Origin of the sequence: Brevibacillus sp. FSL L8-0520 (assembly GCF_037963895.1) — a bacterium.
In the GTDB taxonomy this organism is placed as follows: domain Bacteria; phylum Bacillota; class Bacilli; order Brevibacillales; family Brevibacillaceae; genus Brevibacillus; species Brevibacillus borstelensis.
This window is the reverse complement of sequence record NZ_CP150171.1, coordinates 2,663,875-2,892,521: the sequence shown is the minus strand read 5'-3', so window position 1 is coordinate 2,892,521 and position 228,647 is coordinate 2,663,875. Positions and strand designations below refer to the sequence as shown.

231 protein-coding genes, 3 pseudogenes and 2 riboswitches (1 of these 236 running past the window's edge) are annotated in these 228,647 nt (G+C 50.2%); of the genes and pseudogenes, 115 read left to right on the top strand and 119 right to left on the bottom strand.

The window, feature by feature from the left end; genetic code table 11:
* Positions 1-113: 113 nt before the first annotated feature.
* The 5 genes and pseudogenes from NSQ24_RS14430 to NSQ24_RS14410 all read right to left on the bottom strand — a co-directional run bounded on the left by NSQ24_RS14430 (position 114) and on the right by NSQ24_RS14410 (position 3,030).
* A complete protein-coding gene (locus NSQ24_RS14430) occupies positions 114-452 on the bottom strand; it encodes a hypothetical protein (protein WP_003390533.1) in 339 nt (112 codons plus the stop codon).
* Positions 453-635: 183 nt separating this feature from the next.
* On the bottom strand, positions 636-1,196 hold the full coding sequence (locus NSQ24_RS14425; protein WP_003390532.1) for a GNAT family N-acetyltransferase: 561 nt from the start codon (positions 1,194-1,196) through the stop codon (positions 636-638).
* Between the two features lie 51 nt (positions 1,197-1,247).
* Positions 1,248-1,571 (bottom strand): annotated as a pseudogene (locus NSQ24_RS14420) (MOSC domain-containing protein); the annotation flags it as partial.
* A gap of 246 nt (positions 1,572-1,817) precedes the next feature.
* On the bottom strand, positions 1,818-2,165 hold the full coding sequence (locus NSQ24_RS14415) for a DUF2512 family protein (RefSeq protein WP_024983646.1): 348 nt from the start codon (positions 2,163-2,165) through the stop codon (positions 1,818-1,820).
* Positions 2,166-2,649: 484 nt separating this feature from the next.
* Positions 2,650-3,030 carry a hypothetical protein gene (locus NSQ24_RS14410; protein WP_024983645.1) on the bottom strand — a complete coding sequence of 127 codons (381 nt, stop codon included), beginning with the start codon at positions 3,028-3,030 and terminating at the stop codon, positions 2,650-2,652.
* Between the two features lie 562 nt (positions 3,031-3,592).
* On the opposite strand from NSQ24_RS14410, the gene NSQ24_RS14405 reads away from it, so the two are divergent.
* Positions 3,593-4,423, top strand: coding sequence for a prohibitin family protein (locus NSQ24_RS14405; RefSeq protein WP_024983643.1), 831 nt, complete (start codon positions 3,593-3,595; stop codon positions 4,421-4,423).
* Between the two features lie 71 nt (positions 4,424-4,494).
* Here NSQ24_RS14405 and NSQ24_RS14400 read toward each other — a convergent pair whose 3' ends face one another.
* Both NSQ24_RS14400 and NSQ24_RS14395 read right to left on the bottom strand, forming a co-directional pair.
* On the bottom strand, positions 4,495-4,713 hold the full coding sequence (locus NSQ24_RS14400; protein ID WP_003390524.1) for a hypothetical protein: 219 nt from the start codon (positions 4,711-4,713) through the stop codon (positions 4,495-4,497).
* A 140-nt stretch (positions 4,714-4,853) separates the two neighbouring features.
* Entirely contained in the window at positions 4,854-5,753 is a 900-nt protein-coding gene (locus NSQ24_RS14395; protein WP_339166078.1) for a hypothetical protein, read from the bottom strand.
* An 865-nt stretch (positions 5,754-6,618) separates the two neighbouring features.
* On the opposite strand from NSQ24_RS14395, the gene NSQ24_RS14390 reads away from it, so the two are divergent.
* A complete protein-coding gene (locus NSQ24_RS14390; RefSeq protein WP_003390522.1) occupies positions 6,619-6,891 on the top strand; it encodes a hypothetical protein in 273 nt (90 codons plus the stop codon).
* Between the two features lie 251 nt (positions 6,892-7,142).
* Here NSQ24_RS14390 and NSQ24_RS14385 read toward each other — a convergent pair whose 3' ends face one another.
* Positions 7,143-7,490: an MmcQ/YjbR family DNA-binding protein gene (locus NSQ24_RS14385; RefSeq protein ID WP_339166076.1), complete on the bottom strand. Its 348-nt coding sequence runs from the start codon at positions 7,488-7,490 to the stop codon at positions 7,143-7,145.
* A gap of 195 nt (positions 7,491-7,685) precedes the next feature.
* On the opposite strand from NSQ24_RS14385, the gene NSQ24_RS14380 reads away from it, so the two are divergent.
* On the top strand, positions 7,686-7,880 hold the full coding sequence (locus NSQ24_RS14380) for a hypothetical protein (RefSeq protein ID WP_003390520.1): 195 nt from the start codon (positions 7,686-7,688) through the stop codon (positions 7,878-7,880).
* A 133-nt stretch (positions 7,881-8,013) separates the two neighbouring features.
* On the opposite strand, the gene NSQ24_RS14375 is transcribed toward NSQ24_RS14380, so the two are convergent.
* The 3 genes from NSQ24_RS14375 to NSQ24_RS14365 all read right to left on the bottom strand — a co-directional run bounded on the left by NSQ24_RS14375 (position 8,014) and on the right by NSQ24_RS14365 (position 9,711).
* Positions 8,014-8,847, bottom strand: coding sequence for an alpha/beta hydrolase (locus NSQ24_RS14375; RefSeq protein WP_003390519.1), 834 nt, complete (start codon positions 8,845-8,847; stop codon positions 8,014-8,016).
* Between the two features lie 77 nt (positions 8,848-8,924).
* Complete coding sequence (locus NSQ24_RS14370) at positions 8,925-9,173, bottom strand: hypothetical protein (protein WP_035979385.1); 249 nt, start codon at positions 9,171-9,173, stop codon at positions 8,925-8,927.
* Positions 9,174-9,495: 322 nt separating this feature from the next.
* Positions 9,496-9,711, bottom strand: coding sequence for a hypothetical protein (locus NSQ24_RS14365; RefSeq protein WP_003390517.1), 216 nt, complete (start codon positions 9,709-9,711; stop codon positions 9,496-9,498).
* Positions 9,712-9,830: 119 nt separating this feature from the next.
* On the opposite strand from NSQ24_RS14365, the gene NSQ24_RS14360 reads away from it, so the two are divergent.
* Complete coding sequence (locus NSQ24_RS14360) at positions 9,831-10,226, top strand: MmcQ/YjbR family DNA-binding protein (protein ID WP_339166072.1); 396 nt, start codon at positions 9,831-9,833, stop codon at positions 10,224-10,226.
* A 15-nt stretch (positions 10,227-10,241) separates the two neighbouring features.
* Here the strand turns inward: NSQ24_RS14360 and NSQ24_RS14355 are convergent, their stop codons facing one another.
* Entirely contained in the window at positions 10,242-10,988 is a 747-nt protein-coding gene (locus tag NSQ24_RS14355) for a TIGR02206 family membrane protein (RefSeq protein WP_327956626.1), read from the bottom strand.
* Between the two features lie 239 nt (positions 10,989-11,227).
* Here NSQ24_RS14355 and NSQ24_RS14350 point away from each other — a divergent pair, with 239 nt between their 5' ends.
* The 8 genes from NSQ24_RS14350 to NSQ24_RS14315 all read left to right on the top strand — a co-directional run bounded on the left by NSQ24_RS14350 (position 11,228) and on the right by NSQ24_RS14315 (position 15,224).
* On the top strand, positions 11,228-11,470 hold the full coding sequence (locus NSQ24_RS14350) for a hypothetical protein (protein ID WP_339166070.1): 243 nt from the start codon (positions 11,228-11,230) through the stop codon (positions 11,468-11,470).
* A gap of 102 nt (positions 11,471-11,572) precedes the next feature.
* Positions 11,573-11,917, top strand: coding sequence for a DUF952 domain-containing protein (locus NSQ24_RS14345; RefSeq protein ID WP_031933058.1), 345 nt, complete (start codon positions 11,573-11,575; stop codon positions 11,915-11,917).
* A gap of 188 nt (positions 11,918-12,105) precedes the next feature.
* Entirely contained in the window at positions 12,106-12,327 is a 222-nt protein-coding gene (tlp, locus tag NSQ24_RS14340; RefSeq protein ID WP_003390511.1) for a small acid-soluble spore protein Tlp, read from the top strand.
* Between the two features lie 113 nt (positions 12,328-12,440).
* Positions 12,441-13,553 carry a tRNA 2-thiouridine(34) synthase MnmA gene (gene mnmA, locus NSQ24_RS14335; RefSeq protein WP_003390510.1) on the top strand — a complete coding sequence of 371 codons (1,113 nt, stop codon included), beginning with the start codon at positions 12,441-12,443 and terminating at the stop codon, positions 13,551-13,553.
* 22 nt (positions 13,554-13,575) lie between these two features.
* A complete protein-coding gene (locus NSQ24_RS14330) occupies positions 13,576-13,902 on the top strand; it encodes a hypothetical protein (protein ID WP_003390509.1) in 327 nt (108 codons plus the stop codon).
* A gap of 27 nt (positions 13,903-13,929) precedes the next feature.
* Positions 13,930-14,442: an ACT domain-containing protein gene (locus NSQ24_RS14325; RefSeq protein WP_339166067.1), complete on the top strand. Its 513-nt coding sequence runs from the start codon at positions 13,930-13,932 to the stop codon at positions 14,440-14,442.
* A 168-nt stretch (positions 14,443-14,610) separates the two neighbouring features.
* Complete coding sequence (locus tag NSQ24_RS14320; protein ID WP_003390507.1) at positions 14,611-14,865, top strand: hypothetical protein; 255 nt, start codon at positions 14,611-14,613, stop codon at positions 14,863-14,865.
* Positions 14,862-15,224 carry a DUF2085 domain-containing protein gene (locus NSQ24_RS14315; protein WP_003390505.1) on the top strand — a complete coding sequence of 121 codons (363 nt, stop codon included), beginning with the start codon at positions 14,862-14,864 and terminating at the stop codon, positions 15,222-15,224. The genes NSQ24_RS14320 and NSQ24_RS14315 overlap by 4 nt, the downstream gene beginning before the upstream one ends.
* A gap of 14 nt (positions 15,225-15,238) precedes the next feature.
* Here NSQ24_RS14315 and NSQ24_RS14310 read toward each other — a convergent pair whose 3' ends face one another.
* Positions 15,239-15,688: a helix-turn-helix domain-containing protein gene (locus tag NSQ24_RS14310; RefSeq protein ID WP_339166066.1), complete on the bottom strand. Its 450-nt coding sequence runs from the start codon at positions 15,686-15,688 to the stop codon at positions 15,239-15,241.
* Positions 15,689-15,831: 143 nt separating this feature from the next.
* Here NSQ24_RS14310 and NSQ24_RS14305 point away from each other — a divergent pair, with 143 nt between their 5' ends.
* The 3 genes from NSQ24_RS14305 (at position 15,832) to NSQ24_RS14295 (ending at position 17,820) form a co-directional block, all read left to right on the top strand.
* The gene (locus NSQ24_RS14305) at positions 15,832-16,146 is read left to right on the top strand and encodes a thioredoxin family protein (RefSeq protein WP_031933060.1); all 315 of its coding nucleotides are present in this window, start codon (positions 15,832-15,834) and stop codon (positions 16,144-16,146) included.
* A gap of 66 nt (positions 16,147-16,212) precedes the next feature.
* Positions 16,213-17,496: a glycoside hydrolase family 18 protein gene (locus NSQ24_RS14300; protein ID WP_031933061.1), complete on the top strand. Its 1,284-nt coding sequence runs from the start codon at positions 16,213-16,215 to the stop codon at positions 17,494-17,496.
* A gap of 93 nt (positions 17,497-17,589) precedes the next feature.
* Entirely contained in the window at positions 17,590-17,820 is a 231-nt protein-coding gene (locus NSQ24_RS14295) for a hypothetical protein (protein ID WP_003390501.1), read from the top strand.
* A gap of 24 nt (positions 17,821-17,844) precedes the next feature.
* Here NSQ24_RS14295 and NSQ24_RS14290 read toward each other — a convergent pair whose 3' ends face one another.
* On the bottom strand, positions 17,845-18,231 hold the full coding sequence (locus NSQ24_RS14290) for a DUF2203 domain-containing protein (RefSeq protein WP_003390500.1): 387 nt from the start codon (positions 18,229-18,231) through the stop codon (positions 17,845-17,847).
* Positions 18,232-18,283: 52 nt separating this feature from the next.
* Here NSQ24_RS14290 and NSQ24_RS14285 point away from each other — a divergent pair, with 52 nt between their 5' ends.
* The 9 genes from NSQ24_RS14285 (at position 18,284) to NSQ24_RS14245 (ending at position 25,870) form a co-directional block, all read left to right on the top strand.
* Positions 18,284-19,525: a serine-tRNA(Ala) deacylase AlaX gene (locus NSQ24_RS14285; RefSeq protein WP_024983634.1), complete on the top strand. Its 1,242-nt coding sequence runs from the start codon at positions 18,284-18,286 to the stop codon at positions 19,523-19,525.
* Between the two features lie 79 nt (positions 19,526-19,604).
* Positions 19,605-19,991, top strand: coding sequence for a kinase-associated lipoprotein B (locus NSQ24_RS14280; RefSeq protein WP_003390497.1), 387 nt, complete (start codon positions 19,605-19,607; stop codon positions 19,989-19,991).
* Positions 19,992-20,026: 35 nt separating this feature from the next.
* Positions 20,027-20,137: riboswitch (TPP riboswitch) on the top strand.
* A 225-nt stretch (positions 20,138-20,362) separates the two neighbouring features.
* Positions 20,363-20,566 (top strand): sulfur carrier protein ThiS, encoded by a 204-nt coding sequence (gene thiS, locus NSQ24_RS14275; RefSeq protein ID WP_003390495.1) that lies wholly within the window; start codon positions 20,363-20,365, stop codon positions 20,564-20,566.
* A 5-nt stretch (positions 20,567-20,571) separates the two neighbouring features.
* The gene (locus NSQ24_RS14270; RefSeq protein ID WP_024983633.1) at positions 20,572-21,342 is read left to right on the top strand and encodes a thiazole synthase; all 771 of its coding nucleotides are present in this window, start codon (positions 20,572-20,574) and stop codon (positions 21,340-21,342) included.
* Positions 21,343-22,611: an acetylornithine deacetylase gene (locus tag NSQ24_RS14265; protein WP_171506365.1), complete on the top strand. Its 1,269-nt coding sequence runs from the start codon at positions 21,343-21,345 to the stop codon at positions 22,609-22,611.
* Positions 22,612-22,617: 6 nt separating this feature from the next.
* Positions 22,618-23,298, top strand: coding sequence for a thiaminase II (tenA, locus tag NSQ24_RS14260; RefSeq protein WP_003390492.1), 681 nt, complete (start codon positions 22,618-22,620; stop codon positions 23,296-23,298).
* The gene (locus NSQ24_RS14255; RefSeq protein ID WP_327927387.1) at positions 23,283-24,059 is read left to right on the top strand and encodes an ABC transporter ATP-binding protein; all 777 of its coding nucleotides are present in this window, start codon (positions 23,283-23,285) and stop codon (positions 24,057-24,059) included. Before tenA ends, NSQ24_RS14255 begins: the two co-directional genes overlap by 16 nt.
* 8 nt (positions 24,060-24,067) lie before the next feature.
* Complete coding sequence (locus tag NSQ24_RS14250) at positions 24,068-24,829, top strand: ABC transporter permease (protein ID WP_024983630.1); 762 nt, start codon at positions 24,068-24,070, stop codon at positions 24,827-24,829.
* A gap of 18 nt (positions 24,830-24,847) precedes the next feature.
* Positions 24,848-25,870, top strand: coding sequence for an ABC transporter substrate-binding protein (locus tag NSQ24_RS14245; RefSeq protein WP_122959034.1), 1,023 nt, complete (start codon positions 24,848-24,850; stop codon positions 25,868-25,870).
* A 301-nt stretch (positions 25,871-26,171) separates the two neighbouring features.
* On the opposite strand, the gene NSQ24_RS14240 is transcribed toward NSQ24_RS14245, so the two are convergent.
* Both NSQ24_RS14240 and NSQ24_RS14235 read right to left on the bottom strand, forming a co-directional pair.
* The gene (locus NSQ24_RS14240; protein ID WP_227277708.1) at positions 26,172-27,317 is read right to left on the bottom strand and encodes a glycosyltransferase family 4 protein; all 1,146 of its coding nucleotides are present in this window, start codon (positions 27,315-27,317) and stop codon (positions 26,172-26,174) included.
* 170 nt (positions 27,318-27,487) lie between these two features.
* On the bottom strand, positions 27,488-28,042 hold the full coding sequence (locus tag NSQ24_RS14235; RefSeq protein ID WP_003390487.1) for a hypothetical protein: 555 nt from the start codon (positions 28,040-28,042) through the stop codon (positions 27,488-27,490).
* A 202-nt stretch (positions 28,043-28,244) separates the two neighbouring features.
* On the opposite strand from NSQ24_RS14235, the gene dacB reads away from it, so the two are divergent.
* The 8 genes from dacB (at position 28,245) to NSQ24_RS14195 (ending at position 36,989) form a co-directional block, all read left to right on the top strand.
* Entirely contained in the window at positions 28,245-31,142 is a 2,898-nt protein-coding gene (gene dacB, locus NSQ24_RS14230) for a D-alanyl-D-alanine carboxypeptidase/D-alanyl-D-alanine-endopeptidase (RefSeq protein ID WP_339166060.1), read from the top strand.
* Between the two features lie 112 nt (positions 31,143-31,254).
* Positions 31,255-32,349, top strand: a complete 1,095-nt coding sequence (locus tag NSQ24_RS14225) for an Ldh family oxidoreductase (RefSeq protein WP_327956624.1) — start codon at positions 31,255-31,257, stop codon at positions 32,347-32,349.
* Positions 32,350-32,407: 58 nt separating this feature from the next.
* The gene (panD, locus tag NSQ24_RS14220) at positions 32,408-32,800 is read left to right on the top strand and encodes an aspartate 1-decarboxylase (RefSeq protein ID WP_003390483.1); all 393 of its coding nucleotides are present in this window, start codon (positions 32,408-32,410) and stop codon (positions 32,798-32,800) included.
* Positions 32,797-33,525, top strand: a complete 729-nt coding sequence (locus tag NSQ24_RS14215) for a YheC/YheD family protein (protein ID WP_227277719.1) — start codon at positions 32,797-32,799, stop codon at positions 33,523-33,525. Before panD ends, NSQ24_RS14215 begins: the two co-directional genes overlap by 4 nt.
* Positions 33,526-33,684: 159 nt before the next feature.
* Positions 33,685-34,467, top strand: coding sequence for an IclR family transcriptional regulator (locus NSQ24_RS14210; protein ID WP_003390480.1), 783 nt, complete (start codon positions 33,685-33,687; stop codon positions 34,465-34,467).
* Positions 34,464-35,201: a 5-oxoprolinase subunit PxpB gene (gene pxpB / locus NSQ24_RS14205; RefSeq protein ID WP_003390479.1), complete on the top strand. Its 738-nt coding sequence runs from the start codon at positions 34,464-34,466 to the stop codon at positions 35,199-35,201. The genes NSQ24_RS14210 and pxpB overlap by 4 nt, the downstream gene beginning before the upstream one ends.
* Positions 35,198-36,205 (top strand): biotin-dependent carboxyltransferase family protein, encoded by a 1,008-nt coding sequence (locus NSQ24_RS14200; RefSeq protein ID WP_003390478.1) that lies wholly within the window; start codon positions 35,198-35,200, stop codon positions 36,203-36,205. Before pxpB ends, NSQ24_RS14200 begins: the two co-directional genes overlap by 4 nt.
* A 13-nt stretch (positions 36,206-36,218) precedes the next feature.
* Positions 36,219-36,989 carry a 5-oxoprolinase subunit PxpA gene (locus tag NSQ24_RS14195; protein WP_003390477.1) on the top strand — a complete coding sequence of 257 codons (771 nt, stop codon included), beginning with the start codon at positions 36,219-36,221 and terminating at the stop codon, positions 36,987-36,989.
* Here the strand turns inward: NSQ24_RS14195 and NSQ24_RS14190 are convergent.
* A complete protein-coding gene (locus tag NSQ24_RS14190) occupies positions 36,986-38,224 on the bottom strand; it encodes an MFS transporter (protein WP_339166056.1) in 1,239 nt (412 codons plus the stop codon). The genes NSQ24_RS14195 and NSQ24_RS14190 overlap by 4 nt on opposite strands.
* Before the next feature lie 65 nt (positions 38,225-38,289).
* Entirely contained in the window at positions 38,290-38,481 is a 192-nt protein-coding gene (locus NSQ24_RS14185) for a hypothetical protein (protein WP_031933067.1), read from the bottom strand.
* A 282-nt stretch (positions 38,482-38,763) separates the two neighbouring features.
* Here NSQ24_RS14185 and brnQ point away from each other — a divergent pair, with 282 nt between their 5' ends.
* The 6 genes from brnQ (at position 38,764) to NSQ24_RS14155 (ending at position 45,402) form a co-directional block, all read left to right on the top strand.
* Positions 38,764-40,074 (top strand): branched-chain amino acid transport system II carrier protein, encoded by a 1,311-nt coding sequence (brnQ, locus tag NSQ24_RS14180; protein ID WP_339166054.1) that lies wholly within the window; start codon positions 38,764-38,766, stop codon positions 40,072-40,074.
* 70 nt (positions 40,075-40,144) lie between these two features.
* Positions 40,145-40,525, top strand: coding sequence for a hypothetical protein (locus tag NSQ24_RS14175; RefSeq protein WP_024983621.1), 381 nt, complete (start codon positions 40,145-40,147; stop codon positions 40,523-40,525).
* A gap of 254 nt (positions 40,526-40,779) precedes the next feature.
* Positions 40,780-41,964 (top strand): DUF418 domain-containing protein, encoded by a 1,185-nt coding sequence (locus NSQ24_RS14170; RefSeq protein WP_339166052.1) that lies wholly within the window; start codon positions 40,780-40,782, stop codon positions 41,962-41,964.
* 209 nt (positions 41,965-42,173) lie between these two features.
* A complete protein-coding gene (locus NSQ24_RS14165; RefSeq protein WP_339166050.1) occupies positions 42,174-43,352 on the top strand; it encodes an acyltransferase in 1,179 nt (392 codons plus the stop codon).
* A 169-nt stretch (positions 43,353-43,521) separates the two neighbouring features.
* Entirely contained in the window at positions 43,522-44,409 is an 888-nt protein-coding gene (locus tag NSQ24_RS14160) for a DMT family transporter (protein ID WP_339166048.1), read from the top strand.
* 288 nt (positions 44,410-44,697) lie between these two features.
* A complete protein-coding gene (locus tag NSQ24_RS14155; protein ID WP_003390465.1) occupies positions 44,698-45,402 on the top strand; it encodes a membrane protein in 705 nt (234 codons plus the stop codon).
* A 153-nt stretch (positions 45,403-45,555) separates the two neighbouring features.
* Here NSQ24_RS14155 and NSQ24_RS14150 read toward each other — a convergent pair whose 3' ends face one another.
* Positions 45,556-46,851 carry an aminotransferase class I/II-fold pyridoxal phosphate-dependent enzyme gene (locus tag NSQ24_RS14150; protein WP_003390464.1) on the bottom strand — a complete coding sequence of 432 codons (1,296 nt, stop codon included), beginning with the start codon at positions 46,849-46,851 and terminating at the stop codon, positions 45,556-45,558.
* A 167-nt stretch (positions 46,852-47,018) separates the two neighbouring features.
* On the opposite strand from NSQ24_RS14150, the gene def reads away from it, so the two are divergent.
* The 3 genes from def (at position 47,019) to NSQ24_RS14135 (ending at position 48,845) form a co-directional block, all read left to right on the top strand.
* On the top strand, positions 47,019-47,543 hold the full coding sequence (gene def / locus NSQ24_RS14145; RefSeq protein WP_003390463.1) for a peptide deformylase: 525 nt from the start codon (positions 47,019-47,021) through the stop codon (positions 47,541-47,543).
* A 52-nt stretch (positions 47,544-47,595) separates the two neighbouring features.
* A complete protein-coding gene (locus NSQ24_RS14140) occupies positions 47,596-48,621 on the top strand; it encodes a homoserine dehydrogenase (RefSeq protein ID WP_339166047.1) in 1,026 nt (341 codons plus the stop codon).
* Between the two features lie 80 nt (positions 48,622-48,701).
* Positions 48,702-48,845 (top strand): hypothetical protein, encoded by a 144-nt coding sequence (locus NSQ24_RS14135; protein WP_170208386.1) that lies wholly within the window; start codon positions 48,702-48,704, stop codon positions 48,843-48,845.
* 101 nt (positions 48,846-48,946) lie between these two features.
* Here NSQ24_RS14135 and NSQ24_RS14130 read toward each other — a convergent pair whose 3' ends face one another.
* Positions 48,947-49,549, bottom strand: a complete 603-nt coding sequence (locus tag NSQ24_RS14130; protein ID WP_227277713.1) for a TetR/AcrR family transcriptional regulator — start codon at positions 49,547-49,549, stop codon at positions 48,947-48,949.
* Positions 49,550-49,763: 214 nt separating this feature from the next.
* Here NSQ24_RS14130 and NSQ24_RS14125 point away from each other — a divergent pair, with 214 nt between their 5' ends.
* Positions 49,764-50,513 (top strand): glucose 1-dehydrogenase, encoded by a 750-nt coding sequence (locus NSQ24_RS14125; RefSeq protein WP_003390460.1) that lies wholly within the window; start codon positions 49,764-49,766, stop codon positions 50,511-50,513.
* A 164-nt stretch (positions 50,514-50,677) separates the two neighbouring features.
* Here the strand turns inward: NSQ24_RS14125 and NSQ24_RS14120 are convergent, their stop codons facing one another.
* A complete protein-coding gene (locus NSQ24_RS14120; RefSeq protein WP_339166046.1) occupies positions 50,678-51,382 on the bottom strand; it encodes a CAP domain-containing protein in 705 nt (234 codons plus the stop codon).
* Between the two features lie 7 nt (positions 51,383-51,389).
* Positions 51,390-51,545: riboswitch (cyclic di-AMP (ydaO/yuaA leader) on the bottom strand.
* Positions 51,546-51,819: 274 nt separating this feature from the next.
* On the opposite strand from NSQ24_RS14120, the gene NSQ24_RS14115 reads away from it, so the two are divergent.
* The 5 genes from NSQ24_RS14115 (at position 51,820) to NSQ24_RS14095 (ending at position 56,787) form a co-directional block, all read left to right on the top strand.
* The gene (locus NSQ24_RS14115; RefSeq protein ID WP_122959046.1) at positions 51,820-52,293 is read left to right on the top strand and encodes a RidA family protein; all 474 of its coding nucleotides are present in this window, start codon (positions 51,820-51,822) and stop codon (positions 52,291-52,293) included.
* 4 nt (positions 52,294-52,297) lie between these two features.
* Complete coding sequence (gene ilvA, locus NSQ24_RS14110; RefSeq protein WP_243014187.1) at positions 52,298-53,275, top strand: threonine ammonia-lyase; 978 nt, start codon at positions 52,298-52,300, stop codon at positions 53,273-53,275.
* 16 nt (positions 53,276-53,291) lie between these two features.
* A complete protein-coding gene (locus tag NSQ24_RS14105; RefSeq protein ID WP_122959047.1) occupies positions 53,292-54,479 on the top strand; it encodes an amidohydrolase family protein in 1,188 nt (395 codons plus the stop codon).
* 83 nt (positions 54,480-54,562) lie between these two features.
* Positions 54,563-55,216 carry a PAS domain-containing protein gene (locus NSQ24_RS14100; RefSeq protein ID WP_003390453.1) on the top strand — a complete coding sequence of 218 codons (654 nt, stop codon included), beginning with the start codon at positions 54,563-54,565 and terminating at the stop codon, positions 55,214-55,216.
* A 23-nt stretch (positions 55,217-55,239) separates the two neighbouring features.
* The gene (locus tag NSQ24_RS14095) at positions 55,240-56,787 is read left to right on the top strand and encodes an AbgT family transporter (protein WP_339166044.1); all 1,548 of its coding nucleotides are present in this window, start codon (positions 55,240-55,242) and stop codon (positions 56,785-56,787) included.
* A gap of 91 nt (positions 56,788-56,878) precedes the next feature.
* Here NSQ24_RS14095 and NSQ24_RS14090 read toward each other — a convergent pair whose 3' ends face one another.
* Positions 56,879-57,244, bottom strand: coding sequence for a rhodanese-like domain-containing protein (locus NSQ24_RS14090; RefSeq protein WP_339166042.1), 366 nt, complete (start codon positions 57,242-57,244; stop codon positions 56,879-56,881).
* A 369-nt stretch (positions 57,245-57,613) separates the two neighbouring features.
* On the opposite strand from NSQ24_RS14090, the gene NSQ24_RS14085 reads away from it, so the two are divergent.
* From NSQ24_RS14085 to NSQ24_RS14045, 9 genes are all read left to right on the top strand, one after another.
* Positions 57,614-58,429, top strand: a complete 816-nt coding sequence (locus tag NSQ24_RS14085) for an inositol monophosphatase family protein (RefSeq protein ID WP_039070331.1) — start codon at positions 57,614-57,616, stop codon at positions 58,427-58,429.
* Positions 58,430-58,786: 357 nt separating this feature from the next.
* Positions 58,787-58,990, top strand: a complete 204-nt coding sequence (locus NSQ24_RS14080; protein WP_003390449.1) for a cold-shock protein — start codon at positions 58,787-58,789, stop codon at positions 58,988-58,990.
* A gap of 225 nt (positions 58,991-59,215) precedes the next feature.
* The gene (locus NSQ24_RS14075; RefSeq protein WP_339166041.1) at positions 59,216-60,136 is read left to right on the top strand and encodes an aminoglycoside phosphotransferase family protein; all 921 of its coding nucleotides are present in this window, start codon (positions 59,216-59,218) and stop codon (positions 60,134-60,136) included.
* 207 nt (positions 60,137-60,343) lie between these two features.
* Positions 60,344-61,036 carry a Na-translocating system protein MpsC family protein gene (locus NSQ24_RS14070; RefSeq protein ID WP_122959048.1) on the top strand — a complete coding sequence of 231 codons (693 nt, stop codon included), beginning with the start codon at positions 60,344-60,346 and terminating at the stop codon, positions 61,034-61,036.
* A 611-nt stretch (positions 61,037-61,647) separates the two neighbouring features.
* The gene (gene ltrA / locus NSQ24_RS14065) at positions 61,648-62,946 is read left to right on the top strand and encodes a group II intron reverse transcriptase/maturase (protein WP_024985477.1); all 1,299 of its coding nucleotides are present in this window, start codon (positions 61,648-61,650) and stop codon (positions 62,944-62,946) included.
* Positions 62,947-63,109: 163 nt separating this feature from the next.
* Positions 63,110-63,802, top strand: coding sequence for a Na-translocating system protein MpsC family protein (locus NSQ24_RS14060; protein ID WP_122959087.1), 693 nt, complete (start codon positions 63,110-63,112; stop codon positions 63,800-63,802).
* 16 nt (positions 63,803-63,818) lie between these two features.
* Positions 63,819-65,033, top strand: coding sequence for a PAS domain S-box protein (locus tag NSQ24_RS14055; RefSeq protein ID WP_003390444.1), 1,215 nt, complete (start codon positions 63,819-63,821; stop codon positions 65,031-65,033).
* Between the two features lie 545 nt (positions 65,034-65,578).
* Positions 65,579-66,043: a DinB family protein gene (locus NSQ24_RS14050; protein ID WP_024983608.1), complete on the top strand. Its 465-nt coding sequence runs from the start codon at positions 65,579-65,581 to the stop codon at positions 66,041-66,043.
* A 221-nt stretch (positions 66,044-66,264) separates the two neighbouring features.
* Positions 66,265-67,167, top strand: a complete 903-nt coding sequence (locus tag NSQ24_RS14045) for a putative RNA methyltransferase (RefSeq protein ID WP_170208423.1) — start codon at positions 66,265-66,267, stop codon at positions 67,165-67,167.
* Positions 67,168-67,343: 176 nt separating this feature from the next.
* Here the strand turns inward: NSQ24_RS14045 and NSQ24_RS14040 are convergent, their stop codons facing one another.
* Positions 67,344-68,114, bottom strand: a complete 771-nt coding sequence (locus tag NSQ24_RS14040; RefSeq protein WP_024983606.1) for a hypothetical protein — start codon at positions 68,112-68,114, stop codon at positions 67,344-67,346.
* A 645-nt stretch (positions 68,115-68,759) separates the two neighbouring features.
* On the opposite strand from NSQ24_RS14040, the gene NSQ24_RS14035 reads away from it, so the two are divergent.
* From NSQ24_RS14035 to NSQ24_RS14005, 7 genes are all read left to right on the top strand, one after another.
* A complete protein-coding gene (locus tag NSQ24_RS14035) occupies positions 68,760-69,002 on the top strand; it encodes a hypothetical protein (RefSeq protein ID WP_339166039.1) in 243 nt (80 codons plus the stop codon).
* A 268-nt stretch (positions 69,003-69,270) separates the two neighbouring features.
* A complete protein-coding gene (locus tag NSQ24_RS14030) occupies positions 69,271-69,705 on the top strand; it encodes an SRPBCC domain-containing protein (protein ID WP_003390438.1) in 435 nt (144 codons plus the stop codon).
* Positions 69,705-70,037: a metalloregulator ArsR/SmtB family transcription factor gene (locus tag NSQ24_RS14025; protein ID WP_003390437.1), complete on the top strand. Its 333-nt coding sequence runs from the start codon at positions 69,705-69,707 to the stop codon at positions 70,035-70,037. The genes NSQ24_RS14030 and NSQ24_RS14025 overlap by 1 nt, the downstream gene beginning before the upstream one ends.
* A gap of 243 nt (positions 70,038-70,280) precedes the next feature.
* Positions 70,281-71,495 carry an MFS transporter gene (locus NSQ24_RS14020; RefSeq protein ID WP_003390436.1) on the top strand — a complete coding sequence of 405 codons (1,215 nt, stop codon included), beginning with the start codon at positions 70,281-70,283 and terminating at the stop codon, positions 71,493-71,495.
* A 471-nt stretch (positions 71,496-71,966) separates the two neighbouring features.
* A complete protein-coding gene (locus NSQ24_RS14015) occupies positions 71,967-72,938 on the top strand; it encodes an AraC family transcriptional regulator (RefSeq protein ID WP_003390435.1) in 972 nt (323 codons plus the stop codon).
* Entirely contained in the window at positions 72,935-73,078 is a 144-nt protein-coding gene (locus NSQ24_RS14010; protein ID WP_155808006.1) for a hypothetical protein, read from the top strand. Before NSQ24_RS14015 ends, NSQ24_RS14010 begins: the two co-directional genes overlap by 4 nt.
* A gap of 1,087 nt (positions 73,079-74,165) precedes the next feature.
* Positions 74,166-74,603 carry an SRPBCC family protein gene (locus NSQ24_RS14005; RefSeq protein WP_003390432.1) on the top strand — a complete coding sequence of 146 codons (438 nt, stop codon included), beginning with the start codon at positions 74,166-74,168 and terminating at the stop codon, positions 74,601-74,603.
* A 177-nt stretch (positions 74,604-74,780) separates the two neighbouring features.
* Here NSQ24_RS14005 and NSQ24_RS14000 read toward each other — a convergent pair whose 3' ends face one another.
* Positions 74,781-75,701 (bottom strand): DUF4261 domain-containing protein, encoded by a 921-nt coding sequence (locus NSQ24_RS14000; protein WP_339166038.1) that lies wholly within the window; start codon positions 75,699-75,701, stop codon positions 74,781-74,783.
* Between the two features lie 362 nt (positions 75,702-76,063).
* On the bottom strand, positions 76,064-76,645 hold the full coding sequence (locus NSQ24_RS13995) for a TetR/AcrR family transcriptional regulator (protein WP_339166036.1): 582 nt from the start codon (positions 76,643-76,645) through the stop codon (positions 76,064-76,066).
* 299 nt (positions 76,646-76,944) lie between these two features.
* Here NSQ24_RS13995 and NSQ24_RS13990 point away from each other — a divergent pair, with 299 nt between their 5' ends.
* The 6 genes from NSQ24_RS13990 (at position 76,945) to NSQ24_RS13965 (ending at position 83,783) form a co-directional block, all read left to right on the top strand.
* Positions 76,945-78,105 carry an MFS transporter gene (locus tag NSQ24_RS13990; RefSeq protein ID WP_243014199.1) on the top strand — a complete coding sequence of 387 codons (1,161 nt, stop codon included), beginning with the start codon at positions 76,945-76,947 and terminating at the stop codon, positions 78,103-78,105.
* A 259-nt stretch (positions 78,106-78,364) separates the two neighbouring features.
* Positions 78,365-78,640: a CD3324 family protein gene (locus NSQ24_RS13985; protein WP_024984651.1), complete on the top strand. Its 276-nt coding sequence runs from the start codon at positions 78,365-78,367 to the stop codon at positions 78,638-78,640.
* 161 nt (positions 78,641-78,801) lie between these two features.
* On the top strand, positions 78,802-79,533 hold the full coding sequence (locus tag NSQ24_RS13980; RefSeq protein ID WP_003390427.1) for a class I SAM-dependent methyltransferase: 732 nt from the start codon (positions 78,802-78,804) through the stop codon (positions 79,531-79,533).
* Positions 79,534-79,567: 34 nt separating this feature from the next.
* Positions 79,568-80,305, top strand: a complete 738-nt coding sequence (locus tag NSQ24_RS13975) for an MBL fold metallo-hydrolase (RefSeq protein ID WP_024984653.1) — start codon at positions 79,568-79,570, stop codon at positions 80,303-80,305.
* 254 nt (positions 80,306-80,559) lie between these two features.
* On the top strand, positions 80,560-82,104 hold the full coding sequence (locus NSQ24_RS13970) for an SMI1/KNR4 family protein (protein ID WP_339166035.1): 1,545 nt from the start codon (positions 80,560-80,562) through the stop codon (positions 82,102-82,104).
* Between the two features lie 203 nt (positions 82,105-82,307).
* Positions 82,308-83,783 carry a YdiU family protein gene (locus NSQ24_RS13965; RefSeq protein WP_171506829.1) on the top strand — a complete coding sequence of 492 codons (1,476 nt, stop codon included), beginning with the start codon at positions 82,308-82,310 and terminating at the stop codon, positions 83,781-83,783.
* A gap of 155 nt (positions 83,784-83,938) precedes the next feature.
* Here NSQ24_RS13965 and NSQ24_RS13960 read toward each other — a convergent pair whose 3' ends face one another.
* From NSQ24_RS13960 to NSQ24_RS13950, 3 genes are all read right to left on the bottom strand, one after another.
* A complete protein-coding gene (locus tag NSQ24_RS13960; RefSeq protein WP_339166033.1) occupies positions 83,939-84,979 on the bottom strand; it encodes a hypothetical protein in 1,041 nt (346 codons plus the stop codon).
* 172 nt (positions 84,980-85,151) lie between these two features.
* Positions 85,152-86,549, bottom strand: coding sequence for a hypothetical protein (locus NSQ24_RS13955; protein WP_024984657.1), 1,398 nt, complete (start codon positions 86,547-86,549; stop codon positions 85,152-85,154).
* Between the two features lie 88 nt (positions 86,550-86,637).
* Entirely contained in the window at positions 86,638-86,817 is a 180-nt protein-coding gene (locus tag NSQ24_RS13950; RefSeq protein WP_339166032.1) for a hypothetical protein, read from the bottom strand.
* A 160-nt stretch (positions 86,818-86,977) separates the two neighbouring features.
* Between NSQ24_RS13950 and NSQ24_RS13945 the strand changes: the two genes are divergently transcribed.
* Both NSQ24_RS13945 and NSQ24_RS13940 read left to right on the top strand, forming a co-directional pair.
* The gene (locus NSQ24_RS13945; RefSeq protein ID WP_024984658.1) at positions 86,978-88,279 is read left to right on the top strand and encodes an AAA family ATPase; all 1,302 of its coding nucleotides are present in this window, start codon (positions 86,978-86,980) and stop codon (positions 88,277-88,279) included.
* Positions 88,280-88,296: 17 nt separating this feature from the next.
* Positions 88,297-90,024, top strand: coding sequence for a hypothetical protein (locus NSQ24_RS13940; protein ID WP_039070339.1), 1,728 nt, complete (start codon positions 88,297-88,299; stop codon positions 90,022-90,024).
* A gap of 146 nt (positions 90,025-90,170) precedes the next feature.
* On the opposite strand, the gene NSQ24_RS13935 is transcribed toward NSQ24_RS13940, so the two are convergent.
* Positions 90,171-90,455 (bottom strand): YdeI/OmpD-associated family protein, encoded by a 285-nt coding sequence (locus NSQ24_RS13935; protein WP_003390415.1) that lies wholly within the window; start codon positions 90,453-90,455, stop codon positions 90,171-90,173.
* Between the two features lie 10 nt (positions 90,456-90,465).
* Positions 90,466-91,344 carry a 5'-3' exonuclease H3TH domain-containing protein gene (locus NSQ24_RS13930; RefSeq protein WP_003390414.1) on the bottom strand — a complete coding sequence of 293 codons (879 nt, stop codon included), beginning with the start codon at positions 91,342-91,344 and terminating at the stop codon, positions 90,466-90,468.
* A gap of 251 nt (positions 91,345-91,595) precedes the next feature.
* Between NSQ24_RS13930 and NSQ24_RS13925 the strand changes: the two genes are divergently transcribed.
* The 7 genes from NSQ24_RS13925 (at position 91,596) to NSQ24_RS13895 (ending at position 97,306) form a co-directional block, all read left to right on the top strand.
* Positions 91,596-91,802, top strand: coding sequence for an alpha/beta-type small acid-soluble spore protein (locus NSQ24_RS13925; RefSeq protein ID WP_003390413.1), 207 nt, complete (start codon positions 91,596-91,598; stop codon positions 91,800-91,802).
* Positions 91,803-91,996: 194 nt separating this feature from the next.
* Positions 91,997-92,263: a hypothetical protein gene (locus NSQ24_RS13920; RefSeq protein ID WP_339166031.1), complete on the top strand. Its 267-nt coding sequence runs from the start codon at positions 91,997-91,999 to the stop codon at positions 92,261-92,263.
* A gap of 82 nt (positions 92,264-92,345) precedes the next feature.
* Entirely contained in the window at positions 92,346-93,218 is an 873-nt protein-coding gene (locus NSQ24_RS13915; RefSeq protein ID WP_339166030.1) for a M23 family metallopeptidase, read from the top strand.
* An 18-nt stretch (positions 93,219-93,236) separates the two neighbouring features.
* Positions 93,237-94,052: a GTP pyrophosphokinase family protein gene (locus NSQ24_RS13910; protein ID WP_003390409.1), complete on the top strand. Its 816-nt coding sequence runs from the start codon at positions 93,237-93,239 to the stop codon at positions 94,050-94,052.
* A 62-nt stretch (positions 94,053-94,114) separates the two neighbouring features.
* Entirely contained in the window at positions 94,115-95,353 is a 1,239-nt protein-coding gene (locus NSQ24_RS13905) for a D-alanyl-D-alanine carboxypeptidase family protein (RefSeq protein WP_003390408.1), read from the top strand.
* A gap of 212 nt (positions 95,354-95,565) precedes the next feature.
* The gene (locus NSQ24_RS13900; RefSeq protein ID WP_003390407.1) at positions 95,566-96,396 is read left to right on the top strand and encodes a glycosyltransferase; all 831 of its coding nucleotides are present in this window, start codon (positions 95,566-95,568) and stop codon (positions 96,394-96,396) included.
* On the top strand, positions 96,377-97,306 hold the full coding sequence (locus tag NSQ24_RS13895; protein WP_003390406.1) for a glycosyltransferase: 930 nt from the start codon (positions 96,377-96,379) through the stop codon (positions 97,304-97,306). The genes NSQ24_RS13900 and NSQ24_RS13895 overlap by 20 nt, the downstream gene beginning before the upstream one ends.
* 843 nt (positions 97,307-98,149) lie before the next feature.
* Here NSQ24_RS13895 and NSQ24_RS13890 read toward each other — a convergent pair.
* Complete coding sequence (locus NSQ24_RS13890; protein WP_003390404.1) at positions 98,150-99,376, bottom strand: glycosyltransferase family 4 protein; 1,227 nt, start codon at positions 99,374-99,376, stop codon at positions 98,150-98,152.
* Positions 99,377-99,581: 205 nt separating this feature from the next.
* On the opposite strand from NSQ24_RS13890, the gene NSQ24_RS13885 reads away from it, so the two are divergent.
* From NSQ24_RS13885 to deoD, 4 genes are all read left to right on the top strand, one after another.
* Positions 99,582-100,859, top strand: a complete 1,278-nt coding sequence (locus NSQ24_RS13885; RefSeq protein WP_031933092.1) for a nucleotide sugar dehydrogenase — start codon at positions 99,582-99,584, stop codon at positions 100,857-100,859.
* Between the two features lie 14 nt (positions 100,860-100,873).
* Complete coding sequence (locus NSQ24_RS13880) at positions 100,874-101,857, top strand: NAD-dependent epimerase/dehydratase family protein (protein WP_031933093.1); 984 nt, start codon at positions 100,874-100,876, stop codon at positions 101,855-101,857.
* Complete coding sequence (locus NSQ24_RS13875) at positions 101,857-102,786, top strand: NAD-dependent epimerase/dehydratase family protein (RefSeq protein WP_122958837.1); 930 nt, start codon at positions 101,857-101,859, stop codon at positions 102,784-102,786. The genes NSQ24_RS13880 and NSQ24_RS13875 overlap by 1 nt, the downstream gene beginning before the upstream one ends.
* 242 nt (positions 102,787-103,028) lie before the next feature.
* The gene (gene deoD / locus NSQ24_RS13870) at positions 103,029-103,736 is read left to right on the top strand and encodes a purine-nucleoside phosphorylase (protein ID WP_243014194.1); all 708 of its coding nucleotides are present in this window, start codon (positions 103,029-103,031) and stop codon (positions 103,734-103,736) included.
* 127 nt (positions 103,737-103,863) lie between these two features.
* Here the strand turns inward: deoD and NSQ24_RS13865 are convergent, their stop codons facing one another.
* From NSQ24_RS13865 to NSQ24_RS13850, 4 genes are all read right to left on the bottom strand, one after another.
* On the bottom strand, positions 103,864-104,478 hold the full coding sequence (locus NSQ24_RS13865; RefSeq protein WP_031933095.1) for a DedA family protein: 615 nt from the start codon (positions 104,476-104,478) through the stop codon (positions 103,864-103,866).
* Between the two features lie 1,240 nt (positions 104,479-105,718).
* Complete coding sequence (locus NSQ24_RS13860) at positions 105,719-106,099, bottom strand: hypothetical protein (protein ID WP_122958836.1); 381 nt, start codon at positions 106,097-106,099, stop codon at positions 105,719-105,721.
* Between the two features lie 392 nt (positions 106,100-106,491).
* The gene (locus tag NSQ24_RS13855; protein WP_031933607.1) at positions 106,492-106,872 is read right to left on the bottom strand and encodes a hypothetical protein; all 381 of its coding nucleotides are present in this window, start codon (positions 106,870-106,872) and stop codon (positions 106,492-106,494) included.
* A gap of 100 nt (positions 106,873-106,972) precedes the next feature.
* Complete coding sequence (locus tag NSQ24_RS13850) at positions 106,973-107,500, bottom strand: hypothetical protein (RefSeq protein WP_327927425.1); 528 nt, start codon at positions 107,498-107,500, stop codon at positions 106,973-106,975.
* Positions 107,501-108,281: 781 nt separating this feature from the next.
* Here NSQ24_RS13850 and NSQ24_RS13845 point away from each other — a divergent pair.
* Positions 108,282-108,677 carry an Rrf2 family transcriptional regulator gene (locus NSQ24_RS13845; protein WP_003390388.1) on the top strand — a complete coding sequence of 132 codons (396 nt, stop codon included), beginning with the start codon at positions 108,282-108,284 and terminating at the stop codon, positions 108,675-108,677.
* A gap of 182 nt (positions 108,678-108,859) precedes the next feature.
* Here the strand turns inward: NSQ24_RS13845 and NSQ24_RS13840 are convergent, their stop codons facing one another.
* The 4 genes from NSQ24_RS13840 to NSQ24_RS13825 all read right to left on the bottom strand — a co-directional run bounded on the left by NSQ24_RS13840 (position 108,860) and on the right by NSQ24_RS13825 (position 112,186).
* Positions 108,860-109,465, bottom strand: a complete 606-nt coding sequence (locus tag NSQ24_RS13840; protein WP_031933001.1) for an alpha/beta hydrolase — start codon at positions 109,463-109,465, stop codon at positions 108,860-108,862.
* Positions 109,462-110,415, bottom strand: a complete 954-nt coding sequence (locus NSQ24_RS13835; RefSeq protein ID WP_003390386.1) for a ring-cleaving dioxygenase — start codon at positions 110,413-110,415, stop codon at positions 109,462-109,464. Before NSQ24_RS13835 ends, NSQ24_RS13840 begins: the two co-directional genes overlap by 4 nt.
* Positions 110,416-110,843: 428 nt before the next feature.
* On the bottom strand, positions 110,844-111,896 hold the full coding sequence (locus NSQ24_RS13830) for a glycosyl hydrolase family 18 protein (RefSeq protein ID WP_339166025.1): 1,053 nt from the start codon (positions 111,894-111,896) through the stop codon (positions 110,844-110,846).
* On the bottom strand, positions 111,896-112,186 hold the full coding sequence (locus NSQ24_RS13825; RefSeq protein ID WP_024984669.1) for a LysM peptidoglycan-binding domain-containing protein: 291 nt from the start codon (positions 112,184-112,186) through the stop codon (positions 111,896-111,898). Before NSQ24_RS13825 ends, NSQ24_RS13830 begins: the two co-directional genes overlap by 1 nt.
* A gap of 326 nt (positions 112,187-112,512) precedes the next feature.
* On the opposite strand from NSQ24_RS13825, the gene NSQ24_RS13820 reads away from it, so the two are divergent.
* Complete coding sequence (locus NSQ24_RS13820; protein WP_031933004.1) at positions 112,513-113,283, top strand: ANT(4')-I family aminoglycoside nucleotidyltransferase; 771 nt, start codon at positions 112,513-112,515, stop codon at positions 113,281-113,283.
* 138 nt (positions 113,284-113,421) lie between these two features.
* Here the strand turns inward: NSQ24_RS13820 and NSQ24_RS13815 are convergent, their stop codons facing one another.
* The 12 genes from NSQ24_RS13815 to NSQ24_RS13760 form a co-directional block, all read right to left on the bottom strand.
* Positions 113,422-115,023 carry a M4 family metallopeptidase gene (locus tag NSQ24_RS13815; protein ID WP_003390383.1) on the bottom strand — a complete coding sequence of 534 codons (1,602 nt, stop codon included), beginning with the start codon at positions 115,021-115,023 and terminating at the stop codon, positions 113,422-113,424.
* 269 nt (positions 115,024-115,292) lie between these two features.
* Complete coding sequence (locus NSQ24_RS13810; protein WP_339166022.1) at positions 115,293-116,165, bottom strand: aminoglycoside 6-adenylyltransferase; 873 nt, start codon at positions 116,163-116,165, stop codon at positions 115,293-115,295.
* A gap of 331 nt (positions 116,166-116,496) precedes the next feature.
* The gene (locus NSQ24_RS13805; protein ID WP_003390380.1) at positions 116,497-117,690 is read right to left on the bottom strand and encodes a tetracycline resistance MFS efflux pump; all 1,194 of its coding nucleotides are present in this window, start codon (positions 117,688-117,690) and stop codon (positions 116,497-116,499) included.
* 127 nt (positions 117,691-117,817) lie between these two features.
* The gene (locus tag NSQ24_RS13800; RefSeq protein WP_251247438.1) at positions 117,818-118,648 is read right to left on the bottom strand and encodes a DUF4037 domain-containing protein; all 831 of its coding nucleotides are present in this window, start codon (positions 118,646-118,648) and stop codon (positions 117,818-117,820) included.
* 233 nt (positions 118,649-118,881) lie between these two features.
* Entirely contained in the window at positions 118,882-119,325 is a 444-nt protein-coding gene (locus tag NSQ24_RS13795; RefSeq protein WP_024984675.1) for a helix-turn-helix domain-containing protein, read from the bottom strand.
* 165 nt (positions 119,326-119,490) lie between these two features.
* Positions 119,491-119,682 carry a hypothetical protein gene (locus NSQ24_RS13790; protein ID WP_003390376.1) on the bottom strand — a complete coding sequence of 64 codons (192 nt, stop codon included), beginning with the start codon at positions 119,680-119,682 and terminating at the stop codon, positions 119,491-119,493.
* A 62-nt stretch (positions 119,683-119,744) separates the two neighbouring features.
* Positions 119,745-121,382: a 2-hydroxyglutaryl-CoA dehydratase gene (locus NSQ24_RS13785; RefSeq protein WP_024984676.1), complete on the bottom strand. Its 1,638-nt coding sequence runs from the start codon at positions 121,380-121,382 to the stop codon at positions 119,745-119,747.
* A 33-nt stretch (positions 121,383-121,415) separates the two neighbouring features.
* Complete coding sequence (locus NSQ24_RS13780) at positions 121,416-124,913, bottom strand: BadF/BadG/BcrA/BcrD ATPase family protein (protein WP_031933008.1); 3,498 nt, start codon at positions 124,911-124,913, stop codon at positions 121,416-121,418.
* 321 nt (positions 124,914-125,234) lie between these two features.
* Positions 125,235-125,399 carry a hypothetical protein gene (locus tag NSQ24_RS13775; RefSeq protein ID WP_003390373.1) on the bottom strand — a complete coding sequence of 55 codons (165 nt, stop codon included), beginning with the start codon at positions 125,397-125,399 and terminating at the stop codon, positions 125,235-125,237.
* 213 nt (positions 125,400-125,612) lie between these two features.
* On the bottom strand, positions 125,613-127,568 hold the full coding sequence (locus tag NSQ24_RS13770) for a hypothetical protein (protein WP_024984880.1): 1,956 nt from the start codon (positions 127,566-127,568) through the stop codon (positions 125,613-125,615).
* 93 nt (positions 127,569-127,661) lie between these two features.
* Positions 127,662-128,747: a M42 family metallopeptidase gene (locus NSQ24_RS13765; RefSeq protein WP_024984879.1), complete on the bottom strand. Its 1,086-nt coding sequence runs from the start codon at positions 128,745-128,747 to the stop codon at positions 127,662-127,664.
* Positions 128,748-128,826: 79 nt separating this feature from the next.
* A complete protein-coding gene (locus NSQ24_RS13760) occupies positions 128,827-128,988 on the bottom strand; it encodes a hypothetical protein (RefSeq protein WP_016696636.1) in 162 nt (53 codons plus the stop codon).
* Positions 128,989-129,178: 190 nt separating this feature from the next.
* Here NSQ24_RS13760 and NSQ24_RS13755 point away from each other — a divergent pair, with 190 nt between their 5' ends.
* From NSQ24_RS13755 to NSQ24_RS13740, 4 genes and pseudogenes are all read left to right on the top strand, one after another.
* Positions 129,179-129,427 (top strand): YozQ family protein, encoded by a 249-nt coding sequence (locus tag NSQ24_RS13755; protein WP_003390370.1) that lies wholly within the window; start codon positions 129,179-129,181, stop codon positions 129,425-129,427.
* A gap of 120 nt (positions 129,428-129,547) precedes the next feature.
* On the top strand, positions 129,548-129,694 hold the full coding sequence (locus NSQ24_RS13750; protein WP_155808015.1) for a hypothetical protein: 147 nt from the start codon (positions 129,548-129,550) through the stop codon (positions 129,692-129,694).
* A 192-nt stretch (positions 129,695-129,886) separates the two neighbouring features.
* Positions 129,887-130,072 (top strand): type Z 30S ribosomal protein S14, encoded by a 186-nt coding sequence (locus NSQ24_RS13745; protein ID WP_003390369.1) that lies wholly within the window; start codon positions 129,887-129,889, stop codon positions 130,070-130,072.
* A 145-nt stretch (positions 130,073-130,217) separates the two neighbouring features.
* A pseudogene (locus NSQ24_RS13740) lies at positions 130,218-131,673 on the top strand (flavin monoamine oxidase family protein).
* Between the two features lie 75 nt (positions 131,674-131,748).
* On the opposite strand, the gene NSQ24_RS13735 reads toward NSQ24_RS13740, so the two are convergent.
* The 6 genes from NSQ24_RS13735 to NSQ24_RS13710 form a co-directional block, all read right to left on the bottom strand.
* Complete coding sequence (locus tag NSQ24_RS13735; protein ID WP_003390366.1) at positions 131,749-131,904, bottom strand: hypothetical protein; 156 nt, start codon at positions 131,902-131,904, stop codon at positions 131,749-131,751.
* A gap of 199 nt (positions 131,905-132,103) precedes the next feature.
* The gene (locus NSQ24_RS13730; RefSeq protein ID WP_339166017.1) at positions 132,104-132,919 is read right to left on the bottom strand and encodes a hypothetical protein; all 816 of its coding nucleotides are present in this window, start codon (positions 132,917-132,919) and stop codon (positions 132,104-132,106) included.
* 34 nt (positions 132,920-132,953) lie between these two features.
* Positions 132,954-133,511, bottom strand: a complete 558-nt coding sequence (locus NSQ24_RS13725; RefSeq protein ID WP_171506649.1) for a spore coat protein — start codon at positions 133,509-133,511, stop codon at positions 132,954-132,956.
* A 140-nt stretch (positions 133,512-133,651) separates the two neighbouring features.
* Positions 133,652-135,076 carry an FMN-binding glutamate synthase family protein gene (locus tag NSQ24_RS13720; RefSeq protein ID WP_003386743.1) on the bottom strand — a complete coding sequence of 475 codons (1,425 nt, stop codon included), beginning with the start codon at positions 135,074-135,076 and terminating at the stop codon, positions 133,652-133,654.
* Entirely contained in the window at positions 135,060-135,353 is a 294-nt protein-coding gene (locus NSQ24_RS13715) for a hypothetical protein (RefSeq protein ID WP_024984873.1), read from the bottom strand. Before NSQ24_RS13715 ends, NSQ24_RS13720 begins: the two co-directional genes overlap by 17 nt.
* Before the next feature lie 194 nt (positions 135,354-135,547).
* Positions 135,548-136,267, bottom strand: a complete 720-nt coding sequence (locus NSQ24_RS13710) for a YebC/PmpR family DNA-binding transcriptional regulator (protein ID WP_024984872.1) — start codon at positions 136,265-136,267, stop codon at positions 135,548-135,550.
* 753 nt (positions 136,268-137,020) lie between these two features.
* On the opposite strand from NSQ24_RS13710, the gene NSQ24_RS13705 reads away from it, so the two are divergent.
* The 7 genes from NSQ24_RS13705 to NSQ24_RS13675 all read left to right on the top strand — a co-directional run bounded on the left by NSQ24_RS13705 (position 137,021) and on the right by NSQ24_RS13675 (position 144,343).
* Entirely contained in the window at positions 137,021-137,797 is a 777-nt protein-coding gene (locus NSQ24_RS13705; protein ID WP_003386747.1) for an NUDIX domain-containing protein, read from the top strand.
* A 77-nt stretch (positions 137,798-137,874) separates the two neighbouring features.
* Complete coding sequence (locus tag NSQ24_RS13700; protein WP_122958550.1) at positions 137,875-138,429, top strand: isochorismatase family cysteine hydrolase; 555 nt, start codon at positions 137,875-137,877, stop codon at positions 138,427-138,429.
* A gap of 65 nt (positions 138,430-138,494) precedes the next feature.
* Positions 138,495-140,129: a nicotinate phosphoribosyltransferase gene (locus tag NSQ24_RS13695; protein ID WP_279041927.1), complete on the top strand. Its 1,635-nt coding sequence runs from the start codon at positions 138,495-138,497 to the stop codon at positions 140,127-140,129.
* A gap of 14 nt (positions 140,130-140,143) precedes the next feature.
* Entirely contained in the window at positions 140,144-140,788 is a 645-nt protein-coding gene (gene nadD, locus NSQ24_RS13690) for a nicotinate (nicotinamide) nucleotide adenylyltransferase (RefSeq protein WP_024984868.1), read from the top strand.
* The gene (gene nadE / locus NSQ24_RS13685; RefSeq protein WP_322630254.1) at positions 140,788-141,621 is read left to right on the top strand and encodes an ammonia-dependent NAD(+) synthetase; all 834 of its coding nucleotides are present in this window, start codon (positions 140,788-140,790) and stop codon (positions 141,619-141,621) included. The genes nadD and nadE overlap by 1 nt, the downstream gene beginning before the upstream one ends.
* Before the next feature lie 600 nt (positions 141,622-142,221).
* Positions 142,222-143,487: a group II intron reverse transcriptase/maturase gene (ltrA, locus tag NSQ24_RS13680; protein WP_024985202.1), complete on the top strand. Its 1,266-nt coding sequence runs from the start codon at positions 142,222-142,224 to the stop codon at positions 143,485-143,487.
* A gap of 262 nt (positions 143,488-143,749) precedes the next feature.
* Entirely contained in the window at positions 143,750-144,343 is a 594-nt protein-coding gene (locus NSQ24_RS13675) for a YdeI family protein (protein WP_003386753.1), read from the top strand.
* Between the two features lie 92 nt (positions 144,344-144,435).
* Here the strand turns inward: NSQ24_RS13675 and NSQ24_RS13670 are convergent, their stop codons facing one another.
* The 6 genes from NSQ24_RS13670 to NSQ24_RS13645 all read right to left on the bottom strand — a co-directional run bounded on the left by NSQ24_RS13670 (position 144,436) and on the right by NSQ24_RS13645 (position 148,371).
* Positions 144,436-144,696 carry a DUF2573 family protein gene (locus tag NSQ24_RS13670; protein WP_003386754.1) on the bottom strand — a complete coding sequence of 87 codons (261 nt, stop codon included), beginning with the start codon at positions 144,694-144,696 and terminating at the stop codon, positions 144,436-144,438.
* A gap of 130 nt (positions 144,697-144,826) precedes the next feature.
* Positions 144,827-145,648 carry a spore photoproduct lyase family protein gene (locus NSQ24_RS13665; RefSeq protein WP_339166013.1) on the bottom strand — a complete coding sequence of 274 codons (822 nt, stop codon included), beginning with the start codon at positions 145,646-145,648 and terminating at the stop codon, positions 144,827-144,829.
* Positions 145,649-145,705: 57 nt separating this feature from the next.
* Positions 145,706-146,419 carry a 2OG-Fe(II) oxygenase gene (locus NSQ24_RS13660; protein WP_339166012.1) on the bottom strand — a complete coding sequence of 238 codons (714 nt, stop codon included), beginning with the start codon at positions 146,417-146,419 and terminating at the stop codon, positions 145,706-145,708.
* Positions 146,412-146,948, bottom strand: coding sequence for a methylated-DNA--[protein]-cysteine S-methyltransferase (locus tag NSQ24_RS13655; RefSeq protein WP_031933017.1), 537 nt, complete (start codon positions 146,946-146,948; stop codon positions 146,412-146,414). Before NSQ24_RS13655 ends, NSQ24_RS13660 begins: the two co-directional genes overlap by 8 nt.
* On the bottom strand, positions 146,932-147,552 hold the full coding sequence (locus NSQ24_RS13650) for a bifunctional transcriptional activator/DNA repair enzyme AdaA (protein ID WP_051567426.1): 621 nt from the start codon (positions 147,550-147,552) through the stop codon (positions 146,932-146,934). Before NSQ24_RS13650 ends, NSQ24_RS13655 begins: the two co-directional genes overlap by 17 nt.
* 294 nt (positions 147,553-147,846) lie before the next feature.
* Positions 147,847-148,371 carry an MgtC/SapB family protein gene (locus NSQ24_RS13645; RefSeq protein WP_003386759.1) on the bottom strand — a complete coding sequence of 175 codons (525 nt, stop codon included), beginning with the start codon at positions 148,369-148,371 and terminating at the stop codon, positions 147,847-147,849.
* A 366-nt stretch (positions 148,372-148,737) separates the two neighbouring features.
* Here NSQ24_RS13645 and NSQ24_RS13640 point away from each other — a divergent pair, with 366 nt between their 5' ends.
* Positions 148,738-149,931 carry a saccharopine dehydrogenase C-terminal domain-containing protein gene (locus tag NSQ24_RS13640; protein WP_003386761.1) on the top strand — a complete coding sequence of 398 codons (1,194 nt, stop codon included), beginning with the start codon at positions 148,738-148,740 and terminating at the stop codon, positions 149,929-149,931.
* Positions 149,932-150,140: 209 nt separating this feature from the next.
* On the opposite strand, the gene NSQ24_RS13635 is transcribed toward NSQ24_RS13640, so the two are convergent.
* The 16 genes from NSQ24_RS13635 to NSQ24_RS13560 form a co-directional block, all read right to left on the bottom strand.
* Positions 150,141-151,007: an SMR family transporter gene (locus tag NSQ24_RS13635; protein ID WP_339166010.1), complete on the bottom strand. Its 867-nt coding sequence runs from the start codon at positions 151,005-151,007 to the stop codon at positions 150,141-150,143.
* Between the two features lie 80 nt (positions 151,008-151,087).
* A complete protein-coding gene (locus NSQ24_RS13630; protein WP_003386764.1) occupies positions 151,088-151,360 on the bottom strand; it encodes a EutN/CcmL family microcompartment protein in 273 nt (90 codons plus the stop codon).
* A 5-nt stretch (positions 151,361-151,365) separates the two neighbouring features.
* Entirely contained in the window at positions 151,366-152,184 is an 819-nt protein-coding gene (locus NSQ24_RS13625) for a hypothetical protein (protein ID WP_243014741.1), read from the bottom strand.
* Between the two features lie 5 nt (positions 152,185-152,189).
* Positions 152,190-152,969: a phosphate propanoyltransferase gene (locus tag NSQ24_RS13620; RefSeq protein ID WP_024984858.1), complete on the bottom strand. Its 780-nt coding sequence runs from the start codon at positions 152,967-152,969 to the stop codon at positions 152,190-152,192.
* Between the two features lie 11 nt (positions 152,970-152,980).
* Positions 152,981-153,268 carry a BMC domain-containing protein gene (locus tag NSQ24_RS13615; protein ID WP_003386767.1) on the bottom strand — a complete coding sequence of 96 codons (288 nt, stop codon included), beginning with the start codon at positions 153,266-153,268 and terminating at the stop codon, positions 152,981-152,983.
* A 13-nt stretch (positions 153,269-153,281) separates the two neighbouring features.
* Entirely contained in the window at positions 153,282-154,763 is a 1,482-nt protein-coding gene (locus tag NSQ24_RS13610) for an acetaldehyde dehydrogenase (acetylating) (protein ID WP_339166008.1), read from the bottom strand.
* Positions 154,764-154,825: 62 nt separating this feature from the next.
* Positions 154,826-155,104, bottom strand: a complete 279-nt coding sequence (locus tag NSQ24_RS13605) for a BMC domain-containing protein (RefSeq protein ID WP_003386769.1) — start codon at positions 155,102-155,104, stop codon at positions 154,826-154,828.
* A 3-nt stretch (positions 155,105-155,107) separates the two neighbouring features.
* Positions 155,108-155,509: a BMC domain-containing protein gene (locus NSQ24_RS13600; protein ID WP_024984855.1), complete on the bottom strand. Its 402-nt coding sequence runs from the start codon at positions 155,507-155,509 to the stop codon at positions 155,108-155,110.
* Positions 155,510-155,574: 65 nt separating this feature from the next.
* Positions 155,575-156,360 (bottom strand): DeoR/GlpR family DNA-binding transcription regulator, encoded by a 786-nt coding sequence (locus NSQ24_RS13595; protein ID WP_003386771.1) that lies wholly within the window; start codon positions 156,358-156,360, stop codon positions 155,575-155,577.
* A gap of 195 nt (positions 156,361-156,555) precedes the next feature.
* Complete coding sequence (phnW, locus tag NSQ24_RS13590) at positions 156,556-157,668, bottom strand: 2-aminoethylphosphonate--pyruvate transaminase (protein WP_003386773.1); 1,113 nt, start codon at positions 157,666-157,668, stop codon at positions 156,556-156,558.
* 2 nt (positions 157,669-157,670) lie between these two features.
* Complete coding sequence (gene phnX, locus NSQ24_RS13585; RefSeq protein ID WP_003386775.1) at positions 157,671-158,465, bottom strand: phosphonoacetaldehyde hydrolase; 795 nt, start codon at positions 158,463-158,465, stop codon at positions 157,671-157,673.
* Positions 158,466-158,481: 16 nt separating this feature from the next.
* Positions 158,482-160,182, bottom strand: coding sequence for a putative 2-aminoethylphosphonate ABC transporter permease subunit (locus NSQ24_RS13580; RefSeq protein WP_339166005.1), 1,701 nt, complete (start codon positions 160,180-160,182; stop codon positions 158,482-158,484).
* Positions 160,179-161,243: a putative 2-aminoethylphosphonate ABC transporter ATP-binding protein gene (locus tag NSQ24_RS13575; RefSeq protein ID WP_003386777.1), complete on the bottom strand. Its 1,065-nt coding sequence runs from the start codon at positions 161,241-161,243 to the stop codon at positions 160,179-160,181. The genes NSQ24_RS13580 and NSQ24_RS13575 overlap by 4 nt, the downstream gene beginning before the upstream one ends.
* 55 nt (positions 161,244-161,298) lie before the next feature.
* Complete coding sequence (locus tag NSQ24_RS13570) at positions 161,299-162,357, bottom strand: putative 2-aminoethylphosphonate ABC transporter substrate-binding protein (protein ID WP_031933028.1); 1,059 nt, start codon at positions 162,355-162,357, stop codon at positions 161,299-161,301.
* Between the two features lie 243 nt (positions 162,358-162,600).
* Positions 162,601-163,599, bottom strand: a complete 999-nt coding sequence (locus NSQ24_RS13565; RefSeq protein WP_338461042.1) for a histidinol phosphate phosphatase domain-containing protein — start codon at positions 163,597-163,599, stop codon at positions 162,601-162,603.
* Between the two features lie 531 nt (positions 163,600-164,130).
* Complete coding sequence (locus tag NSQ24_RS13560; RefSeq protein ID WP_024984852.1) at positions 164,131-164,607, bottom strand: hypothetical protein; 477 nt, start codon at positions 164,605-164,607, stop codon at positions 164,131-164,133.
* Positions 164,608-164,726: 119 nt separating this feature from the next.
* On the opposite strand from NSQ24_RS13560, the gene NSQ24_RS13555 reads away from it, so the two are divergent.
* Both NSQ24_RS13555 and NSQ24_RS13550 read left to right on the top strand, forming a co-directional pair.
* Positions 164,727-165,863 carry a zinc-dependent alcohol dehydrogenase gene (locus NSQ24_RS13555; RefSeq protein ID WP_339166001.1) on the top strand — a complete coding sequence of 379 codons (1,137 nt, stop codon included), beginning with the start codon at positions 164,727-164,729 and terminating at the stop codon, positions 165,861-165,863.
* Between the two features lie 135 nt (positions 165,864-165,998).
* Positions 165,999-166,208, top strand: a complete 210-nt coding sequence (locus tag NSQ24_RS13550) for a CDGSH iron-sulfur domain-containing protein (RefSeq protein WP_081607731.1) — start codon at positions 165,999-166,001, stop codon at positions 166,206-166,208.
* A gap of 6 nt (positions 166,209-166,214) precedes the next feature.
* Here the strand turns inward: NSQ24_RS13550 and NSQ24_RS13545 are convergent, their stop codons facing one another.
* Positions 166,215-166,778 carry an AAA family ATPase gene (locus NSQ24_RS13545; protein ID WP_003386783.1) on the bottom strand — a complete coding sequence of 188 codons (564 nt, stop codon included), beginning with the start codon at positions 166,776-166,778 and terminating at the stop codon, positions 166,215-166,217.
* 214 nt (positions 166,779-166,992) lie between these two features.
* Positions 166,993-168,378, bottom strand: a pseudogene (locus NSQ24_RS13540) (MFS transporter).
* A gap of 196 nt (positions 168,379-168,574) precedes the next feature.
* On the opposite strand from NSQ24_RS13540, the gene NSQ24_RS13535 reads away from it, so the two are divergent.
* Positions 168,575-169,525, top strand: coding sequence for a LysR family transcriptional regulator (locus NSQ24_RS13535; protein ID WP_122958542.1), 951 nt, complete (start codon positions 168,575-168,577; stop codon positions 169,523-169,525).
* 72 nt (positions 169,526-169,597) lie between these two features.
* Here NSQ24_RS13535 and NSQ24_RS13530 read toward each other — a convergent pair whose 3' ends face one another.
* The 4 genes from NSQ24_RS13530 to istA all read right to left on the bottom strand — a co-directional run bounded on the left by NSQ24_RS13530 (position 169,598) and on the right by istA (position 174,482).
* Positions 169,598-169,957 carry a Lin0512 family protein gene (locus NSQ24_RS13530; protein WP_003386788.1) on the bottom strand — a complete coding sequence of 120 codons (360 nt, stop codon included), beginning with the start codon at positions 169,955-169,957 and terminating at the stop codon, positions 169,598-169,600.
* Positions 169,958-170,026: 69 nt separating this feature from the next.
* The gene (locus tag NSQ24_RS13525; protein ID WP_003386789.1) at positions 170,027-171,403 is read right to left on the bottom strand and encodes an MATE family efflux transporter; all 1,377 of its coding nucleotides are present in this window, start codon (positions 171,401-171,403) and stop codon (positions 170,027-170,029) included.
* An 848-nt stretch (positions 171,404-172,251) separates the two neighbouring features.
* The gene (gene istB, locus NSQ24_RS13520) at positions 172,252-172,974 is read right to left on the bottom strand and encodes an IS21-like element helper ATPase IstB (RefSeq protein ID WP_122915621.1); all 723 of its coding nucleotides are present in this window, start codon (positions 172,972-172,974) and stop codon (positions 172,252-172,254) included.
* Entirely contained in the window at positions 172,974-174,482 is a 1,509-nt protein-coding gene (istA, locus tag NSQ24_RS13515) for an IS21 family transposase (protein ID WP_024985313.1), read from the bottom strand. The genes istB and istA overlap by 1 nt, the downstream gene beginning before the upstream one ends.
* A 167-nt stretch (positions 174,483-174,649) precedes the next feature.
* On the opposite strand from istA, the gene NSQ24_RS13510 reads away from it, so the two are divergent.
* Entirely contained in the window at positions 174,650-175,162 is a 513-nt protein-coding gene (locus NSQ24_RS13510) for a hypothetical protein (RefSeq protein ID WP_339165998.1), read from the top strand.
* Between the two features lie 333 nt (positions 175,163-175,495).
* Here the strand turns inward: NSQ24_RS13510 and NSQ24_RS13505 are convergent, their stop codons facing one another.
* The 3 genes from NSQ24_RS13505 to NSQ24_RS13495 form a co-directional block, all read right to left on the bottom strand.
* A complete protein-coding gene (locus tag NSQ24_RS13505) occupies positions 175,496-176,341 on the bottom strand; it encodes a nucleotidyltransferase domain-containing protein (RefSeq protein WP_039071244.1) in 846 nt (281 codons plus the stop codon).
* A gap of 111 nt (positions 176,342-176,452) precedes the next feature.
* Positions 176,453-176,653 carry a hypothetical protein gene (locus NSQ24_RS13500; RefSeq protein ID WP_003386797.1) on the bottom strand — a complete coding sequence of 67 codons (201 nt, stop codon included), beginning with the start codon at positions 176,651-176,653 and terminating at the stop codon, positions 176,453-176,455.
* An 88-nt stretch (positions 176,654-176,741) separates the two neighbouring features.
* Positions 176,742-177,662: an aldo/keto reductase gene (locus NSQ24_RS13495; protein WP_039071225.1), complete on the bottom strand. Its 921-nt coding sequence runs from the start codon at positions 177,660-177,662 to the stop codon at positions 176,742-176,744.
* 128 nt (positions 177,663-177,790) lie between these two features.
* Here NSQ24_RS13495 and NSQ24_RS13490 point away from each other — a divergent pair, with 128 nt between their 5' ends.
* The gene (locus tag NSQ24_RS13490) at positions 177,791-178,015 is read left to right on the top strand and encodes a hypothetical protein (RefSeq protein WP_251247484.1); all 225 of its coding nucleotides are present in this window, start codon (positions 177,791-177,793) and stop codon (positions 178,013-178,015) included.
* 6 nt (positions 178,016-178,021) lie between these two features.
* Here the strand turns inward: NSQ24_RS13490 and NSQ24_RS13485 are convergent, their stop codons facing one another.
* From NSQ24_RS13485 to NSQ24_RS13470, 4 genes are all read right to left on the bottom strand, one after another.
* A complete protein-coding gene (locus NSQ24_RS13485) occupies positions 178,022-179,149 on the bottom strand; it encodes a GerAB/ArcD/ProY family transporter (RefSeq protein WP_327927034.1) in 1,128 nt (375 codons plus the stop codon).
* Between the two features lie 21 nt (positions 179,150-179,170).
* On the bottom strand, positions 179,171-180,397 hold the full coding sequence (locus NSQ24_RS13480; protein WP_339165996.1) for a Ger(x)C family spore germination protein: 1,227 nt from the start codon (positions 180,395-180,397) through the stop codon (positions 179,171-179,173).
* On the bottom strand, positions 180,387-182,021 hold the full coding sequence (locus NSQ24_RS13475; RefSeq protein WP_338463472.1) for a spore germination protein: 1,635 nt from the start codon (positions 182,019-182,021) through the stop codon (positions 180,387-180,389). The genes NSQ24_RS13480 and NSQ24_RS13475 overlap by 11 nt, the downstream gene beginning before the upstream one ends.
* Positions 182,022-182,325: 304 nt before the next feature.
* Entirely contained in the window at positions 182,326-182,694 is a 369-nt protein-coding gene (locus NSQ24_RS13470) for a sigma factor (protein WP_052259727.1), read from the bottom strand.
* Between the two features lie 241 nt (positions 182,695-182,935).
* Between NSQ24_RS13470 and NSQ24_RS13465 the strand changes: the two genes are divergently transcribed.
* From NSQ24_RS13465 to NSQ24_RS13455, 3 genes are all read left to right on the top strand, one after another.
* Entirely contained in the window at positions 182,936-183,877 is a 942-nt protein-coding gene (locus tag NSQ24_RS13465) for an MBL fold metallo-hydrolase (RefSeq protein ID WP_039071652.1), read from the top strand.
* Positions 183,878-183,996: 119 nt separating this feature from the next.
* The gene (locus NSQ24_RS13460) at positions 183,997-184,599 is read left to right on the top strand and encodes a TetR/AcrR family transcriptional regulator (RefSeq protein ID WP_024984841.1); all 603 of its coding nucleotides are present in this window, start codon (positions 183,997-183,999) and stop codon (positions 184,597-184,599) included.
* Positions 184,600-184,618: 19 nt separating this feature from the next.
* Positions 184,619-184,960, top strand: a complete 342-nt coding sequence (locus NSQ24_RS13455) for a DoxX family protein (RefSeq protein WP_171506558.1) — start codon at positions 184,619-184,621, stop codon at positions 184,958-184,960.
* Positions 184,961-185,135: 175 nt separating this feature from the next.
* Here the strand turns inward: NSQ24_RS13455 and NSQ24_RS13450 are convergent, their stop codons facing one another.
* Together NSQ24_RS13450 and infC are read right to left on the bottom strand one after the other, a co-directional pair.
* Complete coding sequence (locus NSQ24_RS13450) at positions 185,136-187,475, bottom strand: S-layer homology domain-containing protein (protein WP_228006658.1); 2,340 nt, start codon at positions 187,473-187,475, stop codon at positions 185,136-185,138.
* Between the two features lie 247 nt (positions 187,476-187,722).
* The gene (gene infC / locus NSQ24_RS13445; RefSeq protein WP_122958556.1) at positions 187,723-188,208 is read right to left on the bottom strand and encodes a translation initiation factor IF-3; all 486 of its coding nucleotides are present in this window, start codon (positions 188,206-188,208) and stop codon (positions 187,723-187,725) included.
* Positions 188,209-188,390: 182 nt separating this feature from the next.
* On the opposite strand from infC, the gene NSQ24_RS13440 reads away from it, so the two are divergent.
* Genes NSQ24_RS13440 through NSQ24_RS13430 form a run of 3 tightly spaced genes read left to right on the top strand, consistent with a single transcriptional unit; the run spans position 188,391 to position 193,157 of the window.
* The gene (locus NSQ24_RS13440) at positions 188,391-189,998 is read left to right on the top strand and encodes an SWIM zinc finger family protein (RefSeq protein WP_311067530.1); all 1,608 of its coding nucleotides are present in this window, start codon (positions 188,391-188,393) and stop codon (positions 189,996-189,998) included.
* Positions 189,995-192,907 carry a DEAD/DEAH box helicase gene (locus tag NSQ24_RS13435; RefSeq protein ID WP_339167998.1) on the top strand — a complete coding sequence of 971 codons (2,913 nt, stop codon included), beginning with the start codon at positions 189,995-189,997 and terminating at the stop codon, positions 192,905-192,907. Before NSQ24_RS13440 ends, NSQ24_RS13435 begins: the two co-directional genes overlap by 4 nt.
* A gap of 7 nt (positions 192,908-192,914) precedes the next feature.
* Positions 192,915-193,157 carry a hypothetical protein gene (locus NSQ24_RS13430; protein ID WP_122958532.1) on the top strand — a complete coding sequence of 81 codons (243 nt, stop codon included), beginning with the start codon at positions 192,915-192,917 and terminating at the stop codon, positions 193,155-193,157.
* 291 nt (positions 193,158-193,448) lie between these two features.
* Here the strand turns inward: NSQ24_RS13430 and NSQ24_RS13425 are convergent, their stop codons facing one another.
* The 6 genes from NSQ24_RS13425 to NSQ24_RS13400 all read right to left on the bottom strand — a co-directional run bounded on the left by NSQ24_RS13425 (position 193,449) and on the right by NSQ24_RS13400 (position 199,841).
* Positions 193,449-193,649, bottom strand: coding sequence for a DUF1801 domain-containing protein (locus NSQ24_RS13425; RefSeq protein ID WP_003386816.1), 201 nt, complete (start codon positions 193,647-193,649; stop codon positions 193,449-193,451).
* 98 nt (positions 193,650-193,747) lie between these two features.
* The gene (locus NSQ24_RS13420) at positions 193,748-194,608 is read right to left on the bottom strand and encodes a DNA/RNA non-specific endonuclease (protein ID WP_003386817.1); all 861 of its coding nucleotides are present in this window, start codon (positions 194,606-194,608) and stop codon (positions 193,748-193,750) included.
* Between the two features lie 189 nt (positions 194,609-194,797).
* Complete coding sequence (gene ltrA, locus NSQ24_RS13415; protein ID WP_024985202.1) at positions 194,798-196,063, bottom strand: group II intron reverse transcriptase/maturase; 1,266 nt, start codon at positions 196,061-196,063, stop codon at positions 194,798-194,800.
* Between the two features lie 633 nt (positions 196,064-196,696).
* A complete protein-coding gene (locus NSQ24_RS13410; RefSeq protein ID WP_003386818.1) occupies positions 196,697-198,046 on the bottom strand; it encodes a serine hydroxymethyltransferase in 1,350 nt (449 codons plus the stop codon).
* Positions 198,047-198,218: 172 nt separating this feature from the next.
* Positions 198,219-198,869: a GntR family transcriptional regulator gene (locus tag NSQ24_RS13405; protein ID WP_024984733.1), complete on the bottom strand. Its 651-nt coding sequence runs from the start codon at positions 198,867-198,869 to the stop codon at positions 198,219-198,221.
* A gap of 90 nt (positions 198,870-198,959) precedes the next feature.
* Complete coding sequence (locus NSQ24_RS13400; RefSeq protein ID WP_024984734.1) at positions 198,960-199,841, bottom strand: YitT family protein; 882 nt, start codon at positions 199,839-199,841, stop codon at positions 198,960-198,962.
* 282 nt (positions 199,842-200,123) lie between these two features.
* Here NSQ24_RS13400 and mqnC point away from each other — a divergent pair, with 282 nt between their 5' ends.
* From mqnC to NSQ24_RS13385, 3 genes are all read left to right on the top strand, one after another.
* A complete protein-coding gene (gene mqnC, locus NSQ24_RS13395) occupies positions 200,124-201,257 on the top strand; it encodes a cyclic dehypoxanthinyl futalosine synthase (RefSeq protein WP_003386821.1) in 1,134 nt (377 codons plus the stop codon).
* A 14-nt stretch (positions 201,258-201,271) separates the two neighbouring features.
* Positions 201,272-201,571 carry a hypothetical protein gene (locus NSQ24_RS13390; RefSeq protein ID WP_003386822.1) on the top strand — a complete coding sequence of 100 codons (300 nt, stop codon included), beginning with the start codon at positions 201,272-201,274 and terminating at the stop codon, positions 201,569-201,571.
* 211 nt (positions 201,572-201,782) lie between these two features.
* On the top strand, positions 201,783-202,865 hold the full coding sequence (locus NSQ24_RS13385) for a nitric oxide synthase oxygenase (protein WP_031933345.1): 1,083 nt from the start codon (positions 201,783-201,785) through the stop codon (positions 202,863-202,865).
* A 94-nt stretch (positions 202,866-202,959) separates the two neighbouring features.
* Here the strand turns inward: NSQ24_RS13385 and NSQ24_RS13380 are convergent, their stop codons facing one another.
* The 14 genes from NSQ24_RS13380 to NSQ24_RS13315 all read right to left on the bottom strand — a co-directional run bounded on the left by NSQ24_RS13380 (position 202,960) and on the right by NSQ24_RS13315 (position 216,852).
* Positions 202,960-204,465: an aldehyde dehydrogenase family protein gene (locus NSQ24_RS13380; protein ID WP_003386825.1), complete on the bottom strand. Its 1,506-nt coding sequence runs from the start codon at positions 204,463-204,465 to the stop codon at positions 202,960-202,962.
* Positions 204,466-204,469: 4 nt separating this feature from the next.
* Positions 204,470-205,042, bottom strand: a complete 573-nt coding sequence (locus tag NSQ24_RS13375) for a hypothetical protein (protein WP_024984737.1) — start codon at positions 205,040-205,042, stop codon at positions 204,470-204,472.
* 18 nt (positions 205,043-205,060) lie between these two features.
* Positions 205,061-206,485, bottom strand: coding sequence for an APC family permease (locus NSQ24_RS13370; protein ID WP_031933343.1), 1,425 nt, complete (start codon positions 206,483-206,485; stop codon positions 205,061-205,063).
* A 37-nt stretch (positions 206,486-206,522) separates the two neighbouring features.
* Positions 206,523-207,683, bottom strand: a complete 1,161-nt coding sequence (locus NSQ24_RS13365) for an iron-containing alcohol dehydrogenase (RefSeq protein WP_031933342.1) — start codon at positions 207,681-207,683, stop codon at positions 206,523-206,525.
* Between the two features lie 251 nt (positions 207,684-207,934).
* Positions 207,935-208,411: a DinB family protein gene (locus tag NSQ24_RS13360; RefSeq protein ID WP_024984740.1), complete on the bottom strand. Its 477-nt coding sequence runs from the start codon at positions 208,409-208,411 to the stop codon at positions 207,935-207,937.
* Positions 208,412-208,543: 132 nt separating this feature from the next.
* Entirely contained in the window at positions 208,544-209,917 is a 1,374-nt protein-coding gene (locus tag NSQ24_RS13355) for an LLM class flavin-dependent oxidoreductase (protein WP_003386830.1), read from the bottom strand.
* A gap of 26 nt (positions 209,918-209,943) precedes the next feature.
* Entirely contained in the window at positions 209,944-211,137 is a 1,194-nt protein-coding gene (locus NSQ24_RS13350) for an amidohydrolase (protein WP_311068471.1), read from the bottom strand.
* A 2-nt stretch (positions 211,138-211,139) separates the two neighbouring features.
* Positions 211,140-211,664, bottom strand: a complete 525-nt coding sequence (locus NSQ24_RS13345) for a GNAT family N-acetyltransferase (RefSeq protein WP_338461089.1) — start codon at positions 211,662-211,664, stop codon at positions 211,140-211,142.
* Positions 211,665-211,685: 21 nt separating this feature from the next.
* The gene (locus NSQ24_RS13340) at positions 211,686-212,438 is read right to left on the bottom strand and encodes an amino acid ABC transporter ATP-binding protein (protein ID WP_024984744.1); all 753 of its coding nucleotides are present in this window, start codon (positions 212,436-212,438) and stop codon (positions 211,686-211,688) included.
* A complete protein-coding gene (locus NSQ24_RS13335; RefSeq protein ID WP_024984745.1) occupies positions 212,435-213,145 on the bottom strand; it encodes an amino acid ABC transporter permease in 711 nt (236 codons plus the stop codon). Before NSQ24_RS13335 ends, NSQ24_RS13340 begins: the two co-directional genes overlap by 4 nt.
* Positions 213,146-213,172: 27 nt before the next feature.
* Positions 213,173-213,874 carry an amino acid ABC transporter permease gene (locus NSQ24_RS13330; protein WP_338461093.1) on the bottom strand — a complete coding sequence of 234 codons (702 nt, stop codon included), beginning with the start codon at positions 213,872-213,874 and terminating at the stop codon, positions 213,173-213,175.
* 33 nt (positions 213,875-213,907) lie between these two features.
* A complete protein-coding gene (locus NSQ24_RS13325) occupies positions 213,908-214,729 on the bottom strand; it encodes an amino acid ABC transporter substrate-binding protein (RefSeq protein ID WP_003386838.1) in 822 nt (273 codons plus the stop codon).
* A 41-nt stretch (positions 214,730-214,770) separates the two neighbouring features.
* Positions 214,771-215,799 (bottom strand): LLM class flavin-dependent oxidoreductase, encoded by a 1,029-nt coding sequence (locus NSQ24_RS13320; protein ID WP_172920307.1) that lies wholly within the window; start codon positions 215,797-215,799, stop codon positions 214,771-214,773.
* A 129-nt stretch (positions 215,800-215,928) separates the two neighbouring features.
* Positions 215,929-216,852, bottom strand: a complete 924-nt coding sequence (locus NSQ24_RS13315) for a LysR family transcriptional regulator (protein ID WP_003386840.1) — start codon at positions 216,850-216,852, stop codon at positions 215,929-215,931.
* A 301-nt stretch (positions 216,853-217,153) separates the two neighbouring features.
* On the opposite strand from NSQ24_RS13315, the gene NSQ24_RS13310 reads away from it, so the two are divergent.
* The 3 genes from NSQ24_RS13310 to NSQ24_RS13300 all read left to right on the top strand — a co-directional run bounded on the left by NSQ24_RS13310 (position 217,154) and on the right by NSQ24_RS13300 (position 220,344).
* Positions 217,154-217,633 (top strand): MarR family transcriptional regulator, encoded by a 480-nt coding sequence (locus NSQ24_RS13310; RefSeq protein WP_003386841.1) that lies wholly within the window; start codon positions 217,154-217,156, stop codon positions 217,631-217,633.
* A 17-nt stretch (positions 217,634-217,650) separates the two neighbouring features.
* A complete protein-coding gene (locus tag NSQ24_RS13305) occupies positions 217,651-218,874 on the top strand; it encodes a multidrug effflux MFS transporter (protein WP_035989194.1) in 1,224 nt (407 codons plus the stop codon).
* Positions 218,875-219,126: 252 nt separating this feature from the next.
* Positions 219,127-220,344, top strand: a complete 1,218-nt coding sequence (locus tag NSQ24_RS13300; RefSeq protein ID WP_152562260.1) for a chromate transporter — start codon at positions 219,127-219,129, stop codon at positions 220,342-220,344.
* Between the two features lie 43 nt (positions 220,345-220,387).
* Here NSQ24_RS13300 and NSQ24_RS13295 read toward each other — a convergent pair whose 3' ends face one another.
* Positions 220,388-221,230 carry an aldo/keto reductase gene (locus tag NSQ24_RS13295; protein ID WP_339167992.1) on the bottom strand — a complete coding sequence of 281 codons (843 nt, stop codon included), beginning with the start codon at positions 221,228-221,230 and terminating at the stop codon, positions 220,388-220,390.
* 39 nt (positions 221,231-221,269) lie between these two features.
* Positions 221,270-222,466, bottom strand: a complete 1,197-nt coding sequence (locus NSQ24_RS13290) for an MFS transporter (RefSeq protein WP_339167991.1) — start codon at positions 222,464-222,466, stop codon at positions 221,270-221,272.
* 200 nt (positions 222,467-222,666) lie between these two features.
* Between NSQ24_RS13290 and NSQ24_RS13285 the strand changes: the two genes are divergently transcribed.
* Positions 222,667-223,038, top strand: a complete 372-nt coding sequence (locus NSQ24_RS13285) for a helix-turn-helix domain-containing protein (RefSeq protein ID WP_003386848.1) — start codon at positions 222,667-222,669, stop codon at positions 223,036-223,038.
* 164 nt (positions 223,039-223,202) lie between these two features.
* On the opposite strand, the gene NSQ24_RS13280 is transcribed toward NSQ24_RS13285, so the two are convergent.
* Genes NSQ24_RS13280 through NSQ24_RS13270 form a run of 3 tightly spaced genes read right to left on the bottom strand, consistent with a single transcriptional unit; the run spans position 223,203 to position 228,028 of the window.
* Positions 223,203-224,438: an efflux RND transporter periplasmic adaptor subunit gene (locus NSQ24_RS13280; RefSeq protein ID WP_339167989.1), complete on the bottom strand. Its 1,236-nt coding sequence runs from the start codon at positions 224,436-224,438 to the stop codon at positions 223,203-223,205.
* Positions 224,439-224,463: 25 nt separating this feature from the next.
* Entirely contained in the window at positions 224,464-227,592 is a 3,129-nt protein-coding gene (locus NSQ24_RS13275) for an efflux RND transporter permease subunit (RefSeq protein ID WP_031933333.1), read from the bottom strand.
* A 19-nt stretch (positions 227,593-227,611) separates the two neighbouring features.
* A complete protein-coding gene (locus tag NSQ24_RS13270; RefSeq protein ID WP_003386851.1) occupies positions 227,612-228,028 on the bottom strand; it encodes a MarR family transcriptional regulator in 417 nt (138 codons plus the stop codon).
* Positions 228,029-228,203: 175 nt separating this feature from the next.
* On the opposite strand from NSQ24_RS13270, the gene NSQ24_RS13265 reads away from it, so the two are divergent.
* Positions 228,204-228,647 carry the 5' end (the start) of a sensor histidine kinase gene (locus NSQ24_RS13265; protein WP_003386852.1) on the top strand. 768 nt of this gene lie beyond the right edge of the window, so only the first 444 of its 1,212 coding nucleotides appear in the window; it begins with the start codon at positions 228,204-228,206; the stop codon falls past the right edge of the window.

Genomic DNA, 228,647 nt, shown 5'->3' with positions numbered 1-228,647 from the left:
ACCAAAACAAGTAATCCGCCGAAAACATACAGCACTGGCATCACCCCTTAATCAGGTTACTTTTAGTTTAGCAAATATTACCACATAAGTCATTACCCAATCAAATTCGACGATCAAGGTGCAAATCCATAAAACAGCAAGATAAAAATGAAATTCAAAACAAAACCGGCTCCAATCGCAAGCGGAATATATAAGAGGCTCAGAAGTACGCCGAGAAACAGGGGAAGCTCTTTACTTTTCGCAAAGCGGATCAGTCCAACAAATCCAGCTACCAACAGCGGGACGATATACAAAAAGGCGAACAGGCTGACCCATTCGATTAATGTGTGAAAAGCTTCTTGCGGAACAGGACCCTGTTTCATATGATAGGCCTCGATGATATACAACCTTCCGAACCAAAAGACAGCCGAAAGAACGATATAGTAATAAACGAATAGTCTTGATTGACGCATATCTGTTCACTCCGATTCGGGATGCTTTCTATAAACATTAAACCGAAGAGAACATGAATGAAAAAAGTACCAACTTTTTTTGGTACCTTTGCTTGACGTCCACTTGATGTCATTACTGCTCTTTTTATATACAAAAAAACAACAGGCTGTCATAAGCCTGATGCCAGGAACTGAACTTTTTCATCATTTTACTTTGGCAAACACACAGGTATCCCTCAATTCCTTTCCGTCTACAGATAGCAAGTCGTTGCGTAAAATCCCTTCCAGTACAAATCCTAATCTTTCCGGAATGGCACGACTTTTCACGTTCTGGGGATCACACCGAATTTCCACACGCCGTGCTTTTAATTCCTCAAAGGCAAAGGCGGTAATTCCTTGGACAGCTTCTGTCATGTATCCGTTTCCGCTAAAGCGGGTGTCGATCCAGTAGCCGATCTCAAACTTGGGGATGGCCCAATTGATGCGATGGAGTCCAGATGAGGCGATAAAATCGCCGGACTCTTTATGAAATACCAGAAGTCGCAAGTCCTCCCGTTTCAAAAAATCCAAATGAGATTTACGGATGCTGATTTCTACATCCTGTTCTGTCTGTTCATGATGGGCGAAAGGCATCACAGGCTTTAGCTCTTCGAGAGAAGCGGTGATCGCTTGGAAAACAGCTTTGCCGTCTCCTGGTTTTGGCATTCGGATTAACAGCCGATCCGTGCAAAATTCACTCGGGAAATCAAGCAGCAGTGGATTCATTTTCATTTCTCTCCCATTCTATTTCTCATTGTAGTGTAGGTGCCTGACTTTTCAGACGCGATCAAGCGGTCGGTACGGTTCCGGCGGGAGCTCTACGCAGATTGGATCGCCAGGCTTAACTTCTCCGTCCGCCAGCACGATTCCCATGATTCCCGCCTTGCGGATCAGGTTGCCATGCTCGTCGTGATCCAAAAGTGCTGCCATCAGACCTGGCAGGAAGCGGTCCAACTGAGCACAAGGATTGCGTAATCCGGTAATCTCTACAAGCGCCGTTTCGCCCAGCCGGAGCCTGGTACCTACTGGCAGCCCAAGCAGGTTAATGCCGCGTGTTGTGATATTCTCTCCCAACTGCCCGGCAGAGACAGTAAACCCGGCCCCCTTTAATTCATCAAATGCTGACCGCTACTACCTCCGTTGTCTGTTTCATTCTATACGACACCTCCTGTTGTCATTGTAACCGGAAGAAGCTGGGAGAGCGAGTCATTTGCCGCACATCATACACAGAACTTTATGGAGGGGAACAAAAAAGCCAAAAGATCAGGGGTTCGTTTGTTCACCCGGATCTTTTGGCCAAATGGCTGTTGATTCACTGCCGAAATAATACTGTGTCTGAAGCGAAGCTTACGTACCTTGTCTTTCCTGCTCGTCGACTCTTCCCAGAAAGCGGTGGTAAAAAAACTCGGCAACACCAAGCACTACTACCGTAAAAAGCATTTCACCAAAACTGAAGTTCCAATTCATGAAGGCGGAAACAGCCCATAAGTAGACAGCTGCCAGGATTGCATCGGAAACAGTTGCGATCAGGTTATTCGAAGCGCGCAAGATAAGCTGGTCGCCGATCAGGTAGGCGATGATCGATAAACCTACCGATGTGACAATGCTGGCCCATATGGTTGCTTCCGTAAACCAGTAAATAAAAGGGACCAAGATGATACCATTTATTACCAGCTTGACTATAAAGCGATACAATGCCATCCACTCCATTCAAAATATCATTGGGAATATTATTTCTTTCTGGCGGCAGTGTTATTCGTCCATCAAGGAAGAATTATCAATGAAAAACCCCCATGCTTTGAGGGGACGAAAAGGGGAGGGCAGATGCAGGGCTGCGGTCAAGCTTTTGGCATAGGCATCCACGTCATCAATCGGCGGTTCAGGGCCACTGCATCCGGGACCGCACCAGTTTCCGTAAAAACAAGGAAACTTTCTTGATTTCCTGTCCCTGTACATTCCCATACGGATTCACCACGTTTGCGTGTTTTTTATCATCATATGGGGGAAACGGCTGGTTGATTGGATGCATCGCGAGGAAGAAGCGGAGCGGACTACTCGTCTTGAACTGCAAGTTCGTCATATGGCCAAAGAGCGGCCATTCATACGCAATGCTTCAAAGGCAGAATCTCTAGACACAGACGGAGAAAGCAGGGGGCGGCGGCGAGTAATGTGCGATGATTCATGTGCGCTCTATATATTCTGCCTGATAGGAATTGGCCCCTGCGTGAACGGAAAGCAATGTGTCGGCGTAGCCAACCAGACGATTGACCAATTCTTCGGATATTTGGTAGACCAGAGGATGGAGCTCCGGCTGATGGAGTGACGGATCATCGTAAATGATGGTTGTGTTTATAAAGACATCCCTGTTACCGTACAGATCGTAGTGGATGATCACTTTGCCTGCGGCACCTTCCGTCAACGGGTCTTTAAAGCCAGGCAGAAATACATACCACTCTTCCGCTGTTGCAGAGCGAAAGTTTTTCGTAAAAGTGAGACCGTTGATTTCCTCTTCAATTCGTTGTTTGATTTCCGGGGGGATGAGCGGTGTTATTTTTTCCATACCTGTAGGATGATCAACGAGGTACACGGTATATTCACCAAGTCGTGTGATCCTGACAGTACCTGTCATGGCGATCAGGCAGCCGAATTGTCGAACCACAGGACTCAGAGCTGTTATTGCGTGAAAGCGCTACTTATTCCTCCAGCTTATTTGAGGGTGTTTTGGTACAAAAAGTAAAAAGCAGTCTTGGCGATTTCGTTTGAAAACCCATGTCAGAGTCGAAAGTCACAATGATGTTCCGCTTGATAGAAGAAATGCTCTATGCAAATTTTTTTCACTGTAGTTATATCTTCCTGATTTCTTTTGCAAACGCAACCTTGGACAAGCATATGGCTGTCAAAAAGGGTACCTCTTTTATTCACGTCTATCTCTCTTTTGCCGTCAGGTTTCTCAGCGAGAACTGGCGGCTATTTGTTTGCCCGTGATCAGGAAAACCGCCGAGCTATTGTATCGAGAGCCGCAAACCAAACATTCGACGAATAGTGAGTAGGGTGAAATTTTTGAAACTTATGAAATCTGTTGTCGTATTACATAGATAAAGCCAGTCATAAAGGAGATGCGAATGGAAAATCAGAAAGTGACACAGCTCAATCCCAAATTGGGCGCCCCTAAGACGATTGTGACCATCATTGTCGCTCTCATCATCGGTTTCCTCATTTTTCAATCGGTAACGATAATCCAGGCGGGGCATCGTGGCGTTGTATTGCAGTTGGGAGCCGTTCAACCGCAAGTTTTTGACGAGGGTCTTCATTTCCGTATTCCCTTTATTCAAACGGTCATTCCGATGGAGGTACGGGTCCAAAAATCAGAGACCAGTCAAACTTCGGCCTCCCGGGATTTGCAGACCGTGGCAACAACCATCGCTGTCAACCATCATCTGGATGGCAATAATGTCAACAGGCTTTATCAGGAGGTGGGGATGGATTACGCTGCCAGGATAGTCGATCCTGCAATCGCCGAAGCGTTGAAAGCGGTAACAGCACAATATACGGCAGAAGAATTGATCTCCAAGCGCTCTGAAGTAAGTGCAAAAGTAAAAGAAGTGCTGAAGGAGAAGCTTGCTTCTTATTACATCGTCCTGGACGAAATCAACATCCGCGAGTTTAAATTCAGTGAAGAATTTGACCGTGCGATTGAAGCAAAGCAAGTCGCCGAGCAGCAAGCGCTCAAGTCAAAGCTTGATTTGGAACGGATCAAAATCGAGAAGGAGCAGGAAATTACGAAGGCTCAGGCACAGGCCGAAGCGCTCCGCCTGCAAAAACAGGAAGTTACACCTGAGTTGATTCAATTGAGGCAAATCGAAGCCCAACTGGAAGCGATTCGCCGCTGGGACGGGAAATTGCCAAATGTTACAGGGGGAGCCACTCCTTTTATTAACGTTGACAACAAGTAGTGTCAAAACCAGTGCCCTTTGGCGTAAGAATTGCTGAAGGGCTTTTCTGTCGTTTCGCAATAGGGGGTGGATTACTGCGGATAAGCCGTTCCATCCCCGCGAAAAAGCTTTCGCACCATCTCATAGAGCCTTCCAGACATATGGGGAAAAACGATTGCGTACTGATCTGCACCATTTCGCAAAAGAGCAACCGGTACCTCGACGAAATACGGGATTTTCATCAGATCGAGAATTTTTTTGTATTCTTCCAGTTGATTGTGATCCACCGTGTAATAAAAGGCTTTGTCCATAGCTATCACGCTCCTCTTCTTCATATTACCAAAGATGCGTTTTTGATAAAAACATCAGTTTCTTGCATCTATGTAACCAAAAAGCCCTTCTTGCACCAAGAAGAGCAATTTTAGCCGCAGGAGAGTAGGCCGTGCCCCTGTTATAAAGCATCATCTGGATCAACGGATTGGGCCGTCAGAGGAAAATCATCCGGGACAGAATCGATGTCTTCCGCGAGAGAATCTTCCGACTGAGCATCAACGCCTTCCGCGAGAGAATCTTCCGACTGAGCATCAATGCCTTCCGGGATAGAAGCAAAATCTTCTGACCGAGCATCAATGCCTTCCGGGATAGAAGCAAAATCTTCTGACCGAGCATCAAATCCTTCCGGAAGAGAGCCAAAATACGATTCAGTGCTCGCCGTGAGGTCATTTGTGACGAGAAGCCCATCAGTTGACAAGTCGTTCGTTGCAACCGGTTGATTCTTCTTATGGACCGCTCGTTTACGCCTGTCGTAGGTTATCGAATGGTTATTGTCATCGTCCTCGACGTGGTCACCGTCTCCGGCATCATCCTCAACCTCATCCGTCTTTTCAGGTTCAGTATCCTGCTCCTCATCCGGTTCAAATTGTGAATGGTCGTCACCTTCTTCAACCTGTGAGTCCATTTCGAACGCTGATTCAACCTCCGATCCTGCTGTTTCCTGTTCAAAGTCTTCTTCCAGTAGAGAATCCTCCCTTACACGATCTTTTTCCTTTAGAAGATCATTGTCGCTTCGCATGGCGATCTTTCTTTTCTTTGGCCGCACTTCAACCGACACGTTTGCTTTGCTTTTGGCCAATCTGCGCAAATAGGCACAAGTCCTGCTTATTTTTGCTTTGTTTGAACCTATTACGAGAATGGTCGTGCCGGGCAAGAGCCTCTTTTTTAAAGCGCGGTGCAGCTTTATCCTGCTTGTAAAGTGGCGTGCGCGTTTTTGGGGAAAACCGGAGCGAGTGGCTGCCCGGGAGATGCACCTGGCGTACGGACCGAGCGTGTAGAGGTAATCCACTTTCTTCATTGCCACATATCGGCCGATCCGTGCATATTCTTTTCGTGTGTATTTTCCCTGCATAGTGCCGAATACCGCGATGTTGGTTCCTTTTTCATTCTGGACCAGAATGTCGAGAGCGGCTTTTACAGCCGAAGGGCGTGCGATGGAGGTACCCTCTATGACGCGAATATCGTTTTGGACGTGAGATACTCCCGGCCGCCGCTGGGACAAACCGGCCTGGATCTCATGTGGAGCATATCCGGATGTGTGACTGGCTGCGATCGCCTTGAGCGCGTCCACAATGTTTTGGAACCCTTGACGAATATCTCTTTTTGCTAACCTATCCAAAACAACAATAGCTCTGCGGTATTGCGGCTGTTTCTGGCGTGTACGGATACGGGCATTGCTTGTCAGCACGTGTTTGCCTGATGCATAGACTCTCCGGCGTTTCTTGAGAATGGGTGCGGGCATTTCTTTGATGGGCGCTTCACCCGTTTTGTCAGTTACAGCGATGATGACGTTTCCGTTTCTGCTCGACTTTTTGACAGCTCCAGACCGGATGGAACGAACCCGAAGCGATTTGACCACTTTTTTCTGCGATGTCCTGCCCTTATCTTTCTGCGGCGAATTGATCTTTGTCGCTGTTCTTTTTGGGAAGCCATTTTTTTTCGATCGTTCTTGTCTCAATCTGTTTAGTTTCCCTCCCTACAAACAATGTGGGCAGCGCTGACATATACTATGTCTGGATGAGACAGCCCGTATAGACGAAAAGCTTTCAAATATTTGCCGAGGATAGACGGGTCAAGTTCTTTTTTTCGTAAAAAAAGAGCCAATCCCGGTTGGGTGGCTCCAAATGAAAATGTAGTAGCTAACGTAAAAACGATTCACGAGTATGAAAGCGATCTTGCACGACTATTTGGCCGGATTGTTGAAGAGGCTCAGTATCTTCTATCTCTGTCTCGACGACGGCGGCAGCATTCAGGTGGACACCAACGACAGTGATCGGGGCAATATCTGCGTCTGGATGGGGGACGATATTGATCCCGTTGAGTTGGCCATTGTGGACTTTGTGCTGACCAATACGGGCTCTGTGAGGACCATTGCGGACTTTGTGGTGACCATTGAGAACTTTGACCTGACCCTCGCCAAGGATAAGAATACATGAACTTCATCCTCTCCATTTTTTCTTGGATTACCATACCTGTATATTCTCGTTCACGTAATTGTGGATAGACAGGTGACCTGAAGGCAGGGGAAACAGGCTGAAATCCATCGGCTTATCGCCTGCGGGCGGGGGAAAGAGAGGGAAATGTTTCATTGTCAAGTGAATCATTGCGGTTATTTCTGGTTTATGTAACAGAGCAGATATGATGAAAAGAAAAGGCCGTACATCATGACTGCAATGCTTGTCCGTTCTTACGAGTGGATCAGCTGCTGCTTCGCTTTCGGAAGACCTTTGAAAACCAAATGATAGGAAAGGTCAATTTGGCTCAACAGTTCTTGCTCCGGGACGGTGCCATCCACTTCGACTGTATTCCAGTGACGTTTATTGAGATGGTATCCCGGTTTGATTGCGTGATACTGGAAACGCAAAGTCTCTGCAAGATCCGGTTCGCACTTCAAGCTTATCTGCAGTCCGTTTTCTCCAGTTGCAAGCAAGGCAAACATTTTCCCCCCGACCTTCATGACGTGTATATCCTCACCAAACGGAAAATCCTCTGCTGCTCCTTTTTTGTCGAGACAGTATTGTCTCAGCTCCAGCATATTCACTAGAATCCCTCAGCTTTCAAGAAATGGGTAAACGAGGTGATACTCTGTTCATGATAGTTGGAACATGCCGGCATTGGCAACAGAACCCCGGATATTTTGACCAGAGGCGGCACATAGTAACAGAGTGCGATCGTTTGCAATCGGGCGAAGCCCAGCGCTTCGGAACCTACATAGAAGAGGAGAATGGGAATGCCCAAGGATGAACGTAATGACCAACAGCCGCAAATCAATCTGTTGATCACCAAGCAAAACATGGATACTCCATATATTACCGAGCAGGAAGTTGATTCCGATGTAAATGAAGACCCGAAGAGGGAGTACATGTTGGATGAATCAGCGGAGGCGTTTATCCGGCAGCATGTGGAGTCATCTGAGGATGAGTAAAGTGGCGGGAGGGGGAAGTGCGTCTATGCACACGAACGTGCCCCTCCCCGATTTACCATCAGTCTTCTCGCAATGCATGCAGTATTTCACTTCGATCACTCCATTATCAGAATGATGGGGGAAATACAAGAAATCAACCAAGCGAGTTTTTTTGAACGAAATGCTCTACACGATCAAGCCAGTCGCCGCAAAGCGTTTGAACCAATTGCCGCTTTTCAATCTCCAGCATATGACCAACGCTGTCAAGAATCGAAAAAGTGGCATGCGGAAAATGTTCGAGCATTGACCAATGATCGCTGTAGCCGCAAATGGCATCCTGCCGTCCGAGAAGAAACAAGGTAGGAGCGGTGAAGAGACTCGTGCTGTCTATGGGATCAAGTGAGAAAAAATAGCCTTTGGTACGCCATTCGGATGTGAGAAAGTCTCGGTCTGCCAGCAGACGGCCCGGCTGCACCTCTTCCAGGAATCGAGTGAGATTCTCCCTGGTTTGGACAACCATCAGCGTTTCGAATGCTGTTCGTATATCCGGATGGAGATCATGGAGCATCTCCTCATCTTGTCGTAGAATTGTCTTGTCAGGCAGGGTGCGTTTCTGTAAGTGAAGAGCGGGTGCGAGGAGGAAAAAACCGTCCAGAAGCTCTTTTCTTTTTGCATAAATGCCTTGGGCGATATAACCGCCGTAGGACTTGCCTGCCAGGGTAAAACGCTTCTCGGGTATGAAGTCGTCCAAAAAGCCCAGAATGACATGGAGAATATCCTCTGAGGTCGTTACCCATTCTTTTACATGGCTGTGTCCGTGCGCCGGCAGATCGATATAGATGCGCTGCCAGCCTGGCCGATTGGCAAAAAGGGGCTCCATCCATGCCTGCATGGCCCGGTGGTCTGTTCCGAGAGCATGCAAGACGACAAGCGGTTTTCCTTCCCCGTAGCTAGCGTAAGAGATGGTATCCTTCCAGTTGGAGGCCACAGTTCATCACCTGATCCCATGTTTCGTTTGATTACCGGATTCCGGTATAAAAGCGGAGTTGGATAGCTGCTGTCGATTCAAAGAAGCAGGTTTTCGTATTTGAAATCATGTTTTTCCGTGCGCCGTTTTCGGTAGCGGACGAACGATTCTTCAAACAATTGAGTACCTACAAGAACAGGAAGTATATCCCCCCGCTGATCGCCAACAGGACGAGGAAAAACAACAAGCGTTCTCTTTTCTTCGATGCACATGGCGTAAAGAAAAATTCCGCAAATGTCCAAACCAATAGCAAGGCCCCCAGAAAGAGCTTCCCAATCACTTCTCATACCTCCGTTCTAAAAGCCCGTTGACAGCAATCTTTTGGACCTCTACGATTCATAGAAAAGACTGCTCCAAACTTCGCAAAATCGCAGTTTGCCCATTTCGGAAATCTGTGGAATCGTCGGACGGATAGTGCTTGTTTTGTATGCAGTACATCAAGGCTTCCTGAAAAACTGAGTGTCATACACAAGAAGGGAATTGAAAGGTGATTGAAGATTCTCCCCAAAACCTGTAGGCTAAGCTCATCTTGTTAAACGGTCAAGGCTGGGGGCAGAGGCGAGTCAAGATGATCGAAGCGCTTTTGATCGTTTTCCTTTCATGGGAGTCTCACGTAATCAGAAAGGCGATGAGGAGAAGCAGGCTGCCTGTCAAGAGAATGCCAAAGACAATATAGCCAAACCATTTAAGCGGCTTCGGCATGCTTTCCATGTCGATAGGTTTCGAAGGTGTTCCGACAATGTTTCGGTAGTGGTCGACAACGCTGTTGAAGGGCTCATTTTCCCGTTGAGGAGGATAATCGGCTGGTCGTTTTTCATTCTTCAAATGAAAACACCTCCTTGTGGTTCATTTTACCACAAAACAGGATCGGACATGGTAGCCCCTCGTTGGCGGTTGTCGAATGAACCAAAAAAAGCGTACTCGTGAAAGGAGAAGAAGATGGCATGGACAAGCATAAACAGGTGGAAACGCCAGCGGGACTTGCGCTTTTGGAGCGTCTACGAACGATTTGCACGCAATTTCCCGAGGTGCAGGAAAAAGTAGACTCCTTTGGACATACAACCTTCCGTGTGGGGGACAAGCCTTTTGTCATGATCGCTGAGCGCGGGCTAGAGACTACTTTTTCGCTCAAGACAACTCCTCACACACAGGAGCTGCTGCTGCATAAGGGCGGCTACACCAAGACACCGTATATCGGGCAGCACGGATGGGTATCGGTAAGCGGGTCTACCACTCCAGACTGGGAGGAAATAGAAGGCTTGATCCAAGAAGGCTACCTGCGGACCGCGCCGAAGCGTCTGGCGAACCTTTACCAAGAACAGCAGGGACAATGCAGATGACACAAAAAAAAGGGACTACACAGAAACCCCTGACTGCGACGGCTTCCGGTCCCTTTTGCTCTGAGCATAAAACGGCAGGTAAAGCAGAAAAAAGAGCAAGGCAGCCACACCTTCAAGCGAAAGGATATACCAGGGATAGGGACCGAGGTAATCCAGGAGGCTCGGATTGGCAGGCTTTTGCGAGACGAACATGTAATTGCCTCCGGTCACGCTGTTAGCAAGCAGTACGATGGGCAAAAGGAGATTCAAAACACCGAGAGCCTTCCAATAAGAGCGAATGGTGGGACGATAATCCGCCACCCACGTCATGTACAGGCAAGCAAGTATGATGGCTGCGTGAGCCAGAAAAAAGTGAAAAAAACGAAAATGTGGAAACGGGTAGAACAGCTCAGGCGTCAGCATCGCCTGAAGGGCTCCTCCGAGACCGAGGAAATAGGTGAACTCATAAATCCGGTAGCTCCGGAACATCAGCATCGCGATGGAAAACAACAAGGAAATGCTGCAGAGCTGCAAAGGCAGCGTATAAGCGGCAGACCAACTCCCTGTATAGACGTGCCACAGCTGAAAGGTTACTTCGGTGAAGAGCAGCAGCCCTGCCAGAGAATACCGGACCCGTTTTTCTGTATCAGATGTCCGCAATCGATCGCGAAGCAAATAGAGAGCAAGTACGGAAAGCACGAATAGAGCAAGTGCAACAAGGTGGGAGACCGAAAACAGCATAAAGGGCTCGCCTTGAATCGTATAGGACAAGAGATCGGACATGATGGATTTTCCCCCAAGCGAATCTGTTAGATAGGCTGCTTGCATGCTTTCGAGCAAATCAGCGAATATAAGTATTGTAGAAAGTTTTTCCTCTGTTTCCAATAGTAGATCATACGAAGCACTCAAATGGGAAGTGTGAAAAGTAGTAAAACAAACAGGTGCCTTGGCAAGCAGAAAAAAGATTGGCAGAATAGATACGAGAAAAACAGGAACGCCAAATGCATACACTGGGAGGCTCAATGAAAACCGCTCTGTATCATATCGCGTATAAAATCGGGATGCATCCGACCGAGATGGCCAAGCTGGTGCGGGAAGGAGAAATAACGGGAGAAGTTCCCGGAAACAACCCGCAGGCAAGGGATGCATGGGTTGATTTACATTCATTGCGAAATTATATTCAATGGCGACATGACCAAAAAAAGCTCGATGAGATGGCCTATTTAAAGGCAATTCGTCATATTGACAAGGCGCTTCGGGGCTGAAAGCCAACGGGGTGCCTTCTGGTGCTTGCGTATACAGAAGGTTCCCAGAGAGAAACGTCGAGATAACTGACCATAGTGCAAACAGAAAAGGGGAATGTGTAAGTGGATATCATCTATTGTCTAGTGCCTAAGTCCTATTGGGAAACATGGGAGGGAAGGGAGACATACCTCCCACGGGATTATGAGCAGGAAGGCTTCATCCATGCGACCAAGGGAGAGGAGCTCCTGGGCAAAGTCGCCAATCGCGTCTACAAGGATTTTACGGATGAGCTGTACGTATTGGTCATACAGGAGCAAAAGATTGCCTCGCCGGTCAAGTATGAACAAGCGAAGGATGGCCTGTTGTATCCGCATATATACGGTCCTCTGAACAAGGACGCGATCCTGGAAATTCGCGAGATGAAAAGGACAGACGGGAACTGGGGAGTAGCGGGGGTGGTTGGATAAGTGTTTCGGCAGATGCTGCGGTGAAGCCGTTGATGACTGTTTCGGAATCCGGCATGGACGCTGGACCGAGGCCCGCTGAATAGTCAGGAGACTGCATGGAAAGGGACACATGTATCTGTACATAAAGTGTCCCGTCCGGGCGCAAAATGGTAAGGACATGGAATCATACCTGCAAAGGAGTGTGCCGCATGGCCAAACCAGACAACCGCTCGGATAATGTTGAAAAGCTGCAAGAAATGATTCAAAACAGCATGGAGAACATGCGCGAGACACGCGATTATCTCAACGCGCACGGCGATGAGATTTCCGCGGAGGAAAAAGCGAACCTGCAGCAAAAAAACGAACGCAGGGAAGAGAGCATTGAAGACTTCCGCTCCGAAATAAAAGACGAGGCTTCGCAAATGGAATAAAAAACTTGCGCCTGCCGGACACTTCGGCAGGCGTTTTCGCGCAAGAATACATGAATTGTTTTGTGAAACATGATAATCTGTAGAGGAACAAATTCACAGTGAGGAGAACGACCATGAAAAGACCAGAAGATACACGTGTCGTCGTCGGCATGTCTGGAGGGGTCGATTCTTCCGTGACAGCATACCTGTTAAAGCAACAGGGGTATGATGTGATCGGCATCTTCATGAAAAACTGGGACGATACCGATGAATTCGGCCACTGCACAGCGGAAGAAGACTTTCAGGACGTGCGACGCGTTTGCGACCAGATCGGAATTCCGTACTATACGGTCAATTTCGAAAAAGAGTATATGGAAAAAGTCTTCCAGTATTTTCTCGATGAATACCGCCGCGGGCGGACACCCAATCCGGATGTCATGTGCAACAGGGAAATCAAATTCGGCGAGCTGTTGACCAAGGTTATGGACTTGGGGGCAGATTACATTGCGACCGGGCATTACGCCCAGGTCAAATTCCAGGACGGCGAATACAAGCTGATCCGCGGAAAGGACACCAATAAAGACCAGACGTACTTTCTCAATGCGCTCAATCAGAAGCAGCTTTCCAAAACGATGTTTCCGATCGGCCATATGAGCAAGCCCGAGGTTCGGGAAATCGCCGTGAAGGCTGGCCTTGCGACAGCAAAGAAAAAAGACAGCACCGGTATCTGCTTTATCGGCGAGCGCAACTTCCGGGAATTTCTGCAAAACTACCTGCCGGCAAAGCCAGGCAATATCGAATCGGTTGACGGCGATGTTGTCGGGCGCCATGACGGGTTGATGTACTATACCCTCGGACAACGGCAAGGTCTTGGGATTGGCGGCGGCCATGGCAAGACAGGAGAACCGTGGTTTGTGGTGGATAAAGATTTGGAGCGGAATGTGCTGATCGTTGCAGAAGGGGCAGACCATCCGAGAATGTTCTCGACCAGTCTTGTTTCTACGGATGTGAACTGGATCAGCGATCGGAAGCCGATCTCGACATTCACCTGTACGGCAAAATTCCGTTACAGACAGCCTGATCAGCAGGTTACGGTGCACATCCGCGATGATCATACAGTAGAAGTTGTGTTTGACAAGCCGCAAAAAGCGGTTACTCCCGGACAAGCTGTGGTCTTTTACAACGGAGAAGAATGTTTGGGTGGAGGGACAATCGACAAGGTCACTCCGCTGGACACAGGGAAATAATTGAGGGATTGGGGAATCGGACGTGGAAGCGACAAAGAAATCAAAAGTCATGATCTTGATTTTTTTGGGAGGAGCAGTTTTGCTGGCCTTGCTCGCCTATTTCGGCATGTACTCCCTGGGCAAGGAGCATGTCGCTGTCATCAATGATGTCATCGAGGCAAAAGGCGGAAAGGTGCAGCACATTACGGTCGTTCCCAAGGATGAAAGTCCTTTTACGGAGAGCGGCAAGGGGAATACCATTTACAAAATTGATTTTGAAATAGAGGGGAAGACCCAAACGGCATGGTACCGCTCCGACAATCAATCCTCTATAATAAAAGAGAAAGAAGAGTGGATTTTTCCTGAGTAATGATGAGAGTAGGACGTGATAAGGACCATGTCGAACAGAGAAGACTTGCTTGAATTAGCCCGCCTGATACGCAGACTGGAAGCAGAGACGGAGAATGCGTCTATCTCCATTTTGTCCCACGAAAACAGGGACGAGATCGCGGGGGCCCTCACAGAAGGATTGGGAGGCTCGGCTGCTGTCCAGACAAGCTCTGGGGAATACGCAAATCACCTGGCGATTATCCGAATGGGCGCCAATAAGTATACGATTGCCCAAGATTGGCGAGAGGTGTACATCAGCGAGATCAATTATTGTCCCTGCCGGATACCTCCCGGCTCCCACGGCCTGCTGGTGTACCATATCGACTACCCGGGAGTCATCTACGACGTTTCGCGGATTTTGGCCGATAATCAAATCAACATCTCGAAGCTGAACGTCTCACGGGAACAAAAGGGGAAAAATGCTCTGCTCGTTTCCATAACCGATGAAGAGATCTCCTCGGAAGTAGCAGCGGCGATCGAAACACTGCCGCAGATCGCAAAAGTGTTTTCGCTGAAATAAGTGAATGTTGGCCCTGTCGTGGTATGGCAGGGCCTTTGTTTTTCTTAAAATAGCGCCGCGGAAGTTACGACTGCCAACGACCGCCAATGACCGATAAAAGAACCGTCTGGAGATGTGGGTGGTTTTCCCTCCTTTGTGATAAAATGGGTGCAGCAAGGAGGGGTCGGGTTGTTTTTTATAGGAGTAATGGCCGCCTTAATCTGCCTGATTACGGGTGTCGGGCTGCTCGTAAATCATGTTGTCGCGTGGGGAGTCGTTTTCATCGTTGCCGGGATTGGACTGATCGTTTTTCTGCTGGTGGCCTATCCGGCCAAACGCAAAAAGTGTTCGTCCTGGGATTGCGGCTTTGTCGACTGCGGGGCGGGCTCCATACCGGATTGTGACTGTTTGCCGGACTGCGGCTGCGGAGCGGGGACGCCATGAAGGAAGGGTTGTTCGCCAGGATCAGATCCCTGTCCTTTATTCCATGCCATCGGATGCCTTCCCGGTCGCTGGTTGTCAGAGGGAAGCGGCTTCCGCTATGTGCCCGCTGCAGCGCCATATTGACTGGGTATTCAGCATTGCCGCTGTTATTGCTCCTTCCTTTGACAATTCCTTGGTTCGCAGGCGTCCTGCTGCAGGTGCCAATGCTGATCGACGGCTGTACACAGTATTGGAAGTGGCGGGAGAGCAACAATGTTCTGCGAGTGGTCACCGGATTACTCAGTGGAATGGGCCAGTCCGTATTTGTGGCAGGAGTCTCGCGCATCTTGCTGGAGTGGCTGCTGCTGAGGCTGTCCTAACTGGTGGGAAGCTTCTACTCCGACCGCAGATGACAGGCAAGCTGAATCTTTAGTTTATCTTCGGGCTGCTTGAGATCAATGGCAAGCAGCTCTTCAATTTTTCTCAGCCGCTGATACAGCGTATTGATATGGATATGGAGCTGCTTGGCCGTGAGATGGGCGGACTGCCCGCAATGGACATAGACGAGCAAGGTTTTCTCAAGATCACTATATTTTTCCTTTTTCTCCCACAATGGTTGAAAGACACTGCGGACAAAAGCTTCCTGGTCCTCCGGCGACTGGTGAATCAGCAGCTGGTTTACGCCCAAATCCCCATAGCGAACGACTCCATGGCGGTTCCGGTTCTGCAAATACCGGACCGCTTTTTTGGCTTCCCCGAAGCTAAGCGGCGGATAGATGCGGCTGAGCTGGCGAATCGTCGTCATCTCCCTCGTGGTGTACACAGGAACATTTCTGTTCGCCATGCTTTTTGCCGAAATCATTTTCCGGATTCAAGGGAAGTTTTGAGCGGTTCGGTCCCCTGGACTCCATTCTCCGCACTTGACATCGCTCTCGCCCAAATTCTAGGATGGTACTACCACCGAATGAAGAAAACGGGGAAGAGCATATGCAAGAGCTGGCAGTAAACGACATCGCGGATTTGGAAGACCCCGGCATGGGCAATCCGGCAGTGGTTTTCATCTACACCCCTTTTTGCGGAACGTGCAAGCTGGGGGAGAAAATGCTTGAAATTGTCGAGCAGACGATTCCCGGATTGCTGATCTATCGCTTTAACATAAATACCGGGCCCCAGTTTGCGCAAAAGTGGGAGATTGCCAGTGTCCCGGGGCTCCTCATTTTTCGCCACGGACGTATTGTTGAGAAGCATTTCGCCTTTCAATCTGTCGATTTTTTATATCGGACCCTGAAAAGGTTCTTCTAGACATACACCTATTTCCTTCACGTTGAATACATGAAAGAGAGAGACAAAACGTGAAGGAGGAGAAGCATGCAGATCCATGTAGTAGAGCGGGGACAAACCTTGAATGCGATCGCGGAGAGGTATGATTCGACTGCGCAAGCCATTGCCAGTGCCAATCAAATACCCGAGCCGGATCGGCTGGTCGTCGGACAGGCGCTGGTCATCCCCATTGTGGGCAGTTACTACTGGGTACGGCCGGGGGATACACTGTATACGATCGGGCAGCGTTTTGGAATCAGTGCAGCCCAACTGGCGCGTATAAACCGGATTTCCCTGTACCGCCCGATACAAGTGGGGCTCCGCTTGTACATCCCTCCGCGGCCTCGGCGAGCGGCCGATTTTAACGCCTATGCAGAGCCGAGAAGAACGGTGACTCCGGCCCTGGAGGCAGATATACGGACAGCTGCCCCCCATTTGACGTATCTGGCGCCCTTCAGCTTCAGGATAAATCGGGACGGCACTTTGACACCGCCCCCTCTGGGTGATTTGCGTCAGATCGCCCAGGAAAATGAGGTCGTCCTCATGATGGTGATTACCAACCTGGAGAGAGGTCAGTTCAGCTCCGAGCTGGGAAGCCTGGTGTTAAACGATATGAACGTCCAAAATCGCCTGTTGGACAACATTATCACAACTGCCACTGACCTCGGGTTTGGCGATATCCATTTTGACATGGAGGCGTTGCCCGCAACCGACAGAGAGGCATATGCGCGTTTTCTCCGCCGTGCCCGTGAGCGGGCAAGAAGAAACGGCCTGATGATGTCAGTCGCGGTAGCGCCCAAGACAAGCGCCGAACAGCAAGGCAAATGGTATGCGGCTCACGACTACCGGGCGATCGGGGAAATTGCTGACTTCGTGGTTATCATGACGTATGAATGGGGATACAGCGGCGGTCCTCCGATGGCTGTATCGCCGATCGGCCCAGTCCGGCGAGTGCTCGAATACGCGATCACAGAGATGCCTGCCAGCAAAATTATGATGGGGCAAAATCTTTACGGGTACGACTGGACATTGCCTTATGAGCCCGGAACGACTGCTCGTGCCCTGAGTCCGCAAGCTGCTGTCGCGCTCGCCCAGCGGGAGCAGGTGCCGATCCAATACGACAGCAGAGCGCAGGCGCCGTTTTTTGAGTACACAGATGACCAAGGAAGGCGTCATCGCGTCTGGTTTGAAGATGCCCGTTCGATTCAGGCCAAGTTCAACCTGGTCAAGGAGCTCGGTCTGCGAGGCGTCAGCTATTGGAGACTGGGACTGCCTTTCCCGCAAAACTGGCTGCTGATCGAGGAGAACTTCCGCGTCAGAAAGCGTCGATAACCATAGGAAAGCGTACAGTCCGGTAAGCCTGTACGCTTTTTTTCTGCTCGCCAAACATGGTATGATGAAGCAAAAAGAACGAGGAGGGAGATCATGGGAGAGTGCAGACTGGATCATAGTACAGAAGACGTCCGCAACAAGCTGGCCGAGCAAACGCCTTTTTTGCCGCCGGCACTGGCCGCGCAGCTGAACGGGCTTTTGACGGAGACGCTTTCTCAGGAAACCTTGAACGAGCTGTTTCACCTTTTAAAGAAATACGATTTGGCGACGCCCGAAGAGCGTATTCAACGTGAGGAAAAAATGGCAAAGCTGGTAAGGGAATAGCAAAAAAAGGGAATCGCAAGCAGCCTATTCGATTGGTTTGCGACCGGCAAACCCTTCTGTGATGCCGTGATAATACGCAATGCTTGGCTCTCCCTGCTTCCAGCAGAGGAGAACTTCTTTTCCGTCGATGACAGCGGGGAAATCGAACAGCCCGATGTCGATGTCCTTTACCTCTATGCCTTTCTCCATGAGCTGGTTGATATGCATCTGCGCCTCCAGCTCCATAAACTCCAGGCGGCATTCCAGCGTAAAGACTTCTTGCTCATCGGGAGGCTGCCGCTTTTTGGCCTGCTGCAGTTCTTGGTAGGTTTGATAAAAGAGGCGCTTCGTTTCTTGCAAAAAGGAGAGCTCTTCGCGTACATATGGCAGCAGTTGATTCGCCTGTTCGACCGTGAACAATTTTTTAGCCAAGTGTAACACCTCCAGGACCCATTATACAGGGAACCAGTCAGGGAGGAAATGGATGGATCGGCTGTTTATTGCAGGTGATTGGAAAGGGGTACCTATGAACGACAGGTTGTACTATCAAGATGTTGATTTGCAGACGTTTGAGGCAGATGTCATCAAGCGCGGCGTGGAAGCGGACGGAACAGCATACGTAGTGTTGAACCAAACGGCGTTTTATCCGACAGGCGGAGGACAGCCTTGTGATACGGGAACCATTGAAGGGGTTGCCGTCACGGATGTAGAGGAAGTCGATGGGGAGATCAGGCATCGCCTCGATGCGCCGCTTCCGGAAAAGACGCAGCGGGTAACGGGCAGGATCGATTGGGATAGGCGTTTTGACCATATGCAGCAGCATACGGGACAGCATATTCTCTCCGCGACGTTCATCAAGCTCGCAGATGCTCAGACAGTAGCCTTCCACCTCGGACGCGATCACGTGACGATTGATGTTGCACTGAGCGAGCTTACGCCGGAGCTGATTGAAAAAGCGGAGCGTCAGGCAAACCAGGTGGTACTGGAAAATCGTCCGATCGACGCTCGTTTTGTCACGGCCGAAGAGCTGGAAAAGCTGCCGCTCACCAAGCAGCCTACTGTATCCGAGAATATCCGGGTCGTCATCATCCCGGATTACGACTACAATCCGTGCGGAGGGACACATCCGAAAACTACGGGAGAAGTCGGTCCGATCAAAATCATCGGTTGGGAACGCCACCGAGGCAACATACGTATTCAATTTCTCTGCGGCTGGCGGGCACTCGCGGACTACACGCGCAAGCAGCACTTGCTGCAGGACCTCACCCGGATGATGACGACGAGCGAAGCGGAAATCGCCGATATGCTGCAGCGTCTGCTGGCTGAAAAAGAGGCCTTGAAGGATTCGCTTCAGCAAAAAGAAACAGAGCTATTGACATATGAAGCAGCCAGGTATTTGAAAGAAGCAGCCGAGCTGGGGAATGCCCGTGTCGTCCAGGCCTCTTTCACGGGCAGAAGCATGCAGGAATTGCAGCAGCTTGCCCGTACGCTCACCTCGCAGGATGAGCATGTCATCGCGCTTTTGGCGACAACAACGGACAAGCTGCAGCTCGTTTTTGCCCGGGGCGGACAGGTGGCGGCTCCGATGAACCAGCTGCTGAAGGAGACGCTGCCGTTGATCGATGGAAAGGGCGGCGGCAACCCGGCGATGGCCCAGGGCGGAGGGGCTCCGACGATGGCTGCTGACACCGTGCTGGATCATGCGCGCGGTTTGCTTCAGGTGTAAAACATGACCCGTGGCAGTCGCAGTCAGTCTGTCCAATCAGGCTGCGACCGCCCTTATGGAAACGAAGGAGGAGAGTCAGATGAATGCATGGAATCCGGGAGATCTGGTCCGGGTCGGATACAAGACGGGAGAATATCTGACAGAGGTTGTAGAAAATCACGGCGATAAATTGCTGGTCAAAATTATGGCCGTTACGAAATACCCGACGCAGGGCGATTTGCACAATCCGCTTGAGGTGGACGTTCCCTTGTTTCACCAAAGACCGGCTCTCTCCTACCTGGAAAAAATCATGGTTCCGGCTGCGAGCGTGATCCGATTCAACGGCACTTTGCCCGACTACAAGGAATCGCTCAAAGCCGCTTTGGAGAGGGAAATGGAAAAGCTGCGCAAAACGTCAAAATGGGCGGAGCGCTGCCTGGTCGAACTGGAGATTCTGTACAAGGAAAGCTTTACAAACCCGAAATAGAGTGATACTGTAATAATCGAATTGAATAACCACGCGCAATACCAAACGGGGGTCGAGCAAAATCGGCTGAGATTGTAACGAATGCGTTACTGACCGTTGAACCTGACCTGGGTCATGCCAGCGGAGGAAGAGGTATCAGCTCATCAGCGTGAACGCCGATGCTGTTTCCAAATGGTTTGGAACGACATTTAGGCATATGCAGATAAGCACAACCACAACCATCCGAGGCGGATGGTTTTTTTACTGTCTGCCCCTGATGCACCGTATTCAAACGGCTTCTTCCGTCTGTTCTCTCCATGACACAGGCGAAATGAAGCCGTTTTTTTTCTGGGACCGGCCAGAACATGCTGCGCCGAAGAAGGAGGGGGAACATGCTGGTACAGTTGAATGGCAAGAATGTAGAGCTCGCTGCCGAAATCACGACTGTCCGTGAACTGCTGCAGTCCTACCAGCTGCAGGAGAAGATCGTGATCGTGGAGCGTAACGGAGAGATTGTGGATCGCACCCGTTATGAAGAGACACCGGTCGCAGATGGGGACCGGATTGAAATTGTACATTTTGTCGGTGGAGGATGAATAAGATGGACACTTTGAAAATCGGACCGTATGAATTTCGTTCGCGGCTGCTTCTGGGGACGGGAAAATTCCCTGATCTGGACATACAAGACAAAGCGGTGGCAGCATCAGAGGCAGAAATTCTGACTTTTGCCATTCGCCGCCTAAATCTGGAAAACCCGCATGAACCGAATTTTCTGGAGAAATTGGATCTGAAAAAGTTTACGCTGCTTCCGAATACGGCGGGTGCCTATACGGCTGAGGAGGCTGTGCGAATTGCCCGCCTGGCGAAAGCATCCGGCTTGTGCGACATGATCAAGGTGGAAGTCATCGGCGATCCGAAAACGCTGCTGCCAGATCCGATCGGTACGCTGGAAGCCTCCCGCATTTTGGTAGAGGAAGGCTTTATCGTGCTTACCTATACGAATGACGACCCGATTTTGGCCAAACATCTGCAGGAGGCCGGCGTTCACGCTGTCATGCCGGGAGCTTCTCCGATCGGATCGGGCCAGGGCATCATCAACGAAAACAATCTGCGGTTCATCATCGAAGACGCCAAAGTACCGGTCATTGTTGACGCCGGCATCGGTTCTCCCGCTGACTGTGCTAAGGCGATGGAGCTGGGAGCGGACGGTGTCCTGCTCAATACAGCGGTCGCGCTGGCGGACAATCCGGTGTTGATGGCGGAGGCGATGAAGCTGGGCGTGGAAGCGGGAAGGAAAGGCTTCCTTGCCGGACGGATCGCGAAAAAACGGTATGCATCGGCGAGCAGTCCGACTGAAGGGATGATCGAGTAGGTGGAGCACGTACTAGCAGCGATTGAGGAGCGTAGAGAGGAGCTGTTTTCGCTTCTCTCCGAGCTGATCGCCCAGCCGACGGTAAGCCCTCCCGCCCGAAACAGCGACAAGGCGCAGACGCTGGTGGCAGAGAAGCTGCAAGCGCTCGGCTTCGAGGTCGACCGCTGGACCGTTTTTCCAGGCGATGACAACGTCGTGGGGGTAAAGAAGGGAACGGACTTTAGAAACTACAAAAGCTTGATCATCAACGGCCATATCGACGTAGCTGAGGTCGGAGACGACAGCGCCTGGACGTATCCGCCTTTTGCCTTGACCAAAGGCGGGGACGGCAGATGGTACGGGCGCGGCGTCGCCGATATGAAAGGGGCGCTCGCTGCCAGCCTGTTTGCGATCCAGATGCTGCATGAGCACGGCATAGAGCTGAAGGGCGATCTCGCCTTTCAGTCCGTGATCGGTGAAGAAGCTGGGGAAGCCGGCACGCTTGCTGCGATTGAGCGCGGCTACTCGGCCGATTACGCGCTTGTCGTAGACACAAGCGATCTGCAGATGCAAGGCCAGGGCGGAGTGATCACTGGCTGGATTACGATTGAAAGCCCGGTTACGCTCCATGACGGGATGCGCAGCAGGATCATTCACGCAGGCGGTAAAGTCCACGGGGCATCTGCGATTGAGAAAATGATGAAGGTGATTGCCTCGCTGCAGGATTTGGAACGGCACTGGGCCGTGATGAAATCATACCCCGGTTTTCCGCCAGGGATGAGCACGATCAATCCTGCGGTCATCGAAGGCGGACGCCATGCGGCTTTTCTCGCGGATCGCTGCGCCCTCTGGATTACCGTTCACTTTTATCCGGACGAGACGCATGAGGATATCATACGGGAAGTAGAGGACCATGTCCGCAGAGCCGCCGCCGCTGATCCGTGGCTGCGGGATCATCCGCCCGTTTTTCGCTGGGGAGGCCGCTCCATGATCGAGGAGCGGGGAGAGATCTTTCCGTCATTGGAGCTGGACAAGGAGCATCCGGCCCTGCTCAAGCTGCAGGCTGCATTTGAAAAGCAAACGGGACGCCCGGCGGTGGTAAACATGTCTCCTTCGGTCACGGATGCAGGATGGTTTGCCCACGCCGGCATACCAGCCGTCATCTTTGGCCCGGGTGAGCTGAGTCATGCTCATGCTGTGAATGAATCCGTTGATCCGAAGCAGTTGGTTGTCTTTGCACAAACAGTTGCCCGGTTCCTCGTGGACTGGTGCAACACGAAAAGGGAGTGAGTGGACTTGTCGACATTTACGCATCGTTTGCGGGAAAAGGTTGCTCCGATCTGGGAGCGGACCCATCGTCACCCGTTTGTCACAGGCTTGGGAGATGGAAGTCTGCCTGTGGAGTCCTTCCGTTTTTACATGAAGCAGGACTACGTCTATTTGATCGAATACGCCAAAATGTTTGCCATCGCCAGTACAAAAGCCCATGATCTGGCGACGAGCGCGCGGTTTGCTTCGCTGCAGGAAGCGACGCTCAATTTCGAAATGGCCTTGCATCGTCAGTATGCCGAACGCTTTGGCATCACGCGCGAGGAGCTGGAGCAGACCAAACCGTCGTTTGTGATGCTTGCCTACACGAGCTATATGCTGAAGGTAGCTCATCAGGGCTCGCTAGCCGAGCTGGTCAGCGCGGTACTGCCGTGCGCCTGGAGCTACTGGGAAATCGGCAAGCGGCTCGCCGAGGTAGAGGGAGCGCTTGAGCATGAATGGTACGGGGAGTGGGTGCGTACGTACAGCTCCGACGAGTTTGGACAGCTGGCGCAGTGGCTGATCGACCTGATGGATGAGCTCGCTGAAGGAAAATCAGAGAAAGAGCTGGCGATTCTGGAGGAGCATTTCCTGAACACGTCCCGCATGGAGTATTTGTTCTGGGAAATGGCTTACACGGAGGAAATGTGGCCGTGCGAGAAAAACTAGCCTTTTCGGGCGTCGGCTTTTCGTATGGGGAAAAACCGATACTGGACGGATTCGATCTGCAGCTAAGCAAGGGCGAGCTGGTCAGTCTGATCGGGCCGAGCGGGATTGGGAAAAGCACCTTGTTTCAATTGGCGGCGGGACTGCTGCAGCCAGACACAGGGACGATCCGTCTGGATGGAAAATCAACGGCAGAACGTCTCGGGCGTGTAGGCTACATGCCGCAGCGAGATTTGCTGATGCCGTGGCGGACTGTAGCTGAAAATGCCGGTTTGCCGCTCGAAATACAAGGTTTTTCCAAAAGTGAAATACGCGAGCGTATTGCGGAAGAGCTTCCCCGCTTTGGCCTGGCCGAATGGAAGGACGCCTATCCAGATGAGCTCTCTGGCGGGATGCGTCAGCGCGTTTCTTTCCTGAGAGCCCTGATGACCGGAGCGGACCTGCTGCTCCTGGACGAGCCGTTTAGCGCACTGGATGGGATTACGCGGATGGAAATGCAGGAATGGCTGCTCTCGATGTGGCAGCAGACCGGGAGCACGATGCTCCTTATTACCCATGATATCGATGAGGCGATTTTGCTGGCGGACCGGGTAGTCGTTCTCCTGGGCAGTCCGATCCGGCAGCCGGTAGAGCTGCAGGTTTCTGTTCCCCGTCCGCGAACGTTGGCCAGTCGCAATGATCCGGCATTTCACGCTCTGCGGGGAGAAATCTGGGAGCTGCTGCGAGGCCATGGTGCCGCGAATGGGGAGGTGAGCGAAGCGTGAAGGAGTCTTTGAAAAAGGGGCTATGGTTTTTCGTCTCCGTCATCTCGCTTCTCATCGCCTGGGAGGCTGCTTGCCGACTGCTTGCCGTTCCAGCCTTCATTTTGCCGCCGCCGAGCACGGTTCTCCTCTCGCTGTGGGATTTGCGGGAACAACTGCTAGGACAGCATCTGTGGGCGACGCTCAGGGAAGTCGGACTGGGACTTTTCATCTCCATCCTGTTCGGGGTCTCGCTTGCACTGGTCATGACGCTCAGCAAAACAGTCGAGCGTCTGGTGTATCCCTACATTGTCATTTCGCAAACGATACCCATCATCGCGCTGTCACCCGTTTTCATTTTGTGGTTTGGCTATGATTTGACGGGAAAAATCGCGGTGACGATCCTGTTTACCTTCTTTCCTATCGTCGTTAGCACGTACGATGGTCTGAAGGCCTGCGACCGGGAAATGATGAATTTGCTGCGTACGATGGGAGCGAACAAATGGCAGTTGTTCAGCAAGCTTCAGCTCCCGGCCAGTCTGCCCCATTTCTTTAGCGGCTTAAAGGTGGCGGCTACCTACAGCGTGTCGGGTGCCACCATCGGTGAATGGCTTGGGGCGAGCGAAGGTCTCGGCTATTTCGGCCGGCGGGCATCGGGCAACTTCCAGGCGCCAGCCTTGTTTGCTTCCGTTCTTTTGTTATCCATACTTGGTATGCTGCTCTTCTGGCTGGCAGGAAGGCTGGAGCTGTGGGCTTCCCCTCAGACGCGAAACAGAAAAGATAAAAAACGATAGGATAGGTAGGAGAGAATCATGAACAAATGGACGAAAACGCTTTTGACGCTTTCTCTGGCTGCGAGTCTGGCAGCGTGTGGCGCACAGAGCGAAAATCAGGAGAAGCCAGATGCTGCTAAATCGGCTGCGGGCACTGAGCCGACAGAGTTGACCATTGCGCTCGACTGGTACCCCAACGCTGTACACTCGTTTCTCTACGCTGCAGAAGAACAAGGCTATTTCAAGGAAGAAAATCTGAAGGTCAATCTGCAAATGCCTTCCGATACCAATGATCCACTGCGGATGGCTGCTGCCGGGAAGGTCGATATGGCAATCAGCTATCAGCCCCAGGTTGTGCAAGCCCGCTCGGAAGACATAAAGGTCGTCTCCATTGCTGCGCTGGTCCGTCACCCGCTGAACGTGATCATGACGCGAAAAGACAGCGGTCTGGATTCACCGGAAAAGCTTGTCGGGAAAAATATCGGCTATCCTTCCGTTCCGCTGGACGAGTCGATCGTCCGTACAGTGGTGAAGCAAGCGGGGGCAGATGACTCCGGCCTGTCCTTTACCGACATCGGATTTGACATCATACCCGCATTGACCGCGAAAAAGGTGGATGCTGTAGTCGGCGGCTACATCAATCACGAGCAAGTCCTCTTGGAAAAGCACGGCGTTCCCGTTAACGTAATCAAGCCGAGTGACTTTGGAGTGCCTGATTATTATGAGCTGGTCGTGGCTGCCAGCGATGAAACGGCAGCCAAGAAGAAGGATGCGCTGGCGGCATTCCTCCGTGCAGCCGCCAAAGGCCAGGCGTACGTAAAGGAAAACAAGGAGAAGGCGTTGAAATCTCTGTTGGCCAAGCAAGCACAGGAGTTCCCGTTGGAGGAGGATGTGGAAACGAAAAGTCTGGACATCCTGCTGCCTTTGATGGATGCAGGCAGTGAACCGTTTGGCACACAGACGGCTGAATCATGGCAGACACTGATCGATTGGATGAAACAGGAAAAACTGATCACAAAAGATGTCAAACCGGAAGAAGTCATGATCAATCTGAATAAATAATGACAAATGCCAAAACTCTCCTCAAAACTCTCCTCGGGAGAGTTTTGTTTTTATACAAGGGGTTTTATAATAGAAAGGGAATTCAGGCTAAGGAGACGACTTATGAGCAATCGTGAAGATCGGAATAATAAGCTGGTCATCTGGGTCTTTGTTGGCAGTGTTCTCGTTTGTACGCTGTCGGTAGCGATTTATATGTATCTGGTTGTAACCAAATAATAGCGGATCGCTCCCTTCCCCCGCTGTTGAAAAAAAAGCCACTGAACGCATCATGCGCAGTGGCTTTTTGCTTTCCGCTCTTATGCTACCGGCGGACGAGACGGTAATGCTTCTTTAGCTTCTGCACGGTTTGGTGCCAGCTAAAAGAGGTCGAGACTCTCCGTCGCGCGTTGAGAACGATCCGCTTACGCAATTCCGGGTCGCTGTACAGGAGATCAATCGCGGTTGCAAATGCCTCGGGACTTTGGAAGCGATCCACCAAAAGACCGCTATGCCCGTCCCTGATTACTTCCCGAATTCCCCCGCGGTTGGACGCTACTACGGGTATACCGGAGGCCATCGCTTCCGAGTTGACCGTGGCGAAGCCCTCCCGGAACAGCGTAGGGCAGACAAAAACATCGCCAAGCTGAAACATTTCATGGATGCGCGAGGGTGGAATGTAACCGGTAAAACGGATCGGAACCCCAAGGAGCTCTGACAATTGCCGAACCTGGCGCATATAGGGCGTTTGGCTGCTGACTCCCGGCCAGGAAGCCCCTACAGCGACGAGCTTGACGTGAGGAATCCGTTCTTTCAGGAGGGAAACGGCACGGACAAGCGTATGCAATCCTTTTCCACGGACAATGCGGCCGACAAAGAGGATGTTGTAGGTATCGGCAAGTTCCCAGCGGCTGCGCAGCTCCATTTTGGCAGAGGCCGACCATGGGCGAAATTTGGAGGTGTCCACCCCCAGTATGGCTGTTCGAAATTTGCGGGCATGGCGAGGATAACGGTGCTGCATGGTCCTTGTGACAAAGGAGACAACCGAAGTCACACCGTTTACTTGGCGAAGAATCCGGTCCGCTTGGCTGCGGGAGAGGCTGGACATGAATGTGAGTGAATGAAGCGACAGGATGATTGCAGTTCGTGGAAACTGGCGGCGGACATGTGAAACGAAACGAGGACGATTTTCGATTTGGATAATGTCAAACGATTGGCCGGCTACCTTTTTCAAGGCAGAATGTATATAGCGCCGCCTGTCCCCGTGGGGAATGCGAATAATGGTAAGCCGACCGTTCTGGTAGCGGCTGACAGAGGGCAGCCTCGGATGGGCACGGCTGATCATGACCACCTGATCGGTACGTGCCATCCGCTTGAAAATGTTGTACGTGCAGGTTTCAACAGAGCCGCCTTTGATTGGCGGTACAGGCAGCTGCTCTGGCAAGATCACCAATATGCGCAAGCCCTGCATACCTCCCCGATTCGGATATATCAATAACAGCCGTATATCCTATTCGGAGCACACGGAACAACTCACGGACATATCACCCGTTTTTGAAGGGGAGACAGCCTATTTGGCAAGAGGAGGTCTGGTGGTGCCCTATCCCCAAGTCCATAATTACAGCAACAATGGGCGGAAATTCATCTGCCGGATGATCTGCGGACACTTCTGATTTTATCCGCTACATCGCGGATCGATAACTGATTCAGTTCCGGAAACCCTTGCCCGCGCAAACTGACGGTCTTGCCATCGTAAAGCGGATAGACTCCCTGCCACAGCCCCACAATGCTGTACATGTCAGTCCGGTTCACTTTTTTCAGAAACAAAAGGTACTGTCCCTCTCCAAGCGGACCAGGGTATTGAAGGTTTGCGGGATCAGAGGCATCAGGGAGAGGCTCGACGCCGGTACTGAGGAGCTTCACCCGACGAGATGCGGAACCGTGGAGCGTGCGTTCAATCTGGACGTCTTGCACATAATTCACCAATTGACCAGCGGAAATGCGCTTCGCTGTCGGGTACTTTTGGTGGCGGGCATCTGTCAGTCCAACCACGATCAGATCACAGTGCAGGATCAATTCCTTCCAGTCTTTCATCCGGGTTTGATCTACCTGCAAGTCGGCAATTTCCGGGGTTGCCGACACAGGCATGGCAATGAAGATGAAGACCAGCAGGAGCAGGGTTCCTTTTTTCCACATAGAAGAAACCTCCTAAATTATGTAAAAACCCTTTTTAGTATGATCGACAAGCCAGCCCTTATTCTGGAGAAAAAGAAAAAACGGGGCTTCTTTCATACATATTATTGTGGTAATATTCCGAAAATGGATGCAAAGTGATAAGATAATGGGGACTGCTTCTAGAATCGGCACCATGGCAACAGAATAGGACAAGGAGGGTATTATGAAACGACTGCTCAAACGCACTGGCTGCTGGATTATGCTCATGCTGCTCGTCTTTCAGTTGGCAGCGGTTCCCGCCCTGGCTCAGGACACGACAGGTACCTCGGAAGCGCTTGCGGCAAATATCGAGCAGGCGATATCCGAGCTGGACAAAGACCCCAACAGCATCGGCTTGCACGCGGGAATAGCGGTATATGATTTGACAGATGAAAAAGTTTTGTACGGGCATAACGCGGACAGAACGTATGTGCCTGCCTCCAACATGAAGCTGTTTACCACTATTGCCGGTTTAGACAAGCTGGGACCGGATTATCAGTGGAAAACAGAGGTGTACGCCACAGGTAAGGTAAGTGGCGGCGGGGTTTTAAACGGAGATTTGATCCTGAAGGGCTTCGGTGATCCCAGTCTCACTGTCGCAGATCTGCAAGCCATCGCGGCTGCCCTGAAAGAAAAAGGGATCAAGCAGGTAAACGGAAAATTGCTGGTGGATGAAAGCTATTTTGACCCGACTCGGCTTGGCTACGGCTGGATGTGGGATGATGAGGTGTATGGGTACAGCGCCCAGCTAAGCGCCTTGGCAGTACATAAAAACATGCTGACGATCACGGTGGAGCCAGGGAAAAAAGCGGGAGACACGCCGGTCCTCACCATGGAGCCAGCCACCGAGTATGTGCAGGTCGTAAATCAATTGCAGACGGTTGCCGGCAAGGACAGTGATATTTCCGTCCAGCGTCCGCGCGGCAAAAACACGATCATCTTCAGCGGAACGATTGGTGTAGAGGCAGCTCCTTATCAAGAGGATGTCACGATGGAGGACCCTGCCCTGTACGTTGCGGACATTTGGAAGCAGCGTTTGACCGCGAGCGGCATCAAGCTTCACCCGCAGGCAAGCGTGGAGAAAACGACGCTTTCCACTGGCACTCCTTTGTATACGCATCTGTCCAAGCCTTTCTCCGAGATTTTGGTGGAGCTAAACAAGGACAGCGACAATTTTTATGCCGAAATGCTCCTCAAGACACTTGGAGCAACAGAAAAGGGGGAGGGATCGGCGGAAGCGGGAAGCGAGGTGGTCGCGGACGTATTGAAACGAGCCGGTGTCGAGGCCGGGTATGTGCAAAAGGACGGCTCCGGACTTTCCCGTTTTAACTGGATCACGGCAAATCAAATGGTGAAATTGCTTACGTTTGTGCAGGATCAGGAATACAGGGATGCACTGGAGAAGTCACTGCCAATAGCAGGTGTCGACGGAACCTTGAAAAATCGCTTGAAAGGCACACCGGCAGAAAAGATGGTCATCGCGAAAACGGGCTCCATGGGCGGCGTAAACAGCTTGTCCGGATACGCCACTGCGAAAAATGGAAACAAGCTCGCTTTCTCCATCTTGATCAACGGGATTTACAAATCCAAATATGCGCGGGATTTGCAGGACAAGGTAGCGGTACTGCTGGCCTCCTATCCGGACATCAAGGCTCCTGACGGGTACAAACCGGCAGTGCCTGACGCCTACAAGCTTTCCGCATTGCTTGACCCGATCGCCGAGGAAGCGGATGCATCCGGGATTACTGCAGGGATTGTCGTCAAGGCTTTGGATCAGGAGCAGGGGGAAGCGATCTGGTATGAGCACGAGGCAGACACGCTGTTGACCCCGGCTTCCAATCTCAAGCTGCTGACGACAGCGACAGCACTGGCACAGCTTGGCAAAGACTATCAGTTCAAAACAGAAATGTACGGATCCACTCCGCTTCCGAAAAACGGGGTGTACCAAGGCGATCTCTACCTCAAGGGCTACGGCGATCCGACTCTTCATACAGAAGACAATCTGAAGGTGCAAGAGGGCGTATCGATGGAGGAAATCGCTGCCTGGCTGAAGGAACAGGGAATCAAACGGATCAACGGCAATCTCATTCTCGACGAGAGATACTTTGATCAAGAGCGCCTTGGCCTTGGCTGGTCGTGGGACGATGAAAGCTACTACTACAATCCGCTGTTGGGTGCGTTGGCATTGAACCGCGGAACAGTCATGATCGAATTCCAGCCAGCCGTTCGCGCGGGTGACCCGGTACCGATCAACCTGCTGCCCAAAACGAAGTATGCAAATGTGATAAACGAGGCAAAAACGGTGAACTCCGGTCAGGAAAACACCTTTGCCATCGAAAGGGACCGCGGGACCAACACGATCCGGGTGACGGGCAATCTTCCTTTGGGGACGGCTCCCGATTACGAGCGCGTTCCTGTTGAAGATCCGGCATTGTATGCAGGGACTGTGCTTCGAGAGACACTCGAAAACGCGGGAATCTCCTTCTCGGGGAACAGCACGGTCAGCGTCGGAACAGTGCCCCAACAGGCAGTCAAATGGACCGAGTTCACTTCCGAGCCGTTATCGGAGATCGTTTCCTATCTGAACAAGAAGAGCGACAACTTTTATGCGGAAATGCTGTTGAAGACACTGGGAGCGGTGAAACGGGGGGAAGGAAGCTCGTCAGCAGGCGTGGAGGTCGTACAGGAGACTCTTTCGACATTGGGGGTTGAAACGAACTTTGACATGGTTGACGGCTCCGGTTTGACACGCTACAATCTGATCTCCGCCCGCCATATCGCAGATGTTCTGGAGGGGATGACGAAGCATGCTGCCTATCAGGAATACCTCGACTCTCTCCCGATAGCCGGCGTAGATGGTACGCTGAAAAATCGGATGAAGGGAACGGCCGCCGAAAACAATGCCCGTGCAAAAACGGGAACACTGACTGGAGTGAGCAGTCTGTCCGGCTATGTCCAAACGAAGGACGGACAAAAGCTCGTCTTCTCCATCGTGATAAACGGATACGCACCCAAGAGCGAGTATATGACGGCGATCCAGGATCGGATCGTGTCAGCACTTGCCTCCTATGAGGACAAATAAGCTCCAAACCAGCCCGTTCATGGGCTGGTTTTTTGCTGTTTCGCAAATAGGCCTATGCCGTGCCGGGCTGCTTTCGGTTGTCATATCTATATTCAGACTGGGCAGGGCCAGAATGAAACCGATGCAAAGAGAGGGCGTGGGAGTGGTGTGTCCGAATCGATACGATTGGAAACGGTTAGAGCAGTTTGCAACAGCGATTTTTGTTCGGGCGGGAGTTTCCACGCGGGATGCGGAGACTGTCGCCCGTTCGCTCGTCCACGCCGACCTGCGCGGTGTCCACTCTCACGGACTTGCGCGCATGCCTGTTTATGTGGAACGGATTTCAGCCGGATTGATCGATTTCAGCAAGGCTCCCGTCATTTTGAGAAAAGCGGGGGCCACGGCTGTCGTCGACGGAATGAACCATTTGGGAGCGGTTGTCGGAGAGGCCGCTTTGCAGACAGCTATCGAAATAGCCGGGAAGAATGGAACGGCCATCGTCGGGGTCAGGTGTTCCAACCACTTTGGAGCCTGTTCTTACTATGCTGAACAAGCGATTCAAAAAGGGATGATTCTCTTCGTCATGTCCAACGCTCCACAGACGATGGCTCCGACTGGAGGAATTCGCCCTTTTTTTGGCTCCAATCCGATTGCAGCAGGCATTCCGGCGGGTTCAGCCCCTCCATTCCTGCTCGATATGGCGACAACGGTAGCTGCTCGCGGGAAAATTGCTCTGGCGCGGAAAAAGGGCGAAGCCATTCCCAAGGGCTGGGCGATCGATGAACGTGGACGGGATACGACAGACCCGGCAGAGGCCTTGCGCGGAGCGCTTCTTCCCATCGGTGGCGCCAAGGGTTATGGCATCGCCATGTTCGTTGATATTTTATGCGGCCTTTTGGCGGGGGCGGGATATGGTCCGGGTGTGCACAGCTTGTACGATAACGATGAGCATCCGCAAAATGTAGGGCATTTTTTTTGGGCCCTTCAAATTGAGAGCTTCATGCCGCTGCCCCTCTTTCAACAAAGGATGGATCAGTATATTCAGCAGATCAAAGCGGAGCCCAAGGCGGAAGGAAGAGAGGAGATTCTGATTCCCGGCGAATGGGAGTGGCGAACGGCAAAAGAAAGGCAGGTCAGCGGAGTTCCGCTCCCCGACACAGTCGTTTGTGAGCTTGCGGCGCTTGGCAGTACATGGGGTGTCGAGCTGGAAGACGCACGCATCCAATAACAAGGACAAAAGGTCCCTCATAGACTGGTGTCAGTGGTGTTTGGAAAGGAGATGCCGGATGCAAAGACATATGTGCAAAGGAAAGATTCATAGGGCAACCGTTACACAGGCAGAGCTTGATTATGTCGGGAGCATTACGATTGACAGCTTGCTCATGAAGGAAGCAAACATCCTGCCTTACGAGATCGTGCAAATCACGAGCCTACGCAACGCTACCCGCTGGAAAACCTACGCACTCCCTGCACCTGAAGGCTCCGGGAAAATATGCCTGAACGGTCCGCCTGCCCATTTATTTCAGCCGGGGGACATTGTCATCATACTGAGCATGGGCATGTATACGGAAGAAGAAGCCAGCCAGCTAATTCCTCGTGTCGTGTTTGTCGATTCGGAAAATCGCATTACCAGGATCGAGGAACATCATCTTATTACGAATGGAGAGAATGCCACATAAAAGCGCCGAATGTTGGAAAATGGAGCAAACACCTGGTGATGAGACAGGATGAGCGTCTGTGGGAATTCCTCCCAGATACGGTCCTGTTTGAACCGGAGGCCCTTTGGAGGCATTTGGAAAAATATCGATCTGTCATATTAAAGCCTTCAGGTGGCGGCGGTGGAGCTGGGATAATCAAGGTTACATCTCTGGGCGATTCTCGTTACCAGGTTCATGCCGGAAACGGGCGCAGGGTTGTCAAAGGGGAGGAGGCAACGGTCAAGTATGTACGTTCCTTGTTCAGGCCGAAGCCATACTTGATCCAGCCGTATCTTCGCCTGGGGAGGATCAACGGACGTCCCTTTGATATAAGGGTGATGATCCAACGAACCAAAGGAAGGCCCTGGGTCGTGACCGGGTTTCTCGCCAAGCTGGCAGGCCCGGGATTTATCGTCACAAACATCGCCCGAAGCAGAGGCAAAGTTTTGCCGCTGACGGTCGCTCTCGCCCAATCAAATGTCGATGTGTCCCCGGATTTGTTAGAGGAGATCAAATACGTGGCCCAGATGACTGGCGAATGCTTGGGAAAAAAATACCCCACTCTCAGGAAAGTTGGGCTCGACTTGGGGATTGATACAACTGGGAAACCGTGGATCATCGAAGCGAACTTTCGACCGTCGCTGTCGCTGTTCCGAAAGCTTCCAGACCTCCGGGCCTATCGACGAATCGTCAAGTTCAGCAGGTAGAAGCCGACCACTTGTCACTGCCACGGACAAGTGGTCGGCCTCTTTATTTAAGAAATAAACAGAACATTCAAGATTGTCATTTTAAAGAGGTCTTGGTTATAATGAGGAGTACATACAAAAACGGAATGCAATTCCGATATTCGGAACGGAGAGATCGCTTTGTCCGAAACCAATAAAACGGTTCTGAAAGCACTAGAGCTGCTTCAATTGTTTCTTGATCACCCACAGTTGACGCTGCAGGAGGCAGTCCATCTGTCCGGACAGCCCAAAACCTCTGTATACCGGATGCTGATGTCTCTGGAAGAGGGAGGCCTGCTGAAGCGGACGGATGTGGGAGCGTATGAATTGGGACTTGGGTTTCTGCAATACGGACAAGCTGTTTCAGAACGGATGGATATCCGCCGGGAAGCCCTGCCTGTCATGGTACGGTTAAACGAAGAAATTGGCGAAGCCGTCAACCTGATTATCCGGGACGGCGAAGAAGCAACTTATGTGGAAAAGGTAGACACCAAAGAGCCGATCCGGGTATACACAGCGATCGGACGGCGGGCTCCGCTGTACGCAGGGGCCTGTCCCCGAGTTCTGCTCGCTTTTTTGCCCGACGAAGAGCAGGAAAAATACTTGTCGCGTGTAAAGCTGCAGCCGGTCGCGGATTGTACGATTACCGACATCGACGTGCTTCGCCGTGTGCTGTCTGAGTCAAGGCAAAACGGTTATACTGTCAGCCACTCCGAACTGTACAACGATACGTCAGCGGTAGCCGCACCGATTTACGACCATAGCGGCAGTGTGATCGCAGGGATCAGTATTGTCGGGCCGACCAGCCGGTACAAGGAAGGACAGATACAGCTGTTGGCCCAAAAAGTAATCGAAGCCGCACAAGCCATATCAAGGAAGCTGGGCTGGAATGACAGAAGGTGCGGGAGGGGAGCCATGCAATGAAAGATATTCAAATGGAACCGATGGGAGATCAAGCCCTCATCATTCGCTTTGGCACAGTGATTGACCGGACAACTCACGAAAAGGTGAGACAATTTGCCGCATGGCTGGACCAGCATCCTGTTCCGGGAATGGTCGAATACATCCCTGCTTTTACGACCGTGACAATCTTTTACGATCCGGTATCGCTTTACGAACAGCGAAAAACGGATTTCTCCGCGAACGAACCGATCATTTCACCGTATGAAAAGCTGCGTTTGTTCCTCGAAGCCGCCTTGAAGCAATTATCGGATCAGCCGCCTGCCGCCGGAAATACCGTGGAGATACCTGTTCTCTACGGAGGTGAAATGGGTCCCGATCTTTCCGAGGTAGCCGCTTATCACCAGATGAGCGAGGAAGAAGTGATCCGGATTCATTCGGAGGGAGACTATCATGTATTCATGATCGGTTTTGCTCCGGGCTTCCCTTATATCGGCGGGTTGTCGGAAAAAATCGCTACCCCGCGCAAGACGAGCCCGCGGCTAAAAATCCCGAAAGGCTCGGTCGGCATCGCAGGCGAACAAACGGGAGTTTACTCGCTGGAAACGCCGGGAGGCTGGCAGATAATCGGGCGGACACCGATAAGCTTGTTCCGTCCGGAGCACAATCCCCCGAGTTATTTGAAGGCAGGAGATCGCGTGCGCTTTGTTCCGATCACGGCAGAAGAGTACGAAGCGTATAAGGAGGGGGAGGCATGAGTCTCAGAGTGATTCGTCCCGGACTGCTTACCACGGTGCAGGATGGAGGGAGAGTCGGCTTTCAGAAGCATGGCGTGATCGTCGGGGGCGTAATGGACACGTTTGCACACAGGATGGCAAATTTGCTGGTTGGCAATGAAGGGTCAGAGGCCACCTTGGAGATGACGATGAAGGGCGATACGTGGGAAGTGACAGAAGATACGCTGCTCGCGATTTGCGGAGCAGACATGAAAGCGATTGCTGACGGCCAACCGCTGCCGCGATGGAAGCCTGTATGGGTCAAGGCTGGGACGGTCATACAGTTTGGCGTCAGCCAGCACGGGGCCAGAACATATGTAGCGATAGCAGGAGGCTTTCAAATCCCGCTCGTAATGAACAGCCGGTCTACGTATGTCAGAGCAGGAATAGGCGGTTATGAAGGGCGGGCATTGCAAAAGGGAGACGAACTGAAAGCAGATAAGCCCGGACCGCAAGCCAAGAAGCTGTACGATTTTTTGCGAAAACAAGCCCGGGTGGCTTCCTTTTATGCGCCGGATTGGGGGATTGCCTCGGAACTCATGCCCCGCTACCACGAGCAGCCTATCGTCCGCGTCGTGAAAGGGAATCAATTTGACTGGTTTACCAGGGAGAGCCGGGAAGCGTTTTTCCAGCAAGCTTATCGCGTAAGTCCCCAATCGGATCGCATGGGCTATCGCCTGGATGGTCCCCTTCTGGAGCGGATTGACAAGAGCAGAGAGCTCGTTTCCGAAGCAGTTACGTTCGGTACTGTGCAGGTTCCGGCTGAAGGCAATCCGATCGTTCTGTTGGCAGACAGGCAAACGACCGGGGGCTACCCCAAGATTGCCCAGATTATCAGTGTCGATCTGCCGTTGATCGTTCAAACAAAGCCCGGGGATGCGATCCGTTTCCGGGAGGTTGGCCATCAGGAGGCCGAGCGGCTTTTGATTGAGCGGGAACAGCTAATCCGCCAGGCGCGGCTGGGCATGCAACTGAAATATGAGTAGGAGGCTGGAGGAAATGACGTTTCGCATTGACTTGAACTGTGACATGGGAGAGGGCTTCGGCGCGTATAGCATCGGGAACGATGAGCAGATCTTGCCCTACATCACTTCGGCCAATATCGCTTGCGGCTTTCATGCCGGCGATCCGGCAACCATGCGAAAAACCGTGATAGCAGCGCTGGACAAAAAGGTGGCGGTAGGGGCCCATCCCGGTTTGCCGGATCTGATCGGCTTTGGCAGAAGGAATATGTCCATTACTCCTGCAGAAGCTTATGAGTACGTTGTCTATCAAGTCGGCGCCCTGGAGGCATTTATCCGTGCAGAAGGCGGTAGCATGCAGCATGTAAAGCCGCACGGCGCACTGTACAATATGGCTGCCGTCGATCCGGAGCTGGCAGAGGCGATCGCGGAAGCAGTCTACCGGGTCAATCCCGAGCTGTTTTTGGTCGGACTGGCGGGAAGCCATCTCATCGAAAAAGGTCTCCAAGCGGGATTGCGCGTAAAAAATGAAGTGTTTGCCGACCGGACGTACCAGCACGATGGAACCCTCACTCCCCGGTCGCAGCCGGATGCGCTCATCACAGATGAAGAAAAGGCGGTTTCCCAGGTGATCCGGATGATCAAAGAAGGGAAGGTAGCCACGAGACAAGCCGTGGACAAAGAAATCGTTGCGGAAACCGTCTGTATACATGGGGACGGCCAGCATGCCGTGGAATTTGCAAAGCGCATCCGTGCGACTCTGGAAGAATCGGGCATCGCGGTCATGGCAATGGGCCTCGAGACTTAGCAGCCTTCCTGCAAATGTCTTTCTTCCGTTTTGCTTTCCGCGTAATAGGCTTGTTTGGATTTCTTGAACACATTCAGCAGCAAAACAACGGAAAGAACGACGGATATATAAGAAAAGAGCAGGGACACCGATTGCAGGTCGAACGTTTCGGAGGCGATGCCTAAAAGAAATGTGCATACAATCTGGACAATGCTTTGAAACATCCCTGCCAAGCTGCCGAATCGTCCCATCATGTCTGCCGGAACGTTGTTTTGGTAAAACGTTTGATAGCCTGCATTTGCAAAAGACATAAAAAAACCTAAAATCAAAAAGCTGATCGCGGCAGTCAAAAAGCTGAAGGACCCGTAAAACATGGTGTAGCCGATCGTGGTGAGCAGCATGCCGACGGCTAAGTACGCTTGCAGCGAAAATTTTTTCGTTGTAGCTGTGGCTGTTATCGCTCCTGCAATCGAACCAACGCCAGCGATGCTCACGATCACACCATACAGCTTGTCGGTTAAGGACAATTGCTGCTTCAGAAAGGTGACCTCCTGAGAATCAAGGGCAAACGCAATCATCATGGCCATCTGGAAAAGCAGATAAATCCGCAAGAAATAACGATCATGCAAAACAAACGCTTGAACGATACGCCAGTCATTTACGATCATGTTCCATGAAAGAGGCTGGCGTCGTTGCAAAGCCTCGTCGGAAACATCAGGCAGAAGGGCAATCAAAGCCGCACAAAAAAAGAACGTAATGCCGTTTATGAAAATGCACAAACTCGTTCCTGTGGTAGCAATCAGGACTCCGGCAATGGCGGGCCCGATGAGGAAGGCGCCGGCATTCAGCATGCTCATGATTGAGTTAAAACGCCTGCGCTCTTCGGGTGTAACCAGCTTTGTCACGTAATACGTCGAGCTTGGGCCAAAGAAGGAGCCCGCCACATTCGCAATGAACAGAATGGCGTAAACAACCCAAACAGAGGACAGCAATGGAATCAAAAGAACGAGAGCGCCCCGAGCCACATCCGAATAGATCATGAGCTTCCGTCTATTGACCCGATCAATCAGAGAGCCCGCCCAGAATTGAGTCAGCAGCCTTGCCACCGGTCCAACGATATATATACCTGCTACCGCTGCAGCTGAACCCGTCATGTCCAAGATGAAAATATTCAAGGCAACCAAATAAATCCAATTGTCCAAATAAGATACACCAATACCGCAAAGCAACAACGAATAGGTCCGCCAATTCCCCATACATCCACCCTGTTTCAAAATCTCCAAAAGCAAAGTCCTCAGGCTGACTGTCTTTTGGGTAAAGCCTAAGGAGCGAACGTGTCCCCCAAATTCGGCAATGTCTTGTAAATAGCCATGCCGATCAGAAACAGCACGAGCAGCTTCAGGATTGTGGCAGTGAGGATGCTTTCAACATGACGCTCAATGCTGCTCTCTACCACGATGTAAACGACCACCGCAATACATGCAAGCAAGAAAAATCCGATAATAGGCCACATTCCAGCATATCACCCCGGATACGTCATGTTGGGCTGCAATCGAAAGGCTTTCTATAAGGATAACAGAACTGGATACAATTGGAAGCTGGTGATTCCTCTTTGGACGGGAAGGGACGAGTATGGAGATGCGATCTGCTCCTGGTACCTTTCCTTTATGAAAGTTCAAAATATAGTGAAACAGCATACTTTATTTAACATTACGAATACCTCCCTGTCACTAGATTCGCTTTGAAAAAGCTGATACAATCCCTCCATTACAGCTAGGAGGGAACAACCGAAAAGATGAATGCGCTGTCCAAAAAAGAAATCGTCCTCATAAGTCTCATGTTGTTTTCCATGTTTTTTGGTGCGGGCAACCTCATCTTTCCGCCATTTCTGGGTCAGTCTGCCGGTGATCAGGTAGGGCTTTCTCTTGCCGGCTTTATTTTGTCAGCAGTCGGACTGCCGATTCTGGGCGTGGCAGCCATCGCCAAGGCGGGGAGCTTTTACGAGTTGGCCAAACGGGTTCACCCTGCTTTTGCAAGCTTGTTTCCACTGCTTATTTACGTCTCGATTGGACCGGGACTGGCCATTCCGCGGGCGGGAAGTCTGGCTTATGAGATGGGCATGCTGCCTTTTTTGCCGCAAACCGCAGCGACACAGCCCGTGGGACTTGCCCTGTATACCCTTGTATTTTTCGGGCTGGTCTTTTGGTTTAGTCTGTCTCCGTCCAAACTGGTTGACCGGTTTGGCAAGCTGATGACACCAGCGCTCTTGATTCTGCTCTCGTTGATCTTCGTAAAAAGTCTCTTTGGTCCAAAAGGGGGGCTTGTGCAAGCGGAAGGGGCGTACGCTGCTCACCCTGTGATGCAAGGCTTTCTCGACGGATATTTGACGATGGACGCACTGGCGGCGCTTGCCTTCGGCATTGTCGTATCCAATACGCTTCGGTCCAAGGGAGTCACAGAGCCTGGCCGGCTGTCCGGTTACATGATGGCCGCAGGCACGGGGGCGGGAATTTTGCTGGCCGTCATCTATTTGATGCTGGGTGCTATCGGCTCTACTCACGCATTTTTGGGCAAGGCAGAGAACGGCGCACAGCTTCTGACCAATGTGATGGGGCATTTATTTGGCTCCTCCGGCATTCTCCTGCTTGGGGTCATCTTTACGGTCGCTTGTCTCTGCGTTTCCATTGGACTCGTGACCTCGTGCAGCCAGTACTTTTCCGGGCTGTTTCCGCGCATTTCCTATCGCGGGTGGGTTGGCCTGCTCTGTATCGTGAGCATGCTGATCGCGAACATGGGGTTGACGCTGATCCTGAAGATTTCAGTGCCGATTCTGGGCGTCATCTATCCGGTCGCGATTGTGTTGATCCTCTTCGCGCTTGCCGAACCGCTGCTTTCTCCGCGATCTCATCTGTATGTAACGGCAGTCGGACTCGTTGTAGTCTACGGGCTTCTCGATCTGGTCAATACGATGCTTTTGCCGCGCAGTATGGACTTCTTGCTGGCCAGCCTTCCCCTGTATTCGGAGGGAGCCGGTTGGGTGGTGCCTGCATTTGTCGGCAGCATTCTCGGTTTCGGAGTAGATCTGCTGCGCAAGCGGGCTTATTGAAAATGACTTGTGCTCCCAATCCTTCCTTGTTAAGATGGAGAAAATATTGACTCAATTTGGAAGTGATTGGATGTACAGGAAAAAGGCAATCCTCCCTGCAGCGCTTTTGCTTTTTCTCACCGGCTGCGAGGAGAAGCCGCCTTTTACAGTTTCGGTCGGGCAAGAATCGGTTGAGCCGCAGCATCGGATAGAAGTAAATGAATGGCTGAAGCGTTTGGATCGCTCATCCGATGCGGTGCAGATGTATGACATGGAAGGGTATATATACTATTCTGTAAAGGGGTACAAGGATGTCTCTGTATCCTATATTTTCGAGGAAAGTCGCGGCAATACGAAAAGGACGCTGAAAACGACCTTTATCCGGGGAAATGATACGGATACGCTGTTTGTCAAAGTGAAGTACGATGCCAAAAAATGCTGTGATCTGAAAGTGATCGATGAACAGCCATAATGGCACGACGGGTGTGGTTGGAACATGAGGATGCAAGGAACCGAACCGAGATATCGGCAATTGTTAGTTGAATAAGCCCCGTTTGTTGAATAATCCCGTTTCCTTTATGAGGAGGCGGGGTTTTTGCTTGCTTGCATAGGCGGTACGAGAAGATGCGGAGATTGTGGAAGAAAATAGTTCGTTACTTTTTACTTGGATCAGTCGTATTAAACAATGGGGGATTATGGAAGTGCACGAGAGAAAGGTTGAGATGCATGCAAACAACACCTACCCCATTGACCGAGAGAATCAATGAACTGGATGTCATCAGGGGATTTGCGCTCTTCGGGATTTTTTTGGTGAATATGCCGGGATACATGCAGCCGGAGCTTTTTCTCAGCATGCAGCGCATTCCCGAACACGCAGGCGCCGTTGATTTGTGGCTGCGGATGATGCTGGACATGCTTGTTCAGACCAAGTTTTACACGATCTTCTCTTTTTTGTTCGGCGCAGGGTTCTACCTCTTCATGAGCCGCCTGGAGCAAAAAGGGGTGCCGGTTGGCAGCAAGTATTTCAGGCGGTTGACCGTGTTGTTTTTGTTTGGCATCGTACACTTGTTGTTCTGGTTCGGGGATATTTCGCACACGTATGCGTTGGCTGGCATCCTGCTCTATTTGTTCTACAAAAGGCGGGAGGTTGTCATCAAAAGATGGGCGATCGCGTTGCTCGCTCTTTTACAGATACCGATGGGACTGGCGCTGCTCATCCCCGATGACGGACACGCAACAGGCGCCCAAGAGGAGCATCTGGCCAGACAAGCGGTCGACGCCTATCAAAACGGGAGCTTGGGGGAGTGGCTCTCCTTTCGCTGGAACTATGAATTCCCGGTGCTCTTTCAAAATGAATGGCTGATGATTCTGACCGTATTGCCGCTCTTTTTATTTGGACTGTATGTCGCCAAAAAAGGGGTGTTTCACCAGCTCGGCCAATACGAATCGGCAATCAGACGATACTGGGTGATTTCGCTTTTGACCGGATTTCCGCTGGCAGTGCTGATTCCCTTGGTTCACTTTGGGATCGTCCCGATTCCGGGTTCGCTGGAAATGACTCGTCTTGTGCTGATTCAGTGGAGCGGATTGGCTCTGTGCGTTTTTTACCTCACATCGATTTTGCTGATGATGAGAAAAGAACAAGGCAGCGAAAGGCTTGCCTTCCTGGCACCTGTGGGGCGAATGGCGCTGACCAATTACATCGCCCAAACTGTGCTTTGCATAAGTACCGTCAAGCTTTTTCACTTATACGGTTCAACCCCGCTCTGGGTTGGCTTCATGCTGTGTCTGCTGATTTTCCCGATTCAGGTGGCGTGGAGCAAATGGTGGCTATCGCGTTATCGTTACGGACCGCTGGAATGGGTATGGCGAAGCCTGACTTACGGGTCTGTTCAGCAGTTAAAAAAGTGAGAAGACAAGGACTTTGGAGGAAATGTATGAGACCAGATACTTTGATGGCGATCATTGCCGTCTCCATTCTAACGACCGGCTATTGGGCCTTGTGCAAATGGTTGCAATCGCGCTAGCGTAAACATTCCTATTGCCTCTTGCCAAGCTGACAGGTAAGATGGTGAGTGTTGTTTTCCATGTCTATGGCGGAAAGGTATGACGTTTAAAAAATGGCCCGAAAAGAACGAATCGTCGAATTGGATTATGTCCGATCATTTGCTTTTTTGGCTGTCGTGTATCAGCATGTCATCGGCGTATACATTCGCAAGCCGGGAGTTGGGGAAGAGACGGCGTTTCTTTTTGGGATGTTGTTTCATCTGTTGAAATTTGCGGTTCCTGCATTCGTATTCGTCACGGGACTCGTGCTGTTTTACAACTATTACGACCGCTTGCAGTATCCGCGGTTTATACAAAAGAGGTTTACGGAGATCGTGGTGCCTTACGCGGTCTGGTCGATCGTCTATATGGCGATGCATCACGACCTGACTGGATTCAATCCGGAGACGCTGTGGCTGGTGCTGAAAAAATGGATGACAGGAACCGCTTCCTATCATCTGTGGTTTGTCGTGATGATTTTCCAGTTTTATCTCTTATACCCGATCCTGCTAAAGCTGTTCAAGTGGACAAGACATGCTGTACGGGGAAGAGCGGGCAGGACGTTTGCCGTTGGAGCTGCTGCTCTTGCCTACGCCGCTCTGATGTGGTTCTCCGTCCGCTATATCCCGGCTCATTCGTTTCGGTTTGATCTGGCCTGGCTCGATGCTTACTTGATCAAATACCGGGATCGCAACTTTCTGTATTACTCTTTTTATTTTTTCATGGGCGGTCTGGCTGCACTGGCATTGCCGCAGTTTCGCGTCTTTTTGCAGAAAAGGTGGCTGTGGCTGTTCGCCGCTTTTGGTGTCACCTACGCCTATATCGGGTATGAGCTGGTCAAACATTCGGCCGGCCCGATTGTCAATTTGAATGTGGCAACCTCGCTGAAGCCTTCGATGTTTCTCTATACCGTAGCCCAGCTCCTCGTTGTCTACCTCGTAGCCGTGTGGGTGGGCAAGTCGGGTTCGCAATGGAAAAAATGGCTGACGATGCTTGGGCATTATTCATATGGCGCTTATCTCATCCACGCGCTCGTCCTGACGTATGTGATGAAATTGCTCAATCACTGGGAGTGGACGGCAAGCGGGATCGGGGGCAGTCTGATCGCGTTTGTTCTCTGTTCTGCGTTTTCCTTCGGGTTGTCTTACGGCTTGGCTAAATTGCCTTTTGGCGCTTTGCTCGTGGGAGCTGCCGAGAAGAAGAAAAACAGCTTGGCTCCATCGACACCGAAGGAGTATAAACAAGCGATATGAAGGCTTTCAATTGCAACAAACACGGCTTCCCTTGATTATCAAAGGGGAGCTTTTTTTGTGCGGAAATGTTCCGAATTTTCGTAATCAAAGCAGGAGTTAAACGGGCAAAAATGGTATATGTTATGTCAAGATAGATAAAGGGGTGGAGCGTACAGGATGATCGCTTCCTATGTGCAGTTGGCATTATCCGATGGCATTTGTCGGCATTAATATTTCGGTGGGAAAAGCCATCGTCGAGCACGTACCTGTTTTCTTGTTTTCGGAATTTCGCTTTATCCTTGCCGTGATTATTCTCCTTCCTTTGCTGTCCATGCGTGGAGAGTGGAAAAGCTCGTGGCGGAAAGAAGAGGGGAAGACGCTGTTCTGGCAGTCTTTCTTTGGGGTGTTTTTATTTAGCATTTGCATGCTTTACGGGGTGCAGTGGACTACAGCCACTTCGGCAGGCATCATTACGAGCACCGTACCGGCTTGCATCGCTTTGTTTTCTTTTCTGCTCCTCAAGGAAAAAATACGCTCACATCAACTGGTCTCCATTTTATTTTCGGTTGTGGGCATCGGCTTCATTACCTTTACGGGCGGAGCGGCAAGCGTGGGCTGGGGCGCCATGTTTGGAAATCTCCTCGTATTTTTGGCCGTCATCTCGGAGGCCCTCTTTACGATCTTTGCCAAAAGGCTGTCGGAGAGTGTGACCCCCTTTCAGATGACGGCGGCGATCAATGTGATCAGTCTGATTTTGTTCCTCCCATTTGCGATTCCCGATCTGATCAAGACGGATTTGACTGCTGTACCGTTCCAGATCTGGCTGCTGATGATCTACTATGCCGTCACCGCAAGCGTCCTTTCTTTCGTCCTCTGGTACAGAGGCGTAGCGAAGGTGGCTGCTTCTACAGCCGGCTTGTTCACCGGCTTTATGCCGGTCAGCGCTGCGCTCGTGTCCGTTCTCTTTTTGGGTGAACAGTTCACGTGGGCTCACGGAATGGGCATGCTGTTTGTACTCGGGGCAGTTGTGGCTGGCACCAGAAGCGTCGAGGATCAGAAAGTGAGGGTGGAAAGGTAGCGCCAGCGGCCTGGAGATGGAGTTGTGAAGGTCGAGTCGAGGCGCAGAGAAGGCAACCAGCCAGGCTCACCAGAGCTTTCGAAAGATTCCAAACAAACTCGTCCAGAACCCACTGCAAATAATTTTTTACGGAAAGTCTGCGATTTCGCATCGCAGGCTTTTTTGGGGGCGATGTTTCACCGGCCTTGACAAAATAAGGCTCCACAAATATAATTATCTAGGTAATTAATTTGTAAAATACGTTATAAATAGAGAACATTTTTGCTAACAGGAGAGGAGCATATACTGTTGAAAAGAGAGAAAACAGCAAAGGGGAAACTTCCGTTGTTTGCGGCCAAGCTGGTTCTGTTTTTACTCGGTTTGGTCGTTTTGTCGATGGGCGCCGTCAGTATGATGAAAGCGGCATTAGGCGCATCTTCTTGGGATGTCCTGCATATCGGCCTGTCGGGTTTGACCGGCTTGTCAGTCGGTTTATGGGTACAGATCGTTGGTATTCTGATGGTCGGAATCGCATGTATTCTGGATCGGCGTTTGCCGCAGATCGGGAGCGTCGCCAACATTTTGTTGATCGGCTTTTTTGTCAACATCTTCCTTGCGAGCAGCATCATTCCGGTTGTGACAGCGCAGTGGGCGCGGTTTGTCGAATTGGTTGTCGGGATTGTTCTGATGGGTATCGGGTCGGGGATGTATGTCGCGTCCCGCTTGGGAGCCGGTCCGCGGGATGGAATCACGCTGTCGCTCGTCCGTATCACCGGCCGATCTGTCCGCCTGGTCCGTACCTGCTTGGAAGGGACGGCGCTCTTTTTGGGCTGGATCGCGGGTGGACCGATATCGTTCGGCACATTCTTGTCAGTATTTCTGGTCGGCCCTGTGATGCAGGCATCTCTTCGCTTTTGGACAGTCCAAGTCCGACGTTGGGAGCGCAGGCTGTTGCCTGCTGTCGACATGGATCAGCTTGAGCAGCCCGCGCAAATGGCTGAAAGAGTATCGTAACAGGAGAGTCGACGTGATTTGGCAAGAACTCTCGATTTATTTCGCAGTTGGAGGATGGCAGAAGAGCTTGATTTCTGTTCGAACCTGCATATCTGGAGCGACACGAAAAAAAGCGTCTTGGATGAGCATCCAAAACGCTTTTTTCTGTTTCCATTACCCTTGCAAATCGAGAACTCCTTGGTAAATCAGGGAGAACAGTTCGTCGATGTCTTCTTCTTCAATACAAGAGAAGGCAATGCGCAAGTCGGTCTTGCCCAAAGCGATCGTACCGACACCATATTTCTCAAGCAAATGGGTACGCAATGTTTCCGCATCTACATTCTTGAGCTTGAGACACATAAAGTATCCCGAGTTGAAAGGATAGTACGTCCACACGTCATCAAATTTGCCGCTGTCAAGCAACTGCTTGACCCGGTTGGCGCGACGTTTCATGATCTCGAACTTTTCTTGCTTTTCTTGGTTGAAAGTCGGTGAATTCAATGCGTGCAGGATAAAGGTTTGGGACGGGTGCGGTCCGCTGGAAATCGTCGCGCGGATCATTCCGAGCGTTTTCTGCTCCAGGGCAGCCAGCAGGGCATCGCTTTTTCCGCCGTAGGTGATAAAGCCTACACGGAAACCCCAGACGTATTCTTCCTTGGTCGCGCCGTCCACCTTGATCGGCAGAATTCGCGGATGCAGGTCGCAGAGCGCGCCGAACAGAGACTCCTGCAAGGAATCTTCAAAGAACAGACTGAAGTAGGCGTCATCGGTTACTGCGACGATGTTGATTCCCGCCTCGGCACCAGCCTTCAGCGCTTTGAGAATTTCTTCGGCTTCCTTTTGCCCAGGCGTATATCCGGTCGGGTTGTTCGGGAAGTTGAGGACGACGATCGCTTTGCCCTTCTCTTTTTGTGCCAGGATCGCATCCTTGAGACCTTCCGCGTTGAAAGTCATTTCATCGTTATAAAGCGGATAATAGACCATTTCCGCCCCGCGGCGAATGGAGAATGTCAATTCGTAGTTCTCCCAGTTTTTGTCGGGGATAATGACGCTGTCTCCCGGTCCTGCGTACAAGTCCGCCACGACACTCAGACCGTGCGTCAATGCATTCGTCACGATCGGATTGCTGAAGGTTTTATTTTCCAGAGAAGGATGCTCCTCCAGCATTTTTTTCCTCCAGGCGGCGCGCAGCTCCGGCTTGCCGGCAGGGGGAGCGTACTCGTAAAGGTCTTTTGGTGCATAAGCGGACAACGTGTCCTGGATCGATTTCAAATGCATCGGCTGGCCGTTTTCCAATGCAATCCCGATCGTGGCGTTGTACTTTTTGGCCTTTGATTTCGCTTCGGCAGATTGACTGAGGATGCCTTCCTTCGGGAAGTAAATCAGTCGGCCCAATTCAGAGAGCATGTCGAAAAAGTGCGGATTTTCACGTTGAATTGTCTCGTTGAGCTGAGATGCAAGTGGATGCATGGTTTCCTCCCTCTTCGTTTCCATCAACTTCATGTTTACCATTTAAGATAGCGTATATAAGCGTATTTGTCGATGAAAAAACAGGCGTTCAGCAAAGCGTTTGACGAAAGGGGACCGCTTTGTTACGTTGGATACAAATTGACTCGTTGTCGGGGAGGAGAAGCGAGATGGCTGAACGGATGATCGTGCAGCTGGGGGATCCGATTCTAAGGGAACGATCCAGGCCGGTGAGCCCGATTACGCAAAATGTGTGCAACATTCTGGATGACATGGCGGACACCATCTACGCGACCGAGGGAAGAGCAGGTCTTTCTGCGATTCAGATCGGGATACCCAAGCAGCTGGTCGTCATGGATTGCGGAACCGGCCTGATCGAACTGATCAATCCGGTAATCGTGGACAGCCGGGGTGAGCAAAAAGGAACCGAAGCCTGCCTGTCCATTCCCGGTGTCGTTGGCATAGTCACGCGGGCCCAATATGTAAAAGTAAAGACGCTAACGCGTGCGGGAGAAGAGGTCGTACTGGAGGCAGAAGGATTTTTGGCCCGGTGCGTGCAGCATGAAATCGACCATTTGCATGGCATCCTCTATATCGACTATGTAAATGAGCTGTACGATGACCGGAAAGGCAAAAAGCTGAAGCCGGCAGACGCCAATCCCATCCTCGCTCATCGGCGTCGTTTGCCGCGTTGATTCGGCCGCAGACAGCGAATCTAGTACGGTACACAGCAAGGAGGAACTCGCAATGAAACGATACGACGTGGTCGTCTCTGGATTTGGCTCGGTAGGCAGACAAGTCGCAAGATTGCTTCACGAGCGCAAGGAAAGATACCGGATGGTCTACGATGCCGATGTCAGGCTTGTCGGCGTCATGCGTTCGACCGCTGGCTGCTACGCGGATGAAGGACTGGCACTCGAACAAGTCCAGGCGTTTTCCGCAGAGAAAAGTATGGGAGATAAAAAGAAAACGGGAGCCGACTTCCTGGCAGCATGTCCATTTGACATCCTGATCGAAGCGGGTCCTTCTGATATTGTCACTGGCGGCATGGCCCTCTCCTACATGAGAACCGCCCTGTCCCGCGGCAAGCATGTCATCGCGATCTCCAAAGGGGCGCTGATAGCAGATTACCAGGGGCTCCATGAGGCGGCCAGACGACATGGGGCCATGCTCAAAGTAAGCGGAGCAACGGCTGCAGCTTTGCCGACGGTTGATTTGCTCCAGTTCAATTTGGCCGGTTGTGAAGTGGCGCTGATCGAAGGAATATTTACCGGAACAGCCAATTTTGTGCTGAGTGCAATGATGGAAGAAGGCATCTCCATGGAGGAGGCGATTATCCGCGCCCAGCAGATGGGGATTGCCGAGCCTGATCCGCGCTTTGATCTCGAAGGCTGGGACACGGCCTGCAAGCTGACAATTATGGCCAATGCAGCTTTTCATGCAGGCATTCGCCTGTCGGATGTGGCACGGAAGGGCATCCAAGGCATCACACCGGAGCTAGTGCAGAAGTGGAAAGCAGACGGTCTTGTCCCCAAGCTGGTAGGCAGTCTGCGCAAAGTCGACGACACTCTCCAGGCCGCTGTGGACGTGCAGCTATTGTCCGAGACTCACCTGTTCGCCCAAGTCCGCGGGACGACCAAAGCGATTCGTCTGGAAACGGACACAATGGGGGAGCTGTTGGTGGGGGGAGGAAAATCCGACCCGGTGGCAGCCGCAGCTGCAGCCCTGAAAGACCTGGAGCACATCCTTCAGGCAAACCGGGCAAAAGGCTGAACGAATCCCTGAAGAACGAATAGCTTCACATCCCGGGTGCGTATACTAGGCACAGGTCGCACTCAGTGAGGAGGCTTCCCATGGACCAACAACAAAACAATGACAAAGATGTCAGTGTAGAGTTGCAGCAGGTGGGGGCATACCCGACCAAACAGACAATGCATGAAAAAGAGGTACCTTTGCTAGAGGAGCAGAAGTGTGACTGCTGTTCCACAGAGAGCTAAGAGCGTCGAAGCGAAGAGAACGCTTTGACGAGAACCTCTTGAATGTGAAAAGCCGGAGTGGTACCGTTCCGGCTTTTTGCTATTTCCCGCCCCGAAAGGGCTCACGCAAACGGAGACAGCTCATACGGCCCCTTGATCGCAAGCCTCATCAATTGCAGCGCCATGAAGCGGGGAGAATAGCTCATGCCGCCCTCCAGCCACCACATGATGACTCCTAAAAAGGCAGAGGCGGTATAGCGGACAATAATCTCTCGCTGTGCCGTGAGCTTGGTGTCATCGGGCTGGAATTCGTCCAGGCCTTGGGAGATGTAATCGGTGATGACTTCGATCAGGCGATCAGCGAGTGGTGCCTGGTGATGGGACAGCATTACCTTGTAAAAGGTCGCATGGCGTGCAATCTGTTCAAACAGGCAGACGAACACGGGGTGCGGTTGATCTACGTGCAAGTCTGCTTTTTTCGCATGTTTGGTCGTTTCGCGCAGACTGTCCACCAGCTCCGAGAGGACTTCTTCTGTGCTTTGCCACATCAAATCCTGTTTGTCTCGATAGTGGAGGTAAAAGGTGGCCCTATTCAAAGTGGCACGCTCGGTAATGTCCTGTACGGTGATGGCCTCATACCCTTTTTCCTGTATGAGCGAGGTAAACGCGTCCTGAATGAGCTGGCGTGTCCTCCTGACCCGCGGATCAATCTTCTTCGGTTTCATCGACATTCTTCCCATCCTTGTTGAACTTTTTCTATGTGATCCACACAACGTTGATCTTCTGTTGATTTATCGTCACTTCGGCGTTTTGTGTTGTTTGCCCATATAAGAAGGGCATTGATATAATTATTTACGACACAGTGTCGATAAAGCAACTAGTTGTTTAAAATTTTTTTGAATTTCTTTTTCAGAAATGAAAAAGCGGGAGGATACGACTATGGGTCGTCTAACAGGAAAAGTCGCCATCATTACAGGTGCGGCAAGCGGTATGGGGGCACAAACAGCTCGTCTGTTTGCCCAGGAAGGCGCGAAAGTAATCGCGACGGACATGTCCGAAGACAAGCTGCAAGAAGTGGTGAATGAAATCAAGGCGGACGGCGGGGAAGCCATCGGGGTCAAACACAACGTCGTTTCCGAGGACGAATGGAAAAACGTCATCGCACAAGGTCTGGAGGCATTTGGCAACATTCACGTCCTGGTAAACAATGCGGGTATCAGTACAGATGCTACGATTGAGCAATTTACGATGGAAAACTGGAACAAGGTGATGGATGTAAACCTGACCGGCTGCGTGCTGGGAATGACGCTGGTTTACCCTGAGATGAAAAAGGCTGGAAGCGGTTCCATCATCAACATTTCGTCTATCGCAGGACTAGTTGCTCTGAACTTTACGAATGGTTACACCGCTTCCAAAGGGGCGTTGAGAGCTCTTACGAAAGCAGCAGCTGTCGAATGCGCGAAGGATTCCGTCCGCGTGAACTCCATTCACCCGGGCATTATCGAAACACCAATGACGCAAATGATCACGGCTCCAGAGGTTCGGGGCATTTTTCAGGCGCAAACGCCGCTGCCTCGTCTCGGCAAACCCGAGGATATCGCTTATGGTGCACTTTATCTCGCTTCGGACGAGTCTTCGTTTGTGAGCGGCCTTGAAATGGTCATCGACGGCGGCTGGTGCGCTCGTTAATGAGCCTCTGATCCGGGTGTCGCCATTTTCTCCTTTGATCACAAAAGCCTAGATCGATACCATGCCCACCAGCTTCAGGTGGGCTTTTTTTGCAAGCAGGGAAAAAACCGAAAAAACCGAGTCACTCTGTTGAGCAACTCGGTTCTTCTCTGCAGCCATCAAGGTTATCCGGTAAATTCTTGTACCCAGTAACCATTTTGGTAGCCTACGCCGATTTTCGTGAAATTCGGGTTCATGATGTTTTTGCGGTGACCGTCACTGTTCATCCATTGCTGCATCACTTCTTCAGCGCTGCGCTGACCCATGGCGATGTTTTCGCCGGCAGTCATGTACGATACGCCAAAGCGCTTCATCATGTCAAATGGAGAACCGTAGGTAGGGCTGTTGTGATCAAAGTAGTTGTTTTGATCCATGTCAGCCGCTTTTGCCAATGCTACCTTTTCCAATGCAGCATCGTAAGCAAGCGGAGCCAGACCAGCTTTTGCACGCTCTTGGTTTACCAGATTTTCCACTTCGCGAGCAAACTGGGAGGAAGCGTTGACAGTGTTGCTTGCCGGAGCTTTAGCCGGTTGTTGAACTGGCTTTTGTACCGGCTTTTGCACCGGCTGCTGAACCGGTTTTTGTACCGGCTGTTGCATCGGAAGCTCTACCCATTGCATAGAGTTGGATGGAAATGCCCAGTTCCATTGGTTCCATTGGTTCGATGGTTGGGATTGTTGCGAAGGTTGGGAATTCATGAAATATGGGAGCCATTGCCCTTGATTAACAACATTTTTTACCGGGCATGTGGCAGCAAATGCTGAAGTGGACATCGAAGTAACAGCCAATCCCAAAGCAATAGCGATGATAGACTTGCCGAATGGTTTCATGTTCTCATCGTCTCCTTTTCTTCGCCTACGAGGTTAGTTGTCGGGTTCGGGCTGAGGATACAACCCTTCACAAGCGTGATTCACCCCAATGCAGAGTGGCTAACTCTACAAAAAGAAGTCCCCCGCACTTCCACTTCTTTGGAAGTTTCGGCTTGTTTGTTTGGCTTAACTAGGATAACAAATAGACTTGAGAGAATGGAACCTGTAAATAATGGCAGACCTTGTTGACGCTTGTTCAGAAAAGGAAATACCGCCGTGTATTTGTGGCATGATTTCCATGACAGGCGGCTGGAGGATTCAGCGGACGGGTGCATGTTGTTGATTTTTTCTAAAAAATTTGTCGATATCAAAAAAATTGTATCATTTTATTCCGGGATCGTGATAGAATGAGAATATCGAGTGTTGATTAGAATTTTCAGAAAAGCGTGGTGGTACTTTTGTCATTTGTGGAAAAGAGACTTGAAGAGCTGGGGGTAAGTCTGCCCCCGAACCAACCGCCTTTGGCAACCTACGTATCCTGCGTGCGTTCGGGCTGCCTGGTTTTTACCTCAGGAGCCGGCTGCTTTGTCGATGGGAAACCGCTCTATACGGGCAGGCTGGGCAGGGAGCTTACTGTAGAACAAGGATATGAGGCGGCACAGATTACTGTCCTCAACCTGCTCAGCATGATCAAAGCGGAGATTGGCAATCTTGATAAGATTGAGCGGATTGTGAAAGTACTCGGACTGGTGAGCAGCGCAGACGATTTTTACGACCAGCCCCAGGTTATGAACGGGGCTTCCGATCTGCTGGTGAACGTTTTTGGCGACAGGGGGAAGCATGCCCGCTCTGCCTTGGGCACATCCGTTCTGCCCATGAATCTGCCTGTGGAGATTGAAATGGTCGTAGAAATCAGGGAAGAGGAGAGATAAACGCATGTTCGTTACATTGGAGCAAATCAGGCAAGCCAGGGCCAATCTCGCGGGTGTCATCTTGCCGACACCTATGCAGTATTCGCGCACTTTCAGCGAATGGTCAGGCAATACCATCTACGTAAAATGCGAGAATCTGCAAAAGACAGGGGCGTTCAAAATCCGCGGCGCGTACAACAAGATCGTGAGCCTGACAGACGAGGAAAAAAGACGGGGTGTCGTGGCCTTTTCTGCAGGCAATCACGGCGCAGGCACTGCCTACGCTGCCCAGATCCAAGGGATTGCAGCTACAGTGGTCATGCCGACCAATCCTGTACCGAGCAAGCAAAATGCGATCCTTCATTACGGCGCCAAAGTAGTAGATGGAGGGAGCACCTCCATTACCATGTATGAAAAAGCGCTGGAGCTTCACCAAAGCGAAGGTCTTGTCTTGATCCATCCGTTTGAAGACATGCATATTATCGCAGGGCAAGGCACGATCGGCCTGGAGATTTTGGAAGAGCTTCCCGACGTTGACGTGGTCATCGTTCCGGTCAGCGGGGGAGGGTTGATATCGGGCGTGGCGGCTGCTTTGAAGGAGACAAAGCCGGCCGTGCGCGTGATCGGCGTGAATAGCGAGGGGGCCATGGCGATGTATGAATCGCTTCGGCACGGCTGTCCGTTTGAAGTGGAAAAGGTGGATACGATCGCGGATGGATTGATGGCCAAAAAGCCGGGAAAGATCACGTATGCACACACGACAAGATACGTCGACGAGATGGTATTGGTCTCCGAGGAAGAGATTGCAAGGACGGTGGTGAGCCTTGCGGAACGGGCCAAGATGGTAGTAGAGCCGTCCGGTGCGGCCGCTTTGGCAGCAATGATTCACCATCGGACTGCACTCAAGGGAAAAAAGGTAGTCGTGCTGGCTTCAGGCGGCAATGTAAACATGAAGCTGCTCGCTGAGCTGGTCGAAAAGTACACGCAACAAATCCCAGTATAAACAGGGTGGTGCTGACGTGAGGCGAAAAATATACAATGTAAGAATAATCGACGTTGTACATTTGCGGCAGATTGAAAGAGGAACGGTTGTCTTTGACGAATCCGGAATATTGCATGTCTCTGAGGCAGGCAATGCGGAAGTGGCAGACTGGGAGTTCGACGGAACGGGAATGACGCTTTTGCCCGGCTTGATCGACTGCCATGTGCATTTGGGCATGGACGCTTCACCTGATCCCTTCAGGCAAATCAGACTGGATTCCGCAGCGGACACGGCGTTTCGGGCTCATCAGCAAGGAAAACAGTTTCTCGAGGCTGGCATCACGACAGTACGGAATGTGGGTACACGATACAATGTAGATATTTCCTATCGAAATGCGGTTGAGCGAGGCTTTGTCGAGGGGCCGCGCGTCTACGCATCCGGCCAGCCCATCGTCATGACTGGCGGGCACTGCCATCCAATGGCGATTGAGGCTGATGGGGTTGACGAGGTGAGAAAGGCCGCCCGAAGCCAACTGAAAGCGGGAGCAGATCTCTTGAAGCTGATGGCCACGGGCGGTGTCCTAACAAAAGGAACAGAGCCGGGCTCCACGCAGCTTTCAGAGGCAGAGCTGCGCTGCGCTTGCGAGGAAGCTTCTCATGCCGGAAAAACAACTGCAGCTCATGCGATTGGTTTGGAAGGAATCAAAAACGCCATTCGTGCAGGCGTTACGACGGTCGAACACGGAACGGTGCTCGATGACGAGGCCGTCCAATTGATGATCGAAAACGGAACGTTTCTGGTTCCGACCCTGATTGCTGCGACGCTGATCCTGCGCCAGCCGTCTGAGAGCGGAGTGCCTGAGGAGTTTGTCCGCAAGGCAGAGCCGTTTGTCCAGATCCATCGGGAAAGCTTCCGCAAAGCGCTTCGGCACGGAGTGAAGATTGCTGCAGGCACAGACGCCGGTACCCCTTTTAACATCCCAGGGTATTTGGCGGATGAATTGCAGCTCATGCACGAGGAAGGAATGCCAGCGATTGAGACGATTCGGGCCGCGACGCTGCAGGCAGCTGCATGCATGAAGCTGGAGGACAGAACGGGTTCCATTGAGGCAGGAAAATGGGCAGACCTGCTGCTTGTGGAGGGAAATCCGGTGGAAAACCTGCTTTCTCTCAAGCGAGTAAGGCAGGTGTATAAAGGGGGTAAGCTTTGCGTACACCACCGGTAAACAAGCAGGCCTCGTTGACGATTTGCCCAGGAGACGCAGCCGCATTCTCCCACATAAACACGCTAGGAAATGAGGTTTCACACATGAGTTCATTGCATCCCATTTTGGCCAGTTATATTCCTGTAGTTGAGGGCCTGGCTCGAACGATTGGCGACCACTGTGAAGTCGCCCTGCACGACATGACCAACCCCGAGGCTTCGATCATTGCCATTCACAACAGCCATGTAAGCGGCAGAAGCCCGGGAAGCCCGGTGACCAATCTCGGTCTGAAGCTGCTCCGTCAGGGCGAGCAAGGGCATGACTTCATTCTCAACTACAAGCACGAAGGGATTAAAGACAAAATCATCAAATCCAGCACGATTTTTATCAGGGACGAGCATCAAGCCATTATCGGTTGTATCTGTATCAATCTGGACGTGACCAGCCTTGTGATGGCCGAGTCTATTCTCAAAGGAATGGCTTCTTTTCAGCAGGAGCCAAGTGAAGAAAAAACGGAAGAACGCTTTGCTCCCACTATCTCCGAGTTGATGGACCAAATCATTGAGGAATGCATCCGCAAAATCGGCAAACCCGTCCCCTTTATGCAGAAGGAGGAGAAAATTGCCTTTATCGGTCTGCTCGATGAAATGGGGCTGTTTTTGATCAAAGGCGCTGTGCAGCACGTAGCCGACCTGCTGGATGTTTCCAAGTACACGATCTACAACTACGTGGAGAAAACGGGTAAGCAGCCTTCGTAAATTGAAAGGGAAGGGCGGGGAATATGATGGCGGCACCTGTTACGCAACAGACGAATGCAAGTAAAAAAGGATTCTTTTTGAAATTCCTTGACCGTGTGGAAGTGCTTGGCAATAAATTGCCGGATGTAGTCACACTGTTTCTCGTCATAATCGCCGCCATTTTGATCCTTTCCGCTATCGCTGCCGCACTCGGATGGTCGACGGTGAATCCCACCAATCATGAGCGGATCGCCGCAGTCAACCTGCTTAGCAAAGAGGGGATCGTCCGCATTCTGATCGAGATGGTCAACAACTTCACCTCATTCCCGCCGCTCGGCTTGGTTCTGTCGGTCATGCTTGGCGTCGGATTGGCAGAATCAACCGGCTTGATCGGCGCAGCGATGAGAAGGACTGTACTGGCCTCCCCGCGTTCGTTGATTTTGCCGATTATCGTCCTTGTCAGCATGTTGGGACACGCCGCCGGAGACGCGGCCTTCATCGTTATGCCACCGATCGCTGCGATGATTTTCACCATGCTCGGCCGGCATCCGATCGCAGGGCTTGCTGCCGCATACGCTGCTGTAGCCGGCGGCTTCAGTGCCAATCTGGTTGTTTCCGTATTGGATGTGACGTTGGCAAGCTTTACGCAGACAGGGGCTCAAATGATCGATGCGAGCTATATGTCCAGCCCTGCGATGAACTTCTATTTTATGGTGGCTTCCACTTTGATGCTCGTTCCTTTGACCGTATGGATCACTGTCAGGATTGTGGAGCCAAGGCTGGGAAGCTATACACCACAAGCTCAACAAAATGCTGTGGAAGGACAGGTGACACCGGAGGAAAAACGAGGATTGCGCTGGGCCGGTATTGCTTTGTTCGTCTGCGTGGTCATCCTGTCAGCCGTCACCATACCGAGCGGTTCGCTGCTTCGCGACCCTGATACCGACTCGCTGATTGTCTCTCCATTTATGAAGTCGCTCGTTCCCATTTTGCTCTTTTTGTTCGGGATTCCCGCTGTCGCCTACGGTATTGGAGCCGGTGTGATTCGCTCGGACAGAGATGTGGCCGAACATTTGGGAAAGACGATGTCCGGAATGGGCTATTACATCGTTCTGGCATTTGTCGCCTCGCAAATGATCGCGTATTTCAACTGGAGCAATCTCGGTCCGATTATTGCGATCGAGGGAGCTGCTTTTCTGCAAAACATCGGCTTGACAGGCCTTCCGCTGCTGATCCTGTTTATTCTGTTCGTCGCTCTTATCAATCTCCTCATTGCAAGCGCGACAGCGAAATGGGCAATTCTCGCGCCGGTCTTTGTCCCCATGTTTCTGCTGCTGGGGTACAGTCCCGCTTTCACCCAGGCTGCCTACCGCATCGGTGATTCGATCACCAATCCGATCACACCTATGCTGCCGTATTTTGCGATCTTGCTTACTTTTGCCAACAAATATCAGAAAAATCTGCAAATGGGAACCTTGATCTCAATCCTTCTGCCGTATTCGTTATTCTTCGGGATTTTTTGGCTGCTCCTGTTTGCGCTATGGTACCTGTTAGGCATGCCGCTTGGTCCGGGCCACTTTATCAAGGGATAAGAGTTTGGGAGGAAAGGTCCTCTCTGAGCAAGATGCCTCCGAACCAAACAGATTGGCAGCCGCCGTCAAGAAAAACAACCAGCGAGACAGTCTAGTCCGCTGGTTGCTTTGGTTCGTTTCCGCCATTCTCGTGATATTGTTTCCAGGCAGTCAGCCCGCCTTCGAGCGAGGTGGCATCGTAGCCTTTTTCGCGCAAGAGCTCAGCCGCTTTTCGCGCCTTGTTTCCGCTCGTACAGATCGTGATGATCTGTCTATCCGTTGGCAGTTCTTTCATTCTTTCCTGAATGTCTTCGTCCTGTTCGACCATCTTCAGATACGGGAGGTTCTCCGTCGGCACGCCGTAATCGTTCAAGCTTTCTGCACGATATTTGTCTTCATCACGCACATCGAGCAAGTATAGCCTCTCTTTGTTTGCAAGGCGGACAAGCAAGTCGCGGACCAGGATTTTTTGTTCCATGCATCAATCTCCTGTTCTTTGTTTGAAGTCTTTTGGCAAATCCTTCAGGCCATTCCATTTTACCATGCGGACGGCTTTATTTGTGACTTAACCCATAATGGGGGTGCATGAACATATCGTGTCTATTAGGTTGGAAGCAAAAATTCGTTTGTTTACAGTGGAAAGGGTTTAGATAGAACATGACTATATAGCTCACTGGCACAGAAGCGGAATGATCCAAAAGAAATCATGAATGTTTCGGGAATGATCTGCCGTAGGTATGAAAGGGAAACGGAAAAACAGGGGAATCCTGAAGTTGCTGCTGACGTGCCTCCATCCTACAATCGCCAAAGGCATTGAAGACTGTTTTCCAGACAGGAGGAAACAAGCGTGAGCTATGTAGAGCTTGCCAAGCAAGTGGCGAAAGAAGCGGGTACGATGATCAAAAACAGGCGCGAATCCCGATTTACGATAGAAGAAAAAGGCAATGCCTTCGATGTGGTCACAGAGCTTGACAAAGCATCAGAAAGCCTCATTCGCAAACGGATTTTGGAAGCGTACCCTGACCATGCATTTTTAGGGGAAGAAGAGTCCTTTGCAAACCACCATACTTTTGTAAAATCGCTAGCAAAGGCAGACGAGACTCCTTTTCTTTGGATCGTCGACCCGATTGACGGAACCAGCAACTATGTGCAAAGAATTCCGGGCTTCACCGTTTCCATCGCCCTGGCCAGCAAAGGAGAAGTGATTGTCGGCGTCGTTTACGACCCGAGCCAGGATGAATTGTTCTGGGCGGAAAAAGGAAAGGGAGCGTTTGTCAACGGGAAAGAGCTGAAGGTCGCCGGCACCGAGGATGTAGCCAGAAGCGTGATTGCGACGGGCTTTCCCTCAACACCGCTGATGCGTGAAGCGGTGTTGAAGGGGATAGGAGAGCTGGGACCGCGCTGCCAAACAATGAGGGTGCTGGGGTCCGCCGCTCTCCATCTCGCTTATGTCGCAGCGGGGCGCTTGACCGCTTTCTGGGAATATGGATTGAATGCTTGGGATGTGGCGGCAGGAACACTGCTGATCACGGAGGCAGGGGGACAGGTAACCGACATGGCAGGAAATTCCTACAAGGTCAGCACGCCTCATGTTGTAGGAAGCAATGGCCAGATTCACCGAGAGCTGTTGACGCATTTGCATCCGATAAGGTTGGATGTGTAGCAGAACAGATTGATCAAAGAGATGAGACCAGAGTTTGTTTCAAAGGAGAGCCGGAATCCTTGCGATTTGCTTTTTCATTCCAATTCAGTTACTATGAAGAGACTTGAATGAGCCTCTTTTGAATTTCTGATTCACACTGGCGCGGTCTACGGAGCCGCAAGGATGGAAGAGAGGTAGGGCTTTCGTCGTTTTGGATGTTTGAACAATAGACGAAACCTTTTTGGACCAAATATAGTAATGAAGGCTGTAATTCACCTTTTGGATAATTATTTCTTCATTGCTTTGTGTGCGTGTGATTTTCATGTACATGAAGGAGCTTGGATTGGCATATACTACTGTTGGAGGTTGGTTACAACAATGCAAACGATTGGAACAGTAAAATGGTTTAATGCAGAAAAAGGTTTCGGGTTTATTCAAGTAGAAGGCGGGGAAGACGTTTTCGTACATTACAGTGCGATCCAGGGAGAGGGCTTCAAATCCCTGGATGAAGGCCAGCGTGTCCAGTTCACTATTACCCAAGGGAATCGCGGACCTCAAGCTGAAAATGTAGTGAAAATATAAAAGCCCCACCCAAAAAAGCAACTGTCTTTGAGGCAGTTGCTTTTTTGCGTCTTTTTTCGTTCTTTGGTTCCTCTGCATCCAGGGCAAGAACTGTAGCTGTTTAGTCGGATGTGATGACGATGGTGAGAGGAATCTGAAAATAATTCCGAAAAAACGGAACAATTGGATACACGTTATGGTAAAATTCTCTTCCACAATGTTTGAAGAGGGGGTACTGGCACTGAGATGAACGATATTCTGCAAGCCTTTCGGGAGAACATTCCCGCACTCGCTCATGCGAGTGACATCCGCCGAATTGCCGAAGGGTTTTCACCTGATCAAAAATACGTGGTCAGCTATGACGACGGAACCAAATTGCTGTTGAGAACGGCCGACTTGAAGCAGTACGAGCGAAAATACGCGGAATACGGGATCATGGAAGCGATCCAAATGTACGGAGCGAAAAGCCCCCAGCCTATAGACATCGGCAGGCTTGAGCAATCAGAGTTGTGCTACTACTTGCTCAGCTATATCGACGGAGAAGATGCAAGAGGTGCCATTCCCGATTGCACACCGGAGAAGCAATACCGGATCGGCTGGGACGCCGGGCAGGACCTTGCCAAATTGCATCAGCATCCCGCCCCCCATTCGATTTCCTCTTGGTATGAACGAGCGACGAGAAAGCACCATAACTATGTGGAGGCGTATAAGACCTGTGGAGTGAAAATGGAAAACGACGCCCGGATAATCCGCTTTATTGATGAACACCAGAAGCTCCTGAAAGCCCGGCCCAACAAGTTTCAACACGACGATTTTCATGTTGGCAACATGATTGTCCATGAAAAGCGGTATGCCGGAGTAATTGACTTCAACCGTTTCGATTGGGGCGATCCGATTCACGACTTCTATAAATTGGCACTCTTTAGCAAGGAATGCAGCATTCCCTTTTCGGTCGGACAAATAGAGGGGTATTTTTATGTAAGGGGAATACCGGCTGACTTTTGGACACTGTATGCAGTCTATGCCGCCATGTCAATCTTTTCCGCGATAGTCTGGACGGTCCGCGTAACCCCCGAAAAAGTAGACGAAATGGTCGAACGACTGCATAGCCTGTGCGAGGATCATCGCTATTTCGAGACCTGCAAGCCTGATTGGTTTAAGGAATAATCTCGTCTTGGCTGGATTTGGTTTGGGGTTCGGCATTGAAAAAATGTTTAGGTCCATGTTTCAACTCTCCCAAAAAGAGGTAAAGCTTACTATAGGATAAAAAGGACGTATAAGTTTCACGGTTTATGCCGAAAATTTACCTTGTCTATGTTATAGTAAAATGGGGGAAAGGAAAGAACGCCTTTTCCTTACAAGAGGATTGATCATGTGGAGACTAACGTACAAAGAGACCTGAGCAGTTATATCGGACGGGTTCTACGCGATCACTTTGGAAAAGGCCCCGAATCTGTCTTTGTCACCTTGGGACATACCTTTATTACCTGCTATTTGCGGAATTTCCTCTCGCCAATGGAGCGCGTCCTGCTCGAACAGGATCAGATCGTCACCATTCTGCAGACGAGAGATTTGCTCATGAAAAATTTGCTTCCGGAGATCACGGCGTACTTGAAAATAGCCACGGGCGTGGAGATTCGGGAAGTTTATTACGATTGGGGCTTACATAACAGGTCGGGTATCATTGTCGCGCTTACTTCGGAGCCGCTGCCGCACGCAGGCGAAATTGCGGAAGCGTTTACGGGTAAGGAGCAGTTGCATGAGGAAATCGAAAAGATAAGCATTCAAGTGGAAAAAATCCCGGAAGAGATGTTCTCATACAAACTGAATACGAGGACCATCCTCGTAGTCCGCAACGGTATTTTGGTGGCCATTGAAAAAGAGTTCATCCGGCTCGGCTTTTCGGAATCGCTGCGGATCGCCAAAAGGCAATTGGAAAAAGGTATGCTTCACAATGATCTCCATTTTGAGTCGATACTTGGGACCAAGGTTGTCGATTTATTTGTAGACTGGGATTTCGGAAGAGATAAAAGTGTCATCGTATTTATCGTCAATCCAACCTCATAATTCGGTGGAAATGAACTAGACATGACAAATGAGCTAGACATGAGCCGGAATGGCAGCTGCCCAGGCTGACTGTTCCGGCTCTTTTTTTAATTGAAGCGTGCCCAGCAAGCCGTTAATTGCTAGTTGGTGAAAGTCCAACCGAGGCAGGAGCCAAGTCACCTCGTAGCTGACAGGCAACTGGTGGAGAAATCCTAAGGTTGAAGCCCTGTGACAAAGTAACTCGAAAGAGTGCGAGCAAATCAGCAGGCCGTAACATAAAGTGAATCCTGCAGCCTCGTTAAGAAAGACCACCGAGAGGTGGACAAAGGGAAGCCGAGCTTGTTTCATATGGGCGAAGGCCAAGGACGGTGTGGAGAACTTGGAATACAGCACCTATGAATCCCTCGGGGTATGGGGAGCGGTATGTTGAGAAAGTAGTTAACGGAACTGGGGAGACCCTACTCTGCACGCCCCGTCAGGAGCGTAAAACGGAAACCTATAACCGTAAGGGAAGTGGTGGATGGCAGAGAGGGAGTCGGAGGGGTTCATAGTACCGATGAACATAAGGACAACACAACCTTATGGAGGGAAGGAGCCCTGCTTTGTTCACGGGTCGAAGGAGGTAAGAGTGAGTGAATGCAAGTAAACTTGCTAACTACACCGATGTAAAAGCTCGACAACTTTGGACAACCCTATATCTTTGTGCCAAGGCAAACTCAAAACGGCGATTTCATGCCTTGTATGACAAAATCTACCGCCCGGATATTCTAGCGACAGCTTGGAGGAGAGTAAAAGCAAATAAAGGGAGCGGAGGAATCGACGGACAATCCATCGCACAGATTGTGGAGGAGTATGGGGAGAGCCGTTTTCTTAACGAGATCTATCTAGATTTAAAAGAAAAGCGGTATCGTCCACATCCGGTTCGTCGAACTTACATCCCTAAACCGGATGGCAAGAAACGTCCACTCGGCATCCCGACGATCAAGGATCGGGTGGTCCAAATGGCTACTAAGCTAGTCATTGAACCGATCTTTGAAGCTGATTTTCGGGACTGTTCTTATGGCTTTCGGCCAGGAAGAAATGCTCACCAGGCAATTGCACAGATACGCAAAGCAAGCAAGAGGTGTTATTGGGTCGTAGATGTTGACATTAAAGGGTATTTCGACAACATCAACCATGAGAAGTTGATGAAACTGGTCGAAATGAGAATCAGCGACAGACGTGTTCTGAAACTTATCCGACAATGGCTGCAGGCTGGGGTCATGGAAAATGATCAATTCCATGAAACAGAACTGGGAACTCCGCAAGGAGGGGTAATCTCGCCTCTTCTTTCAAACATCTATCTAAACTACATGGACACCATTTGGGAAAATCAATTCTCCCATCTTGGCACACTTATCCGCTATGCGGATGACTTCGTTATCATGTGCAGAACCAAACAAGAAGCATTGGAAAGCATTCAAGTGCTGATGGCTATTCTAAACAAGCTGGAGCTTAGTCTCAGTAAAGAGAAATCTAGACTCGTTAATATTTGGGACAATTCCACTGGGTTTGACTTTCTTGGGCTGCACCATCGCAAATTCCCCGTGTTCAACAAAGGGGGGAGCAAGGTATTTGCTATGTCTCATGTACCAGCTAAGAAAGCAATGAAGGAAATGAGACGTAAAATTAAGGAATACACTGCACCAAGGAACAAACTGTTTCTGTCTCTAGAAGAGCTAGTGAAAGGGCTAAATCGCAAGCTAAGGGGGTTCAAGAACTACTACTTCATCTCGCCCATCGCCAAACGATGGGCAAGACGGATAGACTGGTATGTGATTGAACGCCTTACAATCTTCTGCAACAAGAAAAGAAGCAAGCGGAATAAACATGCCGGAAAGCTGAAGGTCATACAAAACACGCAGGGTAGTTTATTGAAATTAGCCGGATAAAGTAAGCCGAATGCCAAAGAAAGAAGAACATCGGAAAGCCGTATGAGGGAAAACCTCACGTACGGTTTGATGAGGGGGAGCTGAAATGAGCAAGGCGACCATACGGTCGCCCGAAAGTTTCAGTTCTCTACTCTACAACTACCCTTTTAAAAGGAATGAAACGATGGAAAGCGTAGTTCAGCAAACAGAGATCAGCAGCTATATTGGGAAAATCCTTCGGGACAACTTTGGGAAGGGACCGGAATCCATTTTTGTATCGATCGGACATACTTTTATTACCGTCTATATCAAAAACTTCTTGTCTCCTATCGAACAGGTGTTGTTGGAACAAGGCCAGGAAACCACAGTTAACAGTATCAGAGACTCACTCATGCAAAAGCTGTTGCCGGAAATCAAAACGTACATAAATAAAATAACAGAAAGAGAGATTACCGAGTTTTATTACGACTGGAATTTCCATCGAAAGTCGGGGCTTTTTTTGGGGATTGCTTCCACGCCTTTTTCATACAATCCTTCCTTTTCAGAGCTTTATGAAGGAAAGGAAGCTTTGCATCGCGAGATATACCTGCACCATGAGCAAGTGCAGAGAAAACCGGAGAACCTCGTTTCCTACCAATTGCATGCGAGATTGATTCTGCTTATACAGCAGGGTGTATTTGTCCAGATCGAAAAAGAATTGATCCGGCTTGGACACGAAGGCATTGTCCTTTTGGCGAAGAAAAATGTGGAGAAGCAGTTTCTAGGCAAAAACAGCCATATTGAAAGTGTTCTGAACAGAAGGGTCATCGAATTGTTCGTTGCATCCAATGCAAGGATGGACAAGAGTATTATCGTGTTTATGCTGAGTGCTCCGTAAAGCGAAAGAGAGGAAGATGCAGCGGCTGGCCATCATGAAAACTCCGGGCAAATCAGAGGAAGGTTCTCGCAAATTGCTTGTCACAATCGAGATTTGGAAGGAGCGATATTCGTTGAAGTTTGGTGCTGATGTGGAGAACAAATCACTGTTTTTACAGACATTTACATATTCTTCGATTGGAATGGCTTTGGTCTCCTTGGATGGGCAATGGATGAAAGTAAATCAATCCTTCTGCGACCTGATCGGCTATACAGAGGAAGAGCTCTTGTCCCGAACCTTCCAGGATATTACCCATCCCGACGATCTCGCGGCAGACCTTGATTACATGCAACAGCTGCTGGAAGGGAAGATCGAATCCTATCAGATGAGAAAGCGCTACGTTTTGAAACAGGGTCGCGTGGTTTGGGTGCTGCTGAACGTCTCCATGGTCCGGGACGACTGCGGGCGCCCGCTCTATTTTCTCACACAAGTGCAGGATATTACCGCTTTGAAAAGATCGGAGGGTCTTTTGCTTGAAAACGAGCGAAAATTGACCGAGGAGCTTTTGCGAAATTCGGAAAAGCTGACGATAGCCGGCCAGCTAGCGGCGGGCATTGCACATGAAATCCGCAATCCATTGACATCGCTGAAAGGATTTTTACAGCTCATCAAAAAGGGACCAGACTATAAAACAGAGTATCTGGACATTATGGAAGCGGAGCTGGACCGGATCGAAGTCATTGTCAACGAGCTTTTGCTGCTGGCCAAGCCAACAGATCGAAAGTTTGAGGAGAAAGATGTTAAATCAATGCTGCAAAACGTCATTACATTATTGGAAACGCAGGCTCTTATCCATAATGTACAGATACTGACCGCGTTTACCCCCGGCGTCACCATTTACTGCGATGAAAATCAGATGAAGCAAGTGTTCATCAATCTGATGAAAAATGCGATTGAAGCAATGCCGGGCGGCGGGAAGCTCCTGATCCAGGTCAAGAAAAAACAGGAGCTTGCCGTTATCCGCTTTATCGACCAAGGGTGCGGGATTCCTAAAGAAAAGCTGAAGCAAATCGGTTCTCCGTTTTATTCCACCAAAGAGGACGGAAACGGACTCGGCCTGATGGTCAGCTATAACATTATCGAAAACCACCACGGGAAAATCCATATTGAAAGCGAGATCGGGGTAGGATCGACGTTCACCGTCAGTCTTCCTATCTATACGCCGTCGCGGCTCCATCCTGCGTTCCATTAAACTCGACTCTGTTTGCCTTTTCGGCGCTTCTTGAAACTCCCGCCCTTTTTTGCCTATAGCACAGAGCTATTTAACGTAGAGGCTGCCCTTCCCTAGAAATATCTACGGATAGGTCGGCCTCTTTCTTATGATGCCAATCATTGAAATGTATGGCTGAATCAAATCAACGAAAAGGACAGCAGTTCAACCTTCAAGTCGATCGGCATGGGATGGATTTAGACAACACCAATTTTCCAGTAACTCGCTGCAACTGTTCTGTAATGAGAAATCATCCTAGAAGGAATGTCTATCATGTAGCGGTTATTGATAATGTTTGTTACATAAAGCATAATATAGCAATAGTTGTTCGAGATGGAGAGAGATTTCAGAATTGTACGACAAACAATATACACCCTCAATTTCAAAGAGTGTTGAGTCAAATGGAAAAAGTACGAGCTTCTCGGCATTGACCAAGAAAGATGGCAAAGTGAACGCCCAAAACGATTTCTTCCGTTTACGGGGGCAAATTCGAATCCAATCTTTTGGCGGAAAAGGAGCTGGAAAACATGCAAGCATTGTTCCACTATAATTGGATGGTCAGAGATGAATGGCTGGAGCTGTTGAAGCAACTGCCCCGCGAAGAATTGCTGCGCAGCCGTGTGGGCGGAGCCGGCAGCATTCTGTACACGCTGTTTCACATCGTGGATGTGGAGTATAGCTGGATCATCTTCGGGATCCAAGGCAAACCGGACACTGAGCCGAATTTTGGCGACTACCAGTCACTTGATCGGGTGAAAGATTTTTCCGATTCATGCCGCAGTGAAATCGCATCCTTTCTGGAATCGTGGTCTGGTGAAAATGAACGAGAGAAAGTGACCGTTTCCTGGTCCGAAACAGCGTACACACAAGGAGAAATAGTAAGGCATGTGATCGCGCACGAGATCCACCATATGGGACAGCTGTCCATCTGGGCGAGAGAGCTTGGTCTGCAGCCGGTATCCGCCAATTTTATCGGCAGAGGATTATTGTAAAAGCACTCTGTTTTCCATAACCTTTTTTCCCATAACGAAAAGTGCTATACTTAATGTCGCAAGGGAAATATCCCCTTCGCCAGATTTGTTACGGGAGAGGTTACCAACATGATCATCCAATTCATTCGTTTACGGTAATGTAAGGTACAGATTATGTAATCTCAGTCAAAATGGCTGGGTTTATTTATCTGTGCCTTTTTCATTCACCGAAATACGAATGAATGGGGTGCTTTTTTGTGTCCAATAACAGCAAGAAGATCAAGTCTGCGGGTCTTATTTCAGCGAATAATGGCTTGTTTCGTTGTCCGCTTTGTTCAGGGGCCATGGAGTTGATTCTTGAGAAAAGCCTGCAATGTACGAATCATCATACCTTTGACCTTTCCAGACAGGGGTACGTGAATGTTCTGTCCCACGGCCTCAAAACGAAATACGATAAACAAATGTTCGAATCGAGAAGGAGTCTTTACAAGAGCGGAGTGTTTCAGCCGCTGGTCGATCAGATTGGCGGCAGGATCATCCGTGAGCACGAGTCGACACGCGAGCCGCTGAGGATATTGGATGCAGGATGTGGAGAAGGCGCGCATTTATTTGCTATCCGAGAAAAGATCGTGCAAAGCTCGCCTCACGAGTTGTTGGCAGTGGGGGCTGATATTGCCAAGGAGGGGATCTATCTCGCCTCCAGAGACTATCCGGATATGATCTGGTGTGTCGCCGATATTGCCAATTGCCCATTTGCCAGCCAGCAATTTCATTTCATTCTGGCGATCTTGTCGCCTTCGAATTACGCAGAGTGCCAACGTATGCTCAAAGACGATGGAATGGTGATCAAGGTAATCCCGGAAAGCGGATATCTCCAGGAGCTGCGGGCAATTTTCTATGAGCAAAGCGACAAGCAGTTGTACGCAAACGACAATACGGTCGCGAGATTTACAGAAGCGTTTGAGCTTGTAGAAAGTGAGCGGCTGAAATATAGTTGGAAGCTTGAAAAAGCGCTGGTCGAACCGTTGATTCGGATGACACCGTTATCGTGGGGATGCACGGAAGAGGACTTGCAGAAGGCAAAAGATATGGATATTTCCGAGATCACGATTGATCTGCGGATATTGTATGGGAAGAAAAAATAGTTTTGATCCCGCGGACCGCGGATTGACGCCTGAAAAGGTTGGTTCATGCGACCCGTGTGCGGGAAGTGACCTTGTTGCCATTCGTATATCCAAACATTACAAGCATTCCCGACAGTACTGTCTTTGTCGGTAAGCAATACGCTTGGCAAGGTGCCAATACACGTAAAGACGCTTTTTCAAGCGTCTTTTTTTCGTTCTTGTTTTTTCAGCTGTTCATTTTGCTTGTTCCAAAAATCTGGCGGCACATATTCAATGAGCGAATAATCTATTTCGTCCCCGCTTGTGGTCGCCAACTGGACGAGCAGTGGCTCCGCTTTGTTTGCAGGCTCTAGATCCCCCGTTTTGATGGTGATCGCGACTGCTCCCGTCCTTTTCGGTTTTCCTACCACAACGACTTGATTTCCTTTTGTATAAACTTGGGTCACTTCTGTTTGAAAGGCAACGATGTACAAGTCCAGTGATTTTTCATTCTGAAACATGGGGATGGAAAGACCCATATTGTGCTCAAAATCGTACCAGCTGGAAAGTCCGATATCGTATGCGGTAAACAACCGATGGAGGGCATAGTGGATTCGGTTCGGCATATAACTCCAGCGCCCGACAGTGCTGTGCCAATGTTCCTCGTATGCAGGGCGCTGATAGGAGGGAAGGCTTACGATCGTTCGATAAGGGAGTTTTTTTCCTGTTTGCACGATCTCATTGATGGGCAGAACGACTGACGGAAAAGCTCCTTCAGGCAAAAAGGGAGGGTCTTGGAGTTTTACCGGTTCGGGTGGCTCCAGCCGTCTTAGGCGCTCTTTGCATGCATTCGCTCGTTGAGCTTCTTCGAGCTTTTTGTCAAACATCTTGATGTACCCTTCGCCGGATTCATTGGCGCTGGATGCAGTGGCAAAAGATATGCTTGCCAGGGACAGGCAAAACAGAAGACAAGTACATCTGCTTTTCATCGACATTGGCTCACCTCAAGCATAGTTTTGCCAATGAAGGAGAGAACACGGACATGTATTTTTTCAGCAAGCTTGTATGTTCCGTTATCTTACCAATGTCATAGCGTGTCTGGTGTCGCTTGCTACGGAATACAAATCGGTTAGTTTATTTTGTTTGCCATTGTTTATAAATTCCTTTACTCATTTCATCCCGATCTTCTCGGCAACATGAGCAGAAGCGGTATGGACGGTCGCCATATTTGTGCAAAGTCTTGGCAACTGGGGGTCATTGAATGCAAACGCTTTGCAGGCGGCAACCCCTTCTGTGAAACGCATGGTGACGGAGTCGGATAGGATTCTATGCAGGGGCGGAATGGCAGATAGTTCATACAGTTGTTAAACCAGTCTGTTTGTTTCAATCATGCGGACCACCTTTTTTCGTTTTCAGGTGTATTTTTTTGGGGGAGAAAAATGGTAACATATTTTGGATATATTTCACAGAAAACCAATACTATCCATGTTATTGCCTGGTTGTAAAAGCACAGTCTGCTAAAGCCTGGAAAAAGATTTCAACCTGGGAGAAAGCAAAGTCCAAGTAATGGAACTTGCTTTTGCGGAAGTGGTCAATGTCTTGAGGCGGACGGTCAGAGAGGGAGGAGAGACGTTTTGGATTTGTTAATCTTCTTGGGATTGTGTGTGGTTGTACTCTATATCGCCTATTTGCTCATTAAAACAGCCGTAAGAAATGGAATTGATGAGTCAACGAAAGTAGCTAAACTTGAGAAGCTTTTAGCCGAAGTTCGAAATGAGTTTCGGAAGAAAGAAACCGAACAGAAGCAAGAACAAGAGCAGAAGCAAGAACAAGAGCAGGAGCAAATGAATCAGCGGTTAAAACAATACGGCTCATAAACGCGCAGGCGACCGAAGCGGGGAGAATTTCTCACTGCTACTGGAAAATAAAAGGGAGGATACATAAACAAGATCAAAGGTCCACAAACTTACATACAAGAGTGCTGCCATATAAAAAACGACGGAACCGTTGGAATTGGACGATAGTTGGGATAAATCCCGGCCATTTTCACGATAGGGCATTGTTGACACGAAACCAAAAGGTTTTATATAATCAAAAGCGAAACCAATTGGTTTCATAAACCGGCAGAACAAAGGAGAACACATAATGGACTCGAATCAAAAAAACACCGTACCGGATATCAACAAGACGGTTGTGCTTAATGCCCCGATTCAAAAAGTATGGAATACAGTATCCACTGCAGAAGGCATTGCAGCCTGGTTTATGCCCAATGACTTTCAGCCAGTCGTGGGGCACGAGTTCCACCTGCAATCACCTTTTGGTCCCTCGCCGTGCAAAGTCCTGGAAATCGACGAGCCTCACCGCCTTTCTTTTTCATGGGATAAAGATGGTTGGGTCGTTTCTTTTACGTTAAAAGAGTTGGGCAACAAGACGGAATTTACCCTGGTTCACAGCGGATGGAAGCAGCCGGACGCAACTGTGCCGAAGGCCAACGAGGAAGCGGCAGTCATTCGCGACCGCATGAACAACGGATGGGAGTCCATTGTTCATGACAGATTGCGCCAAGCGGTTGAGGGTTAATGTCAGCCGTACAAAAACATGACGTATTTCAGGCGATTGCTGACCCGACTCGCAGAGAGATCTTAAAATTGCTTTCAGAAAAAGAACTGCCTATTTCTGAAATCACCTCCCACTTTCCGATGAGTCGAACAGCAGTTGCGAAACACCTGCAAATACTCTCGGAGGCCGAATTGGTTTGCGGACGCAAGGTAGGGAGGGAAAAGCGTTTCCGCCTTCATCCCGGACCGTTAAGCGAATTGAAAGAGTGGCTCTCTTATTACGAACAGTTTTGGACGAACAAATTGTCGATCCTTACACATGTGGTCGAGTCTCAGCCGGAGAGCGGAGACTGAATGGACGCCAGCGTAGCGCTGGTGTCTTTTTTTCGCTGGATGTTCGAAAACGTGAATCGGCCATGCCTTTCAGAGAATGGTTTTGTCAATTGACGGTCCAAGGCGGTTACCGGCAAAAATTAAAAAAATCCGTTTTACCGCATAAATGAATCCTTATCGAGGTAGCAGCTGTTCTGTTTTTCTCTTACCATCGAAACAAACATGCTGAGTAGAGGCTGTTTGCGGAAGGAGAAGGATGTTCAAATGTTGCGAATTCGATTCGGCATTTTCTTTAGCGTTTTTGTCGCGATGGTCGGCTTGATGATCATCGCCCCCGTCATGCCTCCGTTGATACGCGAGCTGGGGTTGAGCGAGACTCACTCAGGCTTGATCATTTCGCTGGGATCTATCGCGATGGCGGCAATGGCTCCGGTATGGGGAAACTGGAGCGATGTAAAAGGCAGAAAGCCCGTTATATTAATCGGCTTTCTCGGGATGCTGGCAAGCTATGTACTGTTCACAGCGACGATGTATGTCGGTCTGGCCGGGCTCGTCAGCGGCGGTTTTTTGGTTGTGATGCTGATCGTGGCACGAGGTCTGGTCGGGATGTTTATTCCTGCTGTTCCGTCGTCGGCGCAAGCGTATATGGCTGATATCACGGATGAAAAAGGCCGTTCGGCGGGAATGGCTGTAATCGGGGCAGCTAATGGAATGGGACTGGTACTTGGTCCGGCGATTGCCGGTGCTTTTGCACTCATCGATCTGATCTGGCCGCTCTATATCGGTTCGCTGTTGCCTTTGGTGGCATTTGGCGTAGTCCTGCTGATGATCCCGGCTCAAAAACCAGTGATTCGGGAAAAGCCGAAGAAGGTGAAACCGTTTCAAAAAGGCGTCCGCCTGTATTTGTTTGCCGGATTGGCTACGATGCTCAGCATTATCACCTTGCAAGTCGTCGGCGGCTTTTATTTCCAGGATCAATTATCCCTGTCTACCCGGGAAACCGCACGAATGATCTCCATGGGACTGATGCTCAGCGGTGTTGCGATGATTGTTACGCAAGGCTTACAAATGAAAAACCCGAAATGGCAGCCCAAGCCGCTGATCCTGGCTGGCTCGCTGCTTCTGGTGAGCAGCATGGCGCTTTTTTTGTTCGTCATCAGCATGGCAGGTTATTACGCAGCGTTTTTCCTGTTCGGGATTGGGGCCGGGCTGATGATGCCGGGATTTATGACGGGAGCATCGCTTGCAGTTTCCCACGAGCAGCAGGGGGGAGTAGCAGGGCTTGTGGGAGCAGTTCAGGGTATATCTGCTGTGATCGCCCCTATTCTCAGCACGAGCCTTTACCAGCTAGACAAACATCTGCCTTTCGTCTTTGTGGCCCTATTCGTCATCATTATGGCTGTTACGCTGCTTGCTGTCCGAACGCAGACAGGGGCGGCAATCGAGACTACTGCTGCCCATCAGGACGTAAGCAAATAGCATCGAGTCTTTTTGCTTTGCGGTTTGAGCGGACATCCTGACAGCAAAAATCGATACTCAGCCACCATGTTTCCTTTTGGTGGCTTTTTTGTGTTCGGTGAATACCCAATAATTGGTAATAGGTCCTCTAGGATTGAACCAAAAATACAGGAGAAACACTTTGTATCGATGTTTTGCCAGTACCCGAATGATTGCACCCGATTGATAGATTCCCATCTTCAAATCTTCTAACGGCGCAAAGGCATAAGTTTGGCGAAGATAATGGTTGGATTCTTGCCATAAATATTTGGAAGGTACGATACACTGCAAAGGTCGCTGCAGCCGCTTTTTACAATCTTTGTTGACAATGATTTTCATTATTATTTAAACTGTGAATAATAAGTTTGCTTGTTTCCCGTGGAAACTTCTTCTCCTCCAAGGGGGAACCGCTCGTATGGTCATTTTATCAAACAGGGGAGGGAGGGAGCTGGTTTGAAGCTTCAACTGGATACCCATGACTTGGGGTGCATGATCGAGGAGCTAAGCGATGTCACCGTCTCTCCTCAGCCTGAACAGCACTTTCAATCCATTCCGATATTGGGAGGGGCTGCTCAATTGCAGCGGATTTTGCTCCGAACAGGCATGGAGATCAATTTGTATGAGGGAAGCATTCACGAGCCTGTGACGTTGGACGTCGGGGTCCGTTATCCTCACCTGGAAATCGGTTATACGCTTTCAGGTCAAGGTTTCTGGGAAACGGCTGGCTCATCCCGGGGGTATTGTTTGGCACCTGGCGTTTCCCATCTCATCTATATTCAAGATTCGAAGCTGCGTTTCGAACTGCTTCCCGTGGAGAGGTACGTGCATCTGGAACTTCGGGTCGACGTTCGGTATTTCCGGGAACTGCTGCCCGAACTTTCCCGGATATCGGAGAAACCATCCTTTTGCAGGCAAACCGCCGGCTCGCCCCATCTTTCGCTTATCGCCGAGCAAATCAAACAGTGCCCTTATTCCGGCAAGCTCCAAAGGATGTTCCTCGAAGGAAAAGCGTATGAGCTCCTGGTCCATCATTTGGATGCGGCGGAAAAAGTGGAAAAACGGGTTCGTGCGGAATCCAAGCTGAATGCAGGTGATATCCAGTGCCTTCATTATGCGAGAGAGATTTTGACACGCACGTGGAGAGAGCCTCCCGGTTTGCTTGAGCTGGCCAGACTCGTCGGCCTTAACGACTACAAGCTCAAGCTCGGCTTTAAGCAATTGTTCGGCACAACGGTCTTCGGCTATGTCCGAGGCCTGCGAATGAGTGAAGCCCGTAAATTGCTGGAGCAAGGAAAGGCCAATGTCAGCGAGGCAGCTGTGATGGTCGGTTATCACAATATAAGCCATTTTGCTTCCCTGTTCCGCAAAACGTTCGGTTATAACCCAAGCGAAATCGCAAGAGCAAAGGAGTCGGGCCAAGGATGAAACACAACGTCACGATAGGGGAGGCAGAGATCTCCTCGGAGGAAAAGCTGGAGGTGTTCGTTGAGTCTGCATACGACGCTGGCGGGGAAGTGCTGCCTTCCGCTTTTCTGGCAAGCATCGTGTATGAAACAAAGAGCTAGTATTTCCGAAAAACAGTGAACGCTCAAAAAGATTGTTTCTTCGAACAAGAAAACGGGAATGCGGTGCTCCCCTCACTGAAGAAATGATCCGCACACTGAATCCGGAGAGAAATGTGAAAGAGGCAATGGAGGAAATACGTAACTGTGCTATTGACTGATGAAGGCCAAGTACGTGCCAACACGCCAAGACGGGCAATATCGCTCGGTATAAGTGCACAAGAGTGTTCTATAAGGGCCGCTGCGTATGTCAAGATATCAAAGGCTCGGTAGGCCACGCTCCCGATTCGGGCCTGGTTTCAATATAAAGGGCAATCTGCTTCAGAAGCTCCTGTTTTTTGGTCTCATCGATATGTGTGAGGATAGAGTGAACTACTTCGCCTTCCTGTACCTGAAATTTGCGAATCCGGGGGCAGGTGAGCGATGGGAGCCATTTGCGGTCGGCGAAAGGAATTCCGGTGCGATATCTGTCACGCTGACTCTGCCATTGCTATATTCCAAGAAGGCGTAATTATGAATCCCAACCTGTGGGGGAGTGCGTTTCACGATGTCTTCAGGTACGATAGAGATCAAACTGAGAGATGTGGTGATGCAAGCATGAGAATCAAACAAATCGAATGGGAACCTGCTGACCGGATTCCTTATGTAACGGCAATGCCGGGGAACCAGGGTATTTGCTTGCGCTGAACCGGATTTTACGGAAAAAGCCCGATGTGCTGTTGCTTCACCAGGGGCCCGAAGGAGTGAACTCCGGCCAGTTGGGACATGCCGGTATACGGACGGTATTGGAGGCTGGAGAGAGCACGCTGGTGTTCTGCGGGCATGTGCACTGGGAACAGCCTTATGCTGAGCTGCCGAATGGGACGCAAATATGCAACGCGGATGGCAAAGCGTTTATATTCTCAAGGTAGAACTCATCAACTACTATCGCTGCATATGTCAGAAACGCGGCTTTACGATCCGGATCTATGAACGGGTTTTTAGGATAAACATGTACATAATAGTAGTGCACGCATAGGTGAACAGACATTCTCTGTCGATTTTTCGCTAGGAAGGTCCACTTAACCAGAAAAGAGAGCTGATGCGAGGTATGAACAACCTGACAAAATTCAAGATAGAAAAACCGGCTAAAGAAGTGTTTGAGGCATTCGTAGACCCTTTGAAAATCGGGAATTTCTGGTTTTCGTCAAGCTCTGAAAGATGGGAACAAGGCAAGACGATCACACTGAAATACGATCTTTATGATGCAACAGCGGAGATTCACGTAACCGAAGTGGAGGTCGATAAAAAAATCGTGTTCAAATGGGGGCCCCCCGAAGAGGAACACGTGGTTGCCATTACCCTGACAGAGTTGGATCATTCCAGTACGATTATTGAAGTAAACGAAGAAGGCTTTAATGAGAATGATGAAGAGCTGATAAGCAAATTGGTGGACAACAAAGAAGGGTGGGTATTTATGCTGACCTGTCTGAAAGGGTATTTGGAGTTTGGTGTTCGCAATTTGAGAGGAGGATTAGTAAAGGAATAGAAAATGAGTCGGCGACAGGCGGAGTGAAACCCCATGGATTGCGGGTTTCACTCCATTTTTCTGGAGCCATTGCTGCCCTGTTTTCAAACCACCAGTTTCCGGCAAGCTTCCGCCTCTGCCAAAACGCTTGTCATGCCGCTTTCACAGGACAATCCTTATGTCCTCAATCAGCCGTGATTAACGATCTGCTTCGGTGTACCCCTGCCTTCCAGCATAATAAGGTTCTCCCGGATCGATATCGATAACGACGCGATGTGGGGCCGCGAGCGCATATTGGTGCTCGCAGCGCCAACGCATATCTTCGCTGAAACCGACAGTTTCCCCGTCAGCGATCACGTCTCCCTGGTGAAACAAATAATAGCCAATATTCATTAAATGATCGGCAACCTCAGAAGGGTCGAGATCATAAAAATGGCACTGAACATCGGGAATGCCAAGTGCAGCGAGACCGATCGAGTCCATCAGGCCTTCCGCCCGACCGCTTCCCGTCCCTTGCACGTTATAAAAGCGTATATTCATAGCTCCATATAAGATGGCACCTTCTTCGATGGCAGCCAAATAAGCCTGGGGCTCTACAAGCTTGTCACTCGCCCGAAAGTAGATCGCATCGCAAGGAGCTGCTTCCAGTACCGCTCGAAGGGCGTCGGTGAAAAGCTGCAATCTTGCTTGAGGCTCCAGCCCGGATGCCATCATATCGACCAAAAGGAGTGAATAGTTGCATTCGTTTAGCGTTTGAGCTGCTTCTTGCCAATGCCAGGACTGCTGAATCGCGGTCTCGTATTCTGCCGCAGGCCGGCTCTCGAAATTCAGTAAGCTGGTCTGAGCGGGCATTTCTCCTTCCGCGTACTGTACCATGTAGTTTAAATGGAAGAAGTGCATCAGCAGCTCCTTATCGGCTTCGTTGGCTTCCCAAACAGCAAGGGCAGGGTCATCTGTTTTTTCCCGGTCCGGCTGTTCGATTTTGCCCGTGTAGAGATTCATTTTTTCATAGAGGAGCGCCCGATCCAGTTTTGGCTGCTGCCTGTATTTCAGTTCAACCCCATAAACCCGTGCAAACCCAAAGTCTTTCTCCTGATCCAGAATATCCTTCTTTTCCATTTTTTCCTCCTTGGCCGAAGCGTTGATTGTAACCCGGTTCCGCGTTGTTTTTTTTGCCCTCAGCTTGCATACAGGGAGTATGTACGGTCGAAGCGTCCTTTCAGCAAATCCTGCTCCGGATAAAAAATGAGAGCTCGCTCGCCGTAATAGTCCTATTATATAAGGTGCTTCCATCTGCTTCCATCATATTTTTCACCTGAAACCGGATGCACACCAAACATAGACTGGAATCCAGCTAAGTATTGCGAGATTCCACATCGTTCAGGAGGGATCATTCCACTATGAGAGTAACGCCATATTAATAGCGGAAGGAGCTTTTTTGCGAAACGAGGAGGTTTAAGTAACGCTCGTCTCCAAACAGGCTATTTGATCAATGAGAGGGTAACCTCTACGGCATGATTGATAAAGGAGCGGTCCGGGCGAGATTTCATCATGACGGTGAGCCCGATGACCGACACGACAAGCGTTTGCGCAAGAGCTTTTGCATTCTTGACTGTCTTCAGTTCTCCCGTTTGTATCCCTCGTTCAAGCGTTTCCTGAAAAATCGCCGAAAGATACATCTGATGCTCCCTCGTAAGAACTTCAAACTTCTCATCGTGTGGTGCAAGCTCGACCATTGTGTTGATGCAGAAGCATCCCCGGGTCGGATTTTGGTCATAGTCCTCAGCGGTCAAGCTTTCAAAAAAAGACCGAAACGCGTCTTTCACAGACGGATGTTTTTGGAGTGCCGCCCGGACACGGGAAGCGTGGAATCGTGTATATTTCCTCAGCGCTGCTTCGAACAACTCTTTTTTGTCCCCGAAAGCTGCATAGATGCTTGGCCGTTGGATGCCCATTTCAGCCGTCAAATCGCTGAGTGAAGTCGCTTCGTATCCCTTTTTCCAAAATACATGCATGGCTGCGTCCAATGCTTTTTCCACATCGAATTCTCGTGAGCGAGCCATCACAACAACCCCTTTTTATATCGAACGGTATGATATGATTTTATATTTCTGCCAGCATTGTGTCAAATCGAGAAGAGAATTTTGTTGACATATGAAGTTCGCGAGCTGTATAAATGGGAAAGGATAATTATTTACCGATCAGTATAAAATTTTTCTTCGCTATGAAACTGGAGGGTTGTAGCTTGAGTGGAGAGGGGCTTTCCCAAAAAACAGAAGTCGTTGTCGATCAAAAGGACGGAGCCATTGCGGACAGGGGGCAACCGGAGTCCGCTACTGCCTCTTGTATACCGGTCAGATCGATGTCTCGCTCTGTTGCACTGCTGTTCGCGGCCGCCTGCGGGATGGCTGTAGCCAGTATCTATTTCGCTCAACCGCTGCTCGACTCTTTGGCTCGGGAGTTCGGACTTCGTCATTCATCGATTGGCATTGTGATTACCGTTACCCAACTTTGTTATGCATTGGGGCTTTTTTTACTGGTGCCGCTTGGAGACTTGTTGAACAGACGCCGACTGATTCTGTGCCACATGCTTTTGTCCGTACTTGCGCTAACCGTAGTAGGTACTGCTCCTGCCGCTTCGATCCTGTTGGCAGGCATGGCTGTAATCGGCTTTTTGGCCGTTGTGACCCAGACGCTTGTCGCATATGCTTCAATTTTGGCTGCCCCATCCGAACGGGGGCGAATTGTCGGCCTGGTGACGAGCGGGGTGGTCATTGGCATATTGCTGGCGAGAACATTTGCAGGCATTTTGACCGACATTGCCGGCTGGCGCTCAGTTTATCTCGTCTCTGCAGCAATGATGCTGCTCATGGTCGCCGCTTTGGTCATAGTGCTGCCTCGCGAAGAACGCGAAAAAACGTCGATGACATACTCGCAGCTGCTGGGCTCCGTTATTGACTTATTCGTGCAGGAGAGAATTCTGCGGATTCGGGCTGGGCTTGCTTTGTTGATTTTTGCTGCATTCAGCATATTATGGACTTCACTCGTCTTGCCGCTTAGCTCGCCGCCGCTTTCGCTATCCCATACCGCCATCGGGGCCTTCGGCTTTGCCGGAGTTGCTGGAGCATTGGCAGCAGCCAGAGCAGGCCGGCTCGCGGATCGAGGCTTCGGAGAGTGGTCCACCGGTATCGCGCTCACATTGCTGATCGTGTCCTGGCTCCCGATCTCCTATGCTGAAAACTCGCTGCCTGTTTTGATTGTTGGCGTGGTTATCCTGGATTTGGCGGTGCAGGCCGTCCATGTGACCAATCAGAGCATTCTCTTTACCGTACGCCCCGAAGCGCGCAGCCGCCTGACCGCCGGCTACATGGTTTTTTATTCCATCGGAAGCGCGTCCGGTTCGATTGCTTCGACCAGCATGTACGCCTATGCGGGCTGGAGTGGCGTTTGCCTGCTTGGGGCAACAGTCAGCATAATGGCTCTACTGTTATGGACATTCACCCGGCGTCGGATTTCATGTTAGAGGAAGATGATGTCTGGTTCTGGAGCGATAATTCGCTATAATGGTTGTAGATGGTTTACAAGTTTTTGAGGCGAGGTGAACACACATGTCACTTGAAAGAAGTACAACCGTTCAAGTGGATGCGTCGGGCTCCGGGCAAACCAGCACGGAGATATAACAATGCTTTTGTTCGGAGCCGCCTTCCAAACCATATAGGCTGATATATCTTGTGCAGGCTTTGCTCACTATTTACACAAATCTGTAGATAGGAGCGGCGAGAATGAAGCACGAAAAAGCAAAAAATATTTTGCCAAAGCACGTGATCGAATGCATTCAACAATACATTGACGGCGCGTATGTGTATATTCCCAGAAAAGCTGAAAAACGCAAGGCGTGGGGCGAGCTGACCGGAGTTCGGGCTCAGCTCAAAATCCGAAATCAAAACATCTATAAAAGCTTCTTGCAAGGCGATTCCATTGCGGAGTTATCTCAGCGACATTATCTGACGGAGCAATCGATCCGCAGAATTATCCGGGAAGAAAAGAAGCGCGTGTAAAAGGGAGCGATATTTGATGTGATCCATCGAGATACTTCAAATATCGCTTTTTCTTATTGAAATGATTCTGTTTGATTCGGGTGCATGCATGCGCTTGAGAAGCATGAATAGAGATGGTAGGGTGGGAGACAAATGATGCTGCAAACAGAGGAGCGAGAGTCATGACTCAAAACATCTATGACAATGAGGAATTTTTCAAAGGGTACAGTCAATTGAGACGTTCCATAAGCGGGCTGGATGGTGCACCGGAATGGCCGACACTGCAGTCCATGCTCCCGGATTTGCACGGTGCCCATGTTCTTGATTTGGGATGCGGGTTCGGCTGGTTCTGCCGCTGGGCCAAAGAAAATGGCGCCTCAAGTGTAGTCGGGATCGACATTTCTGAGAACATGCTGACCAGAGCGAAACGGGAAACGCAGGATTCCCAGATTGCCTATCTGCGGGCAGACATGGAGAGCCTTGAATTAAAGCGAGACTCATATGATCTGGTGTACAGTTCGCTGGCATTTCACTATATCGAAAACGTGCAGGGCTTGTTAAAGGAAGCGTACGCATCTCTCAAACCAGGGGGGAGTCTGGTATGTTCAGTAGAACATCCGATTTATACGGCTTCTAGCGGGCCTGGGTGGATCAAGCATCCTGACGGTTACAAGACGTGGCCAGTCGACAACTATCAATATGAGGGTGTACGGAAAACCAATTGGCTGGTCGAAGGAGTGGTCAAGCAGCATCGGACGATAGGCACATATTTGAACATGCTGATTGGGCTTGGTTTTACAATAACCCGTGTAGTAGAGTGGGGACCCTCCAGTGAACAAGTTGCCTCCCATCCTGAGTGGGAAGAGGAGCTTCATCGCCCTATGTTTTTGCTGATTTCGGCTCGAAGATCCTAGTCATCTTATAGCCAAGAGAAAGGAGATGTGGATAATGAATCACTGTCATTTGCTTCACATCGAGTTCGAGTACGATGGACATAAACAGAGCATCACGCCTGTTCTTCTTCAAGATGAGCAGGATCTTATTCTCGTCGATTGCGGCTATCCGAATTTTATCCCGCTTCTTGAAAAAGCGGCTCTCCAGAATGGCATCGCATTCGATTTGCTCACCAAAGTCATCGTGACACATCACGATATGGATCATATCGGTTCGCTGGCAGAGCTGAAACGGAAGTACCCCCAGATCGAAGTCATTGCCCACGAACGGGAGGTTCCCTACATCGAGGGTACGAAAAAATCGTTGCGGCTTGAACAGGCGGAATCGACCTACGATGCGTTGCCGGATGAAGCAAAGCCGCAAGCTGAACAGTTTATTCAGTTCCTTGCTTCTATTGAAACCGTTTCAGTAGAAAGAGCCGTTTCCAATGATGAGAGGCTGCCTTGGTGCGGCGGCATTGACATCGTCCACACACCAGGGCATATGCCAGGCCATATTTCGTTGTACCTTTCTTCCAGCAAAACGCTGATCGCGGGAGATGCAGTCGTAATGGAAGAAGGCAAGCTGAATATCGCAAATCCGCAGTATGCTTTGGACCTGGACGAGGCTGTTCGGTCCGTGCATCGATTGCTTTCCTGCGACATTGAGCGGCTCATCTGCTATCATGGAGGCTTGTTTCCTGGTGATGCCAAGAAAGCCTTGCTGGAACTCGCTCGTAAGTACGAGAGGTAAATCGTACCGGAGACTTGCCCTGAGCAGCGTATTGATACTTTTCTCATAACAGGATCATCCAAGACCGCCCGTTTCCAGGCGAACAGTAGATGGATTTGGCATAAATTAACATCCAACAGGTGGAATGGCCGCGTGAATCTACTATAATGGTAAAGAAAAGCAGAGGTTGAGATTTTACCTCGGTGCCAGATGATCTGTTTGGAGCTACAAAAAGAATGAGAATCGCTAAAATGGCGCGAAGGAGACGTTTGCACATGCGACAATTGCTAGAGGAAATCATAGAGCAGCTGCGATTCGATTTGCCTGGTCTAGCCGCATCCTTTAATCCCCCTGCAACAGAGGAGGAGCTTCGCAAGGCCGAGGAGGAACTGGGTTTTTCCCTTCCTGCTGAACTGCGGGAGCTTTACCAGATACACAATGGGCAAAGCGAGGATGGCCCCGGCTTCTTTTTTGACCTTCCGTTTCTTTCGCTGGAAGACATGCTCGCAGAATGGAGAATATGGGCGGAATTGGAGGAAGAGTACGCCATGGAAGGCGGGCATTATTCCGTTCCCGCCGCTTGGATCAAAGAAAGATACATAAACCGCTATTGGCTGCCGATCAGCAAAGACTGGGGCGGCAATCATTTAGGGATCGATCTGGATCCGGACGAGAAAGGTGTAAGCGGCCAAGTAATCAATTTCGGCCGCGACGAAGAGGTCAAGTATGTGGTAGCTCGTCGTCTCACCGATTTCCTGCAATGTATCCGAGATACAGCACGCGAGGGAAATTACAGTGTCGATCAAGAGGAAGACTACACCTCCTGGAGCTTTGGTCGGGAGGGAGAGGTACACTTTCTCGATGCCATTCGCGGGATGAATTTGCCCGTTCTCGAACCATTCCGCGCAGCTTCAGAAGTACCAGACGCAGACGTGTGGTTTGAAGGCCTCGACGACCAATGGAAGAAAAGGATACTCGAGTCAAGCAGTTCACCAGAGGCTTTTCTTCGCAGGAAAAAGCTGCTTTTTATACAGCAGGGACTTACTGATATCGCTCCGCTTGGTTCTTGCAGTGAGGTGCGCGAACTGATTCTTAGCGGAAACGAAATTCGTTCGATTGAGCCATTGAGCGGCTGCAAGCATCTGAAAAGATTGTATTTGGTGAAAAATCCGGTATCGGATCTGCGGCCATTGCGAGGTTTGGAGTATTTGCAGGAACTGAATCTTTCCGGTACGGCCGTCACGGATGTAACCCCTCTTGGCTGCTTGCCAAAATTGACAAACCTGGATATTCAGCATACACCTATTCGTGATTTTTCACCGTTATCATCGATCAAGGGTTTGCGTATGTTGGAAGTTAGCGAGCCGGATGCGGAGCAGCTTCGAAGTCTGTCGGCGCTCACTCAGCTTACAGAGCTGACCCTTGCTGGACTCGGTCAAGTAAGCGAGAGCGATTTGAACGCGATCGGACAACTGGTAAACTTGCAAACGTTTCAGCTGGAAGGGGTTTCTTTGCCAGGTCTTGCGTTTCTGGGAAATTGCCGCAGGCTTCAAAAAATAGTGATAAAGGATTCGACGATTGGGGATGTTTCAGTCTTGGCCGGGCTTACTAAACTTCAGTCCCTGGAGCTGAACGGTTGTCCCGATATCGGGAAGCTGGAGGAGCTGGCCCGGTCGGCCTCTTTGAGGAAAATAACGGCTTCCTTCCAGCAATTCGCACGATTAAAGGATTGTTTTGACCGAAAAATCGACTTTTCCACGATGATCGGGGAAATGACAGACGAAGAAGAAGAGATCTGGCATCAATATTTGACAGACTAGGCAAACTTCCAGACAATGCGAAACAGGCTAGTGAAAGCACGTCTTCGTTCGCTGTTCAAAGGGGCCACCTACGAGGGGAACAGGTATAATAAAAGGGCGGAAGCGGACACTAAAAAGGGATGACTTTGCAATGTCTGGAACATAGATAACGATAAATAGGATACAATTCCAATGAAGAAAAACAGGAAGAAAAAGGAGCCAAGATGACAAAGGAAACAGCAAGCACAGAAGCAGGATGGAACTTTGACAACAGTTACGCACGTCTGCCGGAATTATTTTTTTCCAGCCAAGGTCCCACTCCTGTACGGGCACCGAAGCTCATCATTCTCAACGAGTCCCTGGCATCATCCTTGGGATTGAACACTCAAGCGCTGCGCAGTGAAGATGGCGTTTCGGCGTTTGCCGGAAACCGGATTCCCGAGGGCGCTTCCCCGCTCGCTCAAGCTTATGCGGGGCATCAATTTGGACATTTCAACATGCTCGGGGACGGCCGGGCACTGCTGCTCGGCGAGCAAATTACTCCTGAAGGCGAAAGGGTAGATATCCAGCTCAAAGGCTCAGGCAGAACACCGTATTCCCGAGGCGGAGATGGCCGGGCGGCACTCGGACCGATGCTGCGCGAATACATCATCAGCGAAGCCATGCACGCTCTCGGGATTGCAACGACCCGCAGTCTGGCAGTAGTGACGACCGGTGAGTCCGTTATCCGTGAGACTGACCTGCCCGGTGCGATTCTCACGCGCGTGGCCGCCAGTCATTTGCGGGTCGGTACCTTTCAGTACGCAGCAAACTGGGGGACAGCCGAGGAGCTCCGGGCTCTGGCTGACTATGCGATAAAGCGGCACTATCCGGACATTGAAAACAGTGAAAATCGCTATCTGTCGCTGCTTCATGAAGTGATCAGGCGTCAGGCGGAGCTCATTTCAAAATGGCAGCTAGTCGGCTTTATCCACGGCGTCATGAACACCGACAACATGACCATCAGCGGGGAAACGATCGATTACGGTCCTTGCGCCTTTATGGATACGTACGACCCGGAGACGGTATTCAGCTCGATTGATATCCAGGGCCGCTACGCCTATGGCAATCAGCCATATATCGGCGGGTGGAATCTCGCGAGATTTGCCGAAGCCCTATTGCCGCTGCTGCATGACGACGAAAAGCAGGCGATTGAACTGGCCCAAAATGAGCTTTCCACATTTTCGAAGCTGTACTACCACAATTGGCTTGCGGGAATGAGAGCAAAGCTGGGAATAAGCAACGCGGAAGAACAGGATGAAGCCCTTATTGAAGACCTCCTCCGTATGATGCGAAATTATCGGGCGGACTATACCAATACCTTCCGTGCATTGACTTTTGACAAGCCGGAGGACACACCGATGAACGGCACCCCGGAGTTTGCACAGTGGCATGAGCAGTGGCAGGCGAGACTTGGCAGGCAGAAGGAATCGAAAGCAGCCGCACAGCAGTTGATGCGCAGCAGCAATCCGGCTGTCATTCCACGCAATCACCGGGTAGAAGAAGCACTGGAAGCTGCGGTCAACGACGGGGACTACAGTGTAATGCATCGGTTGCTTGAGGTTCTTTCGAAGCCCTATGAGCATTCGCCTGAGCAGGATGAATACTGCACACTGCCGGCTGAATCAAACCGCCCGTACAAAACCTATTGCGGTACCTGATTAAAAACAACGGACTACCCCCCAATGCCAAAACAATACATTTCATCTGCATGACTACGGGTATGTATACCGTAGTCGATGGTGCAAGCGCCCTTTCCTGTATATTGCAAAATCCACAGGATACTCCGTGGATTTTCCTTTTTGGTTCGTTTGTTCTAATTTTGTCTAGGTCTCTTCGTTTTTGCAGCTCTTGTCAAAACCAGTTTTACAAAGGTAGCCAGCCCCAGGTACCCAAAGAGCGGATAAAGAAACAGCAGCAAATCGGAATAACCGATAAAGCAAAGCAGAAAGCTTACGGTAAATAAAGCAAGATAGACTCTCGTTTCCGGAATGTTCACGAGCTCCCGTACTTGCTGTCCGATCCCGAAGACGTTTGAGATGAGGGTCGTAAAAATTTCCGAGTAAAGGACAAAAACAAAGAACAGCTGCAGCCAGTCATTCCACTGTCCGGTGATGAAGATGATCGGTACTTCCAGATGGCGGATCTGTTCCCAATTGGCGAGCATGGCGATATGAGAGCTGAGCATCATGAATCCAAGACCGCAGCCGCCTATGATGCCGGCTCTTTTTAAGACTGCACGCTCCTTGATGGCGTAACCGATCGGGATGAGTACGGCTTGGGCCATCGCCAGATTAAAGGAGACGTACAAGACTGCCTGCCACAAAATTTCGAAGGAGTCCGGCGGTGGGAAGGGGAGCGGTGATGCTACGTCGCCATCGATCAGAATCAGAAAGGAAAAGAGCAGCATAGTGGGCACGACAATGGAGTTGATCGCGAGCAGCCGGTCCAACCCTTTTCGGAGGAGCAGAAAAGCTGCTATGGCTGTGGTGATAATCCCGAAGGTATAGGGGAAATTGAATTGCTGTTCCAGTACCGAACCTGCGCCGGCGAGCATCACAGTGGTCACGCCGAGCAAAGTCAAAAATACCAATACATTCATGATTCGTCCTGCAATAGAACCAAACAGCAACCGATTAAACGATTCGTATGAAGGTGTACCAAGTTGTTGGGCAAGGAGCATCATCCGGTAAGCCAGCCACATGAACAGGCCAGTCGATACCCAGATGGCCCAGGTGCCTGCATCCCCATATGATGTAAAAAAAGCAACGATTTCCTGCCCGCTGGCAAAACCAGCTCCGACAATCGTTCCGATGTAGGTGGCTGCCACCTGTACACTTTTGATCCACAGTTTCATAAGTGAGGCCCGACCTTTCCTCCAGCTTGCTTCTACCATTTTATGGAGGCTTGGTCAAAATCAGAAGAAATAATGAAGCATTGGCTGAGAAAGTGAAAAAAATCCTCCCGACATGATATTGGCGAATCATGAACGGAGGATTTTTCTTTTCGAGAGGCCGTCCTTTGGCTGTTTAGATGAGGAACATTGCGACGAGGGTCGTTACCAAAAGACCGATCACCACGGGATAAAGATTGCGTCTCGCCAGCTCGAACGGATCGACGCGGCAAATGGCTGCAGCGGGAATCAGCGCCCACGGTATAATCGTGCCGCCCCCGACCCAAATAGCGGAGATTTGCCCCAGTGCCGTCAAAGTAGCGGCTCCCGTTCCCAGAGCAGTGGCAAACAATTGGGCCAGCGACCCGGCGAGGGTAATTCCGGAGAAACCCGAACCATCCAGACCCGTGATGACCCCGATGGCCGTCAAGGCAAGCGCCGCCACTTCCTTGCTTAACGGAATCGTATGTGCCAAAGCAACCCCCAAGTCGTTTACAATCCCCTGCGACCCGGCAGGAAGCGTTTCGCCAAAGACCTTAACGAAACCGCTGTCGCCCATATAAAAGAAGGCAGCGATGGGGATGACCGGACCAAATACTTTAAAACCGAATTGAAAGCCGTGGATTAGGTGATTCGTGACTTTTTCCAGCCCCGCCTGCTTGTGAGCGATCAGTGTGACAGCGAGGAGAATAAACAGAGCAGTTCCTCCGACGAGGGCGGTGGCATCTCCGCCTTTTAGTTGGAGCATGAACATCGCATACACATCGAGGAGGAATAGCAGAATAACTGCGGCAGCAATCCAACCGCGCAAGCCAGCAGCAAGCAGTGTGGAGGCGCTTTTTTTGCCAGAGTCGGAATCTTCAATCTTTTTCAATGGTTCGGCGACAAGTCCGTTCTTCATATCTTTCCTCAAGTACCAAAATGCCGCGACTGTCGTAACCACTCCCATGACGATTACGAGAGGAACACTCGCCGAAATGACGTCTGCAACGGGGAGGCCGGCTGCTTTGGCTGTCAGAGTGGGCGCCCCCTGAATAATAAAATCGCCAGACAAGGCAATGCCGTGGCCGAACAGGTTCATCGCGACTGCGACACCAATCGCGGGAAGACCTACGCGGATGGCTGCTGGGAGGAGGACGGCTCCGACCAGCGCAACGGCAGGGGAAGGCCAGAAAAACCAGGAAATGGCCATCATCACAAGCCCGATCACCCAAAACGCCAGCGCAGGTGTGCGGATGAGCGAAGAGACGGGCTTGATCATCGTCTCATTAATCCCCGTCTCGGATAAAACCTGGCTCATCGCAACGATAATGGATATGACCAGTATCGTCGGCAACAGCTCCGTGATGGCATAAATAAAGCTGCCAAACAGTCCGCCAACCGCTGTTGTGACAGAGCCCGTAGCAGTGAGTCCGAGAACGGCGATCCCGATCATGCACAAAAGACTTGTGTCTCGTTTCATCACCATCGCCGCGATAATGATGAGGACAAACAGGACATATACGCCGTGCAGCCAGAACAATTCTGCACCCATGCCAATCCCCTCCTTGATCGAGTCAGGAGAATGCCTTTGCTGTCACACTATGCAAGGAAACAGGCATGGGTGAAGGCGGAATTTTCGTTTACACTTTGTTGTAGCGGATCGTTCGCCAGACTTCCCACATCCAGTGGTGGGTGACGTGGTCAAGCTCTTCGGTCCGGTTCAAGATTCTGTAGATACGCTCCATGAGCTGCTCGTATTCCTCTTCCGTCAACTGTACCTGGGGCATCCCAATCTTCCTCTCATTGTCATTATTATCCATTTTATCCCATCTTTGTTGATCGTTATACGGACGGTGAGCGGTTCTTGATGTGGTCGACAACTGGAAATGCTTCGCTGTTTATGCGAGGATAGATAAGGAAGCAATTTTTCACCAAGTAAGGGCAAAAGAGGGGGGACCGGCGCCTTTTGCGCCATTTACCATGCTGAATACCACGCAGCTTCAACAAAAAATAGATCAAGCGATCGAAGTACTGGAGCGCCGGTTTTTTGAGAGGAGCGAGCTGATCCGGCTGCTGATCCTCGGAATCATGAGCGGCGAGAACGCCCTTCTCGTTGGTCCTCCGGGGACAGCGAAATCGCAGCTTGCCCGCTCCATTTCCAAACTATTCGGGTCTGAGCATTGGTTTGATTATCTGCTTACCCGTTTTACGACACCAGATGAGATTTTTGGCCCGGTTTCGCTCCAGCAGCTCAAACAAGACCAATACGTACGGAAGACAGCCGGGTATTTGCCGTCGGCTCAATTCGCCTTTCTCGATGAAATCTTTAAGGCCAATAGCGCGATATTGAACTCTTTGCTGTCCATTTTGCATGAACGGATTTACTTTAACGGAAGAGAAAAAGAAGAAGTGCCGCTGCTCTTTCTCGTGGCCGCTTCCAATGAACTGCCCGACGAAGAAGAGCAGCTGACGGCCTTGTACGACCGGTTTCTCATCCGTTACGAGGTGGGGTATCTGCAGCATGCCTCCAGCTATGAAAAGATGTTCGATCCGCCTGCAAAAGAGATACCCGTGGTCTTCTCATTGTACGATGTAAAGGATGTCCAGTCCGCCTCGAAGAAGGTTGCCATCTCGGAGGGCCTGATTTACTTTTTGTACAGCTTGAAAAAGGATCTCGAGGAAAAGGAGTTTGTCATCTCTGACAGGAGATGGAACAAGATCGTTCATGTGTGGAAAACCTCTGCTGTCCTCAACGGCCGGGACTATGTGTCGATTTGGGATACCGTCTTTACCCCGCACATGCTATGGGAGGTTCCAGAGGATTTGCCCGTCTTGCGTGAGCTGTTTGAAAAAAGGTTTACGGAGCAGGTGAAGGCAGAGCTCGAAGCTGAGCTTCCTTTGCGGAGATACCATCAGATTGCCCAACGTTGGCTGGAAAAAGAATCGGAGCTGCACGCCTTCCAGTTTAAAAAAGAGATCGGTCATAAGATGGGAGCCCAGAGGACGGAGGAGTACCGCTCCATGCTGGAGGAATGCCGGCTGGAGCTTGAAGAGACGGGCAGGGATCTGCGGAATCGTTTGCTCGGCTGGCAGCGGCGGGAGAAGGATATGAATGCCTACATCTATGAGAAAAACAGGCTCATCCATCAAGTAGATAAGTATACGGTCAAATACGTCCACCTGCGCGTCGAGGGGGAACGGATTCTACAGATGATACAAGGGGTATATCGGACGGTGTTCGATCGCGAAATTGCGGGTACCGAATATGATTACACCCTCTGAGGAGGCTGCCGGCGATCATGATTATTCGTGCCAGCAGGGTCGACCGTTATGTCTTCGACGGACTCTGCTATTCATCACGGACGGCAATGGAATGGATGGAGGAAGCAAAAAAACGGGCACCGTGGTTTTCCCGGGAGCTTCTGGCTGATTTTTTTCTCTGCTTTTTCCTCTCTGCGCCCGAAATCGATCAGACACAGGAAGCCACGCCGTTCCATCGTTGGATGGTCCAGACGCTCCGCAAACAGTACTTTTACCAGACTATACACCCGCGTACGATCGGGCAGGAGAGCGCTTCGTTCAAAACAGCGATCAAGGCTCTTATGTGGCTGGCGGAGAGCTTCGCGGAAGAAGTGAAGAAGCGAGAACGCGAGCAGCAAATGACGCCACTGGTTGCCGGGCTGAAACAGAAGCAGCACGGGGAGGGAAATGAGCAGGCCAAGCTTTCCGAGTTTCTTACAGAAAAACAGATTTCGCGGCTGCAGCTGGTGGGATATACGTTGCAGCAAGGAAAGCGGCTGGTTGAAGAGAAACAGGAAGTGCTCGATTCCCGGCCATTGGTGGAGGCCGAGATCCAGTCGCTCAAGGGACGAATAGAAGAACTGCGCGAAGATATGCGGGTGCAATTTACGAAGCGGTCCAAGCTGCAACAGAAGGTAAAAAAGCTGGAAGAGGAGCTCACGAAACGGGAAAAGCAGCATGAGCGCCTTACGCGCCAGGAGCGGGAAGCTATCGAGCGGTTCGAACAGGAGCTGGGACAATGGCTGGATCGTTCGTTGAAAGAGACGCTCTCCGGTGAGGAAAATGACACTCTGTTTATTGGCGAGCTGCTTGAGGCCAGCCAGCGCTTTGCAAATCGCCGCTGGGGAAACGATCTGGGAAAGCTCCGCAGGCAAGCGCTGGACCAGTACCTGCAATGGGTGGACAAGCTGAAGCGGCATCCTGATCTGCTTTCTTTTTTGGAGGAGGTGGGGCGCAACGTCCACCATTTTCGGATCAAAAAGAAGGAGAAGCGGACACGCCGGATGCCGGAGGAATACGACAACCTGAGGCAGTCCGGGGATATCGGACATATGCTCCCCAGTGAAGCGGTTCTTTTGGCTGATCCCGACTATGAAACGTATTTTTTGCTGAAATGGCTGGAGCAAAAGCTGATGACATACGATACGACAGGCTGGTATGAGGAGCCGCCGAAGGGCCCCGTTATTTTCATGCTGGACACCTCTCATTCGATGAAGGGCGGAAAGCTGCGACTAGCCCAAGTGTTTGTGATGACATTCGCGGCCCTTTGTCTGTTGGAAAAGCGAGATTTTATGCTGCTGTTATTTGGAGCCAAGGGTGAACTGCTGGAGCGGGCCTTGTACCATAAAAGACCGGATTGGCCAGGATTCTATGCTTTGGCCCAGACAGCCTTCGGCGGGGGCACTCACTTTGATGCCCCCATGAAGCGCGCGATTCGCATCCTGGAGGATAACAACCGGTTTCAATCCGCTGATCTCGTCATGGCGACAGATGGCATCGGCGGGCTGTCTGCTTACGTAAGGGACATGCTTGCGCAGTTGGCCCAAAAGAAGCAGGTGAGGCTGCATACGCTGATCGTCGGCTCTGCCCGGCAGCATTTGGTACAACAATACGACATACTCGGGGTTTCCCATCGGGTGAGGTTTGCTTCAACCTGGGAGAGCCGAGGGGAGGAGCAGACCGGGCTCTTATTGGATGTATTTTCAACGAGACAACCATCGCAATAGCCGCATTCTGAAACGGATAAGCGGCAAAAAGACCATCTTGGCACTGGCAGCCAAAGATGGTCTTTTTACAATCCTGCCACTTTTGGAGGCACGGCTTTCTTGTTCAGGCTTTCTTGTTCAGGCTCTCTTGCTCAGCCCTTTCTTGCTCACGCCTTCACCCAAGGGTTTTTCAGCCCGGATGAAAGCCGTTCAACCGTTTTTTGGAGCCTGCTCGCCCTCGTTTCCTCCCGTTTTAGATGCTGTGAACGAACAACAGGACACAGTCCTTTGAATTGCTCCTGGTGTTGTCTTTCTTGTTGTTGAGGGGGCTCGCTCTGCATGGCTGCACCATCCGGCAGCGGGAGCAGCAGGTTTGTATAGCCCTCGGGGGAATTAAGCACCAAAACTTGATGACCTTCCTTGATCCTGAGCTTTTTGGCTAGTTCTCCCATGGCTCCTCCATTAGTTGATCCGGCTAAGCAGGCTGCGGCCAAATTCCAGCTCGTCAAATTTTTCACGTACACGAGTGCTTTCGTATTCCCATTTTGCTTGCTCCGGCTCAAAGGTGATCGGGACATCACAGATGATCGTCGCCAATTTTTGACTGAGATACACCTGGTCACGGTTTTCTTCCAGCTTGGCTCTCATTTTTGGCGTACAAGCCTCCAGCCGGCTGTACAGGTTGTCCAGACTTTGATGCTCTGTGATCAGCTTATGGGCTGTTTTCTCGCCAATACCGGGACAGCCGGGTATACAGTCGGAGGCATCACCCATCAGGGCCTTTACGTCGACCACCTGCTCTGGGGTGATGCCGCGCAGGTGGAGCAGACTGGCGGGCGTGTAATGCTCATGCTTGCCGCCGTTTTTCAATATCTTCACGCTGACTTTTTCTGACACGAGCTGAAGGCTGTCGTAGTCACCCGTTGCGATCACAACCTCATTACCGTCTGCAGCCAGCATCGTGCTGAGTGTCCCGAGTACATCGTCCCCCTCATAACCGGGGCATCCTATATTCGGTACAGAAAAAGCATCGGTTACTTCCTTTACCAAATCAAACTGCGGGATCAATTCATCGGGAGGAGCATTGCGGTTCGATTTATAGCCATCGTACCACTGGCTACGGATAAGGGTTTCCCTGGCTGCGACATCCCAGCCGACAGCGACGTGTGTGGGCTGGATCAAGTCGATGTAGTCCAGCATCATTTTGGTAAATCCATGCACAGCGTTGGTGTAAACGCCTTGAGACGTTTGTCGGTATCCGCCTGTCCAAGCGGAAGCGTAAAATGCGCGAAACAGAAAGCTCATTCCGTCAATGAGCAAAATTTTTTGCGGATTGTTCACAACGGCGACTCCTCTCATCGTCGAGACTATTCGCCTCATTATAGCACAAAACAGGACGAGCACTTTTCTTTGCGCCTGTCAGATTTTACATCGAGGAAAGGCGAATGCGGCTGGACAGTTGGAGGGAAGATAGTATCACAAGAGGTCAACAAGACTCTTTTCTCAACGTCTCTCGGTCTCAGTTGGAGAGGAGCAGCACGCTGACGGTTCGAATCCGTCCCGGGAGAAAAAAGCGATAGGAGGAATCACACATGGCGAACAACAACTCTGGCAACACCAACAATTTGTTAGTTCCTCAAGCAAATGCGGCCCTGGACCAACTGAAGTATGAAATTGCTGCAGAATTCGGTGTAAACCTGGGCGCAGATACCACTTCCCGCCAAAACGGTTCCGTCGGAGGAGAAATCACGAAACGTCTGGTTAGCTTTGCTGAACAACAACTGGCAGGCCGCGGATAAATCCGTGCAGCTACAAGTAAATATGTGAATGCAGGAAGGCCCCTCATAGAGGGGTCTTTCTTCTTGTCTCTACACAGGAGCCCTTTCTCTGCGGAGTGTGCGAATACACAATCCACATTCGCGGACTAGTCATATGGTGTAATGTAACGGAGGCATCCTATTCTTTGTGGGATAGAGAGGGGGGACGGCGGGCCGTGAAAAAGAAGGACATGAAACGCCTGTTTAAAGCCAACCCGGATTTTGAAGCATGGCTTATGCAGGACCCATCACGTGTGGCTGCGATTCGCGCCAACCCGGCGGCTGCAAGCGATTTGTTCAAGCGATGGAACGACAGAAAAAAAGGAATCATCGATTTTGACAACATTACACAGAAGACAAAACGGGCCAGCGAAATGCTGACAAACGTTCAATCAATTATGGAAATGATGTCGGATTATAGCGAAAAACAGTCGGAACGGTAGAAGGCTGAAGAATTTTAGCCTTCTTTTTCTTTTTCATTTCCCGCTTTGATTTGTTATACTGGAAAATGGGAGGGAATACGCGATGATCCAGCAGATTTCCAGTCTGATGCTGATAGCCGCTTTGGTCTTTTCTGCGGGGACAAGCAGCATGGGGAAAGAAATAAAAGAGAACGCCCAGACTGTCTTCGAGCAACCATACCTGGCGATCGCACCCGTTCAAACATATCCGGGTGACGCAGTACTGGTGAAAAGCAAACAGGCTACGTCAGTCACCCTTTTTCAGAAAACGTACCGGCTTCAGCCTTCAAACGGCGAGTATGTCCGGTTTATTCCGGTTCCTTTTGACGCAAAGCCCGGGACCTATCCTATACAAACTGCGGATAACAAGCATAAAGCTGAATTGACGATCCTGCCCAAACAGTTCGCGGTAGACAAGCTGACTGTTTCCAAGCAACTAAACCAAATGAGACAAGACACGGCAAGAATTGATGCCGATCAGAAGAAAATCAACGCTGCCCGCTCCAAGTCTGCGGAGACAGCGTATTTTGCCGACAAATTTCAATGGCCTGCAGAAGGCCGCATTACAACCCCATACGGATATCAACGAGTGGTTAACGGAGTACCGGCCAATCGACATGCAGCCATAGATATCGCCAACAAGACGGGCACGCCGATCGCGGCGACCAACCACGGAAAAGTCGTGCTCGCGGAGTCATTGTATTTGACCGGTAACACGGTAATCATTGACCACGGCCTCCAGGTATTTTCCATCTATGCACACATGTCCAAGATTGATGTAAAGACGGGTGATCTGGTGAAAGCCGGGCAACAAATCGGCCGCATCGGTAGCACGGGTTTCTCGACCGGGCCTCATCTTCACTTTGGCATGTTGATTGGAAATACGTATGTCAATCCGCAACCATTTCTGGATGCATCACCTTTCCTCTGGGAGTGACATGGAGGTGTTTTTTGCATGAAAAGCACACAAGTACCAAATCGGGTATTAAATAACCTTGTTCATTTTTTGGCACCTTATGAACAAGCGGTTGATGAATTGAAATTAAAGCTAAAAGGAATTAAGTACGGCTTTATGAAGCGGGGACGGTATTCCCCGATCGAGTTTGTAGTAGGTCGCGTCAAAAAAGTGGACAGCCTGGTGAAAAAGGCTCAGGAAAAAGGGATTGATTTTACGCAGAGTGATTGGGAAGCGGATCTCGCACGCGAGATTACGGATATTGCTGGATTGCGCGTGGTCTGCCGTTATGTTGATGATGTACGCGAGGTTCAGCAGCTGCTGCAGGAGCGGGAAGATATTGTCATCCATGACGTGAAGGACTATATTGCATCACCGAAAGACTCCGGGTATCGGAGCATTCACATGATTGCATCCTATACGGTGTATCATGGCAGCGAAAAAATTACATTGCTTTGTGAAATCCAGATCAGAACTCTCGGAATGAATTTCTGGGCAACCAATGAACATGAGCTCAGATACAAATATGCAGGGAACATCCCTCAGAATGTGATGGAGCAGCTCCATGAAGCTTCATTGATCACTCACCAGCTGGATGTGCTGATGAACAATTTGCGGCAGGAGATTTTAACGCCGCAAGCGGTCGATCCGACCTTGGAAGAAAAACTGGAAGAGATCTTCTCATTGTATGTGAAGCAAGATTTAGAATCGGCTGCCGCCCTGTATCGCGAGTACGTCAGCGGATTTGAACAGGCTTTTCAGGACAATCCGAAGTTTAAGATGATCTATGATTTGCTCGGAAAACGTCTCGGATAATAGATAAGCGCTACTTTTGGATGACAACTAGATCGAATAGCTATGAAAGGAACAAAAATAGCATGCGTTATTTACTCATCTGCCTGCTGGCCGTGGCATGTGTTTTTTCCACCACCGCGGTACAGCAGGTCAAGGCCCAGGAGGGATCTGCCGTCTTGTCGCCGGAACAAATTAGCGGGGAATCTGCTATCTTGATCGATGCAAAGACCGGTCAGGTTTTGTTCGAAAAAAATTCCCACGCCAAGCTGTATCCGGCAAGCATCACCAAGATCGCAACCGGAATTTACGCAATCGAGAATGGAAATCCGGATGACATCGTGACTGTTTCGAAAAGAGCTCGCTGGGAGGAAGGCACGCGTGTCTACCTTGCAGAAGGAGAGCAAGTAACGCTAAAAAAGCTGGAGTACGGACTGTTGATGAACTCCGGTAATGACGCGGCAACAGCGATCGCCGAACATTTGAGCGGTACCGTAGAGCAATTTGCCGAACGATTGAATGCCTATCTTGTCGAAAAAGTGGGCATTGAGGAAACCCACTTTACAAATGCCCATGGCTTGCATGATCCGAATCACTATACGACAGCAGCCGATATGGCAAAAATTGCCCAATACGCCATGCAGAATCCGATTTTCCGAGAAATCGTCGCAACAGAGCGGTTGCCATGGGACGGTCTGGAATGGCAAACGGTTTTGGTCAACCATAACAAGCTGCTCCGAAATTATGAGGGAGCTACCGGAATCAAAAACGGGTTTACCGACCAGGCACGCAATACCCTTGTCGGCTCGGCCAAACGGGGAGACACAGAATTTATCGCGGTTACGATGAAAGCGGGCTCGAGCAACCTTTCCTACAAGGATGTTACTGCCATGCTGGACTATGGCTTCGCTCATTTTGAGACAAAGCAAATCGCCCATGCTGGACAGGCCTTTACACGCGCTAAGCAGAGTATACAGCAGACTTCGCAGGAAGAAGCGCCGACCTATACGGCCGATTCCGATTTATATGCGACTGTCCCCTTGGGAACAACCCCCGAGACCGAGGTAACTGCTGATGGCCAGCTAATTGTCAGGGCTGGGGAACTCTCGCGTACCTATGCCTTGAAACGAAAAGAGGAGCCGCGTGTAGCAGCCGCTGCAAGCAAAGAAGAACCGGAGAGCGTGCCAACCGGTCCTCGATACGGAATCCTGTTTACCTGGCTTGGACTTAATCTTTTTCTGGTTACCTATACGGTAGCCCGTGCGAGAAAGCGTCGACGTCAGCGTATGCGCCAAATCCCAAGAAATTGGTCTCGCATGCAATAAAATAATTGCAGGTGTCAAAGCCGTCCCTTCTATGACAGGGACGGCTTATTGGCATTGGTTAGAAAAAGAATTACATACGTAATGATCACAAACAAATACTGATAGAAAACGAAGAGTGGAAGTCAAGGAGTCAGGGGATAACAGCCGTGTCCATACTCGCGTGACCAACGTATGGTAAAAAGAAACCATCTTACCGGAAAGGGGGAAACGCGATGGACGACGATTTATCTGTCGCACCAAAAGTGTCGGTTATTATTCCTGCTCGCAATGAAGGCAAACGCATCGTCCGCGTCATCGAGGAAGTAAAAAAGGTATCCCCCTCGATTGAAATTCTTGTTGTATCAAACGGCACAACAGATGGAACTACAAAGCTTGCGTTTCATTCAGGTGCTCGTGTAATCGAAGGATATCAATCATTAGGATATGATGTAGGACGTGCGGTAGGTGCTTACTTTGCCAGAGGGGAAGTCTTGCTGTTTATCGACGCTGACTTCGTCATCCCTGCTCAAAAGCTGCGCGTTTACATCAATGCCATTCAGGCTGGCTGGGATATCGCCTTAAATGCATACTCCGGCTTCTGCACCAAGCGAAACATGCATCCAACCTCGCTCGCCAAGCGTCTCTTGAACCATATTACGGGCAGGCCGGACCTCGTCGGCAGTTCTTTGACCACCGTTCCACATGCCATGAGCCGAAAAGCAGTGAATCGGATCGGCTGGGAGGAGCTAGCTGTCCCACCGAAAGCACAGGTAAAGGCAATTCTCGAGGGACTGTCTATTACTCGTGTTTGTCCGATTAATACGGCCAAGGTCAATAAACGACGGACCGGACGAACGGAAAATGTAAAGGAACTGGTACTTGGAGACCACGCTGAGGCGATCGCGTACTTTATAAAAGCAAGGGGAGTTCGAGCGGGATTTCATGACCTGGATCGAAACCGCCAGTTGTTGAATGTTCCCGGACATCTTCATTTGCGTTCGGTCATGCACAAAGAGACGGCGCGAATAGAAGGGGGAGAAGGGCGTGATCATCTACAAACCTAAGAGAAAAGGCCAGGTAACGAAAAGAAAAGCCATGGTCAAGACCGGGAAGAGACCAGCTAAAAAGAAAGCGGCCCGAAGAAAAAGGCTCCCTTTGCTGGACAGCCTGCAAACAAGGCAAAACATGCAACGACTCTCGGTCATCATACCGGTTCGGGACGAGGAGCGGACGATCGGCAAAGTGCTCAAGCAAGTGGTGCGTTTGAGACCAAAGGAAATTATTGTGATTGCAAATGGCAGTCGGGACAGAACGATACAGATTGCGACCACATACAATGTCACTTGCCTTTCCTATCCGTTTCCATTGGGACACGATGTTGGGCGAGCGATCGGGGCCAAGGAAGCAAGCGGAGACGTGCTGTTGTTTCTTGATGGAGATATCGTGATTCCAGCTGAACGTCTCCAAAGATTTGTCAAAGCTTGCTACCTCGGAGCGGATATATCGCTGAATAACGTAAACCGATTTTTTAATAATACGGCAAGAATTGACGCTGTGAGCATGGCCAAATCATATTTGAATCGCCTGCTGCTGCGCCCTGATCTCGGTTTTTCCTCGATGACGGCAGTGCCTCATGCGATGAAACGATCTGTGGCGGCCTGGCTTGGGTATGACAGCCTGATGGTTCCCCCTTTGGCCCAAGCAAAGGCGATTTTGCAGGGAATGCGGGTCGTACAATCAGCTAGTGTGGATGTCTTGCGGACGAATCGGAAGAGAATCATCAATCAGAAGACGAACAATCTGGTGAAGGATCTGATTTTGGGCGATCATATGGAAGCTCTTTCCTTTTTGCAGTCCATGAAATCAGAGAGAGTGTTTTTTTTCGATCAGCTAAGAAGGAGACACATCTTTGGACATATAGGAAGAACGGCAAAGCTTGCTTCGAATCACTTCGTTCTTCCAAACGATGTCTAGGAACATAGAAAACCGTTGCCATCCTTTAAGATGACAACGGTTTTTGTTCTGTTTACAACTGGCTGCCAGTTGTTCGTTATCGTTGCCGTCAGACTTGGCTTACCCGTTTAATTGTTTGTGAGCCTGGCTCAGACTGCTTGTGAATGCTGGGTCAGGTATCTGATAGTCAGACGGCAGATCACTTACTACCATGGACCATAAGCCAGGGTCGAACAATTGCTCCCGGTTTTGATAGAAAATAGACTCGATTCGCTGTGTATCGACACTTTGGGAGTGAATTTCTTCCGATAGAGGTGCAGGTGCGTTTATAACATCCGCTTCGATGGCAGGAAGGATTGGCGCAGTTGGGATGGGGGTCACCTCCGGAACGGTTGGGGGTGCTGGAAAAGCAAGTGTTCGCCTTGTCCATGCGGTTCGACGCTTTCGTGTTTTGGTCATGATACGGTTCGACCTGCGGGGACCTCTCATGAGCCCTGCTTGTTTATTTCCTGCACGGCGAAGTGGACGTTGCCTTGTTTTGGCGGCTGAACCGGAAACAGACGGTTTTCGTTCCCGCATGGCTTTCTGGACGGTGGACAGTGCCAAACGGTACGGGACATTCTTTGCTTGCTGCATGGATATCGGAATGCCTCTTTTTAGTAGAATCTGCCGGTATGCTGCATACACTTTATCATTTTTGCTGGGGGTGGACCTATGAACCGATCTTGCTATCGTTTGCGGGCGCCTTCCCCTGTTCATTTTTGTGGACGGACCTCTCACTGCAGCGCCGCGATAAACCAGGGGGGCTTTCCGTTTTCGGCTGACGGGTCGAGATGAGCTCCTAAGCTTTTTTATGGCCATATCTTACTTCCTCACCTTCTCTAGTGCTGACAAATAAATCCCCATCGTATTTTTCAAGAGAGTAGACAGAGACCAGCGGTGCAATCCCCATCGATGTCCTTGAACTGCCACTTGCTTTGCAAGAGTGGGATGCGAGAGGACATAGTTGAGCTTGGAAGCGAGGTCATCGCTATTGCTCGAGGCGAAGATAAAGCCGGTCTTTTTATGGGAGACCATTTCCGGGATACCGCCTGCATTCGAAGCTACGACGAGCTTTCCAGCTACCTGTGCCTCCATGATGGAAAATGGGTGGTTGTCCTGTACAGAGGGAAGAACCAATATGTCACTTTGCCTAAGAAGCTGAGGAACATCGTCACGATCCCCGAAGAAATGGACCACGTCGGTTATGCCCAGGGAGCTTGCAAGAGACACCATTTCACTGTACAGGGGTCCGTTGCCGATCAGCCAGCAGACGAAGTCATTTCTTTTTTGTTTCAGCCTATAAATGGCTTCCAATAGATATCTGTGTCCTTTGACAGGGACGAGTCTGGCGGGGCAGATCAAGACGGTTTTTCCACTCTCAACCATCGGAACATAGGAGGACGGGGGAGCGTTGTATTTTCTCAAAAATTGCTGGATGTCCATGCCGTAGGGAACGGTGTGCAGGAGTTTAGGAGGTACACCATAGTCCGGCTCGCTCAGCTTCCGCTTTAGCCAGGAAGTCGGAACCATGGTTTTGGTGGCGGAGGTCGCTCCATAGTACTCTTCCTTGCAGACATACTTCCACGGAAGCGATTGTTTGCTGGTCACGTCCCCTGAGAGCATATGTTCGGTAGCCAAAAGACCGTGAATCGTGGCAACCAGTGGAACATTCGGTGGTTTTACCCTCGATAGCGCTCGCGTCGAAATAATGTCCTGCGTATGGATCAGATCGTACTGCTTCAAATTGAATGAAATGGCTGCCAATTCAAAAGAGTACCGTTCAATCTCCCGCCAGCGGATCCAATCATCTACGTACGGCTGAGACGTTTCGAAGTACTTCAGTACATTGTCGTACACGACCTGCTTGATTTTTGCTTTCGTCAAGTACCGCCCTGAGTGGACAATGTAGTATTTCTGCATATCCGGGTGGTGGGCGAGTACATCGACCTGGTGACCTGCCGCCATCAGTTCTTTTCGGAGCACATTGACGTAGGTATTGACTCCTCCGACGTGCGGCAGATACCAGTACGTTGCGATGAGGATACGCACCTATGAATCTCTCCTTTTCTGTATCATCGCATACCGGCTCACTATGATATATGTCAAGCCACGGCTAAGCGGAAGAGGATGTTCAACTATTTTTTCGTGATATTCCACTACTCTTTCAAAAGATAGTATATCCGACCATATCGAAAGTATAGTCGTTCACATAACCTAAGATAGCCGTATACGAAGGGAGGAAACCTGGTTGACCGTGGACAAAGAAAATACGACACCTGTCGTAGCCATTATCGGGTTGGGGTATGTCGGGTTACCTCTTGCCATGCTGTTTGCTTCCAAACGGGTGTCTGTCATCGGAATAGACGTAGACACAGAAAAAATAGAAATGCTCCATTCAGGAAAAAGCTATTTGACCGACATACATGATCGTGAGGTTGCCGCATTGTTTGACACAGGTTGTTTTTCAGCGACCGATGATTTCTCGAAAATCCGTTCCGCCGAGGCTATCATCCTGTGTGTGCCTACACCGCTGCGCGATCATTCGTATCCAGATCTCAGCTATGTTCAGGCCGCAGCCAACTCACTAGTTCCGCATTTGCATGATGGACACTTGGTCGTGCTAGAAAGCTCCACATTTCCCGGAACGACAGAAGAAGTACTGCTGCCGATATTTTCTCGGAGCGGGTTGCAGGTAGGGAAAGACTTCTATCTCGGTTATTCGCCGGAGCGGATTGATCCTGGAAACAAACAGTATTCATTAGAAGATATACCAAAGGTAATCAGCGGGATATCGCCAAACTGCCTGCAAAAGGTGAAAGAGGTGTACGGTCTCGCTTTTCGTCATCTCATATCTGTCACCACACCGAAAGCAGCAGAAATGACGAAGCTTCTGGAGAACTGCCAACGGTTCGTAAATATCTCCTTCATGAATGAGTTCGCAATGATCTGCGCTGAAATGGGGATAGACGTGTGGGAGGTGATAGAGGCAGCAAAAACGAAGCCCTACGGTTTTACTGCTTACTATCCCGGTCCTGGCATCGGCGGACACTGCATCCCGGTCGATCCGCTCTATCTGCAGTGGAAAGCAAAGCAGTACGACATGGAAACACGTTTTATCCACCTCTCAAAAGTGATCAATGACCAGATGCCAGACTACATCATCAGCAGGATCATCAAGGCCATGGGAAACAAAAAACCCGTGACGCAGCAGCGAATTCTGCTTCTTGGCTTGACCTACAAAAAGGACGTCAACGATACACGTGAATCGCCTGCACTGGCCATCTATGAAAAATTGGACAGTATGGAGCTGAGTGTCTGCTACCATGATCCGCTGGTGCCCCAAGTGAAGGTCAACGGAAGAGAAGCGAAGAGTGTGGAGCTCTCCCCGGAAAGTCTGTCAGCCTTTGATTGTGTCGTACTGCTGACCGATCATACAGGGCTGCCTTACGAGATGATCGGGAAACACGCTAGACTGCTCTTTGATACCCGAAGAGTCTTTACCGAACAGCAAGATAATCTCATTTTACTCTAGGGAGGAGATTCAGCGTGAAAATTCTGGTGACGGGGGGAGCCGGCTTCATTGGCTCCCATTTAGTAGAGCGCTTATTACGCGAGCAGCACGAAGTGTGGGCGCTGGATGATCTGTCGACCGGCAAGCGAGCCTTTGTGACTCCCTTACAAGCACATCCGCACATGCACTTTGTACAGGGCAGTGTACTGGACCGGGACCTGTTGCAAGAGTTGATGAAAAAAGTGGATGCCGTTTATCATCTGGCAGCGGTATTAGGTGTAAAAAATACTGTCGAGAATCCTTTGAAGGTGATCCAGGGAAATATTGATGGAACCAAGCTCGTTTTGGAAGCAGCGTTCCCGGATCGAAAAAAAGTGATCTTCGCCTCCACGTCCGAGGTGTATGGCAAGAATGCGGCGGTTCCCTTCCGCGAAGACGATGATCGGATACTCGGTTCCACAGCTACGCATCGCTGGTGCTATTCAACAGCCAAGGCTTTGGATGAGCATCTTTGTTTGGCTTACGCGTCACTGGGCTTGCCCGTCACGATTCTGCGGTATTTCAACACGTACGGGCCGAGGGCGACGTCTTCTGCATACGGCGGTGTGATTCCGCGATTCGTTACTGCCGCTATCAAGGGGGAACCGCTCTACGTCTATGGGACAGGGGAACAGACCCGCTGCTTTACCTTTATCCAGGATACTGTCGAAGGAACCTTCCAGGCATTGCAGCCACATGCCAATGGACGCGTTATCAATATTGGCAATGATCAACCGATGACGATTATGGAAACGGCCCAATTGGTTGTTCAGCTCGCCAACTCGACTTCGCCGATCATCACCCTCTCCTATGAAGAAGCGTACGGTCCCGGATATGAAGACATGCAAAGACGACAGCCGGATCTGCAGCGTGCCAAAGAGGTATTGAACTACAGTCCGCAGGTTTCTTTGACGGAGGGACTGAAGCTTACCATCGACTGGTACCGGGAGCATCTGCAGGTAACAGGAAGTGACTCCTGATGCGGGTATTAGTGACGGGCGGAGCGGGATTTATTGGCTCGCATATCGTCGAATTGCTAGTAGAGCGCGGGCATGACGTGACGGTAGTGGATAACCTCTCTACAGGGGACCGCTCCCGTCTTTCCCGTGATGTACTGTTGGTCGAGAAGGATATCCGCGAACATGACCTCGTCGATCTTTTCCGGTCTGTTCGTCCGGAAGCAGTGATTCATCAGGCTGCACAGGTAGACGTCGCGAAGTCTATGTCAGAACCGCTCTCAGACGGTACTGTCAACGTCATGGGGACCCTGAATGTCGTGGATGCGGCCGTCAAGTGCGGTGCGGAAAAGATCGTGTTTGCTTCTTCCTGCGCTGTCTACGGGGAGACACAGGAGGAAAAGATAAAGGAGACACATCCGATTCAGCCAATCTCCCTTTATGGCGCATCCAAATGGCTTAGCGAGTGGTATCTTCACTGGTACTCCCGGTTTCACGCGATCGACGTAAGCGTACTCCGCTATTCCAACGTCTACGGTCCTCGCCAAGGCGTAAAGGGGGAGGGAGGCGTCGTTTCGATTTTTACACAGCAGCTGCTGGCAGGCAAAACACCGGTTATATTTGGAGATGGAAAGCAAACTCGTGATTTTGTCTACGTCAAAGATGTGGCAATGGCCAATGTACAGGCGTTGTCGTCTGGCTCCGGGACTATTTGCAACATCAGTACAGGCGTAACGACAACGGTTCAGAGGCTTTGCGAGCTACTGCAGATCGCCACGGGCAAACGAGGCAAGATCGACTATCAGGCAGAGAGGTCTGGCGACATCCGCCACAGCTGCCTGGACAACGAAAAGGCAAGAGAAGCTCTGAACTGGAAGCCTGTAACGACGCTTCGGCAGGGACTAGAGGAAACGGTCGCGTTCTTTGCCAATGAAAAGGAAATAGGAAAATAAAGCGGTACACGCCAGTCAATTTTCCATGCTGCCACGATGGAGGTTCATGGAAAATCGGCAAAGGAGTAACGGCAAGACTGTCTTTGCCGGATTGGATTGGAAAAAGCAAAAACAGAGCTTGGCTTTGTCATTTCATGGGATGAAACTGAGGTCCGCAGCTCTGTTTTTCATTTCTCTTTTCCTTCCGTTTATAGTACGATAACCTAGAAGGAAAATATGTACATAGAAAAGGGGCAGATTACATGAGCGTCCACATTGGAGCGAAACCAAACGACATTGCAGAAACCATTTTGTTGCCGGGCGATCCCCTGCGAGCCAAATACATAGCTGAAAACTTCCTGGAAGATGCGGTCTGCTATAATACTGTACGCAACATGCTCGGTTTTACCGGTACGTACAAAGGACAACGCGTATCTGTGCAGGGGACAGGCATGGGTGTGCCGTCCATCTCCATTTACATTCATGAACTGATGGAGTCGTATGGCGTACAAAACTTGATCCGCGTCGGCACTTGCGGTGCCATTCAAGAAGACATCAAAGTACGTGATGTTATCATCGCCATGTCTTCTTCCACAGATTCCCAAGTGAATCGTCTGCGATTCAACCAGGTCGACTTTGCTCCGACTGCCGACTTCAATCTGCTGCACAAAGCTTATCAGGCGGCGGTAGGGCGCGATCTGTCGGTAAAAGTGGGAAGTGTATTCACGAGCGATACTTTCTATCAGGAAAGCCTTGATTTGTACAAAAAACTGGCGAGTTATCAGGTCCTGGCAGTAGAGATGGAGACTACAGCTCTCTATACGCTTGCTGCTCAATTCAAGCGCAAAGCGCTCTCGATCCTGACCGTGAGCGACCATATCCTGACCGGAGAGGCTACCTCCGCGGATGAGCGCCAAACAACGTTCAATACCATGATCGAAGTCGCTCTGGAAGCCGCTACCCAGAAATAAGCTGACGATCGGTTGATGACCTGTACATTTTCGGATCATCGGAGTGCAGCTCATCATCGTTTGTCACGCCCGCAGCATGCATTCGCTGCGGGCGTTTCGTTTTTTGCGGAACGACGATCAATTTAGCTCAATCGGTTCTATCGCGGGTTTGCCTGATCTGTTTCCACTTTGAAATGACCAACACCGTTATAACAATCAGAGCCAAAAGGGAAAAGACGTATAGTCCATAGCGATGGATGTACGCCTTGACCAGATACCACTTTTCTCCCAGTCCAAAGCCCAACAAGAGAAATGTAATGCTCCAGATAAAGGCTCCGCAGTAGGCAAATGGGGCAAATCTGCGGAATTCCATGCCCGACATTCCCGCCATATAGGCTGTCAGATGCCTGACACCAGGAATGAAGTATCCGACAAGCAGCAAATAAGGGCCGAATGTTTGAAACAACCCGTTTGTGCGTTCGATCCTTTTATCCGTGATATGTAATTTGGGCCCTACTTTCCTTAAAAAAGGGAGTCCCAGCTTGTTGCCGATAAAGTAACTGACCGTGATGCCGGTTGAAGCGCCAGCACATGCACTTAGCAGAGAAAGCAGGAAGTGCAGGCTTCCTTGAAAGACGTTGTAGCCGATATAGGTTAACAGGATTTCATCGGGGATAGGCAATCCGACGATACCAAGAGCCAATGCAAGAAAGATTCCGGCATAGCCAAAGTGTATGATGAACCAGTTCAAGTGATGTTCCATTGCAAACCCTCGAATCAAAAGAATAGGTGGTTGCGGAAATAGGCTGTAGAGCGGAGCGCATAGGGCCAATTGTTATTATCAGCAAGTTGTTGCAAGTTTAGACCGTTGGGTTTTAGGAGGCAGGGAAGGGGAACAGGGAGAAACAGAGTGCCAGCGGTCAGGCACTCTTTGAGCGGTTATTTTTTTGTATTTTGCTGGAGATACTTCGCCAGGTTGTTTAAGGTATCTTCATATGTCCGTTGCGCCGGAGCAGCCGTTGGTTGGGGTTGATTGGTCAACAGTTTCATCTGATGTGCCTCCGAATAATTCAATTTAGTTATCTTTAAGTTTAGTATAAGTGAAATTACAGAAAATGTAAATACTGTTTTTCGAATTTTTTGATTTTATTGTTGCCTATAGGAAATGCTGACTTCCAAGATGTCTATTTTAATAATACGATGAGATCTTTCGTCTGAATGCAATCGGTACTCGGGAGATGATCAGGAAAATCATCCGGAATATGGCTGCGGTTGTGTTTTAGTGAGAGCTTTTTACGGACTGATTGGTGACCTTAAAGCATGGAACCAAGTATGAAACTGAAAGCCATCGGTTCAATCCGGGTCTCATGTAGATTCGATTTGATAAAGGAACTTCATGGCCGCTACGGACATTGCACGTGTTTTTCTCATTTAGTTTTGACCGTGTGCTGTTTGAGTAGTTTTTATAACGATCACTCTTTATAACGAATAAATGATACATTTTGATGTTATGACTATCCGGTAGGGCCGTATATTCGCATAAATATTTTGAGTCCGATAATATATATTATGTAAACTGATAAAAACGAAGCTGAATATACCTATTGGACCTTGGTTCAGATGTCTGTTGAAGGAAATATTACTCCATTGGTATGTTAAAGCTTTTGTACCTAACTGCATATCACCAGAATGACAAAATGGTCCGTATCGATAATGTAAAATAAGGAGTAGCAAGAAGTAGCAATACCATGGTCCAGAAAGTAATTACACGTTTAACTTTGGGAGTCAGTCCTGGGCTTTGGGAGGAGACTGTTTTTTATGCGTAGGACGACCAATTATCAACGATTATGCCAGGTAGATGATTCTCTTAAGTAGATAATCATATTAAGTACCATCAGTTAGATCAAGGGAATGGCAGCAAGGAAAAATCTAATCGATCTGCGGGACAATAAAGTGTCTACCCAAAAAACTCAAAATTGTTGACAGACCCCGTTCGTTCGGAATTATTTCCTTGAATCACGCCGCTGTCTATACTCTTCTCGTGCCCTTACCCAAATTGAAACTAATTCGGCAAAGTACTTTGTTTCGATGGTTGACTCAAATTCCTCACCCGTATCTATTCCGGCTTTTAATTGTTCTTCTACATATGAGATGTATATCCGAGTATAATCTTTGCGAATTTCTGAACTGAACAAATTTCCAGTACCATCCGATACTTCTTCTTCGCCAGAACTGACTCTTGCAATTCTATCAAAAATCATTCTCTTATTTAATTCAGTGATGACCTCACTTTCTAGGTATTCTTCTACCAATGATAATCCTTCGGGTAGAGCAATTCTTAATTTACCAGTTCTTTCATCATAATAAATTTCATAGGGTATCATTGAAAAACCTCCTGCCCTTATGGTTTGTAAAACCGGTAGCTGTCTGTCGTAATTCTGCCATCTCTATCGAGCCGCAATTCAATCTTAATTCCACTAGATCAAAGGGGCTGCATCGAATCCTTAAAGTTCGTCCCCCGATAGAGAGGAAGTTTATCATTTTTGTTTTGATTCGCTTTCAGTTCATGAAATTGATATTTCATGAACTGAATATAAATTATTAAAAACCCCTATATTTTATGGTTGAATTTTCATAAGAACAGTACTTTCAGACTATTAAGTATATTATCTGTATTAATTCATATACTCGGTTACTCGGTGTTTGCTATTCGATCTACATTCTGATTTCCCACTCTACATAGTTCCGGGTCGACGCTCTTCTTGCTCTTATAAAATCACTTCTTTGAGTTGCGATTTTTTCTATGCTCGTTTAGGGCGTCCATCCAAATCGTAAGCAGTTCGGCAAAATGTTTAGTCTCTATGAACGACTCTAACTCCTCACCAGTGTCAATACCCGCTTCCAGTTGCGCCTCAACGTATGAATTATAGATTCGGGTATCATCTTTTCTTATTTCGGAGCTGTATAAATTTCCAGTACCATCTGATACTTCCTCTTTCCCAGATACCACTCGTTGTATCCTGTCTAAGATTACGTCCTTCGCGAGGTCCGATAGAATCTCGATCTCTAAAAATTCTTCTACCAACAATAAGTGATCAGGCAAGCGGATTCGCAGCTTATCCGCTTTATCATCAAAAACAATTTCGTAAGGGATCATAGGGATCCTCCTAGATTATGGTCCAAATATAAAGCTGTTTGATTGAATCAAGCGGCTTCGCTAAATTACGTTAATCGGAATTCCCCTCAAGGTCAATGATTTAAGAGTGTAGTACATCAATTTTTGCAGAAATATTGCTTCTTAGTATTGGCAATGTTTTGGTTAGAAAGTCGTCCTTTTTTTCAGTGAAACCAATACAATGATCGTACTCCTCTGTCTCATCAACAGTTACATAATATTCTTCTTGAAAGAGAACGTTGGAATATTGTTCAAAACGATTCCCCTTTTTCAGTGTTACACATCGAAAGAGAAAATCGATTCCAATGGCTTTTTTTATGTCTTGTTTCTCATTGGCGTAAAACCATATTAATTTTGGGGGAGTGTTATTTGGACCATCCCAATGGGGAATAGATTCTTCCCAAGGCAATGCCCAATTGGAATTGGTAAATATTTGCCTTTTAAGAATAAAATCCTTATCAGACTCATGAATGAAATCAATATTTCTTTCATAGAAGGAAAACAATAATTGTTCGTCTTCGCGAAGAAAGCATTTTAAAATATCAGCAATTCCATCGATCGATTCGTTATGCGCTAGTAGTCCATAGCCTGGTTTAAATTGTACCTCCATTTCTTTCATCCCCTAATCAACATCGAAATAATAGGATCTCCTGCCGTTGTACCTGTTTGAGGGTCACTATACTGGAATTGCTGGCTCTTTTTGTATTTTCAATCCAATAAAATGCTCTCTAATTCTTCAATTCTTCCCGGTTGAAAACCTTGTTCTCCTTAACTGAAACACCCACTTTTCATCAAAACGGAGCTTGTCCATCCGATGCCGAAACCAGATCAGAATGCACTGCTGTTCCCCTCGGGAATCCGCTCGTCTTTGCTCGCTTAGTCATCCTCTGTTATTCGATACATTCTTCTTCTTTCCTTTTGACATATAAGAAAGCCGGTTGCACCCTTAGCCTGGTGACAACCGACTTTTTTATGTCATAAACGCTTTCCCTTTGTCATTTCGAGTTTTTCTGGCCCTACCCTATCTCGGTCTTGTTGCTTTTTCGAGACATTGCAAGATAATAGGCATACTCAATCGGCCGTCGGTGGACGATCGCGGTTAAACGGTCGTGATCAAAGTCCTCGTAAGTGTTTTGATGATCGGACACTCGTTTTTGGATGGTGTCGTACCAGAATAAGTTTTATGTTCCACCAGCTCCAATATGGCTTTAAACTTGTTCAAACGTTCAATGTTCTCATCAATTTCACGGATCTTTGCGGTTGCAAAATGGTACATTTCTTCGATAGGAAAATAGTCTTCTGTCTTGTAAATGGACAAGTGCTTCTTGGCTTGCTTTATGCCCAAATAAACTCTATCATAGATAAGTGAAGTCCATTATAAGAGGTGTCTTATGAAATTTTCACAAGCAACCGACTACGCTCTCCATGCGATGTTATATCTCATGGCTGAAACGCCAGACAAACCTGTGAGTGTTCAGATTCTAGCCGAGAAACTGGGTGTTTCCCAGACCTATCTTTCAAAAATGCTGACCAAACTGGTTAAAGCAGGGCTTATCACCTCCGTATCAGGCGCGAATGGCGGATACCGACTCAAACGCAACCGAGACGAGATTTCCTTTCTGGATGTTATCCATGCGATCGAAGGAACATCTTCTCTATTTGAATGCAGCTTTAATCATGGCAGCGAGTGCCTGATTCAGCAGGTGGTAATTGACGCCGAGCGGCAAATGGAGCAGGCCCTGAAAAACAAAAAAATTTCTGACCTGGTTAAACAGTTGAAAGGCTAGCAAAGATGCATATTACTTGTCCATGACAGAGCGTAAAGCGATTTGGTTCTTACACAGCCGATAATCGCTCCCACTACACACGCGGAAGATGCTGTCCTGCACAAAAAGGCAGCCAAAAATGGCCGCCTTGTCTATCGTTCGGTTTAGGATCGCTTTCGATTGTGTACCTTTTCAATCATCGTTTATTTCATCTGCGTGTACCATAAAGCCGCCTTCTCGACCTCGGATTGGGTCAAGCGGTGGCCAAAGCTTTCCCAATGAATCTCGACAACGGCACCAGCGAGTTCCAAGCTTTCGGCCAATTCCTTCGTCTCTTCCGGTTTGCAAATCGGGTCGTTTGTACCTGCTCCGATAAAGACCGGAGTACCCGACAAATCGGGCAACTCGATTCCGCGCCGAGGAACCATGGGATGAAATAAAATGGCGCCCTTTAATGCAGCTGCGTAGTGATAAAGAAGACTGCCCGCGATGTTTGCCCCGTTGGAATACCCCACGGCAATCACATGGTCGCGGTCGAAACCGTAGTTGCGCGCAGCTTCATCGAGAAAATCGTACAGCTCCTTCGTCCGGAAAACAAGGTCCTGTTCATCGAAAATCCCTTCAGCGATTCTTCGAAAAAATCGCGGCATCCCATTCTCCATTACATTTCCCCGCACCCCCAAAATCGAGGCGGTATCGTCAATCATTCCGGCTACCGGCAATAAGTCCGTCTCATCGCCTCCTGTGCCGTGCAACAAAAGCAGCGTCGGCTTGCTTGCATCTTTTCCCTCTTGAAAAATATGCTTCATGCTTGTTCCTCCTTCACTTCCCGCACGGCAATCGGCATGAGAAGATCTTCGATGATGCCCCGTTTTGGCTCGAGCCATTCAGGCAGCATGAGCTGTGCTCCCATGATGTCGGCCGGCTCGTCGCGATCAAAGCCAGGCGGGTCCGTCGCGATTTCGAACAGCAAGCCCCCTGTTTCACGGAAATAGATCGCGTTGAAATATTGGCGATCCACAATTTTGGTAGGGGAAAAACCGTGCTTCGCTACATGTTTTTGCCATTCTTGATGCTCCTCGAAATCCTTGGCCCGCCAGGCAATGTGGTGAACGGTACCTACCCCCATCTGGCCTTGGGGAATGTCTGTCAGTTTGATATCGATGACATTGCCAAGATCGCCTTTGGCCCGAAATCTTACGTAATCCCCTTCCTCGCCGACTTTCTCCAGGCCCATGACCCGCTCAAGCAAATCCGCGGTTTGCTGAGGAGCTGCACTGTACAGGATCGCGCCCCCAAACCCCTTGATCGCTTCTTGCTTCCGGATGCCATTGAATTCCCACTGGCTTTCGGGGCCTTCTTTGCGAGCGACAATCTCCAGCAAAAGACCATGAGGATCCGTAAACTGAAGGTAATCCTCACCGAATCGCTGTTCTCTTTTGACAGCAATATGAAAGGCAGAGAGCCGTTTTTCCCAGAAATCCAAGGCGTTCTCGGGAACAACGAAGGTCGTCACGCCGACTTGACCGGTGCCGATCTGTCCCGGGTAGGCTTCCGGCCAGGGAAAGAACGTCATAATGGTTCCCGGATGACCTCCCTTGTTTCCAAAATACAAATGATAGGTTCCGGGATCATCAAAATTTACCGTCTTTTTGACTAAGCGCAAGCCCAGAATACCTGCGTAAAAATCCACGTTTTCTTGCGGGTTTCCCACGATTGCAGTGATATGGTGAATACCTGCTGTTGTTTGATTGCCCATTGGTAAAACTCCTTTCAGATGAATTCATCACCAGTATTTCTCACACCATTCATCCATATATCTCGATTTTGAGATAATTGTTTAAAAAATGATTGGGCTTATAAAGATCGGCCCATGTTTGGAAAAGAACCAGGTTTTCTTTCCTAAGCGAGAAATATCTTGATTTTATATATTTTTAATTTGAGATTATTTTAAACCGAATTAGGCTGCTTGTCAAATCTTACATCCACTTTTACCTGTGTGAAAATCTTTGTTCTGTCAGCAGGTTGTGGGCCTAAAAAGTGCTTATGGCCCAGTCAATTGCTTTCAAACGAAGATTCAACCGGTTCCAGAGCCAAAACCGATTTGCAAGTAAGCAAAAGTGGCTATCGTGGATGGTCTCAATTGCAAGAGCAACCCCTGATAGCCATTTTTCCATGCGGCAGTTTTCAAGTCTGATTAGCGATGTGGAATTCTTCAAGCAAGAGTTCTTCTGTTTGCGGGATCGAGAGGCCGAGGTGCCAGCACCCTCCCCCTGTTAATTTGTATTCTTTAATCAAACGGTATTTTGCCAGGAGACTGCGGGGATCCTCGAACCATACCTCGTGGAGCGCACCCTGCTCATCTACATAACGGAACCATGGCGAAGAAGCTGCTTCGTCGTAATGAATCTGGCTTTCTTTGGTCATATAGATTTCGATGGCTCGCTGTACGGAATAAGCCGTCCCTTTTTTCGTGTCTCCCGATATCGTCCAGTCATATGCATAATTGGGCACACCAAGCATCAATTTGGAACGCGGGACGACGGATACGGCATAATCCAAAGTTGCCCGTACCCTGTTTATTGGCGCAATCGGGCCGGACGGGCCTCCGGGCCAATGCCAATCATAGGTCATCAGGAAGATTTTATCGACGTATTTGCCAAGTGTTTTATAATCGTATGCCGCTGCATAGGAAGGATTTTTGTCTCCCTCCAAAGGCGGGACGGCGATGAGAACTTCCATATTCGAAGGGTGAAGTTTATTGGCCAATTCCTTTATAAATTTATTCAGGTAGCGACGATCTTTTGGATACACTCGTTCAAAATCGATGATAACCCCTTTGTAATGATTGTAGTGTAAAAGAGAGTGGATGTTGTTGATCAATTTTTTACGCAGCTTGTCTGTACTCATCAATCGATGAGTAAGATCCGGATCGAAGCCCTTTGGACTGAGGTTCGTAATTGTTGCATAAGGCGGCTTGTTTTTCTTCCATGCCAGTTTCGCATGATTGTCCTGCTGAACGTTTGGTTCAGCTTGCAAATTCCCCTCATAGTCCGGCCGATACTCAAAAATGAACACACTTGAAATCGTTTTTTGATAATAGTTTAGAATCCATTCGTTGAAGTTTTTATTTTTCGGTATAAGAAACGGCCCTGTCCATAGCGTTGTTTTTGGCGGACGAGGGATTTGTAATTTCTGTCCCGGGACAAGAACCGCATTTTTCAAATGATTGCTTTTCATTAACACTTCTTCGGTAGGGAATGACGCTTGGCAATCTCCCAGAGGCTATCGCCGGGTTGAACAATATAAGTCGATCCCGGAAGCAAAAGCGCCTGTCCAAGCACAAGACGGGCATTTCTCGCCAATCCGTTTAGCCTGGTAATCTCTCTCGCAGCCACTTTGTATTGCTGACTGATCTTGGTCAAGCTATCTCCATATCGCACTTCATGAATTACCTGTGCATGACCGGTTACTGGCATTGCAAACAGACAGATGATTACCCCTACGGTGATGAAAAAATGTTTGATCATGTTGTTGATTCCCCCGCTTTTCCCTTAAATAAGCAGTTATACACCTTTAATATTGGCGTAACGGATTTCTTTAATCTGGGAAGATGAGGGAATGATTGCCTGCCGATAAATGAGCCTCATCCCAGCCGTAATCCTGAGATGCAAGAGTTCTGTTTTGTTGTGATGAGCGCTCTCCTTGCCAAAAGAGCTCTGATTGGGTACAATTCCCAAAAGGAAACGCATAGGAGGAATACGCATGCACCCAAAGAAAGTCCCCCGTTAAGACCGTGGCCCTCCATTCATGTGCTCGTATCAACCCATCACAAAACAAAGGGAGATGCACGGAAATGAACATGAATGGACCTGTTGCCATTTCGAGAAGGGAAAGACTTCAAATCTGCGAGGAAATTGCTGCGAGACTGCATGAGGTTTTCGGAGAAAAAATCGCAGCGATCGGGGTCTACGGCTCGGTTTCCCGAGGGACAGACGGCCCTTTTTCGGATATTGAGATGTTTTGCGTGCTGAAGGAGTCAAGTGAACCAGTGGACTACAGCTATGAATGGTCGACAGGACCGTGGAAAGCTGAAGTTAATGTCTTGAGTGCGGATGTGCTGTTAAAAAACGCTTCTACAGTAGAAGGTCAATGGCCTTTGACCCATGGACCCTTCTTTTCCCCGCTCAGTCTGTATGATCCTGATGGTTTTTTTTCGACCCTCAGAAAAGCGGCTGAATCGCCGGCCAGGGAAGACTTCAAAAATGCAATCAATGAAGTCCTCGTTGGTGAAATGTGCGAATTCATTGGAAAGCTTAGAAATGCAAGTCGAAACGGGCCGCATACGTATTTGCCCTATTTGGCCATGCAATTTGCCGAATCCGGGGCCATGCTGATCGGCTTGCACAATCAAAGGCTTTTCTCGACGGGCTCTATGGTGCTTCCCGAATCGCTGCAACTGCCAAATCGTCCTGCAGGGTTCGACGATGTAGCCAGGTTGGTTATGTCCGGGGATTTGGCGGAACCAGCGAAGGTCGTTTCGGTGTGTGAAGCTTTCTGGAGCGGCCTTGTAGACTGGGCAGGTGAACACGGCTATGTATTGATTTCGAAGCGAATTCCTTTTTGAAATGGCAAATTGCCAATGCCAGTACGGCTGATTCGTGGATGAGATGGTGTTGTAGCGGCTCCATTTTGCACGTATCAATCATGGACCGAAACGATAAGACAGGCAGCATTGCGCCGCCTGTCTTTTTCATGCATGCTCTTATTTCACACCTACAGCATCATAAGCAGCTATTACCGACCGTACTTGATCGGAATTCGCCCCGAACAGGTCGGTTGCCGCCTGGATCGCGGCACGGCGCATCGCCGAGAAGTTGGAATATGGAGTCAGGTAGTATGTCAGTGCGTGGTAGTAGATTTTAGCCGTATCCGTACGTCCGATGCCTTGGACGGTTACGCCGTAGTGGGTGCCGCCTTCCGCGAGCAGGTAGGCAGCCTTGTTGTTGATTCCGCTGTTGATGTGTACGCCGCCGTTGTCTTGGGAGCCTGTGTAGCGCTTGCTGTAATGGTCAGGGTCGCCGTACAGCGTCGGGTCCTCCAGGGAGCGAAGCGCGTCTCCCGGAGTTCCTGGGGTGTAAATATCCTCTCCCATCTGCCAATCATCGTCGTCGACCATAGCTCCAAAAATATCCGACATCGATTCATTCAGTGCCCCTGATTCATTTTGATAAATCAAGCCGGCTGTCCGTTCCGTAACGGCGTGTGTCAGCTCATGGGCTACGACATCAAGACCGCCCGAAAGAGAGATAAAGGTTCTGCCGTCACCATCGCCATACACCATTTGGGAACCGTTCCAGAAGGCATTGTTGTAATTGCGGGAGTAATGCACCGTTGAGCGAATTTTCGCGCCATTCCCGTCGAAGCTGTTGCGTCCGTGAGCATCTCTGAAGTAATCATAGGTTCGCTGAGCGTAAGCGTGGGCATCAACAGCCGCTCCATCTGTCCAGTGATTGTCACTGTCAGACATCAGCGTGCCAGGCAGGCTGGTTGCATTGCGGGCTGTGTAGGTTTCGATGCCGCTTCCTCTCGTCGTATCCCTCATGACATAGCTGGTGCTGCTTTGTCTTGTCGTCTCAAAGCTTTTTTCGTCTCCCAATACCCCTACGCCAGTGCCTGTCACCGTATCAATCGTGTTGTACTTGTTGATGATGTCCCCTGTGTGCGCGTCAACAAAGTACATCCAGCGGCCTGGCTCCGGCTCCAGGAAGTTAAACTCTATGGCATATGCCAAATAAGTTTCTCCATCGTGCACATAAATGTACTGTTCCGGCTGAGGCTCGACTTCGAACTCCTCTACTTCTCCCACTTCGTCCTCAAGGTCGGCCAGTGCCTTTTTCAGCGCCTTTTCTTCGTTGAGCTTTGCTTTTCTGCTCAGTTTTTTGTTTTCTTTCACATTCGGAACGAACTGTCCGAGAAACGACGTCACATTGCCATCTTCATCAACGTGAACGGTTTGCTGGTATCCGTAAATCGGAATGCCATTGTACATTTCCTGCAGACGGTAGTGGCGCGTATTCGTCTCCTCGTTTTCCACTTCTTCCAGCAGTTTGAAGTGCTCCTGGACATCTCCCTTGATCTGAAAATCCTTCTGATACGACTCCAAAAACGACCAGATCAGATCTTCTCCCTCCAAGCCGTCTGCTTCGAACGGTTCCGCGATGAATTCAGGTGTTTCAAACTCCTCGTGGTACTGAACGCCAGACGATTTAGCCATGGCGGACCAAGGGTGAGCCAGAGGAACTGCAGTCATGGTGGACAGGGCGACGGTCAACGCAAAGCCTTTTTTCCATACAGACTTTTTCATGTGAACATCTTACCTCCCAATAATTATAATATTTGGTAAAATTACACTATTCTTTATATTGGCCTTTCCCCTAAAAAATTCCTTTCCGATAGCAATATTTTTTATCGACATATTCTGCCTTATCGACAGCGGAAAATTCCCGGCCCGACACGCCTGATTCCCGCCTCCTTTTGAACATAAAAAAACGCCGGATTACACCGGCGCCAAGAAATTGCACGATTTTTCCCGAGAATTGTCGTCCATTCTCCTGCATTTCTCCACTTTTGCAATCATATAAATGCGGTGGCGTTCCGCGGCAAGTTTTGCACGCGCTTTAGATAATCCGTGACGCGCCGGTCTTCTTCAAGCGGGTATTCAAATTTCAAATGCCTCGCTACATCCTGGGCAGTTCTGCGGAACAAGGCCCCCATCGTGAACAGAGATCTCCAGACGCCCTCATAGGTACCGTTGTCGTATGTGGACATGAGCTCCTGCCAGGTTTTCTCGGACAGATATGTATCCAGGTATTTGCCGTTCTTGCCGACGCTGACTGAAAAATCAGTCTGGATACCGACTTGCCATTCCAGCATCTTGATCAGCATCGGTCTGACGAATTGGTTCAGGTGATCCTGGGCAAATAAAAATTCCTTTCTCCACAGCCCTTTGGCCACATACGTTGAAACCCACCAAAACTCATTGCAGCAGTCGTAAAAATACGCGGCTGACGGACGCTTTACCCAATAGTCTTCATCAGTGGGAGGCAGAACCTTGGGGAAGCAGTTGTCTTTGTCCATCAATACCATCATCAGCTTGTCTTCTTTGCAGTACTCGTCCTTCTCATCCAGTGGAATCAAAGTCAAATCGATCCGGTTCCCGTCCGTGAACAGCATCAGGTAAGAGAAACGCCTGCCCAACTCGGGTGGGAACATGGCCATGGCTTCAGGAGTCTGCATGATGACGCGCTCTCCGAACATATCGACCCAACCGGGATTTTGCAGAAAGGAATCCATTTCCGTGACATGAAAGCTGATGTCGTAGTCCTGAAAAAAATCCCTGGGGACGTTCGGGTTGGTTCTGGAGCCTTCCAACGTAACGACGCGAACACGTTCATCGTCCGCTGCAACTTTTAGAATGAAGTCCATCATTTCTTTTTCGGTTCTCATATTCGCTGCACCCTCCGTATTCTATGTGTTATTCGTAATGATTAGAATACGGGCTGGCGGCCCGCGAATACGAAAAGCATAAGGAAAAGTCAGACGGTAGTGTTACAATTTATCCAACATTTTTTTCACGATCAATAATTCCTCCTCGGAATGAATGTTCTCTTCTTGATCCTTTTATTATAAATGGTGATCTGCATCCGATACAATGAGCAGCCTCGGCTTCCATAATAGACACGATCCAGACTGTAAAAACGGCGAGACACCGGAAAGCAACGAAAATGCCGCTTCTATATAGAGAATAGAGCGGCATTTTCGTGTCCGTATGAGAAAGTCAATTCACAGCATTTTGTTTGAGATAACGTCTCTGCCAGACCATGGTTGTAAGCAATGTCAACACCAATAGAACGAGACCAAGCATGAACGGATATGTGATTTGAATGTCATACAGTGTGCCGGCAAGTGTAGGCCCAAGCACATTCCCGATGCTCATATAGGCGTTGTTCATCCCCATGGCGAACCCTTGTTCATCGCCCGCCAGCTTGGAAATGAGTGTATTTAAAACAGGACGAAGGATGGAGGTCGCAAGGAAGATCAACAGGGTAATGCCAAAAAACAGCGAATAGCTGGTTGCAAATAGGGAAAGGAGGAAACCGATCGCGGCTACTCCCAAAAAGATATTCAAGACGGTCCCTTCCCCAAAACGACGAACGACACGGTCGACGATGAAGAGCTGTACGATGACGCTGACGATACCGGTAGTTGTAACCATCAAGGCGATTTCTTGCGGTGTTGCGCCGTACTGATTGTCGACATAAAGTCCAAGGACAGACTCATAGGCCATCAACCCGAAGCTCATTACAAGCGTAATGACAAGCGGTATGAAGAATGGCATCTTCACGGAACGGAATATTTTTCTGATCATGGATTCATCGTCTTTGACCGCCCCTCTATCCCCCGAGGCGAGCTTGGCAGCACTTTCCTTCAGAACAGCAACGGAAAAAATGACGGCAACAAGCGATACGACGGCCGAGATGAGAAAGGGAGTCTTCAATCCATAATCCGCCAAAAATCCGCCGATCCCGGGTCCAATGACGATGCCCAGCGACATGGCAGCAGAGACGAGACTGTTGCCTTTTGCCCGTTGATCCAGAGTAGTAATGTCTGCGATGTAGGCAAAAATGGCCGGAATCAGCAGTGCCGCGCCTATGCCTCCGATAACGCGAGAAGCGTAAAGCCACCAAATCGAATCAAAACCGTAAAAAACGAACATGGAGAGCGTTAAGCCCGCAAGTCCATAAATGATCATTTTTCTTCGGCCATATTGATCAGCCCACTTCCCGGCGATCGGTGAAAAAACGAGCTGGGAGCCTGCAAAAATGGCGATCATCAGTCCTGCTGCAGTTCCGCCTTGATTGATCGACGCCAAATAGGCTGGCAAGATTGGAATGATGATGCCAAAGCTTCCAATCGCAATAAACATATTGATCATTAAAATGACCATCTTTTTTCGTTGATCTGCTGTCATCATGTATCCTCTCTTTCAGTAGCTGTCCGGATTTACGTAGTGAGAAAGCCGGTTTGCCTGTGCTGGATTGTGCTTCCGAGAAAACCGATTAGTTGGAGATACAGTAGCTTTGATCATCTACCCCTTTTTATATACGCAAAACCGTTTCATTCAGCAGGCTGCGGAGAATATCCAGTGCCGTCTCTGTTTGCTTGCGATCTGTGTTCAGCAGGCGAAAGGCCTCGTTTACTCTGGATTTATAATTGGGCGGCGCAATTTCTAAAGAGTCCACGAGATCTGCTGCCTCCATTTCATGTGGACCATACACTTCATTTAACGCAAACAATACTTGGTGCAAACAGGAAATGACTCGATAGCAATGGCCTGCCGTGTAGGAGAAGTCTTTTTTTGAAACGCTTTTGGCCGCTGCCTGCAGGGAATAGGACGCCTCCCACAAAAACCTTTCGATGATGAATTGCTTGAGTGCCGAAGGATACGGTTTGGTCCTTTCCTTCAGTACAGCCAGTTTGCCGCTTCGATCCCAAATGATTTCGCCAAGGGAGATTTCCCCCAGATAGATGACGTTGGTAAAACAGTGAGGATGGCCGATTTGATATTCAATGTTTACGATTCCCTGGTTGCACTCGTCAATGACATCAGAAAGCTTGCGTACATCTCTGAATAGAAATTTCACTGGGGATTGCTGTACGGAAACCGTAACTCCTAGGTTCATCCAGGGTCTCCACTCTCCCATCGATGTAAGCAGAAACTTTCCCTCCACATCATCCATCGTTGTTGCTAATTTGACAATCTCATGAACAGCCATACCAGATTGACTGTCATAATAAATCACAAAAGTCGTACCGGAGCTTTGAGGCTGGTTCCCTCTCGCGTTTGCGCCGCCCAGCACGATTCCTTCTGTGCCAGGTACACCCTGAAGCCGTTCAACAACGTCTTCAATGAACAATTGTTCAGTCATATTGATCTCCTTTTTAGGAAGATTCAATTTCAAACTCCATTGGCCAGGTGAACGGAAAAAGGAGTTGCAGTGGCAACTCCTTCAAGTAACCTTTACAAATGAATAGCCAGTCGTATTCGTGCAAATCATCACGGTCCAGAATCAAACAAAAGCCAAGCTGAAGATCGTAGGCAGTTAAAAAAACTTGTCCTTTCCTGCGTTTCTATCAAGTCCAATCGACATAGAAATGTGGATCATTCGTGACTGAGGCTTTTGCTTACTTGACGAAGCACGTCCACGGCAGCACGCAAGCAATCAAGATCATGTTCTTCTCCTATCTTGTTTGCCCAAACCGCATGTTGCTCTTGTGTATAGTCAAGAGCTTTTCTTCCCTCTGGAGTCATGGCCATCAGCTTGGAACGACGGTGGTGCGGGTTCTCGAGAAACTCGATCAGCCCCTCCTTTTCCAAGGAATTGGCAGTTTGCTGTACACTTTGACGGGTCAATCCCATAATACGGGCGACATGAGCGACGGTTATCGGCCCATGTTCGACTACGCCAAGTATCTGCCAACGAGCACTGCTAAGGCCTACAGGCTGGGTCAGGCGATCTCCTGCCTCCAGCAAGCGGCCATTCAGGCGAAAGATTTCAAGAATAAGGTCGGTGAAAGCTTTTCCATTCGGGTTCAATTTCGTCATGTCAGTATTATTCCATTATGACAGGTCCTTGTCAATATGGAATGAAACTAATAGAAAAGAAGACTGCCTCATTATGTGTGATGCCCCCCTTGAAGCAAGCAGGCTGAACAAAATTACCTTTGCTGTGGGGAGAGCCATCATTGCGACAATGAGGCAGTCTGCGTTTTACTCAATTTCAAATTGCTCTTCCTGAGCAGTGTCTTGTGCCGAAGGATCGCTGTTTTCCACGGATTCTCCAAAACGCAGCGGCGCCCTGATTTCCACGAACGGAGCATCATTGGTCTCCTGAGTCGGACTCATTTCACTTGGGACTCCGATACTGCGCATAGCTTCCGGAAATTCTCTCTCTGGTGCCATAGACGCTTACACCTCCCATACAGCGTACTTTGTTTCTTCCTGAGTAGGATGCCCCTAAATGATTATTGAGGCACTTCTTCCATGACCTTATTGTTTCTCCGGAAGAAAAATCCGTTGTATTTGTTCAAGCCGTAGACAGCATTTGCCGCGGTACAAGCAACGACGTGGGGGCTCGTTTGCAAAGGATGCGCAAATGAAGACCGTTGCATCAACCTCCGAAGCTGATTGGCGGTCACCCCTTTTTTGGCCAGGGCTTCATCAAATTCTTTTTGAGCAGCCTGCTTGGCCTTGAACAGCATCATCTGAACGCGGCTATAAACGTTGATCGCTCCATCACCCGTCGTTTCGATAGGGAGAAAAATGGCGTCCGGGTATTTTTCCGTGATCAACGATTGCACCCCGTCAGAAACGCCGGAAGACGGCATGCAGCCAAACGGCTTGACCGAAATGGTCATGTTTACCTTCCGCTTCTTCACGTTGAGAATCAGCTTGCCTACTTCCATATGCCCTTCTCCGCCGCGGAGATGATTGTTGTAGTGGTCATGGGCAACGCGGGCAACCTCGTCCATGTCGGGCAGGTGATAATCATGGAGGCCGATCGCTTTGGCATAGGTCTGGAACATGACGCGCAGGACCCGGTCTGCAACCCAAAGCATCCGCAGGCGCTTGACGGGGTTCTTTCCTTCCAGTCCGTAACGCCCGGCATCTTCTCCCCGGAGCTTCATCCGCTTCATCGTATCGTAGCGCCCTTCCCAGATCAGATACAGCACCCAGGCTGTCAGCGATTGGACATCCACTTCAGCCCCTTCCTTTTCGAGAAAACGCTGGAGCTGATAATTTCCGTCTCCTTCGGTTGTCATCGCCCAAAATTCTCCGATAATGCTCACTTTCGGCTTGACACGCGTACGGTCTACCTGAATGCTCTCCAGTTCTTTTCGGCATTTGATCAACGCGGGAATCAGCCATTTTCGGTCACGCAAGGCATCATACAGGATCTTTTTGCAGCGCTCCATGACGGCATCGGTCGCGCCGGCTTCTACCTCGTAAGGGCGGATGCGGTAAGCCAGCGCGTTCAAAATATCCCCCAGCAAAAACGCTTTTACAAAGCTGATAAAGAACGAGGAATCCAGTTTCAGCGCGGATTCCCCGCCGGTTGCCTGTTTTAGGCCGCTCTGCTGCTGGAACAACAGCACGCGGAATCCGTCAAACCCGGCATCGCGGAGCGCTTTGCGGTATTCCGTGACATACGTGCCGAACCGGCACGGCCCGCAAGAACCGCTCGTCACGAACAGATAATTCCGGACGATTTCTTCTTTTGATTTGCCTTCTACATCTCGCAAATGAGTCAGGTATTTGATGAGATTGCCTACGGTGAAATACGTCGGATTGCACTGGCCGCGGTTGCCGAACTCCTTGCCGAAGCGCAGCGACTCATTATCCGGACAATCCATGTGCCGAACCGTGTAGCCGAGGCCCGCCAAAGCTCCTTCCACCAAATAGTCATGAGCCATGGTCAGTCCGCCGAATAGGATGGTCGTGCTTGCTTTATCCTTTGCCAAAAACTGACGGGGAACCGGATCAAACCACTGTGCTTTTTGTTCCTGCTGCAGCCCGAGTGCCAGAGCCTGCTCTTCCTGATAGCGAAGCAATTCATTTTCCAGAGAGTCTTTGGCCGCAGGTGTTTCCTTCGTCGTTGACATTGATGTTCGCCTCTTTCCTGTGGAAATCGTATTCTAGTTGCCTGCTTGCGAGAGGTTCTTCTCTTCATAGGATGTCTCTTTCGTCTGCAAACCAAGCAGTTCCAGCCGTTTTTTCTCCAAACGCTGCTGAAGCTCCGCTTTTTTCCGGGCCAAATCCTCCAGGCGTTCTTCATGCAGGCTCAGGCTGTGGGCATACGTTTTCACCCGAATCTTGATGGACCCGCTCGGTTTGTTCGCATCGATATCGTGCAAGGCGGAGTATGGAGTGCCCGCCGTCGAAATGATCGAGTCAATCAAGCCGTAGGTCGGCGCATCGTGCCCGCACTTGAAGCTGGACAGGTCCAATACGGCCACATTGGGGTGACGGGCGGCAAATTTGGCTGCCCACACCTTTTGCACGCTGTTGGAACTGAAGTTCTCTGGCCATACATCGCTTACTTCGAGCGCGTGCTGCACACGTCCGCTTTCCAGATCGGATCGGAAAAAGCGGCGCAGCCATTCTTCGTCCTTGGGGATCGAGCGCATGGAGAGAATGGGATAGCCCAGCACCTGGAATTCTTCCAATACAGAGTGATTGAGGCCGGGATCGGAATGGTAGGGACGGCCGATCATCAAAATGGCAAGGCGATTTTCCTTTTCCACCTGCTCCAGGATCATTTTTCCCCGCTCCTGCATCTCGGCGTCGAAAATATTCATCGCCCGCCAGCCCTGCTCCACGGCAAAATCGCTTTCGTCCTCCGTGATTTGCAGACAGTCCTGAAACGCCTCGAACAACTGCTTTTTCATCATGTGCCGCTCCGTAAACGTAACGGCCGGATCGAGATAAGCCACCCCTTTTGTCTCAAAGAAATTTACCTCTTTCGTAAAGGCGGCTTTGATCACGTTTGGCGCTCCCGCCACGATGGGACAGCTCGATGAATCCATCACATTTTGCAGATGGGTCGGGATATGAGTAATGCACGGAAAGAAGATATAGTCGAGCGGCTTTCGCTCATGGTGCTTGAACAATAAATTGTGAATATGCGCCTGTGCCACTTTCGACGGGTAACAGGGGTCGATCGAGCCGTATTTGCCCCCCTCCTGCCACATTTCCTCGCTCGTAAAGTCGCTGAAAACAATATTGTTCTTGTCGATGCCAAGCGTCTCGAAATAGGTCCGCCAGAAAGGTGCGGTCGACCAGATATTGAGAACGCGGGGAATCCCGATGCGAATCTGTTTTCGTCTCTCCGCCGTTTCCATCGATGATCGCTGGAAAGCTCGGCGGTATGCCGTTTTGCGCAAGCCCCCCAGACCGAGCCATGTGCGTTTGAGATGGACATCTTCTACGGTTGTATCGGTATCCGGCATAGGCTCTGGATCGTAGAAGTGCTGGTACATGCGCTGCGCCTCGTATTCCACCAGATTCGGAAAGTGTTTTTTCAGTTCTTGCCGCTTCCGGGTCAGCTGGATGACGGCTTCCTTGTCTTCCACCGTTCCTTTTTCGCAGCTGAATCCCGAAATATAGCGGGCGGTTTGCCCGTCCGGCGTCTGCGAGTCGATGAACGTTCGGCTGCAATGGTTGGGACAAAAATTGCAGCGGGTGGATTCGTCGTTTCGGGAGATATAGTGCAAATTGATCGCGGCATCCAGCCCTAAAAACGTGGAATACCCCCGTCGTTTCACCACGCGCAACGTTTCCATCGCTGCACCGATCGCTCCCGCTTCTCCCGGGTGGGGATTCACGTAAACTTCCGCATCAGGGACGCGCTGCTTGATGTAATCGACCTGTGCCTTGACGGCAGCGAGGTTGTACTGCGTGCCGCCTTGGAGCACAAACTTGCGTCCCAGCTCTGCCATACGCGGAATCTGAACCACGTACTGCCAGACGTTTTTCGGCAACACAAGCGCGAGACCGGCAAGCAATTCTTCTTTCGAATAGCCTTCCTTCTGAAAGTTGACACGGTCGGCATCCAAAAATACGGCGCAGCCATACGAATATTTGGGCGAGAGATCCGCCTTGAAAGCTGTTTCCGCATACTCTTGAACCGGTATGCCGAATTGATCTGCCATTGCCTGCAGGAGCATCCCGTTTCCTGCGGAGCATTGGTTTGAGAGTCTGAAGTTGCGGATGTCCCCGTTTTTCAAAAAGAGCACCTTGATATCCTGACCGCCGATATCGCAGATCACATCGATATCGCCAAACTCGTGCACAGCGCTCATCATATGGGCGACGGTTTCGACAATGTTGACATCCGCCTTGAGCGTTTTTTCCAGGACATCCGCTGCGTATCCTGTGGCGCCGAATCCGATAATCTCAAGCTCGGCTCCCTGCGACCTTACTCTGTCGTCGATGCGCTTTAACATTTCTTTGGTGTCTTCCAGCGGATTGCCTTTGGACAACTGGTACTCCTTCAGCAAAATCGTGCCGTTTTCATCTACGAGCACGGCTTTGGAGGAAGTCGAACCCCCGTCCAGGCCGATGACGGCTCGCACCTTTTGACCCGGTTCAAACGAAGCTGGCGTAAAGCGCGGAATACTGTACAACCGGCGGAACTCTTCCAATTCGTCCGCACTTTTTACGAGCGGCGGACCCGCATTTTCGCCCAATTTCGCCTTGCGTCCGTGCGCAATGAATTCCTTCAGGCCTTCCAGCCCGGTATATGTCCCGACGTCTGCCGGTTCGTGCATGCCGTACATGACAGCTCCATACGCTGCGTAGTACTGTGAATTTTCCGGTACGAAGATTAATTCGTCTATCGGCATGTCTTTGGGATAATCGTAGCCCCGCTCTTCCCAAGTCGCAGGAATGCGCTTTCGCCAGCATTCTTGCAGGAAAGGCAGGTATGTATTGGGACCTCCGAGCAAAAGCACGCGATGGCGCAGCGTATTGCCCCGGGTAAGAACAGACAGGTTTTGCATCACGATGGCATCCGCGAGAGAACACATGATCTCCGCCGAGGGAATGCCGCTTTTCACCAGATTCACGATGTCTGTTTCCGCAAAGACTCCGCACTTGGCAGCGACATGGTGCAATTTGCTGTCGTCAAAGTGAAGCTTGCCCACCTCCTCCATCGGCATCCCTACTTTAATCATGCACTTGTCGATGGTTGCTCCGGTGCCTGATGCACACTTGTCATTCATCGAAGTCAGCGCCTGCTTGTCCCCTGTTTCCTCATTGACCTTGAAAATAATGATTTTTGCATCCTGGCCGCCCAGCTCGATGACACTGCCCACGTCAGGGTGAAGCTGCTCCACTGCCATCGTGACTGCATTCACTTCCTGGACAAACTTGGCCCCGATGTGCTCCACAATAGGGCCGCCCCCCGAGCCAGTCACGAAAACGCGAATCTTATCCTGGTTTACATGGGCAAACTCATTCCCAATGGTGATCAAAAACTCCAGGACCTTTTCGGCTTGCTTCGTATGATGGCGCTGATAGTCTGACCATAGGATTTCTTTGTTTTTCGGGTTCACAACAGTCGCTTTGACGGTGGTTGAACCGACGTCAATCCCGATGATTAAGGAGTCCAAGTCTTCACTTTGCTGTTCCATGGAAATGCACCTCGCTCCACTTTATACATTCATTATCTTTTGGATAAAGATAGCAATATATACATAGTGGAAATGTTAAATTCCAATTCTTTGTCTTGATGGGACGGATTGAAGCAAAACAGGAGAGGTTGCCTTTTTACAAGGAATTGGAAGCAAAAAAAGCAGCCCTGCGATATGCAGGACTGCACTAATGATCACTTTGGCTATTTGATTGCTGACAAATTCGTAATGATTCTTCTTTATGCTTAAGGCGATAATCGAACCAAGCAATACTTTTGTGTGAGTAAGAGCGTTTGCTTTTTCATCGCTCTTGTACGTTTATCATGATCGATCAGGTTCTTTGTTGAGTGGATCATTGTTTTCTGTCGACTGTATCGGGTCAATGACATCAGGCTTTCGGCCATATGCTTTATTCGTGACCCAGATGGTAATCCAAATAATTAAAATGGACACAATGACCAGAGCTATCAGAAAACCGGTATTCATGAATGAGTTCCCCCATCGGTTTATACTTTTCCACTATTATAAATGTTTTTGGCATGTCCAAATCTGTCAAACTGGTGAACGATCGGTGGACCCGGATTTGTAATCAAACACAAGGACAAACAATGGAACAAAATACCCCATCGTCTGTCCTTTTAGAGCATTCTTCAATGAATCGTTTTACGTGTTGTTTTTGGGGAGGGAAGATGTCCTCGGCTATTGATTCCTGCTCCCCAGGGACAGCAGGTATTGAATCAGCGCATCCTGCTCTTCTTTCGTAAAGCCTGTCGATGAATCCACCCAGAATTCATGTCCGCTTCCGGCAATATGTACGTCTGCAAGCTCCTTCGCGCTTTTGTTTGCAGCGATGACTTTTTGCCGCAGATCTTTATCGATCAGAGCACGCAAACTATTGGCCGGATCGGGTGAAATCCCCTTCGCCAAAGTGCCGGGTACCCCCAATTGCGACAGGTTTGGTCCAACAGCAACTCCGCCATCGTGCAAATAAGGAGCAGTCCATCTTAAGCCGATCAGCCCTTTTACCTTGTATCCCCCAGGTGAATTGCCATGTGCAAACGCTATCTTTAGCTGTTCCGGGTCCAAATGGGCCGTTGGAATGGGAAGCACTTTTGCATCTGGCGGAATGGGAACAGGCGTATCTGGCGTATACAACGATGGAGGACCAAACAGGTTTTGGGTTTTCTTCAGAGCCATTCCGCGGGAAGGTTCCGTCCCAATCTGTTTGGAAGTAAGCACCCGGTTATTGGTAAAGGCTTCCCCCGCATGACAAGTAATGCAGGACGCCCTCTTGAATACATTCTCGCCTAAGACTGTTCGTTTAGAGTCGACTTTTTCCTTATGCTTCGGAGGGGTGATCGTATTCTGGTAGGCTGCCATCGCATTCAGCTGTTCCCCGACTTTGTAGCCTGGTGAACCAATCACCAATCCATCTGGAGCCACGGCTGTCAACTTTGGAAAAGACGGAGGCTTGATCATCTCGTTTACACCAGGAACACCCGGCGTAGGGTCGACTTTGGCAAAAAACTCGGTTGGTTTCAGACCGCTTTTCGGGTCGTAACGGTATTTCGGGTCGGCAGCATTCTGCAATAGCGTCCCCAGATACACTTCTTTATCCAGCCCGAATAATGCCTGGCTGGCCTCGACTTGGGCGAGGGAATCGGAGTTTTGCGCATGAACGTTGTTGCTAAACGCACTTAACCCATGAAATGGCCCGGCAGCAGAAAAGCCGCTCCAGCCATATGGGTGATTTCCTTTTGTGAAGGAATCGGGAATTTGACAGGGATTGCTTGTTAAATCGATCGTCGAATCGATATTTCCCCGAGGCCATTTTACTAAATTTTCGTCCACTGCTTTTTCCAAGGCAGCGGGATCGGGCAAAGGGGACGTTTTCCCATCAGAGGTAGGCACGACACGATCCAATCCGCTCATGTATGCTTTTAGGTTGGCTACATCCGTGTGTGTAAAGAATGCGGTGGAATTCGTCGCCAAGGCGAGGAACAAACCGGCATTCAGATCAGAATTGGGAGCGCCTTCGATGACCATTTTCGTCTCGTGGTCAACGGTCGCATGACAGGCCATGCAACTGACCCCGACTTTCAATTTTCCTTCCGACCACTTAATGGGCAATCCCAGTGGCGCATAAGCTCCCTTGGGAACATCTATGCCGGTATCCACCTTTTCCCCTTTCTTAAAAGACCTTCCCCCTACGGTTACATCATAAGCAAGCTCAACCTGTAAATTTGTCGTTCCCTCCCCTTTTAACTGGAAAACAGCTTTCGCGATATTTGCGATCGTCAAAGGGCCGTCCACAATGCCCATGATATCCGTGAGAAACACTTCATTGCCGAATGTCTCCTGATACAATGTTGTTCGTCCCAATTGCAGCAGACGGCCGTTGACTTCTACAGCGCCATTTTGGGCAGAAAGTCTGCCTGTATGATCATTTGCTTTGTCTTGTACCGTAAACGTCTGTCCCCACAGGTCGTAATACATGACTCCCGTGTTCTGAAAACCATTTGCTTGCGCAGGACGCAAAACCTTGTCCGCAGGCGGAACATAAGCATATTCCGGTTCCCAGCCTAAAACGAAGACGCAACCGGTCGCGAGAAGGGCAATGAGTATGGGTATAAGCTTTCCAAAGTGTTTTCTCATGACAGACTCCCTTTTCACATAACCCCACCAACATCGGAATCTCACACTCGCCTGATGGCTACGAACATAAACGGACGATTCGCTGGGGGTATCTTATCGCCCCCGATCATCCATACCCTTTATTTTGCCAACCGTTTCTTCGTCAAGCTTCTTGATCAGGCTGACGAGCAGCTTCACGGCATTGTCCAGATCATCGCGGTGCACGATGGACACATGGCTATGAATATAACGAGCCGGAACGCTGATCACCATGGACGGTACGCCATTGTGTGCCATATGTATTTTTCCGGCGTCTGTACCGCCGCCAGGCATGATATCCGTCTGGTAAGGAATCTTGTTTTCTTTGGCGGTGTCGATGACAAAATCCCGTAGGTTCAAATGCGGAATCATGCTGCTGTCATAAAAGCCAAGTAGCGGACCGGCCCCCAGTTTGGAATGCCCTTCCTTGTGGCTCATTCCGGGTGTGTCGCCTGCTACACCTACATCCAGGGCAAACGCAATGTCTGGAGAAACTTTGTGAGACAGGGTTACTGCTCCCCGCAGTCCTACTTCCTCCTGTACCGTAGCTCCGCAGAATACCGTATTGGGATGCGATTCTTGGCATATTTGCTTGAAAACCTGCAAAGTCACGAAACAGCCTGCGCGATTATCCCAAGCTTTTGCCAAGAGCATTTTGGGATTCGGCAAAACCTCGAACGGACAAATCGGGATGATCGGATCGCCTACCTCGACTCCGAATTCTTCAGCCTCTTCCTTGCTGGTAGCACCGATGTCTACAAACATATTGCTGATCTCCAGGACGTTTTTTCTCTCTTCGATCGATAAAATATGCGGGGCCTTTGAGCCGATCACGCCTGTGAGATCACCCTTGCGCGACAGAACCTTTACCCGCTGGGCCAGCATGACGTGCCCCCACCACCCGCCAAGCGGCTGCAGGCGGAGGAAGCCCTCTTTTGTAATATGTGTGACCATAAAGGCCACTTCGTCCATATGAGCAGCCAAAAGAATTTTTGGACCGGCATTCCCGTGTTGACCAACGATGCTTCCCAAATTGTCAGTGATGATTTCTTGAGTCAATGCAGAGAGCTTTTCTTTCATCAAGCGATGTACTCTGACTTCAAAACCGGGAGGGCCTGCCGCCTCAGTCAGTTCCTTCATCAATTGCAGCTCTTTGTCCATTTGTTATCACTCCTCGTGGTAGAATGACCTCTTTTCCATTGAACCTGTCTATGTCCCGCATCACTCCGGCAAGCCAGGTCTACAGTCTGTCATCCTCCCACAGCTTCGCGTACGCTTCGTCCTTTTCATCTGCATTTTCTTTCAAGAAAAGCTCCTTGCCCGAGTATGTCTTTGCTTCCATCGTTTCACCCGTCTCAGGAATCCGTACAGTTTGCACTTCCTGCTTGATTTCCTCAGCCATTGTTTCCTTCTTCCCCTCTGTTCAAATTCGTCATTATACTGTGCGTCATCTGTACTTGTTTTATGCCGGCCCCCTGGCTTCTCCATTGATCTGAGGATCGACTTTACGCCAGTTTGGACCGTTTTTGCGGCATGCATAATTCCGCTCAAAGTCACCCAATTTAAGGATATCCGCGTAAAGGAGGGATACGATGAAGAACCGCAATGACGAATTGACCAACGCCGCAAACGAGATTGCCGACAAGACATACGAGCCATCTGATTACAGCAGCCGTGCCTTTTCTGAACAGGGATTGGCCATGACCCATGAACAGGTTAGCGATGATTATATGGAAGGTACGAATGATGGGAAAATCGACGAAAATGCTGGCGAGAAAAATCTCGATATTCCTCGGACCGGATACGAGAGTATGTTTGAGGAAGCAGACAGCAATTCCTGATCAAAGGCATTGGTTGCATCTTACATAGACAAATTCTTTCATGAATGAATGCCACTCTGCTCATGATAGAAAATGAGGGGAAATAGACTGCCCCTACGCCACAAATACGGGAGTGAGATTATGAACGACAAGGAACTTTTAGTCGAGAGGCTGAAGGCGGAAGGTTTTGCCAAGAGTGCTGAAAAAGTACAGAATGAACCGGAACAAAAGAATGCGGAAATGAAACGGACGACACCTGGGGTCTATAACACCCGGGAATCTGAATAAATTTGTAGTCTGACTGCCATGACTTCCGCAGCGCGCTGCTTGGAGAACGCACGTTCGTGCTGTTCGGCTGGAGCGCTGCCTGCTGCTTACTATTCAACGTCTCCTGTACTTACCACTATCTATTTTTCGTGGATGATGGTACGATAAAAGACTTGCCAACCGAAGGCAAGAATAAAATGTACAGGAGGTTGTATGGCAAAAACATCGATCATCGTCAAGCAACAGCGGACGCCGAAATTCAAGGTGCGGGCATATACTCGATGCCAGCGCTGCGGACGTCCACACTCTGTTCTTCGCAAATTTCAGCTTTGCCGTATTTGCTTCCGAGAGCTTGCTTACAAGGGGCAAATTCCAGGCGTGAAAAAGGCAAGCTGGTGAGGACTGGCTTTGCATAATGATAACGTTTCCTGCTGTCAGGAGACGTTATTTTTTTATTCGTCGTACAGGGAGCTTTGGCATAATCGTGAACCGCAGGTCATAATCGTATAATGCACTTTATTCTGATAAAACAGAGGGGAATTCTATGCCTGTCCTAAACAGTCTGTCTCTTGATCAAATGGTCCGGATCATTCACCACGGTCTGGAACGTTCAAATAAACCTCAAAGGGTATTGATTGCGGGAGCGGGCATGGCAGGACTAGTGGCCGGTTCCTTGTTAAAGGAGGCCGGACATGACGTAACCATTTTGGAAGCATCTCGGCGGGTTGGCGGACGCATTTTTACTGTACGTTCCCCTTTTTCAGAAGGTCACTATTTCGAGGCTGGCGCCATGAGAATCCCGCGCAGTCATTCTCTGACTTTGGCTTATATTCGAAAGTACAAACTGCCGGTAAACAAATTTATCAATCAAACCCCAAATGATTTGATCTATGTAAACGGCGTCAAAACTCGTCGAAGGATCTATGAAAGAAGCCCTGATATCCTGAACTTTCCCGTAGCAAAAAAAGAGAGCGGAAAGAAAGCTGAAGACCTAATCCGCCTGGTAGCCCAACCTGTTATAGACTTCATCAGGCAAGATCCTGAAAGAAACTGGCCCAGAATAATCGAGGCCTTGGATCGGTACTCCATGGAGACATTTCTTCGCTACAATCCTCTTGGCCCTTCTCTCACCGCCGAAGCTGTAGATATGATCAAGGTCCTGCTGGCTCGAAGGCTTTCCCGAGTTGAGTTTTCTCGAAGTGCTGCGAAACATCATCGCGATTGCACCAGAGTCAGAATTTTATGAGATTACGGGTGGGAATGATCAGCTTCCCAACGCTTTTTTCAATCAATTGAGCGATCACATTTTGTTTTCGATGAAGGTAACGTCCCTTTCGCTGAGCGGCAACTATCTTCGGCTAAGCGCAATCGATACGAACACGATGCAAAAACTGGAGTTCACAGCTGACCGCCTCATCTTGACGATCCCGTTTTCTCTCATGAACTTTATCGAGGTACAGCCCTACGATCTTTTTTCCTATTACAAATGGAAGGCCATTCACCAGCTTCACTACGTATCCTCTACGAAAATTGGCATTCAATTTTCACGTCGTTTTTGGGAAGACGCAGGCATGTTTGGAGGGCAAACGGTTACCGACTTGCCCATCCGTTTTGCCTACTATCCTAGCCATCGTTTCGGGGACGCAGAGGGCGTTGTGCTAGCCAGCTATACATGGGAGGATGACGCGTTGCCCTGGGTAAGCATGAGCAGGCAAGTGCAAGTGGAAGAAGCTCTGGGAGACCTGGCAGAAATTCACGGAGAACAGACAAAGCGATATTTTGTGTCCGGATTTGTCCAGAACTGGGCTTTGCACCCATACTCTGCAGGAGCTTTTTCGATGTTTAAACCGAACCAGGAGAAAGATCTTTCACCCTATATAGCGTTACCTGAAGGGAACATTCATTTTGCCGGGGAACACACTTCTCATTTTCGCAGTTGGATACAAGGAGCCATCGAATCCGGAATTCGGGCCGCTTACGAAGTGAATCAAGCAGACTGACAACTGCAAACAGCAATCTGCGTTGCGTAAAATAAACCAGGCCGATTTGACCTGGTTTTTCGTCTGTTGTTCCGTTTACCCTGTCCCCGCTCCTCCAGGGTGTTCAGGCGGTTGTACCTCCGTGTCCTTTTGCGCTTTGCTGGTTTGGAAGAGGTCGGTTGCTCCCGCTGCGTGAGTGCCCAGTACCTGCAGTTCTTCATTTCCGTTCGGCTTCTCGTCCGGTTTTTTCATCTCAAAACCTCCTTTCACTGTTGTTGTTGCGTATATCGGTTGTTCTTCTCATCAGGAAGCGTCACATGTGCAATTATCAAAACGGTCTTCTTTCCGTCAACTCATACTTTGCCTGCAAATGGAGAAACCAGTGTGTTTTGATAGCGCATCTCTACACACTGGCTGGCATTGTCTTATGAAAGTCTTCTTGCCGCGTTTTTTAAGCCAAGAATCCGCCTTCACGAGCGATATCTTGTCTTACTTGCTGCGGGTTGGTACCGGCAAAGCCTTGCTGGAACACTGCTTGGGCTCCGCCGAAAGCTGCCGGGGAAGCTTGCTGGGTGAAGCCGCCAGCGAAGCCAGCTTGGCCGAATCCGCCTTCACGAGCGATATCTTGTCTTACTTGCTGCGGATTGGTGCCTGCAAAGCCCGGTTGGAACACTGCTTGGGCTCCGCCGAATCCTGCTTGCTGGGTGAAGCCGCCAGCGAAGCCAGCTTGACCGAATCCGCCTTCACGAGCGATGTCTTGTCTTACTTGCTGCGGGTTGGTGCCTGCAAAGCCCGGTTGGAATACAGCTTGCGCTCCGCCGAATCCAGCTTGCTGGGTGAAACCGCCGGAGAAGCCAGCTTGTCCAAATCCGCCTTCACTGGCGATGTCCTGTCTTACTTGCTGCGGGTTGGTGCCTGCAAAGCCCGGTTGGAAAATCGCTTGGGCTCCGCCGAATGCAGCCGGGGAAGCTTGCTGGGTGAAGCCGCCGGAAAAGCCAGCTTGTCCAAATCCGCCTTCACGAGCGATGTCCTGTCTTACTTGCTGCGGGTTGGTGCCTGCAAAGCCTGGTTGGAAAATCGCTTGGGCTCCGCCGAATGCAGCCGGGGAAGCTTGCTGGGTGAAGCCGCCGGAGAAGCCAGCTTGTCCAAATCCGCCTTCACGAGCGATATCCTGTCTTACTTGCTGCGGGTTGGTGCCTGCAAAGCCTGGTTGGAAAATCGCTTGGGCTCCACCGAAGTTATTGGAGAGTGTTTGATTGGTAAACATGTTTGTGTTCCTCCTTTTTAATGTGGTTCATAACTTAAGCCATTGCTGGCTGTTGCTGGTAAGCATTGATCATCGTGTTCATCGTATGGTCTGCTAGCTGCGGCGTTTGGTAGAACCCTCTCATATTCATATACTGCCATGTTTCATAGGCCATTTGTTGGCACAGATTGGCTCCGTTAACATGATATTGTCTGATTTGCGGGTCTACGCATTCACTAGCCCAGAGCATACCGATGGCGGAACCGGCCTTGTGCCAGTTGAGCATGATTGTAGCGATCGTCATATCAGAAAGGCGGGTTGGATGTGGATTTGGCGCCATCATATGAGGCTGATTCAGCCCGACGGTCGCTGGCTCAGTCGTACGGATTTGAGCCAGTTGGGGAGTGGCTGCTACGTTTACACCCTTCCCCATCAACAGATTGATCCCTTGCTGATAGGCATTCATGATTTGGCGTTGGTGATTGAGAACCATGTTTTTCAGTTGTGGATCCTGTGCCATTTCGGCAAATAAGCCATGCATTTCGATCTCCGCATGCTTGGAGCGCAGCGCTTCTTGCGTTTCCAAAAATTCATGTGCGGCAAACCGTTGCATATATGCACCTCCTCTTCATATGGTTTGGTGTACATAGTACATCCCATCATAGACTTCCCGGGCAAATTTGCCTTTATGTATCTGCGGAGTAAGGAAATTCCACCCCGTATGATGGCTCTGGAGAAAAATAATTCATTCTGCTAGTGAAAAGTGGAAGGCTGTGTTTCTGCAAAGCGCTCTTCGGTCTGATCGAACACGGGTTTGGTTTCTTCGAAGAAACGATCTTGATTCTCGGGCGAAACGTACCCCAGCTGAATGCCGGTTGCTTTTGCGAGAAACGGGTCAAGCGTGCAAAGGTCAGCTTTGGAAATGTCGGATAAAGCGGTTTTTCCTGCTGATACAGCAACCAATTCCATTTCTGTCACACAAGCGTTGAGGTACCGAAACAAATTGGTCGACGCCTGGTCAATATCTAGCTGATCCGTCATTTTTCCCGTATAAACCAGCAAACTGGTGGGAGGTTCAAACGGAACCGACTTGACCATTTGTTCGCTCACGAGCGCCATGAGTGCTGCGGTGCCGATATAGACTGCATCTGCACCCAGTGCTATCGCTTTGAGCATTTGCCCCGGCGTTACAAGTCCGCCTGTGGCCAGTAGACTGACATCCCGGAAAACGCCTTTGCGGGCAAAAAATTCTGTTGCCCTCGTGATCGCAAAAAGAGTCGGCAGCCCCACATCATCCTGAAGCGTCGGCGCTCCTCCATGGGTTCCACCCTCTGCTCCATCCAGCGTAACGAAATCTACCCCGGCCTCTACCGCAATTTGCAGCTCTTTTTCCAGGTGATGGGTTGCTGCGATTTTGAGCCCGACCGGTACACCCGTCTCATCCCGAAGCCGCCTGACGAGCTGAATAAAATCTTCTTTTGTATTTACCCCCGGAAGACGCGAATGAATAAGCGCATCCTCCCCTTCGCGAAGCTCAAAAACCTTTCGGTAATCTTCACCGATGTTTTTTGCTGTCGTCCGCTGGTAGGCTGATCCCTGGGCGCCTTGTCCCAATTGAATCTCAATGGCATCCAGACGGTTGTACTTGTCAGGGGTATTCAACCAGCCGCCGCGATTGTATTGACCGATCAGCAAGCGAGCGGCTTCCCGCTCCTCCTCGAGCAGACCTGCTTCCCCTGTATTGGTCGCTGTCCCCGCAGCCGCAGCCGCCTTGGCCAACGCAATTTTTGTACTCTTGCTAAGCGCCCCTCCAAACGACATCGCTGCGATCATGATCGGCATGGAGATGGTCAATGGTTTTCGCGCGCGGTGGCCGATCGTGACAGAAGTCTTGATCCCTACATTTTCTGGTGTTGGAAAGCGGAATAAATGTACGGGATTAAACAAGATTTTCTCCCACGGGGAAAAGTGAAGGTGACTGCCAAGCGGACGAGGGACGGGTGTTCCCTGGGCAGCCCGCATCGCGATTTCCATAAGGTTGATCGGTCCAACCTTTTTCGTGGCAGGCACCATCTCAAACAGGTTTTCAATGTATTGATCCCTCATCATTCTCGTTACTGCTTTATCCACCGTTTCGTTAATAGCCGAACGGATGAAGTTTTCAATGAGTCTCAGCACGTTGCCCACTCTCCCCCGGTTCACCACCGTCTAGTGCGTTTATGAGCCCCTCTAATTTTTGGGTCATCGCCAAGCACATGTGCTTCATGGTGCCAAGCTGGCGGGCAGCATTCTGTTCTTCCACGGCAATATCGACCAGGTTTCGGTCATCGAAATTCGTGAGCTTTTTGTAATGGTCGTGCTCAATGGTAGACAGCGTTCCGGCCATCGTTTCGATCCGATTCAGCTCGGAATGGATATACGAAAGCGTGTTCTTCAGTTCTTGGTTGGCATTCATTGCATGGCACCTGCCCTTTCCATTTTGTTTATACATTAACCAATGTTTGTAAGTTCTATGCTTTTTTTGTCCTGAGCAAATAAAAAAACCGTCCCCTCTTTTGAAGGGACAGTTTTTCGATTCTTATATGAAATATCGAGTTGATTCAGTTGGCTTGCAAGGACGTCCCTTTCGCCGGGACCGGCGCCAAGCATTTACTCCGCCAAATCTACATTGTGGTACACCTGCTGGACATCATCCAGATCTTCCAGTGCATCAATCAATTTTTCAAATTGAGCTTGCGCGTCTTCGGGAAGTGTCACTTCATTTTGCGCGAGCATGGTCAGCTCTGCAACGGTAAACTCAGTGACGCCGGCATTTTTGAACGCTTCCTGTACGGCGTGAAACTGGTCTGGCTCCGCGTAGACGATCACCGATCCGTCTTCGTCCAGAATGTCGCGTACGTCCACATCCGCTTCCATGAGCAATTCGAGAACTTCTTCCGCAGTTTTGCCTTCGACACCGATAACGGCAGTTGCATCGAACATATAGGCTACCGAACCGCTCACGCCCATGTTGCCGCCATTTTTATTAAAGGCTGCACGGACTTCGGAAGCAGTACGGTTTACGTTGTTGGTCAGTGCATCGACGATGATCATCGATCCATTTGGTCCGAAGCCTTCATAACGCAGCTCGTCGTAGCTTTCTTCGGAACCGCCTTTTGCCTTTTCGATGGCCCGGTCAATGATCGCTTTCGGTACGCTGTACGTTTTTGCGCGCTCAAGCACGACCTTCAGGGCGCGATTGGATTCCGGGTCCGGTTCTCCCTGTTTGGCTGCAACGTAAATTTCTTTACCGAACTTTGCATATATCCGACTGGTATTGGCATCCTTTGACGCTTTTTTTTCCTTGATATTGTTCCATTTACGACCCATAATGTCCCACTCTCTTTCGACGGTTTCAAATTAAGGCTGCTCCCCTCAAGAGGAGGTTCATAGCAACGAAATGATTGCTGACAAAAAAATACTAAATGAAAGATATCCAGTTCACAAGAGGAAATTATAAAACAATGCCGGAGCAGGGATGTTTATAAAACCGGCTATGCCTGAAACTGAGCGGCGGAAAAAATGAAATGGCATACCTCCTGAATCTGCAGCCAATTCAAGAAAGACGGTACCTATTATAACATAAACAGAATGGCTCTCTCTATCAGAAACCTCGATCGCTTTCCTTTCGGTTCGCAGCAGATTGTTTTTCTTGCATTCCTAAAAAATGTCCTCTGAATGAAGGCGATTTTCTCAGTACGAGCTATCATTTTCCGCGAATCCGGTTCATATTTTACGAGCAGCACCGGAATATGAGCATGCTGCACGACAGCTTGACCGCTTTTTCCAGTGCTTTTTTGGCTAACGCCGATCCACCGAAAGGCATCAAAATTTTGCTGCATAGCATGCCGATCACGGCCTTTCTCATTGCGTCTAGGAGCATCCTTTCTTTGCTATTCTACCATAGACATACCCTTACGTTTACGTTAACGTCAATAAAAAGATATGCTGTCACTACCGGTCTACTACTCAATAAAGAAACATAGAATAAAATCATATGGTGTTTTTAACCATACCGTATTGACAATGTAATTTCCACCTTGTAAAATAAAGCCAAGACGATGCAGAAAGGAGGAGACAAATTTGAATTCTGCATCCGTTTCAAAGCCGGTCTTTCGTTCTCCGGATGGTCTGCCTACCGATATATGCATTTTTACAATCACATCCGAGCCCAGAAAAGATACAAAAAACAAGTCGCTTCCGGAGAGAAAGCTGAAGATCCTGCTCATCCAGCGCGATCCGAACAGCGACCGGTTTCCAGGCTACTGGGCTTTTCCCGGCGGTTTTTCCAATGAACACGAGACTCTCGACGCTTGTGCCGAGCGGGAATTGAGAGAAGAAACCCACATCCTGAACGAAAACGTCCATATCGAACAACTGAAAGCCTACTACACTCCGGGAAGAGATCCGGGAGGCTGGATTCCCACGGTCGCCTACTACGCTTTGGTGAACGAGAAAAGCCTTTCCGGTTTTAAAGCGGATGACGACGCAGTTGATGCTCGCTTGTTTACAGTGGAAGAAGCCTTGTCGATGAAGCTTGCTTTTGACCATAACAAGATATTGGAGGATGCGCTCAAACGCATCCAGGAAAAAATGCTGCAAACCAACATCGCCAAGGAATTCCTGCCGGAAGAATTCACGTTATCCGAGCTGCTCCAGGTCATCGAAACGGTAGTGCCGACATATACAGTGGATAGATCAAACTTTGAGAAAAAATTAGTGGGCACCAAAACGAGAAAAGGGATCATTGAAGTCGCCCGGGACTCGCAAGACCGGATCAAATATTCGAATGAATACTCGCAAAACAAGGCGAAACTGTACCGTTTTACGGACTACGTCCCCTTTTTAACGATCTATTAGTCCATCTTTTTTTAAGTAACGATAAGGTTATTTTGACAATATCAAAAATACATTTTGATTTTCGGGAGGTCATGATGATGAGCAAAAAAGCGTTGATTGTCATCGATTATACGAATGATTTCGTTGCTGCAGACGGTGCCCTGACTTGCGGAGAACCCGGACAAAACATCGAGAAGCGGATTTGCGAGCTAACCAATGAGTTTCTGCAAAATGGAGATTATGTCGTCATGGCTGTGGATGGCCACAAAGAAAACGATCCTTACCATCCGGAAACCGCCCTCTATCCCCCGCACAATATCATGGGCACAAAGGGACGCCATCTATATGGAGCGCTGCACGATCTCTACCTGGAAAATGAAGCGGCGATTTACTGGATGGACAAAACGAGATACAGCTCCTTTGAGGGAACAGATTTGGCTCTCCAGCTTCAGGCGCGGGGCATCCGGGAAATCCATCTTGTCGGCGTTTGCACGGATATTTGTGTTCTCCATACTGCCGTTTCGGCCTGGTATCTCGGGTACGAGGTAGTCATTCACGAGGATGCCGTGGCAAGCTTCAATCCTGCCGGTCACGAATGGGCATTGGGTCACTTTAAAAACCAGATGGGCATGAAGGTTGTATCGAAAGCTTGACCAGGGGAGCCTCCTCTCCCCTCTCTTACAACTCCCTTTGCCGGAGCAGAAAGGATTGGGAACGGATGAAAAGGACCATTTTTGATGCGATTGATCCGAAAGTATATCGTTTTGTCCATATTTGCAATTCCTGCAAGCAACCAAATTTTCGCATCTCGGATCAGGTGAATCCCTGCTCTGCGTGCGGCCAGACGGCAGACTTCGAGATTCTGCCCTTCTTCGATCCTTCCAGAGATTACGGTCTCGACGTAGACGAATACGCGATCAACATGATGTATGCCCTGTACAAGAAGGGCTTGCACCGAACGCCTGTCGTTTTCGACGACTTCTACCGCAAGGCGCCTTTTGTAAAACCGGTTGGCGACCATACGGGAGAGCTTGGCGGATACGTCGCCTTTTGCGGACTTCACCAGCTGATCGACATCGTAGAAAATCTCTACTTCAACGAGAGCGACATCGAATACCTCCGCAGCAAGCAACTGTACGATGAAGAATTTCTCGCTGAACTGCGCTCGCTGCGATTCACTGGTCAGCTTTATGCCATGGAAGAAGGCCAGATCGTTTTTCCGAACACGCCCTATATCCGGATTGTGGCCCCGATCATGGAATGCGTCTGGATTGAAGCCCAGCTTCTGAATACCGTGAACAGCGAGTCTCTGCTCATGACCAAGGCTTCGCGGATTATGACTGCGGCCGAAGGTCAGACGGTCATCGAAATGGGCAAAAGAAGAGCCCAAGGACGTGACGCCTCCGTACAAGGAGCCCGTGCCGCCTATATAGCGGGATTCGATTACTCTTCCAACATGAAGGCAGGCAAACAATACGGTGTCCCGACAACCGGAACCCATGCCCATCTGTTCGTGCAGTTTTTCCCGAATGAACTGGAAGCGTTCCTTGCATTTGCAGAGGTGTTTCCGGCGAAAAGCATTTTGCTGGTCGATACCTTCGATGTGCTCGGGTCGGGTATTCCAAATGCGATCAAGGTCGGCAAGATCATGCAGGAACGCGGTCACAAGCTGAGCGGGATTCGCCTGGACAGCGGGGACCTCGCCTTCTTTTCCAAAAGAGCCCGGAAAATGCTCGATAATGCCGGCTTGCACGATGTCAAGATAGCCGCATCCAGCGATCTGGACGAGTACACGATCACTTCCCTCAAATATCAGGGAGCCAAAATCGACATATGGGGCATCGGCACCAAGTACATCACCGCTTACGACAGCCCGGCACTCGGCGGCGTCCACAAAATCGTGGCCCGCAAGACGGAAAAGGATTGGATGGCATTGATCAAAATCTCCGAAAATATCGACAAGATCCTGAATCCGGGCATTAAAAAAGTGTATCGGCTGTACGATCAGGACGGAATGGCCAAGGGCGACTACATTTGCCTGGAGCATGAAGAAATCGGGCATGTCAAAGAAATTGTGCTGAAGCATCCGACGAACCCGTTAAAGAGCAAACGCGTGGTCAATTTTCGGGCTGTCCCCTTGCTCGTCCCGATCTTTGAACACGGAAAGCGGGTTTACAAAACTCCGACACTCGAACAATCCCGCCGTTTCCATCTGGCACAGAAGAATACGTTTTGGGAGGAGTATTTGCGCCTCGACAACCCGGAGGTGTACCCGGTATCGTTGTCTGACGAATTGAAAGAGTTGAAAGAGAAGCTGATCCACGAAAAAAGGCAATTTGCTCTTATGGAATAAGGGAGGATTCGACCATGCGACGAATCGGTATATACGGCAGCAGCTTTGACCCCATTACGTATTCCCACATGTTTACGGCAGCTGCGGTAGCGAGCCGCAAGCGCCTCGATAAGGTGTACTTTACCCCCTGCTCCTCCATGCGCAGAGACAAGATTCTGCAAACGGAAGACCGGCATCGCGTCAAAATGCTCGAGCTTGCTTTGGGAGCCTGCAAAAACAAAACCAACCGATTCGGGGAGCCTTTGTTCGAAATCTCTTTGGTTGAAATGAATGCGCTCCCTGGCGAAACCTATACCTATGACACCATGGAGCACTTTCGCAAGCAGTTTCCGGACGACGAGATTTTCTTCATCATGGGCGCCGACCTGTTGGAAGGATTGTCCCGCTGGGGAAATGCAGAGAAATTGGTGAAAAACCACAAGTTTATTGTCATGTCTCGGGAAGGCTATCACATGGATGACTTGATCGCAAAGGACCCGTTGCTCAGAAACAATGACGAAAACTTCCTCACGATGTCAAAAGGCATCAGTATGGGCATCAGCTCCAGCTATATCCGCGGAGAAATTCGCAATGGCGGCGATCCGAGCTTCCTGCTTCCCGACCTGGTACTCGACTACATTTACAAGAATCAGTTGTACACGAAAGAGGTTGGCCGCTAATGAACAGGAACTTGACAAAGCAAGAGAAAATCATAGAGAGCTTGCATGTTCGGGCAACGATCGACGCAGAGGAAGAGCTGCGCTTTCGGGTGGATTTTTTAAAAGAATACCTGTTGAAAACAGGTGCAAAAGGATATGTGGTGGGGATCAGCGGCGGGGTTGATTCTACGCTGACCGGCTATATGGCCCGGGTTGCCTGCGATGAAGCAGCCAAGGAGACGGGCAAGGAATACCGATTTGTCGCTGTCCGCCTCCCCTACGGCCAGCAGTTGGATGAAGATGATGCTCAAAAAGCAATAAGATTCATTCGTCCACATAACACGATTACGGTAAACATCAAGCCCGCCGTCGATGCTTCCATGGAGCAATTCCAACTGGCGACCGGTGCGGCTCTCTCCGATTTCCACAAAGGGAACACAAAAGCGCGTGAACGCATGAAGGTCCAATATGACATAGCTGGCCATTTCGGCCTCCTCGTCCTGGGCACAGATCAGGCGCCGGAAGCCGCTACAGGGTTTTTCACGAAATTCGGAGACGGTGCAGCCGATGTCGCCCCCATCACCGGGTTGACGAAAGGCCAAGTGCGTCAACTACTCCAATACGTGGGCGCACCGGAGCATCTCTATATGAAAACCCCTACTGCCGATCTCGAAGACAACCGGCCGCTGCTGCCCGATGAGGTCGCACTTGGATTCTCTTACGACGATTTGGATAAATACTTGACGAATCAAGCTGTATCAGCCGAAGTGAAAGAAAAGATCGAACGACAATATGACGTGACCATGCACAAGCGCAGCCTCCCTGTGACTCCTTTTGACAGCTGGTGGAAATGAGCAGGAACCTCCGGAGATAATGCGAAGCCGGAGGTTCTTTTTTTGGTGCGCCCAGCATGGGCGATAGCTATAGGGTGAAAGTCCCGAACGGGGGTTGGCTGTACCAACCGTTAGCTCAAGGCAAGGGTGTCGACCGCGAGGTCGAATCTGAAGGAAGCCGGCGGCAAAATCCCGACCTGAGGTACACGAACCCAATTTGAGGCTGTTGTATCCGGGCGAGTCTGCCAAACAAGACAAAGCCCCATACAGCCAAGGGATACAGTAGTAAACTTGGGCAGGTACATGGGATGAAAGTTATCGTTCTTACCTGGGGAGGTCTGCATGAAACGCCTTCAACTGTTGGTAACCGTCTCCGTAAGGAGACGCTGAACATGCAGAAGTCAGCAGAGGCCATAGTACCCGAGTAGAGGACGCTTGAATGGGGAAGGGCCGAACATCAAGTCAGCATGCGATCCATGTCTTTTGATACGGTACGTCGAAGCAGAATTCTGTCAAGGAACTACTTTTGAAGAGCAGGGGTGAAGCCCCGAGGGTACAAAAGAGGGCTGAGTATCGTACAGCAAGCACGGAGTCCGCATGTGCGAAGGAAGGAACATCATTATGGATTTGCTGGAAAAAGTCTTATCACGGGAAAACTTACGGATGGCACTCCAACGAGTGGAGGAAAACAAAGGTGTCGGTGGAGTCGATGGTGTTTCAACCGAACAACTACGCGATTATCTACGTGAACACTGGCAAGCCATCCGCGAGAAGATGGAAAGGGGAACCTATAGACCTTCACCTGTTCGCAGAGTCGAAATCCCGAAACCTGACGGTGGTGTAAGGTTATTAGGCATTCCCACCGTGGTAGACCGCTTTATTCAGCAGGCCATCCTCCAAGTGTTAACGCCGATCTTCGACCCCACCTTCTCGGAATCTAGCTATGGGTTCCGTCCAAAACGTAGCGCTCACATGGCAGTAAGGAAAGCGCAAGCGTATATCTCCGAAGGATATCGTTTCGTGGTGGACATCGATCTAGAGAAATTCTTTGATCGCGTAAATCATGATATTCTAATGAGCCGTGTGGCTCGAAAAGTTCAGGACAAGAGAATTTTAAGACTGATTCGTTCCTACTTGAATGCGGGGATCATGATAAATGGCGTCTGTACAACATCAAGTGAAGGAACACCGCAAGGTGGGCCGTTAAGCCCACTTTTGGCAAATATCCTACTTGATGATTTGGACAAGGAACTCGAAAAGAGAGGCCACCGTTTCTGCCGCTACGCAGACGATTGTAATATCTACGTGAAAACAAAACGGGCAGGGGAACGAGTAAAGAAGAGTATTCAAAACCACTTGGAGAAGGTACTAAGGCTAAAAGTAAATGAGGAGAAAAGCGCGATAGACCGACCATGGAAACGAAAATTCTTGGGCTTTAGTTTTACCTTTGCAAAACAGACAAGGATTCGCATCCACCCCAAATCCCTCCTCAAGCTAAAAGAGAAAATCCGCACGATCACGAATCCGGTGTGGAGCATCTCGATGGAGAAGCGGATTGAAAGAATAAATCAGTACCTCATGGGCTGGATTGGATATTTCGCCCTTGCAGACGCGAAGGGCATTCTACAATCCATTGAGGAATGGACAAGGCGCAGGCTCCGTCTTTGTTTGTGGATGCAGTGGAAACGCGTGAGAACCAGATATCGAGAACTTCGTTCTCTTGGCATATCTCACGTAAAAGCCATTGAAATTGCAAATACCCGCAAGGGTGCATGGCGTACCACAAAATCTCCGCATATACACAAAGCCCTCGGCATTGCCTACTGGCAACAACAAGGGCTGAAAAGCTTAGTGCAACGATATTCTCAAATTCGTCAAGCTTGGTGAACCGCCGTATACCGAACGGTACGTACGGTGGTGTGAGAGGACGGGGGTTAGTCGCCCCCTCCTACTCGATTAAGCCGTCTCGCTGTGGGCAGTTATCTGCAAAGTACGCAAGATTATGATTGAGATCATGCTTCCGAGTGAGGTAGAATTTGGAATGAAATAAAATTGGCGGTCCGAAAGATTACAGAAGAGAATTGAATGGATCAAAAACGGTTATTCTTGACTGTCAGCTCAACGAGAAATTGATGAGGGGTGCTCCTTGATGGCAAATAGCAAATTGAATCCTAAGGTTGACGAATTCGTAAGCAAAGCGGAAAAGTGGAAGGCAGAATATGAAAAGCTGAGAAATATTGTTCTTGACTGTGAGCTGACAGAAGAATGGAAGTGGATGCATCCTTGCTACACGTATGAGAATAAAAACATAGTGTTAATACACGGATTTAAAGAATACTGCGCACTTCTGTTTCACAAAGGTGCCTTGCTACAGGATACCCATGGGATTCTCGTTCAACAAACGGAGAATGTACAGGCGGCTCGCCAGATTCGGTTCACCAATGTTGAAGAAATCATTGAACTGGAAACCGTCTTGAAAGCCTATATTCATGAAGCGATTGAAGTTGAAAAAGCCGGTTTGGAAGTGGATTTTAAAAAGCATACGGACTACAGCGTTGCGGAAGAATTTCAAATGAAACTAGATGAAAACCCTGCCTTGAAAACTGCTTTTGAAGCATTGACGCCGGGACGGCAAAGAGCCTACCTTCTTTATTTTTCATCACCCAAACAATCCAAAACGCGAGCGTCAAGGGTAGAAAAATGTATACCGCAAATTCTCGATGGAAAAGGATTGAATGATTAACAACTACAATCGTCCGTTTATTCGACTCTCACACGGTGAAAAGGCTTGGCAGCATGCACCAAGCCCTTTCACCGCAACCGTTTCTACTATTTTCAGTGCTTCTGGTTTTTTGTTTGGTTCCACTGCTTGATTTGCTCAATGATTCCCCGGATCTGGTCGCGCGCTTCGAAATGTTCCGGCTCGCTCGCCCAATGTTGAACCAGCGGCGGCATCGCTTTTGACATATGTGTATAGAGGCACCAGATCTTTACCATTTCCACGCGCTCTGGCGTTGCTTCTCCCGTCAACAGTTCAGTGAATTTGTAGAGGAGCTCATCAAGCTCTGGAACGAGCGGCGTTTTTTTATCGTCCATGCAGTTACCCTCGCTTTCGGCATTCAACGTTTATTCCTTCGCTTTATTTTACGAAATATTGCTCCCTGGGAAAAGGTTATTCCGGACGTGGGTAAAGATCTGTATGAAACATGCTCCTTCCTGCCCCTGATTAAAACGGGGCAAAGCCCTTTTGACTTACGAAAACCTGATGATCGGGAAAAACCCGTCTCATTCTGTCGTAGACGATTCGATAAGCGGACGGGTCGTACCATTCTTCCATCCCAAGTTCTTCGTACAATGCGCGAATCCCCAATCTTCCCGTGCGTCTCCCGCCGCTGCCGTCCCCCATAAAATAATCATCGACGCAGACACGGCTGACCAAAGACTTCAGCTTTACGGGGAAGTCTTCGCTGCTGGGAAGTAGCGGTGCAATCGTCGCCTGCGTCGGCACACCGGCATCTGCTAGTTCCTGCAGCGCTTTTAATCTTGCTGCAATGGGCGGAGCGCCCGGTGTAAAGTGCTTGCGTATTTCCTCCAGGTCCGTTTCTACGGTCATGCTTACCCGAACACGATCCTTGAGCTGCAATAACAAATCGACATCTCTGGAAACAAGCGGACTGCGGGTTTGCACAAAAAGAAAATCAGGCGGCTCCTCTGTCATGACCTCGAGCAGGGATCTCGTCACTTTTTCCCGATACTCGACAGGCTGATAAGGATCGGTGCTCGAGGACATGAATATCGTTACCTCGCCTTTGGCCTTGGCTTTGCGAAGCTCCTTGTGCAAAAGCTCCGCAGCTTCCTTTTTCACATCCACCCAGGTTCCCCATTCAGCGCCGCGAAACGTCGAGACGGGCATCTGACGCACGTAACAGTATGAGCATCCAAAAGCACAGCCAGTATAGGGATTGAGAGAGTGGCTGTAATCGGATAGAAACCCTGTCCCTTTGTTTAGCAGCGATTTGGGGTACTTGTAGAAAAACTCGCTTTTCATGAAGACTCTCCCCTATTCCTGATACGCCTCCTCGTTATCATAAACGATACATTGTATTTACTTGGCATCGTGAAAAATAATCCCGAGACTGTACCTCGTTCCCGAGGCAACCGTGCTGACTCCGTGCCGAAGCGTAGTCTTGTAGTACCCGCGCGCTCCCGGGACTGGGCGGTGGCTCGTCGGGAAAATAAGTCCCGCGCCCTGCTCCAGACTGATCGCGTGACCTCTACTTTGCGCTCTTGGCCGCTGCTCTACCAGGAGGAACTCTCCTCCCTTGTAATCCAGCTCTTTTTGATTCAAGGCAAGCACGACTTGAAACGGGAAGAATACTTCTCCGTATAAATCCTGGTGCAGACAGTTGTATCCACCTGCTTCATACTTCAGAATCAGCGGTGTTGACCGCACTTGCCCCTGCTGATGGCAGCAGTCGAGAAACTCGGGCAGCGTATCCGGATAGACGATGCCGTGGCCAAGCTGCTGGTGCCAGCGATTTGCAGTTTTCGCCAGCTCAGGATAGAAGCCGTGACGGAGTGTTTGCAGCAAATCGGGAAGAGGAGCTTGGTAGTACTTGTACTCCCCGACCCCAAACCGGTATCTGGCCATCTTGATTGTGCTGCGAAAATGGCTCTCTACCGTATAGGTTTCGATGATTTCCCTGCATTGTTCTTGTGTCAAGATGCCGGGAACTACAGCATAGCCCTGCTCGTCCAGCGTCTGTTGCAGCGTATCCCAATCCAGAGCAGAAATTCGCTGTGCGAGACGATCAGGCATATGTCGGACTCCCTTCGGATTTTTCCAACTGCAGCAGCTTCGTTTTCACATCCAAACCGCCCCGGTAGCCGGTAAGCGATCCATTTTTTCCGATCACCCGATGACACGGTACGGTGAATAGCACCGGATTCGCGCCAATCGCTGCCCCGACCGCCCGGACTGCTGCCGGTTTTTGGATACGCAATGCAATATCTGAATAGGTGCTGGTCTGCCCGTAAGGAATTTCGCGGAGCGCGTTCCATACAGCGAGCTGAAACGGCGTGCCAGAAACATCAAAAGGGATGGAAAAGCTTTTGCGGATGCCTTGAAAATACTCGATCAGTTCTGCTGCATACGGTTGAACTTTTTCATCGTCTTGCACCAGTGGGCTCCCGGAAAAATGCTTTTCCACCCACTCTCTCATTTCCTCCAAAGGCTGATTCGGTGTCCCCACAAAGCAAAGTCCCCTGGATGTCGCGGCCAGGTATATTCTCCAGTTTTCATGAACCAACAAGGTCCAGTAAATCGTCTGATCAGTTTTCGCGTTCATAGTGCAACCTCCCCGTTTCCGATGCTTGTTTATGCCGGTGCCGATACTCGGTAGGCGTCGTCCCGGTCATTTTCTTGAACAGTGTTACGAAATAAGGCGTACTGGACATACCTACAGCAAAAGCAATATCGGTTATCGTTTTATCCGTATCGGCCAGAAGCTGCTTGGCCTTGTTCATGCGCAACTGCTGAACGTATTCGCCGGGCGTCATTCCTTTTACCCGCTTGAAGGTGCGGTGCAAATGATACGGACTGCCGTGGCACATTTCCGCCAAGATTTCCAGTGTTACATTTTCACTGAAATGGCTGTCAATGAAATTCGTAATTTGATCGACCCACTCGCTGTCGGGCAAACGCTGTCCAGTCGGCTTGCATCGCTTGCATGGGCGAAAATGGGCTGCCAGGGCTTGCTGCGCGTTTTGAAAGATCCGGACATTTTGTTTATTCGGAGGCCTGGATTTGCAAGACGGCCTGCAAAAAATACAGGTCGTTTTGACGGCGTAAAAAAACTGAAAATCGTAGGAAGCATCGTTGTTTATGATGGCTTGCCATCTTTCATCTGTTAGCTGTCCCTCGTCGGCAGCTATTTTTGCATCATCCGCCATTGGAATGGAATGATGCTTTGGTTCATGTCCGCCTATGTTTGCCATCAGCTTCACCTCCACCATCAGTATAACCTCGCCGATTGTCGTCTGTACGCAATTCCGAATGGAAAAGCAAGATATTGAAATCGTTCCAGCCTGCAGCGGCAGTGTACTTACTCCATTCAATAAAAAGCAAAAGCATCTCTGTCCCCTCTGCATGGACTGTCCAAACAGACGGGTGAGATGCATTCCCCTTCAGACGAGACGAGCATTGCTTGTTCAGACTTGCGGGCAGGCTAGATACAGTCTACATGACTACATGACCTCCTGCCGCTTTCCTTCGTGTGTTTTGACTCCCTCTTCTTCTATCCGCTTATGATGATTCTCTTCAAAGCGCAGACTTACCCTGGCCAGGGCGAAAGAAACGATCACGGAAAAAATGACGATGCCGTAAAAGCCCGCACCGATTCCGATCCCGATGCCACCCGCAAAGAAAATCATCGCAGCAGACGTCAGTCCCTTTACCTGCAAGCCGTTTTTCAGAATCACGCCTGCGCCCAAAAAGCCCAAGCCAGTCACGATCTGAGCGGCCAGACGCATCGGATCCATCATTGTCCCGCTGTTCGGGGAGCTGTACAGCTTTGTGCTGTAAATGGAGACCAGTGTGATCAGCGTGCAAGCGACGGATACATACATATACGTCTTTAACCCGGCAGGCTTGTTCTTATGGGAGCGGTCCCACCCGATAAACATTCCCAGAACCGCACTGATGATGACACGCAGATACATCTCCAGATTCATGATGACATGCTGCTCATAAATAACCTGCAGATATTCCATGTTCACACCTTCTTTTTTGCTATTCAGGCATTTGCTCAAAGGCAATACCTTATCCTTATGATTCGGAGCCCTGTCATATGAAGACCATCGCGTTCTATTGGAAGAATGGGCAGGACAGGGGTAAATATACTGAATTTTTCGTTTATTATATCACAGGGTATGCTTGTTTTGTTGTTTTTATTTGGGATAAATCATTTGTTTTAAAAAAATATGTGTTTTTTATTCTGTTTTCACGTAAACAAAGGACAAAAAAATAAAATACACAATACATTTACAATTAAAAACAACACAAAACCCAAGCGGTGTGCTATACTAAAAATCAGACAGGCAAAAGAATTACTATTCAGATAACGAGGAGGCTTCGTCATGAAGGTACTGTGTTTAGGTGGGGCAGGACGAATTTGCCGGGAGTCCATTCTCGATCTGGTGCAATACTCCAGCTTCGAGAAAATCACAGTGGCGGATTTCAACGAGGAAGAAGGCAGAAAAGTCGTTGAATGGCTGAATGATCCCCGTGTCGATTTTGTCAAAATCAACGTTTTGGATCATGAAGACACCGTAAACAAAATGAAAGGCTACGACATCGTGATGGATGGCACCACCATCACCCTGAACGGCCTCTCCACTGCCTGCATCGCAGAAGCGGGGTGCCACGGAATCAATCTAAACGGCTTCGGTGCCGAAGATGAATCCGACGAGGTGTTTAGGCGAAATGGCAAGACCTGCGTACCGGGCTTTGGCATGACCCCCGGGGTTACGCAAATGATGGCCATGCATGCAGCCAATCAGCTCGACACAGTCGACTCGGTCCGTGTCAGCCACGGTGCATTTCGCCCCATCGCCTTTTCCCGTTCGATCACAGAAACGACGACCTATGAATACGACCCTCACCTTCCAGGCCGCGTCGTCTACGAAAACGGCGAATTCGTGCAAGTGCCTCCGTTCGCCAGACCACGCGAAATTCAATTGCCTGAACCGTACGGAAAAACTGTCCAGTACATCATCCCGCACGCAGAGACAAAAACGTTGGCCAAAGCACTGGCAGACAAGCAAGTGAGGCTCATCGAGGTACGTGGAACGTGGCCGGCGAAAAACATGCAGCTCGTGCGGGCGATGTACGACTGGGGCATTATGCGAAATGACAAAATTACTGTCAACGGCGCAGAGATCGGAATTCTTGACTGCATTGGCGAATATTTGTTCCATTCCAAAGAAGGTCAGGAGACAGAGCTGTACGGCTACTCTTTGCATGTTGAAGTGATCGGAACGAAGGATGGCAAAAAAGTACAGCATGTCCTCTATCACACCCACCCTGCTTCTGACGGCTCTGTTCCCGGTTGGGAAAAACTGCGCGCCTACACCCGCAACGTCGGCATTCCGATGGCGATTGCCACCGAGTTGATCGCGAAAGGAAGGGTAAAAGGAACGGGTGTACTGATTCCGGAAGAAGCGTTCAACCCTGCAGAGATTTTCGCCGAGCTGGAAAAACGGGGCATCCACATGCACGAGGAAGTAACACAACTGGGTGCGGAAAACGAATCTATGTCTGTGATCCTGTAGCATGAGCCTGTAAAAAGACAGAGCACTCCCTGGAGCTGCAGTTCCTTCTTGGACATCAGTTCCTTCTTGGACAGCAGCTCCTCCTTTAGGCTGCACCTCGTCCCCGTGGTTTCAAAGCGGCAAAACAAAAGCAGGTACTCCCAAAATTCTCGGGGGTACCTGTTTTTACTTGGGAGTTTGGCTCTTGCTTTTTCGAGGGACAGACATCGTCAGCTCAGCTTGATAATGAGGACGCCGCTTAGAATCATGGTGATCGACACCCATTTCACGATACTGACCTGCTCTTTCAGCCAAATGACGCCGATGAGAGTGGCAAAGACGATGCTGATCTCCCGTACAGATGCCACGTACGTGACCGGCGTTGTTTGCATGGCGTAGACCGCGAGCGAATTGGAGATGAACACAAACAGCCCGCCCGCTGCTGTTTGGACCGGATACCGTTTCACCAGTGACAAGTAATCGGTTTTCGTCTCTGTTCTTTTGTCGATCATCCATTTCCCCGCGAACATGCCGATGAAGACGACATATTTGAACAGCAAGCCAGACATCATGGCGGCTCCCATCCCGTCGATCATGCTGCTGCAGGCCGAAAAAGCGCCTGCCAGAAAGACCCATTTCATCCTGCTCCAGTCCGTCAGCAGGCTGCCCAGTTCTTTTGGCGAAAAGCTCTTTTGATTCATCATGAGCACCCCCACGACAATCACGGCAATTCCGATTACCCCTGTCCAAGCGATCGTGGCCCCGAAGAACAAAAAGCCGAGGATCGTGGTGACAATAGGCGCAGTGCCTCGCAATACCGGGTAGGCATGGCTCAGGTTGTTTGTCTGATAAGCTTTGGCCAGCGCGACAAAATATAGAACTTCCGAACAAGTGCTGAGCAATAGCCATTTGACCGCTGCAGGAGGAAAGGGCGATGTGGAGAAAAGATACACAGCCAATGGCAAGTAAAGGATGACAGAGACGCCCAAGATCAAGGTAAAAAAAGAATCGCGTTCTTCAATCTGCTTGGAAACCGCGTTCCAGACCGCGTGGCACAGAGCGGCAAACAACAGAACGAGCAAAATGGTGGTGGACATCCTTCTCCCAGCCCTCTTTTTCAGATTGCCGAAGCAAATAAGCACAGGTGCAGCCTGTGGAGACTACACCTGAAAAGCCGTTACCCTTCTTGCACTTCATAGGAGTCGACGATCCCCACGATGACGGCATCGATGGGGACATTTTTATGGGCAAAGATGTTTTTCGCCGGAGTGCCGCGCGATACGATGACCCGCTCGCCCATTCCGGCTCCGATGCGATCGGCCGCGATCACCGTTGGCCCGCCCTCGTTTTCCTTCCAGTCTATGGGTTGGACAATCAGCAGCTTCAGATTCTCCATGCCCTCTTCTTTTTGCGTAGACCAGACGCTGCCAATCACTTTTCCCAGAAACATGGCGGTCACCCTTTACCGACATAGTGAACAGCGATCCCTCTTTCCTTGAGCAGATCCATTGCCAAGGGAGAAACAATTGCTCCCTGTTCCAGGATCAATCTGTTTTCAGGGAAGTCTGGCTGCGACTTTACCCATTCGGCTGAGATCAGCTTCCCACTGCCCGGCAGCAGCTTGCGCACCCCACCGGGGAGCTGATCCGACTCTTTTAAAGCTTCTGCCTGTCTTTTTGACGTCCATTTTCTTACAGCCGCATTGGCCAATTCTCGTTGCGGGAAAAATTCGACGCCCAGATCCTTCATCTCGCTCACGTGCCGCTCAAACAGCTTTTGGTACGCGGCCGGCAGTGACAGTGTCTTCAGGCAGCGGCGGTCCGAGCGCTTGATTCCAGGCACGTCTTCCCCGACCAGCACGAATTTTCCCAAGACGAGCGCGGAAAAGATGATCTCTGCCTTGATGGTGCCCTTCAATCCGGCGGCGACGCGGGCCGCGTTGTCCAGATCGATTTCCGGGACGATCACGCCGTCGTATTCTTTCGGCAATTCCAATGGGGCTGGCGCGTACTCGTCCGCAGCGATGATTTTGCCTGCGCCTCCGCATTCAATGCGATGCATGCCAAGCCAGGACGAGGTTTCCCCGTCGAGAAACAGGATGTCGTGGCAAATCCCGTGATTCTGCAGCGCAATAAACTGGTCGGCAAACGGCTCATGTGCCGTGCTGTCGCAAAAGATGAACAGCAGCTTGTGCTTCTGCAGCTTTTCCTTCTCGGCTTGCATCGATGCCAGGAGCTCGCGTGTGATCGATTCGACCAGCTTTCTGACGTCCATTTTCTTCACCTCCCTGTAGAGGACAGGAGCTTGCCGTTTTTACCGATGACCTCCATCTCGTCTCCCGTCCGCAGGTTGGCCGCATTCGCCTCGTCCTGGTCGATGTGCAGGTCGAGGGCGAACGCCGGATCGATGCGTACGGCTACATCCGGAAAAATGATGGAGCGTTCACCACTGAGCCGCAGAATCAGGCTGTCGCCCTGTTTTACATCGAATGCAGCGGCGTCATCGGATGACATGTGCACGTGGCGTTTGGCAACGATGACGCCTTGTTTCAGCACGACACATCCGGCAGGGCCGATTAGCGTAATGCCAGGCGTCCCGTCAATCGACCCTGAAAGCCGGATAGGAGGATGGACCCCCAACTGATACCCATCTGTCTTTGATATTTCCACCTGGCTTGCTCCCCGAGCCGGTCCGAGTATGCGCACGCCCCTGATCAATCCCTTGGAGCCGAGCAGTGTCACTGTTTCTTCTGCGGCAAACTGACCGGGCTGGGACAAAGGACGCATCGGGGTCAGTTGATAATCAGGGCCAAACAGTTGTTCCACGTCTTCCGGCGAAAGGTGGACGTGACGGTTTGATACGCCTACAGGAATAACCAGCCGATTTTCCGGCCCCCGTGAAAATGAATCCGGCGACTTGCAAGGCTCCAATTTGATCCCTCTCCCCTTTAGAAAGTCAACAGCGGCCGGGGTCAGCTTGTCGTTTTCATGCAATGGATAAGGGTTGGGAATACCCGTACGCAGCATGGCCCGAAGCGTCGCTTCCGTAATAAAGGCCATAGGCTATGTCATCACCCTTCGCCCTTCGGGAGGATCAGCTCAATGTCGGTATGCGGCCGGGGGATGACGTGTACGGAGATGAGCTGCCCTACTTTTTCTACGGCAGCCGCCCCCGCATCCGTCGAAGCTTTTACGGCACCGACATCTCCCCGAACCATAACGGTAACGAGCCCTCCTCCGACATGGACTTTTCCGATCAGCTTTACATTTGCCGCTTTGACCATTGCATCAGCTGCTTCGATCGCCCCGACCAAACCTTTTGTTTCTACCATTCCGAGCGCTGCCATTTCTCCTGCCATCCTTTACGCCTCCTTACTTGCCGGTTGTCTGCAGCTCCAGCAGTACGCTTTTGATAATCTCCGCTATTTCTTCCCTCGTGATGGCGGCAGGAGGGGCCGCAGAGACAGCGGATGCTTGCGCTGAACCGGACGCTGTATCCAGCTTCATTTCACGGATGCCAAACGCTACCCGTTTTACATTGAGCAAATGCTGAGGGCCGATATTGTCAGATGTGACATTGTTGCCAAGGGAACCGCAGCCTAGTGTAAGCGACGGCATGATGCCTGTCGTAGCTCCGATTCCGCCAAACGTCGTCCCCGAATTGACGACAATCCGCGATGCAGGCTGTCCGAGAGCAAACCTCTCGATCACTTGCTGCTCCTGGCAGTGAATGCCCAGCGTATGCCCCAGTCCGCCAAGCGCTAGCAGACGGCTGCACAGGCGGCTGGCTTCCTGCCAATCCTCAACGGTATACAGCGCTAAAATAGGGGCCAGCTTTTCGACAGAGAACGGATATTCTCTCCCGACCTCGCTTTCTTCGGCGACGAGCAGCTTGGCCTCCGGCGGCACCAGGATACCGGCGAGTTCGGCAATGGCCTGAGGCGGCTTGCCGACGATGGCCGGGTTCAGACCGTTTCCTGCCAGGATGACGGATGCAACTTTTTTTGTTTCATGTTCATCAAGAAAATATGCGCCCTGCTTTTTCAGTTCGGCTACAACCTTTCGCTTGATCGCTTTATCAGCCACCAAGGCCTGCTCGGAGGCACAGATCGTGCCGTAGTCAAACGTTTTGCTTTGGACGATATGGCGAACCGCGACAGGAATGTCGGCACTCGTGTGAAGGTATACAGGGACATTGCCCGGGCCGACGCCAAATGCCGGCTTCCCCGAACTGTATGCAGCCTTGACCATCCCCGTACCGCCTGTCGCCAGGATGACGTCGGTGAGGCTGTGGCGCATCAACTCTAGCGAGGACGCCATGGTCGGCTGGCTCACGCAGCTGATGAGTCCTGCCGGAGCACCCGCCCTCTCTGCGGCGGCCTGCATGAGCTTTGCCGTCTCTGACGAGCATTTTGCTGCTGATGGATGAGGACTAAAGACAATCGCATTGCCTGACTTCACCGCGATCAACGACTTGTAAATCAGTGTCGAGGTCGGATTGGTTGATGGCAAAATGCCTGCAATGACTCCGACAGGCAGGGCCGCCTCCCAAACCTGGTTTTGTTCGTCCCGCCGAATGATCCCAACCGTTTTCATATCTTTGATCGCCTGGTAAACATCGTTTGCGGCGAACAGGTTTTTTACTGTTTTGTCAGCCGCTTTGCCGTATCCCGTTTCTTCCACAGCCAGGGCTGCCAGTCTGCCCGCCTCCGCCTTTGCCGCTTCGGCCATGCTTTCTACGATCTGATCGATTTGACTCTGCGACATGCCAGCCACCAGTTGCTGTGCCGCTTTGGCCTTTTCCAAACAGTGCCGCGCTTCCTGGACCGATTGCAAATCAACGTCTAGCATCACGTGTACCGTCACCTCTTTTCAGCCGTTTGCAAATCTCTCGCTTTTCAGAAAAAAATTGTTCGTTATCCTTCCAGCTTGGGCAGGATCAGCTCAATATCGGAGTGCGGACGCGGGATCACGTGCACCGAAACCAGCTCGCCGACTTTTTCCGCCGCGGCAGCACCTGCGTCTGTCGATGCTTTCACTGCCCCCACATCACCGCGAACCATAACCGTTACGAGTCCGCCACCTACATGAACCTTGCCGATCAGCTTGACGTTTGCCGCTTTGACCATTGCATCGGCCGCCTCTACAGCACCGACCAATCCCTTTGTCTCCACCATTCCCAATGCGTCACCCATGATTCATTCCTCCTTGCCGGTTTCATTTGGATTTTCCTTTTTTGCGTTGTTCTGTTTATCGGCCGTCTCTTTGCTCGTCGACCTTCCTGCTGGTTTGGCGCCCGCTGGTCCCTTCTTTTTGTCCAACCGCTGTAAAACCATCTGCAATACTGTCTGATCAGGCCGCGGAATCACTTGGGAGTGACGTAGCTGGCCAATCCGTCTCGCTTCCGCTTCTCCAACAGTCACGGCTGCTGAGACCGATGCAACATCGCCGACAATGTAAATCGTGACAATTCCCGCGTCTGCCCCCTGATACGTGACACAGCGGACATCTGCCGCTTTGGCCGCGGCATCTGCGGCGGCGACTAGCGCAGGAAAACCGACCGTCTCGATCATTCCGAGAGCGTATCCACCACTGAGCATACCTTCACCCCGCTTTTTTCCATCATCACTCTAACCGAATGGTGAAGCGGCATCATACCCTCCGCTCACTCACCGACAATCCAATTGACGCCTCTTTGATCCAGCTCGTGCCGCCACTCTTTGGGTGCAGGAACGTCACTGATCACACTGTCAATCTCCTTGAGATCGGCCACTTTATAAAACGTACTGATTCCGATTTTGGAGTGATCCGTCAAGACGATGATCTCCTGAGAATGTTCGATAAACCGCCTCCCCAGCATTGCTTTGTCGGCATCATAGCTGGTAATCCCTTTGTGAGCCAGAATCCCGTCGATCGAGATAAAAGCCTTGTCGACAAAAAAGTTTTGCATCATTTTTTCCGCAAGCGTTCCGACTGTTCGAAAATGCTTTGACTGTACCTTTCCGCCGATAAAGTATACCTCTCCGGTGAACAGCTCCCGGTTCAGATAATCCATCAGAACATTCAATGCCGGTACGGAGATGGTGAGAATTTTGAGATTCTTCTTATTGATTAAATAGCTCAACATATGCAGCGTTGTCGTACCGTCATCGATCACGATTGCGTCGTTGTCCTGCACCAGTTTGGCTGCCGCCCGGCCGATCTTTTTCTTTTCCTCGGCGTGCGACACCTCTCTCGTCAGGTGGGACGGCTCCTCCCGGTCGTAGTTGATCTTGACCGCCCCGCCGTAAACACGTTTCAGCTTTTTTTCGCTTTCCAGCTCTTCGAGATACCGCCTGATCGTCTCCGAGGATACTTGCAGCTTTTCCACTAGTTCGTTCGTTCGCACTTTTCCGGCGTAGTTCAGTAGATGGATGATGACTTCTTTGCGCTCTTCACCCACCAGAGACATGGATAAAGTCCTCCTGTCTGCATGAGCAATTTTCCAATTGGTAAGGATTGTTGGTTTGATCCGGGTTCAGTCCTTCGAGCTTGGTTAAAGCAACAGAAATATAGGAAAATACATATTCCATGCATGTGTTATATTGTTTTTACTTGGTCCTATGGGTGAAAAATAAGCCTCTTCGCTGTTCACCAAGAGGGCCTGTTACCAAAATCGGTTTTTATCGATCGCTTCTACCAGCCGCTTCATGTCATGCGGATACACCTCGCCAATATTGCCGATGCGGAATGTGTCTGCCAACGAAATTTTTCCTGGATAAATCACAAAGCCTTCCTTTTTCAAGCGCTCATAAAAGCCGTGAAAGGTAAACGCTGCGCTCTCCGGATAGTAAAAGGAGGTAATGATCGGCGACTGGCTTGATCTTGGCAAAAGTGTCCGAAAGCCGATCTGCTCCATTCCATCAACCAATGTGCGTTGGTTTTCCCTGTACCGGATCTCCCGCGCTTTTACGCCACCTTCCTCCTCCAGCTCCAGCATGGCCTGGTAAAAGGCGCGGACCACATGCGTCGGAGATGTATACCGCCACTTGCCATTGTAGGTTTCCATGGTCTCCCACTGATCGTACAGGTCAAGCGAAAGGGAACGGGCCCGCCCTTTGCATTTTTTCAATTCCTCCGTCTTCGCGAGGATAAAACCAAAGCCAGGCACTCCCTGGATGCACTTGTTGGCGCTTGAGATCAAAAAGTCGATTTCCAGTTCAGCGGCATCAATCTCAACCCCGCCAAAGCTGCTCATGGCGTCCACAATGAGCACCTTGCCGAATGCTTTTGCGATCTTGCCCACTTCAGCGATCGGGTTGAGCATCCCGGTCGTCGTCTCGCAATGAACGACGGCTACGTGCGTAATCTCCGGATCGCCCTCCAGCACTTCCTGCAGCTTCTCGGGCTGCGTCTGCGACACTTCGCCAAAATCGATCACCAGCGTGTTGACCTTGAGCACCCGGGCAATCTGGACGATCCTGTTTCCGTATGCGCCGTTGGTCAATATGAGCAGCTTGCCATCGTCCGGGACGGCGGAACCGATGACCGCTTCCACGGAAAATGTTCCGCTCCCCTGCATCAGCACAGACGTGTAGTCGTCGTGGTTATTGCCTGCCAGTCTCACCAGCTTTCGCCTGATTTCCTGCACCAGATCGTTGTATTCGTCATCCCATGTGCACCAGTCCCGCAGCATCGCGGCCTTTACTCCTTTTGACGTGGAAAGCGGTCCCGGTGTGAGCAGCAGATACGGGTTATCCGGCAACTGAGTGATCTTCATGGTCATCTCTCCTTTTGCGCAAGGCGCAGATTGATTTTGGGAATCAGCGTATCCAGCTCGCCGATGCTGTCTATGACGTAATCGGCTCCGGCCTCCTTGAAACGCTTGGCTACGGCTTCCATCCTGTCTGCCAAAAGATCGGGGTCGCACTCCAGGACTTCCCTCTCCGTCATTCCGAGTTCACTGCTTCCTTTGATAACTCCGACTGCCCAGGCGCCGGCATTGACTGCCTCCCTGATGTCACTGGTCGTATCGCCTACCTTGATCACGTGCTTCATCGGAAACACGCCGAGGTTGATCGCATTTTGATAGCACATCCACGGGTATGGCCGCCCCGCAGGCATTTCGGTGGGCGTGACCAAGGAATCGGGCGCGTATCCGCGTTTTTTCGCTTCCGGCGCGACGATGGCCATCATTTCTGCGGTATAGCCTGTAGTTGAACCGATTTTGATGCCTGCCCGCCGCAAGCGGTCCACCAGCTCCAGCACACCGGGAATCGGCGTCGTATAGTTTCTCAGGATGGAGAAAAGCATCGGTTCGAAATCGGCGTAAAGCATGTCGACATCCTTTTTCTCCGGGTATCTGCCGTACTTCTCTTTCCATAAGCCCGCAATCCGCTCCATCTGGCACATCGTGTTGATGTGGTCCCACTTGAGCATGCCCATCGGCTCCCGAGCCTCTTCATGCGTCACCTCGATTCCCTTCTTTTTGAACACCTCCAGAAAGACGTCCAGTGGCGCAAAACATCCGTAGTCAACCGTAGTTCCAGCCCAGTCAAAAATTACTGCTTGAATCATTTCCTCTCTCCCACCTTTATCTTTTTTGCCATGCCTCCGTTTTCTTTCTCACCTTTCGGGTGCCGATTTCGTAGACGATCCGGACGACGATGTTGGTCGCCACGATCAAGACGGACATCGCAGCCGCTGCGGCAACATCACCGGCGTCATCCATGTTGACGATGGAGACTGAAGCCAGCTTGAAGTCGGCGGAGTAAAGAAAGACGACGGCAGAGATAGTAACCATGGAGTTGATAAAGTAGTAGACGGCGATCTCCAAAATGGCTGGCAACGACATGGGTACCGTCACCCGCAAAAAAGTGATATAGAATGGCACGCCCATCGATTCGGATGCGAGTTCAAATTCCTTGTCCAGCTTTTTCAGCGCGGTCGTCGCCGTGATGAACGGAACCGCGTAGAAGTGGACGATATTCGCGATTACGAGGATGAGCACAGTGCCGTAAATCCAGTTCAACGGGTTGTCAGGATGGTTGAAGAAGAAAATGTACGCAAGCCCGATCACCAACCCAGGCAGGGCGAGCGGCAGGATGGAAAGAAAGTATCCTACCTGGCGCATCCCCTTGAGAAACCGCGTTTTTTCGATGATATAAGCATTGACAAAGGTGATCACCGTTCCCGCTGCCGCACTGTAGAAGGCGACGAGCATGCTGTTCCAAAATGGCTGCATTCCCTCCCCCGCTACTTTTGTAAAGTCGAAGTGGGCAAGCGTCATGCTCAGATCATAGGGCCAGACCTTTACAAGCGAAGCGAAGACGACCGTACCGAGCATGATGAAGATCGAAGCTGTAATCAGTGAGCAGTAGGCAAAGAAAGCATGATCCCGCCACTTTCTCGGTGTGATCTTGTACGGCGTGGACTTGGCTGTGACGGCTGAGTTCTGCTTCCTCTCCACGATCCTGTCGACGATAAATGCGAGAATCGCAGGCAAGATCAGGATAATCCCCACAGTGGCCCCCATCGTCGTATTTTGTTGGCCAATCACCTGCTTGTAGATGTCCGTGGCCAGCACGTTGAATTGACCGCCCACCACTTTCGGAGCGCCGAAGTCAGTAAAGCTCAAGGTAAAACAGACGAAGATCGCACTGACCAGACCGTACTTGACATTCGGCAGGGTCACCGTTAAAAACTGGCGGAGACGGCTCGCCCCCATCGTCTCCGCCGCCTCGTACAAATTGTAGTCGGCAAATGCCAGCGAAACGGCCATGATCAGGTAGGCCTGCGGAAACGTATAGATTACCTCCGAGATAATAATCCCGAGCGGTCCGTACAGCTCCATCTCAAAGCCGGGCAAGAGTCCGAAAAATCCCGTCGTGAGAATTCCCTGGTTGCCAAACAGATAGGTAAGTGCGATCCCGTGCATCATCGTCGGAGCAAACAGCGGCAGCATCGCGGCATAGCGAAAAAATGTCTTGCCCCTCATGTCAGTCCGCGTCAGGGCAAATGCGTACAGAAAAGCCATAGCCACAGAAATGATCGTCGTGATCCCGGACACGTACAAGGTGTTGGTAAACGACTGGACAAGAGCAGGTGTGGCAAAGTAATGGACAAAGTTGGAGAAGCCGATGTATTGGCCGCTCTCGTCGAGAAATGCTCGGCTGAACAAATCGCCCAGCGGCATCAGGACGCTGATGAACAGGACGATCACGATGCCTGTGATCAGAATTTTCTGAATCAACTCATCCCTGCCCATCTTCTGGCGGACGGTTCTTGTGCTCATCGCTGGTCACTCCCCGTCTTTTTCGCCACGGCTGCCTGATCAAACGAGATCAGACTTTCGATCGGCATTTCAAAAGCGACCCGCTTATCCCGGCTGAGCCCCAGACGGTGTGTTTGGCCCACAGGAAGGTCCATCGTGACGAGGTGGGGAAGAATGCCGTCCTGCTCGCTTGTGAGCTGCAGTGTGACACGGTAAAAGGAGCCGCGAAATTCCATGTCTTGGACGATGGCCTTCTGGCTGTACTCCGCTTCGGGTTCCATCAGGTGAATGTTTTCCGGGCGAATGGCCAGAAGGCGGTCCTCTCCTTTTGCATGACCGGAAAAAACAGACGGTTCCAAAAAGTTGATGGCTCCTACGAAATCCGCAACGAACGGGCTGTTCGGCTTTTGATATACCTCCTGGGGAGTTCCTACCTGAACCACTTCCGCGTTGTTCATCACGACGATCCGGTCAGCCATCGTCAACGCTTCTTCCTGATCATGCGTCACCATGATCGTCGTAATGCCGATTTTTTCATGCAGATTCCTCAGTTCCCGGCGCAATTTGAGGCGAACCTTGGCATCCAAAGCCGAAAGCGGCTCATCCAGGAGCAGAAAGTCCGGGGACAGGGCGATGGCCCGGGCCAAAGCGACACGCTGCTGCTGGCCACCGGACAGTTGGGAGGGATACTTGTCGCGAATATGCTCCAGATCGATCAGCGCCAATACTTCCTGCACTTTTTCCTGCACTTCTTTTTTGGAAAGCTTTTTGGCCTGAAGTCCATAGGCGATATTTTGAGCCGCCGTCAGGTTGGGAAACAGGGCGTATGACTGAAACATCATGCCAAAGTTGCGCTTTGCCGGGGGGAGGGCTGTAATGTCTCGGCCACCTACGAATATCCGGCCATCCGTTGGCTGCTCCAACCCTGCCAAAATACGGAGCAGTGTGGTTTTCCCGCATCCGCTTGGTCCGAGCAGGCAGATAAACTCGTTCTTTTTGATGTCGATGTCGATGGACGTGAGCGCTACAAACTTGCCGAACGTTTTCCTGATTCCCTTGATGGAAAGATATGGATTTGCCATACGTTCCTCCCTTCCTCCATTTCACTGGATTCGAAGCTTGCAACCACGAATAGCGTTAGTTTTTCGGCTCGCTCTTTGTGCTGAATCGTTTATCCCACTCTGCCAGGATCTTTGGCCGTTCTTTGGCCACTTTGCTTAAATCGTTCTGGATGAGCTGTGATTTGGGATCTTTCGTATAGCCCTCCGGAATCGTCCCGCCAGCGCTGCTAAGCGTAATGATGGCAAAGTTTTTATTGTATTCCTTCATGGCTTCATCCGTAATGGCCCAGTCGAGGAACAGCTTGGCTTCCGGCTTGATCTGTTTCTTTTTGACGAGGGCGTTGGCCTCTACATCCCAGCCAGCGCCTTCTTCGGGGAAGACGACTTCAAGCGGAGCCCCTTTTTTCTTTTCGGTAATGCCCCGGTATCCGAAAGAGATCCCGATCGGATATTCACCGGCTGCAGCCATCTTCGCGGGCTTGGACCCGGAATGTGTATAGAGGGCGATGTTTTCGTGCAATTTGTCCATGTACTTCCAGGCTTCTTCCTCTCCCCAGAGCTGGATCCAGGCTGAGACCGTAAAGAATCCGGTGCCCGAAGAGGACGGGTTGGGCATGACGATCATCCCTTTGTACTCTGGTTTGATCAGATCACGATATGTTTTTGGGATGGGCAGATTGTGTTTTTCCAGTTCCTTGGTATTGACGACAAAGGCGGTCTCAAAGGCATCGATGCCGACCCAGTGCGCCGGCTCTTTCGAATCTCTAAATTCCGGCAATATCCGCTCAATGCCTTTTGGCGAATACGGTTCCAGTACGCCTTGGAATTCTGCTCCCAAAAGCTCAGTCGCAGCTGTACCCCACACCACATCCGCTTGCGGATTGTCTTTCTCCGCAATCAGCTTGGCTACAATGACCCCGGTAGAATCCCTGACGATATTTAGCTTGATCTCCGGGTGTGCTTTTTTGAAGGCGTCCACGTAGGCTTTTAGCTGGTCGTCTTCAAGTGCAGTGTAAACGGTAAGCTCAGATGAGCCCCCCTTGCCCCCGGCAGCCGGACTGGAGGATTGTCCGCAACCTGCGAGAACCGATAACAGCAGAACACCAGTCAAAAATGCGCTATACCATTTTTTCATCCCAAATCCCTCCCCTTTGTTCCCTCTCCTGGCTCCCCTTCCAATCTGCATCGGTTAAGACAAGACCAATTACACATTAATTGATTTGTTTTCCCGTTTTTTAGTTGTTTTTCGTTTTTATTATATAGTGAATTGACTGAAGATTTCAAATGTTTTTTATAAAAAAAGAGCCGAGCTCCTTTGCTCCACTCTTTTCTTACACTTGAAATGATTCTTCTGTATGTGTGATTGCGGTACTTCTTGTTACTGAAGTGCTGCCTCACGGCGGACGCGTTTTTCAAATGTGACGATCTCCGTGTACCCTGCCGCTTTCAGCGCTTTGCGGGCTTCTGGCAAAAAGCTGCCCAAATGGTCGGGGAAATGGGCGTCAGAGGATGTTGTGATCGGAACGCCCTGCTCACGCAAAACTCGCAGAAAGCTCGGGCTCGGGCACATTTCTTTTACGGGGTAGCGATAGAACAGACCCGTGTTGATCTCTGTGGCTGTATCGTGCTGCCGCAGCAGTTGGGCAATGCGCTGATAGTACGGGAGAAGCTGCTCTTCTTCCGGCCGGTGGCCAAATACCTTGAGATTGTCCAAATGCGCGATGATGTCGAACAGTCCGGATGAGATCGCCTCCTCCACTGTCTGAAACACATCGCGATAAAGCAGCCTCAAGTCTGTCTCCGCAAACCGTGACTGTGTATCCGGATTGTCAAACCCCCAGCCGCCGACAAAATGGACAGAGCCGATGACATGATCCCAGGGATATTGCCTAATCAATGGGGCAAGCACAGCTTCTCCGCCGGAAAAATAGTCCGCTTCGATGCCTAGCCGCAAATCGATGCCGTCGGACTCCCAGATCCGTTTTTGCTCCTGAATAAAGGAGACGAACGCATCGATTGAGGTGCAGCAGACCTGATCCAGCCAAAGCTTCTGCATGCGTCCCAGCTCATCGTCTCCGAGATTTATGTTTGCTTCAAAGTAGGGCTTGAATTCCTTGAAGCGGTAGAGATGATCCACGATTCCAACGTGTGAGAGACCCAATTCTTTGGCCCGCTTACGGTACAAGTCGAGCCATACACGCGAGTAGGCTCCTTGCTTGATTCGCCTGTTCATCTGGTCCGACAGATCTTCCATCCATTCCAGCGCATGTTTTTGGCCAGCCGTTTGACGAAATGAAAGCAAAGCCTCTGCCGTCCGGGTCCACCAACGAAGGGAGTACGGCCCCTCCTCCAAATGGACATGATAGTCTACGTACATGGCATTTTCCCCTCCCGCTTTTGTTCGCCACAGTAATTCACTTGTTGGTTTGTGTGTTTTCTTATTCTTTGTTGGATTGTGTTGCTTTTGTCTGTTGGTGACTATTATACGGGGAGGAAATAGGGATGTACAATTGATTTTTCAAGTGAGCAGAAATGAGCCAGGATCTTTCCTCTATTGACTGCTTGCTCAGATGATCTTCTTTCCGCCGGACTTTCGCTGCTTCGTTTTATCTGCAGGATGGCAATCTTTCATAAACCGATTCCGTGAATGTGGAGGTGTATCTAGCGGGGAATGCATTGCCCGTTTTTCCGAATACACAAGAAAGCAGCCGACTGTCAAGTAAGCTCGTTTGTCCCTATAGCTCCTAATGATCAATCTCATGCTGTCTCAATTCCAACGGTGGTCCCGTCATACCTACTCGGCGTAAGGATGCAGTTGATTTGACTGTTACCAAGCAAAAATATGCAAAAAGAAAACGCTGTTTTCCAGGTGGAAACAGCGTTTTTATGGTCGATCTTCTGTTGTGAGCTATTGCAGTTTAAAGCCTTCTTCTAACAAATACCGTTTCGCCTCTTTATGCGACTCGAAGGCCTCCTCCAGGTTTGGACCTGCATAAACATTCCATAGCTCATCTTCCTGTACGAGCTGCAGGGTCTGCCCGTTTGGACCCACCCAAGTTTCGCGCGTCTGTTCCTGAGCTGCATCTGTGCTTGCTTTTGGCTCTGGTTTACGGGACAAGTAATCGATTGAAGCTTGAATAATGGCTCGCAGTTCATCCGCAGAATAATCGCGAATGTTCACCATGCCCTTTGGGTCTGTCGCTTTTTTGGGCAAATGTCCGGCATATACAAAGCCATTGCCGTTCGGATGCAGGTTTTGCACGACGATTTTCTTGTCATGGAGACTCTCTTCGAAATGAAAGTTGAAACGGCCAAGCGACACCGGTTTCTTATGTAATTGCGGAAACGATTCGATAATCGCCAGTTTTTCTTCAAAAGTAAGCATGAATTCCTCCGTGATCCTAATGTCATTTCATATTGCACGATTATATCACAAGCGTTTGTTGGATAGCCAATGGGAATAGCGCCATTCCGTCAGGGGATAATACACACGGGAGGTGAATCATGAAAGCTGTTACGTATCAAGGGTTCAAAGATGTCAAGGTAAAAGAGGTCAACGATCCTAAAATTGAAAAGCCGGACGATATCATTGTCAGGCTGACATCCACTGCAATCTGCGGCTCTGATTTGCATTTGATTCACGGCATGATACCCAACATGCCCGAGGACTTTATCATCGGTCACGAACCAATGGGGATTGTCGAGGAAGCGGGTCCGAATGTCATCAAGGTTAAAAAGGGCGACCGTGTGATTATCCCTTTTAATATCAGCTGCGGCGAATGCTTCTATTGCAAAAACCAGTTGGAAAGTCAATGCGACAATTCCAACCCTCACGGCGAAACGGGCGCATTTTTCGGCTATTCGGAAACGGCCGGCGGGTATGCAGGTGGACAAGCAGAGTTCTTGCGTGTCCCCTACGCCAATTTTGTCCCTTTTCGCATCCCGGATGACTGCGAGATTGAAGATGAGAAACTCGTGTTGATGTCCGATGCCATGGCTACAGCTTACTGGAGTGTAGACAATGCAGGCGTGAAAAAGGGAGATACGGTAATCGTTCTCGGATGCGGGCCAGTAGGTTTGCTTACCCAAAAATTTGCCTGGCTCAAATGGGCAAAAAGAGTGATCGCCGTTGACTATATCGACTACCGTTTGCAGCATGCCAAGCGAACCAATCAAGTCGAGATTGTCAACTTTGAGGCAGAAGAAAATATCGGCAATCATTTGAAGGAAATGACCAAAGGCGGAGCGGACGTCGTCATCGACTGTGTAGGAATGGACGGGAAAATGACGCCTTTGGAAATGATAGCGACAGGTCTCAAGCTGCAAGGCGGTGCCATGGGCGCCATCGTCATCGCAACCCAGGCTGTTCGCAAAGGCGGCACCATTCAGATTACGGGTGTGTACGGGATGAGATACAATGCTTTCCCGCTCGGCGACATTTTTCAACGGAATGTGAATCTCAGAACCGGACAAGCCCCTATCATTCACTACATGCCGCATTTGTACAACTTGATTGCGGAAGGAAAAGTCGATCCCGGAGACATCGTGACACATGTTTTGCCGCTGGATCAAGCAGAACACGGCTATGAGATCTTCGACACAAAGACGGATGGCTGCATTAAAGTCGTACTAAAGCCATAAGAGGATTTCCTCTGGCTGATTATGATCGATCCCTTTATTTAAAAAGGGTCTGCTGGTGTAAACCGGAAAACAAATTCCGAGATGACAAGCTTGGCCGGAACAATACTCACGATCATCCTTCCGAGGTGATGAAATCTGGAAAACGAGAAAGTCACGATAAAAATCAACGATAACGGCTCCATCCGCGTCAACGGCAATGTTGACCTGATAGATGCGCTCGGCGGCCGGTTTGAGGCAGGCTCCACGTTTTCACTTTGCCGCTGCGGTCATTCAGAGAAAAAGCCTTTCTGTGACGGGACGCATAAAAAAATCGGATTCGAGAGCGCGCCGCGGGCGGGAGGATGACTCCTGCTAGTATGGACTGTCTGTTTCTTCGATGATTCCTTGGGCCCACACCCTCCCCCATATTTCATCGAGGGTTTGCGCTGCGGTTTGGTTGGTGGTATCCAGCCACAGACCGATCTTGGGTGTCTCTTCCCGCAAGCGCCGATCAAGCTCGTCTGCCGTCCAAAGTCCGTACCCTGTTTTTGGGCGACTCTTCTCCCTCTCCATTACGGCTTCCGGACGGGGAGCCAGAACGATTACATACAAAGGCCTGCTTTGAATCCTCGTCACGGTTTCAGCGAGGAAGGAACCGATTATGACATCTTGCAAAACGACGGTAAATCCCGCACGGTAGTATCGATCAGCGGTCGAAGCCGCTATTTCATGCCGCAGGCTGAGCTGCCGGACGGACTCTTGGGATGTCTCCGGCAGCATTTCTTCTCTTCCGTTGACGATCATCTTCCGAAACGCATCTCCCCGCAGGTGGACACTCTTTTCGAATTTCTCCGCAAGCATTTGTGCGATCGTTGATTTTCCTGCAGCCATGACTCCCGTTATGAGAAATATTCCGTTTCTGTTTTCTTTTTGCATCTTGTATCCCCCTTATCTGACCGCCGCCGTTATTCCCGATCCGAATTATTTCACGCTCGTCAGAACAAGCCGGATAAAATCGATAAGCGTCTTCTCTGGAAACAGCTAAGCAAGAATGATGACCAGACAGGTCTTCCTTTCATGATCTTCATCCTCTCTTTGCCTTTCTTGCTCTACGATTGTGTTGCGTTCACGGGTACACGAATTCCCGTCATCAGGCATCCGCATGAAGCTTTCCTGCCTGACTCGTTTTTCTCATCAATGTGAAGTAAATCGACACCATGGCGATGTACAGACACGCCAAGACAAAATAGATGCTGCTGTAGACAGATGCCTCGCCGGATAAAGGGGCAACGATCACGTTACCGGCGGAGCCGCTCCCCAGATCGACGATTTTGCTGTAAACACTTGCAAAAACAGCTCCAGCGATAAAGTTCAAGAGAGACATCATTCCCATGCCGACCCCAACCTGATCCTTAGGCAGCAGTTTGGAGGTCGTATTGGATAGTGCAATTAAAATGAACGTCTGGCCCACATTGCCGAAGATGAGAATGACGGCGATAAGGACCGGGGAGAACCCGGCAAAGAATGACAGCAGGACAAAGCAGATAAAGAGCAATGCCGTAGCCGTATAGAACAAAAAGGGATTTCCTTTTGAATCTGCCAGCTTCCCGCCAGTCCTTCCCAGAATGGCCGCCGAGATAGCGGCCGGCACCATGACAAAACCGACGACTCCGGGAGCGAGTTGATTCAGTTGGGACAGCATCTGCGGGCTTAGAAAAGGAAGCGCGTAGCCGATTCCGCTTGCCAGAAAAGCAAGCACGAGCATGAGCGAGTAGCTTTTGTTTGCAAACAGTCTCGGTTGGACAAAAGGCTCGGTTGAACGATGGATGTGAAGCAAAAACAAGGCAAGCAAGATGGCTCCAGCCAATGCGAGCATCCATCCTCCATTCGTAACAGCCAAAAGCACCAGAGCCACCGTTCCTGCCAGCAAACCAGCGCCGATCCAATCCAGTTTGCCTTTCCGTCCGGGCTCATCGTCCAAATACTTTCGATAAAACGGGAGCGTAATAAGGGTGAGAAGAGGGATACAGAACAGCCACCGCCAATGGACAAAGCTAGCAACGAACGCCGCTACAATTGGCGCAAGCGCCCCACCCAGCGCAAGTCCCGTAGCAGATATGCCCAGAGCGCGTCCCCTGCTCTCCGGTGGAAAATAGCGGATCGGTATGATCATGCCTGTTGCCGGAATAACCGAAGCCCCTACTGCCTGTAAAATCCGTCCAAGCAGAACCATCCAAAATGCTTGTGCGGCCAGACCGATCATCGAGCCAACTGCAAAGGCTGCCAGTCCAAAGGTGAGCAAGCTTTTCAGCCTTTATGTGTCCGCCAGTTTGCCATACGTGACGCTTCCGATCGCATAAATCAGCATGTACGAGACCGACACCCAGCTGACCTGCGCGAAGGAAAGTTGAAAATCAGATCTGATCTCAGGCAGAACGATATTGAACATAGTCGCGCTCATCACTGAGATGACGAGCGTGACAGCCAATAGTCGAATCAATTTTTCTCCCGCTTGATGTACATCAATCTTGTTTATGGGTAAACTCCCCTTTCTTTCAGATTGTTCTGATGTGCGTCACCTTTGTGTGTCCTCTACATGCACGGTTTCACCAGGTTGTTTCACTGTTGTCGTCTCGCACGATTTATTCTACAATCGATACTATAGAAATAAAAATATTTATTAATATATCTCTACATATACTGGGGGATATGAATCCGGGGTGATAGATGATATGGAACTGCTGCAGCTGCACTACTTTCGGACAGTTGCCAGACTTGAGCATATGACGAAGGCGGCCCAAGAGCTGCGCATTGCACAGCCTGCCCTCAGCAAGACGATTTCACGGCTTGAAGAGGATCTCGGCGTTCCGTTGTTCGACCGTCAAGGCAGACAAATCCGCCTCAATATGTTCGGTCAGGCATTTTTGAAAAAGGTGGAAACGGCGCTGACTGCACTGGAAGAAGGGCGCAGAGAGGTGGCCGATATGGCGGGGATGGAGCGCGGCAGCATTTATGTAGCGACTCCTACCTTGCATCGCTTGTCTGAGCCGCTAGGTGCTTTTCTGGCTCTGCACCCAAACGTGAATTTTCGGATCACACAAGCTTCTCTGGAGGAAATGTCGCGTCTTATGGAAAACGGCGATGTCGATTTTTGTTTTACTGCCGTTCCTATTGAAGGTGCGGGCATTCATCAATTGCCCGTACTGAAGGAGGAGGTGTTTTTGGCGGTGCCTCCTGGGCATCGGTTGGCTTCTAGAAAAAGCGTATCGTTGAGCGAGGTGGCCCATGATCCATTTGTCGGGTACAAGGAGAGCTTTCCTTTTCGGAAAATGAATGATGAGTTCTGTCTTCAGGCAGGGTTCAAACCCAATGTCGTCTGCGAGGTTGATGAGCCATCCGCGATCAGCAGCCTTGTTCAGGCAGGACTCGGCGTCGCTTTTGTGGGCGCATGCAAAACCGACAAGAAATCTCCATTGATCAAGCTGGATATTGAAAGCCCGGTTTGTCAGCGAACGTACCAGCTTGCGTGGCATGAAAAGCGCTATCTCTCCAAGGCAGCTAAGAAGTTCCGGGAGTTTGTCGTGAAATATTTTACCGATATGCAGCAAGGAGCAGCTGCACCTCCCGTTTTGCAGGAAGTTGCCGCTTCACAGGCAACAAATAAAAAGAACCCGGCGGTATAACGCATCACCGGGTTCTTCCTTTCCCTTCCAAATAGGAAAATGGTTTTTCCTTGTAAGGCTGCAGGCAGCCGCTCAATAGCCTACTTCCACAGAAGCGATGACCACATAAGCGAGATCATTTTTATCCTCCTTGTCAGCAAGGACGACACCGCTGCTCGTGAGCATGCCTCCCTCGACAACGTCAAAGGTGACTTCGCCGTATGGCAATTCTGCACGAACGGCAGCCAAATCCAGCTTGTCCATGTCAGCCGGCACAGCGAGTCTGACGTTTACTTTCATCATGTTGATGTCATGATTCGGCAATACAGATCGCAGACCCGGCATCGAGTTGTGGTGGATTGCATTTTGCACCGCTCTCACGGCTGCTTTTGTCACGTTTTGGCCGTGCAAATCAACCCCCATCCCGATCTCGATAAACATTACTTTATCCATAACAGGTTCACTCCTCTATCAAACTTTGGTCGCCATCTCTATCTTACCATCTTTTCACGGTCAGCCGCTTTACGCAGATGGATGCACCAAAGACTTTTGTTCCCACGCTCTGCTTCTCCAGCGGAAAAACATGATGATTCCGCGCATCCACTCATCTGCCGCAATCGCCAGCCAGATTCCCGCCAAGCCCAGATCGAGCGAAAATGCGAGATAATAGCCGAGCGGCAGGCTCATGCAGACCATCGACAGCAGCCCCATATAAACCGGAAATTTGGCATCCCCTGCCGCGCGCAAGGAGTTGATCAGGATCAGGTTGAACGTCCTGCCGGATTCCAGCAGTATGCTAAGCAAAAGGATCTGCGTCGCCAGAGCGATTATCTCCCGATCTTCCGTAAAGAGCTCGATGATCGGCACTCGGAAAAGGATAATGACAATATTAACGGCAATGGTTAAAAACAGGCCCCAGCGCAAGCTTCGCCACACCCGCTTATACGCTTCCTCGGTCCGCCCGGCTCCGACCATGCGGCCTGTGATAATCGCCGTCCCCATCCCGATAGCCAAGCTAAACAGATAGATGAACGTAGAGATGTTCATGACATATTGCCGTGATGCCATCTCGACAGCCCCGAGGAGTGTCGCGTAATAAAGAAACACCGTCTGACACGCATTGTAGGTTACCTGCTCAAACGCGGAGGGAATGCCGATCCGCAAGATTTTTTTGATGTATTCCATGGAAAAGCTGAAGTAATCCCGGACCGCGATCTTGACTTCCATCAGACGGTATAGCAGCCAGAAAAAGATAAAGAGGGAGATGAGCCGGCTTACAACGGTTGAGATCGCTGCACCTTCCACTCCCAGCTCTGGAAAGCCGAGATGGCCAAAAATCAACAGGTAATTTCCGATGACGTGAATGACATTCATCCCCAAGGATACAAGCATCGACTCTTTTGTATAGCCATACGTCCGTATAATGCTGGCCAGCGTATTGATGACTGCTTGCAGAAAAAGCCCGCCACCGACAATCGTAATGTAGGTTTGCGCGTAATGCAAAATCTCCCCCTGCAGATTGACAGACTGGAGCAGGGATTTTCCAAACAGGATGAAACAGGTGCTGATCACAACGCCGATCATCAGGTTCAATGTGACGGCAATGGCGGAAATTCTCGCCGCATCTTCCCGTCTGTTTGAGCCGATATACTGGGCAATCACGATGGAAGCTCCGTTTCCGATAACCTCCATGATCAAGATGGCGATAAAAATATATTGATTGGCCGCTCCAACCGCCGAAACGGCATTGTCCGAGACCTCGCTCAACATGAAGGTGTCGGCACTGCCCATGAGCATGAATAAAAACAATTCCAAAAAGATGGGCCAGGTCAATACAAAGAGATTGAAGTCTTTTGGAGTCGTCTGCTTGGTTGCAGCCTTGGTTGCGATTGATTTCATGATCGTACCTTTCTAACCCTTTGTCTGAGGCGACACCGCATGATGCAGGTGTTGACCAGCGGCTTTTTGAGTTGTTCTCGCATTCTTATTAAGGACAAAATGAACTGATCTACCTAGATGAAACTGTTCTTTCTTTGCAGAGATCATCTCCTTGTCTAACAGCATTGCAAATTTTAACAGCACTAACTTTTTTGCAAAACTTATTGTAAGCCAGTCCAAGAAATTAATAAATAGTTTAGCGGCGAATAAGATGATTTGCCTGCAGATATGGAATGAAAGGGCAACAAAAAGCCGGCTTAGCTCCTGTAGAGAGCTGCCGGCCGCACAGGCTATCTTTCGCATGAGGTTTTTAAGCTTCTCTTTGGATTTGCTCTTTTTAACAATCCCCCTTGGTTCATCCAGAGGATTTTTTCTCTGCCATAATCGGATTTACCGAACAAAAACAGCTGATCGACAGGTATTTAGAGACCATCATTAATTATTCAAGGAGTCATGGATACCTTGCCAAAGCATTACTAGATAGATACTTACTAGAGCGAGATGATTTTGTTCGCCTTGAAGAAACTTACCAGCGTGGAATAGAATTAACACATTATACTGAGCATCTAGATCCGCACGACTACGTTCAATTCTATTATCGTATGGGAATACATGCCTACGCACTACAGAGATACGACGAATGCATAAACTTTTGCAAAATTGCCTTTGATAGAGACGAATCAGATAATCATATGAAGGCCGAAGCTTTAACTGCGGTCATCGGCTCCTACCTGTATTTAGACGTGTTTTTGGCAAGTAAGAAATGTAGCAAATGGCAATTAAAAATGTACCACTTGCCAACCCCTAAATTATTTACCGTGTAATAGCGATTCTTTGTATCGATGGCTTTCGCCATTGAAGACGATCAAATGAGAGTGATGAATCAAGCGATCAATAACTGCCTCTGTTAAAATTGGATCACCAAATATATGATTCCATTGGCCAAACTGTAGATTGGTCGTGATAATAATACTTTTTCTTTCGTAGCACATGGAGATAATCTGAAATAGCAGTTCTGCACCTTGTTTATGCAGAGGAATATACCCCAGTTCGTCGAGTATTAACAGATCTAGCTTCTCAATATGGTTAAAGAATCGGCTCAACGAGCCAGTCTCGTGAGCGTCTAGCAGCCGATTGACTAATCCAGCGACAGTAAAGAACTTTATCTTTTTCCCTTGCTGCTGAATGGCATTTAAGCCAATCAGAGTGGATAAGTACGTTTTCCCCGTTCCCACACCGCCATAAAAGATCAGATTTTCTTTCTCCTCTATAAATCCACCATGAAGGATATGATCCTGCGTGAGACCTTGTCCCATCTGAATATGACCCCATTCAAATGGCTTTCCTGTTATTCTTGGCAAGGAAGATTGTTTAAAGAGCAGATTGATTTTCCGTACTTCTCGTTGTTGTATCTCGTTTTCTAGTATTTTGAGTAAGTACTCTTCATTTGTAGTAGCTTCAACCTCATGGAAATGTTGCCGAACCCAACTCAACTTGAGACGCTTTGAATATTCTTTTATCAATGCATCCACTAGTGATGACCTCCCGTTCCCTTAAAAAATTCATTGTAATGGGCTAATCCTCTAGTGGCTGTTGGAACGGCAGGAACAAAACCTTTCGGTTGGATGGTATCCCTTTGTCCACGGCCATTCATGAGTTGATAATAGATCTGCTTAATAGAATCAACGGCTGGGTGACCATTCTCAGAGGCAAGCTGCAAAGCTTGCGTGGGTATTTTCATATCATCGTTTTTTAAAATGACGGATAGTAGCTGGAGAGCTTCTTGCTTCTCTGGGACCGTGCAATTCGAGAGATAGACTTGCCATTCGATTGGCAATTGTTCATAAAAACTTGTGTATTTAATAGCAGTTGGCCGTTTTGCCATCAATATCAAATATGGCTGCCAAATCACTGATTTTGGCTCTTTGCCATACAGCCTGGGATGCTGTACGATCAGCTCATATTCTTCAGTTAAAATATCGACTCGGTCAAATGAGATCTTTGCCAAAACCATACATTTGGCAAAACGGGGAGACGTTGAGTAGAGTTTATTTTCGACTCGGATATATCCGTATTTATCCGCTTTTACTCGTTCATATCGGATACAATCAAACTCTTTGGCAGGTAATTGAAGAAGGTGTTCCTTGTCTGCCAAATATAGTTCGGAAAGCATGGTTTCTTTCACATAATGAGGTCTCTCCCGATCTTTCTCGGCTTTTTTCCAAAGGGTTTCGTTTAGCTGATCAAGATTGTGTATCTGCAACTCAGGAAGCAGGAAGTTGTTGCGAACGTACTTGACCATCGCCTCTACGTGCCCTTTTTCATTGCCACTACCGGGATTGCAAAACTCGTATTCAAAGTCATAATGAAAAACGAAGTTTTGAAATTCCTCCGTCAGTTCACGCTGACCATTTGGCATGATCTTTTTCACCGCTGGTGATAAATTATCAAATCGAATGACCTTTGGAACTCCACCTATATAGTGAAAGATACGCTTTAATCCCTCCAGAAAGCATTCTCGATTCTGAGACTGGAAAACTTGAAAGTAGAACGTGTTGCTATAAGGAAACGAGAGAACGAGGAATGGCAAGGTAACACTTTCTCCCTGATATTTGAATGGTGCTTCTCCAAAATCAACTTGAGCTGATCCAGGTCTCGTTTCCAATGGCAATGCCGCAGCATCACTTGTCTCCGCTAACTGGTGCTTACGTTGGGAAACATATTGTCTGACAGAGCGAGATGATCCTGTAAATTGGTATTCCTCCACTAATTGCGTGAACAAGCGTTGTGCTGTTCTTCGGAACTTCTTTTTCTTGTTCAAGTCCTCTTTGATCCATTGATCAAGAATAGGTTTAACGGGCTCCATGACTCTAGCTTTTCGAATTTGCTTGGGCTTTTCTTGTAGATTGAAATCATCCATTTCTGCATACTTCTGAACCGTCCTTGAATCACGATTCATTTGTTTGGCAATCTTGCTATAAGCTCGCCCTTTTTTGTTTGCCTCATGCCTGATATAATTAATTTCTGCCACTGCTAACATCTCCTAACTTTATACCTCCCGTCGTCTGTAATGCCCAACAGGAGTGTATTTTGATAAGGGGATGTTGGCAAGTGGTTTTTTAATTTATGCAGCCCCTACGGGTCTGCATAAATTAACTGCCATAACCTACATTTTTAGTCTGCCATAAACATTTAGACGATACAACTTTGGCAGAGGTTTACCTGAAAGAATACAAAAACAGTCAATTTGCTGATTTCAAACAAGACCATATACAAGCAATGATCTATTCAAAGAAGGGTCAGTATGATAAATCAATCAGTCTATACAAAGAATTGCTCCATTCTGTAGATAAGGAACGTCGAATATCTATTGTAGTCGATCTCATAGAGGATTGCTTGCGCCTCGGAGACACAAATACAGTAAACGAAATAATTGCTTCCGAGGCTACTTTCTTCCCTTCTGTTCCCATCAAGAATCCAAGACGTATTGAAAAGATGGCAAAATATTTAAGACTTAAGGGATTTTATAATTTCTCGATTGATAAGTTTGACGAAGGAATCAATCACACATTGGTTAGTGCAACTCATTTCAAACAAATTGGTCAATACAAAGAGGCAATGAATTGTGTCGGATTTGTACTGAATTCAATTGAGGAAAGCGAAAGAAGTATTCCATCTGAGATCATAGAAAAAATCTCAGATATATGCAATCATAGTTAATAAAACAGGAGGAGTTTTTTATGCAAAAGTTCTTAACGCTGTTGTGTTCAGTTCTGCTTTTGGGATTTTTTGCTTTATCCTCTGATATTGAGCAAACATTAATTAAGGCTCCATCTGTCATCATGTCCGTAGATCCTGAATGGTAATTTTTCATTAACATGTAAGAATGGGCTACCTCAAAATAGACACCCTATTTGAGAAGTAGCCCATTTTTTTAATAAAAACCAATCAGAACCGTTTAACGGAAGAATGTGTTAGCACCCAATACCACTCCAAATTCTTGGGCGAGTACTACCATACGCATGGTGCTTTCTGCTCAAATAGCGGGTACTGTTAGCTGCCTAATAGCTGCTCCACTTCAGCTACCAGCTCCCGAAGCTGCTCTACCCCTCTTCTCGTGCTTGCCTCCTCTACAGACAACAAGGTAATGACCTGATCGATCCTGGCCTTGTAGTCCTTTGGCTTGACAGAAAAACGGTCGATCATCATTGCAGCCTTTTTCTCATTGATGCAATATTCTTCATTCTTGGCAAATAATACTTGGTTCAAGCATGCAATCGCCCGAAAGCAGCAGCCAGCCACGTAGGTCACATCATCTTTGTCAACGTTTTTATCAGCGAACATCAGAGAGAACGATGCTTCAAACATGAAATACCCGATCATTGCCTGCTGCAACGCTTTTGGATACGGCTTGGTTTTCGCTTGCAAAGCGGCTAGTCTCTTGGCCGGATCGCATAAAATCCGGCAGATCGACAGCTCGCCCATATACATCACATTCAAATAAGCATGTGGATGCCCGGTTTGGTAATTCGCGGTGACAGAACCTGACAGGCAATCATCGATTACTTGCGAGACCCTGTTTACATCGCGAAAGATAAAGTCCACATGGTACCCTTGAACGACCAGCCATCCTCCGCCGTTTACCCACGGACCCCAAGCGCCCAGAGGTGTGATGATGTTTTCTCTGTGCTCGTCATCCAGCTTCGTGGCGATTTTTCCGATCTCGGCTGCGTCAAAACCACCGGCTTCGTCATAATAAATGCCGATGTCGATGTCGGAAGTGGGGCGATGAGTCCCTCTAGCTCTGGACCCGCCTAATACGATTCCTACTACGCCAGGTACGCCTTGCAAATGTTTCGCAACATCTTCTATGATTTTTTGTACGGTCAAAAAGCTCATCTCCATTTTTTGAATCTGATCATCTACAGTTATTTGTCCATTTTTTCACCCTCCGCTGATACGGCAACCTGGCCATGCCATACCTTTATTGTTTGATCGCATGAGGCGCTGCTATATGTGATGCGTAAATAAATAGGACAAGAAGAAATAAGCGCTGATTGCGGCTCCGCCCATGAAAAGAACTCCGCTTTTCGTCTTCTTCTGAAACAGATGAAGAAAGCCAAAGCAGAAAAGAACTCCCGTTACACTAAAATACGCGATGCCCACCCAGAACACATTCCACGGCAAAAGAGACAAATCTACCGTACCCAAAAAAACACCACCTTGTTTCTACTTTTCTCTCGCTTGAAAAACAGTTTTGTTTTATTGCTTGCAAACGGGAATGGCATTGGTTTTCCAATCACGCCTTCCACGCTTGTGGATGGTCCTCGTTCACCAGCTCTGCCGCTTTGGCGTTCGCTTCCACCTGAGATGGACTCTTGCATCCCGGAATCACCGCAGTGACGGCAGGATGCTTCAAGCACCAGGCCAAAGCCCACTGTGCCATGTCCGTACCCGCAGGCACTTCGTTTTGCTTGATCTCTTCGGCCTGCTGCAGCAAAGAGCGAACGCGCTCCTGGTCGTGATTATGGCGTACGTCATTTTCGGCAAAGACGGAACCCGGCTTGTACTTGCCGCTCAGATAGCCGCTTGCCAGCGGGACGCGAGCCAGTACACCCAGGTCATTCTCCATGCACGCGGGGAAAACCTGCTCCTCAGGGGTACGATCCAACCGATTGTAGACGACCTGTATTGTCTTGGCGTTTACCTTCGGGGCCGATCCTGTCTGATGAATGTTGTCATTCTTGGCGATGGAGAGGCCGAGATGGCGAATCTTCCCTGCTTGCACCTGTTTGTCCAGCACCGTCCATAGCTCGTCATTGTCAAAGGCTTCATCGGGACCGGAGTGGAACTGATACAGATCGATATAGTCGGTCTGCAGCGCCAGAAGTGACGCGTCCAGCTGTTTCAATACATCGTCTGCACTGTAGTTGTTCGTCCGTGTAAACTTGTCGTGGAAGTGATGGCCGAACTTGGTCGCTACCACCCAGTCTTCCCGTCGATCCTTTTTCAGGAAGCCGCCGATCAACCGCTCCGACAAGTGATCGCCGTAGCACTCCGCTGTGTCGATCAGATTGATGCCCAGTTCCTTGGCTCTGTGCAGGATTCGATCCGCTTCCTCCTGGGAGAAATCCATACCCCATTCGCCGCCGAATTGCCATGTCCCGATGCCGACTACTGACACCTTCAACTCTGTTTTTCCCAATCTGCGATATTTCACGAGAAGCCCTCCTCTATCTTTGCTAAATTGCTCTGAGCCCCGGACTGTCTCCCTGCATGCTTGCGGGAATAATCCGTGGTGATTGGCAGAAAATACGCGTAATGTCTCTTCCACAAGAGGTGGACTCCATGAAAAGCTTGTTGATCTTTCTTTTCCTGACAATCCTGTCTCTGCTATTTGCAATGGCAATGGATGTTTTGATCGGCCTGGGTGCTCCGGCATCCTTGCAAAATCTGGCAAACCTGTTCTGGATCATGTCTCCCGCTGAATATATCCTCGTCATTTTCCTATTGATCGTGGTTGTCTTTCACTTTGCGCACACCTTCAAGCATGCAAAAGAAACGAAGCGATAAATCGCCTTACCTCTGCTGTTCAGTGGAAAAGCCACTTTCCCCGCGATTGCCGAGAAGTCTGCGAATAAAGGAACCAACCAACAAAAACAGCGGAATGACGGTCACGAATAACTCAAGCGTATATTTCAAATAAAAGTCCCCTTCTACAGAATGCTCGGCATGACTGCCGGCAATATTCATGGAGGAGAACAGGATGATTACCCCGATCGGGAGGATCAGGCTGCGAAGCTTATCCACCTTGAACAGATCGGCAGCACCGATGACCGCCGAATAATAAAAGATGGAGATTTTAAAGAAATTGACGATGATCAGGGTAAAGACGACAAGCGCATCCAGTCTTTGCAGGAAATTGGCAATATCCACCTTGCTGAGAGTGATCAGCAAGGGAAAGGTTGAACGCTGGACGAGGTCAGCGCCAAGAACGGAAATCTCCAGAGCGGTTATCAGGCTTAAAATGAGCCCGCTTACAATCAACCCCGTCATCCCCGCCCGCCTGGCATGCCCCGGCTTTGCCAGATAGGGAAGAATCATGGCAAAGCAGATGATCTGTCCGAACGGAAAGGTGTAGGTTTGCGACACGACAGCCTGAAAGATGGGTTCCCATCCGTTCTCCAGAACTGGCTGAAGAAGCGTTAACTGGACGATCCCCGAAAATATCACCAGCAGGATGCCGACACATACCAATATCATCACGATGCCGAAAAACACTTCCCCGGTTCTGGCCAATACCTCAAACCCTTTGTGCAGCACGTACGTAATGGCGGCGAGCATGAGAAAATGCAGCAGAAACAAAGGGGTCTCATCATATACAGAGTTAAACAGCAAATCGCCGATGTCACGTGTAATTCGAGCCGACCCATAAATGAAAAAGGCGACGTACAACAAGGAAATGGGCCACCCAAGGACATTTCCCAGGATTTTTCGTATGTAGCCTGTCAAAGGAATGGCTGGATATTGCCGATACAAATACAAGTATACCTGAAAAATAAGCAAACCGGCTATCAGCCCTGCCAAAATGGCGAGCCATGCATCTTGCCCCGCATCGGCTCCCAAGGGGATAACCAGTGAACTCCCTAATTCAAATAATACAATCAAGCAAAACAATTGTCTTGGACTGATTCTGATTTTTTCCATGTGGGATGGGCCACCCCCGCTTCATTCATCCCTGATTTTCTTGTCTCGCTTTAGTAAATATGGTTCAGTGATCATCCCTGGCTGGCGGATAAACGCTTTCACCTTCACCTCCACTGGCAGTTGGGAAAAGCGGTCTGGCCAGTCCAGCTTTAAATGCCCCCATGCCTTCGGGTCTGCCCGGCGGATTACTTCTCCAAATCCAAAAATATCTGTTTTGTACTGTTGGGCTGCTTTCACGGCCGACATGATCTGAAGCATCGTTTTATCTTCCAGCTTGTTTGCCAGTTCGTAAATGACCGCTGGACTGGACAAATGAATGGCGCATTTGACATCTGCAATGCTGGCTTCTTCCGTTATCGTTACGGTGATTTGCGGCTTTCCTTGAACCACCTTTCCTTGGATATCCGTCTTGGAACGGGTAATCTCGATTCCGACTTGATCCTTTTTTCCATCGCAATCGACCATCAAAACGGAGCTTTTTAAACTGCCGTGAAGCCAATTCACACCGCGTGCTTGCTCTCCTTCCAGCCAACCCACCAGCTTCCCGGTTCTAAATGCCCCGATCCCGCCGATCTTCTCGATAACATCCGGCTTGGTCAATTGGATATTTTCCACACGCTGGCCGGCTCGCGGATTTCCAAGGAGCTCGACCGCGCTTATCATCGGTTCTCTCCCTGGGTTTCCAATAGCCCGGATTACATCATCGAACTCGATTTTGATGCTTTCTCCCCACAGCTCTTCGGAAAATTCCAATGCGCCTACCCCTGCTGTTGCTGGAATCTTTTCCATCGGTGTGACGATTGCCAGGACTTCTTGGGCAGTTCTGCCCTTGGCAATAACCAAGCGGGCCGTCAAACGGATTTCATTGGACCGCTCAAAAGAGTCTAACACCCCGTTGATGCCTTGGCGGGCTAGCTGTTCGCCAATCATGATGTAGCGAACATGGGAGAAAAAAAGCCGTCGCGGTGCTTTTTGCGAGGCTTTTCGAGCGGCCTCAAAAAGGGTTTCCCCCGTTTCCGTATAAACGGTGACTGGCCCCATGTTTTCGTCCCCTTGCCCAACCGTTCCCGAAATCACGGCGGAAGGGTTGACCACTTGAAAAGAAAAGACGTGCTCATTCTGATTCTTTCCCTTGTCCAATCCAATCGCGGTAACGATGGCCAGCGTACCAAGCTCCCGATTATTCCAGCAGCCTGTCAAAAGCAGAAGGGCCATGCACAAGATCATCAGCAGGCTTCTACTCCTCATGGCGCTCCCCCTCCGGCCTGTTATTCTGCTTTTTCAACATCGAGTGTCCGCTTGGCTCCATCTTTTTGATGTTCTTTTTGTTTATCGCTTTCGTGCGGGTGGCAAGCATCCAGAGGGGCAGCCGGACGAGCGCATCCTTTTGGTCATCCATCTGAAACGGGGCATAGGGGCTCAAATACGGAATGCCAAACGAGCGCAGACTGCTCAAATGCGCAACGAGAACAATCATAGCCAGTGTCAATGTGTAAAAGCCAAAAGTCGCCGCCAGGATCATCAGAACAAAACGGATGAGCCGTGCCGACACAGCAAGATTGTACGCAGGCGTGGAAAAGCTGGCGATTCCCGTAATGGAGACGACAATGACCATCGCGGGCGAGACAATCCCTGCCTGTACCGCTGCCTGCCCCAGGACGAGGGCGCCAACGATGGACACCGCCTGGCCCACCGCCCGCGGCATGCGGATGCCGGCCTCTCGCAATATCTCAAAGCTCAGCTCCATCAGCAGCGCTTCGACCAGCGCCGGAAACGGCACACCTTCGCGGGTAGCGGCCAGGCTGAACAGCAGTGGAGTCGGAATCATCTCCTGGTGGAAGGTGATAGCGGCGATATAGATGGACGGCCACAGCAGGGATATCAAGAAGCTTGCATAGCGGAGCAAGCGGATAAAGCTGCTGATGTCATAGCGTTGGGCGTAGTCGTCCGATGCAACGAAAAACTGGGTGAACAATGCGGGTACCAACAATACAAACGGGGTCCCGTCTACGATGATGGCCACCCTCCCATCCAGAAGGTAGCGCGATACCAGATCGGGACGTTCGGTATTGTACACAGTGGGAAACGGCGTCATCGTCTGATCCTCGATGAGCTGCTCAATATTCCCCGCCTGCAGAATCCCGTCCACTTTTATGCCGGTCAGCCGCTGTCGTACTTCTTCTACAATTTGGTCACTTACAATCCCGTTCATGTACATAATAGCCACATCGGTATGGGTGATTTCTCCGATCCGATACATCTCCAACCAGAGATTCGGGCTTTTTATCCGTCTGCGTATGAGTGAAATATTCGTCGATATGGATTCATTAAAACTATCCTTCGGTCCCCGGATCGACAGTTCGGTCGTAGGCTTTTCGATGCCTCTCCATTCTCCGCCAGACGTGTTGCAGCCGATAGCCACCGGGAAGTGATCAATAAAAATAATTGTGTTCCCGTCCATAACGGTGTTCATGACTTCATTCCAATTTTCAACCGTGTCGACTTCTCCGACCGGCAAGGCGTGATTTCGGAGAAAATGAAAGACCTGCTCTCCGGATGCTTCGGAGAGGCGCCCCCTATCTTTGGAGAGCATCAGCGGCTGGATGACAAATTCGTTTAGCTGGGGCTGATCTACCAGACCCTCGTTATAAATGGCCGCAACCCGAATTTGCGGATTGCTCCCCAATTCAAACTGACGCACTTTCAAATCAGGGCTGTTTCCTGTTTCTTCCCGAAACCTTTTGATGTTGATGTCAAGGTCTGTGTCTAACGGGCGGTGACCGTCATCTATGGCGGAACCTTGATGGTTCTCGTCTCTGTTTCGGTTGCTGCTAGTCCTTGTCTTTTGAGTAAACTTCCTGATGAACTTCATCTTCAACACCTATATCCCCATCGTAGTATGTAAATTATTTGCAATCTATCAGGGGGATATGCACTTGAAAGACTCGGTCCGACTTTCTGCAAAACAAGAAACAAGACGAAGCAGCTTCAGCTTCGTCTTGTTTCGGTTCGGCTTCGTCTTTTCTTGCCTTTGTTATCTCAGTTGATCTGCTATGGACAACAAATTCGCTTTGGTAACATTCTTGGATGTTGAAGTAATGGTGTAGAGTACAGCGGCCCCGTCTTTTTGCTGAGTCCAGTTGAGTGCATGGGCCTCTTTTGATTCAATGAGGAAATTATTTGCAATTTTTGTGCCGCAGAAAAAGTGATTCCGAATCTGGGCTCGGCTCAGGCAGCTCCATGAGCTTGCCTCGTTCATACAATCGAAATTTGCGCCATAGCTTCCGGTTCCAGTTGCGTACCTGTCGGATAACAACACCGGTTATCCAGGATCGGAACGGTTTATCAAAGTCGTACCGGTACAGCGATTTAAACACTTCTACGTAGACCTCACTGACGACATCAGCTGCATCCTGCTTGTTGTTGACAAGCAGCGAAACGGTCCCGTACACATAGTCCTTGCTGTGTGCGTAGATTTTGCGAAAAGCGTCCTTGTTGCCGCTTCTCGTACTGCGGATACACTCATGCAATTCTGTTTCTGTCATAGGCGGCCGGCCCCCTAGTGCTTATTTCACTACATATTGGTTCCGACATCCGAAAAGGTTCGGTTATCAGTTCAAAGCAAATATAAACAAGACTCGAAAGAGGTATGTATCATCTATAAGAATTTACACTGCCTGGCACAATCACGAAAATACTGCGGCTAAAAAATGCACATCGATCTCTTTACTTCAAAGTTGGGTCGTTGCTATAGTGATTACGATGCTAAGCAAAAGGAGTTTTGGCATGCTACCTACATTGTTATCGTGGCTGGGCGGGGCGCTCGCTGTGCTCTTCGTCATCCTGCTGGCTTATATCGGGTACCGCTATTGGTACCACATGGGCCGGCTTCCGAAACCCCCATCCCGGTCTATCCGGAATAAACCGATGCCCGCAACCTGGAGAGATGAAGAGGTTACGTTTACCTGGGTGGGACACTCAACCATTCTAATCAATCTTTTTGGCACAAAAATTCTGACTGATCCCGTGCTTGGGGAAAAATTGGGGCTTCGCATCGCGGGGATTCACTTTGGGCCGAAGCGTTATACGCCACCCGCTCTGAGCTCTGCGGAAATCGGAGATGTGGACATTATTTTGATCTCTCACGCTCACATGGATCACGTCGATCTGCCCAGCTTGCGGGAGCTGGCTCGTCCATCCATCCATGTCATCACTGCAAAAAACACCAGCAGACTGATTGCCCGCATGCCTTTTGGTTCGTATGAAGAAATTGCTCCGCATGAAACCGTACGTACTGCCAGCGGAGTGAAGATTACGGCTATCCCTGTCCGGCACTGGGGCAACCGCTTTCCATGGAATAAAGATTATGGCTATAACGGCTACATCATTGAAAAAAACGGGGTACGCATCCTCTATCCGGGAGACACGGCCTACACATCATTTGAGGAACTTCCTCGTGCTTTTGGAAGCATTGACATTGCCTTTATGCCGATAGGTGCCTATAAGCCCGATGCATATCAAGCTGCCCACTGTACTCCGGAGCAAGCTTGGGAGATGTTTAAACAGAGCGGAGCCAAATGGCTCGTTCCCATCCATTGGAATACGTTCGTTCTCTCCCAGGAGCCTGTTGAGGAACCTATTCAACGGCTGCTTGCGGCAGCTGGCGATGAAAAAGACCGCATCGTCATTGAGGAACAAGGCGAAACATTTGTCCTTCCAGTCTCTTAATCTGGAAGGGCTTTTTCTTTTTCCCCTCTATCTTCTTGACTGGAAGTTGATTCCTTTGTTACATTACTCGTAAGTAACATTACTTTTGAGTATCTTTTTGTGGAGGAGGATTGGCTATTGTGGTTCGTGAAAAGGGGTGGAAAGGGAAGGAAAGTCGGAAGCGGCTGCTGGAAGCTGCTGCGGAAGAATTTGCATTGCGGGGATTCCACGAGACAAAAATCAGTACGATCGTAAAGCAGGCGGGATTGACCCAGCCATCTTTTTACCTCTACTTCGCCAGCAAAGAAGCCATTTTCGATGAAATCATCCATGACTTTCGGTCTGGTCTGGGCGAGCTTACGGCGTCCATCCGTCTGGAACCAGGGATCGAGCCGGAGCATTTGCTGCAGCGGATCGTACAGGCGCTGGAAATGGTTTTCAGCTTCCTCGTCCGCAATCCGCATATGACTCGAATCGGGCTCTTCCTTGCTCCGCAAGCGGAACAGATCAAAGAAGATCTGACTTCTCTCCTGCTTGAAAACTTGCGTGCCGAGCAGGAAGCGGGTTACTTTCGGGCCGATGTGGAGATGGCGACGGTCGCGGAATGTCTGCTCGGGATGATTGAGCGATTGACGGTTACACACCTGTTGCCGGGTAAACAAACGCCAGCACGATTGGCGAAGCAGGTCGTCGATGTTCTCATGTACGGCATGCTGCCCCGGGAGTCAAAGGCCAAAGAATAACATAATGGAGGAATAACCGGTGGGACTGATTATCATGCAAGCCGTATTGTCGCTGTTTCTTTTGTCAGGGGGTATCATCAAGCTCGCACGCGTTCCGTTTCAAGTCGAGCATTGGAGCCATTATCACTATCCTCTCTGGTTCATGTCCGTTGTCGGCATTCTTGAGATCGTGGGAGCGCTGGCGCTGATTGGCGGAATATGGAACCGGTATTTGGCCATTGGCTCCGGGGTACTCTTTGTCGTTCTTATGGCGGGGGCGATCCACGCCCATCTGTTTCGAGCAGAGCAGCCGATTGTCACCATCCTGCCGGCGGCAATCTGCCTGATTCTATCTGTCATCGTTATCAGCTCAAGGCTCTGAGGATTCACCACAAGACAGCAGCTATAAAAACCGTAGACCATTTACGCTTCCCTTGCTTTCATGAGGCAGTCGTACAACGTAAAAAAGATTCAGGATCGACTCAAAAAATGAGCCCGATCCTGAATCTTTTTGATTTCCCCTATATTCTGTTCCCTGCTGAACGGAAGGCTACCCGTTATCGCTTGTTTACAACGATCAGATAAACCTGGCCGTCCGCATTCGTCCACAAGTCGACTTTATCGGAAGACTTCACTTCGTCCTCATCCATATCAGAACCGTCGTAGTATTTCACTTTTGCGTCCTTCGACAGCTTGATGCTCGTGGAGACGTTGTTGAAGAAGACGTATTTATCTCCGTTTACACGGGCTTCAATTCCAATGAACTTTTCTTCTTCCTTGGTCAGAGTGCCTTGTACAACGGCTTTCGTCACTTCGCCTTCACGGTTCATTGTCAGTGTAACCAACTCAAATTGGTCGACATCATCTACCGTATCCGCGTTCAGGACCTTGTATGTCTTGCCGTTTACTTCGATCTCGGCCGATTTGGTCGAGCCGTTTTCATTCACCACTTCTACAGAATCGACTACGCCGCTGAGTGTTTTGGCAGCACCAGTCACCGCTTTTACCTTGCCGTCGTTGTTCAGTACGAGTGTATACTCTTTGTCGTTGGTGTCTGCATTGTCATCAATCGATACTCCGGAAAGAAGCTCATAATCCTTGCCGTTCACCGTAATGGTTTTACCCGATTTCTCGGTTACATAGCCCACTACCGTCTGCTTCTCAGCAGTCAGCTCGACGATATCATTGGTTCCCAGATTGTATTTCCAGCTGACGATCCGGTAATCATTCAACTGGTCGGCCTTGATTGTTGTTGCGGAGACCGAGTTTCCGTCGATAGTCAGCTTCGCGTTTGCCAAGATGTCGTAGGTTTTGCCGTCAACCTTGATCGTCGCCAGTTTCGTCTGACCTTCATATGCTGTCGTATCGTCTACCAGCTTGCCTTCCGAGACGCCTACGCCCTGCTCCACTTTGATCAAATTTCCGTCCTGGTCAAAGGTGAGAACGGCAACGCTGTTGTTTTTCAGATCATCCAATTCCGATACCTTGTCCTCGTCGACATAGAGCTTCGTATCTTGAAGAACTTCGTATTCATACCCGTCAAAGCTGATCACGTTGTCATCCGCATCGACCTTGATCGTTTGTGTCGTGCTCAGCTTCGTGTAGGTGACAGCAGACGCTTTTCGGTCAACATCCAGTGTCAGCTCAACGAGGTCCCCTTTGGCAATGTCAGCGAACGATCCCGTTGCTTCCTTGGCCAGCGGATGAGTTTTCCCCTTGATGACAGCATTTGCGGTCAATTCATACGTTTGATCGCCGACTTGAATCTCTTTCTTCGCTTTTGTGCCGCTAACGGTCGAGGTCTTTTTCACGAGACCGCTCGTTGCGTTATCCGAAATGGTAATGGAGGCTACCTTTCCGTCCTCATCCATAACGGCCACGAATTTCTTGCCGATGTGAGAGCGGGAAACCGTTACGCCGCTTTCTACTTCCAGGATGATCTCTTTCCCGTTTACGATCGCCTTGAATTGTTTTTCGTCCCCAACCGCGCTGGAGAAGTTCAGGCCTGTTTTCACGATGCCTTCGACGATATTGGTGTCAGCAGTCACTACGTTCAGGAAAGCGATTTTTCCGTTTTTCACGATGTACTCGACTTTGGCTCCTGCCACGATGCTGCCGAATACTTGCGCATTGTCAGCGATCGTCACTTCTGTTTTTTGTCCGGTCAGCTTCAGTTTTTTTGTAGATTTGTCGTAGGAATCGACAGTTCCTTTTACGACAGGAAGCTTCTGGACCGTGCCTTTTGCATTTCCGTTCTTGTCGTAATAAGCGCCATTGGCGTAAACAGGCGTCTCCATGAAGAAGTCGGTGAACTTGGCTACGACATCACGTCTTGCTGCTGCAGTCGGTTCGTCCTTTGAATCGTAAATGCCCGCCTTGTTGGCTTCGAGCAGATAGGGATAGTACCATTGTCCGGTAGTCGAAGCCGGTACGCTGATTTTCAAGCCTTGTACATAAACGGTCAAAGCTTCTGCGACTTTCACGGTATTGTTCGGTTTAAATGTGCCGTCCGGGTACCCTTTGATAATTCCCTGAGAAACGGCAAGATTTATGTAGCCTGTTGCCCAGTGATCCGCCGGCAGGTCTTTAAACGCTGTTTTTCCTTGCATCAGCTTGGCTTGCTCGTCGGTGTATCCCATTGCCAACACGGCAATTTTGGCAAACTCTGCACGAGTAACCTCTTTTTCGGGCTTGAATGTGCCATCCGTATAGCCTTTCAGGACTCCGGCATAATTCAGCTTCAGGATCGCTCCTTTATAAGCATTCGATGCAATATCGGACAATGGAAGAGCAGTTGCGGCCAAACCGGTATTCGACACCGCCAAAAGCCCGGCCATAACAGCGCCTGCCAGTCCTTTTTTTACTGTTTTTGTCGATAAAACTTTGAAATGATGCAAAATAACTCCCCCATTACTCATTTTGATTTTTGATTTTTTTTGGGATGCATGATGTTTGCGGTCACGAATCGTACTTTTCGTAAATTTTGGTCATATACGATTCTGTCAGAAATAGTCTATACGCTTCATGAGCAGGTGATTACTTGACGATGGATTGTCGAGAAAAGTTGCAAGGGAAAGGATGGTAAAGAAAAAGTGCGCTGTTCAAGGCTAACTGACAATATACGACAACAAACTATACAATTTCTCAACAAGGAAAAAGCACGGCAACCACTTGCTTCCCGCTCACCTGGATGCCCTTTTCCTGTCTCCCGCAATGACCCAACTCTTTGACAAGCTGCTCGATCAATTCTTTTGCCTGCTGTGTCTCTTTTTTCTCCAAACGAACACATAGCTGTACGGCATCTCCGAAGTGCAGGATTCGCTCCGCCTGCCTTTTTTTCGTATCGTAATCGTGCTGTTCAATATATGCACTAAGACGAATTTCCTTTGTTTTATGGCCTTGCGCCGCTTTGCGCTCCTTTTTCTTTTCCTGGACGCGCTGTTGTTGATACTCATCCCGACTGACAAGCTTGCATGGCGGCGGACTTGTAGCCAGTGACAGACAAATCAGATCGACATTCAGCTCCTTGGCCATACGCAATGCTTCTTTGGTAGAAACGATGCCCAGATTTTCTCCCTGAAGTCCGGTCAGCTCCACTTCGGAGGCTTTGATTTTTTCATTCATCAGCATATCGCTGCACCGTCCTCTTTCGATTTCGTTCCTTCCCATTTTCTTATACTTTCCTAAATAGTCAAGGCACGCAGCATGGTTTCGATGATGCCTCATACGGTTTGTGAAACGATCCGTTTTTGTTTCTGCGGCCGTTTTCGGTATAATGGAGGGATGACACTTGGCACGGAGGCATCGACTACATGTTGCAAAGAGAGTTAACGCGGGAACAAGTCAAGCAACTGGGCGAACAAATCCTCGTTAACATGGAGGAACACATCGTGGAGCAAGGATATCAGTACTTTACCGATGGCATGGTGTTTAACGTTCAGGCGGAAGATGGCGCACATCTCCGCAGCGATGTGCAGGGATCTGCGGTTTACCATGTGGAAATTGACCTGAATGCCTTTGCAAACAGCACCTGTACCTGTTCGTATGCCCGCTATTGCAAGCACATCGCCGCTACCTTTTTTCAAGCATACAGTGTGTTTGAAAATCCCCGAGCCTTTATGAACGTACTGCACAAGCCGCGGAGCACTGTGTTTTCTCCCGCCATGCTTGTTCCTGCCTATAAAAAAATCGTAAAATCCGGGGCAAATCCGACTCCCTCCGCTTCGCTAGGCGCTTCCCTGCGCCCAGAAAGCAAGGTAAGCGATTGGTGGAGCTTCCTGGAGAAATGGACACGGAATCTCCCGCTGGCCATGGAAACAGCGCGCCCGTCTTCGGAGTTGTTTTCCAGCTATGAAAACGTCCTGGGAGTTACAAGCTCCTGGCCGGAAGAGCTGGCACAGCTATTTTCTGTTCACGCCAACCTGTTTCATTTGCTGAAGCTGCAAACGTTCGTAAAAGACGTGCGCTCCTCCTACTGGGCTTCCGACTTGACGCAAACGGCTGACAGGCTTGTCGAGCAGCTGGAGGCTGCCCTCTTTTATCTGGATCCAGAGAGCTTGCGGAAGCATTTCTCCTCCCACCTGGAAGAGACACACGAGAAAAGCAAGGAATGGAAGCATTGCGATTCTGCCACGATTTACTGGATACAAGCATATCGCCTCCTGTGGTGGTACCTATTGAACACCCCTGCTTGGATACAAGAGGAAATGGATGAGCTGGACCGCCTGATCAAGAACCCCGTCCTGACCGACGCCGAGCGTGAAAGGTTTTCGATCCTGCAAGCGCATTTTTTGGTTATGAAAGGGGAAGACGAAGCAGCTCTCCGGATATGGAATGGATCGCAGTCGCTTGCTTTGTCCTTCTATCTGCCTTACATGAAAGCTTTTGCGCGGCATGAAGAATGGGAACGCTTCTTGTACTGGGTCGATAGGCTGGAAACCTTGATCGGGACAGCGGATGGACCCGAATACCGCCTGGTTGCTGCCGTCTGGCGGGAAGCGATGGAACGGCTGGGCAGATCGGCCGACTCCGGCGCGATGCTGAAGCGTTTTTTGCCGGCAAGCCTGACCGACTACTGCGCCTACTTGTTTGAAAACCGGCAGTACAAGCAATATCTGGATGTACTCATGACGTACCAAAGCGCTCTGGAACAGATGAATCAGCAGCAAGCCAAGATCATTGAGGACCAAAAGCCCCTTCTTCTCCTGCCGCTGTTGATCCGTGAGATCAATCAACAGATCGGGTCGCGAAATCGCTCGGGTTATCGGGAAGCGGCGAAACTGCTGAAAAAAGTTCGGGCCAGTTATCAGAAAGCCGATCAGCTTGACGTTTGGGAGCGTTTCATACAAGGGCTGGCAACCAAGTATAGCCGTTTGCGGGCATTTCAAGAGGAGCTAAAGAGAGGGAATCTGATTTCATGAATGTTACTTTGCATATGTTTCTCACCGGAGGACTCTTGCCGGACGGTCGTTTTTTCCTCAAGGCTGAGGACTGCATGGGCAATCCCGTGCATCCGGAGCGGGCGGCAGCCTGTCTGTTCGCCTGGGATGAACACTCTTTTTTTGGAACGTTTATCGAAAAAACAGATCAGGTCATCCTGCTGGAGCCGCTGGAGGCTCTCCGGTTTCTCGTGTCACCGGGGTGGCTTGAGCACGTTACCTTTACGCTGAGTGAAGACTTGGCCGGTTACCGGACAGCCGCCGGGACGATCATGGATGCCCTTGCAGCCGGCAACTTCCTGCCGAGCTTTTCCGATTGGCAGAATGGCCGCTATGGCTGGAAGCTGGCTGATCCGCGTGAACCGCTGCCAGCCTCAGGAGAACGCTTGCTTTCTCTCGTTATAAACGATCTTCTCTCCCAGAGGGGCGGGGTACGGAATGCCTGGAACGGACTGCTCAGACAGTTTCCTGCGCTCGATGTGCTGGGAGAAGACATGTCGCCCCATCTGGGGGAATCGGAATGGCTGCAAACGATTGGACTTGTCCCCGACAATACTCCTTTCCGCACCTGCTTGCAGCTGCTCGAACCGAAGGGTGACGAGTCTGACTGGTCTCTCAAGCTTCTTTTGCAGGATCGGGATTTGCCCGACCGTGTCTTCGAGCTATTGTCGGAAGACCTGGAGGGCCAACTCGCGGTATTCCCGTTGACGCTCGGAAACCAAGACGAGACCGCCCCGACTGGTAACGCCATCATGATGACCGCCATGCCGGACGATTGGCGAGAGTATCGCCACCGTCTGAGTCGCGACATCGAGAAGTGCAAGGAAATTCTCCCATGGATGGACAAAGGAGCAAATGACACCCCTCTTTCTGCCCGATTATCCAATGAGCAGGCCTGGACGTTTCTGACGGAACACAGTTTGCAGCTGGTGCAAGCAGGAATCCACGTCTTCCTGCCCGTTTGGTGGGAGCAGGTCAAGCGGACCAAACCTCGGGTGAAAATAAAAGTGTCGGCGCATTCCTCGGGAAGAAGCCCGTCCTTTTTTGGCATCAATCAAGTCATGGATTTTGAATGGAAGCTTGCGCTCGGTCCGCTCGAGCTGAGCGAAGCGGAATTTCGCCGATTGCTGGACCAGAAACAGCGTTTGCTGAAGGTCCAGGGACAGTGGGTGCAATTGACTCCCGCGCTGTTTGCGCAAATGCAGGAGACATTGAAGGGAACGACAGGAAAGAATGGGCTCACGCTGCGCGAGGTCATGAAGCTCTATCTGGCCGGCACAGAGGAGCCATCCGACCCGTCATGGGAGGAATGGGACCGGCCATCTGCCCTTCCCGTCGAGGTTGAGCTGAACCGGCATCTCTTTCAGTTCATGGCGAAGCTCCAGGATACAAAGCGCATACCGCTGATCGAGCAGCCACCCGGTTTTCAGGGAGAGCTGCGCAACTATCAAAGGGAGGGCAGTTCGTGGCTGCTCTTTTTGCGGCAGTTTGGGCTGGGAGCCTGTCTCGCGGACGATATGGGTCTGGGGAAGACAATCCAGTTCATTACCTATCTGCTCTTTCTGAAGGAAACCGAATCACGGCAAAGCCCTTCCCTGCTGATCTGCCCGACCTCAGTGATCGGCAACTGGCAGAAAGAGCTCCAAAGGTTCGCCCCGTCTCTTTCTGTTTACGTGCACTACGGTACGGCTCGGCATAAAAATGAGGCATTTATCCAGGCGGCACAGGAAGCTGACCTGGTGATCACCTCCTATTCCCTTTCCCATCTGGATGAACAGGAGCTCGCTTCTCTTGCCTGGAGCACCATTTGTCTGGACGAAGCGCAGCACATCAAGAACGCCCAGACCAAACAGGCGACATCCATCCGCAGCTTGCGTGCCGGACATCGCATCGCTTTGACCGGTACACCGATCGAAAACCGTTTGACGGAGCTTTGGTCGATTTTCGATTTTTTGAATCCAGGCTACCTGGGTAGTTTGCGCGATTTTTCGCAGCGTTTTGTCCATCCTATCGAGCGTGATCAAGATCAGACATTGGTTCAGCAGGTACAGCGGCTCATCCAGCCGTTTTTGCTGCGGCGCGTAAAAACGGACCCGCATATCCAACTGGACCTGCCTGCATTAAATGAAGGAAAAGAGTACGTCACACTGACCGCTGAGCAAGGTGCGCTGTACGAGACAACGATCCAGTCGATGTTTGACCGGCTGGACCAGGCTTCGCCGATGCAGCGGCGCGGGCTGATTCTGACAACGCTTACCCGGTTAAAGCAGCTTTGCGATCACCCCGGACTGATCGACAATGGACTCGGCGCGCCGGATGAGAAGACGCGCTCTCCGAAAATCGAGCGCTTGCTTGAGCTGATCAGCGACATTCGGCAGAAAGGCGAACGCAGCCTCATCTTTACCCAGTACATCGAGATGGGCAAGCTGCTGCAGCGCGTCCTCGAAAGAGAAGGCTATGGCCCCGTCCTGTTTTTAAACGGCTCTACCCCAAAGGAACAGCGGGACTGGATGATCTCTCGCTTTCAAGATACCGCCTTGCCTGACTCGGAGCGTGCTTCGATCTTCATCCTTTCCCTGCGGGCAGGCGGAACCGGCCTGAACTTGACGGAAGCCAACCACGTCTTTCACATCGACCGATGGTGGAATCCCGCCGTCGAAAAACAGGCGACGGACCGGGCGTACCGGATCGGTCAGCAGCGCAATGTGCAGGTCTATAAATTTATCTCTCTCGGGACGATCGAGGAGAAGATCGACGAAATGATGGAAAGAAAGCTGAGCCTCAGCGAGAAGATTGTCGGCAACGGCGAAAACTGGATAACCGAGCTGTCCACGCAGGAGCTTCGGGAGCTGTTTCTGCTCCGCAGCGAGTGGCTTGATCTGAAAGGATAGGTGACCCATGGACAATGCATCTGGAAAACAGCTCTCGACTGAGATCGAGCCGGGTATTTCGCTTTCTGCGAATACGGGCGGATCGCCTTCAGTCGGCAAGGACCAAAATGGCATGCTTCAGTCTGGTCAAGAGCAGGAGCGGGCAGAGGTTCCTGCCGACCGTTCCGGACACAAACGCGAACAGGCAGAGCTTCCGGAAGCATGGCGCCGGTTTTTCGAGGAAGTCAGAAAGAGAGTTGCGGAGAAGTGATAGTACACACCCACCCTCTCCCGCCCCAAACTGGATAACGCTTTCCGTCAAGCTTGTTTCTCCGGCTGAACCTAATACAAGGAGGACGTAGTACCAGCAAAGCTCCCGCCATCTGAAAAGCAGATGGTATCGTAGCGGCATTTGGGAGCCCGACAACAGATACTGCCGCATACGTGCAAAAACAGATCACTTGATGGAACATAGATGCCATTACGTGATCTGTTTTATTATGTTGGGCTATTTTACTTTTGTTCTCCGTTAGTTGAGCGACATTAGATTACCCTGTTTATCCTATTCCCGCCAAAAGGTTGAACAGCCTGCCTTATCCAAGATATTAATAAATGTGCCGTGATCGGTAAACATAGGCTGATTCCACTTCATTGCTGGCGTTAAATTTGGAAATGTTGCAGCTACCCAAGCCAAAACCGCTTCTGTTCGGGCCCGATGTTGCGGGTTGTCTATGCGGGCTAAAAAATCCTGAAAAACTTCCATGTTGTTCCTCCAAAAAATAATGTATTCATGCAGGGATATTACGCAAACCCACGTTAAACCAGCTACTTGTCGCCAGCGACAGCGGAACCTGGCTTTTTTCATTCCGGTTCTCGGCCAAAGACAATGTCTGACGGCTGTTGAATCCGGTGCTGCTCCGGAATATTGATGGGCCCCGCCGCGGGAGAGAGTCGCTTCCAAAAATAGAGCGGATTTGCCTCGTACAAGCTGTGCATGAACAACAGCTCCGTCTCTTTTGTAATGACAGCGAGCGGTACCTGGTACGTCTCCAAGCGCTCGTACTCACAGGAATCATGCAAACGATCCGGCCTTTGCCTGATGACAAATGACAGGCTCGTCAGCTTTTGCCTGACGGTAAAAAATACGCACTTCCAAAAACCGAAAGGAATTTTGATCTGACATCCCGGCTCGCCGTGGACGCCGCAGTACTCTTCATCTTCCTCCTTGCAAATCGGTCCTGTGAAGACAAGCATTTTCTTTTCGTTTTCCAAACCGTCCAGCACCCAATCCTCCAGGCAATTCCATATTCCGGTATTGAAGTGGTGGTACTGCAGGGCGATATTGGCATAGCAAAATGAATCGTAATTGGCTTTTTCCGCCTCGCGCCGATCCCCCCAGCACACGTCTTTTCTTCGGGTCAGATGCCCTTTGTCAAAATCATTTTGGGCGTAATATTCGTGGCCCGCCTGATTCTCCTCGCCGATCCGCGGATCAAAGTGCCAAGACTTGTTATCCCTCGGAATCTGCACCATCCTGCTTTCATCCACGCAGGCTGCTGAATAAATGGCGCATTTGCGTCTCTGATTCATAACAATCGAAAAATGCGTAAAATCGTACACTTTTCCATTATGCAGTGCATCCTGTGCCGTTTTGCCGATTAACAACGGCAAGGGAACCTCGTGTTTTTCTCCCAGAAAAAAAGGATCGTAGCCGATACTCATTTCGTCCTCTCCTCCTTCTGATCACGAGAATGGTAAACCGCAGGCGGCCTTGTTCTGATTATACCTTCGTTTCCTTGTGATTTTTGTCGGTTTGTGGAACCTGCTCGCATATAGCAAAAATCGAGTAGGAGGGGGCGACTAACCCCCGTCCTCTCACACCACCGTACGTACCGTTCGGTATACGGCGGTTCACCAAGCTTGACGAATTTGAGAATATCGTTGCACTAAGCTTTTCAGCCCTTGTTGTTGCCAGTAGGCAATGCCGAGGGCTTTGTGTATATGCGGAGATTTTGTGGTACGCCATGCACCCTTGCGGGTATTTGCAATTTCAATGGCTTTTACGTGAGATATGCCAAGAGAACGAAGTTCTCGATATCTGGTTCTCACGCGTTTCCACTGCATCCACAAACAAAGACGGAGCCTGCGCCTTGTCCATTCCTCAATGGATTGTAGAATGCCCTTCGCGTCTGCAAGGGCGAAATATCCAATCCAGCCCATGAGGTACTGATTTATTCTTTCAATCCGCTTCTCCATCGAGATGCTCCACACCGGATTCGTGATCGTGCGGATTTTCTCTTTTAGCTTGAGGAGGGATTTGGGGTGGATGCGAATCCTTGTCTGTTTTGCAAAGGTAAAACTAAAGCCCAAGAATTTTCGTTTCCATGGTCGGTCTATCGCGCTTTTCTCCTCATTTACTTTTAGCCTTAGTACCTTCTCCAAGTGGTTTTGAATACTCTTCTTTACTCGTTCCCCTGCCCGTTTTGTTTTCACGTAGATATTACAATCGTCTGCGTAGCGGCAGAAACGGTGGCCTCTCTTTTCGAGTTCCTTGTCCAAATCATCAAGTAGGATATTTGCCAAAAGTGGGCTTAACGGCCCACCTTGCGGTGTTCCTTCACTTGATGTTGTACAGACGCCATTTATCATGATCCCCGCATTCAAGTAGGAACGAATCAGTCTTAAAATTCTCTTGTCCTGAACTTTTCGAGCCACACGGCTCATTAGAATATCATGATTTACGCGATCAAAGAATTTCTCTAGATCGATGTCCACCACGAAACGATATCCTTCGGAGATATACGCTTGCGCTTTCCTTACTGCCATGTGAGCGCTACGTTTTGGACGGAACCCATAGCTAGATTCCGAGAAGGTGGGGTCGAAGATCGGCGTTAACACTTGGAGGATGGCCTGCTGAATAAAGCGGTCTACCACGGTGGGAATGCCTAATAACCTTACACCACCGTCAGGTTTCGGGATTTCGACTCTGCGAACAGGTGAAGGTCTATAGGTTCCCCTTTCCATCTTCTCGCGGATGGCTTGCCAGTGTTCACGTAGATAATCGCGTAGTTGTTCGGTTGAAACACCATCGACTCCACCGACACCTTTGTTTTCCTCCACTCGTTGGAGTGCCATCCGTAAGTTTTCCCGTGATAAGACTTTTTCCAGCAAATCCATAATGATGTTCCTTCCTTCGCACATGCGGACTCCGTGCTTGCTGTACGATACTCAGCCCTCTTTTGTACCCTCGGGGCTTCACCCCTGCTCTTCAAAAGTAGTTCCTTGACAGAATTCTGCTTCGACGTACCGTATCAAAAGACATGGATCGCATGCTGACTTGATGTTCGGCCCTTCCCCATTCAAGCGTCCTCTACTCGGGTACTATGGCCTCTGCTGACTTCTGCATGTTCAGCGTCTCCTTACGGAGACGGTTACCAACAGTTGAAGGCGTTTCATGCAGACCTCCCCAGGTAAGAACGATAACTTTCATCCCATGTACCTGCCCAAGTTTACTACTGTATCCCTTGGCTGTATGGGGCTTTGTCTTGTTTGGCAGACTCGCCCGGATACAACAGCCTCAAATTGGGTTCGTGTACCTCAGGTCGGGATTTTGCCGCCGGCTTCCTTCAGATTCGACCTCGCGGTCGACACCCTTGCCTTGAGCTAACGGTTGGTACAGCCAACCCCCGTTCGGGACTTTCACCCTATAGCTATCGCCCATGCTGGGCGCACCAAAAAGAAGCCTTCCGGCAACAGCCAGAAGGCTTCCTATTTTCCATTCGGTCCAGACTGCATTTTCCTTAGCGCTGTCTACTGTCCATCAAAGCAGTAGTGGATCTTCTGATAGGCGGAACGCATCTCGACAACCCGCTTGCGCGTAACCTCGAGCGGCTCTCTTTTTTCCAGTACAGTCACAATCAGTTCGGCGATCGACTCCATTTCCGCCTCCTTCATGCCCAATCGGGTCACCTCGGTCGTCCCGATCCGCAAGCCGCTTGGATGATCCCAATCCGTCGATTTGTCGCAGGGAATCAAATTTTTGTTGGTGATGATATTGGCTTTGGCCAATTCCTGCGCGACCTCAAGACCGCCGCCAAAAGCGCGGACATCAAGGATGATCTGATGGGTTCGCGTGAATCCTTTATGTGCTCCGAGGACCGTGATGCCCCGCTCGCTCAATGCTTTTCCCAGTGCCTGCGCGTTGCTCACGATTTGAGCCATGTATTCCTTGCCAAAAGCCAAAAACTCGGCTGCTGCGGCAGCCAGTGCCGCGACGCGATTGACCTGATGCGTGGCAGCCAGTGCCGGAAAGACAGCATCTGTGATTGGCTTTGTGAGCTCGGGATCATCCCAGACGATAATGCCGCTTTGCGGTCCGCTAAAGGTTTTTCCGGCAGAGCCTGTCAGGACGCACGCGCCTTCTTTCAGCGGGTTCTGGAATTGCCCTCCGGCGATCAAGCCGAGCTGATGAGCGCCATCAAAAAAGATTTTGCCGCCCCATTCCGAGACGATGTCCGCCATTTCCCGGATCGGAAACGGGAACAGCGTCATCGAGGCACCTAATGCAACGAGGCGCGGCTGTACTTGTCTGGCTGCCTGGGCAAACGCCTCCAAATCGACTTCCAGCTCAACCGGGTCCATCGGAACATCGTGAATGTGCAGACCGCGAATACCTGCCGGACCATCGATCCGATTGCTTGAGTGCCCGCCGAACGGCTGTGCAATCGTCATGACAGGATCGCCGGGCTTCGTCAAAGCCGCGTATACCGTCATGTTTCCGAGCATGCTGGCTACAAGCCGATGGTCCGCGTACTTGCACTGGAAGACCTCTTTCAAGAGCTCCACGCATAGTGCCTCGATCTCGTCGATGTACTTCGTACCGGCGAACCAACGTTCCGTCGGGCCGATATGTCCTTCCGCTGCACGGGTCCCCACCTCTGATGCCAAGAGCCTGCGGACAGTCGGGCTGGTCGGCGCTTCGGGCGCAAGCAAATTCAGACATTCCTCCCCTCTCCAGACAGCATTTCTTTCCACCGCTTGTATCACTTCCGTCTGCATCACCCGCGGTGAAGAACAGCGATCCAATACATCGCGGGCCCATTTCAGCACGCTTGCGTCATGGACTTCAAAAGCTTGTGCAGGAGTCTGGTTGGCAGCCATCCACAATCCCTCTTTTCCCTGATCGAGAAACGATCGTTTTGATTTTCACAGTATAGGCTTCTCTCTATGTATAAAACCAATATATCGGATATCAGTTTTATGTTCAATGTTTTTTCAGAAATAACTGGAAATAAAAAGAAAAAAGCTCCCGACCGTCATCTGTCGGGAGCCCTTACGATTCACGCGTAAGTATTCTTCCTAAGCTCAGCCAATTTTCCTCCATTAAATGGGCGGCTGCACTCACTTCTCGCGATTTACACGCTTGGATGATCGCGGCGTGCTGTTCTACCGAGGTCAGCCCTTCCAGAGAACCAAACTTGGCAAATTCCAGCCGTCTGATTTTGGGAATGATCCGCTCCAGCGCCAGTTCGATTTCCCGGTTTCCGGAAGCGTCCAGGACGATTTGATGAAAAGCGTCATCCGCCTCAACCGCTCGGGTCATATCCTGTACATCGAGAGCCTGCTGGAGCTTGCGGTTTTCCCTTTCCATCGCAGCAAACTCGTTGTCTGTCAACAAAGGCACCGCCAGGCGTGCAGCCAGAGCGTGCAAGGTAGCCACGACTGTAAAAGCGTGCTTCGCCTCCTTCATATCGATCGGAGTGATTCGGGTCAGCGATCCTGGCGACGATTCGACGAGTCCCTCGTCTTCCAGCCTTTTCAAGGCTTCACGCACAGGTGTCCGGCTCACGCCAAATGTCGCCGCCAAATCGCTGTCCTTGATTCGCTGCCCAGGCTCCAGCTCCAATGTAATGATGGCTTTTTTCAGATGTTCGTAAATTTGATCTCGCAGCACGGGTCGGTCCAATGGTTTTATCGTTTTCATGAAACCAATATATCGGAGCCGAGGATTGGTGTCAACCAGATGTATCCAGTCATTTGGAACCGGTGTCAGCATGTCGGACTGTGTGCGGTATCAGTGGATGTTCTTTTTCTTGAACCGCCCTCCCCTGACATCGTGAATGTTTCCGATCGCGAGAAACGCGGAGGAATCGATTTCTTCCACGATGGACTTGAGTTTTGCTTCCTCCAGCCTGGTGATGACGCAAAAAATGACCTTCTTGTACTCGCCCGAATACCCGCCCTCGCCTTCCAGGTAGGTAACTCCCCGCCCTAACCGCGCTGTCAATGCATCTCCGATCTCAGTGTACTCCTCGCTGATAATCCAGACGGACCGGGATTGATCCAGGCCTTCAATGGTAATGTCAATCATTTTGAAGGCAATGTAGTAGGCGATCAGCGAATACATCGCTTTATCCCACCCGAAGATAAAGCCGGCGCTCCCCAGAATAAAGATGTTGAAGACCATGACGATCTCTCCGACAGAAAACGGAGACTGCTTCGTAATCAAAATGGCAACGATTTCGGTCCCATCCAGGGAGCCGCCTGCACGTATGACCATCCCGATCCCGATTCCCAGGATAATCCCGCCAAATACAGCAGACAGCAGCAGATCGTGGGTCAGTACAGGGACCGGTATGAGAAAGGCCGTCCCAACCGACATGACCAGTACGCCGATCAAGGTGGAGATGGCAAAGGTCTTCCCGATCTGTTTGTACCCGATAAACAAGAAGGGAAGATTGAGCAGAAACAGGAAAATCCCGAGCTTGATGCCGGTCAGGTGAGAAAGCATAATCGAAATGCCCGTAATTCCGCCATCAATGATGTTATTTGGCACTAAAAAAATTTCCAAGGCTACGGAAACGAGAATTGCGCCCAAGCAGATGAAAAAAGCGCGTATCAGTAAATCCTTTGCGCGCCTGCGTTTGTGAATGACTTTCGGTTTGGCAGCTTCCATCTTCACCCTCCTCATACATCAAGTATGCCCAAGAGACTTATTTCCAAGTGACGATGAAAGCGTCTTGGCTCCATTTCTTTTCCCGTTGTCTCCATATCTACAATTTTTCAGTCTCGATTAAAAGGCGGAGGCGTTATAATGGAGTTTGAGGAAGTGACTGCAGCACCTTGACATCCGGCCATCAAATACGGGATGACGAATTTCAAGTTGTATGGTAGGATAAGTCGATTTAAGAAATTCGGAAGGATTCAAATCTGAAAGGAATTAAAGGAGGCCTGCGAAATGCAGACAGTGGACCGCGTTCTGGACAAAGCGCTGCGTGGCGATCGCATTGGGCTTGAGGAATGTATCACACTTTTGGAATCAGACGAAATCGAAAAAATGGGACATGTCGCCAACGAACTGAAGAAACGGCGGCATCCTGACCCGATCGTTACGTTCAACATTGGACGAAACATCAACTACACCAACGTTTGTGACGTATACTGCCGTTTTTGCGCCTTTTACCGGCCTCCGGGCTCCAAAGAAGGCTACGTGCTTTCGGATGAGACGATCCTGCAAAAAATTCAGGAGACCGTAGACGTGGGCGGAGATGAAATTTTGATGCAGGGTGGCGTCAACCCTGATCTTCCGTTCCAATATTATTTGGACCTGCTGCGCAAAATCAAACAACGCTTCCCGCAAATCATCATGCACTCCTTCTCGCCAGCGGAAATTCAAAAAATGAAACAGCTTTCCGGCCTGTCTCTGGAAGAAGTGCTTCGCCAGCTCCATGAAGCAGGACTCGATTCCCTGCCGGGCGGCGGCGGCGAGATCCTCGATGACCGCACGCGCAAGAAAATCAGCCGGCTCAAAGGCTCCTGGACAGACTGGATGGATGTCATGAAAGCCGCCCACAAGATCGGCATGAATACGACCGCGACGATGGTCTACGGCTTCGGCGAATCGATGGAAGAGCGCGCGTTACATATGCTGCGCGTACGTGATGCCCAGGACGAATGCAAAGCCAACGGATATTCTTCGAAAGGCTTTACCGCATTCATCGTCTGGCCGTTCCAGCCGGAGAACACCAATCTCCAGCGGGAAAAATCCAAACCGGAAGAGTACTTGAAAATGGTCGCAATCAACCGGATCATGCTGGATAATATCGACAACCTTCAAGCCTCCTGGGTCACGATGGGACCAGAAATCGGCAAGCTGGCCCTGTCCTACGGCGTCAACGATTTTGGCAGCACAATGATCGAGGAAAACGTCGTGTCCGCCGCAGGTACGACGCATAAGGTAAATATCGATCTGATCCTTCGCCTGATCCGCGAGACCGGGAATATTCCGGCGCAGCGCAACACACGCTACGAAATACTGCGTGTTTTCCACGAGAACGAAAAAGTGGACCGCGATTTTGTAATGCAAAACTAAAAGGATGACGCTGCATGGCATTTGGGATTTCCAGGGAAGAATTGAACGAGTGGAAACAGTCGGTTTCCCGGGGCGAGATTGCCTTTATCACGCATTATTGGCATGATCCCCGTTTTCCTGGCATCAGGACGGTGACCAAGGTCGGTTGTTCGGACAGGCAGCGGTTGACAGATTGGTGTGTAGCCAACGGCCTGAACCCTGTTTATATCCACGACCGTCCCCCTTTCCCCCACTTCGACCTTATGGGACCGAAGCAAAAGGAAATACTGGAAAAGGAAAACCAGTGGGAGCAAGTCACCCGTTTTCGTTTGTAAGAAGGCAAGTCTATAAAGTGAAAAGCAGACTCTTCGCTTGATATCAGGCTGAGAGTCTGCTTTCTTTATCACCGAAAGTGTCAAAAAAAGTTCGGACAACGTTCATGCTCTCTTCATTTGTGGTCGGCTTATTCCCGTGCTATCCTAAAGCTTGATTGAAAACGCTTGGACGGTACACGAAACTTTTTTTCAAGCACAAGGGGTGAGAACCATCGCGCATCAATTAGCAGAAGAAGCCCGGACGTTTATCCAGGAATGCTACTCGTTCTTGGGTAAACCCGATACAGAAAGGGAAGCACGTATACAGGAGATTGCGAGAGAAATTCAAGAAACCGGCTCTTATGAACATACATATGAAGAGCTTCACTACGGTGTAAAAGCGGCATGGCGGAACAGCAATCGCTGCATCGGCAGATTGTTTTGGAATACGATCCACCTCTTCGATGCCAGAAGCGCGTCTACGGAAGAAGAAATCCGCGATGCCCTCTACCGCCATATCGAGTATGCCACCAACAACGGAAAAATCAGGCCTGCGATCACTGTATTCCGCCCCGCAAGCAACAAGCAGCAGCAAATACGAATATGGAACCACCAGCTCATCCGGTATGCGGGCTTTGAGACGGCTGAAGGCGTGATCGGAGACCCTCATTCCGTTCCGTTTACAAAGGCTTGTCTGGAATTAGGCTGGGAAGCAAAGCGGCAGCCTTATGAAATCCTGCCGCTGGTCATCCAGATCGGGGATCGGACTCCCGCATGGTTCGAGATTCCAAAACAGCTCATTTTGGAGGTTCCGATCAAGCATCCCGAGTATTCGTGGTTTGAGGAGCTGGCCCTGCAATGGTATGCGGTGCCGATCATCTCGGAGATGCGCCTCGAGGTGGGCGGCATTCACTACTCCGCTGCCCCTTTCAACGGCTGGTATATGGAGACCGAGATCGGGGCGCGCAATTTTGCGGACGAGGATCGGTTCAATCTCCTCCCGACAGTGGCTGCTTACATGAAGTTGGACACTTCGACCAACACGTCCTTTTGGAAAGACAAGGCGCTGCTTGAGTTGAATGTTGCCGTTCATCATTCCTATAAAGAAGCAGGCGTGAGCATCGTGGACCATCATACAGCTGCCCAACAGTTCAAGCTGTTTGAACAGCAGGAGCAGTCGTCCGGACGTGCGGTTACGGGAGATTGGACATGGCTCATTCCCCCTGTTTCTCCGGCAACGACCCATATTTTTCACAAGCTGTACGACAATACGTGGCATACGCCAAACTTCTTCTATCAGGAGAAGCCGTACTAGCTTACTAGAAGACAATTTGTATTAAAGGAAAAGCCGTACTAGCTTAGAAAAAAAATCGGCCTTGTCGCCAGGGCCGATTTGCTCGTATTGCTGCTTATCTTTTCTGGAACCACCCGCTCGGTTCTACTTGCAAATTGACATTGATTTGCTTGATCTCCAAATACTCTTCAAAGCCGTACGTACCCAGCTCGCGCCCGATCCCGCTCTGTTTGTATCCGCCCCACGGCGCTTCGTTGTAGGTGGGATGGTACGTGTTGATCCAGGTAATCCCGGCCCGCAGCTTGCGAATGACCCGGTGCGCTTTGGCAACATCCGAGGTGAACACTGCCCCGGCCAGTCCGTACCGAGTGCCGTTTGCCAGCTCGATCGCCTCTTCCTCGGCAGTAAAGGTCTGGATGACCAATACGGGGCCGAAAATCTCCTCTTGCACGATCCTCATGTCAGGAGTCGTATTGGTGAAGATCGTCGGTTCGACAAAGAATCCCCGGTCCAACCCGTTTTCCATCAGTCGACGGCCCCCGCAAAGCAGAGTGGCCCCTTCCTTTATTCCCGTCTCGATATAGGAGAGAACGCGATTCATATGCTCTTCGGTGATGAGTGGCCCCATCTCCGTCTCTTCGTCCGTTCCCGGCCCCACTTTGATCGTCTTGGCCCGGGCAACCAATTCCTCGACAAAGCGGTCGTAGATGCTTGCCTCCAGCAGCAGCCGCGAGCCCGCGGAGCATACCTCGCCCTGATTGGCAAAGATCGCGTAGAGCGCATAGTCTACAGCCGTTTCAAAATCCGCGTCGGCAAACACGATATTGGGGGATTTCCCGCCAAGCTCCAGCCCCACTTTTTTGATCGTATCCGCAGCCGCCTTCATGATTTTGATGCCCGTATCCGTTCCGCCGGTGAATGCAACCTTGTCCACGAGCGGATTTTCCGCCAGCTCCGCACCGACCGTTTCCCCTGCTCCGAGCACGAGATTGATCACGCCCGGCGGAAAACCGACTTGATCGATGATTTCGAACAGCCGGATCAAGGAAAGCGGCGTTTGTTCCGCAGGCTTGATCACGATGGCGCAGCCGGCGGCAATCGCGGGTGCGATTTTTTGCGTTGCCATGACCAGCGGGTAGTTCCATGGAATAATCTGCCCGACAACACCGATCGGCTCGCGGACGACCATCGACTGCATCTCGTCCGGAACATCGTAGGTGATCCCGTGAGGCTTCGTGCAAAGTCCGGCGTAGTAGCGGAATTGATTGACCGCGTCGCTCACGTCATAGCGGGACTCGCGGAGCGGCTTGCCATTGTTCAGCGTATCCAGTGAGGCGAACTCTTCCACGCGCTGTTCCAGCAGATCGGCGATCTTATGCAGAAGCGCCGCCCTGTCACGCGCCTTGCTCTCTTGCCACCCGTCCTTGTCAAAAGCCCGCCGCGCTGCCTGTACCGCCTTTCTCGCATCGTCTCTTGTCCCTTCGGTGACGAGACCGATCACCTCCCCGTTGGCCGGGTTGATGACTTCTCTCGTCTGATTGTCTGAACCCAATACCCATTGTCCGTCGATGTACATCTTCTGAACGGTTCGCGGATCAGTCAAAAACGAATTTGCAGCCATCTGTTTACACACCTCTTTCTTCCTTTTTGATCAGCTTTGCCAGACGTTTGATCAAGCTCATCGTATCTTGAATTTCTTGAGGTTTTGGCTTGCGGGCATATTTCACAGGGGGGAGCAGAATCCAGATGAAGTCGCCGTAATTGGGACGCATCTCGACCCTCCATCGCTGTTCCCGGCTGCTGTAACGAAGCTCGAGCAGCTCATAGTCGATCGAATTACAGAGCTCCTTGATGCGCTTGTCCTGATTGAGCCATTCAACGAGAGGGGCATGTGATTTCGAGAAAAAGCGGACTTGCCTGCCCGTTTTCATTTTACCAGAAAATTCGCATTTTATAACCAAATCTTCTTCAGGTCCCTTGTCGTGCAGTGTCCACATCCATGTGTAAATATAGACTCTCCCCATCCACTTGTTGATGATCTTGTAGGAAGCGCTCAGCTCCTCCACTCCGATTCTGGAACCATCCAGTTGTATGCGGCCGTTGCTGACATTCCCGATCGGCGCGTAAGATTGAAACTCGCCAGCAATCAGGTGTAGGGTTTTGAATGCGCGGTGGTCGATGACTGTATACAGCCCCATCCAGGTGTTCAGCTCCTTTTACGATGAAAGTTTTGCGTCACTTTCATGGCCGCCAATCGCTGTATCCAGCTCGCTTCTTTTGCGAATCCCGTCGTATACCTTTTCCAGTGGAACCGGTTCAAACAGTTTTTGACCCGTTGCCTTCAGGTAGATGATCCCAAACAAGATGATCGCAGCGATGACGTAAAGTGAAATCGTGAGGACGCGCGGGTCCTGATACTGCGTGTAGATCATGTACATGCAGGCGATGATGCCGACGATCTGCGGAATCGGGTAAAGCGGCGTTTTAAAAGGCCGTACAGCATCAGGATACTTGATCCGCAAGACGATGACGTCAATCTGTGTGATCATGTACGACATCAGCCAGGTGCCGCATGCCACAGCAATCATCATCGTGACAAAATCAATGTTGGCATTATTGACGAACGCATAAACAAGGACGATCAGAATCAGACCGACGACGAAAAAGATGCCGTACCAGGGCGTGCGTGTTTTCGGATGAAGCCAGGCGAATACCTTGGGCAGCAAGCCTTCCTTGGACAAGCCGTACAGCATGCGGGGTACCGCCACGAGATAGGTGTCACAGGTGGTCACGGCTGCCAGGATCGAGACGATACTCATAATGACAAGACCGGGCTTGCCCAGCATGGCCTCGGCACCGGCTACATGCGGAATCGTGGATTGTGCGAGCACATCCAGCGCGATGTACTTGGTGACGCCAAGACCAAAGAACAGGTCGACCAGCCAGATGGTGAAGCATCCGAACAGCATGGCGATCGGAATCGTTCTTCCTGGATTTTTTACCTCTTCAGCCAGCGGCGCAACAAATTCCATCCCGATGAAAAGCCAGATGGCAAGTCCCAGCGTCCCTGCCTGCTCCTGCCAGCTCAACGGCGAGAAGGGCGGCTGCACGGCCAAGGGCTCCATCGTGCCGATGCCAGTAAGTCCCCACAGCCCCAGTACGCCTAGAAGCGTCATCATGCCGATGGCCAGTATGGACTGTACTTTCCCGAACACGGCGACCCCCATCAGATTGACCAGAACGAGAAAGATCAATATCACAGAGACGCACACATACCAAGGTATCCCCGTCAGCGCCTCCAGAGATTGTCCGCCCACGATCATGTTTGTTCCTCCATCGGTGCCGACAAGCACGATATATCCTGCCAGTACGGCAAACAAGGCGGGGAGCTTGCCCAGTGCGGGGAGCGTGTACTCCCCGACCATTCCCGCTCCGGGGATCATTGCCGCCATTTCCGAGTAGGACAATGCCACGCATAAAATCACGATCAGCGCTCCAAAGGCGACTATGCTGTACGCAGGGCCGCTCACGCCGTAGCCATTTCCGAGCGCCACCATCGCAGTCCCGGAAACGACAAGTCCTACCGAAGCGGAATAAGCGGCCCAGAAGCCGAGCGTGCGATTCAATTTTAATTCACTCATAGGCAATCATCCTTCTCATCCGATTTTTGTGCAAATACTATCCCTCGTAAGCCATACGGAAAAGGCGCAAGTAATCTTCCTTCGTCGCTGGACGCGGGTTGCTCGGAGCCGACACATTCTGCGTCGCCGCTTCTGCCAGATACAAAAAGTCGTCCGGATTCACATTTCCCAGGTCCTTCATTTTCGGAATGTGCACGGTCTCAGCAAGCTTCTTCAACAGCCGGACACCCTCTCGCGCCGTCTCCTCTGCCGATCGATCTCCTCTCACCGCTCCGAGGCGTTCAGCCACGACGGCATGCTTCTCGGGATCTGCAGGGATGTTGTATTCAAATACGAACGGCAGGAGCATCGAGTTGGCCACTCCATGTGGCGTGTCATACAATCCGCCGAGAGCCTCCGCCATGCAGTGGACGCCGCCGACATCGGAGTTGCCGAAAGCGATCCCGGCGATCAAGCTTGCTGCCAGCATTTGTTTGCGCGCCTCCAGATTGGTTCCGTCAGCCACTGCGATCGGGAGATACCGGACGATCTGATCGATCGCATACAGGGCCAGCGCATCCGTGATCGGCTCGGAAATGTTGCACGTATAGGCTTCAATCGCATGCGTCAAGGCATCCATACCCGTCGATGCCGTCACATGCGAAGGAAGTGTGACTGTAAGCTCTGGGTCCAACAGTGCAATCCTGGGTGCCAGCCGCGTGTCCAAAATATTCATTTTCAGCTTTGTTTCCGTGTCCGTAATGACCGAGAAGAATGTAACTTCACTGCCGGTACCGGCGGTTGTAGGGATGCAGAGCAGTGGAGTGATCGGCTCTTGAAGCACATTCAGCCCGTACCAATCGCTGATCTGTCCCCCGTGTGTAAGCAGTGTCCCGACCGCTTTGGCTGTGTCCATGGAACTGCCTCCGCCCAGTCCGATCAGGACGTCCACGCCACCCTCCCGGGCGATTCGATAGGCTTCCATGCAATCCACATCGCGCGGATTCGGCTTGACCTGATCAAAAACGGCGTATGCAACCGCATTTGCTTCCAACATTTCTGTAACCGTTTTCAAAATACCGGATTTGACAATCCCTTGATCGGTAACGACTAACGCCTTCGTGCCTCCCAATTCTCGAATGCATCTTCCCAATTCCTTGATTTTCCCATTCCCAAATTCGATACGTGTCGGCAAATTGAATTGAAAATCCCAGATCATCCTATTATCACACCCTTTTGAATATTCAAAAATTATCACTTTCTAGAAGACTATCATACTTCAGCGACCATTCCCGCGCATGTTATATAGTAAATAAAAGTGGGACGAACATTTCATACATTTTGTAAGTTGGCTCATTCTGTTCTAAACGATACAGAGCTCCGCAAGAAAAAAGAACCGGGAAGCTTTCCTGCCCCGGCTCCTGTCATCATCCTGTATTATCGCTCCATTTCGTTTGTGTTCTCTACCGTTCATTTGTCCTCTGCCAAGGCTTGCTTGATCCGATCAATCTGCGCCAGATGCAATTGCACATGGGCAATAAATGCCTGAACAACATCGGCCAGTCTTACAGTCTTCCCGTTTACCTGAACCCCGCTCTTCTGCCAATCATCCTCAGAAAGTCTGCCAAACAGCTCACTATTATAGGAAAGCAACGCTTGGTATACACGCAGAATCTCCGCAACTGATCCTTCATTCGCCTTCGTATTGCTTACCCACGCATCTTGCGAAAAGCCGGGCAGCCGCGCTGTTGATCCGGAGAGAATTTCCCTGATTCGAAAGGACACGACGAGATTGTGGTCAGCCAGGTGGGACAGCACTTCAGTAACGCTCCATTTTTCAGGCGCCTCCTTCCACCTCAGCTCGTCCTCGGTCAATCCTTCAATCGCTTGCTTTAGCTGCTCGTATATTGCTAGGTAATGCCGTATATCGATTTTTGTATGGCTCACATTGCTACCTCCTTATGAAAGGCATGGATAACCGTTACATACGTGATTTGTCTTTTCGCTCCTTGTCTCCTTGTCTGTCTGGATTCGGTGGTGAAAGGCCGTTCGGACAATACGGGTTGACCAGTTTTCTATCTACTGTTTGCTCGCCTCCAGCTCTGGTGCTCTGCTTTTTTCAGAAGCAGTGCTTTGTCCCGAACGATAGCGGTTAGGAGGTACGGGAATCCCCAGATTTCCCCGCAATGTATCATGCTCGTACTCTGTGCGGAACAAGCCGCGCTGCTGCAGGATCGGCACGACGAGCTCCACAAAGTCATCAAGACCGACCGGCACGACCGCGCTGCCGATCATGAAGCCGTCCGCCGCTCCTGCCTCGAACCACTCCTGAATCTCATCGGCTACCTGCTCGGGCGTACCGATGAAGCCTTTTCGGGGGGTGGTCACGCGAAGGGCCAACTGGCGTAGCGTCAGCTTTTCCTCCCTGGCTATCCGCTTGATCCAATCCGTCGTGCTTTTGAAGCCTTCGCTGCCCAATTCGCCCAGATCGGGAAGCGGTTCGTCGAGCGGAAACTGGGAAAAATCAAAGTGGTCAAAGAATCTGCCCAGATAATTGAGCGCATCGTCAATATGCACCAGTCCCGCAATCTGCTCGTACTTGCGCTCGGCTTCCTCCTGTGTGTGCCCGATAATCGGGGCAATCCCCGGAAAAATGAGAATCTCTTCAGGAGCCCTGCCATAGCGGGCGGCTCTTGCCTTTACGTCCTGGTAGAAGCGCTTGGCTGCCTCGATGTTGTCGTGATTGGTAAAAACGGCATCGGCTTCTTTTGCTGCCAGCTCTTTGCCTGCTTCGGAGGAGCCCGCTTGAAAGATGACCGGCTGTCCCTGCCTGGACCTGCCGATATTGAGCGGTCCCTGGACAGAGAAAAATTCTCCTTTGTGATTCAGCCGATGCATCTTTTCCGGATGGAAAAAGACACCCGTTTGTTTGTCGCGGACAAAAGCGTCATCTTCCCACGAATCCCACAGTCCTTTGGTTACCTGGAGAAACTCATGGGCAATGCGGTAACGCAGCTCATGCGACGGATGTGCAGGCTTGCTGTAGTTCAGAGCGGAGCCTTCCAATGGAGAGGTGACCGCGTTCCACCCTGCGCGACCGTTGCTGATCAGGTCGATGGAGGCGAACTGTCTTGCCACGGTAAAGGGTTCGCTGTAAGACGTCGAGAGTGTCCCGACCAGCCCGATATGAGTGCTGAAACCAGCCAATGCTGCGAGCAGGGTGATCGGCTCGAACCGGTTTAAAAAATTGGGGTGGGATTTTTCCGTAATGTATAGCCCATCCGCCACGAAGACAAGATCGAACTTTCCTTCCTCCGCTTTTCTCACCAGTCTTTTGTAAAAGGCAAGGTTTACGCTGGCATCCGCGACGGCATCCGGATGTCTCCATGCAGCTACGTGCCCGCCCGGTCCATGCAGCATCGTGCCTAGCTTCAACTGTCTTTTTTGCGTCATTGTCTATTTCCTCCCCTTTCGATCAGTCAAGCGTACCGTTCCAATTGCAGCTCGTTGTCCGTCTCCCACCGCTCCAGCGCATGGATGGCAGCCAGTGCAAACAGAGCGGCACCCGGCGACAAGGCGTCTTCATTTACAGTAAATTTCGGATGATGCCACTCTTCGCTCCCGCTGGTCCCAATCCAAGCGAAGCTGCCTGGCACGACTTGTTGATAATGGGCAAAATCTTCACCGCCTGCCGAAGGCTTTGCCTCCACGACGTTCAGGCGCAGTGCCTCCGCTGCACTGTGAAACACTTCTGTCGCCGCCGGGTGATTGTCTACTGACGGTGTACCCGCGAACCATTCCAGTTCGGCCCGGGCTCCGAAGCCTGCTGCAATTCCGGTCGCGATCCGCTCAAGCAGCTCCGGTATTTTCTGCCGCACCTGCGGATGAAACGTGCGAACAGTACCGTCCAAAGCTGCTGTATCGGGTATGACATTCCACGACGTGCCGGCGTGAAATTGGCAGACGCTGACAACCGCGCTTTCAAAAGGGCTGATGCTCCGGCTTACAGCCGTTTGCAATCCCCCGACGATCGCGCTTGCGGCCACGATCGGGTCAATGGCCGCATCCGGCACCGCGGCATGGCCCGCTTTTCCGGAAACCGTGATGTTGAAGCCGTCCACACTCGCCATCAGCGGTCCGCTTAGAAGTCCAATGGTCCCGACCGGCAAGTCCGGTTTATTGTGCATCCCGAAAATGGCGCTCACGCCTTCCAATGCTCCTGCTTCGATCATTGCTTTGGCCCCTGTGCCCTTTTCCTCTGCCGGCTGAAACAGCAAGCGAACGCGTCCAGGCAGCTTGGCCGCGTGTTTTTGCAGTAAAAGAGCAGCTCCCAAAATCACAGAGGTGTGGAAGTCGTGGCCGCACGCGTGCATCCTTCCCTTGACCAAAGAAGCGTAGGGCAGCCCGCTCTCCTCCTGAATCGGCAAGGCATCAATATCTGCCCGAAGCGCTACGGTGGGTCCCGGCGCAGCTCCTGTAATCTCTGCCAATACGCCTACCGGAATCGCCAGCGGCAATATGCTGATCCCGGCCTCTGTGAGCGTGTCGCGAATTTTCCTCGTCGTCCGGTGCTCCTCCCAGGACAGCTCCGGATAGCTGTGGAGCTCTCGCCTGATCTCGACGAGCTTGCTATGGTATTCCGCTGCTTCTCTGAGCAGATCTTCGGCTGTAATCGTCAAATGGACACCTCCTCATTGTGCGTTTCGCTTGCGGCAGTCGGGCTGTGAATGAGCCGTTTTTGCAAAAACACAAGCTTGTCATCATGACCCAAATCCCGCTCATAAAACGGGGTATATCCGTTTCTTTCGTACATCGACAACAGCCATGGGTGCTTTCTGGATGTCGCCAGCGTTGCGCAAGGGGCATGCAGCGTATCGCGGACAACCGTTTCTTCCACATACCTGAGCAGCCTTGAGCCGATGCCCTGGTTTTTGCAGTCAGGGTCTACCGCAAACCAGTACAAAAAGGGATATTCCGTCACCTCTACCAAGGAACGCAAAGAGATTGTCGCGAGCAGCCTGCCCTCCCTCTCCAGAACAAAGCATGTATGCTCGGACAGGTTTTCGAGGATCATCTCCATATCTGCGTGGACAGCGGTAAACTCGATTTCCAGCTCCCGGATGGTTTGATACGCTCTTTTGATCAGCTCCAGAAGCTTCTCCGCGTCCTTTACTGTCGCCAGACGAAACTGGTCGCTCATGCAAAACACCTCCCAAACGATTCAGATCACGTAGCTCCACTCCGGGGTAATCCGCCTCACGAACTGTTTGGTCCGCTCTTCTTTCGGATTTGAAAAAATCTCATCCGGTGGGCCTTCCTCAACGATCACCCCGCCGTCCATGAACACGATATGGTTGGCCACTTCTCTGGCAAATCCCATCTCATGGGTGACTACGATCATCGTCACGCCTTCCCGCGCGATCTTTTTGATAACCGCCAGAACCTCGCCCACCAGCTCCGGGTCCAGAGCGGACGTCGGCTCGTCAAACAAGATCACCTCCGGACTCAAAGCCAGTGCACGAGCGATCCCGACACGCTGCTGCTGTCCGCCGGAGAGCTGGCTGGGATAGTGATGAATCTTGTCAGACAACCCCACTTTTTCCAGGACGTCGAGGCTTTTTTGCTTTGCTTCTTCTTTCGGTAGCTTTTGTGCGACGACGAGGCCTTCCATCACATTTTCCAAAGCAGTCTTGTGCTTGAACAGGTTGTAATGCTGAAACACCATCGCCGTTTTTCTGCGGAGCTTCAAAACGTTCTGTTTGCCCGGCTGCTTGCAATCGACGGTGAAGCCGCTGATCGTCACCTGACCGTCTGACGGCCGCTCCAAAAAATTGACGCAGCGCAACAGTGTTGTTTTTCCCGAACCGCTTGGCCCGAGGATGACTACAACATCCCCTTTGTTTACCGTCAGGTCGATGCCTTTCAGCACCTCATGGCTTCCGTATGACTTGCGGATATTTTGCAGTTGAATCATGCGATACCTCCCCGGTTGTACGCTGTAACACGCTTTTCCAGAAAAGCGGTGATCCTCTCAGCGATAATGGTCATCCCCCAGTAGATCAACGCGGCCGCGATGAAAGCCTCCAGGAACTTCAGATTGACGGAGGCGACGACATTCGCCTTTCCGAGCAGTTCCATCTGCGAGACGGTGAAAGCGAATGTGGAAGTGTGCAAAAATCCGATGAACAGATTGCACAAATTCGGCAAAATGATCCCGATCGCTTGCGGCAAAACAATCCTCCACAGCGCTTGGCGGGTGCTCATCCCGACGGCGTAAGCCGCTTCGACCTGGCCTTGGTTGACCGACAAAATACCGGAGCGGATAATCTCCGACATGTAGGCACCTGCCGTCAACGAAAAGGCCGTCAGCACAAAAACCAGAATCGGAATCGAAGCGGTGTCAATACCCCATCCGAATTGATCGGAAAGCTTGGCGATCAAAAGCGGCAGGGCAAAGTAAATGATCAGCACATGCAGCACAACAGGCGTTCCTCGCAGAAAGGAAACGTAAAAATCGGCGATCCGGTGGAGAAACCGCACCTTGTAGATACGCATCAGTGCCGTGACCACGCCAATCCCGAACCCGATGATCAGCGGAATGACCGTGATGACGAGCGTGAGCGGCAGAGCCGTTACAATTTCGAAGAAGCACGTAATGATAAACGGAATGTCAATTGTCATCTGATACGCCCTTTCCGCAAAATGATGTCAGGCGCTTGCCCACTTTCTCTCATGCCTCTGCAGCCTCCGCTCTGCGCCGGCAAAGCCTTTTTCCAGTACGATTACGACGAGATAATAAATGATCGCCAGCCCGATATACACTTCGAGCGCATGCGCCGTTGCCGAGATCAGTGTCTGCCCCCGCCCCATCATATCCATCACGCCGATGCTGAAAGCAAGCGATGTGTCCTTGAGAAACCCGATGACGGAATTGGCAAAGTTGGGAAAAGCGATCATCCCCGCTTGCGGCAAAACGATTCGTACGAACGCCTGCCTACCCGTCAAGCCTGCAGCGTACGCCGCTTCTATTTGTCCACGGTCCACACTGTTGACTGCAGCGCGGATCGTCTCCGAGAAAAAGGCAGCACTGCTCAAGGAATACGTCGCAATGACGAAAAACAAAGGGTTTGCCCGCGAAACGTCCAGATGAAACAGTTGCAAAAACGCCGGGAGCCCGTAAAAGACGAGAAACAACTGGATCAATACCGGCGTTCCCCGGATAAAGGAAACGTAAATCGCTGCGAGCTGGCTGAGTACCGGCACGTTGTACAACCGGGGCAGCGCGATCAAAAGAGCCAGCCATAAGCCAAAGAAAAGTGCTGCGACGAGGATGAACAGCGTCACCGGCAAATACGCCAGCAGCTTGGGGAGAAACTCAAAGATTAATGCCGGGTCAAATGCTTTGCCCATGGCGTTTGCCTCCCTCGCGACGAAAAGACTCCATTACTGCTCAACGGTGTAGTCACCGCCCAGCCATTCTGTGCTTAATTTCGCCAGCGTTCCGTCTGCCTTGATTTCCCGCAAGGCTTCATCGATTCGCTGCTTCAGCTCCGTCGCGTCTTTTCGCAAAATGTAATAGACTTTCGAATTCGAAAGCGGCTCCCCGACCGTTTTCAACTGCGCATCCACCGATTTATTGAGAAAATCGATGGCAAACTGGGTGCTGATGGTTGCGTCGACCCGCCCCGATTTGATCTGGGCATTGGCATCCTCGCCCGTGCCGGTGTAGACGATGTTGATCGGATTGCCATGCTCTTTGTTCCACTTCTCAGCGAGCACCGCGGCATTGCTCGTCGCAGTCACGATCAGCTTTTTCCCCTTCAAATCCTCGATGGAGCGTACCTCGTTGTTGTCCTGGCGAACGACAACCTTGTTGGGAAAAATATTGTAAGCCTCATCGTTGAACAAGAACTTGGCCTTTCTTTCTTCATTTACTTCCATCTGATGGGCGATCAGATCGATCTTGCTTGTCTCCAGGCTGAGCAGGAGGTTTTTGAACTCAAAGGTTTTCAATTCAAATTCGTAGTCTGGAAGCCGCCTGTCGATCTCTCTGATCAGCTCGACATCATAGCCGGTCAGCTTGCCATTTTCATCAATAAAGCAGATGTTCGGAAATGAAGTGCCCGTACCCACCACAACCGTTTTGACGCCGGAAGCCGCGCTCGCCAGACTTCCCCCTGCCCCTTGGGTTACCGGGCCGGGAGAGCAACCGGATGCAACCAGGAAGGTGCCGATCAACAAAGATAACAACGCTGTTTTTTTCATAACATTCCCTCCATTTGATTTGTGGACAAAGGCGGAGTCCCCTACCGGCTTGGTATCGACTCGTCCGCGAATGCTTCCTTTACTTGCACATACGAGTCGAGGCGCCTGTGGAAATCCTTGAGCGGCACGGTGATGATCAGTTCGTCGACCTGATAGACGCGCTGAAGCTCCAGCAGCTTATTGCGAACGGTATTTTGTGAACCGGCAATGATATTTGCCTCCTTTACCTCGATCCTGTACTTTTCCCCGGATTGTACGCCGAAAGCTTCGGCTGCCTCTATGCTGTTCACAGTCAACGTTCTCCCGCCTTCGAGATGGATCTTGACATTCTTGTATTCCGAAGCCCATTCCCTGGCTTCCCGATCAGTCGCCGCTACGATCACCGACAGCGCCAGAATGGCTTCTCTTTTGGCAGCCTCGGCAGGAGATTTTGCGGAAAACCGTTCTCGGTAACGGATAAAGGCAGCGCGTATCACGGCCTCATCCCCGTTGATAAACTGGGCAAAGACGTAAGGCAAGCCAGCTTGTGCGGCCAATTCGGCACTGGAGGTGCTTGTTCCGAGCAAATAGATGGGAGCCGGGGTTTGCGGGATCGGCGTCGCACGCAAGCCAAACAGCGGATGCGTCTCTTCAATCCGGTTATGCAGATAGGCATCCAGCTCCTTGAGCTTTTCCTCCAGCGGCTTTGATGTTCCGCCCTCTTGCTGCAGGGCCCTCGTGGATAAAGGGAGTCCGCCCGGCGCACGGCCAATGCCCAAATCGATGCGCCCCGGGGCCAACGCTGCCAGCACGTTGAAATTTTCAGCGACTTTATAGGGACTGTAATGCTGAAGCATCACTCCTCCGGAACCGAGCCGGATACGCTTTGTCTTGGCTGCCAAATATGCAAGCAACACTTCGGGCGAAGAGCCGACGACGTCATCAGAATTGTGGTGCTCCGACACCCAAAACCGATGGTAGCCGAGCTCCTCCGCTGTTTGGGCCAAGGTGATGGTATGAAGAAACGCTTCTTCCGCCGACTCCCCCTTGCCAATCTGGCTTTGATCCAAAATACTTAACCGAATGCTCATGGTCGCTCCCTCCTCGCGGGCAAGCTGAACGATAACTTTTATTATTCCGATTTGTTTAATCGGGATTTGTTGTAAAAAAATGTACCACCGCCTCCTCGCACAGTCAATCGGCTGGGTAATCAGCTTTTTCTATTCATGAATAGAGAAGTTCAATCGTGATTCATGGAAGCTGCTTTTCCAGTCGATTTCTTTCCTCAGAGACAAAAATGTGTTCCAGATTTCGCCGCCCTCCCCTTTGCGTGCGATCACATTCGTTCGCAAGGTTAACGAGGTAAGAGCTGGTATCGCAATCGGGCAAAGCTGCTTTTCCCGTACTTCCCTTCTCGCGCATGATTCGGGCAAAAAACCGATCCCCAGTCCTTTGCATATGCATTTTTTCGCGGCCTCTACATTGTCTATGTACAGATCGATGGACGGTAGTCGGGACAAGGACTCAAACAGTCGGTGAAGCTTGATCCAGTCAAGCGAGCCGCATTCAAAAAAGACCAAAGAGTAATTCCCTGCTTCTTCTATCGTGACATTATCCTGCTCCCATAACGGATGGCCTGGATACACAAAGAGACGAATCGGGTCTTCATAAAACATGACCGAATCAATCCGCGGATGTGTGATGTTTCGCACCAGTCCCAGGTCGATTTCGTTTTCCGTCACCTTTTGCAAAATCGCTTCGGATGGTCCTGTCACCAGCTTGATCTGAAGCTCGGGGTATTTTTTTCTCAAGACCGGCAAGATTTCCGGGATCAAGTAATGGGATACCGATGCTGTGCAGCCGAGGCGTATTTCCTTTATTCCCGCGCCAGTTGTCTGAAGCTGCTGTTTTCCTTTTTTATACGATTGCAGTATCTGCTGCGCATACGGAAGAAACTGCCTCCCTTTTTCCGTCAGGGTGAATTTCCTGCCTTCCCGGTGAAACAGCTTGGTGTCCAGTTCACGCTCAAGCGATTGAATCCGGGCCGTGATGGATGGCTGCGACAAGAACAAGGCATCTGCTGCTTTGTTAAAGCTGTTAAAGTGGACGACGTAAACAAAAGCTTCCAGATTTTCGATATTCATCTGTCTCTCTCCTCGTATTCCAGGCTGACTGCTGTTCTTTGCCTTCTCGCGGGCCCCACTAAAAAAAAGAGACAGAATCCCCCTGAAAGGTATTCCTGTCTCTAGTGGTCTAGTCGACATGTAGTTCTCTTATCGGAATAGTTTGGATTATTTTACGTACTTTCTCAGCTTTTGTCAATGCTTCTGGAGTGCCGTTTTGTCCTCTTTTTTCCCCCAGCAAGCAGCTTGTTCATCCATTGACAAAAAAGAGGCAAAGCTTTACACTCATTTTCATTAGTCGGCTAAACGAAGGGGGATCTTCATGGCTTTTGACTACTCCACTGCCCTAACCCATCTGATGAGCCATGTGATGAAGCTGTACCGTCACAATGTCGACCTCTTGATTCAAGCCTACGATGTTTACCCCGGTCAGCCGCCGCTGCTCATCCGTCTGGCGGAAGAGGACGGCCAGATTCAGCAGGAGCTTGCCCGCAAGCTAAACATCAAGCCAGCCACGATGACCGTCATGGTCAACCGGATGGTCAAGACAGGACTGGTGGAGCGCAGAAATGACCCCCACGATCAGCGAGTGTCCAGGGTCTTTCTCACCGAAAAAGGACGCCAAGCAGAGAAAGCGGTAAAAGAAGCGTTGCAAGAGATCGAAGAAAAGTGCTTCGCACACTTTACCCCGGAAGAAAAGGAGCTGTTCCGCCGCTTGCTGCAGCAAATGCATAAAGATTTGGAGGATGTACAGTCGTCGAAGCGTTCATCGACGGAAATTTGCACAGAAAGGTTTGAATGATACTTGTGAGTGATCCAATGATTTCGTACAACCGTACAACCGAAAAAGCGATTGGCACCAGCCGTTTGATGATGGTTCTTGTGCTCGGTTCTTTAACCGCTTTTGGACCTTTGTCTCTCGATATGTACCTGCCGTCGCTGCCAAAGATCGCCGAAGAATTGCAAACGAGCACTTCTTTGGTCCAATTAAGCCTGACATCCTGCCTGCTCGGCCTTTCTGCGGGACAGCTTTTGGCAGGACCGCTCAGCGATGTACAGGGCAGGCGCAAGCCGCTTTTGATCGGTCTGATCGTCTACATTGTCACCTCTTTGCTGTGTGCCCTTATGCCTTCGATTTGGGGCTTCGTCGCGCTCCGGTTCATTCAAGGGGTTGCCGGAGCCGCCGGCATCGTGATTGCACGGGCGATGGTTCGGGACATGTACTCCGGGACAGAAATGACGAAATTCTCCTCGATGCTGATGCTCGTCAACGGTGCTGCTCCGATTCTGGCCCCTATTTTTGGCGGCCAACTCCTGGAGGTAACGTCTTGGCGGGGTGTATTCATTGTACTTGGAGCAATCGGGGTCCTGATGCTGGTCGCGGTCTTGCTGAAGCTGCCTGAGACTCTGCCCGCAGAACGCCGCGCACCCGGCGGCTTGACACAGACGCTCTCCACCTTCCGCGGCCTGCTCACCGACCGGAACTTCATGGGCTACGCGCTGTCCTCGGGTCTCGTGTCGGCGGCGATGTTTGCTTACATTTCCGGTTCGCCCTTTGTGATTCAAAATATTTACGGGGCTTCGCCGCAAATGTTCAGCTTGTTCTTTGCCATAAATGGCCTGGGGATCATTATCGCCGGACAAATTACCGGAAAGCTTGCCGGACGCGTCAGTGAGAAAAAGCTGCTGATCATCGGACTGGGGATCGCTGTGTTCGGCGGCATCTCGCTCTTGGCCATGATCCTCATCGGCGCTGGACTTGCAGCTGTCCTGCCGCCGCTATTCCTCGTCGTATCCAGCGTCGGTATCGTCAGTACGACTGCTTTTTCACTGGCGATGCAAAACCAGGCCAAAGCGGCAGGCAGCGCCTCTGCGCTGATCGGCCTGCTCTCCTTTGTTTCCGGCGGCATCGTCGCCCCTCTCGTCGGGATCGGCGGCAGCGGCACAGCCGTACCGATGGGTGTCGTCATCGCGCTTGCCGAAATTGGAGCAATCCTGTGCTACCTTTTGATGATCAAGCGTAAAGAAACGACCGTGGATTGAACGCCATTTTCAAAAAACGCAGAGATCGGGTAACATGCAGGGCTGGATTCCTGCTGAAACCTCACCATGTGATACCGCACGTGTGCGGGGGAGGCGGCTCCATCCACCCACTGCTTCGCTCGGAACACGCAAAAAAGGGACCTCACCTCTTACCAGGCTGAACCAGGTAGAGGCAAGGTCCCTTTTCGCTGTTATAATGAAAAGAAAAAGACCGGTCCTAAACCGATCATTCTGCATCCGAAAGGCGGGACGATGTTGGAATTGGAGCCTATGCTTTCAAAGGAGCGACAAACGAAGCAAAATCAGTGGAGAAACGTAAAAGAGATATTCCTCGTCGCCACAAAGCTGGGACTTACCTCTTTTGGCGGACCCGTCGCGCATCTCGGTTATTTTCATAATGAGTATGTTCGCAAACGCAAATGGCTCGACGACCAGGCGTATGCGGACTTGGTTGCGCTCTGCCAGTTTCTCCCCGGCCCGGCCAGCAGCCAGGCAGGGATCGGGATCGGAGTCATACGCGGCGGCATTTGGGGCGGAGTTGCAGCCTGGATCGGGTTTACGCTCCCTTCGGTGCTTCTCCTTGCTTGTTTTGCTTCGTTTTTAAGCGCTGCAAACAGCCTTGATGCCGGCTGGATTCACGGGCTGAAAATCGTGGCAGTCGCGATCGTTGTGCAAGCGGTTCTGTCTATGGGACAAAAGCTCGCTCCCGACCGGATTCGTGCAACCATCGCCATGTTAACCGCTGCGGTGTGTCTAATGTGGCCAACTGCGGCGGTTCAAGTGCTCGTTATCCTGCTGGCAGGAGCGTTTGGATGCCTCGCGTGGAAACAAAGTGACCATTCCCCGGATTCGGAGCTGCGCGTGCCGATCAGCCGGACAGCCGGATTGCTGTGCTTGCTTCTTTTTTTCGCCCTCTTGGTTCTCTTGCCGATCCTAAGCCACATCGGCGGACCTTCATGGATCAGCCTGTCCGACCATTTTTATCGGGCCGGTTCATTGGTATTTGGAGGCGGTCACGTCGTCTTGCCCTTGCTCGACAGTGAACTGGTCCGTGCAGGTTATTTGTCAAAAGAACAGTTTCTCGCCGGATACGGTGCTGCACAAGCGGTCCCCGGCCCGCTCTTTACATTTGCCGGTTACCTGGGAGCCATGATCGGAGGTTGGTCAGGTGCTCTTTTCGCCACGATCGCTATGTTTCTCCCGGCTTTTTTGCTCGTAATCGGAACGCTCCCATTTTGGCATACGCTGCGGAAAAATCCGCGCATCCAGGGCGCTTTGCGGGCGATCAATGCGGCAGTCGTGGGAATTCTATTGGCAGCGCTCTATCATCCGATCTGGACAAGCTCGATCCAGTCTTCTGCTGATTTTGCCTTGGCAGGATTCTTGTTTTGTCTCCTCGTGTTCTGGAAAACCCCGCCATGGATTGTAGTGATCATCGGCGCTTTGGGAGGATGGATGCTCCCTTTATGAAAGGAGCCCTCTTGCGATAGTCAACAAGAGGGCTTTCGGTCTATTAAAAGTCAAAGTTATCCGGATCCGGACCGACTCTGAGATTTTGATTCAAGCTGTCGATTCGCTCCATCTCTTCGCTCGTCAGCTCAAAATCGAATACCGTAGCGTTTTCGACGATTCGCTGCGCCTTTGTCGATTTGGGGATCGTAACCACTCCGTTTTGCAGGTCCCAGCGCAAAATGATCTGGGCAACCGATTTGCCGTGCTTTGTTGCGATCTCCTGCAGGACTGGATTATCCAACAATTGCCCCTGCATGAGCGGCGACCACGCTTCCAACTGAATGCCGTGCTTCTGGCAATACGCCTGAAGCTCTTTTTGGGTCAAGCGCGGATGGTACTCCACCTGGTTCACCATCGGTTTGATTTCTGCATCCTTCATCAAGTCTTCGAGGTGATGGATTTGGAAGTTGCTGACCCCGACCGCTTTGACCCGCCCTTCTTTGTAAAGCGTCTCCAGTGCCCGCCATGCCTCTTTGTATTTGCCCGCTACAGGCCAATGAATCAAGTACAGATCAAGATAGTCCAGCCCCAGCTTGTCCAGGCTTGCCTGGTAGGCAGCGATTGTCGATTCATATCCCAGGTCGGCATTCCAAACCTTTGAGGTGATGAACAGCTCCTCCCTTGCGATGCGAGCTTCTTTCATCCCTTCACGGATCCCTTCTCCGACTCCTGCTTCATTTTCGTAAATCGCTGCAGTATCGACACTCCGGTACCCATGAACGATAGCGGTTTTTACGGCATTCACCAATTCCGGCCCTTCTTCTACCTTAAATACTCCCAAGCCGAGCCAAGGCATTTTTACCCCGTTATGCAATGTTGTTGTATCTTGTAAATGTTTTGCCATGATGAAAGTCCTCCTGACTATGTGAAATGGAAATGATGATTATGCGCGTTGCTCTCTTTGATCCCTTTGCTCCAATGCCCGACTCCAGCCGGACAAGACGACAGCCGCCAGTACCATGAAGCCGCCGATCCATGAGGTATGAATGAGACCGATGGAATCGGTAATGACCCCGCCGAGATAGGAGCCGATGGCGATACCTGCATTAAAGGCGGCGATATTGATCGCTGAGGCGACATCTACAGCACTGGGGACAAAACGCTCTGCCAGCATGACGACGTACACTTGCAGACCAGGCACGTTCATAAAGGCGAACAGTCCCATCAGAAAGATCGTAATCAAGCCAGCTACTTTGAACGGTGCGGTGAACGCCAAAAGAAAAAGGACTGCCGCTTGCACGATAAACATATAAAACAAGGCCACAATCGGCTTTCGATTCGCTACTTTTCCGCCAATTACGTTTCCGACTGCAATCGCGATGCCGTACACAAGCAAGATGACCGCGACCGTTTCAGCTTTAAACCCTGTTATATCCTGAAGCAGTGGAGACAAATAAGTGAAGACGACGAACGTGCCCCCATACCCCAACGCGGTAATCAAGAATACCAGCAGCAACCGCCCATTTGTAACGAGCTTGAGCTGATCGCCAAATTTTGTGCGAATCCCTTTTGCCAAATTGCGAGGAACCAGGATGCCGTTCGCAATCAAGGCGATAGCCCCTACCGCAACAATCGCTACAAAGGCAAGCCGCCACCCGAACTGTTGACCGATAAAGGTTCCGATCGGCACTCCAGTAACGGTAGCCACCGTAAGGCCTGTAAACATGATCGAGATCGCGCTGGCTCTGCGATCCTCCGGCACCAAATTGGCGGCGATGGTAGACCCGATTGACATAAATACACCGTGCGCGAAGGCGGACAAAACACGGGCTATCAGCAGAATGCTTACGCTGGTCGAACTGGCTGCAATGCTGTTCCCCGCGATAAAGACGACCATGATCCATAGCAAAAGTGTTTTCCGGTTCATGGTGGAAGTCAGTGATGTCAGGATTGGCGCGCCGACCGTGACCCCAAGTGCATAGAGGGAAACGGTCAGCCCGGCTGTCGTGACAGAGATGTGTAAATCTTGAGCGATCAGCGGCAGTAATCCCACGCTGATAAATTCTGTGGTTCCTATCGCGAATGCACTCACTGCCAATGCCAGCAGTGCCCACATATTACGCTTATGATCCAAAGGCATGGTTCCTCCTCCTGTTTGTGTCTATTTCTAGGGCCCTAGTTGCCAACAGACTATCTAAATAAAAAAGTATAGTGATTTTCCGCCGGCAAATGCTATTATGGGAGTTATAAGTCAAAAAGAAAAGAACGCACTTTTTTGTGTCATAGGTACTCAAAAGTATGATAGGCACTTTTTGGTGCCTGTTTTCAGGAGGTAGCACCATGCAAAAGAAGAAGTACAACATCGCTGTCGAAGCAACGCTCGAAGTCATCGGAGGCAAATGGAAATGCGTCATCCTCTGCCATTTGACCCACGGCAAAAAGAGGACGAGCGAATTGAAACGGCTGATGCCAGCCATTACCCAAAAAATGCTGACACAACAATTGCGCGAGCTGGAGGAAGACGGGGTCATAAACCGAATTGTGTACAACCAAGTCCCGCCCAGGGTCGAATATGAGCTCAGCGAGTATGGGTGGAGCTTGAAAGGAATACTGGACTCCCTTTGTGCCTGGGGAGAAAGACATATTACCAAAGTATACGGAGATAAATTTGCTGTCCTGGAGGAAAGCATCTTAAATGAACAACTGAAATAAACGCTGTTGAGCGGAGGGCTCCTTCGTTATTTTGTTCCAAACCGCTTGATCCAAACCGACACAAAAAAAGAGCTGTGCCGCAGCCTCCTGCGATTGCACAGCTCTTTTCTGTCTTGTCAGCCTTCCCGGGAAGGTCCGTACAGGCCCATCCCGAAATGCCTTTATTACTGAATGATCGATACTTTTTTACCGTCTTGCAGCAATGTCTGTCCTTTGACGACTACCTTATCTCCCTCGGCCAAACCGGATTTAATCACGATCTGGTCGCTCGTTTCTTCACCAGTAGTGACTTCCACCTGCTTGGCGACTTCATCCTCGATACGGAATACAAATTTTTTGCCCTCTCGTTCAAACACGGCTTTGCGCGGAACGATCAGCTCCTCTTCCTTGCCGGAGACTTGACCTGCAAACGTAACGTTCACGACCATGTCCGCCTTCAGCTCGTTGGAAGGGTTCGGGATCGAAATTTCGATCGGATACGCCTTGAGCTGTGAATTCATCACAGGGCTCACCGCCGATACTTTTGCTTCCACTTCTTTGCCGAGAATCGGGATGTTTACCTTTACGGCCGTACCCACTTTGACTTTTGTGATGTCTTGTTCAGAAAGATTCGCTTTGACCAAGAGCGGGTTTGTGTTGACGATGACGACAACGGGAGTTCCCTGCGAAGCAATCTGTCCAACCGCTCCGTTTACGCTCGAAACAAAGCCGCTGATCGGCGCTGTCACGACTGCATTCGCCAGCTGCTCTCTAGCATTTTGCAAAGCGACCGCTGCTTGGTTCACGGTTGCTTCCGATACTTGCAGTGTTGTTTTTTGCTTGGTTGTTTCCAACGTTTGCTTAGCGTTTTCATGTGCAGTCTGTGCATTCATCAGACTTGTGTTTGCTTGCTCGAACTGCTGGGATGAGATAGCCCCTTGATCAAACAGTTGTTTCATCCGTTGCTGGTTCAGCTGGGCATCCGTCAGTGCTTGTTCAGCTTGTTTCAAGCTGTTTTGTGCCTGTACCAGGCTTTGATCCGTACTGCTTCCCGACTGCTTGAGATTCGCCAGTGCCACCTTATAGGCTGCTTCCTGCTGGGCGACTGTATTGGCGAGATCCGTCTCATCCAGTTTAAACAAGACTTCTCCCTTTTTAACAGGCTGACCCAGCTTTACCGGGAGGCTTGTAATTTTCCCGCTGACTTTGGGACTGATCTGTATTTCCTCGCTTGGAGCCAATTTGGCTGAAATTCCCGCTTCGCTGCTGACGACTCCTTTTTTCACCTGTTCAATCTGTACGGGAGTCGCCGCTTCTTCTGCCTGCGTATCTGACGGAGCAGCTGCTTCCGGCTGGGAGCAGCCAGCTACGAGCAATGCCACGGATAGCGCTAAAATAATGGGTTGTTTTCTCACGTTCACATTTCCCTCCTTATCCCACATGCACTTACGATTCGATGACTGGAACGCTTTGTTTTTGTTTCCGCTTCTCTCTTTTCCGGTTGCGTCTGTCGCGCAGTTTCTTGCCGAAATCATCGAACAATGTCGTGACAACAGGCACCAGCACCAATGTAATCAACGTGGAGAAGCTCAGACCAAAAATAACGGTGATGGCCATCGGCGCTTGAGACTCACTACCGGAACCCGTTGCGAAGGCAAGCGGTCCAATCGCAAGGATCGTGGTCATGGTCGTCATCAAAATCGGACGAAGACGAATCGGACCTGCTTCCAGAATCGCTTCGTGCAGGGAATGCCCTTTCGCACGCAGTTGATTCACGTAGTCGATCAATACGATCGCGTTGTTCACGACGAGACCGATCAAAAGAATGTAACCGATCAATACGGATACGCTGAGCGGTGTCGCTGTCACCAGCAGTCCGAGAAGTACCCCGGTAACTGTCGGCGGTACCGAGAACATAATGATAAACGGCGTGTAGAAGGATTCAAACTGCCCCGCCATAACCATGTACACGAGTACGACTGACAGGATAATTGCCAGTCCGAGGCTAGCGAAGGACTCAGCCATGTCCTCCGATTGACCGCCAAAATCAACTTTATATCCATCCGGCAGCGTGAGCTTCGACAGCTTCGCCTGAATGTCTCGCGTCACCGAATTCAGATCGCGCCCGGCCAGATCGCTCGTAATCTTGATCTCGCGAGACAGATTGGAACGATTGATCGCCAGCGGAACCTCTACCTTGGAAATCGTCGCTACAGAGGAAAGCGCGACTTGCGCTCCGCCCGGCGCTGAAATCCGCAGGTTTTTCAGATAGTTGATATCTTCTTGGTAAGATTCAGGAAGTTTGATCTTTACATCGATTTCATCGTCGCCTGTACGATATTTCGTTACAGTCTGTCCTTGGAAAGACGTACGGACGCTGGACAGGATTTGCCCCGTAGTAAGTCCATACATACTAGCTTTCTCGGCATCCACCAGCACTTCGTATTCCTGCAGCGTATCTTCCATACTTGTCGCTACGTTGGCTGTACCCGGGATACTCTTGATTTGTTCCTTGATGATGCCGCCGATGTCTTGCAAGACAGCCAGATCATCACCACGGAGGGTAAGCTCTACCGGGGAGCCTGTCGCGAAGCCTTGCGAGGAGCTTACGGTAATTTCAGCTCCAGGTATCGACGCCACTTGTTTTTGCAGGTCGATGGCGATATCGCTCGACGAACGAGTCCGCTCGGTCACATCGACAAGCAGCAATGTCACTGACGCCCGGTTTGATGTTGCAGTGGCTGCAATCGGCGAACCGCTGCTGCCGATCGAGGTAGACAAGGTTTTCAGTTCCGGTACTTTCGAGGCGATTTCTTCGATTTGCTTGGCAACCTTCTCTGTTTCCTCTACAATCGTGCCGTTCGGCATCTTAATGGAAATGGACACCTGTCCTTCATCCATGGCCGGCATGAACTCTGCTCCGATCATCGGCGTCAACAGCAGAGAGCCGATCATCGTACCGATGGTCACGAAAAGAACGGTTTTCCGGTGGCCCAGGGACCATTTCAAAAGGCCGCGATAGCCGTTTTCCACTCTCTTGAATCCGATATTGAACCATTTGACAGGGTTGACGCCCCGGTACCCTTTCATATCACCATGATGCGGCACTTTTTTCAAGATGCGCGAGCTCATCATCGGCACCAGCATGAGCGAGAACACCAGTGCGGCGATATGGGAGTATACGACAGTCAGCGCCAATGGACCGAACAATTCAGAAGCGATTCCTTCCGTCATGGCAATCGGAAGGAATACGCAAATTTGCGCCAAAGCGGACGCCATTACGGCGTTTCCGACTTCTTTGGAGCCGACCAGTGCGGCCTCCATCATGCTCTTGCCTTTTTCCCGCTGTCGGAAAATATTTTCCAAAATAACAACCGCAAAGTCAATCAATGAACCAAGTCCGAGAGTCAAACCGGACAAGGAGATCAGGTTGATCGTCTGTCCTGTCATGTACATCAACAGGAAGGTCGCGACGATCGAAACAGGAAGAACGATCGTGGCAATCAACATCGATTGAAAACTTCCGAGGAAGAAGAACAGCATGATGATCCCGATACCGCCACCCAGCAAAGCGTGCTCAGCAGTGGTGTAAATGGAGTCCTTGATATAGGTTGACGTATCCATCGTATTTGTGACGACGATGTTCTCCGGCAGATCCTTCTTCAGCTTCTCCATTTCTTTTTTTACGGCATCAGCGACTTCGATCGTATTGCCCCCTGATGCTTTCGTAATGGACAGGCCCAGGCTTGGCTGCCCGTTTACGTAGTTCAACTGCGTGATCGATTCCAGTGTATCTTCGACAGTCGCAATGTCTTTTAACCGGATCGAGCTGCTTCCTACCGGAATGGGTGTCATGGCGATCTGATCGACACTCGCGAACTCGCCTTGCACCCGGATGTTCATTTTGCCGTCGCCTTCACGGACAGAACCGGCAGTACCCGAGATGTTGTTGCTTCCGATGGCTTGTTGAATCTGTTCAAGCGTCAGTCCGTATGCAGACAGCTTCGCCGGGTCCAATGTCACATCGACAACCCGGCCCTGACCGCCGCCAATCGATACGGAAGCGACGCCATCAATCCGCTCCAGTCGGGATTGAATGACATCTTCGGCGATTTTCTTCAACTGGTTTACATCTTGTTCGCCAGTCAGCGCGTAGGTAAGGATCGGCTGACTGTTCGGATCAATTCTAAGTACCCGCGGAGCATGTGCCGAATCCGGCAATATCCCCCGCACCTGGTCTACCTTATCCCGCATATTCAGGGTCGCCTGGTCCAGATCTGTTCCCCAGTTGAAGAACAAAATGACCTGGGAAGCCCCCTGCATGGAGACCGATGAAATGCTGTCCAGGTCCGCTACCGTACCCAGCGCATTTTCTATCGGCTTGGTCACCAGCTTTTCTACTTCGCTTGGCGAACCTCCGTCTACAGAGGTAACGACCACAGCTACCGGAAAGTTCAGCTCCGGCATCAGGTCGATGGCCAAACGAGGCAGAGACACGAATCCAAAAATAATCATGGCGACCGTCAGCATGATCATCGTGACGGGTCGCTTAATCGAAAGTGCAGATAGGTTCACATCCACTCACCTCTTCCAGTCAACTAGTAGCTCTTTTTTTATAGGTGTACATCTCGTGAAGGACATGGAGTGATGAGATGATCTGAGCAGTTTTTCCTTCGAGTGTCCCTACGTATGATTCGTCAGATTCCACCTCTTCCCCCTTGGTTATGCGCAAAGTCGGAGAAACCCATACGATCCGGCGATCGTTTCCGTCTCTCAACCGTTTCACCAAATCTTCTCGCTCCAATCGGTTTACAAGCCCTGACGTGGTGCTGTAGGGAAGTTCGACCGCTTTGCTGATCTCGCCGATTGTTTTCGGTCCATCCTTGATTTGTTCCAAAATGAGAACCTGTTGCCAAGTCAGGTCTTGTGTATCCAGTTCTTCTTCTGAAATGGAAGAAAACACGGCATTCGCTTCACGCAACAGCTTTGCCAACTGAATCAGTTCCTTCATTCCTAGCCTCCCTTATCAAACCAGCAACGTACAACATCCTTTCTCTGGATGTAATTGTCACAACGTATATTGTAAACATAGGACTTCCGTATGTGATCTATCGACGGATTGATTATAGATTCGAGCAGGTCTATCTACAGATAGATGACACACGTGGTAGAATGGAAGCAAGAAAATGAAAATGTGTGGAAAGAAGGGTGTCGCTTTGTTTAAACGAATACTGGAAGCCTTGCAAAAGCGATACTTTACCGTTTGGTTTCTGGCTTTGATTGTCCTGATTTTAGTCCCGAATTCATATATGCATGAAACTCCGACCCAATTCGCTTTTTCGTTTGCCATTCTGGTCTGTCACTTCTGGCTGTTCTGGACGCCAAAGAGCCTGTGGACCCCTTTGCGCACCGAATGCGTTACGTTGTTGATCGGTTTGGTTACAATCATCAAAGCGCTCGCCGGAGGTTCGGAGACGATTGGGCTATTGTTCCCCCTTGTCATTTTTGTCGGCGTCAGAATGGAAGAAAAACGGGCCCTGATCTACGCCACCGGTCTTGGGTTGATCGGACTATTGCTTTTGATCAAGGACCACTCGTTCTTCTCGCCGCATTTGGTCCCCTTCGCGCTC

What these genes read in the sequence shown, in the direction of transcription:
- NSQ24_RS14000 (WP_339166038.1), bottom strand. Translation starts at nt 75,701, where the DNA reads ATGGAAAAGAAGGATATTCTGGATCAGGAGAAAGACTTTGGGTTTGCA.
- NSQ24_RS13950 (WP_339166032.1), bottom strand. Translation starts at nt 86,817, where the DNA reads ATGGATAATAATGACAATGAGAGGAAGATTGGGATGCCCCAGGTACAG.
- NSQ24_RS13425 (WP_003386816.1), bottom strand. Translation starts at nt 193,649, where the DNA reads ATGGAAGTTTTTCAGGATTTTTTAGCCCGCATAGACAACCCGCAACAT.
- NSQ24_RS13565 (WP_338461042.1), bottom strand. Translation starts at nt 163,599, where the DNA reads ATGTACGTAGACTATCATGTCCATTTGGAGGAGGGGCCGTACTCCCTT.
- NSQ24_RS13975 (WP_024984653.1), top strand. Translation starts at nt 79,568, where the DNA reads ATGAATCACTGTCATTTGCTTCACATCGAGTTCGAGTACGATGGACAT.
- ilvA (WP_243014187.1), top strand. Translation starts at nt 52,298, where the DNA reads ATGTTCGTTACATTGGAGCAAATCAGGCAAGCCAGGGCCAATCTCGCG.
- NSQ24_RS13935 (WP_003390415.1), bottom strand. Translation starts at nt 90,455, where the DNA reads ATGGGAGAACTAGCCAAAAAGCTCAGGATCAAGGAAGGTCATCAAGTT.
- dacB (WP_339166060.1), top strand. Translation starts at nt 28,245, where the DNA reads ATGAAACGACTGCTCAAACGCACTGGCTGCTGGATTATGCTCATGCTG.
- NSQ24_RS13815 (WP_003390383.1), bottom strand. Translation starts at nt 115,023, where the DNA reads ATGAAAAAGTCTGTATGGAAAAAAGGCTTTGCGTTGACCGTCGCCCTG.
- NSQ24_RS14045 (WP_170208423.1), top strand. Translation starts at nt 66,265, where the DNA reads ATGGGGTGCTTTTTTGTGTCCAATAACAGCAAGAAGATCAAGTCTGCG.
- def (WP_003390463.1), top strand. Translation starts at nt 47,019, where the DNA reads ATGGCTGAACGGATGATCGTGCAGCTGGGGGATCCGATTCTAAGGGAA.
- NSQ24_RS13345 (WP_338461089.1), bottom strand. Translation starts at nt 211,664, where the DNA reads ATGAGCGACCAGTTTCGTCTGGCGACAGTAAAGGACGCGGAGAAGCTT.
- NSQ24_RS14300 (WP_031933061.1), top strand. Translation starts at nt 16,213, where the DNA reads ATGCAGATCCATGTAGTAGAGCGGGGACAAACCTTGAATGCGATCGCG.
- NSQ24_RS13985 (WP_024984651.1), top strand. Translation starts at nt 78,365, where the DNA reads ATGAAGCACGAAAAAGCAAAAAATATTTTGCCAAAGCACGTGATCGAA.
- NSQ24_RS14060 (WP_122959087.1), top strand. Translation starts at nt 63,110, where the DNA reads ATGGAAAGCGTAGTTCAGCAAACAGAGATCAGCAGCTATATTGGGAAA.
- NSQ24_RS13300 (WP_152562260.1), top strand. Translation starts at nt 219,127, where the DNA reads ATGTTGGAATTGGAGCCTATGCTTTCAAAGGAGCGACAAACGAAGCAA.
- NSQ24_RS13465 (WP_039071652.1), top strand. Translation starts at nt 182,936, where the DNA reads ATGCTACCTACATTGTTATCGTGGCTGGGCGGGGCGCTCGCTGTGCTC.
- NSQ24_RS14310 (WP_339166066.1), bottom strand. Translation starts at nt 15,688, where the DNA reads ATGGCGAACAGAAATGTTCCTGTGTACACCACGAGGGAGATGACGACG.
- NSQ24_RS13955 (WP_024984657.1), bottom strand. Translation starts at nt 86,549, where the DNA reads ATGGGTGCAGAATTGTTCTGGCTGCACGGCGTATATGTCCTGTTTGTC.
- NSQ24_RS14135 (WP_170208386.1), top strand. Translation starts at nt 48,702, where the DNA reads ATGGACCAACAACAAAACAATGACAAAGATGTCAGTGTAGAGTTGCAG.
- NSQ24_RS13410 (WP_003386818.1), bottom strand. Translation starts at nt 198,046, where the DNA reads ATGGCTGCCAACCAGACTCCTGCACAAGCTTTTGAAGTCCATGACGCA.
- NSQ24_RS13400 (WP_024984734.1), bottom strand. Translation starts at nt 199,841, where the DNA reads ATGGAAGCTGCCAAACCGAAAGTCATTCACAAACGCAGGCGCGCAAAG.
- NSQ24_RS13405 (WP_024984733.1), bottom strand. Translation starts at nt 198,869, where the DNA reads ATGAAAACGATAAAACCATTGGACCGACCCGTGCTGCGAGATCAAATT.
- NSQ24_RS14195 (WP_003390477.1), top strand. Translation starts at nt 36,219, where the DNA reads ATGACGTTTCGCATTGACTTGAACTGTGACATGGGAGAGGGCTTCGGC.
- NSQ24_RS14120 (WP_339166046.1), bottom strand. Translation starts at nt 51,382, where the DNA reads ATGAAACCATTCGGCAAGTCTATCATCGCTATTGCTTTGGGATTGGCT.
- istA (WP_024985313.1), bottom strand. Translation starts at nt 174,482, where the DNA reads ATGTTAGCAGTGGCAGAAATTAATTATATCAGGCATGAGGCAAACAAA.
- NSQ24_RS14140 (WP_339166047.1), top strand. Translation starts at nt 47,596, where the DNA reads ATGAAACGATACGACGTGGTCGTCTCTGGATTTGGCTCGGTAGGCAGA.
- NSQ24_RS14305 (WP_031933060.1), top strand. Translation starts at nt 15,832, where the DNA reads ATGCAAGAGCTGGCAGTAAACGACATCGCGGATTTGGAAGACCCCGGC.
- NSQ24_RS13865 (WP_031933095.1), bottom strand. Translation starts at nt 104,478, where the DNA reads ATGGAACATCACTTGAACTGGTTCATCATACACTTTGGCTATGCCGGA.
- NSQ24_RS13800 (WP_251247438.1), bottom strand. Translation starts at nt 118,648, where the DNA reads ATGACTGAACAATTGTTCATTGAAGACGTTGTTGAACGGCTTCAGGGT.
- NSQ24_RS13855 (WP_031933607.1), bottom strand. Translation starts at nt 106,872, where the DNA reads ATGATCCCTTACGAAATTGTTTTTGATGATAAAGCGGATAAGCTGCGA.
- NSQ24_RS13665 (WP_339166013.1), bottom strand. Translation starts at nt 145,648, where the DNA reads ATGAAAAGCGAGTTTTTCTACAAGTACCCCAAATCGCTGCTAAACAAA.
- NSQ24_RS13435 (WP_339167998.1), top strand. Translation starts at nt 189,995, where the DNA reads ATGAATGTTACTTTGCATATGTTTCTCACCGGAGGACTCTTGCCGGAC.
- NSQ24_RS14245 (WP_122959034.1), top strand. Translation starts at nt 24,848, where the DNA reads ATGAACAAATGGACGAAAACGCTTTTGACGCTTTCTCTGGCTGCGAGT.
- NSQ24_RS13390 (WP_003386822.1), top strand. Translation starts at nt 201,272, where the DNA reads ATGGCATTTGGGATTTCCAGGGAAGAATTGAACGAGTGGAAACAGTCG.
- NSQ24_RS13840 (WP_031933001.1), bottom strand. Translation starts at nt 109,465, where the DNA reads ATGAAGCATATTTTTCAAGAGGGAAAAGATGCAAGCAAGCCGACGCTG.
- NSQ24_RS14050 (WP_024983608.1), top strand. Translation starts at nt 65,579, where the DNA reads ATGCAAGCATTGTTCCACTATAATTGGATGGTCAGAGATGAATGGCTG.
- NSQ24_RS13655 (WP_031933017.1), bottom strand. Translation starts at nt 146,948, where the DNA reads ATGAACGCGAAAACTGATCAGACGATTTACTGGACCTTGTTGGTTCAT.
- nadE (WP_322630254.1), top strand. Translation starts at nt 140,788, where the DNA reads ATGAACAGGAACTTGACAAAGCAAGAGAAAATCATAGAGAGCTTGCAT.
- NSQ24_RS14350 (WP_339166070.1), top strand. Translation starts at nt 11,228, where the DNA reads ATGAAAACCGCTCTGTATCATATCGCGTATAAAATCGGGATGCATCCG.
- NSQ24_RS14125 (WP_003390460.1), top strand. Translation starts at nt 49,764, where the DNA reads ATGGGTCGTCTAACAGGAAAAGTCGCCATCATTACAGGTGCGGCAAGC.
- NSQ24_RS13675 (WP_003386753.1), top strand. Translation starts at nt 143,750, where the DNA reads ATGGCAAATAGCAAATTGAATCCTAAGGTTGACGAATTCGTAAGCAAA.
- NSQ24_RS13940 (WP_039070339.1), top strand. Translation starts at nt 88,297, where the DNA reads ATGATTATTCGTGCCAGCAGGGTCGACCGTTATGTCTTCGACGGACTC.
- NSQ24_RS13470 (WP_052259727.1), bottom strand. Translation starts at nt 182,694, where the DNA reads ATGACAGAAACAGAATTGCATGAGTGTATCCGCAGTACGAGAAGCGGC.
- thiS (WP_003390495.1), top strand. Translation starts at nt 20,363, where the DNA reads ATGCTGGTACAGTTGAATGGCAAGAATGTAGAGCTCGCTGCCGAAATC.
- mnmA (WP_003390510.1), top strand. Translation starts at nt 12,441, where the DNA reads ATGAAAAGACCAGAAGATACACGTGTCGTCGTCGGCATGTCTGGAGGG.
- NSQ24_RS14005 (WP_003390432.1), top strand. Translation starts at nt 74,166, where the DNA reads ATGAACAACCTGACAAAATTCAAGATAGAAAAACCGGCTAAAGAAGTG.
- NSQ24_RS14025 (WP_003390437.1), top strand. Translation starts at nt 69,705, where the DNA reads ATGTCAGCCGTACAAAAACATGACGTATTTCAGGCGATTGCTGACCCG.
- NSQ24_RS13695 (WP_279041927.1), top strand. Translation starts at nt 138,495, where the DNA reads ATGAAAAGGACCATTTTTGATGCGATTGATCCGAAAGTATATCGTTTT.
- NSQ24_RS13555 (WP_339166001.1), top strand. Translation starts at nt 164,727, where the DNA reads ATGAAAGCTGTTACGTATCAAGGGTTCAAAGATGTCAAGGTAAAAGAG.
- NSQ24_RS13725 (WP_171506649.1), bottom strand. Translation starts at nt 133,511, where the DNA reads ATGCAACGGTTTGCCGCACATGAATTTTTGGAAACGCAAGAAGCGCTG.
- NSQ24_RS14040 (WP_024983606.1), bottom strand. Translation starts at nt 68,114, where the DNA reads ATGAAAAGCAGATGTACTTGTCTTCTGTTTTGCCTGTCCCTGGCAAGC.
- NSQ24_RS13810 (WP_339166022.1), bottom strand. Translation starts at nt 116,165, where the DNA reads ATGAGAACCGAAAAAGAAATGATGGACTTCATTCTAAAAGTTGCAGCG.
- NSQ24_RS13615 (WP_003386767.1), bottom strand. Translation starts at nt 153,268, where the DNA reads ATGGCAGGAGAAATGGCAGCGCTCGGAATGGTAGAAACAAAAGGTTTG.
- NSQ24_RS14280 (WP_003390497.1), top strand. Translation starts at nt 19,605, where the DNA reads ATGAATGCATGGAATCCGGGAGATCTGGTCCGGGTCGGATACAAGACG.
- pxpB (WP_003390479.1), top strand. Translation starts at nt 34,464, where the DNA reads ATGAAAGATATTCAAATGGAACCGATGGGAGATCAAGCCCTCATCATT.
- NSQ24_RS13835 (WP_003390386.1), bottom strand. Translation starts at nt 110,415, where the DNA reads ATGGGCAATCAAACAACAGCAGGTATTCACCATATCACTGCAATCGTG.
- NSQ24_RS13535 (WP_122958542.1), top strand. Translation starts at nt 168,575, where the DNA reads ATGGAACTGCTGCAGCTGCACTACTTTCGGACAGTTGCCAGACTTGAG.
- infC (WP_122958556.1), bottom strand. Translation starts at nt 188,208, where the DNA reads ATGCTGATGAATGAAAAAATCAAAGCCTCCGAAGTGGAGCTGACCGGA.
- NSQ24_RS13480 (WP_339165996.1), bottom strand. Translation starts at nt 180,397, where the DNA reads ATGAGGAGTAGAAGCCTGCTGATGATCTTGTGCATGGCCCTTCTGCTT.
- NSQ24_RS14055 (WP_003390444.1), top strand. Translation starts at nt 63,819, where the DNA reads ATGCAGCGGCTGGCCATCATGAAAACTCCGGGCAAATCAGAGGAAGGT.
- NSQ24_RS13995 (WP_339166036.1), bottom strand. Translation starts at nt 76,645, where the DNA reads ATGGCTCGCTCACGAGAATTCGATGTGGAAAAAGCATTGGACGCAGCC.
- NSQ24_RS13310 (WP_003386841.1), top strand. Translation starts at nt 217,154, where the DNA reads ATGGCTTTTGACTACTCCACTGCCCTAACCCATCTGATGAGCCATGTG.
- NSQ24_RS14325 (WP_339166067.1), top strand. Translation starts at nt 13,930, where the DNA reads ATGTCGAACAGAGAAGACTTGCTTGAATTAGCCCGCCTGATACGCAGA.
- NSQ24_RS13795 (WP_024984675.1), bottom strand. Translation starts at nt 119,325, where the DNA reads ATGACGAAATTGAACCCGAATGGAAAAGCTTTCACCGACCTTATTCTT.
- NSQ24_RS13910 (WP_003390409.1), top strand. Translation starts at nt 93,237, where the DNA reads ATGAAAAGCACACAAGTACCAAATCGGGTATTAAATAACCTTGTTCAT.
- NSQ24_RS13505 (WP_039071244.1), bottom strand. Translation starts at nt 176,341, where the DNA reads ATGAGCTTTTTGACCGTACAAAAAATCATAGAAGATGTTGCGAAACAT.
- NSQ24_RS13755 (WP_003390370.1), top strand. Translation starts at nt 129,179, where the DNA reads ATGAAGAACCGCAATGACGAATTGACCAACGCCGCAAACGAGATTGCC.
- NSQ24_RS13750 (WP_155808015.1), top strand. Translation starts at nt 129,548, where the DNA reads ATGAACGACAAGGAACTTTTAGTCGAGAGGCTGAAGGCGGAAGGTTTT.
- NSQ24_RS14410 (WP_024983645.1), bottom strand. Translation starts at nt 3,030, where the DNA reads ATGGAAAAAATAACACCGCTCATCCCCCCGGAAATCAAACAACGAATT.
- NSQ24_RS14380 (WP_003390520.1), top strand. Translation starts at nt 7,686, where the DNA reads ATGCCCAAGGATGAACGTAATGACCAACAGCCGCAAATCAATCTGTTG.
- NSQ24_RS13530 (WP_003386788.1), bottom strand. Translation starts at nt 169,957, where the DNA reads ATGGATAAAGTAATGTTTATCGAGATCGGGATGGGGGTTGATTTGCAC.
- NSQ24_RS13700 (WP_122958550.1), top strand. Translation starts at nt 137,875, where the DNA reads ATGAGCAAAAAAGCGTTGATTGTCATCGATTATACGAATGATTTCGTT.
- NSQ24_RS13965 (WP_171506829.1), top strand. Translation starts at nt 82,308, where the DNA reads ATGACAAAGGAAACAGCAAGCACAGAAGCAGGATGGAACTTTGACAAC.
- NSQ24_RS14170 (WP_339166052.1), top strand. Translation starts at nt 40,780, where the DNA reads ATGCAAACAACACCTACCCCATTGACCGAGAGAATCAATGAACTGGAT.
- NSQ24_RS13440 (WP_311067530.1), top strand. Translation starts at nt 188,391, where the DNA reads ATGTTGCAAAGAGAGTTAACGCGGGAACAAGTCAAGCAACTGGGCGAA.
- NSQ24_RS13640 (WP_003386761.1), top strand. Translation starts at nt 148,738, where the DNA reads ATGAAGGTACTGTGTTTAGGTGGGGCAGGACGAATTTGCCGGGAGTCC.
- NSQ24_RS13945 (WP_024984658.1), top strand. Translation starts at nt 86,978, where the DNA reads ATGCTGAATACCACGCAGCTTCAACAAAAAATAGATCAAGCGATCGAA.
- NSQ24_RS14200 (WP_003390478.1), top strand. Translation starts at nt 35,198, where the DNA reads ATGAGTCTCAGAGTGATTCGTCCCGGACTGCTTACCACGGTGCAGGAT.
- NSQ24_RS13760 (WP_016696636.1), bottom strand. Translation starts at nt 128,988, where the DNA reads ATGGCTGAGGAAATCAAGCAGGAAGTGCAAACTGTACGGATTCCTGAG.
- NSQ24_RS13485 (WP_327927034.1), bottom strand. Translation starts at nt 179,149, where the DNA reads ATGGAAAAAATCAGAATCAGTCCAAGACAATTGTTTTGCTTGATTGTA.
- NSQ24_RS13970 (WP_339166035.1), top strand. Translation starts at nt 80,560, where the DNA reads ATGCGACAATTGCTAGAGGAAATCATAGAGCAGCTGCGATTCGATTTG.
- NSQ24_RS13525 (WP_003386789.1), bottom strand. Translation starts at nt 171,403, where the DNA reads ATGAAATCAATCGCAACCAAGGCTGCAACCAAGCAGACGACTCCAAAA.
- NSQ24_RS14175 (WP_024983621.1), top strand. Translation starts at nt 40,145, where the DNA reads ATGTACAGGAAAAAGGCAATCCTCCCTGCAGCGCTTTTGCTTTTTCTC.
- brnQ (WP_339166054.1), top strand. Translation starts at nt 38,764, where the DNA reads ATGAATGCGCTGTCCAAAAAAGAAATCGTCCTCATAAGTCTCATGTTG.
- NSQ24_RS14425 (WP_003390532.1), bottom strand. Translation starts at nt 1,196, where the DNA reads ATGAATCCACTGCTGCTTGATTTCCCGAGTGAATTTTGCACGGATCGG.
- NSQ24_RS14405 (WP_024983643.1), top strand. Translation starts at nt 3,593, where the DNA reads ATGGAAAATCAGAAAGTGACACAGCTCAATCCCAAATTGGGCGCCCCT.
- NSQ24_RS14390 (WP_003390522.1), top strand. Translation starts at nt 6,619, where the DNA reads ATGAAAGCGATCTTGCACGACTATTTGGCCGGATTGTTGAAGAGGCTC.
- phnW (WP_003386773.1), bottom strand. Translation starts at nt 157,668, where the DNA reads ATGAAGATCACTCAGTTGCCGGATAACCCGTATCTGCTGCTCACACCG.
- NSQ24_RS14130 (WP_227277713.1), bottom strand. Translation starts at nt 49,549, where the DNA reads ATGAAACCGAAGAAGATTGATCCGCGGGTCAGGAGGACACGCCAGCTC.
- phnX (WP_003386775.1), bottom strand. Translation starts at nt 158,465, where the DNA reads ATGATTCAAGCAGTAATTTTTGACTGGGCTGGAACTACGGTTGACTAC.
- NSQ24_RS13430 (WP_122958532.1), top strand. Translation starts at nt 192,915, where the DNA reads ATGGACAATGCATCTGGAAAACAGCTCTCGACTGAGATCGAGCCGGGT.
- NSQ24_RS14315 (WP_003390505.1), top strand. Translation starts at nt 14,862, where the DNA reads ATGAAGGAAGGGTTGTTCGCCAGGATCAGATCCCTGTCCTTTATTCCA.
- NSQ24_RS14270 (WP_024983633.1), top strand. Translation starts at nt 20,572, where the DNA reads ATGGACACTTTGAAAATCGGACCGTATGAATTTCGTTCGCGGCTGCTT.
- NSQ24_RS13650 (WP_051567426.1), bottom strand. Translation starts at nt 147,552, where the DNA reads ATGGCGGATGATGCAAAAATAGCTGCCGACGAGGGACAGCTAACAGAT.
- NSQ24_RS14030 (WP_003390438.1), top strand. Translation starts at nt 69,271, where the DNA reads ATGGACTCGAATCAAAAAAACACCGTACCGGATATCAACAAGACGGTT.
- NSQ24_RS13850 (WP_327927425.1), bottom strand. Translation starts at nt 107,500, where the DNA reads ATGGAGGTACAATTTAAACCAGGCTATGGACTACTAGCGCATAACGAA.
- NSQ24_RS13570 (WP_031933028.1), bottom strand. Translation starts at nt 162,357, where the DNA reads ATGAAAAAATGGTATAGCGCATTTTTGACTGGTGTTCTGCTGTTATCG.
- NSQ24_RS13775 (WP_003390373.1), bottom strand. Translation starts at nt 125,399, where the DNA reads ATGAATACCGGTTTTCTGATAGCTCTGGTCATTGTGTCCATTTTAATT.
- mqnC (WP_003386821.1), top strand. Translation starts at nt 200,124, where the DNA reads ATGCAGACAGTGGACCGCGTTCTGGACAAAGCGCTGCGTGGCGATCGC.
- ltrA (WP_024985202.1), bottom strand. Translation starts at nt 196,063, where the DNA reads ATGGATTTGCTGGAAAAAGTCTTATCACGGGAAAACTTACGGATGGCA.
- NSQ24_RS14400 (WP_003390524.1), bottom strand. Translation starts at nt 4,713, where the DNA reads ATGGACAAAGCCTTTTATTACACGGTGGATCACAATCAACTGGAAGAA.
- NSQ24_RS13315 (WP_003386840.1), bottom strand. Translation starts at nt 216,852, where the DNA reads ATGAATATCGAAAATCTGGAAGCTTTTGTTTACGTCGTCCACTTTAAC.
- NSQ24_RS13905 (WP_003390408.1), top strand. Translation starts at nt 94,115, where the DNA reads ATGCGTTATTTACTCATCTGCCTGCTGGCCGTGGCATGTGTTTTTTCC.
- NSQ24_RS14165 (WP_339166050.1), top strand. Translation starts at nt 42,174, where the DNA reads ATGGCCCGAAAAGAACGAATCGTCGAATTGGATTATGTCCGATCATTT.
- NSQ24_RS14090 (WP_339166042.1), bottom strand. Translation starts at nt 57,244, where the DNA reads ATGGAACAAAAAATCCTGGTCCGCGACTTGCTTGTCCGCCTTGCAAAC.
- NSQ24_RS14360 (WP_339166072.1), top strand. Translation starts at nt 9,831, where the DNA reads ATGGACAAGCATAAACAGGTGGAAACGCCAGCGGGACTTGCGCTTTTG.
- NSQ24_RS13770 (WP_024984880.1), bottom strand. Translation starts at nt 127,568, where the DNA reads ATGAGAAAACACTTTGGAAAGCTTATACCCATACTCATTGCCCTTCTC.
- NSQ24_RS14395 (WP_339166078.1), bottom strand. Translation starts at nt 5,753, where the DNA reads ATGAAGAAAGTGGATTACCTCTACACGCTCGGTCCGTACGCCAGGTGC.
- NSQ24_RS13560 (WP_024984852.1), bottom strand. Translation starts at nt 164,607, where the DNA reads ATGCTTACTTTTGAAGAAAAACTGGCGATTATCGAATCGTTTCCGCAA.
- NSQ24_RS13735 (WP_003390366.1), bottom strand. Translation starts at nt 131,904, where the DNA reads ATGAAAAAACCGGACGAGAAGCCGAACGGAAATGAAGAACTGCAGGTA.
- NSQ24_RS13580 (WP_339166005.1), bottom strand. Translation starts at nt 160,182, where the DNA reads ATGAGCACAAGAACCGTCCGCCAGAAGATGGGCAGGGATGAGTTGATT.
- NSQ24_RS14285 (WP_024983634.1), top strand. Translation starts at nt 18,284, where the DNA reads ATGGATCGGCTGTTTATTGCAGGTGATTGGAAAGGGGTACCTATGAAC.
- NSQ24_RS13670 (WP_003386754.1), bottom strand. Translation starts at nt 144,696, where the DNA reads ATGGACGATAAAAAAACGCCGCTCGTTCCAGAGCTTGATGAGCTCCTC.
- NSQ24_RS13820 (WP_031933004.1), top strand. Translation starts at nt 112,513, where the DNA reads ATGAACATGAATGGACCTGTTGCCATTTCGAGAAGGGAAAGACTTCAA.
- NSQ24_RS14160 (WP_339166048.1), top strand. Translation starts at nt 43,522, where the DNA reads ATGTGCAGTTGGCATTATCCGATGGCATTTGTCGGCATTAATATTTCG.
- NSQ24_RS13340 (WP_024984744.1), bottom strand. Translation starts at nt 212,438, where the DNA reads ATGATTCAACTGCAAAATATCCGCAAGTCATACGGAAGCCATGAGGTG.
- NSQ24_RS13660 (WP_339166012.1), bottom strand. Translation starts at nt 146,419, where the DNA reads ATGCCTGATCGTCTCGCACAGCGAATTTCTGCTCTGGATTGGGATACG.
- NSQ24_RS13355 (WP_003386830.1), bottom strand. Translation starts at nt 209,917, where the DNA reads ATGACGCAAAAAAGACAGTTGAAGCTAGGCACGATGCTGCATGGACCG.
- NSQ24_RS13830 (WP_339166025.1), bottom strand. Translation starts at nt 111,896, where the DNA reads ATGAAAAGCAATCATTTGAAAAATGCGGTTCTTGTCCCGGGACAGAAA.
- ltrA (WP_024985202.1), top strand. Translation starts at nt 142,222, where the DNA reads ATGGATTTGCTGGAAAAAGTCTTATCACGGGAAAACTTACGGATGGCA.
- NSQ24_RS13805 (WP_003390380.1), bottom strand. Translation starts at nt 117,690, where the DNA reads ATGACAGCAGATCAACGAAAAAAGATGGTCATTTTAATGATCAATATG.
- NSQ24_RS13960 (WP_339166033.1), bottom strand. Translation starts at nt 84,979, where the DNA reads ATGAAACTGTGGATCAAAAGTGTACAGGTGGCAGCCACCTACATCGGA.
- NSQ24_RS13325 (WP_003386838.1), bottom strand. Translation starts at nt 214,729, where the DNA reads ATGAAAAAAACAGCGTTGTTATCTTTGTTGATCGGCACCTTCCTGGTT.
- NSQ24_RS13290 (WP_339167991.1), bottom strand. Translation starts at nt 222,466, where the DNA reads ATGCCTTTGGATCATAAGCGTAATATGTGGGCACTGCTGGCATTGGCA.
- NSQ24_RS14295 (WP_003390501.1), top strand. Translation starts at nt 17,590, where the DNA reads ATGGGAGAGTGCAGACTGGATCATAGTACAGAAGACGTCCGCAACAAG.
- NSQ24_RS14355 (WP_327956626.1), bottom strand. Translation starts at nt 10,988, where the DNA reads ATGTCCGATCTCTTGTCCTATACGATTCAAGGCGAGCCCTTTATGCTG.
- NSQ24_RS14150 (WP_003390464.1), bottom strand. Translation starts at nt 46,851, where the DNA reads ATGCATCCACTTGCATCTCAGCTCAACGAGACAATTCAACGTGAAAAT.
- NSQ24_RS13875 (WP_122958837.1), top strand. Translation starts at nt 101,857, where the DNA reads ATGCGGGTATTAGTGACGGGCGGAGCGGGATTTATTGGCTCGCATATC.
- NSQ24_RS14385 (WP_339166076.1), bottom strand. Translation starts at nt 7,490, where the DNA reads ATGCTGGAGCTGAGACAATACTGTCTCGACAAAAAAGGAGCAGCAGAG.
- nadD (WP_024984868.1), top strand. Translation starts at nt 140,144, where the DNA reads ATGCGACGAATCGGTATATACGGCAGCAGCTTTGACCCCATTACGTAT.
- NSQ24_RS13860 (WP_122958836.1), bottom strand. Translation starts at nt 106,099, where the DNA reads ATGATACCCTATGAAATTTATTATGATGAAAGAACTGGTAAATTAAGA.
- NSQ24_RS14235 (WP_003390487.1), bottom strand. Translation starts at nt 28,042, where the DNA reads ATGTGGAAAAAAGGAACCCTGCTCCTGCTGGTCTTCATCTTCATTGCC.
- NSQ24_RS14020 (WP_003390436.1), top strand. Translation starts at nt 70,281, where the DNA reads ATGTTGCGAATTCGATTCGGCATTTTCTTTAGCGTTTTTGTCGCGATG.
- NSQ24_RS13330 (WP_338461093.1), bottom strand. Translation starts at nt 213,874, where the DNA reads ATGGGCAAAGCATTTGACCCGGCATTAATCTTTGAGTTTCTCCCCAAG.
- NSQ24_RS14370 (WP_035979385.1), bottom strand. Translation starts at nt 9,173, where the DNA reads ATGAGAAGTGATTGGGAAGCTCTTTCTGGGGGCCTTGCTATTGGTTTG.
- NSQ24_RS13335 (WP_024984745.1), bottom strand. Translation starts at nt 213,145, where the DNA reads ATGACAATTGACATTCCGTTTATCATTACGTGCTTCTTCGAAATTGTA.
- NSQ24_RS13635 (WP_339166010.1), bottom strand. Translation starts at nt 151,007, where the DNA reads ATGTCCACCACCATTTTGCTCGTTCTGTTGTTTGCCGCTCTGTGCCAC.
- NSQ24_RS14190 (WP_339166056.1), bottom strand. Translation starts at nt 38,224, where the DNA reads ATGGGGAATTGGCGGACCTATTCGTTGTTGCTTTGCGGTATTGGTGTA.
- NSQ24_RS13715 (WP_024984873.1), bottom strand. Translation starts at nt 135,353, where the DNA reads ATGAATGCCAACCAAGAACTGAAGAACACGCTTTCGTATATCCATTCC.
- NSQ24_RS14225 (WP_327956624.1), top strand. Translation starts at nt 31,255, where the DNA reads ATGAAACCGATGCAAAGAGAGGGCGTGGGAGTGGTGTGTCCGAATCGA.
- NSQ24_RS13990 (WP_243014199.1), top strand. Translation starts at nt 76,945, where the DNA reads ATGTCTCGCTCTGTTGCACTGCTGTTCGCGGCCGCCTGCGGGATGGCT.
- NSQ24_RS13630 (WP_003386764.1), bottom strand. Translation starts at nt 151,360, where the DNA reads ATGTTTCTGGGAAAAGTGATTGGCAGCGTCTGGTCTACGCAAAAAGAA.
- NSQ24_RS13595 (WP_003386771.1), bottom strand. Translation starts at nt 156,360, where the DNA reads ATGTCTCTGGTGGGTGAAGAGCGCAAAGAAGTCATCATCCATCTACTG.
- NSQ24_RS14095 (WP_339166044.1), top strand. Translation starts at nt 55,240, where the DNA reads ATGATGGCGGCACCTGTTACGCAACAGACGAATGCAAGTAAAAAAGGA.
- NSQ24_RS13845 (WP_003390388.1), top strand. Translation starts at nt 108,282, where the DNA reads ATGAAATTTTCACAAGCAACCGACTACGCTCTCCATGCGATGTTATAT.
- NSQ24_RS13765 (WP_024984879.1), bottom strand. Translation starts at nt 128,747, where the DNA reads ATGGACAAAGAGCTGCAATTGATGAAGGAACTGACTGAGGCGGCAGGC.
- NSQ24_RS13285 (WP_003386848.1), top strand. Translation starts at nt 222,667, where the DNA reads ATGCAAAAGAAGAAGTACAACATCGCTGTCGAAGCAACGCTCGAAGTC.
- NSQ24_RS13900 (WP_003390407.1), top strand. Translation starts at nt 95,566, where the DNA reads ATGGACGACGATTTATCTGTCGCACCAAAAGTGTCGGTTATTATTCCT.
- NSQ24_RS13825 (WP_024984669.1), bottom strand. Translation starts at nt 112,186, where the DNA reads ATGATCAAACATTTTTTCATCACCGTAGGGGTAATCATCTGTCTGTTT.
- NSQ24_RS13420 (WP_003386817.1), bottom strand. Translation starts at nt 194,608, where the DNA reads ATGAGTATCGGCTACGATCCTTTTTTTCTGGGAGAAAAACACGAGGTT.
- NSQ24_RS14100 (WP_003390453.1), top strand. Translation starts at nt 54,563, where the DNA reads ATGAGTTCATTGCATCCCATTTTGGCCAGTTATATTCCTGTAGTTGAG.
- NSQ24_RS13980 (WP_003390427.1), top strand. Translation starts at nt 78,802, where the DNA reads ATGACTCAAAACATCTATGACAATGAGGAATTTTTCAAAGGGTACAGT.
- NSQ24_RS14010 (WP_155808006.1), top strand. Translation starts at nt 72,935, where the DNA reads ATGAAACACAACGTCACGATAGGGGAGGCAGAGATCTCCTCGGAGGAA.
- NSQ24_RS13925 (WP_003390413.1), top strand. Translation starts at nt 91,596, where the DNA reads ATGGCGAACAACAACTCTGGCAACACCAACAATTTGTTAGTTCCTCAA.
- NSQ24_RS13370 (WP_031933343.1), bottom strand. Translation starts at nt 206,485, where the DNA reads ATGAGTGAATTAAAATTGAATCGCACGCTCGGCTTCTGGGCCGCTTAT.
- NSQ24_RS13780 (WP_031933008.1), bottom strand. Translation starts at nt 124,913, where the DNA reads ATGGAACAGCAAAGTGAAGACTTGGACTCCTTAATCATCGGGATTGAC.
- NSQ24_RS13320 (WP_172920307.1), bottom strand. Translation starts at nt 215,799, where the DNA reads ATGAGCATTCGGTTAAGTATTTTGGATCAAAGCCAGATTGGCAAGGGG.
- NSQ24_RS13915 (WP_339166030.1), top strand. Translation starts at nt 92,346, where the DNA reads ATGATCCAGCAGATTTCCAGTCTGATGCTGATAGCCGCTTTGGTCTTT.
- NSQ24_RS14185 (WP_031933067.1), bottom strand. Translation starts at nt 38,481, where the DNA reads ATGTGGCCTATTATCGGATTTTTCTTGCTTGCATGTATTGCGGTGGTC.
- NSQ24_RS13605 (WP_003386769.1), bottom strand. Translation starts at nt 155,104, where the DNA reads ATGGGTGACGCATTGGGAATGGTGGAGACAAAGGGATTGGTCGGTGCT.
- NSQ24_RS13600 (WP_024984855.1), bottom strand. Translation starts at nt 155,509, where the DNA reads ATGCTCAGTGGTGGATACGCTCTCGGAATGATCGAGACGGTCGGTTTT.
- deoD (WP_243014194.1), top strand. Translation starts at nt 103,029, where the DNA reads ATGAGCGTCCACATTGGAGCGAAACCAAACGACATTGCAGAAACCATT.
- NSQ24_RS13620 (WP_024984858.1), bottom strand. Translation starts at nt 152,969, where the DNA reads ATGGCCTTTATTACGGAAGCGACGCTTCGGGCCATGCTGCGTACGGGT.
- NSQ24_RS14240 (WP_227277708.1), bottom strand. Translation starts at nt 27,317, where the DNA reads ATGCAGGGCTTGCGCATATTGGTGATCTTGCCAGAGCAGCTGCCTGTA.
- NSQ24_RS14075 (WP_339166041.1), top strand. Translation starts at nt 59,216, where the DNA reads ATGAACGATATTCTGCAAGCCTTTCGGGAGAACATTCCCGCACTCGCT.
- panD (WP_003390483.1), top strand. Translation starts at nt 32,408, where the DNA reads ATGCAAAGACATATGTGCAAAGGAAAGATTCATAGGGCAACCGTTACA.
- NSQ24_RS13575 (WP_003386777.1), bottom strand. Translation starts at nt 161,243, where the DNA reads ATGGCAAATCCATATCTTTCCATCAAGGGAATCAGGAAAACGTTCGGC.
- NSQ24_RS14430 (WP_003390533.1), bottom strand. Translation starts at nt 452, where the DNA reads ATGCGTCAATCAAGACTATTCGTTTATTACTATATCGTTCTTTCGGCT.
- NSQ24_RS13790 (WP_003390376.1), bottom strand. Translation starts at nt 119,682, where the DNA reads ATGGCACCAGAGAGAGAATTTCCGGAAGCTATGCGCAGTATCGGAGTC.
- NSQ24_RS13745 (WP_003390369.1), top strand. Translation starts at nt 129,887, where the DNA reads ATGGCAAAAACATCGATCATCGTCAAGCAACAGCGGACGCCGAAATTC.
- NSQ24_RS13710 (WP_024984872.1), bottom strand. Translation starts at nt 136,267, where the DNA reads ATGGGTCGTAAATGGAACAATATCAAGGAAAAAAAAGCGTCAAAGGAT.
- NSQ24_RS14080 (WP_003390449.1), top strand. Translation starts at nt 58,787, where the DNA reads ATGCAAACGATTGGAACAGTAAAATGGTTTAATGCAGAAAAAGGTTTC.
- NSQ24_RS13270 (WP_003386851.1), bottom strand. Translation starts at nt 228,028, where the DNA reads ATGAAGGAACTGATTCAGTTGGCAAAGCTGTTGCGTGAAGCGAATGCC.
- NSQ24_RS13645 (WP_003386759.1), bottom strand. Translation starts at nt 148,371, where the DNA reads ATGGAATATCTGCAGGTTATTTATGAGCAGCATGTCATCATGAATCTG.
- NSQ24_RS13375 (WP_024984737.1), bottom strand. Translation starts at nt 205,042, where the DNA reads ATGGGGCTGTATACAGTCATCGACCACCGCGCATTCAAAACCCTACAC.
- NSQ24_RS13730 (WP_339166017.1), bottom strand. Translation starts at nt 132,919, where the DNA reads ATGTTTACCAATCAAACACTCTCCAATAACTTCGGTGGAGCCCAAGCG.
- NSQ24_RS13475 (WP_338463472.1), bottom strand. Translation starts at nt 182,021, where the DNA reads ATGAAGTTCATCAGGAAGTTTACTCAAAAGACAAGGACTAGCAGCAAC.
- NSQ24_RS13785 (WP_024984676.1), bottom strand. Translation starts at nt 121,382, where the DNA reads ATGTCAACGACGAAGGAAACACCTGCGGCCAAAGACTCTCTGGAAAAT.
- NSQ24_RS13380 (WP_003386825.1), bottom strand. Translation starts at nt 204,465, where the DNA reads ATGGCTGCAAATTCGTTTTTGACTGATCCGCGAACCGTTCAGAAGATG.
- NSQ24_RS13625 (WP_243014741.1), bottom strand. Translation starts at nt 152,184, where the DNA reads ATGGACGTCAGAAAGCTGGTCGAATCGATCACACGCGAGCTCCTGGCA.
- NSQ24_RS13545 (WP_003386783.1), bottom strand. Translation starts at nt 166,778, where the DNA reads ATGCAAAAAGAAAACAGAAACGGAATATTTCTCATAACGGGAGTCATG.
- NSQ24_RS13295 (WP_339167992.1), bottom strand. Translation starts at nt 221,230, where the DNA reads ATGGCAAAACATTTACAAGATACAACAACATTGCATAACGGGGTAAAA.
- tlp (WP_003390511.1), top strand. Translation starts at nt 12,106, where the DNA reads ATGGCCAAACCAGACAACCGCTCGGATAATGTTGAAAAGCTGCAAGAA.
- NSQ24_RS13305 (WP_035989194.1), top strand. Translation starts at nt 217,651, where the DNA reads ATGATTTCGTACAACCGTACAACCGAAAAAGCGATTGGCACCAGCCGT.
- NSQ24_RS13490 (WP_251247484.1), top strand. Translation starts at nt 177,791, where the DNA reads ATGAAAAGCTTGTTGATCTTTCTTTTCCTGACAATCCTGTCTCTGCTA.
- NSQ24_RS13365 (WP_031933342.1), bottom strand. Translation starts at nt 207,683, where the DNA reads ATGATCTGGGATTTTCAATTCAATTTGCCGACACGTATCGAATTTGGG.